This is a genomic window from Bacillus sp. URHA0034, from assembly GCF_056280405.1.
Genome location: NZ_JBWCDK010000002.1, coordinates 4,088,891 through 4,319,576 on the forward strand (window position 1 = coordinate 4,088,891; position 230,686 = coordinate 4,319,576).

The 230,686-nt window shown below is 39.6% G+C and carries 188 protein-coding genes, 22 tRNA genes, 3 rRNA genes, 1 pseudogene, 1 riboswitch and 1 other annotated feature (2 of these 216 cut by a window edge); of the genes and pseudogenes, 179 read left to right on the forward strand and 35 right to left on the reverse strand.

All coding sequences use genetic code 11. The features are described from left to right. From ACZ9EE_RS21640 to ACZ9EE_RS21765, 26 genes are all read left to right on the forward strand, one after another. Positions 1-171 carry the 3' portion of a DUF624 domain-containing protein gene (locus ACZ9EE_RS21640; protein WP_476030432.1) on the forward strand. The gene continues 525 nt to the left of window position 1, outside the view, so 171 of the gene's 696 nt are visible here — the last part of the coding sequence; its start codon lies off the left edge, out of view; the stop codon is at positions 169-171. A 30-nt stretch (positions 172-201) separates the two neighbouring features. Then, positions 202-1,257, forward strand: a complete 1,056-nt coding sequence (gene uxuA / locus ACZ9EE_RS21645) for a mannonate dehydratase (RefSeq protein WP_476030434.1) — start codon at positions 202-204, stop codon at positions 1,255-1,257. Between the two features lie 64 nt (positions 1,258-1,321). Continuing rightward, complete coding sequence (locus tag ACZ9EE_RS21650) at positions 1,322-3,424, forward strand: alpha-glucuronidase family glycosyl hydrolase (RefSeq protein WP_476030436.1); 2,103 nt, start codon at positions 1,322-1,324, stop codon at positions 3,422-3,424. A gap of 47 nt (positions 3,425-3,471) precedes the next feature. Next, positions 3,472-4,845: an MATE family efflux transporter gene (locus ACZ9EE_RS21655; protein ID WP_476030438.1), complete on the forward strand. Its 1,374-nt coding sequence runs from the start codon at positions 3,472-3,474 to the stop codon at positions 4,843-4,845. A gap of 234 nt (positions 4,846-5,079) precedes the next feature. Further along, on the forward strand, positions 5,080-7,137 hold the full coding sequence (locus tag ACZ9EE_RS21660; RefSeq protein WP_476030440.1) for a beta-galactosidase: 2,058 nt from the start codon (positions 5,080-5,082) through the stop codon (positions 7,135-7,137). 18 nt (positions 7,138-7,155) lie between these two features. After that, on the forward strand, positions 7,156-8,160 hold the full coding sequence (locus ACZ9EE_RS21665; protein ID WP_476030442.1) for a Gfo/Idh/MocA family protein: 1,005 nt from the start codon (positions 7,156-7,158) through the stop codon (positions 8,158-8,160). A gap of 34 nt (positions 8,161-8,194) precedes the next feature. Then, positions 8,195-9,124 (forward strand): aldo/keto reductase, encoded by a 930-nt coding sequence (locus tag ACZ9EE_RS21670; RefSeq protein WP_476030444.1) that lies wholly within the window; start codon positions 8,195-8,197, stop codon positions 9,122-9,124. A gap of 51 nt (positions 9,125-9,175) precedes the next feature. Further along, on the forward strand, positions 9,176-10,156 hold the full coding sequence (locus ACZ9EE_RS21675) for an aldo/keto reductase (RefSeq protein WP_476030446.1): 981 nt from the start codon (positions 9,176-9,178) through the stop codon (positions 10,154-10,156). Positions 10,157-10,362: 206 nt separating this feature from the next. Next, positions 10,363-11,973 carry a glycoside hydrolase family 43 protein gene (locus ACZ9EE_RS21680; protein ID WP_476030448.1) on the forward strand — a complete coding sequence of 537 codons (1,611 nt, stop codon included), beginning with the start codon at positions 10,363-10,365 and terminating at the stop codon, positions 11,971-11,973. A 28-nt stretch (positions 11,974-12,001) separates the two neighbouring features. Then, positions 12,002-13,063 carry an NAD(P)-dependent alcohol dehydrogenase gene (locus ACZ9EE_RS21685; protein WP_476030450.1) on the forward strand — a complete coding sequence of 354 codons (1,062 nt, stop codon included), beginning with the start codon at positions 12,002-12,004 and terminating at the stop codon, positions 13,061-13,063. A gap of 40 nt (positions 13,064-13,103) precedes the next feature. Continuing rightward, positions 13,104-13,580 (forward strand): VOC family protein, encoded by a 477-nt coding sequence (locus ACZ9EE_RS21690; RefSeq protein ID WP_476030452.1) that lies wholly within the window; start codon positions 13,104-13,106, stop codon positions 13,578-13,580. Positions 13,581-13,622: 42 nt separating this feature from the next. After that, complete coding sequence (locus tag ACZ9EE_RS21695) at positions 13,623-14,318, forward strand: SDR family oxidoreductase (protein ID WP_476030455.1); 696 nt, start codon at positions 13,623-13,625, stop codon at positions 14,316-14,318. A 28-nt stretch (positions 14,319-14,346) separates the two neighbouring features. Further along, a complete protein-coding gene (locus ACZ9EE_RS21700; RefSeq protein WP_476030457.1) occupies positions 14,347-15,000 on the forward strand; it encodes a ThuA domain-containing protein in 654 nt (217 codons plus the stop codon). A 111-nt stretch (positions 15,001-15,111) separates the two neighbouring features. After that, a complete protein-coding gene (locus ACZ9EE_RS21705; RefSeq protein WP_476030459.1) occupies positions 15,112-18,531 on the forward strand; it encodes a glycoside hydrolase family 2 TIM barrel-domain containing protein in 3,420 nt (1,139 codons plus the stop codon). Positions 18,532-18,589: 58 nt separating this feature from the next. Beyond that, positions 18,590-19,246, forward strand: a complete 657-nt coding sequence (locus ACZ9EE_RS21710) for an SGNH/GDSL hydrolase family protein (RefSeq protein WP_476030461.1) — start codon at positions 18,590-18,592, stop codon at positions 19,244-19,246. A 28-nt stretch (positions 19,247-19,274) separates the two neighbouring features. Beyond that, positions 19,275-20,258, forward strand: coding sequence for an aldo/keto reductase (locus ACZ9EE_RS21715; RefSeq protein WP_476030462.1), 984 nt, complete (start codon positions 19,275-19,277; stop codon positions 20,256-20,258). A 134-nt stretch (positions 20,259-20,392) separates the two neighbouring features. Next, positions 20,393-20,992, forward strand: coding sequence for a polysaccharide deacetylase family protein (locus tag ACZ9EE_RS21720; RefSeq protein ID WP_476033046.1), 600 nt, complete (start codon positions 20,393-20,395; stop codon positions 20,990-20,992). Between the two features lie 148 nt (positions 20,993-21,140). Next, a complete protein-coding gene (locus ACZ9EE_RS21725; protein WP_476030464.1) occupies positions 21,141-22,883 on the forward strand; it encodes a sensor histidine kinase in 1,743 nt (580 codons plus the stop codon). A 1-nt stretch (position 22,884) separates the two neighbouring features. After that, positions 22,885-23,670: a response regulator transcription factor gene (locus tag ACZ9EE_RS21730; protein WP_476030466.1), complete on the forward strand. Its 786-nt coding sequence runs from the start codon at positions 22,885-22,887 to the stop codon at positions 23,668-23,670. A gap of 93 nt (positions 23,671-23,763) precedes the next feature. Further along, the gene (locus ACZ9EE_RS21735) at positions 23,764-25,095 is read left to right on the forward strand and encodes an extracellular solute-binding protein (RefSeq protein WP_476030468.1); all 1,332 of its coding nucleotides are present in this window, start codon (positions 23,764-23,766) and stop codon (positions 25,093-25,095) included. Between the two features lie 256 nt (positions 25,096-25,351). Next, entirely contained in the window at positions 25,352-26,650 is a 1,299-nt protein-coding gene (locus ACZ9EE_RS21740; RefSeq protein ID WP_476033048.1) for an extracellular solute-binding protein, read from the forward strand. Between the two features lie 851 nt (positions 26,651-27,501). Further along, positions 27,502-28,797 carry an extracellular solute-binding protein gene (locus ACZ9EE_RS21745; RefSeq protein WP_476033049.1) on the forward strand — a complete coding sequence of 432 codons (1,296 nt, stop codon included), beginning with the start codon at positions 27,502-27,504 and terminating at the stop codon, positions 28,795-28,797. A 177-nt stretch (positions 28,798-28,974) separates the two neighbouring features. After that, entirely contained in the window at positions 28,975-29,850 is an 876-nt protein-coding gene (locus ACZ9EE_RS21750) for a carbohydrate ABC transporter permease (RefSeq protein ID WP_476030470.1), read from the forward strand. 18 nt (positions 29,851-29,868) lie between these two features. Then, complete coding sequence (locus ACZ9EE_RS21755) at positions 29,869-30,765, forward strand: carbohydrate ABC transporter permease (RefSeq protein WP_476030472.1); 897 nt, start codon at positions 29,869-29,871, stop codon at positions 30,763-30,765. Positions 30,766-31,119: 354 nt separating this feature from the next. Continuing rightward, positions 31,120-31,833 carry an SDR family oxidoreductase gene (locus ACZ9EE_RS21760; RefSeq protein WP_476030474.1) on the forward strand — a complete coding sequence of 238 codons (714 nt, stop codon included), beginning with the start codon at positions 31,120-31,122 and terminating at the stop codon, positions 31,831-31,833. 238 nt (positions 31,834-32,071) lie between these two features. After that, positions 32,072-32,962, forward strand: a complete 891-nt coding sequence (locus ACZ9EE_RS21765; protein ID WP_476030476.1) for a phytanoyl-CoA dioxygenase family protein — start codon at positions 32,072-32,074, stop codon at positions 32,960-32,962. Between the two features lie 136 nt (positions 32,963-33,098). Here ACZ9EE_RS21765 and ACZ9EE_RS21770 read toward each other — a convergent pair whose 3' ends face one another. Beyond that, on the reverse strand, positions 33,099-34,085 hold the full coding sequence (locus ACZ9EE_RS21770; protein WP_476030478.1) for a glycoside hydrolase family 43 protein: 987 nt from the start codon (positions 34,083-34,085) through the stop codon (positions 33,099-33,101). A 353-nt stretch (positions 34,086-34,438) separates the two neighbouring features. On the opposite strand from ACZ9EE_RS21770, the gene ACZ9EE_RS21775 reads away from it, so the two are divergent. From ACZ9EE_RS21775 to ACZ9EE_RS21800, 6 genes and pseudogenes are all read left to right on the forward strand, one after another. Then, entirely contained in the window at positions 34,439-35,581 is a 1,143-nt protein-coding gene (locus ACZ9EE_RS21775) for a glycerate kinase family protein (RefSeq protein ID WP_476030480.1), read from the forward strand. A 102-nt stretch (positions 35,582-35,683) separates the two neighbouring features. After that, positions 35,684-36,718, forward strand: a complete 1,035-nt coding sequence (locus tag ACZ9EE_RS21780) for a CdaR family transcriptional regulator (RefSeq protein WP_476030482.1) — start codon at positions 35,684-35,686, stop codon at positions 36,716-36,718. A 190-nt stretch (positions 36,719-36,908) separates the two neighbouring features. Next, complete coding sequence (locus tag ACZ9EE_RS21785) at positions 36,909-38,291, forward strand: glycoside-pentoside-hexuronide (GPH):cation symporter (protein ID WP_476030484.1); 1,383 nt, start codon at positions 36,909-36,911, stop codon at positions 38,289-38,291. A gap of 64 nt (positions 38,292-38,355) precedes the next feature. Then, on the forward strand, positions 38,356-39,837 hold the full coding sequence (locus ACZ9EE_RS21790; protein WP_476030486.1) for a glycoside hydrolase family 5 protein: 1,482 nt from the start codon (positions 38,356-38,358) through the stop codon (positions 39,835-39,837). 493 nt (positions 39,838-40,330) lie between these two features. Beyond that, a complete protein-coding gene (locus tag ACZ9EE_RS21795; RefSeq protein WP_476030488.1) occupies positions 40,331-40,654 on the forward strand; it encodes a glycoside hydrolase N-terminal domain-containing protein in 324 nt (107 codons plus the stop codon). A gap of 1 nt (position 40,655) precedes the next feature. Next, a pseudogene (locus ACZ9EE_RS21800) lies at positions 40,656-40,765 on the forward strand (aldo/keto reductase); the annotation flags it as partial. A 217-nt stretch (positions 40,766-40,982) separates the two neighbouring features. On the opposite strand, the gene ACZ9EE_RS21805 reads toward ACZ9EE_RS21800, so the two are convergent. Further along, entirely contained in the window at positions 40,983-41,813 is an 831-nt protein-coding gene (locus ACZ9EE_RS21805) for an AraC family transcriptional regulator (RefSeq protein ID WP_476030490.1), read from the reverse strand. Positions 41,814-41,980: 167 nt separating this feature from the next. On the opposite strand from ACZ9EE_RS21805, the gene ACZ9EE_RS21810 reads away from it, so the two are divergent. From ACZ9EE_RS21810 to ACZ9EE_RS21890, 17 genes are all read left to right on the forward strand, one after another. After that, complete coding sequence (locus ACZ9EE_RS21810) at positions 41,981-43,399, forward strand: family 43 glycosylhydrolase (protein ID WP_476030492.1); 1,419 nt, start codon at positions 41,981-41,983, stop codon at positions 43,397-43,399. 48 nt (positions 43,400-43,447) lie between these two features. After that, a complete protein-coding gene (gene arfA / locus ACZ9EE_RS21815; RefSeq protein ID WP_476030494.1) occupies positions 43,448-44,956 on the forward strand; it encodes an arabinosylfuranosidase ArfA in 1,509 nt (502 codons plus the stop codon). A gap of 172 nt (positions 44,957-45,128) precedes the next feature. Next, on the forward strand, positions 45,129-45,695 hold the full coding sequence (locus ACZ9EE_RS21820; RefSeq protein WP_476030496.1) for an aldo/keto reductase: 567 nt from the start codon (positions 45,129-45,131) through the stop codon (positions 45,693-45,695). Further along, entirely contained in the window at positions 45,661-46,101 is a 441-nt protein-coding gene (locus tag ACZ9EE_RS21825; protein ID WP_476030498.1) for an aldo/keto reductase, read from the forward strand. Before ACZ9EE_RS21820 ends, ACZ9EE_RS21825 begins: the two co-directional genes overlap by 35 nt. A gap of 183 nt (positions 46,102-46,284) precedes the next feature. After that, complete coding sequence (locus ACZ9EE_RS21830; protein ID WP_476030500.1) at positions 46,285-46,599, forward strand: hypothetical protein; 315 nt, start codon at positions 46,285-46,287, stop codon at positions 46,597-46,599. A gap of 79 nt (positions 46,600-46,678) precedes the next feature. Next, positions 46,679-48,190 (forward strand): glycoside hydrolase family 43 protein, encoded by a 1,512-nt coding sequence (locus ACZ9EE_RS21835; protein WP_476030502.1) that lies wholly within the window; start codon positions 46,679-46,681, stop codon positions 48,188-48,190. A gap of 249 nt (positions 48,191-48,439) precedes the next feature. Further along, the gene (locus tag ACZ9EE_RS21840) at positions 48,440-49,213 is read left to right on the forward strand and encodes an IclR family transcriptional regulator (protein ID WP_476030504.1); all 774 of its coding nucleotides are present in this window, start codon (positions 48,440-48,442) and stop codon (positions 49,211-49,213) included. Positions 49,214-49,283: 70 nt separating this feature from the next. Then, complete coding sequence (locus tag ACZ9EE_RS21845; RefSeq protein WP_476030505.1) at positions 49,284-50,186, forward strand: fumarylacetoacetate hydrolase family protein; 903 nt, start codon at positions 49,284-49,286, stop codon at positions 50,184-50,186. 34 nt (positions 50,187-50,220) lie between these two features. Continuing rightward, positions 50,221-51,687, forward strand: a complete 1,467-nt coding sequence (gene gucD / locus ACZ9EE_RS21850) for an alpha-ketoglutaric semialdehyde dehydrogenase GucD (RefSeq protein WP_476030507.1) — start codon at positions 50,221-50,223, stop codon at positions 51,685-51,687. 140 nt (positions 51,688-51,827) lie between these two features. Further along, positions 51,828-54,026, forward strand: coding sequence for a dihydroxy-acid dehydratase domain-containing protein (locus tag ACZ9EE_RS21855; RefSeq protein ID WP_476030509.1), 2,199 nt, complete (start codon positions 51,828-51,830; stop codon positions 54,024-54,026). Positions 54,027-54,436: 410 nt separating this feature from the next. After that, positions 54,437-55,450, forward strand: a complete 1,014-nt coding sequence (locus ACZ9EE_RS21860; protein WP_476030511.1) for a zinc-binding alcohol dehydrogenase family protein — start codon at positions 54,437-54,439, stop codon at positions 55,448-55,450. Between the two features lie 49 nt (positions 55,451-55,499). Then, positions 55,500-56,360 (forward strand): amidohydrolase family protein, encoded by an 861-nt coding sequence (locus ACZ9EE_RS21865; RefSeq protein ID WP_476030513.1) that lies wholly within the window; start codon positions 55,500-55,502, stop codon positions 56,358-56,360. 31 nt (positions 56,361-56,391) lie between these two features. Beyond that, positions 56,392-57,336, forward strand: a complete 945-nt coding sequence (locus tag ACZ9EE_RS21870) for an aldo/keto reductase (protein WP_476030516.1) — start codon at positions 56,392-56,394, stop codon at positions 57,334-57,336. A 292-nt stretch (positions 57,337-57,628) separates the two neighbouring features. Next, the gene (locus tag ACZ9EE_RS21875) at positions 57,629-58,564 is read left to right on the forward strand and encodes an ABC transporter permease (RefSeq protein WP_476033050.1); all 936 of its coding nucleotides are present in this window, start codon (positions 57,629-57,631) and stop codon (positions 58,562-58,564) included. A gap of 29 nt (positions 58,565-58,593) precedes the next feature. Continuing rightward, a complete protein-coding gene (locus ACZ9EE_RS21880) occupies positions 58,594-59,493 on the forward strand; it encodes a carbohydrate ABC transporter permease (protein WP_476030518.1) in 900 nt (299 codons plus the stop codon). 28 nt (positions 59,494-59,521) lie between these two features. Further along, complete coding sequence (locus ACZ9EE_RS21885) at positions 59,522-61,162, forward strand: extracellular solute-binding protein (RefSeq protein WP_476030520.1); 1,641 nt, start codon at positions 59,522-59,524, stop codon at positions 61,160-61,162. A 181-nt stretch (positions 61,163-61,343) separates the two neighbouring features. Continuing rightward, positions 61,344-63,767: a glycoside hydrolase family 31 protein gene (locus ACZ9EE_RS21890; RefSeq protein ID WP_476030522.1), complete on the forward strand. Its 2,424-nt coding sequence runs from the start codon at positions 61,344-61,346 to the stop codon at positions 63,765-63,767. Positions 63,768-64,177: 410 nt separating this feature from the next. Here ACZ9EE_RS21890 and ACZ9EE_RS21895 read toward each other — a convergent pair whose 3' ends face one another. Continuing rightward, positions 64,178-65,206 (reverse strand): LacI family DNA-binding transcriptional regulator, encoded by a 1,029-nt coding sequence (locus ACZ9EE_RS21895; protein WP_476030524.1) that lies wholly within the window; start codon positions 65,204-65,206, stop codon positions 64,178-64,180. 345 nt (positions 65,207-65,551) lie between these two features. On the opposite strand from ACZ9EE_RS21895, the gene ACZ9EE_RS21900 reads away from it, so the two are divergent. The 12 genes from ACZ9EE_RS21900 to ACZ9EE_RS21955 all read left to right on the forward strand — a co-directional run bounded on the left by ACZ9EE_RS21900 (position 65,552) and on the right by ACZ9EE_RS21955 (position 78,691). After that, on the forward strand, positions 65,552-65,839 hold the full coding sequence (locus tag ACZ9EE_RS21900; protein WP_476030526.1) for a serine hydrolase: 288 nt from the start codon (positions 65,552-65,554) through the stop codon (positions 65,837-65,839). An 82-nt stretch (positions 65,840-65,921) separates the two neighbouring features. Continuing rightward, a complete protein-coding gene (locus tag ACZ9EE_RS21905) occupies positions 65,922-66,194 on the forward strand; it encodes a hypothetical protein (RefSeq protein WP_476030528.1) in 273 nt (90 codons plus the stop codon). 164 nt (positions 66,195-66,358) lie between these two features. After that, positions 66,359-68,665 carry a glycoside hydrolase family 95 protein gene (locus ACZ9EE_RS21910; protein ID WP_476030530.1) on the forward strand — a complete coding sequence of 769 codons (2,307 nt, stop codon included), beginning with the start codon at positions 66,359-66,361 and terminating at the stop codon, positions 68,663-68,665. A 75-nt stretch (positions 68,666-68,740) separates the two neighbouring features. Continuing rightward, positions 68,741-70,069, forward strand: coding sequence for an alpha-galactosidase (melA, locus tag ACZ9EE_RS21915; RefSeq protein WP_476030532.1), 1,329 nt, complete (start codon positions 68,741-68,743; stop codon positions 70,067-70,069). A gap of 380 nt (positions 70,070-70,449) precedes the next feature. Then, a complete protein-coding gene (gene fucU / locus ACZ9EE_RS21920) occupies positions 70,450-70,878 on the forward strand; it encodes an L-fucose mutarotase (protein ID WP_476030534.1) in 429 nt (142 codons plus the stop codon). A gap of 101 nt (positions 70,879-70,979) precedes the next feature. Beyond that, positions 70,980-73,355: a glycoside hydrolase family 95 protein gene (locus ACZ9EE_RS21925; RefSeq protein WP_476030536.1), complete on the forward strand. Its 2,376-nt coding sequence runs from the start codon at positions 70,980-70,982 to the stop codon at positions 73,353-73,355. 251 nt (positions 73,356-73,606) lie between these two features. Further along, entirely contained in the window at positions 73,607-73,942 is a 336-nt protein-coding gene (locus tag ACZ9EE_RS21930) for a UxaA family hydrolase (RefSeq protein ID WP_476030538.1), read from the forward strand. After that, a complete protein-coding gene (locus ACZ9EE_RS21935) occupies positions 73,936-75,099 on the forward strand; it encodes a UxaA family hydrolase (RefSeq protein ID WP_476030540.1) in 1,164 nt (387 codons plus the stop codon). The genes ACZ9EE_RS21930 and ACZ9EE_RS21935 overlap by 7 nt, the downstream gene beginning before the upstream one ends. 19 nt (positions 75,100-75,118) lie before the next feature. Continuing rightward, positions 75,119-75,913 (forward strand): SDR family NAD(P)-dependent oxidoreductase, encoded by a 795-nt coding sequence (locus ACZ9EE_RS21940; protein ID WP_476030542.1) that lies wholly within the window; start codon positions 75,119-75,121, stop codon positions 75,911-75,913. Between the two features lie 38 nt (positions 75,914-75,951). Then, the gene (locus tag ACZ9EE_RS21945; RefSeq protein ID WP_476030544.1) at positions 75,952-76,722 is read left to right on the forward strand and encodes an SDR family NAD(P)-dependent oxidoreductase; all 771 of its coding nucleotides are present in this window, start codon (positions 75,952-75,954) and stop codon (positions 76,720-76,722) included. 45 nt (positions 76,723-76,767) lie between these two features. Beyond that, positions 76,768-77,703 carry a fumarylacetoacetate hydrolase family protein gene (locus tag ACZ9EE_RS21950; RefSeq protein ID WP_476030546.1) on the forward strand — a complete coding sequence of 312 codons (936 nt, stop codon included), beginning with the start codon at positions 76,768-76,770 and terminating at the stop codon, positions 77,701-77,703. Between the two features lie 169 nt (positions 77,704-77,872). Continuing rightward, positions 77,873-78,691: an AraC family transcriptional regulator gene (locus tag ACZ9EE_RS21955; protein WP_476030548.1), complete on the forward strand. Its 819-nt coding sequence runs from the start codon at positions 77,873-77,875 to the stop codon at positions 78,689-78,691. Positions 78,692-78,729: 38 nt separating this feature from the next. Here the strand turns inward: ACZ9EE_RS21955 and ACZ9EE_RS21960 are convergent, their stop codons facing one another. After that, a complete protein-coding gene (locus ACZ9EE_RS21960) occupies positions 78,730-80,145 on the reverse strand; it encodes a HEAT repeat domain-containing protein (RefSeq protein ID WP_476030550.1) in 1,416 nt (471 codons plus the stop codon). 253 nt (positions 80,146-80,398) lie between these two features. Here ACZ9EE_RS21960 and ACZ9EE_RS21965 point away from each other — a divergent pair, with 253 nt between their 5' ends. The 5 genes from ACZ9EE_RS21965 to ACZ9EE_RS21985 all read left to right on the forward strand — a co-directional run bounded on the left by ACZ9EE_RS21965 (position 80,399) and on the right by ACZ9EE_RS21985 (position 87,195). Continuing rightward, positions 80,399-81,277, forward strand: a complete 879-nt coding sequence (locus tag ACZ9EE_RS21965; RefSeq protein ID WP_476030552.1) for an AraC family transcriptional regulator — start codon at positions 80,399-80,401, stop codon at positions 81,275-81,277. 120 nt (positions 81,278-81,397) lie between these two features. Next, on the forward strand, positions 81,398-82,678 hold the full coding sequence (locus ACZ9EE_RS21970; protein WP_476030554.1) for a glycoside hydrolase family 27 protein: 1,281 nt from the start codon (positions 81,398-81,400) through the stop codon (positions 82,676-82,678). A gap of 442 nt (positions 82,679-83,120) precedes the next feature. Further along, a complete protein-coding gene (locus ACZ9EE_RS21975; protein WP_476030556.1) occupies positions 83,121-84,077 on the forward strand; it encodes an NAD-dependent epimerase/dehydratase family protein in 957 nt (318 codons plus the stop codon). Between the two features lie 58 nt (positions 84,078-84,135). Beyond that, positions 84,136-85,107 (forward strand): aldo/keto reductase, encoded by a 972-nt coding sequence (locus tag ACZ9EE_RS21980; RefSeq protein ID WP_476030558.1) that lies wholly within the window; start codon positions 84,136-84,138, stop codon positions 85,105-85,107. 117 nt (positions 85,108-85,224) lie between these two features. Further along, positions 85,225-87,195: a glycoside hydrolase family 127 protein gene (locus tag ACZ9EE_RS21985; protein WP_476030560.1), complete on the forward strand. Its 1,971-nt coding sequence runs from the start codon at positions 85,225-85,227 to the stop codon at positions 87,193-87,195. A 310-nt stretch (positions 87,196-87,505) separates the two neighbouring features. On the opposite strand, the gene ACZ9EE_RS21990 is transcribed toward ACZ9EE_RS21985, so the two are convergent. Next, on the reverse strand, positions 87,506-88,423 hold the full coding sequence (locus ACZ9EE_RS21990) for an ArsR/SmtB family transcription factor (RefSeq protein WP_476030562.1): 918 nt from the start codon (positions 88,421-88,423) through the stop codon (positions 87,506-87,508). Between the two features lie 370 nt (positions 88,424-88,793). Between ACZ9EE_RS21990 and arfA (ACZ9EE_RS21995) the strand changes: the two genes are divergently transcribed. Together arfA (ACZ9EE_RS21995) and ACZ9EE_RS22000 are read left to right on the forward strand one after the other, a co-directional pair. Further along, positions 88,794-90,302, forward strand: a complete 1,509-nt coding sequence (gene arfA, locus ACZ9EE_RS21995) for an arabinosylfuranosidase ArfA (RefSeq protein ID WP_476030564.1) — start codon at positions 88,794-88,796, stop codon at positions 90,300-90,302. Positions 90,303-90,425: 123 nt separating this feature from the next. Then, positions 90,426-91,754: an AbfB domain-containing protein gene (locus ACZ9EE_RS22000; protein WP_476030566.1), complete on the forward strand. Its 1,329-nt coding sequence runs from the start codon at positions 90,426-90,428 to the stop codon at positions 91,752-91,754. Between the two features lie 155 nt (positions 91,755-91,909). Here the strand turns inward: ACZ9EE_RS22000 and ACZ9EE_RS22005 are convergent, their stop codons facing one another. Beyond that, positions 91,910-93,040, reverse strand: a complete 1,131-nt coding sequence (locus tag ACZ9EE_RS22005; protein ID WP_476030568.1) for a substrate-binding domain-containing protein — start codon at positions 93,038-93,040, stop codon at positions 91,910-91,912. 315 nt (positions 93,041-93,355) lie between these two features. On the opposite strand from ACZ9EE_RS22005, the gene ACZ9EE_RS22010 reads away from it, so the two are divergent. After that, complete coding sequence (locus ACZ9EE_RS22010; protein WP_476030570.1) at positions 93,356-93,553, forward strand: hypothetical protein; 198 nt, start codon at positions 93,356-93,358, stop codon at positions 93,551-93,553. 54 nt (positions 93,554-93,607) lie between these two features. On the opposite strand, the gene ACZ9EE_RS22015 is transcribed toward ACZ9EE_RS22010, so the two are convergent. After that, positions 93,608-94,738, reverse strand: a complete 1,131-nt coding sequence (locus ACZ9EE_RS22015; protein ID WP_476030572.1) for a substrate-binding domain-containing protein — start codon at positions 94,736-94,738, stop codon at positions 93,608-93,610. A gap of 442 nt (positions 94,739-95,180) precedes the next feature. On the opposite strand from ACZ9EE_RS22015, the gene ACZ9EE_RS22020 reads away from it, so the two are divergent. From ACZ9EE_RS22020 to ACZ9EE_RS22110, 19 genes are all read left to right on the forward strand, one after another. Continuing rightward, positions 95,181-96,524, forward strand: coding sequence for an ABC transporter substrate-binding protein (locus tag ACZ9EE_RS22020; protein ID WP_476030575.1), 1,344 nt, complete (start codon positions 95,181-95,183; stop codon positions 96,522-96,524). A gap of 121 nt (positions 96,525-96,645) precedes the next feature. Further along, positions 96,646-97,569: a carbohydrate ABC transporter permease gene (locus ACZ9EE_RS22025; RefSeq protein WP_476030577.1), complete on the forward strand. Its 924-nt coding sequence runs from the start codon at positions 96,646-96,648 to the stop codon at positions 97,567-97,569. A 1-nt stretch (position 97,570) separates the two neighbouring features. Next, entirely contained in the window at positions 97,571-98,410 is an 840-nt protein-coding gene (locus ACZ9EE_RS22030; protein ID WP_476030579.1) for a carbohydrate ABC transporter permease, read from the forward strand. Positions 98,411-98,437: 27 nt separating this feature from the next. After that, entirely contained in the window at positions 98,438-99,097 is a 660-nt protein-coding gene (locus ACZ9EE_RS22035) for a DUF624 domain-containing protein (RefSeq protein WP_476030581.1), read from the forward strand. A 193-nt stretch (positions 99,098-99,290) separates the two neighbouring features. Continuing rightward, positions 99,291-100,988: a ribulokinase gene (gene araB, locus ACZ9EE_RS22040; RefSeq protein WP_476030583.1), complete on the forward strand. Its 1,698-nt coding sequence runs from the start codon at positions 99,291-99,293 to the stop codon at positions 100,986-100,988. Further along, the gene (gene araD, locus ACZ9EE_RS22045) at positions 100,982-101,677 is read left to right on the forward strand and encodes an L-ribulose-5-phosphate 4-epimerase (RefSeq protein WP_476030585.1); all 696 of its coding nucleotides are present in this window, start codon (positions 100,982-100,984) and stop codon (positions 101,675-101,677) included. The genes araB and araD overlap by 7 nt, the downstream gene beginning before the upstream one ends. Before the next feature lie 74 nt (positions 101,678-101,751). Continuing rightward, positions 101,752-103,278: an L-arabinose isomerase gene (araA, locus tag ACZ9EE_RS22050; RefSeq protein ID WP_476030587.1), complete on the forward strand. Its 1,527-nt coding sequence runs from the start codon at positions 101,752-101,754 to the stop codon at positions 103,276-103,278. A gap of 245 nt (positions 103,279-103,523) precedes the next feature. Next, a complete protein-coding gene (locus tag ACZ9EE_RS22055; RefSeq protein ID WP_476030589.1) occupies positions 103,524-105,011 on the forward strand; it encodes an alpha-N-arabinofuranosidase in 1,488 nt (495 codons plus the stop codon). 183 nt (positions 105,012-105,194) lie between these two features. Then, the gene (locus ACZ9EE_RS22060) at positions 105,195-105,467 is read left to right on the forward strand and encodes a DUF6171 family protein (RefSeq protein ID WP_476030591.1); all 273 of its coding nucleotides are present in this window, start codon (positions 105,195-105,197) and stop codon (positions 105,465-105,467) included. Between the two features lie 64 nt (positions 105,468-105,531). Beyond that, positions 105,532-107,043, forward strand: a complete 1,512-nt coding sequence (gene arfA / locus ACZ9EE_RS22065; protein WP_476030593.1) for an arabinosylfuranosidase ArfA — start codon at positions 105,532-105,534, stop codon at positions 107,041-107,043. Positions 107,044-107,156: 113 nt separating this feature from the next. Beyond that, on the forward strand, positions 107,157-108,209 hold the full coding sequence (locus ACZ9EE_RS22070) for an aldose epimerase family protein (RefSeq protein ID WP_476030595.1): 1,053 nt from the start codon (positions 107,157-107,159) through the stop codon (positions 108,207-108,209). Positions 108,210-108,257: 48 nt separating this feature from the next. Next, entirely contained in the window at positions 108,258-109,502 is a 1,245-nt protein-coding gene (locus tag ACZ9EE_RS22075) for a sn-glycerol-1-phosphate dehydrogenase (RefSeq protein WP_476030598.1), read from the forward strand. A 20-nt stretch (positions 109,503-109,522) separates the two neighbouring features. Further along, on the forward strand, positions 109,523-110,473 hold the full coding sequence (locus ACZ9EE_RS22080; protein ID WP_476030600.1) for a glycoside hydrolase family 43 protein: 951 nt from the start codon (positions 109,523-109,525) through the stop codon (positions 110,471-110,473). Positions 110,474-110,513: 40 nt separating this feature from the next. Next, a complete protein-coding gene (locus ACZ9EE_RS22085; protein WP_476030602.1) occupies positions 110,514-111,479 on the forward strand; it encodes a glycoside hydrolase family 43 protein in 966 nt (321 codons plus the stop codon). Between the two features lie 129 nt (positions 111,480-111,608). Continuing rightward, positions 111,609-112,976 (forward strand): MATE family efflux transporter, encoded by a 1,368-nt coding sequence (locus ACZ9EE_RS22090; protein WP_476030604.1) that lies wholly within the window; start codon positions 111,609-111,611, stop codon positions 112,974-112,976. Positions 112,977-113,007: 31 nt separating this feature from the next. Next, positions 113,008-113,982, forward strand: a complete 975-nt coding sequence (locus ACZ9EE_RS22095) for an aldo/keto reductase family protein (protein WP_476030606.1) — start codon at positions 113,008-113,010, stop codon at positions 113,980-113,982. 46 nt (positions 113,983-114,028) lie between these two features. Further along, the gene (locus ACZ9EE_RS22100; protein ID WP_476030608.1) at positions 114,029-114,880 is read left to right on the forward strand and encodes an MBL fold metallo-hydrolase; all 852 of its coding nucleotides are present in this window, start codon (positions 114,029-114,031) and stop codon (positions 114,878-114,880) included. A 195-nt stretch (positions 114,881-115,075) separates the two neighbouring features. After that, positions 115,076-116,020 (forward strand): ArsR/SmtB family transcription factor, encoded by a 945-nt coding sequence (locus tag ACZ9EE_RS22105; protein WP_476030610.1) that lies wholly within the window; start codon positions 115,076-115,078, stop codon positions 116,018-116,020. Between the two features lie 236 nt (positions 116,021-116,256). After that, entirely contained in the window at positions 116,257-117,198 is a 942-nt protein-coding gene (locus tag ACZ9EE_RS22110; protein WP_476030612.1) for a family 43 glycosylhydrolase, read from the forward strand. A gap of 194 nt (positions 117,199-117,392) precedes the next feature. Here ACZ9EE_RS22110 and ACZ9EE_RS22115 read toward each other — a convergent pair whose 3' ends face one another. Beyond that, positions 117,393-117,638: a GH36 C-terminal domain-containing protein gene (locus tag ACZ9EE_RS22115; protein WP_476030614.1), complete on the reverse strand. Its 246-nt coding sequence runs from the start codon at positions 117,636-117,638 to the stop codon at positions 117,393-117,395. 701 nt (positions 117,639-118,339) lie between these two features. On the opposite strand from ACZ9EE_RS22115, the gene ACZ9EE_RS22120 reads away from it, so the two are divergent. The 9 genes from ACZ9EE_RS22120 to ACZ9EE_RS22160 all read left to right on the forward strand — a co-directional run bounded on the left by ACZ9EE_RS22120 (position 118,340) and on the right by ACZ9EE_RS22160 (position 129,333). Then, positions 118,340-119,962 (forward strand): type 2 periplasmic-binding domain-containing protein, encoded by a 1,623-nt coding sequence (locus ACZ9EE_RS22120; RefSeq protein ID WP_476030616.1) that lies wholly within the window; start codon positions 118,340-118,342, stop codon positions 119,960-119,962. Between the two features lie 208 nt (positions 119,963-120,170). Then, positions 120,171-121,028 carry an ABC transporter permease gene (locus ACZ9EE_RS22125; RefSeq protein WP_251570749.1) on the forward strand — a complete coding sequence of 286 codons (858 nt, stop codon included), beginning with the start codon at positions 120,171-120,173 and terminating at the stop codon, positions 121,026-121,028. Between the two features lie 105 nt (positions 121,029-121,133). Continuing rightward, positions 121,134-121,982 (forward strand): carbohydrate ABC transporter permease, encoded by an 849-nt coding sequence (locus ACZ9EE_RS22130; protein ID WP_476033051.1) that lies wholly within the window; start codon positions 121,134-121,136, stop codon positions 121,980-121,982. A 46-nt stretch (positions 121,983-122,028) separates the two neighbouring features. Then, positions 122,029-123,864, forward strand: a complete 1,836-nt coding sequence (locus ACZ9EE_RS22135; RefSeq protein WP_476030618.1) for a beta-L-arabinofuranosidase domain-containing protein — start codon at positions 122,029-122,031, stop codon at positions 123,862-123,864. A gap of 115 nt (positions 123,865-123,979) precedes the next feature. Further along, positions 123,980-126,259 carry a beta-L-arabinofuranosidase domain-containing protein gene (locus ACZ9EE_RS22140; protein ID WP_476030620.1) on the forward strand — a complete coding sequence of 760 codons (2,280 nt, stop codon included), beginning with the start codon at positions 123,980-123,982 and terminating at the stop codon, positions 126,257-126,259. Between the two features lie 112 nt (positions 126,260-126,371). After that, positions 126,372-127,367 carry a LacI family DNA-binding transcriptional regulator gene (locus ACZ9EE_RS22145; RefSeq protein WP_476030622.1) on the forward strand — a complete coding sequence of 332 codons (996 nt, stop codon included), beginning with the start codon at positions 126,372-126,374 and terminating at the stop codon, positions 127,365-127,367. 50 nt (positions 127,368-127,417) lie between these two features. After that, positions 127,418-128,044: a YesL family protein gene (locus ACZ9EE_RS22150; RefSeq protein ID WP_476030624.1), complete on the forward strand. Its 627-nt coding sequence runs from the start codon at positions 127,418-127,420 to the stop codon at positions 128,042-128,044. 175 nt (positions 128,045-128,219) lie between these two features. Beyond that, positions 128,220-128,933: a DsbA family protein gene (locus tag ACZ9EE_RS22155; RefSeq protein ID WP_476030626.1), complete on the forward strand. Its 714-nt coding sequence runs from the start codon at positions 128,220-128,222 to the stop codon at positions 128,931-128,933. After that, a complete protein-coding gene (locus ACZ9EE_RS22160) occupies positions 128,926-129,333 on the forward strand; it encodes a disulfide oxidoreductase (RefSeq protein WP_476030628.1) in 408 nt (135 codons plus the stop codon). Before ACZ9EE_RS22155 ends, ACZ9EE_RS22160 begins: the two co-directional genes overlap by 8 nt. An 88-nt stretch (positions 129,334-129,421) precedes the next feature. Here the strand turns inward: ACZ9EE_RS22160 and ACZ9EE_RS22165 are convergent, their stop codons facing one another. After that, positions 129,422-129,502 (reverse strand): YjcZ family sporulation protein, encoded by an 81-nt coding sequence (locus ACZ9EE_RS22165; protein ID WP_476033052.1) that lies wholly within the window; start codon positions 129,500-129,502, stop codon positions 129,422-129,424. 173 nt (positions 129,503-129,675) lie between these two features. Here ACZ9EE_RS22165 and ACZ9EE_RS22170 point away from each other — a divergent pair, with 173 nt between their 5' ends. After that, positions 129,676-129,849 (forward strand): hypothetical protein, encoded by a 174-nt coding sequence (locus ACZ9EE_RS22170; RefSeq protein WP_476030630.1) that lies wholly within the window; start codon positions 129,676-129,678, stop codon positions 129,847-129,849. 222 nt (positions 129,850-130,071) lie between these two features. On the opposite strand, the gene ACZ9EE_RS22175 is transcribed toward ACZ9EE_RS22170, so the two are convergent. Then, positions 130,072-130,518, reverse strand: coding sequence for a Dps family protein (locus ACZ9EE_RS22175; protein ID WP_476030632.1), 447 nt, complete (start codon positions 130,516-130,518; stop codon positions 130,072-130,074). 378 nt (positions 130,519-130,896) lie between these two features. Between ACZ9EE_RS22175 and ACZ9EE_RS22180 the strand changes: the two genes are divergently transcribed. The 15 genes from ACZ9EE_RS22180 (at position 130,897) to thrB (ending at position 150,278) form a co-directional block, all read left to right on the forward strand. Continuing rightward, complete coding sequence (locus tag ACZ9EE_RS22180) at positions 130,897-131,493, forward strand: cell wall hydrolase (RefSeq protein ID WP_476030634.1); 597 nt, start codon at positions 130,897-130,899, stop codon at positions 131,491-131,493. Positions 131,494-131,826: 333 nt separating this feature from the next. Then, complete coding sequence (locus ACZ9EE_RS22185) at positions 131,827-133,179, forward strand: APC family permease (RefSeq protein WP_476030636.1); 1,353 nt, start codon at positions 131,827-131,829, stop codon at positions 133,177-133,179. 248 nt (positions 133,180-133,427) lie between these two features. Then, complete coding sequence (locus tag ACZ9EE_RS22190; protein WP_476033053.1) at positions 133,428-134,702, forward strand: Glu/Leu/Phe/Val family dehydrogenase; 1,275 nt, start codon at positions 133,428-133,430, stop codon at positions 134,700-134,702. Between the two features lie 25 nt (positions 134,703-134,727). Beyond that, positions 134,728-135,024, forward strand: coding sequence for an SAV0927 family protein (locus ACZ9EE_RS22195; protein ID WP_476030638.1), 297 nt, complete (start codon positions 134,728-134,730; stop codon positions 135,022-135,024). 11 nt (positions 135,025-135,035) lie between these two features. After that, entirely contained in the window at positions 135,036-135,284 is a 249-nt protein-coding gene (locus ACZ9EE_RS22200; RefSeq protein WP_476030640.1) for a biotin/lipoyl attachment domain-containing protein, read from the forward strand. 196 nt (positions 135,285-135,480) lie between these two features. Beyond that, positions 135,481-137,604 (forward strand): sigma-54 interaction domain-containing protein, encoded by a 2,124-nt coding sequence (locus tag ACZ9EE_RS22205; RefSeq protein WP_476030642.1) that lies wholly within the window; start codon positions 135,481-135,483, stop codon positions 137,602-137,604. Between the two features lie 393 nt (positions 137,605-137,997). Further along, a complete protein-coding gene (locus ACZ9EE_RS22210; RefSeq protein WP_476033054.1) occupies positions 137,998-139,470 on the forward strand; it encodes an aldehyde dehydrogenase family protein in 1,473 nt (490 codons plus the stop codon). A gap of 60 nt (positions 139,471-139,530) precedes the next feature. After that, on the forward strand, positions 139,531-140,904 hold the full coding sequence (locus tag ACZ9EE_RS22215; protein WP_476030644.1) for a putrescine aminotransferase: 1,374 nt from the start codon (positions 139,531-139,533) through the stop codon (positions 140,902-140,904). 81 nt (positions 140,905-140,985) lie between these two features. Next, complete coding sequence (gene gabT / locus ACZ9EE_RS22220) at positions 140,986-142,356, forward strand: 4-aminobutyrate--2-oxoglutarate transaminase (protein WP_476030646.1); 1,371 nt, start codon at positions 140,986-140,988, stop codon at positions 142,354-142,356. Between the two features lie 37 nt (positions 142,357-142,393). Beyond that, on the forward strand, positions 142,394-143,815 hold the full coding sequence (locus tag ACZ9EE_RS22225) for an NAD-dependent succinate-semialdehyde dehydrogenase (RefSeq protein WP_476033055.1): 1,422 nt from the start codon (positions 142,394-142,396) through the stop codon (positions 143,813-143,815). A gap of 133 nt (positions 143,816-143,948) precedes the next feature. Beyond that, positions 143,949-145,133 carry a CaiB/BaiF CoA transferase family protein gene (locus tag ACZ9EE_RS22230; protein ID WP_476030648.1) on the forward strand — a complete coding sequence of 395 codons (1,185 nt, stop codon included), beginning with the start codon at positions 143,949-143,951 and terminating at the stop codon, positions 145,131-145,133. Between the two features lie 12 nt (positions 145,134-145,145). After that, positions 145,146-146,354 (forward strand): acyl-CoA dehydrogenase family protein, encoded by a 1,209-nt coding sequence (locus tag ACZ9EE_RS22235; RefSeq protein WP_476030650.1) that lies wholly within the window; start codon positions 145,146-145,148, stop codon positions 146,352-146,354. 296 nt (positions 146,355-146,650) lie between these two features. Next, on the forward strand, positions 146,651-147,775 hold the full coding sequence (locus ACZ9EE_RS22240; protein ID WP_476030652.1) for an HAD family hydrolase: 1,125 nt from the start codon (positions 146,651-146,653) through the stop codon (positions 147,773-147,775). 217 nt (positions 147,776-147,992) lie between these two features. Continuing rightward, positions 147,993-149,288: a homoserine dehydrogenase gene (locus ACZ9EE_RS22245; protein WP_476030654.1), complete on the forward strand. Its 1,296-nt coding sequence runs from the start codon at positions 147,993-147,995 to the stop codon at positions 149,286-149,288. A gap of 81 nt (positions 149,289-149,369) precedes the next feature. After that, positions 149,370-150,278 (forward strand): homoserine kinase, encoded by a 909-nt coding sequence (gene thrB / locus ACZ9EE_RS22250; protein WP_476030656.1) that lies wholly within the window; start codon positions 149,370-149,372, stop codon positions 150,276-150,278. 1,088 nt (positions 150,279-151,366) lie between these two features. Here thrB and ACZ9EE_RS22255 read toward each other — a convergent pair. Together ACZ9EE_RS22255 and ACZ9EE_RS22260 are read right to left on the reverse strand one after the other, a co-directional pair. Then, positions 151,367-153,901, reverse strand: a complete 2,535-nt coding sequence (locus ACZ9EE_RS22255; RefSeq protein WP_476030658.1) for an EAL domain-containing protein — start codon at positions 153,899-153,901, stop codon at positions 151,367-151,369. 65 nt (positions 153,902-153,966) lie between these two features. Next, positions 153,967-154,110 carry a hypothetical protein gene (locus tag ACZ9EE_RS22260; protein ID WP_476030660.1) on the reverse strand — a complete coding sequence of 48 codons (144 nt, stop codon included), beginning with the start codon at positions 154,108-154,110 and terminating at the stop codon, positions 153,967-153,969. A 158-nt stretch (positions 154,111-154,268) separates the two neighbouring features. On the opposite strand from ACZ9EE_RS22260, the gene ACZ9EE_RS22265 reads away from it, so the two are divergent. The 4 genes from ACZ9EE_RS22265 to ACZ9EE_RS22280 all read left to right on the forward strand — a co-directional run bounded on the left by ACZ9EE_RS22265 (position 154,269) and on the right by ACZ9EE_RS22280 (position 158,667). Beyond that, positions 154,269-155,021, forward strand: a complete 753-nt coding sequence (locus tag ACZ9EE_RS22265; protein WP_476030662.1) for a glucose 1-dehydrogenase — start codon at positions 154,269-154,271, stop codon at positions 155,019-155,021. A 217-nt stretch (positions 155,022-155,238) separates the two neighbouring features. Then, complete coding sequence (locus ACZ9EE_RS22270) at positions 155,239-156,249, forward strand: 3-oxoacyl-ACP synthase (RefSeq protein WP_476030663.1); 1,011 nt, start codon at positions 155,239-155,241, stop codon at positions 156,247-156,249. Continuing rightward, positions 156,249-157,142: an intracellular short-chain-length polyhydroxyalkanoate depolymerase gene (gene phaZ, locus ACZ9EE_RS22275; protein ID WP_476030665.1), complete on the forward strand. Its 894-nt coding sequence runs from the start codon at positions 156,249-156,251 to the stop codon at positions 157,140-157,142. The genes ACZ9EE_RS22270 and phaZ overlap by 1 nt, the downstream gene beginning before the upstream one ends. Positions 157,143-157,167: 25 nt before the next feature. Then, positions 157,168-158,667 carry an acyl-CoA synthetase gene (locus ACZ9EE_RS22280; protein ID WP_476030667.1) on the forward strand — a complete coding sequence of 500 codons (1,500 nt, stop codon included), beginning with the start codon at positions 157,168-157,170 and terminating at the stop codon, positions 158,665-158,667. A gap of 280 nt (positions 158,668-158,947) precedes the next feature. On the opposite strand, the gene ACZ9EE_RS22285 is transcribed toward ACZ9EE_RS22280, so the two are convergent. Then, the gene (locus ACZ9EE_RS22285; RefSeq protein WP_476030669.1) at positions 158,948-159,832 is read right to left on the reverse strand and encodes a selenium metabolism-associated LysR family transcriptional regulator; all 885 of its coding nucleotides are present in this window, start codon (positions 159,830-159,832) and stop codon (positions 158,948-158,950) included. 153 nt (positions 159,833-159,985) lie between these two features. Beyond that, positions 159,986-160,558, reverse strand: a complete 573-nt coding sequence (locus ACZ9EE_RS22290) for an RBBP9/YdeN family alpha/beta hydrolase (protein WP_476030671.1) — start codon at positions 160,556-160,558, stop codon at positions 159,986-159,988. 184 nt (positions 160,559-160,742) lie between these two features. Between ACZ9EE_RS22290 and ACZ9EE_RS22295 the strand changes: the two genes are divergently transcribed. Then, entirely contained in the window at positions 160,743-162,155 is a 1,413-nt protein-coding gene (locus ACZ9EE_RS22295) for a DEAD/DEAH box helicase (RefSeq protein ID WP_476030673.1), read from the forward strand. A gap of 42 nt (positions 162,156-162,197) precedes the next feature. Here the strand turns inward: ACZ9EE_RS22295 and ACZ9EE_RS22300 are convergent, their stop codons facing one another. The 4 genes from ACZ9EE_RS22300 to ACZ9EE_RS22315 form a co-directional block, all read right to left on the reverse strand. After that, entirely contained in the window at positions 162,198-163,730 is a 1,533-nt protein-coding gene (locus tag ACZ9EE_RS22300) for a solute symporter family protein (protein WP_476030675.1), read from the reverse strand. Next, a complete protein-coding gene (locus ACZ9EE_RS22305; RefSeq protein ID WP_476033056.1) occupies positions 163,727-164,074 on the reverse strand; it encodes a DUF485 domain-containing protein in 348 nt (115 codons plus the stop codon). The genes ACZ9EE_RS22300 and ACZ9EE_RS22305 overlap by 4 nt, the downstream gene beginning before the upstream one ends. Positions 164,075-164,289: 215 nt before the next feature. Further along, a tRNA-Ala gene (locus tag ACZ9EE_RS22310) sits at positions 164,290-164,362 on the reverse strand. 77 nt (positions 164,363-164,439) lie between these two features. Beyond that, the gene (locus ACZ9EE_RS22315) at positions 164,440-165,135 is read right to left on the reverse strand and encodes an MgtC/SapB family protein (RefSeq protein ID WP_476030677.1); all 696 of its coding nucleotides are present in this window, start codon (positions 165,133-165,135) and stop codon (positions 164,440-164,442) included. Between the two features lie 392 nt (positions 165,136-165,527). Between ACZ9EE_RS22315 and ACZ9EE_RS22320 the strand changes: the two genes are divergently transcribed. The 29 genes from ACZ9EE_RS22320 (at position 165,528) to ACZ9EE_RS22460 (ending at position 181,314) form a co-directional block, all read left to right on the forward strand. After that, a 16S ribosomal RNA gene (locus ACZ9EE_RS22320) occupies positions 165,528-167,077 on the forward strand. A gap of 205 nt (positions 167,078-167,282) precedes the next feature. Beyond that, a 23S ribosomal RNA gene (locus ACZ9EE_RS22325) occupies positions 167,283-170,217 on the forward strand. A gap of 250 nt (positions 170,218-170,467) precedes the next feature. After that, positions 170,468-170,583, forward strand: a 5S ribosomal RNA gene (rrf, locus tag ACZ9EE_RS22330). The 16S, 23S and 5S rRNA genes sit together here with 21 tRNA genes alongside, the layout of an rRNA operon. Before the next feature lie 7 nt (positions 170,584-170,590). Further along, positions 170,591-170,666: transfer RNA gene (locus ACZ9EE_RS22335), tRNA-Val, on the forward strand. A gap of 19 nt (positions 170,667-170,685) precedes the next feature. After that, positions 170,686-170,758 (forward strand) — tRNA-Thr (locus ACZ9EE_RS22340). 10 nt (positions 170,759-170,768) lie between these two features. Next, a tRNA-Lys gene (locus ACZ9EE_RS22345) sits at positions 170,769-170,844 on the forward strand. 32 nt (positions 170,845-170,876) lie between these two features. Further along, positions 170,877-170,961, forward strand: a tRNA-Leu gene (locus ACZ9EE_RS22350). A gap of 29 nt (positions 170,962-170,990) precedes the next feature. Further along, a tRNA-Gly gene (locus ACZ9EE_RS22355) sits at positions 170,991-171,062 on the forward strand. Between the two features lie 8 nt (positions 171,063-171,070). Beyond that, positions 171,071-171,159 (forward strand) — tRNA-Leu (locus ACZ9EE_RS22360). 17 nt (positions 171,160-171,176) lie between these two features. After that, positions 171,177-171,253 (forward strand) — tRNA-Arg (locus ACZ9EE_RS22365). An 8-nt stretch (positions 171,254-171,261) separates the two neighbouring features. Beyond that, positions 171,262-171,338: transfer RNA gene (locus tag ACZ9EE_RS22370), tRNA-Pro, on the forward strand. 19 nt (positions 171,339-171,357) lie between these two features. Beyond that, positions 171,358-171,433, forward strand: a tRNA-Ala gene (locus ACZ9EE_RS22375). A gap of 15 nt (positions 171,434-171,448) precedes the next feature. Then, positions 171,449-171,525, forward strand: a tRNA-Met gene (locus ACZ9EE_RS22380). A 24-nt stretch (positions 171,526-171,549) separates the two neighbouring features. After that, positions 171,550-171,626: transfer RNA gene (locus tag ACZ9EE_RS22385), tRNA-Ile, on the forward strand. Positions 171,627-171,640: 14 nt separating this feature from the next. Next, positions 171,641-171,733: transfer RNA gene (locus ACZ9EE_RS22390), tRNA-Ser, on the forward strand. Between the two features lie 203 nt (positions 171,734-171,936). Then, positions 171,937-172,010: transfer RNA gene (locus ACZ9EE_RS22395), tRNA-Met, on the forward strand. A gap of 2 nt (positions 172,011-172,012) precedes the next feature. Further along, positions 172,013-172,089 (forward strand) — tRNA-Asp (locus ACZ9EE_RS22400). Positions 172,090-172,095: 6 nt separating this feature from the next. After that, positions 172,096-172,171, forward strand: a tRNA-Phe gene (locus ACZ9EE_RS22405). A gap of 31 nt (positions 172,172-172,202) precedes the next feature. Next, positions 172,203-172,278: transfer RNA gene (locus ACZ9EE_RS22410), tRNA-His, on the forward strand. A gap of 13 nt (positions 172,279-172,291) precedes the next feature. Next, a tRNA-Gly gene (locus ACZ9EE_RS22415) sits at positions 172,292-172,365 on the forward strand. Between the two features lie 6 nt (positions 172,366-172,371). Then, positions 172,372-172,448 (forward strand) — tRNA-Ile (locus ACZ9EE_RS22420). Positions 172,449-172,481: 33 nt separating this feature from the next. Then, a tRNA-Asn gene (locus tag ACZ9EE_RS22425) sits at positions 172,482-172,556 on the forward strand. 11 nt (positions 172,557-172,567) lie between these two features. After that, a tRNA-Ser gene (locus ACZ9EE_RS22430) sits at positions 172,568-172,658 on the forward strand. Positions 172,659-172,665: 7 nt separating this feature from the next. After that, a tRNA-Glu gene (locus ACZ9EE_RS22435) sits at positions 172,666-172,737 on the forward strand. A gap of 628 nt (positions 172,738-173,365) precedes the next feature. Next, positions 173,366-175,309, forward strand: coding sequence for a 1,4-alpha-glucan branching protein GlgB (gene glgB, locus ACZ9EE_RS22440; protein ID WP_476030679.1), 1,944 nt, complete (start codon positions 173,366-173,368; stop codon positions 175,307-175,309). Next, positions 175,257-176,402, forward strand: a complete 1,146-nt coding sequence (locus ACZ9EE_RS22445; protein ID WP_476030681.1) for a glucose-1-phosphate adenylyltransferase — start codon at positions 175,257-175,259, stop codon at positions 176,400-176,402. Before glgB ends, ACZ9EE_RS22445 begins: the two co-directional genes overlap by 53 nt. Positions 176,403-176,448: 46 nt before the next feature. Beyond that, positions 176,449-177,480 (forward strand): GlgC family sugar phosphate nucleotidyltransferase, encoded by a 1,032-nt coding sequence (locus tag ACZ9EE_RS22450; protein WP_476030683.1) that lies wholly within the window; start codon positions 176,449-176,451, stop codon positions 177,478-177,480. Continuing rightward, positions 177,477-178,928 (forward strand): glycogen synthase GlgA, encoded by a 1,452-nt coding sequence (glgA, locus tag ACZ9EE_RS22455; RefSeq protein ID WP_476030685.1) that lies wholly within the window; start codon positions 177,477-177,479, stop codon positions 178,926-178,928. The genes ACZ9EE_RS22450 and glgA overlap by 4 nt, the downstream gene beginning before the upstream one ends. Further along, positions 178,918-181,314, forward strand: coding sequence for a glycogen/starch/alpha-glucan phosphorylase (locus tag ACZ9EE_RS22460; RefSeq protein WP_476030687.1), 2,397 nt, complete (start codon positions 178,918-178,920; stop codon positions 181,312-181,314). The genes glgA and ACZ9EE_RS22460 overlap by 11 nt, the downstream gene beginning before the upstream one ends. Positions 181,315-181,348: 34 nt before the next feature. On the opposite strand, the gene ACZ9EE_RS22465 is transcribed toward ACZ9EE_RS22460, so the two are convergent. Further along, positions 181,349-182,287, reverse strand: coding sequence for a 1,4-dihydroxy-2-naphthoate polyprenyltransferase (locus tag ACZ9EE_RS22465; protein ID WP_476030689.1), 939 nt, complete (start codon positions 182,285-182,287; stop codon positions 181,349-181,351). Positions 182,288-182,630: 343 nt separating this feature from the next. Here ACZ9EE_RS22465 and ACZ9EE_RS22470 point away from each other — a divergent pair, with 343 nt between their 5' ends. The 6 genes from ACZ9EE_RS22470 to menC all read left to right on the forward strand — a co-directional run bounded on the left by ACZ9EE_RS22470 (position 182,631) and on the right by menC (position 190,094). Then, positions 182,631-184,031, forward strand: coding sequence for an isochorismate synthase (locus ACZ9EE_RS22470; protein ID WP_476030690.1), 1,401 nt, complete (start codon positions 182,631-182,633; stop codon positions 184,029-184,031). Positions 184,032-184,033: 2 nt separating this feature from the next. Continuing rightward, complete coding sequence (gene menD / locus ACZ9EE_RS22475) at positions 184,034-185,788, forward strand: 2-succinyl-5-enolpyruvyl-6-hydroxy-3-cyclohexene-1-carboxylic-acid synthase (protein ID WP_476030692.1); 1,755 nt, start codon at positions 184,034-184,036, stop codon at positions 185,786-185,788. Further along, on the forward strand, positions 185,785-186,597 hold the full coding sequence (menH, locus tag ACZ9EE_RS22480; RefSeq protein ID WP_476030694.1) for a 2-succinyl-6-hydroxy-2,4-cyclohexadiene-1-carboxylate synthase: 813 nt from the start codon (positions 185,785-185,787) through the stop codon (positions 186,595-186,597). The genes menD and menH overlap by 4 nt, the downstream gene beginning before the upstream one ends. Positions 186,598-186,610: 13 nt before the next feature. Further along, a complete protein-coding gene (gene menB, locus ACZ9EE_RS22485) occupies positions 186,611-187,429 on the forward strand; it encodes a 1,4-dihydroxy-2-naphthoyl-CoA synthase (protein WP_476030696.1) in 819 nt (272 codons plus the stop codon). A 74-nt stretch (positions 187,430-187,503) separates the two neighbouring features. Next, on the forward strand, positions 187,504-188,982 hold the full coding sequence (locus tag ACZ9EE_RS22490; protein WP_476030698.1) for an o-succinylbenzoate--CoA ligase: 1,479 nt from the start codon (positions 187,504-187,506) through the stop codon (positions 188,980-188,982). 5 nt (positions 188,983-188,987) lie between these two features. Next, entirely contained in the window at positions 188,988-190,094 is a 1,107-nt protein-coding gene (menC, locus tag ACZ9EE_RS22495; protein ID WP_476030700.1) for an o-succinylbenzoate synthase, read from the forward strand. Positions 190,095-190,145: 51 nt separating this feature from the next. Here the strand turns inward: menC and ACZ9EE_RS22500 are convergent, their stop codons facing one another. The 4 genes from ACZ9EE_RS22500 to ACZ9EE_RS22515 all read right to left on the reverse strand — a co-directional run bounded on the left by ACZ9EE_RS22500 (position 190,146) and on the right by ACZ9EE_RS22515 (position 193,885). Continuing rightward, positions 190,146-190,307, reverse strand: a complete 162-nt coding sequence (locus ACZ9EE_RS22500) for a DUF1540 domain-containing protein (protein WP_476030702.1) — start codon at positions 190,305-190,307, stop codon at positions 190,146-190,148. An 85-nt stretch (positions 190,308-190,392) separates the two neighbouring features. Next, positions 190,393-191,442 (reverse strand): cytochrome d ubiquinol oxidase subunit II, encoded by a 1,050-nt coding sequence (locus ACZ9EE_RS22505; protein ID WP_476030704.1) that lies wholly within the window; start codon positions 191,440-191,442, stop codon positions 190,393-190,395. A 15-nt stretch (positions 191,443-191,457) separates the two neighbouring features. Then, positions 191,458-192,819, reverse strand: coding sequence for a cytochrome ubiquinol oxidase subunit I (locus ACZ9EE_RS22510; RefSeq protein WP_476030705.1), 1,362 nt, complete (start codon positions 192,817-192,819; stop codon positions 191,458-191,460). A 133-nt stretch (positions 192,820-192,952) separates the two neighbouring features. Further along, positions 192,953-193,885: a metal ABC transporter solute-binding protein, Zn/Mn family gene (locus ACZ9EE_RS22515; RefSeq protein ID WP_476030707.1), complete on the reverse strand. Its 933-nt coding sequence runs from the start codon at positions 193,883-193,885 to the stop codon at positions 192,953-192,955. A 205-nt stretch (positions 193,886-194,090) separates the two neighbouring features. Between ACZ9EE_RS22515 and ACZ9EE_RS22520 the strand changes: the two genes are divergently transcribed. Then, the gene (locus ACZ9EE_RS22520) at positions 194,091-194,663 is read left to right on the forward strand and encodes a beta-class carbonic anhydrase (protein ID WP_476030709.1); all 573 of its coding nucleotides are present in this window, start codon (positions 194,091-194,093) and stop codon (positions 194,661-194,663) included. On the opposite strand, the gene yidD is transcribed toward ACZ9EE_RS22520, so the two are convergent. Then, positions 194,660-194,884 (reverse strand): membrane protein insertion efficiency factor YidD, encoded by a 225-nt coding sequence (gene yidD / locus ACZ9EE_RS22525; RefSeq protein ID WP_476033057.1) that lies wholly within the window; start codon positions 194,882-194,884, stop codon positions 194,660-194,662. The genes ACZ9EE_RS22520 and yidD overlap by 4 nt on opposite strands. Positions 194,885-195,034: 150 nt before the next feature. Here yidD and ACZ9EE_RS22530 point away from each other — a divergent pair, with 150 nt between their 5' ends. Then, a complete protein-coding gene (locus ACZ9EE_RS22530) occupies positions 195,035-195,508 on the forward strand; it encodes an S-ribosylhomocysteine lyase (RefSeq protein WP_476030711.1) in 474 nt (157 codons plus the stop codon). 38 nt (positions 195,509-195,546) lie between these two features. Here ACZ9EE_RS22530 and ytzI read toward each other — a convergent pair whose 3' ends face one another. Then, entirely contained in the window at positions 195,547-195,723 is a 177-nt protein-coding gene (ytzI, locus tag ACZ9EE_RS22535) for a YtzI protein (RefSeq protein ID WP_476030713.1), read from the reverse strand. Between the two features lie 111 nt (positions 195,724-195,834). Continuing rightward, the gene (locus tag ACZ9EE_RS22540; protein ID WP_335571356.1) at positions 195,835-196,092 is read right to left on the reverse strand and encodes a DUF6154 family protein; all 258 of its coding nucleotides are present in this window, start codon (positions 196,090-196,092) and stop codon (positions 195,835-195,837) included. 241 nt (positions 196,093-196,333) lie between these two features. Here ACZ9EE_RS22540 and ACZ9EE_RS22545 point away from each other — a divergent pair, with 241 nt between their 5' ends. Together ACZ9EE_RS22545 and ytkD are read left to right on the forward strand one after the other, a co-directional pair. Further along, positions 196,334-196,657: a hydrolase gene (locus tag ACZ9EE_RS22545; protein WP_476030715.1), complete on the forward strand. Its 324-nt coding sequence runs from the start codon at positions 196,334-196,336 to the stop codon at positions 196,655-196,657. An 84-nt stretch (positions 196,658-196,741) separates the two neighbouring features. Then, on the forward strand, positions 196,742-197,212 hold the full coding sequence (gene ytkD, locus ACZ9EE_RS22550) for an RNA deprotection pyrophosphohydrolase (protein WP_476030717.1): 471 nt from the start codon (positions 196,742-196,744) through the stop codon (positions 197,210-197,212). Positions 197,213-197,241: 29 nt separating this feature from the next. Here the strand turns inward: ytkD and ACZ9EE_RS22555 are convergent, their stop codons facing one another. Genes ACZ9EE_RS22555 through ACZ9EE_RS22565 form a run of 3 tightly spaced genes read right to left on the reverse strand, consistent with a single transcriptional unit; the run spans position 197,242 to position 199,841 of the window. After that, a complete protein-coding gene (locus ACZ9EE_RS22555) occupies positions 197,242-198,048 on the reverse strand; it encodes an ABC transporter permease (RefSeq protein ID WP_476030719.1) in 807 nt (268 codons plus the stop codon). Continuing rightward, positions 198,029-198,805: an ABC transporter ATP-binding protein gene (locus tag ACZ9EE_RS22560; protein ID WP_476030721.1), complete on the reverse strand. Its 777-nt coding sequence runs from the start codon at positions 198,803-198,805 to the stop codon at positions 198,029-198,031. The genes ACZ9EE_RS22555 and ACZ9EE_RS22560 overlap by 20 nt, the downstream gene beginning before the upstream one ends. A 19-nt stretch (positions 198,806-198,824) precedes the next feature. After that, complete coding sequence (locus ACZ9EE_RS22565) at positions 198,825-199,841, reverse strand: ABC transporter substrate-binding protein (RefSeq protein WP_476030723.1); 1,017 nt, start codon at positions 199,839-199,841, stop codon at positions 198,825-198,827. 128 nt (positions 199,842-199,969) lie between these two features. Between ACZ9EE_RS22565 and ACZ9EE_RS22570 the strand changes: the two genes are divergently transcribed. Further along, a complete protein-coding gene (locus tag ACZ9EE_RS22570) occupies positions 199,970-200,761 on the forward strand; it encodes an alpha/beta hydrolase family protein (RefSeq protein ID WP_476030725.1) in 792 nt (263 codons plus the stop codon). Positions 200,762-200,798: 37 nt separating this feature from the next. Next, a complete protein-coding gene (locus tag ACZ9EE_RS22575) occupies positions 200,799-201,041 on the forward strand; it encodes a DUF2584 domain-containing protein (protein ID WP_476030727.1) in 243 nt (80 codons plus the stop codon). Between the two features lie 76 nt (positions 201,042-201,117). Here ACZ9EE_RS22575 and pckA read toward each other — a convergent pair whose 3' ends face one another. Beyond that, entirely contained in the window at positions 201,118-202,704 is a 1,587-nt protein-coding gene (gene pckA, locus ACZ9EE_RS22580; RefSeq protein WP_476030729.1) for a phosphoenolpyruvate carboxykinase (ATP), read from the reverse strand. Between the two features lie 254 nt (positions 202,705-202,958). Further along, positions 202,959-203,096, forward strand: a riboswitch (SAM riboswitch). Between the two features lie 310 nt (positions 203,097-203,406). Between pckA and metK the strand changes: the two genes are divergently transcribed. Then, the gene (gene metK, locus ACZ9EE_RS22585) at positions 203,407-204,606 is read left to right on the forward strand and encodes a methionine adenosyltransferase (RefSeq protein ID WP_476030731.1); all 1,200 of its coding nucleotides are present in this window, start codon (positions 203,407-203,409) and stop codon (positions 204,604-204,606) included. Between the two features lie 315 nt (positions 204,607-204,921). Beyond that, positions 204,922-206,826: an asparagine synthase (glutamine-hydrolyzing) gene (asnB, locus tag ACZ9EE_RS22590; protein WP_476030733.1), complete on the forward strand. Its 1,905-nt coding sequence runs from the start codon at positions 204,922-204,924 to the stop codon at positions 206,824-206,826. Positions 206,827-206,944: 118 nt separating this feature from the next. Here the strand turns inward: asnB and ACZ9EE_RS22595 are convergent, their stop codons facing one another. Continuing rightward, a complete protein-coding gene (locus tag ACZ9EE_RS22595) occupies positions 206,945-207,457 on the reverse strand; it encodes a gamma carbonic anhydrase (RefSeq protein WP_215044243.1) in 513 nt (170 codons plus the stop codon). A gap of 143 nt (positions 207,458-207,600) precedes the next feature. Between ACZ9EE_RS22595 and ACZ9EE_RS22600 the strand changes: the two genes are divergently transcribed. Together ACZ9EE_RS22600 and ACZ9EE_RS22605 are read left to right on the forward strand one after the other, a co-directional pair. Beyond that, a complete protein-coding gene (locus ACZ9EE_RS22600) occupies positions 207,601-208,404 on the forward strand; it encodes a lysophospholipase (protein WP_476030736.1) in 804 nt (267 codons plus the stop codon). A gap of 18 nt (positions 208,405-208,422) precedes the next feature. Beyond that, the gene (locus ACZ9EE_RS22605) at positions 208,423-209,505 is read left to right on the forward strand and encodes a tetraprenyl-beta-curcumene synthase family protein (protein WP_476030738.1); all 1,083 of its coding nucleotides are present in this window, start codon (positions 208,423-208,425) and stop codon (positions 209,503-209,505) included. A 22-nt stretch (positions 209,506-209,527) separates the two neighbouring features. Here the strand turns inward: ACZ9EE_RS22605 and mnmM are convergent, their stop codons facing one another. Both mnmM and mnmL read right to left on the reverse strand, forming a co-directional pair. Next, positions 209,528-210,100 (reverse strand): tRNA 5-(aminomethyl)-2-thiouridylate-methyltransferase MnmM, encoded by a 573-nt coding sequence (gene mnmM, locus ACZ9EE_RS22610; RefSeq protein ID WP_476033058.1) that lies wholly within the window; start codon positions 210,098-210,100, stop codon positions 209,528-209,530. Positions 210,101-210,102: 2 nt separating this feature from the next. Further along, entirely contained in the window at positions 210,103-211,062 is a 960-nt protein-coding gene (mnmL, locus tag ACZ9EE_RS22615; protein ID WP_476030740.1) for a tRNA modification radical SAM protein MnmL/YtqA, read from the reverse strand. 191 nt (positions 211,063-211,253) lie between these two features. Between mnmL and ACZ9EE_RS22620 the strand changes: the two genes are divergently transcribed. From ACZ9EE_RS22620 to ACZ9EE_RS22655, 8 genes are all read left to right on the forward strand, one after another. Further along, positions 211,254-211,517, forward strand: a complete 264-nt coding sequence (locus ACZ9EE_RS22620) for a YtzC family protein (RefSeq protein ID WP_476030742.1) — start codon at positions 211,254-211,256, stop codon at positions 211,515-211,517. A 15-nt stretch (positions 211,518-211,532) separates the two neighbouring features. Beyond that, positions 211,533-211,712 carry a glycogen biosynthesis protein GlgD gene (locus tag ACZ9EE_RS22625; protein ID WP_476030743.1) on the forward strand — a complete coding sequence of 60 codons (180 nt, stop codon included), beginning with the start codon at positions 211,533-211,535 and terminating at the stop codon, positions 211,710-211,712. Positions 211,713-212,244: 532 nt separating this feature from the next. Further along, complete coding sequence (locus tag ACZ9EE_RS22630; RefSeq protein ID WP_476030745.1) at positions 212,245-213,429, forward strand: MDR family MFS transporter; 1,185 nt, start codon at positions 212,245-212,247, stop codon at positions 213,427-213,429. 133 nt (positions 213,430-213,562) lie between these two features. Then, positions 213,563-215,341 (forward strand): LytS/YhcK type 5TM receptor domain-containing protein, encoded by a 1,779-nt coding sequence (locus tag ACZ9EE_RS22635; protein ID WP_476030747.1) that lies wholly within the window; start codon positions 213,563-213,565, stop codon positions 215,339-215,341. Beyond that, positions 215,316-216,062 (forward strand): LytR/AlgR family response regulator transcription factor, encoded by a 747-nt coding sequence (locus tag ACZ9EE_RS22640; RefSeq protein ID WP_476030749.1) that lies wholly within the window; start codon positions 215,316-215,318, stop codon positions 216,060-216,062. The genes ACZ9EE_RS22635 and ACZ9EE_RS22640 overlap by 26 nt, the downstream gene beginning before the upstream one ends. A 138-nt stretch (positions 216,063-216,200) precedes the next feature. Further along, entirely contained in the window at positions 216,201-217,994 is a 1,794-nt protein-coding gene (cstA, locus tag ACZ9EE_RS22645) for a carbon starvation protein CstA (protein ID WP_476030751.1), read from the forward strand. A 169-nt stretch (positions 217,995-218,163) separates the two neighbouring features. Continuing rightward, positions 218,164-218,386: a binding site (T-box leader), on the forward strand. 42 nt (positions 218,387-218,428) lie between these two features. Beyond that, positions 218,429-220,846: a leucine--tRNA ligase gene (gene leuS / locus ACZ9EE_RS22650; protein WP_476030753.1), complete on the forward strand. Its 2,418-nt coding sequence runs from the start codon at positions 218,429-218,431 to the stop codon at positions 220,844-220,846. Between the two features lie 67 nt (positions 220,847-220,913). Then, positions 220,914-221,228, forward strand: coding sequence for a rhodanese-like domain-containing protein (locus tag ACZ9EE_RS22655; protein ID WP_476033059.1), 315 nt, complete (start codon positions 220,914-220,916; stop codon positions 221,226-221,228). A gap of 75 nt (positions 221,229-221,303) precedes the next feature. On the opposite strand, the gene ACZ9EE_RS22660 is transcribed toward ACZ9EE_RS22655, so the two are convergent. Continuing rightward, positions 221,304-221,717, reverse strand: coding sequence for a hypothetical protein (locus ACZ9EE_RS22660; RefSeq protein ID WP_476030755.1), 414 nt, complete (start codon positions 221,715-221,717; stop codon positions 221,304-221,306). 142 nt (positions 221,718-221,859) lie between these two features. Between ACZ9EE_RS22660 and ACZ9EE_RS22665 the strand changes: the two genes are divergently transcribed. Then, positions 221,860-222,045 (forward strand): sporulation protein Cse60, encoded by a 186-nt coding sequence (locus ACZ9EE_RS22665; protein ID WP_335506280.1) that lies wholly within the window; start codon positions 221,860-221,862, stop codon positions 222,043-222,045. A 7-nt stretch (positions 222,046-222,052) separates the two neighbouring features. Here ACZ9EE_RS22665 and ACZ9EE_RS22670 read toward each other — a convergent pair whose 3' ends face one another. Then, positions 222,053-223,327: a BaiN/RdsA family NAD(P)/FAD-dependent oxidoreductase gene (locus ACZ9EE_RS22670; protein WP_476030758.1), complete on the reverse strand. Its 1,275-nt coding sequence runs from the start codon at positions 223,325-223,327 to the stop codon at positions 222,053-222,055. Positions 223,328-223,529: 202 nt separating this feature from the next. On the opposite strand from ACZ9EE_RS22670, the gene ACZ9EE_RS22675 reads away from it, so the two are divergent. From ACZ9EE_RS22675 to ACZ9EE_RS22705, 7 genes are all read left to right on the forward strand, one after another. Continuing rightward, complete coding sequence (locus ACZ9EE_RS22675; protein WP_476030760.1) at positions 223,530-225,161, forward strand: putative polysaccharide biosynthesis protein; 1,632 nt, start codon at positions 223,530-223,532, stop codon at positions 225,159-225,161. Further along, positions 225,151-225,870, forward strand: a complete 720-nt coding sequence (locus ACZ9EE_RS22680) for a pseudouridine synthase (protein WP_476030762.1) — start codon at positions 225,151-225,153, stop codon at positions 225,868-225,870. The genes ACZ9EE_RS22675 and ACZ9EE_RS22680 overlap by 11 nt, the downstream gene beginning before the upstream one ends. A gap of 262 nt (positions 225,871-226,132) precedes the next feature. Then, positions 226,133-227,041 carry a nuclease-related domain-containing protein gene (locus ACZ9EE_RS22685; RefSeq protein WP_476030764.1) on the forward strand — a complete coding sequence of 303 codons (909 nt, stop codon included), beginning with the start codon at positions 226,133-226,135 and terminating at the stop codon, positions 227,039-227,041. A gap of 1,697 nt (positions 227,042-228,738) precedes the next feature. Continuing rightward, a complete protein-coding gene (speD, locus tag ACZ9EE_RS22690; protein ID WP_476030766.1) occupies positions 228,739-229,548 on the forward strand; it encodes an adenosylmethionine decarboxylase in 810 nt (269 codons plus the stop codon). 117 nt (positions 229,549-229,665) lie between these two features. Then, positions 229,666-230,091: an SRPBCC family protein gene (locus ACZ9EE_RS22695; protein ID WP_476030768.1), complete on the forward strand. Its 426-nt coding sequence runs from the start codon at positions 229,666-229,668 to the stop codon at positions 230,089-230,091. Further along, positions 230,092-230,436, forward strand: a complete 345-nt coding sequence (locus ACZ9EE_RS22700; protein ID WP_476030770.1) for an ArsR/SmtB family transcription factor — start codon at positions 230,092-230,094, stop codon at positions 230,434-230,436. It begins immediately after the preceding gene. Between the two features lie 143 nt (positions 230,437-230,579). Further along, positions 230,580-230,686, forward strand: partial view of a LysR family transcriptional regulator gene (locus ACZ9EE_RS22705; protein WP_476030772.1) — the 5' portion only. 778 nt of this gene lie beyond the right edge of the window; the window shows 107 of its 885 coding nt (coding positions 1-107); its start codon is at positions 230,580-230,582; the stop codon falls past the right edge of the window.

Genomic DNA, 230,686 nt, shown 5'->3' on the forward strand with positions numbered 1-230,686 from the left:
TTTGGAAATATAGGTATCATTATCATTTCGTTATTTCTGACCACGATTACCTCGAATTTTTTCATTGTGTTTATGGCCAGCGTTATTTGTTATGTATTTTTATTGAATAGCAGGGACCTCTTAGAAGATATTAAATTGAACTTCTGTAAACCGCATGAGAATACAAACTAAAAGTTATCTAAATGAACGGAGGAATTTTACATGAAGATGGGATTTCGCTGGTATGGTGAGGGGAATGATTCCGTAACCCTAAATCATATTAAACAAATACCTGGCGTGGAAACGATCGTTTGGGCTCTTCACGACATGCAGGCCGGCGTGGAATGGCCAATGGATCGAATTTTAGAAGTTAAACGACATGCTGATCAGTACGGATTTAATATTGATGTCGTTGAGAGCGTTAATGTACACGAGGATATTAAATTAGGCCTCGCTTCTCGTGATCAATACATAGAAAACTATAAAAAGACCATTGAAAAACTGGCTAAAGTGGGAGTAAAGGTCATATGTTATAACTTTATGCCGGTCTTTGATTGGATAAGGACAGATTTATATAAAGCCCATGAAGATGGTTCTACTGCCCTTTTCTATGAAACTGCAAAAGTGGATGATATCGACCCAATGGAATTGGTGAATAAAATTGCAGGGAATCCTGACTTTACAATGCCAGGCTGGGAGCCAGAGCGCTTAGAAAATATTACAACTTTATTTGAAGCTTATAAGAATGTAACAGAAGAAGATTTATTCAATCATTTGCAGTACTTTCTTGAAGCTATTATTCCAGTGGCGGAAGAACATGATATCAAAATGGCAATTCATCCGGATGATCCGCCATGGTCTGTATTTGGCTTACCACGGATTGTAACCAACCAGGAAAATATTCGACGTATTTTAAAGCTAGTTGATAGTCCATATAATGGTGTCACACTATGCAGCGGGGCATTAGGTTCAAGCCGAAGCAACGATGTTGTTGCGATGGTAAGAGAATTTGCCGAACGGATTCCATTTGCCCATGTACGCAATGTAAAAATCTATGATAATGGGGATTTTATTGAAACATCTCACCGGACAGAAGATGGTACAGTGGATATTGTTGGAATCATGAAAGCCTATCATGACAGCGGATTCAAAGGATATATCAGGCCGGATCATGGCAGACATATCTGGGATGAACAATGCCGTCCCGGCTATGGTTTGTATGATCGTGCCCTTGGCATTATGTATCTATTAGGGACTTGGGATGCATTTAATCGATAAATAATAGAGTAAATTACCTTCACCTATTTAGCAATTAGATGATTGAAAATGGAGGATAACCAAAATGAATAGCATAATCGAAACTACCACAACCGTACAAAACAAAGTCAATCATAAAGAAAGTTATGCGGCATGGCTGCAGTATACAAAAATTGATCATGCAGAGGTGGCTGAAGAATATCGTAAATGGGCTGGGAATATTAATAGTCTGGCAGGTTCTGCCGTGATAGATTCGGCGCTAAATGAGCTGAATGCTGCTTTTTCTTCTATGCTGGACATTCAACCTCAAATCTCATTGGGAACCAAACCAAACTATAGGATTTTATTAGCAACAAAGAAAGAATCTAATATGCTGGATGCTAACATTGACGTTGATTTTGATCAAGTCAATGAGGATGGATATATCATCAAATCAGTAGTCACTAATACTAGCAGCACGATTTTTCTGTTAGGGAAAAGAGATGTCGGGGTATTATACGCTGCTTATCATCTTTTAAGATTGATGCAGAACAGAGAATCAATAAATAATTTAAACATCGTGGAATCTCCTAAAAATCAATTAAGAATGATTAACCAGTGGGATAACATGGATGGCAGCATTGAACGAGGTTATGCAGGGCAATCTATTTTCTACAAGGACAACCTATTTTCAGAGGAGTTAAATCGGATTCAGGATTATGCAAGATTGTTATCTTCAGTTGGAATCAACGGCATTTCGATTAATAATGTGAATGTACATCAAGTCGAAACCAATTTAATTACGAGCAGCTTACTTCCTAAGGTAGCTGAAGTTGCCAGTATTTTTAGAGCATATGGAATTAAAACATTCCTTAGTATTAATTATGCGAGTACCATTTCGCTCGGTGATTTGGAGACAGCAGATCCATTAGAACCTGAGGTTAAAAAATGGTGGAGAAATAAGGCAGAAGAAATTTATCGCTTTATCCCTGATTTTGGAGGATTCCTCGTAAAAGCAGATTCAGAACACCGTCCAGGACCATTTACTTATAACCGTAACCATGCAGATGGAGCCAATATGCTAGCGGAAGTCTTAGAACCGTTTGGTGGTTTAGTTATATGGAGATGTTTCGTCTATAACTGCCTTCAAGATTGGCGTGATCGCACGACAGACCGTGCAAGGGCAGCTTATGACCACTTTAAACCATTAGACGGAAAGTTCCACGAAAATGTCATCTTGCAAATAAAAAATGGTCCAATGGATTTCCAGGTACGTGAGGCAGTATCCCCATTATTTGGTGCCATGCCGCAAACGAACCAGATGATGGAGTTTCAAGTAACGCAGGAATATACAGGGCAGCAGAGACATCTTTGTTATCTCGTTCCTCAATGGAAGGAAATCCTGGATTTTAAGACATTTGCAAATGGAGAAGAATCACCTGTCAAACATATTGTTGACGGATCAGTTTACCCATACCGCTATTCAGGTATAGCAGCCGTTTCTAATATCGGTAATGATTATAATTGGACGGGACATCCGTTAGCACAAGCGAACCTATATGGCTATGGGCGTTTAACTTGGAATCCAGACCTTGAAGCAGAGACGATTACAAAGGAATGGATTGGTCAAACTTTTGGACAGGATGAACGGGTTAACGAACAAATCAGTCAAATGCTTCTTAAATCTTGGGAAATCTATGAACATTATACCTCACCACTTGGGGTTGGCTGGATGGTAAATCCGCATCATCACTATGGGCCGAATGTCGATGGTTATGAATATTCGGTTTGGGGTACCTATCATTTTGCTGACTGCCACGGCATTGGTGTTGATCGCACCGTAAAAACAGGTACCGGGTACACGGCACAGTATTTTAAAGACAATGCCGACATGTATGAATCACTGGAAACCTGTCCGGATGAATTGTTATTGTTTTTCCACCATGTTCCCTATACCCATAAGTTGAACTCAGGTGTTACAGTGATTCAGCATATTTATAATACTCACTTTCAAGGGGTTCAAGAAGCACAGGAATTAAAAGAGCGATGGACAACATTAGAGGGCAAAATAGACTCCGAACGTTATGAAGATATTTTAACTAGATTAGAAGAACAAGTATCACATTCTAAAGAGTGGCGGGACATCATTAACACTTATTTTTACAGAAAATCGGGCATTGCAGATGAACAAAATAGACCAATCTATTAAGACTATGTGTTAGTGTTTTCTACCTTCATGTCAAAGGTGGAGCTGTAATGGGACTTACTAATAAACAAGGAGCGGTACCGCAAATCAGTTTGCTGAGGTTAACATGGCCAATTTTTATTGAACTATTTCTTCAAGTGATTATGGGCAGCACGGACACGATCATGCTGTCCCATATTTCTGATGATGCAGTAGCCGCAGTTGGGGTATCAAATCAACTTATTTTCTTTACCATCCTCATCTTTAATTTCGTTTCTATGGGCACAGCCGTAGTCCTCTCCCAGTATTTAGGTGCAGGCTTACGTGAACATGCTAAAATTGTAACGACCATGTCAATCAAGCTAAACTTCATCATGGGTTTAATTATTAGTATCATCATGGTCATTTTTAAAGGCGAATTTTTGGCATTTTTTCATCTCCCCGAACACCTTGCTGGTTTAGGAAAGCAGTATCTTTCCATTGTTGGAGGAACTCTTTTTATACAGGCATTATTGCAGACGGTATCCTCCATTTTAAGGGCGAATGGCTACACGCGAGATGCGATGTTTGTTTCTATGTTCATGAACGTGGTTCATTTAGCGATCAATAGTATTTTGATTTTTGGTTTATTGGGATTCCCTCAACTGGGTGTGAAAGGGACGGCTATCTCAACAGGAATAAGCAGAACAGCGGCCTTATTGGTGATTCTCACGATTATGTATAAAAGGATCCCAATGAATATAAAATTAAAAGATTATCTAACAAATGATGGAACACAAGTAAAAAAAATCTTGAAAATTGGTATTCCGGCTGCTAGTGAACAACTCTGTTACAATGCCAGTCAGCTGATGATCACATCGATGATCGCTATTCTTGGTGCTGCCGCCTTAACCACCCGTGTTTATACACAAAGTGTCAATTCTTATATTGTTTTATTTGGCTTGGCCATGGGGCAGGGAACACAGATTTTAATAGGTTACAAGGTAGGTGCCCGTGATTTTGATGGTGCCTACCGCCAATTATTAAAAAGCTTAAAATACAGCTTTAGTATAACCTTTGCGGTTGCCCTGCTTATTTGCTTCTTCCGGGAATCCCTGCTTTCGATTTTTACAACTAATAAAGAGATTATTTCCATGGGAAGCAAATTATTGTTGTTCTGTTTTATTCTTGAACCGGGGCGAACGTTTAACTTAGTCGTAATTAGTTCCCTCAGAGCCGCTGGTGATACCACTATCTCGGTTAAAATGGCTGTTATCTCCATGTGGGGGATTTGCGTGCCGCTGGCTTACTTCCTAGGAATTCATCTCGGGTTCGGACTGCCGGGTATTTGGATCGCCTTTATTGTTGATGAGTGGGTTAGAGGAATAACCATGTTCTTTAGATGGAAAAGCAGGGCATGGGAGAAAAAAGTCTTAGTTCAAAATCAAATATCACCAACTGCCTAAAAATAATAATCGCCAATTTTGCCCCGTCTTAAAAAGGCGGGTTCTTTTATGGAGACGTATTAAAAAAATAAAAGAATGACTCCCTTAAAATAGTTGGCTAATATTTATAGAAAATACAGCTGTTTGGAAGGAAGATGATTATTAAAAAAAGAATATATAAGCGATGTCCTTTTTTCTTGCACACTTAGTTTGATGGATAAACAAACAGTGCAAACAATTAATAGGGGGAGTATCATGAGGAAAGCACTGCAAGTACCGAATATTCGGTTAGGAGTCTGTTATTACCCAGAGCATTGGCCTGAGGAGCTTTGGGAAGATGATTATAAAAGAATGCGGGAACTGGGTTTTTCAATTGTGAGAATGGCGGAATTTGCCTGGTCCATTTTTGAACCGGAGGAAGGGGAATTTTCATTTGACTTTTTTGACCGAGCTTTAAATCTGGCTGATAAACATGGACTAAAGGTAGTGCTAGGTACCCCAACGGCTACTCCGCCGGCATGGCTGACTCACAAATACCCTGAAGTTTTGAATGTATCCCAAGCAGGGGTTCAATATCAGCATGGCCAAAGGAGGCATTATAATTACAATGCTCCGATTTATCGAGAGCTTTCAGCAAGAATTGTTAAAAATATGGCCGAGCATTACAAGGATCATCCGGCAGTTATCGGCTGGCAGATTGATAATGAACTAAACTGTGAGATCAACGTGTTTTATTCGGAGGCTGACCATAAGGCCTTTCGTGCCTGGCTGCAAACGAAATATGGGACGTTAGAGCAGCTCAATAAAGCATGGGGAACTGTCTTTTGGAATCAAACCTTTACGGAGTGGGAGCAAGTTTCCTTAACCAGGCCGACTGTTAGTGATTCACCAAACCCTCATCAGGCATTAGACGAAAAACGTTTTATTTCAGATAGTGCGATCTCATTTGCTTCATTACAAGCGGAACTATTAAGAGAATTGGCACCCAATCAGTGGGTAACAACGAATGGTCTTTTTGGTCATTTGGATAATCATAGAATGACCGAAGAGCTTCTTGATTTTATTGCCTACGATTCCTATCCAAACTTCAGTACCATTTACCCGGATAAGGGGGAGAAACCACTGCTTGATAGGAAGTGGAGCTGGAATTTAAGCACGGTACGAAGCATTTCCCCAACTTTTGCTGTGTTTGAACAACAATCAGGCCCGGGCGGATGGGTGAATCGAATGGAACAGCCTTCTCCTAAGCCAGGTCAAATGAGATTATGGACGTATCAATCGATCGCGCATGGAGCAGATATGGTGCTTTATTTCCGCTGGAGAACAGCTGCATTTGGAACTGAGATCTACTGGCATGGTATCAATGATTACCACAACCGTCCGAATCGGCGTGTGGAAGAGGCCGGAATAGTAGGGAAAGAGATTAATAGCATTGGTGAACAGGTAGCCGGAGCAGTTTTTAAGGCTGAAGCAGCTATTCTTAAAGATTATGATAATGAATGGGATGGAGAATTGGATCATTGGCATGGACCCTTTGAGCAGGAAAGTATTTCAGCATGGGTGAAAGCATTTCAATACAACCATATTCCCGTAGACGCTTTATATATAAATTCAACTACGAATGTGAAGGAACTGCTCAACTATAAGCTGTTAATTTATCCGCATCCAACTATTTTAACAGAAGAAACAGCCAATCTCTTGAAAGAATACGTTCATCAAGGCGGACAGCTCATCTTTGGTGCCCGTACTGGCTATAAAAATGAGGATGGTCGCTGCAATATGATGCCTTTTCCGGGTCATGTAAGTGAGCTTTGCGGTGTAACGGTTGAAGACTTTACACTAGTTGGACCTCATCAAACAGCACCCGAAATAGTTATGAAAGATGGAGAATCCAAAGAGTTTTCTTCTGTTAGTTTTAATGAAGTACTAAAGCTTGAAAGTGCTCAGGCAGAGGTCCTAGCTGTTTATAAAAATAGCTATATGGCTGAAAAACCAGCGCTTGTTAAACATGCTTTCGGCAATGGTTTTGCTTATTATTATGGCGGCGTTTTCAGCCTGCAATCAGCCGAGGAGCTGATGAAAGCAGCCGGTGTGACACAGCCTGTCGATTGGATCAAGCTGCCTGAAAAAGTGGAATTAGCGATCCGCGAACATCAAAATGGGGAAAAATACGTGTTTCTTTTGAATTATGCAGACACGCCTCAGGAAGTACATTTGGCAAAAGAGGCTAAAGAGCTTCTGTCTGGAGCCAAATTAAAAGACAAAGTCACGATGCAGCCGTTTGGTGTGTTCATTATTCTTCAAGAACGTTAAAAAAAGGAGGAAGATAGGATGAAAAGGAAACTTCGATGGGGTGTGTTAGGATGTGCAAATATTGCCATCCATTCAGTTATTCCTGGCATTAAAGGATCAGAAACTAGTGAAGTACTGGCGATTGCCAGCCGTGGATTGGAAAAGGCTAAAAAGACTGCTGGTGAACTGGATATTGAAAGAGCTTATGGAAGTTATGAGGAACTGTTGCAGGATCCTGATATAGATGTTGTATACATTCCGCTGCCAAATCATCTCCATAAAGATTGGACCATTAAAGCAGCAGAAGCTGGTAAGCATGTTTTATGTGAAAAGCCTCTTGCTCTCAATCAGGAAGAAGCGGAACAGATGGTTCGTGCATGTAGAGAGGCGGGGGTAAAGCTGGCGGAAGCGTTCATGTATCGTTATCACCCCCGCTATGAAAGAATGAAAGAAATTCTAAAATCCGGTGAAATTGGAACGATTCGCGCACTACACGGCACCTTTACCTTTAATAATGCCGAAGACAAAGACAATGTCCGCTATCGTGCTGAATGGGGCGGAGGTTCCATCTATGATGTCGGCTGTTATCCAATTAGTGCAGCACGATTTTTGCTGGAGCAGGAACCAGAAGCGGTTACCGTTCAAGGCTTTTTCTCATCTGAACATGACAATGTCGACATGATGGCTACAGGTTTAATCGAATTCCCCAATCAACTTGGTGTAACGTTTATGTGCGGCATGTGGGCTAATTTTCAAAACACATTGCAAATCGTGGGAACAAAAGGGAAGATCGATGTTCCAAACGCATTTATAGTGAATTCCAATTTAGGGGGAAGCTTTACAGTAACTGTAGATGGAGAGACACGGACCGAACCTGTTGAGGAGCTTAACCAGTATACAGTTCAGGTGGATGAATTTGCCAAAAGTATCCTTGAAGGGACACCGCTCCGTTTCCCGCTGGAGGATTCCATTCGCAATATGAAAGTCATAGATGCATGTTTAGCATCTGCGAGAGACAAAAAGCGGATTTTAGTTCATAAATAATAGGGATTAACCCGATAGAAGGAGATAATCAGCGATGAAGAAAATTAGGGTGGAAGGGCTTGATAAATCTTGTTCTCAAATCGTTATTGGTTCGATGATGTTTACTCCTGAAAATATGAAACTGACAAATACGCTTTTGGATGCCTATGTAGAGGCTGGGGGAAATACCATTGATACAGCGCATGTTTATCAAAATGGCAACAGTGAAAAAGCTGTGGGAAAATGGTTGAAAGGGACCGTGAAACGAAAAGATATTGTGATTTTGGATAAAGGTGCCCACCCTGACAGTAACGGGCCGCGTGTCACGCCTACTGATATCAAACAGGACCTTTATGAGAGCCTGGAACGTTTGCAAGTAGATTTTATCGACATTTACATGCTTCATCGTGACAATCCAGAAATACCAGTCGAGGTCATCATCGATGCGTTAAATGAACATAAAAAAGCGGGATTGATTGGAGTATTAGGCGTTTCGAACTGGACAAACAAGCGGATTGAAGAGGCAAATAAATATGCCGCAGAAAACGGGCTTTCAGGCTTTGTTGTCAACAGCCCCAATCTAAGCCTGGCTAAACCGAATGAACCTAGATGGGCGGGATGCATCTCGGTAGATAAGGAAAGCTTGCAATGGCATGAGAAAAATCAATTTCCGCTTTTTTCCTGGTCTTCCCAAGCGGGCGGATTTTTCTCGGGGCGCTATTCTCCAAGTCAAAACGATGACCCGGATATGGTTCGTGTTTATTATAGCGAAGCTAATTGGAAGCGATATCAAAGAGCGCAGGAGCTTGCGAAGGATAAAGGGGTCACCCCAATCCAAATTGCCTTAGCCTATGTACTCAATCAGCCTTTTTCGACTTGTGCACTAATTGGTCCAATGACAACAGAAGAATTACACTCAAGTATGCGGGCAGTCGATATTGAGTTAAGCCAGGCGGAAATCAAATGGCTTGATTTACAAGAGTAGGTTGAAAAAATAAACGACACGAGCAGCCTAATTATTAAGGAGGGAATTAAAATGGAATATACTGCATTAGGAAGAACAGGATTGAAAGTTAGCCGGCTATGTCTTGGAACTATGAATTTTGGTGTAGATACGGAAGAAAAGGAAGCATTTCGAATCATGGATACGGCATTGGATGCAGGAATTAACTTTTTTGACACGGCCAATGTTTACGGCTGGGGAGAAAATGCCGGAAGAACAGAGGAAATTATTGGCCGCTGGTTTGCTCAGGGAAGCGGCCGCAGAGATAGAGTCGTCCTTGCCACAAAAGTATATGGAGAGATGCATAATCAGCTAGAGGGCCCGAACAATACTCCAGGATTATCCGCATTTAAGATTCGCCGGCACTTGGAGGATTCACTGCGCCGTCTCCAAACCGATCATATTGAACTCTATCAAATGCACCATGTTGATTGGAATGTTAGTTGGGCGGAAATTTGGGCGGCATTCGAACTCACTGTTCAGCAAGGAAAAGCCGGATATATCGGGGCAAGCAATTTTCCAGGCTGGAAACTGATGGAAGCCCAAAAAGAAGCTGACTCACGCCATTTCCTTGGGCTGATTTCTGAACAGCATAAATATAATTTAAATTGCCGTCTTCCAGAATTGGAAGTGTTACCTGCCGCACAGCATTTAGGGATTGGAGTGATTCCTTGGAGCCCGCTTGATGGTGGATTGTTGGGAGGAAATGCTTTAAAGAATCAGCCTGGAACAAGAAGCGGCAGAGACACTGCTAGAATCGAAAAGCACAGAATTCAATTAGAACAATTTTCTGGTCTTTGTAAGGAACTGGGAGAAAAAGAAGATACAGTGGCGTTAGCATGGCTGCTTGCAAATCCTGCAGTAACTGCGCCTATTATTGGCTGCCGGACAATGGAGCAATTTGAGCAATCGCTCCGCGCAGTTGAAGTAGTATTGAATGAAGAAGTAATGAACCGTTTAGATGAAATATTCCCTGGACCAGGGGGACGGGCACCAGAAGCATATGCTTGGTAATCATTGATTAGTACAAGGAATGGATGGAATCTTTTAATGGGCCGTTTTAAAAGCTGTGCTTAATCTAGTTTTTGGACACGGTCCATTAAAGGTTTTATTTTTTCAAAAAACTTAGTTTGTTGAATGCGCAAACAAAGTTAGTAGTGATATAATAAAATTGATAATTTAATAAACGCAGTGATTAATAAACTTAGGAGGAGATTGTTGTGCCATTCGTTATGAATCCGATTTTGCCAGGGTTCAACCCGGATCCATCGATTGTAAGAGTCGAAGATGATTATTATATAGCCACTTCCACGTTTGAATGGTTTCCCGGCGTACAAATCCATCATTCACGGGATTTAAAGAATTGGAGATTACTAACCCATCCATTAACACGTAAAAGTCAACTGGACATGCTTGGAAATCCTGATTCAGGAGGAGCATGGGCTCCATGCTTGAGCTATGATAATGGAACATTTTACTTAATCTACACAGATGTGAAGAGTCATATTGGACCATTTAAGGATACTCACAACTATCTCATTACTGCTACCGATATTATGGGCCCATGGTCCGAACCTGTTTATTTAAATAGCAGCGGGTTTGATCCATCCCTTTTTCATGATGATGATGGAAGAAAGTGGCTTGTCAATATGGTCTGGGATCACCGAAAAAATAAAAATTCGTTTGGCGGCATCTTGCTTCAGGAATATTCCCCTGAAGAGAAGAAATTAATCGGACCGATCCATAATATTTTTAAAGGAACAAAATTAGGATTAACAGAAGCCCCTCATGTATATAAGCACAATGACTATTATTATTTGATGACTGCCGAAGGCGGGACTAGATATGAGCATGCGGTCACAGTGGCCCGTTCCAAGTCATTATATGGACCTTACGAGGTTGACCCAGCAGGACCGATTTTGACTTCGTCTGGCAAACCGGAGCTTGAACTTCAAAAGGCGGGGCATGCCAGCATTGTCCATACACAAAATGATGAGTTGTATTTAGTCCATCTAACAGGACGCCCCTTAAAGCCTTCGATGAACTGTAATCTTGGCAGGGAGACAGCGATTCAAAAAGGGGTTTGGACTGAAGATGGATGGCTCAGGCTTGCAAATGGAACTAATAGTCCGGAGGCAAAAGTGGAACTTCCTTCATTTCCTGAATGCCCTTTTGAAAGAGAGCCTGAAACCGATCATTTCGATGCGGAAGAACTAAGTATTCATTTTAGTTCCCTTCGAGTACCATTTACAGAAGAATGGGTTTCCGTCAAAGAGAGACCAGGTTATTTAAGACTAAAAGGAAGAGAATCGTTTAGTTCTTCACATCGACAAAGCTTGATCGCCCGCAGACAGCAGGCCTTTTCGGTAACAGCTGAGACTGTTGTCGAATTTGAACCAGACACCTTCCAGCAGATGGCTGGACTTGTTTACTATTACAACAGTCGAAATTACTACTATCTATGGATAAGTCATGACGAAGAACTAGGCAAATGCATTGGCATTATGGCGAGTGACCAAGGGGTATATACAGAGCCGCTTGATACTCCAATCTCAATAGAAGGTTGGAACCAAGTATACTTAAAAGCCGATCTTCATTATGAGGAGCTTCAATTCTTCTTTTCTGAAGACGGTTTCAATTGGACTGAAATCGGACCAGTCTTAGATGCCAGCAAGATTTCTGATGATCATGTGGAACTTAAAAAGGGTGGTACATTACTCGACCAAGGTTTCACAGGCGCATTTATTGGCTTATGTGCCCAAGATTTAAGCGGCAGGAAGAAACCAGCTGATTTTGACTATTTTACCTACCGTGAACGAGATGAAAAATAAACTCACTAGTGAGAAAGGACATAAGAACATGACTACAGGTTTAATGGATGCGGCCGTGATGGCAAAGCCACTTGAGATTGAAGTCAAACAAATCAGCATTCCGGAGCCCAAGGAAGATGAAGCATTAATCAAAGTGTATTGTATTGGTGTCTGTGGTTCAGATGTCCATTACTATGAACATGGAAAAATTGGCCGTTATGTGGTAAAAGAGCCTATTATTTTAGGACATGAATTAGCCGGAGAAGTTGTAAAGGCAGGAGAATCTGTTTCCAATGTATCTGTGGGCGACCGAGTAGCAGTAGAACCAGGGGTAACTTGTGGCAGATGTGATTATTGTAAGTCGGGTAGATACAATTTATGCCCCGATGTTGTGTTTTTGGCTACACCGCCAGTGGATGGTGCATGGGCGGAGTATATCACGATTCGAAGCGATATGCTGTTTAAATTGCCGGATACCATGAGTTATGAGGAAGGTGCCTTGCTTGAGCCGTTATCAGTAGGGTTTCATGCGATGAATCGTGGAAAGGTGACACAAGCAGACCGCGTATTTATTAGCGGACTCGGTCCGATTGGCTTACTAGCCATACAGGCAGCTAAAATGTTTGGTGTTACGGAGATTTATGCTAGTGATGTGGTTCCTTTCCGTAGAGAACTTGCTTTGGAAATGGGAGTAACGGATGTCATTGATCCACTTAATGAAAACGTGAAAGAGCGGCTTGAAGAACTAACTGCTGGAAAAGGTATTACCGTCGTGGTGGAATCATCGGGTAATCAAAGGGCTATCTCGGATACCGTAAAAGTGGTTAATCGGGGCGGAAGAATTGTTTTCGTTGGAATGCCAATCACAAATGAAATTCCTCTTGATATTAATCAGGTAATTGATGGAGAAATTGATGTTTATGGCCTCTTCCGTTATGCCAACACCTATCCTGCTGCCATTCAGGCACTAGGCAAATCTGATTGTGATATTGAAAAGGTGATTACACATAAGTATGCGCTAAGTGACATCAAGGAAGCCGTGGAGATGGCTAGGACACAAAAAGACACCAGCATTAAGATTATGATCTACCCGGATAAGAAAAATGTATAGGCAGCTGTAATCAATTAACTATCTGAAATGAGGGGATTTTTTGGCAAATAGTGATCAAGTAACAGAGAATAATATACTCGGTACGAATGTAATTGCTCAAATTGGAATTCTTGTTCATGATATTGAAAAAACCAGTCAAGCGTATGCGGATTTCTTTGGTGTGGAAAATCCGGGCTGGAATCTTACTGACACGGTGGATAAAGCTGAGACTGAATATAACGGGAATTCAACCGAAGCACGTGCCAAACTTGCCTTCTTTGATATGGGTTCACTTCAATTAGAACTAATTGAACCAGATCAGCATCCAAGTACATGGAGAGAATATCTCGATGAGCATGGTGAAGGTCCGCATCATATTGCTTTCATTATAAAAGGAATGAAAGAAAAAATTACGTTAATGGAAAGAAACCAAATGCCATTAATGCAAAAGGGCGAGTACACCGGAGGAAGGTATGCATACATGGATACCTTTAAGGATTTGAAAATTATTTTAGAGCTATTAGAAAATGACAATTAAACAAGAGACTTTCTACTAAATTTCATAGGCTGGTGATTGAATATGCGGATTTTAGTTACAGGTGCAAATCGAGGCTTAGGGCTTTCGCTCGCCAAATTAGGGGCAGAAAAAGGACACCATATTGTTGCAGGAGTTAGAGATCCAGAACAAGGAAAAGAAAAATTATCTGATCTTGAATTCTCAAAGTCTATTACCATTGTTCCGTTAGATGTGACAAAGGAAGATTCTGTTAGCCAAGCTGCCAATTTTGTAAAAGAGCAGTTTGGAACCATTGACGCCATTATTAATAATGCTGGAATCCTGTTGGGACGGGATAAAAAAATAGAAGATTTAGACCTGGATGAAGTTCAAGTATCCTTTGATATCAATCTGTTTGGTCCGATGAGAGTCGTCAAACATTTTCTTCCTTTATTGCTATTGGGCGACAGTTCATCGATCATCAATATTTCTTCTGAAGCCGGAAGTATTGAAAACGCTTATGGTGGAGATTATGCGTATGCCGCATCTAAAACAGCCCTAAATATGTTTTCTCAACAATTGAGTCAATATGTGAATGGGAAAAACATTCAGGTTTATGCTGTTCATCCAGGATGGATCCAGACCGATATGGGTGGTATAAATGCCCCAGGAAATCCTGATGATACAGCAAAAGGAATTTTTGATCTTATTGAACAAAGACCGTCAGTAGAAAGTAAATATGTGTTTATTGATTATAAAGGAAACCCAATGCCCATTTAATTAAAAAAAAATTTGTGAGGGATAGCGAATGGTTAAATTGCTGGCTATTTTAGGAGATTATTATCATCCGGCAGAGTGGGCTAAAGAGTCACTTGAGGCGGCGATTCGATCCAATTTTGGACCTGAAGATGTTCAACTCGTTTTTGGTTCCTATGAAACATTAAAAGATGAGCTTTTAGATCAGCCAGATGGAGTGATTCTTTTTAAGGAGAATCGCTTAAATCCCAACGATGAAATAGTAGAGAATTGGCTGAACGAGGAACTTGATTCAGAGATTACTAGGTATGTATCTAATGGCGGAGGCTGGTTGGCTTGGCACTCTGGATTAGCGTCCTATTCTTCTGAAAGCGGCTACACCAGGATGTTAAGAGGTTCATTTCTTTATCATCCGGAAAAGCATCAGATCGTCCAATATACTGGCGTAGAAAAAGAATCATTCCTCCCGGGTCCTTCTTTCTTTGAATTTTCGGATGAACATTATTTCGTCCAGTGTGATGAGGCAAATACCAATGTCTTTTTACGATCGGAATCGATTGATGGCCAAGCTGTGGCGGGATGGTCACATTCTTTTGGAGAGGGAAGGGTATGTTGTTTAACACCCGCTCACACTAAACAGGGTCTTATGAATCAAGAATTTTTGAACGTTTTGGGAAGCTGTATCAATTGGATTATATCTAAGTAAGCTGCTGAAAACTAGTTAATAAGTGACATAGAGCTGGCAATTGAGTCAGCTCTCTTTAAAAACAAATCTAGCAATATCAGGGAATACAAGTCAGAGGTGAGTAAAAATTACATGAATAAAAAAGTGCTTTTTAATGATGGCTGGGAATTTACAAAGAGCGGCCTGGACGTGACGGATACTGCCGGTTTAACATTTGAACCGATCGATCTGCCCCATGATTGGCTTATCTATAATACCAGAAATCTTTATGAAAACAGTATAGGATGGTATCGAAAGAGATTTACCTATTCCAAAGAAGATAGGCAGGTTCTCTTGTGTTTTGACGGGGTCTATATGGATTCTTCCCTTTATGTAAATCAACAGTTTGCAGGAGAATGGAAATACGGATATTCATCCTTTGAACATGAGATCACAGACACTCTCGTGGAAGGGGAAAATGAAATTCTCGTCAAAGTCGTGCATCAAAGTCCGAATAGCAGATGGTATTCGGGGGCCGGAATTTACCGGAATGTCTGGCTAAAAACAAGAGATGTGAACCATATTGTAACGGATGGAATTTACGTAACCATAAAACAAAATGATGATGGCTGGAAGGTTGAAGTTGATACAGAAATCAACCTCTGTGATGATGCGGAGCTCTCACATACTATTATGTATAAGGATACAATCCTTGCTATTTCTTCAGAAAAAATTGAAACAGGAAGTAACTCCAGTTTACATAATAAACAAAGGGTGTTTGTAGAAAATCCGGCTGTTTGGTGTACAGACGAGCCTAATCTTTATCAGTTGGTCACTCAATTAAAGCTAGCCGGGACTAATCAAGAAATAGAATCCGTTTCTCAGAATATTGGATTTCGTACGATTACCCTTGACCCCGCTCAAGGTTTTAAACTAAATGGTAAACGGATGAAATTAAATGGAGTTTGTGAGCATCATGATTTAGGGGCCTTAGGAGCCGCATTTAATAAAACTGCCTTAAAAAGAAGATTTAAGATATTAAAAGAAATGGGCGTCAATGCGGTCCGAACCGCTCACAATATGCCGGCAAAAGAACTGATGGACTTAGCTGATGAGATGGGGTTCCTGATTGTCTCGGAAGCTTTTGATATGTGGGAAAGAACTAAAACAACTTATGATTACGCAAGATTTTTTAAAGATTGGGCGGCTATTGATGTAAAAAGCTGGGTCAGGCGTGACCGAAATCATCCGAGTCTCTTAATGTGGAGTATTGGAAATGAAATTTATGATACCCATGCGGACGAAAGAGGTCAAGAACTAACTAGAATGCTCATGGATGAAGTACGGAAATATGATCCAAGAGAAAATGCAAAGGTAACCATCGGATCGAACTATATGCCATGGGAGAATGCACAAAAATGTGCAGATATAGTGAAGGTTGCTGGTTATAATTATGCCGAAAAATATTATCAAAAACACCATGAGGAACATCCGGATTGGATCATCTATGGCAGTGAGACTGCCTCTGTCGTTCAAAGCAGGGGAATCTATCATTTCCCATTTAAAAAATCGATACTGGCCGATGATGATGAACAATGTTCTGCCCTTGGAAATAGTTCTACGAGCTGGGGAGCAAAATCCGCAGAAGCCTGCATTCTAGCTGAGAGAGATACACCTTTCTCGCTTGGCCAATTCATTTGGACGGGATTTGATTATATCGGGGAGCCTACACCGTACCATACGAAAAATTCTTATTTTGGTCAGATTGATACGGCTACATTTAAGAAAGATTCCTACTACATATATCAATCAGCATGGACAGACTACAAGACAAAGCCAATGGTTCATATTTTACCTTATTGGGATTTTAATAAAGGACAAATGATTGATGTACGAGTCTGTTCGAATGCACCGAAAATTGAACTTCAATTCAATGGGACAACAATCGGAATCCACGAAACTGACCATGAACATGGGACACAGCTTGTTGGCTGGTGGCAGATTCCATATGAAGAAGGAGAATTAAAAGCAATTGCCTATGATGAAGCAGGAAGCATCATTGCAGCCGATGTAAAGAAATCATTTGGAGATGCAAAAAAAATCAGTTTGCATGCGGATAAGAAACAGCTAATTGCAAATGGTACGGACTTAATTTTTGTCGAAATTAGCATGGAAGATGAGAATGGCACTCCAGTGGAAAATGCCAACAATCGTGTACGAGTGGATGTGACAGGAGCTGGCCGGTTAATTGGTCTTGATAATGGCGACAGTACTGACTTCGACCAGTACAAAGGGGTAAGCAGAAGACTATTCAGCGGTAAATTAATGGCCATTATCGGAGCGACATTAGACCCCGGAGCGATTAAGCTAGAAGTATCCTCCGAAGGTTTAGATAGCCAGAAATTAGAATTTGAATCCCTGCCAATAAAAGAGGGCGTGCTCGAAGGAAGCCCTGCCCATACGAGGAATCGGGACCTGCCGATTGTTATGGGTATGAGCGAAGAGATCCCTCTTCGTAAAATTGAAATCATTAGCGAAGAAGGACAAGTGTTTAATGAATCAAAAAAAGAGATGATCGTACGAGCAAGATTATTCCCGGAAAATACCTCTTACCGTGAAGTTGAGTGGAGCGTAGTCAATGAAACTGGGATTGAGTCGAATATTGCTGTAGTAGAAGCTGTTGGCCGGGAAGCGAAGATTACAGCATTAGGAGACGGGGAATTTCGCGTTCGTTGTACCAGTAAGAACGGTACGGACAAAACGAAACTCATCTCGCAACTGGAGTTTACGGTAGAGGGTCTTGGTACTGCCTATAAAGATCCATATGGTTTTATCTCGGCAGGACTCTATGATTATAGTAAAGGTGAAATAGGTAACGGAAACGAAAGAGGGGTTGCTACTGCAAGAGATGGCGAAACTCAGGTTGGTTTCCGTGGAATTGACTTTGGAGCTTACGGATCAGATACGATAACCATTCCCATTTTTGCATTGTCTAGTGAAGAGTATGCGCTGCAAATTTGGGAAGGAATACCTGATGAGGCGGGCAGTGGGCTGCTGGCGGATGTGATCTATCAAAAAGAATCCAAGTGGAATGTCTATCAAGAAGAAACGTATCGCTTGTCCAAAAGACTTCGAGGCATTACTTCGATTTGTTTTGTCCTGCAAAAGAAGGTCCATATCAAAGGATTTTCTTTTGAAAAGAAAAATAGAGCCTTCGAAACAAATGCGGCTGCAGATTGTGATCACATCTATGGGGATACGTTTACCATAACAAAAAGCTGCGTTGAAGGAATCGGAAATAATGTTTCTCTAGAGTTTGAACAACTGGATTTTACCAGTGAAGGTGCTGCGAAACTTGTGGTTTTTGGCAGGTCGCCAATTGATAAAAATACCATTCATATCCGCTTTGCTAGCGAAGCAGGTGAAACAAATCAACTCGTCGAATTTACGCAATCGGAAAACTATGAAGAGCGAGTTTTTGAATTGGATAAAATCACTGGAATTCAAAAAGTGACCTTTATCTTCCTGCCGGGAAGTAATTTTGATTTCGGCTGGTTCCGTTTTGAGAGGTAGAGTATGACTCACTCAAATTTATTAGTAAGTTATTTTGATGGATGTGGAGGGAAAATGAATGAAGCTTGTACCAGCTCAAAAACTACTATTTATTGGTGATTCCGTAACAGATTGTGAGAGAGCGCAACCTGAAGGAGAAGGGTTATTTGGTGCCCTGGGGAAAGGCTACGTGTCATATGTAGATGCACTGCTGCAGGCTGTGTATCCGGAATTGGGCATCAGAGTGGTTAATAAGGGGATCAGTGGCAATACTGTCCGCGATTTAAAAAACAGATGGCAGGAGGATGTCATTCATCAAGAACCAGATTGGTTATCTATCATGATTGGAATCAATGATGTTTGGCGTCAGTATGATACACCGTTCATTAAAGAATGGCATGTATACCCTGACGAATACGAGGAAACACTCCGGAAATTGGTTACAGAAACGAAGCCGCTGACAAAGGGGCTCGTCCTGATGACTCCTTTTTATATTGAAAGCAATGAACAGGATGGTATGCGGAAAACAATGGACCAATATGGAAAAATTGTCCGAAGGATTGCGGAAGAGACTGGTTGTTTGTTTGTTGATACACAAGCAGCGTTTAATGAAGTATTGAAGGATCTCTATCCTGCAACGATTGCCTGGGATCGTGTTCATCCATCCGCATCAGGACATATGGTATTGGCCAGAGCATTTTTGAAAGAAATCGGGTTTGAGTGGGACCGCTCTTAACCTAATAAATTTTTTAGGAGATGATTGAATGAACTATCGTGAATTAGGAAATACAGGGATCAAGATTAGTGAGGTCAGCTTTGGAACATGGGCGATTGGTGGCTCTTGGGGGAAAACAAGTGACGAAGAGGCCCTAAAATCCCTTGACTATGCAATTGAACAAGGTGTTAACTTCTTTGATACAGCCGATGTTTATGGGGACGGTCATAGTGAAGAACTTTTGGCAAAAGCGACAAAGGGTAAGGAAGATCAAATCCATATAGCAACTAAGTTTTGCCGTAAGGGAGACATATATGATCCGCAAAATTACAGCTATGAAAAAGTAAGTGCTTATTGTGAGGACAGCCTCCGCCGCTTAAATCGGGAAGCGATTGATTTATACCAAATTCATTGCCCAGCCACAGAAATATTGCAGGATGGCAGTGTGTTTCATGTACTTGACCGATTGAAGCAAGAAGGGAAGATCAAGCAATATGGCGTTAGTGTGGAGACGGTAGAAGAAGGACTTATTTGTTTAGAACATCCAAATGTAAAGAGTCTCCAGATTATTTTTAATGTTTTCCGTCAAAAGCCATTAGAAGAATTAATCCCTGAGGCCTACAAAAAAGGGGTGGGACTTCTTGTCAGGTTACCGCTTGCCAGCGGCCTTCTTACAGGGAAATTCACAAGTAATCATGTGTTTGAAGCAGACGACCACCGCCGCTTTAATGAAAATGGTGAGGCCTTCAACGTAGGAGAAACGTTTGCTGGGCTTGGCTTCCGCAAAGGTGTGGAATTAGCTGATCAATTAAAATGGATTGCAGATGGCAGAAAATCAATGGCCAGTGCGGCATTGCGCTGGATTTTAGACCAGAAAGAGATTACTTGTATTATTCCTGGATTTAAAAATATGAAACAAGTCGAGGATAATTTATCAGCCTTGGATACAAAACCATTCTATGAAGAAGAAATGCAAAAGCTCCTTCACTTTTACCAGGAAAAAGTGAAGGATTCTATTAGAGGCCCTTATTAATAGTTCAGTCTCTAATGGGGGGGTCAATAGCCGTTATTAACGACCAAGCTAGCGAAAAAAGAGTGCTGAGGGTAGTCAATATAACCTAATAAAATATATTCTTTTAGGAGTGAATCCAATTGTCCGAGCTAACAATGATAACCGAAGTGTCCACCTCCCAAAAAGCAGTAGCCATTACGTTTGATGACGGTCCTAACCCAATCTATACACCTCAAGTGTTAGAAATTTTTGCAAAGGCAGAAGGAAAAGCTACGTTTTTTATGATTGGTGAACAAATGGAAAAGAATCCTGAAATAGTAAAAACAGCTGCTGAACAAGGACATGAAATCGGCAATCATACATTTTCCCATCCTAAACTATCTGAGTTAACTCCTGCTGATTGTTTAGCAGAAATTGAAAGAACGGAGCAAATGATAACGGATTTAACAGGAAAAAAACCAGTTACCTTTCGTCCTCCTTACCTTGATTACAATCAGGAGACTATTTCAGTAGTTGAGAGCAAAGGATATACTATGATTGGTGCACTTAATTTAGAGGCTCAAGATTGGGAGCAGCCAGGAGTTGATCATATTCTGACAGCCTCGAAAAAATGTGTAAAAAATGGAAGTATTTTAATTTTCCACGACGGTTATGGAGATCGTTCTCAAACTATCCAAGCAGTAGAGGCGCTTGTTTCTGAACTTAAATCTGAAGGATATCAGCTTTTAACCGTAAGTGAACTATTAAACCTATAATAAAAGAAATAATGTAGAAAAAAGGACTGCAAAATTTACTAAAAATTTTCAGTTCTTTTTTTGCATTTTTCACTCAACAAAGTTAAATTTTTATACTACAATAAGGTGTGATTATCTTTAAAAATGATCCTAGATAGAAGGTGGCCAAATGCTTGTAAAATTTCAAAAGTGGAATACTATGAGAAATCAAATGTTAGTTGTCTTTTTAATTGTTATGGCCATTGTTTTATTAATAGTCGGTGGTTTAACTTTCAATCAAGTGTCCAAAATGCTTAAAAATAATGGAGAAAAACAAATCCAGCAGACAGCGATTGAAGCAAATGGAAGACTTGAATCCCTATATGAACAAGTGAATACTGCTTCAAAACTGGTAATGACGAATGATACTATTCAAGAAATTTTATCAAACACCTACTTGGGGAAAAAGGTTGCTTACACGGAATTGCAACAGGCCAGAACAAACGTGAACACCCTTCAAGCAAATACCGAAGGGATTTTTTCTTTTGAGTTGTATTCTTCCAAACTGGGGCGCTTGTTACCGAATGATGAGACCAGTTTAAGAAATAGAATTGGTAACAGGTGGATCCAACAAGCCAATGATGCCAAGGGGCGTTTGGTTTGGATTGGCGAGGACCCGCGAAATTCAGACTATATCCTGGCTGTAAGGCGCATAAATCTCATGAACAATGACTATGCCAATGGTGGTTATCTTCTCGTTAGAATCTATAATAACTATATCCAATTGGCAAACCAAGATAATAACGATATCAATCAATATTCCATATTACTGGATAAAGATTTAAAGCCAATCCTCTCGAACTATGACAGCTCGCTTAAACCCATTATTCACACGAATGATTCGATTATTTCCTTACATCATAAGGATTATATGATTACCAAACAGTCTTCAAAAGATACCGGATGGACTCTTATTATATTAACTCCAGTTAAAGCGCTTACCAAAGGAATCAATGTGTTAAGAACAGGGATTATTATATCAGGAATTATCGGATTTTTTATCTTTACAATCAGCTCATTGTTCCTATCAACCATTATTACAAGACCAATTATTGAGCTTACAAAAACGATGCAAAAGGCTAGTACAGGTTCCCTGCCGCTTAATCCTTATGTTCCAACTGTTAATGAAATCAATGAATTAAACATTACCTACAACCAGCTTGTTAAAGAAACCAATCATCTGATTAAAATGGTTTACCAAAAAGAGATTGTCCGCAGTCAAAGTGAACTAAAAGCACTTCAAGCGCAAATTAATCCGCATTTTCTGTTTAATACCTTGGATGCTCTCAGATGGTCACTTGATGATAAAGGAGAAGAGGAACTGGCAGAACTTGTCATTGCAATGTCCAATTTATTTCGGTATACCATTTCTAAACAAAAAGATAGTGATTGGGTAACAATTAAAGACGAAATCAAACATATCGAAGATTATCTGGAAATTATGAAAATGCGTTTTGGGGACCATTTAGACTGGAAATTAAATATGGCTTCCGAGTGGGCGGATGTAAAAATACCAAAATTATTAATTCAGCCTTTGGTGGAGAATGCCGTTCTTCATGGGGCAGGGAATACGGTGAACCCATGTACGGTTACTGTCTCGATTCACCCTTCATCCGACCAACAGTACCTCGAAATACTAGTACAAGATGATGGTCCTGGTATGAATGAAGAAAAGTTAAATTTTGTAAGACAATCGATGACAGAAGGGGGCACTACTTCCGTTAAAGGAAATGGAATGGCGATCTCCAATGTTTATAAGCGTCTGCAATTATATTATCATCGTCATTTAAAAAGAGGATTGACGATTACTAGTGATGTAAACCATGGTACAACCATTTCTTTTGAAATACCTTTGATTATGGAGGAGAATTAAGTTGTATAAACAAACTATCTTGATTGTTGATGATGAACCGAGAACCAGACAAGGACTCAAGAAGACATTGGATACTTGGGCAAACGGAGAATATCAGATTATCACGGCCGCAAATGGGGAAGAAACAATCGGAATCATGGGCCAGCAAAAGGTTGATATCCTATTAACAGACATTCGTATGCCAGAAATGACCGGTTTAGAGCTGCTAAAAGTAATCAAAGAGCGAAATATGTCACCTGTTATCATTGTTATATCCGCTTATTCCGAGTTCGAGTATGCCCATGAAGCTCTTCGGTTGGGAGTTATTAACTATTTATTAAAGCCGATTAGCAAGAAGACGCTCATTGAAGCAGTAGAGGATGCCTTAAAGACTGTGGAAAAACAACAGCGTGCAGGTATGATTGAAAAAGTGGTCGATAACAAACTCGTTGATGTGAGTGCCCAAAATCCGTCCAATCGGATACCAATCCGTGAAGCGCTCGATTATATAAATAATAATCTTAAAAATGACTTAACCCAAAAGGAAGTTGCGGACCATGTTCACTTAAATCCAAGTTACTTAAGTGTCTTATTTAAAGAACATGTCAAACTGACATTCAGTGAATATGTCACTAGGCGGAGGATTCAGCGGGCAAAGGAATTATTGATGTCTACTAATCTTCCTATTGTCGATATTGCTGAGGAATCCGGATACAAAACGGCTAAATATTTTATTAAGATTTTCAAGGAGATTGAAGGAGAAACACCTAGTGCGTATCGTAAAAACAATAATGATAAGACATATTAAAAATTTTTCCTAGTCTTTGTGACCTATTTAACACGATCAAACTACTAACCTGATGTAAACTATCAAAATAGAAGGTCATAGGGGGATTCACATTTGTTTAAAAGGAAAACAACTTCAGCCTTGATTTCCTTGGTTTTACTTGCTGCATTAGCACTGGCTGGCTGTTCGTCAGCCAGTACGTCTGGCATGGAAAGTACTTCAAGCGGCGACAACAAAGTAATTAAGTTTATGCATATATGGCCGGAAGGCAGCTCACAGACCCAATTTTCGATCGTGAAAACTATCATTAGGGATTACGAAAAACAACATCCAAATGTAACAATTGAAACCGAAATTTTAAATTCTGATCAATACAGAGACAAGCTTAAAGTTTTAGCGACAGCGAATGAATTACCTGACATTGGGATGACATGGTCAGATGGGTTTATTAAACCATACGTAAAAGGTGGTATGTTAGAACCATTAGACGATATCGTTAATAAAGATCCAGCGCTTAAAGATGCCTTCATCCCTGGTGTAAAGGAATCGTACGCTGTTAATGGAAAAACCTATGGCTTGCCATTAGAATTGAACACTTCATATATTTTTTACAATAAGGAAATTTTCAAGAAATATAGCCTTGAAGTTCCAAAAACATTTGAAGAGTATGAAAATGTCGTGAAAACATTAGCGGAAAATGGAGTAATCCCTGCTACAGTTGGAGCGAAGGACGGCTGGCCAGCATCTTTCTGGTTTATGTATCTCGCAGACCGCATTGGCGGACCAACTATCTTAACCGACGTGATTCACGGAAAAGCAAAAATGGATGACCCTGCTATTTTAAAAGCAGCACAAGAAGTTCAACACTTAGTGGATATGGGCGGTTTTGTAAAAGGGGCAAGTACATTATCATATGAAGATGCCGCAGCGTATTTCATGTATGAAAAAGCTGCCATGTTCCTTACAGGACTTTGGCAATTACCGGCCTTTACAACAAGTCCTGATGTCCCACAAGCGTTTAAAGACAAAGTTGGTTACTTCAAATTCCCTCTATATGAAGGCGGTAAAGGGACAGATATCAACAGTTATGTAGGGGGACCTGGTGTAGGGTTATTTGTAGCGAAAGATTCCAAGGTAAAAAAAGAAGCAAAAGATTTTGTTGGATACTTTTTAAAAGAATGGGGAAAAAAATCGGTTACGGACGCAGGTGTCATTCCAGCAACAAAAGTGGACACATCCCAACTCAAACTTTCCCCAATGTACATGGATATCTTAAAGGATTTAAACAAAGCATCCAATGTTACTACCTATTTCGATACTCAAGCAAGCCCGGCTGTATCCGATTTACACCATGAATTACTTACGGCTTTATTCGGAAAACAAGTAACCCCGAATGAGTTTGTTAACCGACAGGCAGATGCTCTAGTTGAGCAACAACAGAAATAAGTATGAGTTTCATAGGCTTCCAGTTATTTTTAGCTGGGAGCTTTTTTAAGAGATAGGTAAGTTAAAACTACTTTTTTCCCTATTTAAGGCGATTACGCTTTCTTATGAAAGGGTTTTCTAAAAAAAGTGGTATTTTTCCTAATCATAGTGCCCTTTTTTGAGAAGGGTGAGAATGATAAAGTATAAATGTAAATATACACTTTTAAAGTTATAGGGGGAATGACAAGTGTTTAAAAAGAAAACGGTTGCAATCTTGATGTCGTTGGTCATGCTTGCTGCATTAGCTCTTGCAGGCTGTTCATCATCAAGTTCGAGCAAAGAAGAAAGCGCTTCATCTGGCGGTAAGAAAGTCATTAAATTTATGCATTTATGGCCGGAGGGCAGTTCAAATGCACAATTCTCCATTGTAAAAAATATCATCAGTGATTATGAAAAACAACATCCAAATGTAAAAATTGAAACAGAAATTTTAAACCCTGATCAATACAGAGACAAGCTTAAAGTTTTAGCTTCATCTAATGAATTGCCTGACATTGGGATGACTTGGTCAGATGGCTTTATCAAACCTTATGTAGAAGGTGATATGTTAGAGCCACTAGATGATGTCGTAAATAACGATTCAGAACTAAAAGATGCTTTCATCCCTGGTGTAAAAGAATCCTATGCAGTAGATGGCAAAACGTATGGCCTTCCACTAGAATTAAATATTTCATACGTGTTCTACAACAAAGAAATTTTCAAGAAATATAACCTTGAAGTTCCAAAGACTTTTGAAGAATATAAAAATGTCGTGAAAACATTAGCAAAAAATGGTGTTATCCCTGCAACTGTAGGAGCTAAAGATGGATGGCCAGCATCATTCTGGTTTATGTATCTTGCAGACCGCATCGGCGGACAAACTATTTTAACAGATGTTATTCATGGAAAAGCTAAAATGACTGATCCAGCTATTGTAAAGGCAGCACAAGAGGTACAAAATCTTTCAGATATGGGCGGTTTTGTTAAAGGTGCGAGCGCTTTATCTAACGACGATGCAAAAGGTTATTTCATGAATGAAAAAGCAGCGATGTTCCTTACAGCTACTTGGGAGCTGCCAAACTATACAACAAGTCCTGATGTGAAACAAGAATTTAAAGATAAGATTGGCTATTTTAAATTCCCAACTTATGAAGGCGGAAAAGGGACTGATATCAACAGCTATGTTGGTGGACCAGGTGTAGGTTTATTCGTAGCGAAAGATTCTAAAGTGAAGAAAGAAGCTAAAGATTTCGTTGGCTATTTAGTAAAAGAGTGGGGTAAGAAATCAGTTACAGATGCAGGTGTTATTCCAGCAACGAAAGTGGATACATCTAACTTGAAACTTTCTCCAATGTATATTGATATCTTGAAGGATTTGAGTGAAGCATCTAATGTTACAACTTATTTTGATACCCAATCCAGCCCGGCTGTTTCCGAGTTACACCATGATTTAATGACAGCTCTATTCGGAAAACAAATTACACCGAAAGATTTTGCTAAACAACAAGCAGATGCACTTGCTGACGAACAAAAGTAACTTATTAAAGGATTCTCTTAGAGGATGTTTCCAAAGGTATCACTTTTGGGAATATCCTCTTTTTGGTGATTCGTAAACATCTTGCTCGTAGAGAGGTTTAATAAATTTGAGTCTCAATCTTTTGAAAGTACCGATAGGAAAGACTATGAAGAACTTATGCTGAAACTTTGGGCTACAGAAAACTATCGTTTTCAGAACCGGATTAAGGGAGACTAATCGCTGATACGCTTTGCTTGCCAGCGAAAAATCTCCTTATACCAGGCCTGATCATGGCCCTTCCGCTTTTCTAGAATTGTCCAGCTCCAGGCGCCATCGGCTCGAGGTCACAAGCTTATCCAGTTGCGGCTCCTTGGGACTCGAAGCCTAAGCCACCCCCTGAAGAAGGCAAAAAGCGCCTTCTTGCAGTGTGCGTCTTAGTCTAGAGTCCCAGGGCAGTCGCCTCCACATTTAGGTCAATCCGTCCAAAAGGTTAAAGTACAACCTTTCGGCCGGCTCGTCTTGTGCTTGTCGCCGATAGACGGGCGTCGTTGCGCTTTTCTTAAAGATAAAGAAGTATAAACTTTGAAAATTGTCTAGCTCCAGCGCCTAGGGTCTCGGGGTCATAAGCCAATCCGTCAAGAAGGCTAAAGAACAGCCTTCTCGCCGGCTCGTCTTATGCCTGTCGCCCCTGTTCAAGGCGCTTCCGCTTTTCCTATGAAAGGGCTTTCTAAAAATAGTGGTATTTTTCCTAATCGTAGTGACCTGTTTTCTGATTTCTCAGAATGCTAAACTATGAATGTAGACAAACAACAAACAACATAATAGATTGGGAGGAACAAATAGTGTTTACTAAGAAAACAATTTCAGTATTAATGTCCTTAGTTATGCTTATTGCATTGGCGCTTGCCGGATGTAGTTCAAGTTCGGCTAGTAAAGAAAGCGCTTCAGCGGGCGGTAAAAAAGTCATTAAATTTATGCATTTATGGCCAGAGGGCAGTTCAAATGCCCAATTCTCCATTGTGAAAAATATTATTAGTGATTATGAAAAACAACATCCAGATGTAAAAATTGAAACAGAAATTTTAAACCCTGATCAATACAGAGACAAGCTTAAAGTTTTAGCTTCATCTAATGAATTGCCTGACGTTGGAATGACTTGGTCAGATGGCTTTATCAAACCTTATGTTGATGGTGGCATGTTAGAGCCATTAGATGATGTGGTTAATAAAGATCCAGAGCTAAAAGATGCTTTTATCCCTGGTGTAAAAGAATCCTATGCAGTAGATGGCAAAACGTATGGCCTTCCACTGGAGTTGAATATTTCTTACGTGTTCTACAACAAAGAAATTTTCAAGAAATATAACCTTGAAGTTCCAAAAACTTTTGAAGAATATAAAAATGTCGTGAAAACATTAGCGAAAAATGGAGTTATCCCTGCAACTGTAGGAGCTAAAGATGGATGGCCAGCATCATTCTGGTTTATGTATCTCGCAGACCGTATCGGCGGACCTACTATTTTAACAGATGCAATTCATGGAAAAGCCAAATTGACCGATCCAGCAGTTGTTAAGGCAGCACAAGAAGTTCAAAACCTAGTAGATATGGGCGGTTTTGTAAAAGGTGCAAGCGCTTTATCCAATGATGATGCAAAAGGTTATTTCATGAATGAAAAAGCAGCGATGTTCCTAACCGCAACTTGGGAATTACCGAACTATACAACAAGCCCTGATGTGAAACAAGAATTCAAAGATAAGATTGGCTATTTCAAATTCCCAACTTATGAAGGCGGAAAAGGGACAGATATCAACAGCTATGTTGGTGGTCCTGGTGTAGGTTTATTCGTAGCAAAAGATTCAAAAGTGAAAAAAGAAGCTAAAGATTTCGTTGGCTATTTAGTAAAAGAGTGGGGTAAAAAATCAGTAACAGATGCTGGTGTTATTCCTGCAACAAAGGTTGACACATCTAACTTAAAACTAGCTCCAATGTACATTGATATCTTAAAGGATTTAAGTGAAGCATCTAATGTTACGACTTACTTCGACACGCAAGCCAGCCCTGCTGTATCCGAATTACACCATGATTTAGTTACAGCTTTATTCGGAAAACAAATTACGCCGAAAGATTTTGTTAAACAACAAGCAGATGCACTTGCTAAAGAACAAAAGTAATTAATCGTGATTTTAGTCTCTTAAGGATAGAGGGCATGGTTATACGCCCTCTATCCTTAGACTATCCAGCTTCAGCGCCTGGGGGTTCTAGTCTAGACCATTCGTCAAGAAGGATCGTCTTAAGCCCGTAACCCCTGAACGAGGCGCTTACGCTTTTAATTGAAGGGAGTATAGAAAATGAAAAACGTAATGTCAAACAAGTTAGCCATAAGCCTCTACGTACTTCCTGCCTTACTGCTTATTCTTTTCTTGATTTATATCCCAATAGTTCAAACAGGTTATTATGGTTTAATGGACTGGAACGGCATCGGGAAGATGAAATTTATAGGTTTAGAAAACTACAAAAATCTAATCCATGACAAAATGTTTTGGACGAGTACATGGCATTCCTTATTACTTGGTATTTTCTCAGCAATAAGCTTGGTTGGTTACTTAATTTTGTCGTTAATCTTAGCAAGTAAGATAAAGGGCGCCAACTTTTTAAGAAAGATCTATCTCATCCCAATGTTATTATCTTCTGTTGCGATCGCACAGTTATGGGCGAAGATTTTTGACCCATCTAACGGAATGATCAATAGATTGTTAATGTCGTTTGGTGTGGAAAATCCACCGCTTTGGTTGGCTGATTCGAATATCGTATTATATGCTCTATTTATTCCAATTGTTTGGCAATATGCTGGTTTTTATATCATTATCTTCTATGCGGCATTAAAGAATGTTCCGGAAGAACTGATTGAAGCAGCAAAAATTGATGGAGCCACGGCTTTTCAAATTGCTTATAAGATTAAAGTTCCTCTAATTGCAGGAGTCATTAAAGTAATGGTCATTTTAGCCATTGTTGGTTCATTAAAGTATTTTGATTTAATTTTCGTGTTGACTGGCGGCGGCCCTAACCATGCAAGTGAGGTTATGGCATCCTATATGTATACAGAAGCATTCACAAAATATAATTTTGGTTACGGAAGTGCGATCGGGTTCGGTTTACTTGTGATCTGTATGCTGATGACCTGGTTAATTCAAAAACTGCTATCTACTAAAGATGTGGATTATTAAAAAAGGGGAGTGAATAAGATGAGCAAAGTGGCATATGAAAGACAAACACATTCGACCCTATCTGCTTCATATAAAACTAGTAATACGTTAGGGAAAAAAATTGGCTATGGAATTCTCTATTTTATTTTGGGAATCATTGCTATTATCCAGATCTATCCGCTGATTTGGTTATTCCTTTTTTCTTTAAAAACCAATCAAGAGGTCTTTGGAATGTCCCCATTCTCATTGCCTCAACATCCACAATGGGGCAACTATCTAAAGGCTTGGACTGCCGGACATATTGATGCTTACTTTTTAAATAGTGTGGTTTACACCGTTGTAGCTGTGGTTTTAACTGTTATTCTAGCTAGCTTTGTGACATTCGCCATTACAAGAATGCAATGGAAACTTAGCGGGTTAGTTCTAGGGTTGTTTATGGCGGGATATATGATTCCTCTCCACTCAACACTAATTCCATTATTTAATACCTTTAAAACAGTCCATTTAATCGATAATCCTATTTCTGTCATTTTATCTTATGTAGCGTTCAACTTACCAATTACCATTATGATCTTAAGCGGATTTTACAAATCTCTGCCGCGGGAAGTGGAAGAGGCAGCGGTTATTGATGGCTGTTCGATTCATCGGATCTTTTTCCAAATTACATTGCCAATGACCGTACCAGTACTTTCAACAACAGTTATCATTAACATGATCTACAACTGGAACGAATTCGTGTTTGTTAATACGTTCCTAAGCTCTGATAAATGGAAGACGATCACGGTTGGGGTTAATAACTTTGTAGGACAATATTTAACTGATTGGGGCGCGATTGGTGCAACCTTAATGATTAGTATTATCCCAGTTCTAATCGCTTTCTTTGTTCTTAGTGATCGAATTGTAGAAGGTATTGCTGCTGGATCTGTTAAAGGATAATTAAAACATCCTACTTTATGCCGTGAAGCGCTTAGCAGTCTTATAGAAAAACATAATCATACAGAAGAATATCGCAGATAATAGTCACTTGCTTTTCTAAGTATAGAAAAATGAGTGACTATTTTTATTTTAATTTTGAGGTTAATTCCTATACTTATTTAAATAAAACAGAAAGTTTGTTGGGTACACAAGCAAAATTATAAAAATTATAATGTTGTCTGTAAGAATAATTAATTTTTTCTAACAACTCGTAATAAACAAAATTTTTATTGGAAAAGAAGTATGTATAGTTCGAATGAAGATTTAATTTAAAGAATCATTAATTATTCCAAAAATCAGGAGGTATTGATACGAATGAAAAAGACCGTCTATATAACAGGCGCAGACAGAGGGCTGGGGCTTGCTTTGACAAAGGTTTTCCTTGAATCCAATTTTAAAGTTTTTGCCGGAAGATTTATGTCTGCTTGGCCGGAGCTTGATGAATTAAAAAAGGAGTATGGTGAGGATTTAGACATTCTTTCATTAGATGTTACCAATCAAAAATCAGTCGATGCTGCTGCTGATTACATAAAAGAACAGGCTGGACATTTAGATATTCTGATTAATAACGCAGGGATTCTCAAAGATCGGTCTGAGGATATATTTGGAGAGTTTTATTACGAAGATATGATGAAACTGATTGATACCAATACATTTGGACCATTGCGTGTCTCCAAGTCTGTTGTTCCATTGCTAATAAAAGGAAATAGCAAAATTCTTGCCAATATCTCATCAGAAGCGGCAAGTTTAGCTGATTCTTGGAGAAAGAAGGAGTATGGCTATTGTATGTCAAAGACGGCTTTAAACATGCAATTAACGATCTTACAAAATCATTTAAAAGAGTTCGGGATCAAAGTTATAGCATTCCATCCGGGTTATGTCAGGTCGTATATTTTTGGTGAATTCAATCCGGATGCAACGATTGATGCCAGCGAATCTGCAACGGGAATTATAAACCAAATATTAAAGTCACCATCCATTGAGGAACATATGTTCATTGATTATCAAGGGAATCAAATGAACTGGTAAGAAGGAAGCAGGATGGTAAAAATAGTCGCGTTACTAGGAGATGTGTTGTCATACAGCAAGTTATTTTACTACCAAACCTGCTGTTTTCGCTATCGGTTTTTGATATTTCTAAATAGTCAAAAAATATAGACAAAAACTTAAACATGACTATAATTAGATTATGTGATGAAATGGTAACGGTTACATAAACATATCTAGTAATTTAGTCAACTAATTTCTTATTAAAGGAGATGCTGGGATGTTTAAAGGGAATGTTTTATCTCAAAATGATATTGAACAATTCATTGAATTAGGATGGGTTAAAGTCCCTCAAGCTTTTGAGCGAAAGGCCGCATTAAAGGCACAGGATTACCTGTGGGAACAGCTGGAAAAAAGAGGGGTTGAAAGATTGGATCGGACAACCTGGTCTGAGCCCATGCTCCGATTGAATGAAAATTACGATACGGAGGATTTCCGTACGTGTGATAGTGAAAGACTCTCCGATGCCATAGAGGATTTAGTAGGAACAGGTCGCTGGGTCGGCCGTGGCGTACCAAATCGCTGGGGATGGTGGCCAGTTAATTTTTCGGAAGGTTCCCATCAGGAATGGGATGTTCCAACTAATGGATGGCATTGGGATGGGATCCATTTTAAACATCACGTTGATAGCCCTGATCAAGGTCTGCTTTGTTTATGTGTTTTCTCGGATATTGGCCCCCGGGGTGGCGGGACATTAGTGGCAGAGGGCTCACATAAAGTGATCGCCCGATACTTGGCTGAGCAGCAAAATGGTGTTATTCTCGAGGATGGAATCCAAGATGTGAACAAAGCTCATCAATGGTTTGGCATGCTTACAGGTCTAGAAGGGACAAACTCTTCTGCAAGTCAGGATACGAACCGAATTGATTACTTTATGAATCAAACCGTTAAGGCTGATGGGGCAAACCTTAGAGTAGTGGAAACGACTGCAGAAGCGGGTGATGTCTACCTTTGTCATCCTTTTCTCTACCATGCCTCTTCTCAAAATCATTCAGGAATTCCACGTTTTATGTGCAATCGGACAACTCCGTTAGGGGAGAGATTAAACTTAAGAAGAATAAATGAGGCAGATTATTCCCCTCTAGAATTTAGTATTCGGAAGGCCTTGTAAAATCAGTAAAAAGCCCGATTATGTGGTATCCTATCCAATTAATCGGGCTATTTTTCTGTATTTGAAGTCTTTTACTCTATTATACTAAGTAATAGAAAAAGCTGGCTCAATTAATGTGAGCCAGCTGTCAACTTATTTATTTATCTCCATAGGGATCAATTGTTTGAATTGTTCCATCCTCATTATATTTTAGTTCAGTATATTTTACAGAGCGTTTATGGTTCACTCCATCTGATAACGAACAATCGTGATAGAACAAATACCACTTTTCTTTAAACTGAACAATCGAATGATGGGTTGTCCAGCCAATAACAGGGGTAAGAATTGTGCCTTTGAACACGAATGGACCCTGTGGATTTTCACTTACAGCATAAACAATTTTATGAGTTGTACCCGTGGAATAGGATAGATAGTAAAGCCCCTTATATTTATGAACCCATGGTCCTTCAAAATATCTTCGATCTTCGTCACTTGCCAAAATTGGATTCCCATTTTCATCAACAATTGAAATTTCCTGCGGTTCGTTTTTAAAAGTAAGCATATCGTTGCTTAATTCAGCTACTCTTGGACCTAGTGCAGGTTCTGTGGGAGCTGGGCCTTCCGCATCAGGTTTAAATGATCCAGTTTGCCATTTTTCTAGCTGTCCACCCCAAAGACCGCCAAAATAAACATAGGCTTTGTCATCTGTATCCACTAGAACAGCAGGGTCTATGCTGAAGCTGCCTGGAATGTAATTTTCTTCTGGTGTAAAAGGTCCTGCTGGATTTGAGCTTGTTGCGACGCCAATTCTGAAAATACCATCTTTATCTCTTGCTGGGAAAAATAAATAATAGGTGTTATTCTTGTAAGCAGTGTCGGGTGCCCAAAGCTGTTTACTTGCCCAAGGAATATCTCTTAAGTGAAGCGCTTCTCCGTGGTCTACACATGGTGCGTTTACATCATCCATGGATAAAACATGGTAATCTTCCATCGCATACTGGTCGCCATTATCATTTGAAGGTCTATCATGATCAAGGTCATGAGAAGGATAAATATAAAGCTTTCCTTCAAAGAAATGTGCAGAAGGATCTGCTGTAAAAATGTGAGTAACTAAAGGTTCATTAGGTTTTGAGTTTTTTACCATAATATCTCTCCATTACTGGTTTATTTATTCAACAAATCTATTATATCTAAAAGGATGGTACTTTGTATATCCGGACAACTAACTTTTTTGTATGTATATTAGAAATAAATGTCTCAGTAAAGATTGGAAAGGATATAAGTTTGTTTCCATTCTTGAAACGTATTTGTGCAAATGCACAAATATATTTGTTGCATCGACTATACCAAAATGACAGTCGATAGATTAATATACTTTTAAGAAAACGCTTCACATAAAGTGCTTATGGTTTTGCTAATCGATATCAGGTCATGCATTAGCAAAAATATTGCACCCGACATGGATGTTTTTTATAGATAGGAAAGGGGGGAGGAAACTTGGACAAAGACTTTGTCATCGTATTAGCTCCAGATTCATTTAAAGAAAGTATGACAGCAAAAGAAGCATGCGAGGCAATGGAAAGAGGAATTAAAAAAGTAAATAATCAGATTACGTGTATTCAAGTTCCAATGGCGGATGGTGGAGAGGGCACGATGCAATCTCTGGTTGATGCTACTGGCGGTAAAATATATACGGTAAAGGTTATAGGTCCTCTTGGAAATGAAGTGAAAGCCCCCTATGGGATTTTAGGAGATGGTAAAACTGGTATCATTGAAATGGCTAGTGCAAGTGGAATTCATTTAGTACGAAAAGAGGATAGGAATCCGCTTGTTACCACCACTTATGGTACGGGTCAATTAATAAAAGCCTGTTTAGATCAGGGGATAAATAAACTATTAATTGGTATCGGTGGAAGCGCTACAAATGATGGTGGAGCTGGAGTAATACAGGCTTTAGGCGGGAAACTGTTAGATGAATATGGAGAAGAGTTGGGTTTCGGTGGAGGAGAGTTAGGCCGCTTGGCAAGAATCGATCTTAGCAATTTTGATCCGCGTATAAAAGATATTTCAGTTGAGGTAGCTTGTGATGTCAATAATCCACTTTGTGGAGAACACGGGGCATCCGTTGTGTTTGGACCACAAAAGGGTGCCACACCAGAAATAGTTGAACAATTAGATAAAAACTTTATTAATTATGCAAATGTAATTAAAGCAGAATTTAATATCGATATCGTCGACGTACCTGGCGCCGGAGCAGCAGGGGGATTAGGTGCTGGACTGATGGTGTTCTTAAATGGAACCTTAAAAAAAGGCATTGATATTGTGATTGAATATACATCGCTAGAAGATAGAGTCAAGGATGCGGATATGGTCTGGACTGGTGAAGGCAGTATTGATTTCCAAACCAAATTTGGAAAAACTCCTTATGGGGTTGCTCTGGTTGCTAAGAAGTATAATAAGCCTGTAGTGGCATTCACCGGAAGCCTTGGCGAAAGTATTGATTCATTATATGAGAAGATTGATTCAATGTTCAGTATTATGCAAGGTGTTACTTCACTAGAAGAAGCATTGGCAAATGGTCAGCAAAATCTTCAAAGAACCTCTGAAAATGCTGTAAAACTGATGAATTTAGTGAGGTAAATGAGAGCAAAATTAAGTCGATAAAATGAGTTCTGACCTATTTATTAAATAGTTTAACAGGATTAAACTAATAGTAAATGGCTGGTTAGAAAAGGTGATGTAATGAAATTATCGAAGCCAATAGCTGAGAAGGTCACAAAAGAGATGATGAAAATCATCCCCTACAATATTAATCTGATGGATGAAAAAGGGATTATTATTGGGAGTGGAGATAAGAAACGGATAGGATCTTTACATAAGGGGGCATCAAAGGTAATTGTCCAAAAAAGCATCAATGAGATTTATACCGAAGGCGATGGGATGAAGCCTGGTGTCAATGAACCTATTGTTATAAACGGTGAGATTATTGGGGTAATTGGGATTACAGGGCATCCTGATGAAGTGCGACCCTTTAGTAAGCTTGTTGGGGCAACCGCAAAACTTCTAATCGAACAGGAAACCATAAATAAGAAAGCACAGAATGACAGAATCAAGCGCGAGATATTTTATCATGAATTATCACATCGAAAAAAAAGCTACGATGATGGATTTATACAACAAGGAAAAATGTATGGAATTGATCTTACAAGGAAAAGTCAAGTCTTATTGATTAAAGGAAATTTTAATTCAAAAGAAATTAAGACGTTTTTTGATCAGTTTAGACATTTTTCAACCTTGGACAATAGCAGAATGGTCTTATTTATCACCGAATTTAGCAGCTTTGAGGAAGTAATGACTAATTTATTAGGCAGAAATGAAATAGAAAAAGTAGCGATAGGTGAAAAGGAGGAATTTGCCTCCATATCACTGGAACAGGCTGCTGCTGCATTGACAGTGGGTGTGAAAATAAAACCCTCTGAAAAGGTTTATTATTATCATCATTTAAGGTTATTTATAGATCTCGCTTCCGATTACAAGGATGATAATCGGTCCGTCTTATCGGTTTTAGAAGGTTTAGGAAACAATCAGGAGCTTTTCCATACATTGCAAATATATGTGGAAGAAAATGGTGACATTAATCAAATAACTAAAAAACTGAAAATTCACAGAAATACATTAAACTATAGATTAGAAAAAATAAGTAATCTCACAGGGAAGAATCCCAAAGTGATACTGGAATTATTTGAATTAATATGTTCAATTATTTGGTATAAGTGAAAAAGTGAAGTGTTGGGTAACTCTAGTTATTTAAATGGATATCTGCCGATATATCTATCACAAAGATGAGAGAGAGGAGAAGAAAGCTTCTTTATGATTACTTTGTTTGTATGCAGGACAAACAAAGGTATTGTTTGGGTTCACGCTCCATGCTATCTATAGATGATTGATTACAAAAGGAGGATTAGAAATGAGTACAAATCTTGCTGAAAAAATAACAGTACTGCCAACAAGAAAAATTAGAATGAAGGAAAAAATCGGATATGCCACTGGGGATTTAGCTTGTAACTTCATTTATCAAACAGTAAGTAGTTATCTATTATTCTTCTATACTGATGTATTTGGAATTTCAGCCGCAGCCGCAGGGTTTATGTTTCTGATTGTTCGTATGATTGATGCAGTAGCTGATCCACTTATTGGAACATTTGTTGATAAAACAAATACGAAATATGGTAGATTCCGTCCATACCTTTTATATGGTGCCTTTCCGTTTGCAGGTGTAGCGATTCTATGTTTTACCACTCCTGCGTTTTCTGATCCTATGAAACTAGTATATGCATATATTACTTATATTCTGTTATCGATCACCTATTCAGTAGTTAACATTCCTTATGCAGCTCTTACTTCAGCGATAACTCAAGATAACAAAGAGGTTGTCAGCTTAACCTCCGTCAGAATGCTGTTCTCTAACAGTGGAGGATTAATTGTTTCTTTCGGTGTGCCGCTTTTAGCCGGAATCTTTACAAATGCCACTGGAAAAACAAGTACTGGATGGCAAATTACCATGTCAATCATGGGGGTTCTTGGCGCCCTTCTATTAATTTACAGCTTCATGAATACAAAAGAACGAGTACAAATTAATCACTCTAAAGAAGCAAAAGTTAATTTTAAAGATATCTTTCTTCAATTAAAAGCCAATCGTCCGCTAGTCATCGTTTGCTTTTTCTTTATTCTTAATTTCGGTGTAAACTCAATCGTCAACTCTGTTGGAATTTATTATGTCACTTATAACGTTGCAAGACCGGATTTAGTCAAGTGGTATGGATTAATGGGAACGCTTCCTGCGCTGATCCTTATGCCATTAATGCCAATGATGTATAAATGGATGGGTAAGAAAAAGTTACTATTTACAGCTTTAGCTTTGAAGGCAATCGGCTTAATCGCATTATTTGTTATTCCTGCATCCATGGTTCCGCTTGTATTCGCAGGGCGTTTAGTTGCTGCATTAGGTACCATCACGGCAGGTGCCTTTACTTGGGCATTAATTCCCGAAACAATTGATTATGGTGAATATAAGACTGGTAAACGTGCAAGCGGTGTCATTTATGCATTAGTCGGATTCTTCTTTAAGTTTGGTATGGCCATTGGAGGTATTATTCCAGGTTTGATCTTAGCCAACTTCGGTTATGTTGCCAATCAAGCCCAAACACCAACCGCATTAAATGGTATTTTGGTTACAATGACCGCCATTCCGGCAGTATTTGTGATTATCGAGCTTGTGGCCATATACTTCTACAACTTGGATGAAAAAGAACATAAAAGAGTATTGGCTGAATTAAAGGCGAGAGGATAAATAATTTATTTTTACAATACAAAGAATTGGACACTAGTTCAACATTGAAAGGAAGGAAATACAGATGGAATTGCTTCAGGTAAGAAATAATAAAATTACGGATTCAACTGGAAATCCAATTCAACTTCGAGGAACTTGTATTGGCGGCTGGATGAATATGGAGGACTTTATTAATGGCTATACAGGAACGGAACATGCCCTCCGTCACACGGTTTCCGAAGTCATTGGAAAGGAAAAGGCAGAATTTTTATTCGACCGGCTGCTGCACTATTTCTTTGGTGAAGACGATATTGAGTTTATTAAGAGCTGGGGAGCAACTACCATTCGCATTCCTTTAAATTATCGTCATTTTGAGGATGATGAAGCACCTTTTACTTACAAAGAATCGGGATTTAACCGCTTGGATAAGATCATTGATCTCTGTGAAAAGCACGGGCTTTACGTGATTCTTGATCTTCACGCCGTGCAGGGGTTCCAAAATACCCACTGGCATTCAGATAATGATGTGCGACATAGCTTTTTCTGGCATGACAAAACGTATCAGGACAGATTTATTGCTCTGTGGGAAGAGTTTGCTCGCCGTTATAATGGGAGAGCTGTAATTGCAGGGTATAACGTCATGAATGAACCTTGTGTGAATACTCCGCACGGCGATTTTCCACACACATTCTTTGGCAATTATAAACCGGATTGGGAAAGGATGAATCGGGTCTACAGACGGGTAGTGGAAGCGATTCGAAATATCGATCCTGACCACATCATTTTCCTTGAAGGGGATAACTATTCCAAACTGTTTGATGGTTTAGAAGCTCCGTTTGCTAAAAATTTGGTCTACAGCAGTCATAATTATACGGCAGCCGGATTTGGTCCAGGACAGTACCCGGGAGTGGCCGATGCAAAAACGGCCCGCGTTGAGAGTGGCAAGTATTGGGAAAAATCTGTCCAAGAGGAAGTATTTTATAACCATGAAGGTACTAAGTTTGCAGAGAAATATGATGTTCCTCTTTGGGTGGGGGAATTTGGCTCCGTATATAATGGACCAGAACAGGAGATTCCAGATCGTTTAAGTGCCATGGATGATCAACTGTGTATCTTTGAAGAATTTGGCGCACATTGGACGACTTGGACGTATAAAGATGTTGGGGTTATGGGGTTAGTGACGCTTGACCCGAATTCAGAGTATATGCAGAAGGTTTCTTCCATTTTAAAAATGAAACTTGCATTAAATACGGATGATTGGATGATTTGGCTTCCAGGTTTTAAGGCAAGAGAATCAGTTGAGGAGTTAGCCAGCCATTTGGAAGAGGTTGTCAATCCGGAAATGTCTCATAGCTTTAATCTTTCCAGCATATCACAAGCCATTTTTACCATTTATGCGGGGGCACTAATCCAGCCAGAGTATGCGAAAATTTTTAAAGATTTATCGGAAGAAGAAATTGACATTGTAATGCAGTCATTTGCCTTTAAAAACTGTAAGATTAACGAAGGCTTACTAAATATATTAAAAAAACATACAAACGAAAAAATTCAATTGGGTAATGGTTGATTTTTGAAAAATACTTAGGTAGAGGCTGATTTTAAACGGTGATCGTAAAGACCCTTTGAAATCAGCTTTCTCTTTAAGCTTGTTTTCATAACTAGCGGAATAGATAAAAATTGACCGGTTGGAGGTAAATTGCAAATAAATTTTTCCTTTTGCAACAGAACCTTAGAATAAGTCAATAACATATCTGAAAATGTCAATGCATGGATGGTGTAACTATCTTATTATTCTAATTAACTAGAATGAAAGCGTTTTATTTTGAAATTAATTATAAAATACAGAGGAGGACGGATGTTCACCGAAAATTACACAGGATGGACAAAATATTCTACTAATTTATGGAAAAACCAAGGCTTACAAATTAACATTTTGTCCAATTTGAAATTTTTGTTTTTCTTAGAATCTTACTAACTATGACCATTTAAATTATTTGTATGATCAAAAAAGAAACTACAACAGTCAATACAAGTCAGAACTCGTAAGAGGAGGATCTATAGTGTCCAAAAGCATTATATGGTTTGAACAACCTGCAAAAGAATGGAATGAGGCACTGCCAATCGGTAACGGTCGTCTTGGCGCAATGGTTTATGGAAAAATAAGTATGGAACAGATACAATTGAACGAAGAATCTGTATGGTATGGCGGACCAAGAGACCTTAACAACCCAGATGCACTTAGTAGTATTTCTAAGATGAGAGAACTGCTTCTGAACGGAAAACGAAAGGTTATTCAATGTACAGATATTAATGAAGGAATCATTCCATTTGATACAGTACAAGATGGTGTTTATACATTAGTATGTGAACCAATTCGAGTTTAAACTGAAAGAAATCCCAAGGGACAATTACATTTTATCAACAAAAGCAGGACGTTACGGTGAGAATCTTTTCGATTTTCAAAAAAGCGAATACTTTCTAGTATTGAAGAGAGTACTTGTTAGAATTTATTTATCTCTTCACTAAGATCTATAGTAAAAATGATCCTATGGAATCTGAAACCTTAGAATATATCAAATATTTATATGAAAATATCAATGCATGGAGGGGATAAATATTTTATTATTCTAATAATAAGTTGGTAATATACTTTAGTTACATTGATCCAAGTAAAACTAGGATCAATCAGGTGATTTTGTCGCTTGTACTTCATCAAATGATTGACTCCTTTTCACTGTTTGAACTGGTAGTATTGTTGCGAAAACTGCCTGGAGTCAATCCTGTCTTTTGTTTGAATTGTCGGCAAAAATGTTCTACATTATTATATCCACAGCGAAATGCTACTTCAGCAACTGTATAGGAACCATGCATCAGATATTCTTTGGCTAGCCGGATTCGACTGCTGATGACATCATCAATGCAGGAGATCCCAAAGGTGTTTTTATAGAGTGTCTGCAAATAGCCAGGGCTTAGGTGGACATATTCAGACATTTTAGGAATTGTCCAATTATCACCAGGGTTAGTGTATATTTCAGTACGAAGATTTATAAGGTTATAATATTGCGGAGAAATCTCAGTTTGGAAGTAAGATTCCAAAAGTTTATTAAACAGAATTCTTAACAAATAATCAATTGATGATTCTTTAAAATCTTTATTAAAAGAGTGCTCGGTGACAAGCAACTGAAATAGCTTGTGGCAATAGTCCGGATCTTCCAATGAAAAAGGTATACCACGTGGAAGCATTGTTTCGGTAACATAAGGTTCATTAGACTCAAAACGCAGCCAGTTATTTATGTATGTTTCTGCACAAGCCCGATAGTATATTTTCTGATTCGGTTGAAATAATATGGCACTGTGCGCCGGGTATTCCTTGATTTCACCATTTACCCAGAAAAAAGCTGGAGTTTTTGTTATGACAAGAAGCCAGCACTCATGACCATTAGGAATATCAAAAGCAAAACTACCATTGTGAGTAGCATCAGTTTCTACATAGTAAATATTTGTCATAATTATTCTCCAATCTCCATGTTGCTTAATAAACATAGGGACAATAACTCCTCAGTGTCCCCATATAATGACAGTTTATCAATCTTAGAATATATCAATTATATTTTATTGTGTGAAAATTTCAATAACTTATATACTCTTGAGAAGTAAATTAGTGCATTTTATGTGGTTTAAGCACCCATTATTAAGATATAAGGAGTGAAGTGACGGTGAAGCAAGGATTAAATCCGTACCTTCCATCATGGGAGTATATTCCTGATGGAGAACCATATGTTTTTAACGAAAGAGTGTATGTTTATGGCTCGCATGATAGGTTTAACGGTCATGCCTTTTGCGTAAATGATTATGTGTGCTGGTCGGCACCAGTGGACAACTTAAGTGATTGGCGGTACGAAGGCGTCATTTACAAAAAAACAGATGATCCACTCAATCCTGATGGCAGAATGTGTCTTTATGCACCGGACGTCACAGTAGGTCCAGATGGTCGGTATTATCTCTATTATGTGCTTGACAAAGTCTCAGTTGTGTCGGTAGCGGTCTGTGATTTGCCGGCAGGCCATTACGAATTTTACGGTTATGTCCATTATCCAGATGGAACACGCTTGGGGGAAAAAGAGGGCGACCAGCCTCAATTCGATCCAGGGGTGTTGACCGAAGGCGGCAAAACCTATTTGTACACTGGTTTTTGTCCAGCAGGTGACAAATCAAGAAAAGGTGCAATGGCGACGGTAATTGGTCCGGATATGCTTACCATTATGGAAGACCCTGCTTTTATTGCACCAAGTGAGCCCTACAGCAAAGGCAGTGGGTATGAAGGACATGAGTTTTTTGAAGCACCGTCCATGAGGAAAAAAGGGGATACTTATTATTTTATTTACTCCTCTATTGTCATGCACGAGCTTTGCTATGCTACTAGCAAACATCCAACAGAAGGCTTTGTCTACCAGGGAGTCATCGTAAGCAATGCCGATCTTCATATCGATACTTACAAACCAGCGGACAAACCTATGTATTATGGTCACAATAACCACGGCAGCATTGTTGAAATTAATGGGAAATGGTATATCTTTTATCACAGGCATACCAACGGAACAGTATATAGCCGACAGGGTTGTATTGAACCGATTGAACTTAGAAGGGATGGCTCCATACCCCAAGTAGAGATGACATCCTGCGGGCCTAATGGGGGACCACTAGAGGGACGCGGAGAATATCCAGCCTATGTGTCATGTAATCTATTCTGCAAGGATGAGGAATTGTATTCGGGTTCTCTCGGGGCATGGATGGACGGAAGATTTCCTAAGATTACACAGGATGGAAAAGATGGGGATGAAGAATTCGGATACATCGCTAATATGAGGGACTCTGCTACAGCCGGTTTTAAATATTTCCAATGCGACGGTATTCAAAAAGTCAAAATCAAGGTGCGTGGGTATGCCCAAGGGACTTTTGAAGTCAAAACATCATGGAACGGGCCGGCCCTTGGAGAAATACCAGTTGGGTTTACGAACATATGGACAGAATATTCCGCTGATATTACCATACCGGACGGCATACAGGCGTTGTATTTTACTTATAAGGGGTTCGGTAACGCAAGTCTCGCTTCTTTTACTTTGGAATAAATATACTTATGAGCAACTAATTGACTTACTAATGAGAGGGTGGAAAATATGGCACAAAAGGCAAAAATGATTCTTGAAAAGGAATTTAAAGTTTCTGAGATTGATAATCGTATCTTTGGTTCTTTTATCGAACATCTGGGACGTGCAGTCTATGGCGGGATTTATCAGCCTGGTCATCCGCAGGCAGATGAAAATGGTTTTCGTCAAGATGTGTTGGAAATGGTAAAAGAGCTCCAAGTCCCTATCGTTCGTTATCCGGGTGGAAACTTTGTTTCTGGTTACAACTGGGAGGATGGTGTAGGACCTGTTGAAAATCGCCCACGCAGGCTTGATTTAGCGTGGCGCACTACTGAAACAAATGAAATTGGTACAAATGAGTTAATGAAATGGGCAAAGATGGTAAATGCGGAAGTGAATATGGCCGTTAACTTAGGAACACGCGGGATTGATGCTGCAAGAAACCTTGTAGAATATTGCAACCACCCGGGTGGTTCTTATTATAGTGACTTACGGATTTCCCACGGGTTTAAAGAGCCGCATAAAATTAAAACATGGTGCTTGGGAAATGAAATGGATGGTCCTTGGCAGATCGGTTCTAAAACCGCTGAAGAATATGGGAGAATTGCTTTGGAAGCAGCCAAGGTCATGAAGTGGGTTGACCCAACCATTGAACTTGTTGCCTGCGGGAGCTCTGGCAGAGGCATGCCAACTTTCGCAGATTGGGAAGCAACTGTTTTGGATCATACCTATGATCATGTTGAATTTATTTCGCTGCATCAATATTACGGCAATCGTGATAATGACATCTCCAACTATTTGGCTATGACTCTCGAAATGGATGACTTTATCCGTTCAGTCATATCCATAGCTGACTACATTAAAGCGAAAAAACGAGGAAAGAAGAATATCAATCTTTCTTTTGATGAATGGAATGTTTGGTACCACAGTAATGATGCGGATAAGAAAATTGAACCTTGGAGCATTGCACCTCCGCAATTGGAAGATCATTATAATTTTGAGGATGCCCTATTGGTTGGATGTATGCTGATCACGTTATTAAAGCATGCTGACCGCATAAAAATTGCTTGTCTTGCTCAATTGATAAATGTGATTGCACCTATTATGACAGAGGAAAATGGTCCAGCTTGGAAGCAGACAATTTTCTATCCATATATGCACGCATCGGTATTTGGACGCGGCGTTTCCCTGAATCCGATTATTTCAAGTCCAAAATACGATAGCAAAGATTTTACCGATGTACCTTATTTAGAATCAACTGCTGTATATAATGAAGAAAATGAACAGTTAACGATTTTTGCAGTCAACCGCCATTTAACGGAAGGCTTGGAATTAGAATGCGATATTCGTAATTTTGATGGATATGAGGTTGTGGAGCATATCGTGCTAGAAAACGATGACTTAAAACAAACCAATTCAGCTAAAGGCACACCGGTAGCTCCCCATTCAAACGGCAATGCCGCAATTGAAAATGGTTTGATATCAACTTTATTACCGAAATTATCCTGGAATGTAATCAGGTTAGCAAAACGTAAATAGTTTTTACATCAATTTCCATATCTCTTAATTAAGGGGTTATGCTATCGCTCATAGCCCAAACTGCAGTATCGAAAAGGCTAAGCTTCTTTTAAACTAACTTTCTCGTTATAGCTCATCGGAAATGAAGATATGAAGAGTAAATATAACTGGTACAAAAACTGGAGGAATACAAATGAATTACAGATTACTTGGAAAAACAGGTTTAAAAGTTTCCGAGATTGGATATGGTGCCTGGGGAATAGGGAATACCGGATGGCAGGGAGCAAACGATGAAGAATCCATAAAAGCACTAAACAAAGCAATTGATCTCGGCCTGAATTTTATTGATACGGCCTTAGGGTATGGAAACGGACATAGTGAGCGCTTGGTTGGACAAGTATTGAGAGAACGTCCGGAATCGATCTATGTATCCACCAAGATTCCTCCGAAAAATTTAAAATGGCCTGCTCCGGCAGGTATCTCAGCAGAAGAAGCTTTCCCGGCAGATCATATTATTTCCTGCACGGAAGAGAGCTTGCGCAATCTTGGTGTCGATACGATCGATGTCCAACAGTTTCACGTATGGTCTGACGAATGGGTAAATCAGGGGGAATGGCTTGAAGCAATTGAAAAGCTGAAAAAGCAGGGGAAAATTAAATATTTTGGTGTTTCCATTAATGATCATCAGCCGGAAAATGCTATCAAGCTGATTGAGACGGGCCTGGTTGATACAGTTCAAGTTATCTACAACATTTTTTGAACAAAGTCCGGAAGATAAGCTTTTCCATGCTTGTGAAAAACATAATGTCGGTGTGATTGCTCGTGTACCTCTGGATGAAGGTGGACTTACCGGCAGAATCACCCCGGAAAGTCGATTTGACGAGGGGGATTTCAGAAATCATTATTTTAAGGATGAAAGGAAACGTGAAGTTTACAACCGGGTAAATGAAATCGTAACAGATCTTAACATTTCTATCGAGGATATGGCAGAAACTTCATTAAGGTATGTTTTAAGCCACCCTGCAGTTTCAACCGTTATACCTGGGATGCGTACCATCAAAAATGTCGAAAGAAACTGTAAGGTTGGGGACGGAAAAGGGCTTTCTCAAGATTCGGCTAAGAAGCTGAAAGCTCATAGGTGGATTCGGAATTTTTATCAGGCATAATCATTGTTAACGGTTTAAAGGATCTTTACTAACAAAAAAATTTACACTCCATTTACAACGGAATATAAATTGATTCCTGCCTGTAAAAATGACAGGCAGGGAATTTTTTACAAATCATATGAAAGCCCTTTCTAAATTGGGTTCTGGGTAAGAGTGAAATTTAATTACATTCTCTATATAAAAATGGTGATAATCATGATGTCTTTATGGTTTTATGACGAATTGAAAAAGCGAAAACAAGAAGGTGAAGTATTCGATTTCCGTAAGATTTCCCATAAGCAGCTCATGGAACTGTTCTGGATTCAAGGGTGGTCGGATCGAATGATTTCCGAAATTTACGATTGTTCTGTGTCTAATGTAGTTCACAAAAGAAACCGTAAGAATATTACATATAAAAATATCTCGGTACAGTTATCGGAAAGACTTGAATTATCACATCAAGCTGAACGAGTTCGTCAACTTTTCCCCCAAAAGGAATCAACTCAACAGGAAAATTAAGTGGTAACTATAAGATAGAAAAAGCAAAATTACCAAGGCGGCTAGAAGTAGATATACAATGGAAGGATTATAGAATTATATGAGTAAAACTAATTTAACTAATCCCATTATATGGGCAGATGTCCCGGATCCTGATGTAATAAGAGTCGGGTCAGTTTATTATATGATAAGTACGAGCATGCATACTATGCCGGGATGCCCAATTATGAAGTCAAAGAATTTAGTAGATTGGGAGATTATCGGATATGTATTTGATATTTTGGAAGACAACGATGCTCATAATTTGAAGGATGGAAAAGGAATTTACGGGAAAGGTTCGTGGGCTGCAAGTTTGCGTTACCATAATGGAACTTTTTATGTTTCTTTTTCAAGTAACGATATGAACCGGTTTTATATCTATCAAACAAAGGAAATAGAAAATGGACAATGGGCACGTTCAACTTTTGAAGGAGTATATCACGATCCGGCATTGCTTTTTGATGAAAAAAGGGTGTTTGTGATTTATGGCAATGGTGACATTCACATCATAGAATTGACAGAAGATGCAACAGCAATAAAACCGGGGGGCATCAACCAATTATTGTTGGTAACCGATCAAGAAGATATTGGTTTGCGATGTGAAGGATGTCACGCTTATAAGATAGACGGGGAATATTATTTATTATTTATCGAATGGCCAAAAGTAGGATACAAGCGCAGAAGGCAAATATGTTACCGAGCAAGCCAGCTTTTGGGTAAGTATGAGCGTAAAGTGATTTTTGATGATGACATGGATTACTATAATCATGGAATTGCACAAGGAGCTATTTTTGATACTCCGGAAGATGAGTGGTATGCCATGTTGTTTCAAGATCATGATGCTGTTGGCAGAATCCCTTATATACTGCCTGTCACTTGGAAGGCAGGGTGGCCCATGGTGGGGATTGACGGTAAGACACCAAAAGAATTGGAAATAAACTTACCGGCTTCTTCCAAAAAGCCGTTGGTGATCAGCGATGAGTTTGACTATACAGAAAATAAATTGGCTTTGAATTGGCAGTGGAATCATAATCCGGATAATGGTCTATGGTCATTCACAAAAAGGCCAGGCTATCTGCGTTTGGAAACGGGCCATTTAACTAACAGCATTTTGTATGCACGTAATACATTGACACAAAGAACGGAAGGATCCGACTGTACAGGAATCACGATGATGGATATTTCAAATATGAAGCCTGGTGACTACGCAGGATTGGTCGCTCTCCAGAATAGCTTTGGGACTGTGGGGATTAAGGTAGAAGTGGACGGAGTTAAATACATCTCAATGTGTGTAAATCGTGGTGATGGCAATGAAGAAGTAGTTGAAAAGATCCTATTTTTAGGAAATGAGATTTATTTAAAAATTGAGTTTAATTTTGAGGATAGTATTGATTTAGCGGAATTTTTCTATTCTGAAGACGGGGAAACCTGGAGTAAAATTGGACGCCCATTAAACATGAAGTATACATTAGATCATTTCATGGGTTACCGGATTGGTATATTTAATTATGCTGCTGCGCAAATTGGCGGATATGTAGATATTGCATATTTCCATTATCAAAGAGGCCGTTGAACTCCACGTTAGGATCTAGTGTAGTAAAATAGTGGTAATCCTAATAATTCGGAATTTTATAAAAAATCATATTGACTCATTTTTATGATTAGAGTAATATTTTAACTAGATTAAAACCATATTATAAAACACGGTTTTATAATGTAAAACAAATGTTCTTTTATATCAATAGGATATGATTAAAGAGATTCAAAGCTTGAAATGTGGTAATCTACGTCTAGAAACCCAACAAAAAAGGATTGATTTTTAATGCCAATAATTCAAGCAGTTGAAAGAGCACTGACGATTTTAGATTTATTTGATGAACATGCAACGGAATTAAAAATAACCGAAATCAGTGAGCGTATGAACCTAAATAAAAGTACTGTTCATTCATTATTGAAAACGCTTAAAAAGAACGGTTATATTGATCAGGATGGAGAGAGTGGAAAATACAAGCTGGGCATGAAGTTACTTGAAAGAGGTAATTTTGTCATAACCAACTTAGATGTTCGGAACATCGCCAAAAAATACTTACTTAATTTATCGAAAAAAACCGGTCACACCCTTCACCTTGTCATTTTAGAGGGAAAAGAAGGTCTATATATAGATAAAGTTGAGGGAACTTCAGCCAATGTTTTATATTCGCGGATTGGAAGGAGGGTGCCGATACATACCAGTGCAGTAGGAAAGCTTCTTGTCGCTTTAAGTTCCCAAGAAGAGATTGATAAAATGATGGATGGCTATGTATTTGATCAAAGGACACCTAGAACGATTACAAATAAAACTGATTTTTTAAATGAATTGGCTGAAATAAAAATAAATGGATTTGCTATGGACCGCGAAGAGAATGAGCCTGGTATTTGCTGTCTCGCATTCCCAATTCGTAACCATACAGGCAATGCTATAGCTGCTTTTAGTGTTTCGATGCCTACTCCTCGGTTAAATGATGAGGAAATGGAACGAATTATACCATTGATGCTTGAAACTGGCGAAGAAATATCTCAAAAAATGGGTTATGTGTCAAGAACTCCTTATTATTAATAATGGGGTTTTCATATGAAAACATTATAGAACTGAGTTTTATAATGTAAAACTAATTAGAGGTGATTGTATGCGTATTATACGATTCTTGGAAGAAAACGGGTTAACGAGATTAGCTGCTATTACGGACGAGAACTTACTTTACGAATTGCCATTTGAAAACATCCTTGAACTAAGGCAGGAAGCACAACAAAGAAAAGCATCGATGGTTGAAATCATTCAGCAAGCTATCCAAGATACTTTGCCTAAGAAGGAAGAGATAGAACAGCTTAAATTACTCGTACCAATTGAAGCACAAGAGGTTTGGGCTGCTGGGGTCACTTATCTTAGAAGCAGGGAAGAACGAAACTATGAAGCTACCGGTGGAAAACATACCGAGCCAACCATCTATGATAAAGTTTATGAGGCAAAAAGACCGGAAATTTTCTTTAAATCTACTAAAGATAGAACAAGAGGAACAGGCGATTCCCTCTGTTTAAGAACGGATTCAAACTGGCAGGTTCCCGAACCGGAACTAGCTCTTGTCTTGGATGAGAATGGGCAGATTTTTGGGTTCACAATTGGAAATGATTTAAGCTGCCGGGATATTGAAGGTGAAAATCCACTCTACTTACCTCAAGCTAAGATATGGAAAAATTCGTGCTCGATTGGTCCTGCTATTCGTTTAGCAGAAACAGTTGAAGATTTTTATAGCTTCCAGATTACCTGTCGAATCTATCGAAATCAGGAAAAAGTATTTGAAGAAACGGCCCATACGCGTGATTTGCGAAGAACATATGAAGAATTATGCTCCTATCTAATAAAAGACAATATCGTGTTTAATGGGACTGTCCTTTTAACGGGAACAAGCATTGTTCCCCCAGAAAGTTATACATTACAAGACGGTGATCTTATTGAAATAGAAATTCCGGGGATAGGTACATTGGTTAATCCAGTAAAAGAACAAGCAGTAAAAATAGTTGAAACAATTTAGTTGAAAAGATAAGAAAAGAAAGGAAATGGTAGCTATGACAGTTCAAACTGAAGTAAAAACGTATGGGAATTTTATCGGCGGAGAATGGGTGCCAGCATCTACTAATTTAGTTGAAAAGAGTTATAGTCCGGCACACCGGAATGAAATAGTTGGGTACGTTCAAAGTTCATCTGCTAGTGATGTAGATAAAGCTGTTGCTGCTGCTCAAGATGCAACTGCAGCATGGCGGAATTTATCTGGTGCACAAAGAGGAGACTTACTTTTTAAAATTGCTGATATGATGGAGAAGCGCCTGGATGAAATTGCTGAAACTCTTACAAGAGAAATGGGAAAAACCTTTCCAGAAGCAAAGGGAGAAACTTTACGTGGTATCGCTATTCTAAAGTATTATGCCGGGGAAGGGCTGCGGAAAACCGGTGATGTCATTCCAGCCTCTGATAGCAAGGCGTTAATGTATACAACCCGTGTTCCCTTAGGTGTTGTGGGGATTATCACACCATGGAATTTTCCTGTTGCCATCCCTTTATGGAAAATGGCACCGGCATTAATTTATGGGAATACAGTTGTGATCAAGCCTGCACAGGAGGCTTCCGTTACGTGTGCTAAAGTAATCGAATGCATGGAGCAAGCCGGCTTGCCTGCAGGGGTAGTCAATATGGTGACGGGGAAAGGTTCAGTTGTTGGACAGCGCATCATTGATCATCCTCAAATAAACGGAATCTCCTTTACAGGTTCCAATTCGACCGGTAAAAGAGTGGCATTTGGGGCCATTGAACGGGGCGCAAAATATCAATTGGAAATGGGCGGGAAAAATCCGATTATTATTGCAGATGATGCCTACCTTGAGGAGGCAGTGGAAGCCACTATAAGCGGGGGACTAAGATCCACGGGTCAAAAATGTACCGCAACTAGCCGGGTCATTGTACAAGAAGGAATCTATGAAGAATTCAAAAATAGATTAGTTGAGAGAACAAGAGAATTAAAGGTTGGCGATGGCCTTGAGGAAGGGACCTGGATGGGACCTTGTGTGAATGAATCCCAGTTAAACACTGTACTTTCCTATATTGAAAAAGGAAAAGAAGAAGGCGCAACTGTTTTACTTGGTGGTAATAGGCCATCAGCAATTGAGCTGAAGGATGGGTATTATGTTGAACCGACTATTTTTGGCGATGTTCAATCAGACATGACAATTGGCCAAGAAGAAATTTTTGGACCGGTGTTAGCCTTAATAAAAGTTAAAACAATTGAGGAAGCAATCGAATTAGCAAATGACATTCCATATGGCTTAAGTGCATCAATATTCACGAAAAACATTGGGAAGGCATTTCAATTTATCGAGGCAAGTGAGGCAGGGCTTGTTCGTGTAAATTATGAAACAGCAGGAGTTGAATTACAAGCTCCATTTGGCGGTATGAAAGCATCCAGTTCCGGCGCACGCGAACAAGGAACGGCTGCGATTGAGTTTTACACCTCCATTAAAACAGTATTTGTAAAGCCTTAATAGCACAAAAGTATTCTGAAAGGGGACTATATGTAAGTGGAGAGTATCCATATAGTGTATGGTTCCCTTTTATAATTGTAAAGTTAGATAAAGGGTTCTAGTGTATGAAAGAAAATTGTTGCGGAGCAGGAGGCTTATATATGTCCAGAGATTTAGATGATAAAAAGCCAAGAATAAACAATCCAATTAACCCTTATAGGGAAAATGTGCAAGGGAAGGCAAATGAACCGATTACAGTAGCAGGACTATTGGATAGGGCCAAAAAGGTTTTAGGAGACTCTTATCGAGGTCCAAAATCTGATTGGACATTAGGGGAAATATATAACCGTTTAGAAGAGAATGCACCTCGTATCGCAATCATTGGTGGTTCTGCCGACCATCCTGCTCATATACTAGATTTAGAAACAGTATCCCGGGCAGCATTAAGAATATGGGAAGAAGGCGGGGTTCCGTTTTATTTTAGTACACCAGTGATGTGTGACGGTACAGCCCAAAGTAATATGGGGATGTCTTATTCACTGCAAAGTCGTAATGCCATTGCTGAAATTGTCGTGAATCAAATGGAAGCGCATTCCTATCATGGGGCATTCGTTATCCAAGGATGTGATAAGCAGCCTTTAGGTGTATTAAGTGGTTTAGCTTTATTGGATCGAGTCCGGCGCTACCGGGGGGAAGCCCCAGTATTTGCAACGTTTGCACCTTCTCACGTTTTAAAGGGAGGGGAAATTCCGCAGGATTTACAAGTAGAATTAAAAGAAATTGCTGAAAGAGCATCATTAATGGGTGAACAGAATATTGCCGATGATCTTAATGATGCATTAAGTTTTATCTTACAATGTACATCGAATACACAATTTCAAGGAGTTCTTGCTCGAGCTGTTGAAAAAGGGATCATAACCCACGAGCAGCATAAGAATTATGAAAAGAGGCTTGCGATTAATACATGTGACTCAGCAGGGGGAATATGTGCCTTCCATGGAACGGGAAATAGTTCTAGAGATTTGATGGCAGGTTTTGGCTTAGTTCATCCCAAACTGGAATTGTTAACAGAACCACCTACTTCCGAACAACTAAAGCCAGCCATTGAATCCTTATTTTCGATAACCAATCGCCCAGAGTGCAGTGTGGCTGAGTTGGTCGGTGCTAATATAGCCAATGCGATCCGGATCCATAGCTCTGGCGGCGGTTCCACTAACCTAATGATGCACATTGTTGGGGCAATGGTTTATGGGGGATATGACTTTAGTCTTTGGGATATCGAGAAAATTCATCAATCGTATCCGATACCAGATTTATTCCATTACAGCCTTACAGAAGGCAGAGATATCTTCGTACTAGCAGAGCAATGCTGTTCTGGTCAGATTAGAGGAATGGAAACTCTTTTTTATGAATTAATTCGGAATGGAGTTCCGATGGATGTTGATGCCTTAACAGTCACTGGGCAAACTTGGAAGGAAAGGCTGAGTAATACGGAAGGACTAAGTGCGGATGGAGTTAAGGAAAATCCAATTATCCAAAGTAAGCCACTTAGAAAGTTCAGCGGAGTCGATGTGTTACGGGGGAACTTTTTTGAGAGCGCTGTTGTCAAAATTAGTGGGATGACAACCTATCAATTAGATCAATTTGATGATAAAGTTTCGTTTGTTCTTTATTTTGAAAATGAGGAAGAGGCAAATAATCAATTATTAAATGACCAATTATTGGATGAACTAAGAGACCAGTATGCATTTACGCAAGAACACTTGCTGCAAATGTGGAAACATAATCATCCAGATAGTTATGCAGAAGCAGATGCCTTATCCTATCAGCAATTATTTAATCGTATGGTAAAGGATCAAAGTTTGAAGCTTACCATTATTATCGCTGGTCAAGGCCCTGAGGCATTTGGAATGCCTGAGATGTTCAATCCGATGCAGCATATTAATGCAAATCGCCAACTCAAACGTTTAGCTACTCTGATTAGTGATGGCCGCTATTCTGGAGTTACTTACGGGGCAGCAATAGGCCACATGACTCCTGAAGCCTATAATGGCGGAGGGGTGTTATACCTTAAACAAGGAGACTTATTACACTTACGTTTCCGCGCAAAACGGATTGAATTACTTGATGCTGAGAGTTTTACAAATGGTGAAATTAGACCATACTTAGGGGACCTCCGGTTCGATAGGGGCACACTTGGAGAACAAAGGAAAGAAACCATGAAGGGGAGACAAAGAATGATCGCAGCATCTAACCGTCTCGTTGGATGTACAAGTGCAGTTGAAGGAGTTGTACCTTTAGCAGTTAAGATGGATGCGGTCATTCCATTTTCACCAAAACAAGTTATATGTAAAAATTAATCTCTTGTTCTTTGGAACTTATCATCAATAGAAGCTGTTGTTTATTGTGTACCTCTCCGTCATATGAAACGTATAAGAGTTTTCTTTCCACAGGCCGCTCTAGTAAAGTAGAAAGCAGCGGAAAATCTACTGAAGTATCTATAACGATAATCATGCGTCACCATAATCGGTGGCGTTTTATTTTTTTTTATTTGTACTAGGACCTATCAAATTATGAATTATTGAGTAATGTTCGAGCAGTAAAAGTGAGGTGATATATCAATAATGGAAGATCTTCTATTTTCATTTTACAAATTTTCAGAATCTTGTTGACTATAACATTTATTGGTGTTAAATTAATGTTACCGGTAACAAAATACGCAATGTTATTACTATACAAAACGTTTTTTTTTGAAGAGGAGGTAATGAAAATGAGAACAATTGTATGTGAACAACCTAATGTTTTTAAATTGACCAATGAAGATATTCCACTTCCAAAACTAGGTGAAGCGATTGTCGCAATTAAAAGAGTTGGGATATGCGGAACCGACATGCATGCATTTAAAGGAAATCAACCTTTTTTTAATTATCCCAGGGTGCTTGGTCATGAATTGGCTGGAACGATTGAATGGATTGGCGAAAATTCAACAGGATTAAAAAAAGGAGAGCAGGTTTCCATTATCCCGTATATGCATTGCGGTGAGTGTATTGCTTGCCGGCAAGGAAAAACAAACTGTTGCACTCAAATGAGAGTTTTGGGAGTACATATTGACGGTGGGATGCGTGAAAAAATCTCTGTGCCAATTGATCATCTAATGAAGACAGAAGGTTTGTCATTGGATCAGACCGCTGTCATTGAACCTTTAAGTATCGGTGCCCATGCGGTCAGACGGGCAGGAATTCAAAAGGGAGAATTTGTACTGGTAATTGGTGCGGGCCCGATTGGTTTGGGGATTATGGCATTCGCACAACAAGAGGGTGGCAGGGTAATTGCTATGGATATTAATGAAGAAAGATTGGAGTTTTGTCAGCAGTGGACAAAAGCAGAATTTACCATTAATGCTTTAGAGAATCCACAGGAAACCTTAAAGGTTATAACAAGTGGAGATATGCCAACAATTGTATTTGATGCAACCGGAAATCGAAAATCAATGGAAGAGTCCTTCCGTTATCCGGCAAATGGAGGGAAACTCATTTTCGTGGGATTGGTAAAATCGGAAATTGTCTTTTCAGACCCTGATTTTCACTCTAAAGAATTGACATTAATGTCAAGCAGGAATGCTAATAAAGAAGACTTTAATCATGTAATAAAATCCATTCAGAGCGGGAAAATTGATGTAAACACCTATATTACACATCGTTCCGATTTTGAACAGATGACTGGCATATTTGAAGAATGGCTGAAACCTGAATCGAACGTTGTGAAAGCAATGGTAGAATTATAAACAAAAATATATTTAATCAAAAGATATATTCATATATGTAAAGTCTAGTATGAAAGGAATCGGACCGATGCGAATTGATTCTCACCAGCATTATTGGAAAATAACCCGTAATGACTATGGCTGGATTACTCCGGAATTGCCTGTGCTATATCGTGATTTTCTGGAGAAAGACTTAAGACCACTACTGGAAAAAAACAAAATTGACAAAACCATTGTTGTTCAGGCAGCCCCATCAATAGAAGAAACAGAATTTATCCTCTCGCTTGGTAACGAATCGGAGACCATTGCCGGTGTTGTTGGATGGGTTGATATCGAAGATTCTGAATATAAAGAGAGGCTCGAAAATTTTCGGAAACACCAAAAATTCGTTGGGATAAGGATCATGATACAAGATATGCCAGATGAGAGGGTCATTTTAAAACCCCATTATTTGCAGGCATTTTCTTATTTTGAGAAAATGGACATTCCTGTTGATCTTCTGGTTCGGTCCGATCAGCTTTCAGTGGTAGTCGAACTACTAAAACATGTTTCCTTAAGGGCAGTTATCGACCATATCGCCAAGCCGGACATTAAATCAGGGAAAATAGAGCCATGGAAAAGTCAAATGAAACAGATTGCGCAACATCCCAAAATTTATTGCAAGTTATCCGGAATGGTTACGGAAGCCGATCATCACAATTGGGAAAAGGAAGAATTTATTCCCTATGTGAGGCATATTGTGAATGAATTTGGCGTTAACCGGGTCATGTTTGGGAGTGATTGGCCTGTTTGTTTACTTTCTGCAAGCTATGATGATGTATATAATCTTTTAAAAGAAACACTTCCACAAAATCTGACGAAAGTTGAGGAAGAAGGGATTTTTGGCGGTAATGCATTAGAGTTTTATAAATTAAACATCTACAGCCAGTAATTTAATAGATTATAAGGAATGGGGGAAATATATGAAATACAGAAAGCTTGGACAAACAGGATTGGAGGCATCGATTCTTAGTTTCGGGGCCTCTTCACTTGGATCGGTATTTCGGGATATTGATGAAAACGAAGGAATTAAAACAGTTCATACAGCCATTGATCATGGGATTAACTTAATCGATGTATCGCCTTATTATGGACTAACGAAGGCTGAAACTGTTCTTGGGAAAGCAATCAGTGAAATACCAAGGGACAAATTTATTTTATCAACAAAAGCTGGACGATACGGAGAAAACCAATTCGATTTTTCAAAACCTCGAATTATCGCAAGTATAGATGAGAGTTTAACAAGATTAAAAACAGATTATGTGGATATACTGCTGCTGCATGATATTGAGTTTGGGTCATTGGATCAAATCATGGAAGAAGGAATACCTGCTTTACAACAATTAAAAAAACAAGGGAAAATCAGGTTCTTTGGTGTATCTGGACTTCCGTTGACCATTTTTGAACAGGTTCTTAGTCAGACAGAACTAGATGTTATTTTATCGTATTGCCATTATTCTTTAAATGATACTTCGCTACTGTCACTCGTTCCTCTTCTGGAAGAGAAAAGGACTGGATTAATAAATGCCTCTCCTTTATCAATGGGGTTATTAACTTCGAGACCTGTTGCTGATTGGCACCCTGCTAGTAAGGAAATTCGCATGATTTGTAATCAGGCTGCCGAGTTTTGTAAGGAAAATGGAACAGAGTTATCTAAATTAGCTATCCAATTCTCCATCCAAAACGAGACAATCCCAACTACTTTGGTAAGTACGGCAAGTGTCGAAAACATTAAGAAAAATATCCAGTGGACAGATGAACCGATTGATGAGGAAATGTTGAGTAGTGTTCTTGAAATATTAGAGCCTATTCATAATAAAACATGGCCTAGCGGGAACCCTGAATTTGCACAGAAAGTAATAAAATAATTCAAGAAGAAAAATAGCAAAGTATTTTCCTGTTTTTCTTCTTGAATTTTATGAATAGATAGAATATTATAAACTTAACAGTGATATCGGTAACACATTTTTATCATAATTGTTATCGATAACAATATTCGAACAAATAAATAAGGATGTGATCATGAATAGTTTAATAGAATGAATTTTTTTGAAAGCGTTTTAACTAGGGTCCTTTTTACAGAAAATTAATGTTTAAAAAACAAATGAAAACAGTAAGGAGGGATTTAAACTGAAAACGGTAACAGTAGAACAACAAACCATTTCGGTATCCAAAAAAAGAAAACTTGGAAGTAGCAAGGCATTAAAAAGCTTGCGAAAACATTGGCAGTTTTATTTACTGATTATTCCTCCCGTCCTCTATTTTATTATCTTTAAGTACATTCCCATGCTTGGAACTATTATTGCGTTTAAGGATTACAGTGTGGTTCAAGGAATCATGGGAAGTCCTTGGGCGGGGCTTAAATACTTTAAACTATTTTTTGATAACCCTGCGGCTTGGGATCTTATTAAGAATACATTGTTTATAAGTTTGTATGATATTGCAGCGTGCTTCCCATTGCCAATCATTTTGGCTATAGCACTTAATGAAATTCGTCAAGGACGGTTCAAAAAATTTGTACAGATTGTTACTTATGCTCCATATTTCATTTCTACAGTTGTATTAGTTTCCATGATTATTGTGTTGACATCACCAAGGCTTGGAATTTTTAATCACATCTTAGAAGCAATCGGGCTTCATTCTATTAATTTTATGGGAGACCCTGGTTTATTCCGTTCCATATATGTTTGGTCGGATGTTTGGCAATTAACAGGTTATTCAGCCGTAATATATCTAGCCGCTCTTTCAGGTATTGATACTTCACTTTATGAAGCGGCAAAAATAGATGGTGCATCAAGACTGCAAAAAATTATCCATGTTGATCTGCCTGGGATTATGCCGGCTATTACGATTATTTTAATTTTAACAGTTGGAAACGTTATGGGAGTTGGTTTTGAAAAAATATTTTTAATGCAAAATCCACTCAATTTAGATACATCAGAGGTGCTTTCAACCTACGTCTACAAAATGGGGCTTCTAAATGCAAATTACAGTTTTGCAGGAGCGATTGGACTTTTTAACTCTGTAGTAAACTTAATACTTCTTTTATTGGCAAATTTATTTGCGAAACGAATTTCAGGAAATAGTTTATGGTAATGATTTTGCAAGAATAGGAGGGTGAGTTTTTGGTGGTAAAAGCAAATTCAATAAAAGAGTCTTTCGGTGACAAAGTGTTCCTTACCATTGTTTATACTTTTTTAATCTTTGTAGTAGTAGTCGTTCTGTATCCATTGATATATATTCTTAGTTCATCACTTAGTAGTCCGCTAGCTGTTTCGTCTGGTAAGGTTTGGCTATGGCCGGTTGATTTTTCGTTAGAAGGTTATAAAGCTATTTTTAGCAATTCACAGGTCTTAGTTGGTTATGCTAATTCCCTATTCTATACCTTTTTTGGCACGATCGTTAGTGTCACTTTAACAGTGTTGTTTGCTTATCCGCTTTCTAGAAAATCTTTCTATGGTCGTAATGTTTTGATGATTTTTATCTTATTTACAATGTTATTTTCAGGTGGATTAATTCCCGAATATCTTGTAGTTAAAAACCTACATATGTTGGATACCCGATGGGCTTTAATCATTCCAAAGGCTATTGCTGTTTGGCAGGTAATTATTGCTGTAACCTTTTTTAGGACAAGTATTCCTGAAGAAATCGTGGAAGCAAGCGAGATGGATGGTTGCAGCGACCTAAGATTTTTATGGTCAGTTGTTCTGCCGCTGTCAAAACCTATTATTGCAGTATTAGTTTTAATGTATGCGATTTTTCAATGGAATTCTTATTTTGATGCCATGCTTTATTTGAAATCTGAAGCATTATTCCCACTTCAGGTTGTTTTACGTAATATCCTTATTTTAAATACAACTTCATCTGGATCGATTGATGCACAAAAATTGATGGATATGAAACAACTCGCTGATTTGATGAAATATTCATTAATTGTTGTAGCCAGTCTTCCAGTTCTTATTATTTATCCATTTGTACAGCGTCACTTTATGAAAGGTGTCTTAATTGGCTCAGTAAAGGGCTAAATTTTTAAACATAAGGGGAGAGGTAGTTATGAAAAAAGCAGGTATTTTGGCAATGCTTCTATTTGTAGTACTTGCAACATTTTTAGCAGGCTGTACTGACAAAACAGAAACAACATCGTCAGGTAAATCAAAAGATGGTGAAGGGGAATTGTCTATTTTTGCTCCTCAAGGAGTAGGGAATACTAAATTAAGCACAAATTTTTTCACAAAGGAAGTAGAAAAAAAATTCAATGTTAAGATTAATTGGCAGACAACGACCTATGATGCTACATCAGCTAGTCAAAAACGCCAAATCTCCTTAGCCAGCGGTGATTATCCAGACGCTTATATGTTGGTTCCTTGGGTAGATCATTTCTCTACAAATGATTTGATGAAATATGGAAAACAGGGTGTTCTTATTCCACTAAATGACTTGATTAAAAAATATGCTCCAAATATTCAAAAAACGCTTGATACCAATAAACAATTTAGGGCAATGACGGTTTCACCTGATGGAAATATCTATGGTGTTTCACACTTGAATGAGTGTTACCATTGTACATGGCCATATAAAATGTGGATAAATAATGAATGGTTGAAAAAGTTGAATATGCCAATGCCAAAAACAACAGAAGATTTTAAAAATGTACTTGAAGCTTTTAAAAACCAGGATCCGAACAGTAACGGTAAAAAAGATGAAGTCCCGCTTAGTGGTGCAGTAGGAATCGCCGATACGAATATTATTCCATTTCTTATGAACGGGTTTATTTATGATGATGGAAAGAAAAGGTTACTATTAAAAAATGGAAAGGTGGACTTTGCGGCTAACAAGCCTGAATGGAAGCAGGGATTAGAATACATGCGTTCTTTATATAAGGATGGATTAATCGATCCAGGTGCCTTCACGCAGAATGGTGATGCCTATCAAAAACTAGGGGATAATGCTGGTGCAGAAATTCTTGGTGCTGGAACAGCCACGCATCCTGGGGAGTTTATTTCTGATCAAAAACGTTTGTATTCAGATAATTATATAGCACTCGCGCCGCTGAAAGGTCCCAATTCTGCATATGCCACTTATAATTATCCTGTTACTCCTGGAGCTGACTTTGTACTTACTAACAAAGCGTCGAAGGAAGATCAAATCGCGGCCATTAAGATCATCGACTACTTGTTTACAGCGGATGGAAATATAAAGGGACAATTTGGTAAAGAGGGTGTGGACTGGAGAAAGCCAAAAGATGGTGATGTCGCGATTGAAAAAAGTGCTAAACCGCTTTTCGCTTCGATACCTCTGAAAGACGGTGAAAAAACTCACAATAACGGATGGGGACCAATCGCAGAATTCGGTTCTTCCAGTTCTTTTAGAAATGGGCAAATCCAATCGACTCAAGTATTTACACCGGAAGGGTATGAACGCCGACTTCAGGATGCAACCCATTTGTATGAGGGTACGCAGCCAGATGATGTATTCCCAGCATGGTCCGTTTGGATGGATCCATCTGATGCAGATGAAGTAGCCATGTTAGAAACAAATATTCAAAATTATGTTAATCAGAGCCTTTTGAAGTTTGTAACAGGGGAAATGAACTTGGATACAGACTGGGATTCTTATGTTAAAGGGTTTGATAAATTAAACCTTAAACGTTATTTAAAAATAATGCAAAAAGCATATGATAAATCTGAAAAGTAGAATATGAAGAATTATTCATAATTTGAAAAAAGTAAAATACCTCGGTCCAAAAAAGGTTTAGGACAGAGGTATTTTTTTAAATTGCATTTTTTGAATGTTTTATCGCTTAAGAAGTATGTAGAAGTTACCATTATTAGTTGTCTGAAGGTATTGGATTATATTGCGAAAAGGGGGTTGCAACATGGAAGTTGTGCACTATAAAAAAGAAGTGGATCATTTGGTAATCAAATGCACAAATGGGTTGATGGAAGTCATTCCCTATACCAACTCAATTATTCGTATCCGTTATACATTGGAAAAGGAATTTGGCTTGAAGAAAAGCTTCATGGTTGAACCAAATGCGAAAGAACATGTTATTTTTTCCGTAAGCGAAACAGAAAATATAATCGTATTTTCAACGTGCAATGTACAGATTCACATTAATAAACATACAGCTGCATTTACATATACCGACTCGTCTGGGAAGCTTTTAGCAAAGGAACCGGAACGTGGTGGGAAAACACTTGTACCATTTGAAGTTGTAAAATCTATTTTTGATGAAAATACAGAGATTCGTAATTCACACAATGTAGATGGTGCTCGTGCTAAAGCCATTCCAGCGAAACATGTTGTGGATCGAACGGCTTATCATACCAGACTTGAATTCGAATGGGCAGATGATGAAGCACTCTATGGTCTTGGTTCACACGAGGAAGGTGTTTTAAATTTAAGGGGCACTTATCAATATCTTTACCAGCAAAACATGAAAGCAGTGGTTCCTGTTTTGGTCTCAACGAAAGGGTACGGAGTGGTTGTGGATAGCTATTCGTTGATGACATTTCATGATGACTTGCATGGTTCATATATATGGACGGATATAGATAGCGAGATGGACTATTACTTTATATATGGACCTGATTTTGATCAAATTGTGAGATGTTTCCGTCATCTTACAGGAAAAGTCCCTCTTTTACCAAAATGGTCATTCGGATATGTGCAATCTAAGGAAAGGTATAAATCTCAAGAAGAGCTAATCTCTATTGTTAAGGAATACAGGAGACGACAAATTCCTCTCGATTGTATAGTACTGGATTGGATGTCTTGGACAGGTGAACTGTGGGGGCAGAAATCCTTTGATCCCGAACGTTTTCCAAATCCCGAAAAAATGATGCATGATATTCACGAGCTTAATGCAAAACTGATGGTTTCCATTTGGCCGATTATGAATAACGATGGTCCAAATCATGTTGAAATGAAGCAAAAGGGTTATCTTCTAGGGAATCAGGCGACATATGATGCATTTCGCCGAGAAGCACGCAATCTGTATTGGAAACAGGCAAATGAGGGGTTGTTTTCCCATGGCATTGATGCATGGTGGTGTGACTGTACAGAACCTTTTGAGGCTGATTGGAATGGGGAAGTGAAACCTGAACCTGAAGAACGACTTCGAATCAACACAGAAGAATCAAAGAAATACTTGGACCCAGGTTATATTAATGCCTATTCGCTTCTTCATTCAAAGGGCATCTATGAAGGACAGCGGAAGACAACCGATACGAAACGGGTTGTAAACTTAACACGATCCGCTTATGCAGGCCAGCAAAAGTATGGGACGATAACTTGGTCTGGAGATGTTGCTGCCAATTGGGAAACATTGCGAAACCAAATCGCTGACGGATTAAATTTCTGTTTGACTGGCATGCCCTACTGGACAGTGGATATCGGAGGATTCTTTGTTTCCAAAAAGGAACAGTGGTTTTGGAATGGAGATTATCAAGATGGTTGTGACGATTTAGGATACCGCGAGCTTTACGTTCGATGGTTGCAATATGGTACATTTTTACCGATGTTCCGCTCCCATGGTACAGACACACCAAGAGAGGTTTGGAGATTTGGAGAGCCTGGTATGTTGTATTATGATACGCTGGTAAAATTTATCAAGCTTCGATATAGATTATTACCTTATATATATTCAGTTGCTGGTTGGGTGACTCATCAGGATTATACGATGATGCGAGCCTTGGCATTTGATTTCAGAAATGATCCAAAAACATATGATATCAAAGACCAATATATGTTTGGGCCAGCATTCTTAGTAAATCCCATAACAGAAGCAATGTATTACAAAAGCGGTTCGGTTAAGATTGAAGGTGTTGCGAAAAAACGTCTTGTATATTTGCCTTTTGGTTCAGATTGGTATGATTTCTGGACAGACCAATGGATGAGCGGCGGTCAAACAATTGAGGCTTCAGCAGAACTTGAAACAATGCCTTTATATGTACGTGCCGGGTCAATTATTCCTATTGGCCCAGATATCCAATACAGTTCAGAAGAATCAACAGAACCTGTAGAATTCAGAGTTTATAAGGGGCAAGACGGAAGTTTTATGTTGTATGAAGATGAAGGTGATAATTACAACTATTTAAAGGGGGAATTTGCAACAATAATTATTCGCTGGGAAGACGAAAAAAATCGACTTGTAATAGATGAACGTCAAGGAGCTTATTCCAAAATGAAGAGTTCCATGGAATTATTGATCACCGTTATTACCGGTAGAGCGGCTTTCACTTCAAGAACTCAAAAGAGAATTATTTATAACGGAAAACAGATGATCATTAACTTTTAATATAAGACTAAAAGGTTTTAAAGTTATAGGAATAAAAACGTTACTGCACAGATAGCAAAAGGGGAGTTTGAACCTACTTTTGAACCTTAGTCAAGTAATCTGGGACCTCTGTCAAGGACACATGAAAAAAACGATAAGATACTAAAAAGGTGATCCCTATTCTGAAATAGGGGTCATCTTTCTTTATTTCCATTGATAACCATAATTATAATAGTAAACCATATATTTCTATGGCGCATTTGATTTTAAACATTGCTCATTGTATTCCCCTAGTCCCCCTTACTTTAAGAATAAAATATAAAAAATACCTATCGATGAAACACTCATTTTCAGGTGTCCTATCTATAGGTATCATATTAAACATCTTCCATTTCTTTTTCTTAACCAAAAAAGTTCCTTCGTTTGGGGAGCTAAGATTTTCTTCCTTTATCACGTTGATGGAGAGAAGAGGTTCGTAAATGTATTTCAGAGGGCAGGACAATTTTTCTTGCTTTTTCAGGTGCTGCTCCTTCAATTCGTTCGATTAATAACTGTATGCCAATATAGCCGAAATTGTATGCCTGTTGTTCTGCAACGGTTAATATTGATTCATTTTCAGTATAATTTGGTACATCATATGACACAACGGCCATTTCTTCTGGGACTTTAATATTGTGTTTGTAAAGAATTTTCATCGTATTCATTCCAATAAAGTTATTTGTTGCAAAAATAGCTGTTGGGCGTTCTTGCTCTGGTAAATTTAGAAGGTCTTGAATGGAATTTGTTACATCACTGTCCCGGAATTGGCTTTCCTTAATTAAATGGTTGTTAACTGATATTCCATGTATCTTTAACGTATCAATATAGGATTGTTGTCTTTCACGAGCAGTCGACACAACTAAAGGACCATTTATAATGGCAATTTTTTGATGCCCTTGTTTAATTAAATGCTCAATTAACCTACGGGTGGTTGCTTCATTGTCGCTTAGAACTTGATCGCAGTCTATATCAGGAATATTCCGGTCGATTAATACAAAAGGTATACCATGCTTGGTTAGTTTCTTCATATTTTTTTTAGAGTTATCATTTGCTGGAGCAATCAGTACACCATCCGACCCGGTTGAAATAAGCATATCCATATACTTGGATTCTTTTTCAAAATTCTCATCGCTATTACATAGAAGAAGCTGATATCCCATTTGCATGGCTTTATCTTCCGCCCCACGTGCAACGCTTGTGAAAAAGGGGTTGCCAATATCGGTGATCATAAGAGATAAGATTTTTGTTTTTTTCGTTATTAGATTCCTGGCAGAATTATTGGGAATATAATTTAATTCTTTAATAACGGTTTCAACTTTTTTTCGTGTTTCTTCACTGATTTTTTCTGATTTATTAATAACCCTTGAGACAGTCATAGCTGAAACATTGGCTTTCTTGGCAATATCATAAATGGTAACCATATTTACCTCCTATCCACAAAAAAATATTCTAGCTTAAATTTTAGATGATTACAGTAAATATATCAAGGAAGAAATGTTACCGGTAACAAAGTTTATTGCAGGAAGGTTCCATCCATTCGACGGGAAAATTTTAGTAGATCCTACCTTAATTAAATTACAAAATCCTTATTGTATTTATTTTTAAAAAGAAATTGACGTAAGAATGTCAGTATGTTAAATTTTTGTTATCGGTATCATTTTTGAATCTTATGATTTTTACAACAATTAATTATATTCATTGAGAGAATAAAAATAGGTACAAGTTGCTTTTCGTACCTTATTCAGAAACGAATAGATTAGGAGAATATGAAAAATGTTGGGAGTAGAAGCCATGGATCAAGTAAAACAGTATTAACAAATAGTATAGAAAAAAATGAAATGGCCGGTGGAAATGTAATGGTGATAAAAGGTGGTAAAGAAATCTTTTACAATGAAGATGGATTGGCTGATAGGGAAGCGGGGCTTCCAATTAGTAGAGATTCCATTTTCAGATTATATTCTATGAGTAAGCCTGTTACTGCTGCCGAGGTGATGATTCTCTTAGAACGGGGGGAAATTGATTTATATGAATCTGTAAGTCGATTTCTCGAATAAATAAGATGGATAGAGAATCGGCTTTTGGATCCGGGGGAGCAGGCCTGGTTTCAAGTATTGATGATTATGCAAGATTCGCAAAATGCTGATAAATGAAGGAAGTTTGAATGGGGTTCAGATACTAAGACCAAAAACTGTCAAATACTTAACGTCAGGAACCTTGAATGCTGCGCAGCAGAAAGGCTTTGACAATTGGTTTACACTAAGTGGATACAGCTATGGAAACTTGATGCGTGTAATGACCGATTGCGGTAAGGCTGGGGGACTTGGCAGTCTTGGTGAATATGGTGGGATGGTTGGCTGGGGGCCTATTTTTGTAATTTTCCAAAGGATGATGTTACCTTCTTATTCATGATCCAGAAAACAGATGCGGGTACAACTGCCCTCACCAGAAAGCTTAGTTATATTTTACTAGGTTCATACTGTGGATGAAAACGCTGTCTTTATGTTAGCTACTTAGAAAGATTGCTTGTTAGTAAATGAAAAGGTAATGGAAAAAAGCAAAAGGAGGGTTTGTGCATGTCCGATAACATGATATGGTTTGATCAACCTGCAAAAGACTGGAATGAGGCGTTACCCATCGGTAACGGTCGTCTTGGTGCAATGATTTATGGGAAAACAGCTATTGAACAAATCCAGTTGAACGAAGAATCCGTTTGGTATGGCGGCCCAAGGGACCGCAATAACCCGGATGCACTGGAACATCTGGCCAAGATAAGGAAATTGCTTCAAAACGGAAGACTAGTGGAAGCGGAAAAATTGGCGAGCATGGCACTTTCGGGTATTCCTGAGACGCAAAGGCATTATATGGGGCTTGGTGATCTTTTTTTAGACTTTGATCACCAAGAGGCAAATGATTACAGACGTGAACTTGATTTGAAAAAGGGAATTGTTAAGCTTGAATACAACTGCCATGGAGTAAAGTTTCAAAGAGAGATTTTTTCAAGCTATCCTTCTGACTTGATTATCATTCGCCTTACAGCCAGTAAGTCAGCCTCGATATCTTTTTCAGCCAGACTAACGAGGGATGGAAGCCGGCTTATGGAAGAGGTTAGAGCAATAAGAGGCAATAGTCTTGTTATGAGAGGCAATTGCGGCGGAAAAGATGGATCTGATTTTCGAGTTGTTCTTTCTGTGAAGGCCACGGGTGGAAGTGTGGATACCATTGGTGAACATTTACTGGTTAATGATGCTGATGAAGTCACAATATTTTTGGCTGCTGATACCAGTTTTCATCACAGTGATCCGGAATTAGCCTGTTTTCGTGCGATTGAGCAAGTAGTACATATGGATTACGGGCTTTTAAAATGTACTCATATAAAGGACTATACGGAACTTTATAGCAGAGTAAGTTTAAAGTTATTTGATACATCTAGTGATCAAAATCATCGGTTGCCAACGGATCAAAGATTAAAACGTCTCAAAGAAGGATATGAGGATAATGGCCTTCTGGCACTCTATTTTCAGTTTGGCAGGTATTTGCTTATTTCAAGCAGTCGGCCGGGATCACTACCTGCCAATTTACAAGGGATATGGAATCATAGTATGCGGCCTCCTTGGGACAGCAAATTTACAATCAATATTAATACGGAGATGAACTATTGGCCTGCAGAAACGTGTAATTTGTCTGAATGTCACGAGCCATTATTCGATTTAATTGAGAGAATGAGAGAGCCAGGACGCAGGACAGCCAAAATGATGTACGGCTGCGGGGGTTTTGTAGCACACCACAACACGGATATATGGGCAGATACCGCTCCACAGGATATCTATCTGCCAGCCTCTTATTGGCCAATGGGAGCAGCTTGGCTTTGTCTGCATTTATGGGAACACTATCAATTTACTGGTGATGTCATTTTCTTGGAGAAGAGCTATGAAACAATTAAAGAATCGGTACGATTTTTCTTGGACTTTTTAATAGAAACAAAAGAAGGATATCTTGTTACCAGTCCATCTTCTTCTCCGGAAAATACTTATATTTTACCGAATGGCGAATCGGGGACTTTGTGCACGGGACCTTCGATGGACAATCAAATTCTGTATGCACTTTTTAATTGTTGTATTCAATCGAGCGAGATTCTTTCGATAGACCATGAATTTAGGGTGGAATTATCGAAAGTTTTACAGCGAATCCCTCAACCAAAGATTGGAAAGTACGGACAAATACAGGAGTGGCTAGAGGACTATGAGGAGAAGGAGCCTGGGCATCGGCATATATCCCATCTATTCGCACTGCACCCGGGAAACCAAATCACCGTTCAGCGAACGCCGGAACTGGCTTCCGCAGCAAGACGAACAATCGAAAGGCGCTTGGAATATGGGGGAGGTCACACAGGCTGGAGCCGTGCCTGGTTGATCAATTTATGGGCCAGATTAGAGGATGGAGAACAGGCCTATTCAAATCTATTAGCTTTACTTCGGCAATCGACTCTGCCTAATTTATTCGATGATCACCCTCCTTTCCAAATCGATGGCAATTTTGGCGGTACGGCTGCCATTGCAGAAATGCTAGTACAAAGTCATGATGATGCCGTTCATTTGCTCCCGGCGTTGCCTAAAGCATGGAAGGATGGGCATGTTTGCGGGTTACGGGCGAGAGGCGGATTCGAGGTAGATATGGAGTGGAAAGATTATCGCATAGAAAAAGCAAAAATCAAATCATTAAACGGAAAACCGTGTAAATTAAAGTTGAATCAGCCTATTACACTTAAAGGTGCAGCAAATGATCTTATCCAATTTACAAGTTTGAATGAAGGAATCATTCGATTTGATACAGTACAAGATGGAATTTATACATTAGTTTGTGATCCAATTAGGTCAGTTTGACAATTGATTTTGAAGTTAAAAAAGCTGTTTTTATTGTTGATTTTATTAACTAGTAATATTTAGGGAGGATAAGAAATGTCTAAAATAACTTTTCTCGGTGCAGGAAGCACTGTTTTTGCCAAAAACGTCCTTGGTGATTGTATGCTTGTTCCTGCATTGGAGGGCTTTGAGTTCGCCCTATTCGATATCGATGGACAGCGTTTAAGAGATTCCGAGAATATGTTAAGAAATTTGAAAGAAAGCTTGAATAAAAATATCCGGATTAAAGCTTATACCAATCGTAAGGAAGCTCTTAAGGACGCAAAATACGTCATTAATGCCATTCAAGTAGGCGGTTATAGGCCAAGCACGGTGATAGATTTTGATATACCGAAAAAATACGGTTTACGGCAGACAATTGCCGATACAGTCGGCATTGGTGGAATCTTTCGTAGTCTTCGAACTATTCCAGTCATGCTTGATTTTGCAAGTGACATGGAAGAGGTATGCCCTGATGCCCTCTTATTAAATTATACAAACCCTATGGCTGTTTTAACCGGTGTTATGAATCGTTACTCCAAAATTAAAACAATCGGCTTGTGCCACAGTGTTCAAGTTTGCACTAAAGAACTATTAAAATCATTGGGCATGGATTCGGAAGGGGTTCAAGAAAAGATTGCTGGAATTAACCATATGGCCTGGCTATTAGAAGTAAAAAGAAATGGTGTGGATCTTTATCCTGAAATTAAAAGAAGGGCGAAGGAAAAGCAAAAAACACAGCATAGCGATATGGTACGTTTTGAGTTAATGGATAAGTTTGGCTATTATGTAACGGAATCTTCTGAACATAACGCGGAATATCATCCATACTTTATCAAATCCAAATACCCGGAACTGATTGAGAAATATAATATTCCACTTGATGAATATCCTCGTCGTTGTGAAGCGCAAATAAATAACTGGGAAACCATGAGAGAAGAGTTAGTAAATAATAAGAAATTGGAACATGTTCGTTCTAAAGAATATGGTTCAAGAATAATCGAGGCCGTCGAAACAAATATTCCATTCAAATTCGGCGGTAATGTCCTAAATACAGGGCGACTCATTAGCAATCTACCTGAAAAGGCTTGTGTAGAAGTTCCTTGTATTGCCGATCGAAGCGGTATCACGGCAGCGTATGTCGGAGACCTTCCAGAGCAGCTCGCCGCTTTAAACCGTACCAATATTAATACTCAGTTATTAACAATAGAAGCTGCCATTACACGGAAGCGGGAGTATATTTACCAAGCTGCCTTGCTCGATCCACATACGGCTGCGGAATTGTCAATCGACGATATTGTGTCGCTGGTTGATGATTTAATTGACGCCCATGGAGAATGGATTCCAGCATTTCAAAAGGAAGAAACGATAGGATTAACCATATAAGTTGTTAATGTAAATAGAAATAAGGCACTTGATTATTTTCAAGTGTCTTCATTATGGACTTAAATAAAAGAGCATTTACGTTTATAAATAGAAGAGGTCCAAACTATACAGAAATTCCTCCCAATTGAACGTCAAAGGGACAATTTTTGTTAGTGATAGTACCACTTTTGGAATCAGGACCATTTCCGTCCCCGAAAAACGGTTTTATGCTCAACGGACGGACCTTGAAGCTCAAAGGCTGATCGTGCATGATGACTACGGCATTTTCGAAGCTGTATTGTTTAAGGAAAGCGAATACTGCACAGGTTGATTAGTTTTATGAGACTGAGAGGATTTCTCCCAAAATTTATAAAAAATTATCAGAATCGAGTGTGATTATTATGCTAAAAGGGATCCCATCAATAATTTCGCCGGATTTAATGAAGGCATTAATGGAAATGGGCCATGGAGATGAGATTGTTTTGGCAGATGGCCACTTCCCCGCTGCCAGCCATGCCAGTCAGCTCATTCGTTGTGATGGCCATGGAATACCGGAGCTATTGGAAGCAATCCTAAAGTTTTTCCCTCTTGATACGTATGTAGAACATCCGGTTGCGTTAATGGCTGTTGTACTTGGCGATTCGGTTCAGCCAACCATTTGGGAAGAGTACGAAGGAATAGTTGAAAAACATTCGGGAAAGTCCATTCCCTTTGAATATATCGATCGGTTTGCTTTTTATGAACGGACAAAAAAGTCATTTGTCGTTGTGGCCACAAGCGAAAAAGCCCAATATGCAAATATTATTTTGAAAAAAGGGATTGCTTTATAGTTTAATAGGCAAAAGTTTAATTCATAATTGTTTTTTATCAATTATGTCATCTTCAAATCCTTAGATTTCATTAATCAAATGTTAATAGGAGAGAATCAAATATGAAGCTACGATATAGTAGGCCGGCTAAATCGTGGAACGAAGCACTTCCGATTGGTAATGGACGTCTTGGTGCCATGATTTTTGGCGGAATAGAGAAGGAACATTTGCAATTAAATGAGGATACTTTATGGTCAGGAGCTCCCAAAGATTTTAATAATCCAAAGGTGAAAGAACTGCTTCCTGAGGTCCGCAGACTGATATTCGATGGGAAGTATACAGAAGCAGATCAATTATGTAGGGAGATGATGGGTCCCTACACGCAATCCTATATGCCGTTTGGTGATTTGTACCTGCAATTTAATCATGGAGAAACTGTTCATTCATTTGAACGGAGTCTAGATTTGAAAACAGGAACCGGCCTTGTGGAATATAGGATTGGAGATGTGCACTATACACGTGAAATGTTCGCCTCCTTTCCAGATCAAATTATCGCCATTCGACTTAAGACCAGTAAACCTGGCTGCTTGAATTTTTCAGTAAGTCTGGGGAGTTCATTGAAATTTAAGACTTCTCCCGATCAAGATCAGTTTGTACTTAACGGCATCTGCCCGGAACATGTTGATCCTTCTTATTATCATACGGATCATCCTATCGTATATGGAGACCTGGAGTCAACGGATGCCATGAGATTTGAAGCTCGTATAGGTGTAAATGCGGAAGATGGTTCGGTTCATATTGATCTTGATGGACTTCACGTAACTGCAGCCACCACCGTAACACTTTATTTCAGTGCAGCGACGAGTTTTAACGGCTATCATAAATCTCCAGGCAAAGAGGGGAAAAATCCTTCTTTAGCAGCAAAGTCATTTCTGGAGGCAGCCATGTCAAAATCCTTTGAGGAATTAGAACATTCCCATATTGAAGACTATAAGTCATTATTTGAGCGTGTTGAACTGGATTTGGGACCTGCAGTTGCACCGGAAAACTTGCCAACAGATCAATGGATTTTGAAATATGGCGCAAATGATCCAAAGCTGGTGGAATTATTGTTTCATTATGGCCGCTACTTAATGATTGCAAGCTCAAGGCCAGGTTCACAGCCGGCTAATCTTCAAGGGATATGGAATCGTGAGGTTCGGCCCCCTTGGAGCAGCAACTTCACGATAAATATTAATACGGAGATGAATTATTGGCCAGCAGAAACCTGTAATCTTTCCGAATGTCATGAACCTCTCTTGGATTATATTGAGGAATTGGCCGAAAACGGTAAAAAAACGGCTTCTGTGAATTACGGATGCAGAGGATGGACGGCACATCATAATGCAGATTTATGGCGTCAAAGTGCTCCGGTTGGGGATTATGGACATGGAGACCCGGTATGGGCTTTCTGGCCTTTGGGAGGAGTATGGTTAACCCAGCATTTGTGGGAGCATTTTGCATTTGGGAAGGATAAGTCCTATCTTCGGGAAAAAGCCTATCCCATTATGAAAGAAGCGGCCCATTTCTGCCTGGATTGGCTTATTGAAGACGGGAACGGACATTTGGTTACAGCTCCTTCTACTTCGCCGGAACACAAATTTGTGACACCTGGGGGAAAGTTGGCCGCGGTCAGTATGGCCTCCACAATGGACATGTCTTTGATTTGGGAGTTGTTCACTAATTGTATTGAGGCCTCCGAAGTATTGGAAATGGATGAAGCGTTTCGCCATGAATTAATGGCAGCACGTGAAAAATTATCCCCATTGAAAATCGGCCGATATGGCCAGCTTCAGGAATGGGCACATGATTGGGAAGATGAAGATCTTAACCACCGGCATGTTTCGCATCTGTTTGGAATTTATCCGGGACACCAGCTTACCGATCGGCAAGGAAGTGAATGGTTTCATGCTGCCAGGAAATCTCTTGAAAAGAGGGGAGATGGCGGTACAGGATGGAGTTTGGCTTGGAAAATTTGTTTGTGGGCCCGATTTAAAGATGGTGACAGGGCTCATCAGTTAATTTCCAATCTCCTTCAGCTCGTGAAAGAGGAGGATACCAACTATCATAAGGGCGGTGTTTATTCAAATCTATTTGATGCTCATCCCCCATTTCAAATTGATGGAAATTTTGGATTTACAGCGGGACTTGCCGAAATGCTGGTACAGTCACATACCGATGAGATCCATTTGCTGCCTGCTCTTCCTTCTGTCTGGTCAAATGGATTTGTTAAGGGGTTACGGACCCGCGGAGGATTTGAAATGAATCTTAAGTGGGAAAACAATGAATTGGAAAGTGCCGAAATTTACTCCCTTTTAGGCGGACCTTGCCATTTGGTGATCGGACCATCAATAGAAGTATCTGTAGATGGACAAATCATTCCTGTTGAGAAAACGGCTATTAACAGGATTTCATTCGATACACAAGCCGGCAAAAATTATACGATTAAAAGATTTTAATTTATTAAATGCATAGGAATCGCTTGAACAATTCTGAGCGTTTAAAATTAATAGGAAAGGCAAATATGATCATTTGGAAAAATGATTGTATTTGCCTTTTTTGTGGAATATCAATTATTTAAAATATTCAAAAATGGTTGACTAGTTTGAATGGTGGTGTTATATTTTTGTTACCGATAACCTAACGATAAAAATATGAATATTATTGTTTTAGTTTCATTCCAATATCAGTTAAATAATAGGGGGTAATTATGGCCGATAAAACTTTTGTCTCAAATATGGAAGGGATCGTCATGCATCCCAAAGATAATGTTGTGACCGTTCTTAGAGATATAAAAAAGGGTGAACAGATTAGCTTTCTGGTACTGACAGAAGAATACAAAATTAAGTGTATACAAGAATTAAATTTTGGCCATAAAATGGCTTTTAAAACCATTCAAAATAGTGAAATCGTTTACAAGTATGGAGAGTCGATTGGAAGAGCGACTAAAGATATTTTGATTGGTGAACATGTTCATGTACATAATATTGAGGGAATTCGTGGAAGAGGCGATCAACAAAATGGCAAGGAGAATGTTCAATGGTAATGGTTAGGGGTTATCGCCGTCCTGACGGAAAAGTAGGGATAAGAAATCATTTACTTTTACTACCAACAGTCATTTGTGCAAATCAAGTAGTAAACCGGATTGAACAGAAAGTCCCAGATAGTGTGGCAATACCACACCAACATGGCTGCAGTCAGGTTGGAATGGATAAAGAGCAAACACATAATGTATTAGTTGGAATGGGGGAAAATCCAAATGTCGGAGCGGTATTAATTGTAAGTTTGGGGTGTGAAGTAATGGACCCTGTTCGGATAAAAATGGAAATAGAGGAAACGGGGAAGCCTGTTGAGTGGATTGATATCCAAGATGTGGGTGGATCGATAAAAGCAATTGAAAAGGGTACTGAAATAGCCAGGAAATTATCGATCTCCCTTCAACAAATGGAAGATGAGCCTGTTCCATTGTCAGAACTGATTGTAGGAGTGAAATGTGGCGGATCGGACTCCACCTCTGGTCTCTGCAGTAATCCAGCACTCGGTAAAGGGGCAGACCGAATTATTGAACATGGCGGCACCATTGTGATGGGAGAAACAACTGAAATTATCGGGGCTGAACACCTTCTTGCAGAACGAGCCGTCTCAAAAGAAGTCGAAAGAAAACTATATCATGTTATAGAACGTTTTGAAAAAGAAATTAATCGTATTGGTGAAGATATGAGAGGTGGAAATCCCAGCCCAGGGAATATTGCTGGGGGACTATCAAGTATTGAGGAAAAATCACTTGGCTGTATCAGTAAGGCTGGCACTTCACCGTTACTTGATGTTTTCGATTATGCTGCGCCAGTACCAAATAAAAAGGGTTTTTATTTTATGGATTCCCCAGGTAATGATATTGAACTTGTATCAGGTATGGCTGCATCTGGAGTCCAGCTTGTATGTTTTACTACCGGTCGTGGGACACCCACGGGAAACCCTATCGTACCGGTGATTAAAATTTGTGGAAATGGAACGATGGCTAAGAGAATGGCGGATAACATCGACATTGATGTAAGTTCAGTGCTTGAAGGCTTTAAAACCTTAGAAGACGCAGGAAATGAAATTTTTATGGAAATCATTGAGGTGGCCTCTGGTAAGTTAACGAAAGCTGAAGTACTAGGCCATCGTGAATTTAGTATTAATCGAATTGGCATAAGTCTTTAAGAATAAGGGGGGATTGGATATGGCTCGCTTAACTGGAAAAGTAGCACTTGTGACAGGGGGAAGCAGGGGGATTGGTGCAGCAATAGTCATACGTTTGGCAGAAGAAGGCGCGGATGTGGCGATTAATTATGCATCAGAAAACTCCAAAGAAAAAGCTTTGGACATTAAAAGACAAGTAGAGGAAATGGGCCAGCGGGCAATGATTGTCCAAGCGGATGTCGGCCATAAGCAACAAGTGGATGAAATGATAGATTTAGTCTCAGCGGCATTAGGCGAGATTGATATTCTTGTCAATAACGCCGGTATTGCTCCATTTGAACCATTTATGAAGTTAACAGAAGAGACTTGGGATCGAACCTATAATACAAATGTTAAATCAATATTCCTCACTTCACAGAAAGTTGCTTCGAAAATGATTGAAAGAAGATATGGGAAAATCATCAATATCACTTCAACGGCAAGTCTGGTTGTAACTAGTCCTGTTATTCCGCATTATATTTCATCAAAGGCAGCAGTACACCAATTAACCAAAGCGTTAGCGATAGAATTAGGGAAATATAACATCAATGTTAATTCTGTAGGACCAAGTACTGTTGATACAGACATGTGCACAGAATACTTGGCAAATCCAGCAATCTATCAAAAAGAAGTTGATGCAAACCCGATGAAGCGTTTAGGTACTGCCAAACAAATAGGTGATGCTGTTGTCTTTTTGGCGTCTGATGAAGCAGTTCAAATCAATGGACATCTTCTAATGGTAGATGGTGGATTAACGGTAAAAGCAGCCCAACCCGAAGACCATATGGAACATTAACACATTGTGTAAATCCTTTCAAATAAAGAGGTGTATAGATGAGACTAAAAAATAAAGTTTGTTTAATTACTGGGGCCGGATCAGGGATTGGAAAAGAAACTGCTCTTCTATTTGCAAAAGAAGGTGCGCATGTTGTTGTCAATGATTTCAACGAGAAATCAGGGCAGGAAACGGTTAGACACATTTGTGAGAATAATGGGGAAGCTATTTTTATTCAAGCAGATGTTACCAATCCCGAGAATGTTAAAGCAATGGTTGACCAGGTGATTGATTATTATGGGCGAATTGACGTTTTGTTCAATAATGCTGGAATCAGCGGTGTTGGTCAGCTGCATAATATTGATTTAGAAGCATGGAATAGAGTAATGAACGTAAATATCAATGGTGTATTTTTGGTGACAAAATATGTTGTACCACACATGATGAACCAACAATCAGGATCCATTATTAATATGTCTTCATGTATTGCAGAAATAGGACTTGCTAACAGGGCATCCTACGCAACAACAAAAGGGGCGATATTAGCCCTAACAAAATCAATCCAAGTGGATTATGCGAAATATAATATCCGCGTCAATGCCCTAATGCCGGGAACTATTTTTACACCCTTTGTCGAAGATTATCTATCCAAAGATCCAAATCCTGAGGAAGCAGTCCAATCTATAAAGCGCAGGCAATTGGGAGGAGATTTAGGGAAACCGATTGATGTTGCATTTGCTGCATTATACTTAGCTTCAGAAGAGTCGAAGTTTATGATGGGAACGCCATTTATGATTGACGGAGGAGTCGTTAACGGAAAACTTGGATAATGTTTTTACGGCCATATTATATTTTAATTGAAAGGTTGAGAATAAATGAAACTAGTAACTTTTAAAAAAGGCAGTGAATACAAATTAGGTGTAAAAATAACGGAAGGTATTATCAATATTGAAGCCGCACAAGGTGCCAACCCGGATAGTGCAGTCCCAACAAGCATAATGGAGGTTATTCAAGGAGGTACTGAATCTCTGAAAGCTTTGCAGCTTTTTATAGAAGAAGTTAAGGATCAATCCGCTTATCTATTAAATGATGATGAGATTACCTGGGGACCTTGTGTAACAGAGCCTAATAAAATTATATGCGTTGGTTTAAACTACCGTAAGCATGCGGATGAAACAAACGCACCTTATCCAGAGGTTCCTATTCTTTTTAACAAATTTAATAATACATTAACAGGGCATAACTGTAATATTGCCGTTCCAAAAGTCACAAATAAACTAGATTATGAAGTAGAGTTGGGCGTAGTCATTGGTAAAAGGGCAAAATACATATCACAGGAGGATGCCTTAGACTACGTTTTCGGTTACTGTACAGTCAATGACTTGTCGGCTCGTGACTTGCAGATGCGTACACCTCAATGGCTGCTTGGCAAGAGCTGTGACGGCTTTAGTCCAGTAGGCCCATACTTAGTATCAGCTGATGAAATAGACGACCCGCAAAATTTAAACTTAACAACCCTTGTTAATGGAGAAATTCGTCAAAATTCTAATACCTCTGATATGATTTTTACTGTGGCTGAGATTATTAGTTATATTTCTGAACATATGACACTTGAACCAGGAGATTTGATTTTAACAGGAACCCCTGAAGGAGTTGTTTTAGGATACCCAGAGGACAAACAAAACTATCTGAAACCAGAGGATATTGTTATGGTTGAGATTGAGAAGTTAGGGGCACTTACTAATAGATTTGTTGAAGAAGTGATAGTACCAAATCAACCGGACCAAGAGAAAGAGGCAGTGAAGGGATAATAGGATCAAGTTGTTAATTAGCTGATTAAAATTTGAATGTAATTGAAATCGAACACCCTGAAAAGAGGAAAAGATTAAAGAGTTTTGTATAAAGGATGATCTTCTTTTTATTTAAGGAAGGTCATCTTTTATTTCAGTATTACAAAGGTTAAATGGAGTGGTAGATAATATGACAGCAGAAAACTACAGGTTTTTAGGAAAAAGTCTTGCTAATGTTCGGCTGGATGTTTCGGCAGCTGCTTATTCGAAGGTTCCTAAAACATGGAATGAAGATAATTACACTACCGATTTTAATAAGTTATATTACATTATAGAAGGAGAAGGATACGTCAAAATTAACGATCAAGTGTATTATCCTAAACCGGGTGAACTTTATTTACTTCCATCGGGGTCGATTCAATCTTATGGAACAATAAGTGATAATACATTTGAGAAGTATTGGTGTCATTTCACAGCTAAAATTGGGGATATTCATTTATTTCAACTCATGAAGACGCCAGTTTTTATAAAGTTAACTAAGTCTAAAATCGAAGATAAATGGCAGCAACTCATTTCAAATTGGAATAGTAATGAATTATCGAGTAATTTTAGGGTTCATTCTATTATTCTAGAAATCATTGCAATTTTTATTGAAGAAAGTCAACATATTCAATTTAAAATGGACAAATCCCCTACTTTTGATAAAATGGATAAAATTCTAAACTATATAGAAGAGAACTTGGATGGAAATACAACTGTAGAGGATTTAGCAAAAATAGCAAATTTCCATCCAAATTATTTTATTGCGGTTTTTAAAGAATTCACAGGTCATTCGCCAATCCAATATATTAATAGAAGACGTATCGAGAAAGCGAAAGAACTTCTGGTTATTAGTGAACTTACAATTTCTGCTATTTCAGATTCGTTAGGAATGGAACTTTCTTATTTTTCGCGTATGTTCAAAGACTTAACTGGATTATCTCCAAGAGCTTATCGAGGTTTAGCCTAAATTCGGTTAAAACCAACCAAAATCTCAAATGTTAAATTTTATGGATAGAATGTATTAACAGGTGTGGTGGTAGGGCACCATCTTGAGTTAAACAAGAAATTCAGTAAGGCTTTGTTTGCACTTTCTGTACCAATATACCGAAGTGCCTCAGCCGCATGAGCTCGAACGTATCTGTTTTCATCTTGTAAGGCTATTTCTAAGTGGGGAACTGCTGCGTCTGCAAGAGCACCTAACCTTGTGAGGGAAAGACCAGCCATAAAACGTACTTGAGTGTCGGAATCTTTTAGACACTTTATTAATCCAGAGACGACCTCTTTATCTGGAATAATGATCATTCCGAGTGCTTCGGCAACCGACCTGCGGATAAGAGCAGAAGAATGATCTAATAATGGAATTAAAGCAGGAACTGCTTCTTCCGCCAAATGTCTATGTTCACTTAATGCAAAAATAGCACGAATAACCGTTGATGTACGGCTGCTGCCTAGTGCAGAGATTAAACCTGGTATTGCATCTGTACTTGATATGGATAAGCCGTATGCCGCAAGTTTGGAGACATTACTATTATCATGATGTAGTGCTGATAACAGGGCATTAACGCCTTTATTCCCAGATGAAGCAAGGCCATAGGCTGCATTAAGGGCTGTTGGTTCATAAGGGTGCTCTAAATCCAGTAATTTTTCTTCTATTATAGTAGAATTGAAATCTGCTGTCTCGGACATACTCCCGAGTTTTCCAGATAGCCAATTCCATGTTTCTTCCCACATCACATCATGCTGGGCAAGTAGTGTGTTTGTGGATTCGGGTAATTTCCATGAACTGTCTACATTGTTCCAGCTTGGTGATGTAGGAGCCACTGTGCGCATAAATTCAAATTTTAACATAAAACGGGGCGTGCCAAGTCTATTGGGAGTTGCTCTATGCCAAATATCATAATGAATTAATGCAAATGTTCCTGCTGGACCACTTGCTAATATCTCCTGGTCCAATTCATCCGCTTCAAAAACCCGAGTATCATAATTTTGTGTTCCTGGCAAAATTCCTGTTGGCCCTAATTCAGCAGGTGTATCCTGAGGAAAATACATAATCATTGCCCACCATGGATGGTGATTCCGCATCCGATTATATCCCCAGTAACTATCTTTATGCCAATCACCAGCCGTTTCTGATGCATTATAATGTCCATGTCTATGGGCATGCAGCATATAATCGGGTCCAAGTACGCTTGTGAGTGCTCCAGTAATGACAGGATGTTCAAATACTCTTTGCAGCTCTGTTACTCTAGGTAATATGTTGTTTCCCGGATTACCTTCCTCATTGTAAACATTTAATAGCTGCTCGTTTAAACTTTGATGAAACCCCTCAGTAAAATCAGTATTTAATAGGAGAAATCCCTCTGTAATAAACTTCCTCATCTGCTCGTCTGTTAATAAAAGTGGTTCGTTTTGTCCTGTCATTTTTATAGCCTCCTTTTAACATCAGATTAAATCTACAAAATTATTATAAAATTAGGCTAGAAGAAAGAACATAGAGATTATTCATCTTGATATAGACAATACTAAGGTTTTTATAGCACTTTATTAATTAGTAAACCACGTCTTACGAAATATTCAAACAATATTGACTACTAAAAGACGCGTTGTTATATTTTTGATACTGATAAATTAAAATGTTTGATTTCAAAACCATTACTTTTTTCAAGGGGTCTTTATGTCTAATAAATATGGGGTTTATGGCTTTCGTTTCTTAGATACTTTAAACAGTTCCTTCTACCAGCTATTTGCTGTCGGTTATCAGAATATAACTGACCCTTCGTATGATTGGGATGGTTTTAAACGAAAAGACGGCCCGCTTCTTTTGTTCCAATATACCATTTCGGGATTTGGAAATATTGAGATAGATGGCAAGGAACATCAGGCGGGGCCTGGGTCGGCATTTATGGTAGACATTCCAAGTAATCACCGTTATTATTTGCCTCCGGACAGTGAACAATGGGAATTTTATTTTATTTTATTCAGACCTACAAATATACAAAAAGAATGGACAGAACTCATTAAGTTAATCGGCAAGATTCCACAGATTCCAGAGGATAGCCCTCCCGTTATGTTTTTAAAAAGTGCCTATTTCGCCGCCAGCAAGAATCATATAACCGATGGTTTTCGTGCTTCTTCCATCGTTTATCAATTTATTATGGAATTGTTCCGGTATAGTACAGCCTATAAAAAGGAGAAAGATATCTGGCCCGAAAAAGTGGTTCAAGCTGTCCGTTTCTTAGAGGAAGATTACGTTTCCCTGCAGAGTCTTGAAGAACTTGCCAATAGAGTAGAACTATCAAAATATCACTTTACCCGTCTTTTTAAAAAGACAACTGGACTTTCACCTATGGAATATTTAACAAAGGTTCGGATGGAAAAGGCGGTCAAGCTCCTGCGTCAGACGGATTTAACGATAGAAGAGATTGCAAGAAAAATTGGATATTCCAATGGCAGCTACTTCATTAAGGTATTCCGGGAGTGGATTGGTTTTTCACCAGGGGAGTTCCGCCTAGGCAAAGATCTTGCTTACTTAAATGAGCTCAGGTTTGATTGAAGTAATGATTTGGGGAGCAATATTTTACAATAAAGGGCAAAATGTTATCGTGGATGAAGTTGTCACAATTCCGTATTATTAATTTAAAGAGCAATAATTTAATAGAAGGGAAATGAGACAATGAAACATCATACATTTGCAAAAACTCCACCATTAGGATGGAACAGCTGGGATTGTTATGGAGCCGCAGTAAGGGAAGAGGAAGTAAAGGGAAATGCTGATTATATGGCAGAGTATCTAAAACCATATGGCTGGGAATATGTCGTTGTTGATATTCAATGGTATGAATCAGGCGCAAATTCCTCCGTTTATCGTCCATTTGTTCCGCTAGAAATGGATGAATATTCACGGTTGATTCCAGCTGCCAATCGGTTTCCTTCTGCCGCAGACGGTAATGGTTTTAAAGCGTTAGCCGAATATGTACATAACCTTGGATTAAAATTTGGAATTCACATTATGCGAGGGATTCCGCGCCAGGCCGTCCATGCTAATACACCCATACTAGGGACAAAGGCCACAGCTAGAGATTTCGCTCATCCTAATTCGATTTGTCCATGGAATACCGATATGTACGGTATAGATGCCTCAAAAGAAGGAGCGCAGGAGTATTATAATTCCTTGTTCCAACTGTATGCTGAATGGGGAGTGGATTTTGTAAAAGTGGATGATATCGCCGCATCAAAGCTGTATGACACCCATTTAGATGAAATCAAATTGATCCATAAAGCAATTGAAAATTGTGGGAGAGATATGGTGCTTAGCCTGTCGCCGGGACCGGCTCCATTGGAGTATGCTGAAGACTTAATAGAGAATGCCAATATGTGGAGAATGACAGATGATTTCTGGGATCACTGGAATCTGCTATATGGAATGTTTGAACGGTGTGAAAAGTGGAACGAATATACGGGAGCAGGTCATTGGCCTGATTGTGACATGCTCCCATTAGGGCATATCGGCATTCGTTCCGTTGATGGAGGCGGGGCAGACCGCTGGACCCGATTCACTAAAGACGAGCAAGTGACGATGATGACGCTTTGGTCTATTTTCCGTTCCCCGCTAATGTTTGGCGGAGAGCTAAGGGATAATGATGAATGGACCCTCTCCTTGCTAACAAATAAAGAATTACTTAATTTAAATCAGAATAGCCACAGCAATCGCCTAGTCTACCGTATGGATGATAAAATCGTCTGGACGGCAAAGGATCAGGAGAATAATACTTATGCAGCGTTGTTTAATGCAACCGATGAGCAAGCCGAAGTTGAGGTCACATTAGAACAACTAGGGATTTCTTCTAATAAAAGAGCAAGAAATGTGTGGAATCAGGAAGAGCTTGGAGAAATTACATATGGAATTAAACAAATACTGCCACCACACGGCTCCCTATTAATAAAGTTATTTTAAAAATAGACTCTTTAAACGACATTGTTGTTTTTTATACTCTGTTGATTGGACCGAAAATCAACAACCAAATTTAACAGAACCAATGGTTTAAAAAAGGTGCCTCCAAAAGTAATATTTTTGGAGGCACCATTATCTTTTTGAATCTAAATTGCATGCTTGTCCATACAAGTATTTAATTCGATTTAACCAAGTAGATTTTTATAAATACTCGGTGATATAGGAAGTAAATACTGTAGGCACCAAGACTAAAAAAAGAAATCATATTAACCTAGCAATTTTATAAGGCAAAAGTGGAATAAATAAATTAATCCTTTTCTTTTTTTCTATTATTTAATTTTAAATGAAAACGTGTTATTGTGGAAGTGGGCCGTACAACTTTTTTATTGCAAAATTAGGAAACTGAAGAATCCTTTGAGAAATTAGTCGATAGGAGGAGAAAGTTTTGCGGATTGTCATTATTGGTGGAAGCGGTCACATTGGGACTTATCTTATTCCAAGGCTTGTAAGCGCAGGACACGAAGTAATAAACATTAGCCGGGGAAAGAGTTCTCCATATCAATCCAGTCAAGTATGGAATGGTGTACAACAAGTGGTTTTAAATCGAAGTGGGGAGGAAAAAAGCGGCCAGTTTGGCAAAAAGGTCCTTGAGCTCAATCCCGATGTAGTCATCGATTTAATTTGTTTTTCTCTTGAAAGTGCAAAACAATTAGTAGAATCACTTGAAGGGAAAATCAAGCACTTTATTAGTTGTGGCACAATATGGGTTCATGGCCATTGCAAGGAAGTGCCTGCAACAGAAGAACAATCGCGTAGTCCATTTGGTGACTATGGGATACAGAAGGCTGAAATTGAGTCCTATTTACTCGCAAAAGCTAGGCGGGATGGTTTTCCAGCTACTGTCCTTCATCCAGGCCATATCGTGGGCCCTGGCTGGGTGCCGTTAAATCCGGCTGGACATTTTAATCCACAAGTGTTTGTCAATTTAGCGAATGGGGAAGAGATTTGTTTACCTAATTTCGGCTTGGAAACGGTTCACCATGTGCATGCCGACGATGTAGCACAGGCTTTCGCAAAAGCAGTTGAAAATTGGAATGCTTCGATTGGAGAAAACTTTCATGTCGTCTCGCCAGCTGCATTAACCTTGCGAGGATACGCAGAAGAAGTAGCATCCTGGTTTGGTCAATCAGCAAAACTAAATTATTTACCTTGGAATGAATGGCGTCTTACTGTAGATGAGAATGAGGCAAATACGACATGGGATCACATCGCTCATAGTCCAAACTGTAGTATTGAAAAGGCAAAGCGTCTTTTGAATTATCAGCCTCGTTACAGTTCCTTAGAAGCTGTTCGTGAATCAGTCATGTGGCTCATTAATCAAGGAGTTGTTAGGAACAATTAATTTATAATTTTATCATTCTTTATTCTATTTATTAACTACAATATTGGAGGAATAGAAAATGAATTATCGATTACTTGGAAAAACAGGCTTAAAAGTTTCTGAAATAGGCTATGGAGCTTGGGGGATTGGGAACAGTGGATGGCTTGGCGCTAAAGATGATGAATCCTTAAAAGCGCTGCATAAATCAATCGACCTAGGTCTAAATTTTATTGATACCGCATTAGGTTATGGGAACGGCCACAGCGAGCGTTTAGTGGGACAAGTAATGAGTGAACGTCAAGAAACGATCTATGTATCTACAAAAATCCCACCTAAAAATAGAATTTGGCCGGCACAGCCAGGGGTTCCATCCACCGAAACATTCTCTAAGGAATATATTATTTCGTGTACAGAGGAAAGTTTACGAAATCTTGGCATTGACACTATTGATGTTCAACAGTTTCATGTTTGGTCAGATGAATGGGTAAATCAAGGAGATTGGCAGGAAGCAATAGAACAGTTAAAGAAACAGGGGAAGATCAAATATTTTGGCGTTTCGATTAATGACCATCAGCCTGAAAATGCTATCAAGCTCATTGAAACAGGTCTTGTTGATACAGTTCAAGTCATTTATAACATTTTTGACCAAAGCCCTGAAGATGCCCTTCTGCCAGCTTGCGAGAAACATAATGTTGGAGTCATTGTTCGTGTCCCTCTAGATGAAGGCGGTCTCACCGGTAGAATTACCCCCGAAAGCCAATTTGAAGAGGGGGACTTTAGAAATAATTATTTTAAGAATGAAAGGAAACTAGAGGTCTACAACCGTGTCCAAAGTATCCTCACAGATTTAAATATTTCGGCCGATGATATGGCTGAAACAGCATTAAGATATATTCTAAGTCACCCTGCTGTATCAACAGTAATTCCTGGAATGCGCTCCATAGGAAATGTAGAAAGAAACTGTAAGGTTGGAGACGGAAAGGGGCTTTCTTTAGAAACCGTTGAGAAATTAAAAGCTCATAGATGGGTTCGTAATTTTTATCAAGCTTAGTAATAAAGGAGAGTTATTTAGAGATCCATCATTCATTTTAATGATGATCTTTTTTTAAAACAGGGAATTTAGTAATAGCTAAATCATAGTAAATTCTTGATATCAGGAGGAATAAAAATGGAGAAAACTGTATTAAAAACGAAAACTCTACCACTAAACAAGGTTAAAATTAATGATCCATTTTGGTCTTATTACATTAACTTAGTTCGGGACGTGGTTGTTCCCTATCAATGGGACGCCCTTAATGACCGAATTGCGGATGCAGAACCGAGCAGCGCGATAAAAAATTTTAAGATTGCCGCAGGAGAAGCAGAGGGAGAGTTTCATGGGATGGTCTTCCAAGATAGTGATGTGGCTAAGTGGCTTGAAGCGGTTGGATACTTGCTTTCGGTAGATAGAGACGAAGAACTTGAAAAAATCGCAGATGGAATTATTGATATTATTGCAAAAGCCCAATTGGAGGATGGATATTTAAACACCTATTATACATTAAAAGAGCCTGGGAAACGGTGGACGGACCTTAGTGAATGTCATGAATTATATTGTGCTGGTCATATGATTGAAGCTGCGGTCGCATATTATCAAGCAACAGGGAAAAGAAAAATATTAGATGTAGTCATTAAATTTGCTGATCATATAGATGATGTTTTTGGCACAGAACCTGGAAAGCTTCGTGGTTATGATGGACATCAAGAAATTGAATTGGCGTTGATAAAATTATACGAAGTGACCTCAAACGAAAAATATTTACGATTAAGCCAATATTTCTTAGAGGAAAGAGGGAGAAAACCGCATTTTTATGAGGAGGAATTCGAAAAAAGGGGTGGTACTCATCATTGGCCAGATTCCTGGATGATTCGAAACAAGGAATACAGCCAAGCCCATAAGCCTGTCAGTGAACAAGATAAAGCCATTGGTCACGCAGTTCGATTCGTTTATATGTGTACTGGAATGGCTCATTTGGCTGCTGAAACCGGTAATAAAGAAATGTATGAAGCAAGTAAAAGGCTTTGGAACAATATGGTGACAAAGAATATGTATATCACTGGCGGGATTGGTTCGCAAAGCCATGGAGAAGCCTTTTCAATAGATTATGATCTTCCAAATGATACGGTTTATGCGGAAACTTGTGCTTCTATTGGGTTAATTTTCTTTGCGCAGCGAATGCTGCAGGTAGAACCGAATAGTCAGTATGCTGATGTAATGGAAAGAGCTTTATACAATACAGTACTAGCCGGTATGGGGCACGATGGAAAAAGCTTTTTCTATGTGAATCCGCTTGAGGTTTATCCACATGCCTGCGGGTCGAATCATATTTACCACCATGTGAAACCAAGTCGTCAAAGATGGTTTGGTTGTGCCTGCTGCCCACCGAACGTAGCGAGGCTGCTCGCTTCCTTAGGTCAGTATGTTTATACAGTTCGTGAAAATACAGTGTATACTCATTTATATATTAGCGGCCAGGCTGAAATTGAGCTGGACGGAAACCGGCGACTAATATTAGAACAAGAGACAAATTATCCATGGAGTGGCAACATACAATTCACCATTAAGGCGGATGTAGAATCTGATATTACTCTTGCGCTGCGTATCCCGGATTGGTGTGAGAACGCAGAAATCTCCATAAATGGTGAACTGCGTTCAGTATCTGGTCTTGTAAACGACGGTTATGCAATGATAAAGGGTACCTGGAAAACAGGTGACCAAATCAATTTGGTTCTATCTATGCCGGTTGTACGTATGAAAGGACATCCACTAGTACGTCATACGGCAGGAAAAGTTGCCCTTCAAAGAGGTCCACTCGTATATTGCTTAGAAGAGGCAGACAATGGTTCAAATCTGCATCAACTGTTATTACCTTCAGATGGAAGGCTTGAAGTAGAGGAGGAAAACCTGCTTGGTGGAATGAAGGTGATTACAGGAGAGGCAATTAAACGGAAAACAGAAAATTGGGGTCAAGCTTTGTATAGACGTAACGTAAATGTAGAAGCAGAAGCAGTATCCATAAGGTTTATTCCGTATTTTGCTTGGGCTAATCGTGGATTAGGTGAGATGCAAGTGTGGGTCAACGAAAAAGAAACACTTTAGCGAATAGACCTTGAGGGTGCTTTACCTTCGAGGTCTTTCAATTTCATTCTTTCGTATAATATAGAGGAAAAGAGGCTGAACCAAAAGGTAGTTGATGAATAATTTTTGCACACCCTGTTGATTGGAGCGGAAGGCGCGAAGATCCTGCGGGAGTAAGGGGCAGGGGAGACCCCGCAGGCGCTTAAGCGCCGAGGAGGCTTCCCGGACCGCCCGCGAACCGCTCGCGCCTGGAGCGGAAATCAACAGACTAGTTTAAAGTAGAAGAAAGAAGGTGCCCCTAAAAGTTATACTTTTGGGACACCTTCCATTTTTATTCAGCTCTTACATCATATATTATTCTTGCGATAATGTCCTGATTATAATTTCCAAAATTCTTACCGTAAATGGTTAAACCACCAATATCGCTTTTATTATCTAAAGCTAGTTTTAATTTAATTTCAGACTTTCTGTTTAGACCAATATCTTTTAGAGTGACATCCGAAATACGAAAGCCATCGATAAATGTTCCATTTTTATTGATGCGAAGAAGCTTAAGTAAGCCATATTGATTTAATTCAATAGGCCACCAGTTGGGATTATAAATGCCTTTTACTCCTCCAAAGTCACCTGGTGATGTCCAAAAACCTAATTCAATATCATTAATATAAAAGTAAATGTCAGATGGCCAGTCGTTATTGTAGCTTGGGGCTTCGGAACTTAATTCAAAACTAAACTGCAATTCATTAAATTCCTGATTCGCTTTAAGATAATTAGGTATTCGATATTCAAGAAATCCTCTATTTAGCCAGATAATTCCTGCATTTATATGCTGGGGATCAGCAAAATAACGCGGGTCATCAAATTCACCAATGATGGTATCTTTTGTTGCCAGACCACAAGTAGGCTCCGCATGAAAATTACAGTAATGTCCCACTTCTATATGGTATTCATAAAAATTCTCCACGGCTGTTTTATTTTGCAATTCGACCGTTAATAAATCCTCATTTATATAACAAATTTTTTGATTCCCATGTTTGCCTACAGCAGTAGTTATTGCAATTAACCCACTTTCCTCTAACTTTTTTATGTGCATGGTTATTGCACCGTTAGATAGATTTAATTTTTGGGCTATATCATTTAAATTAAGACTTCCATGGTTAGATAATAGAGTTAAAATTTCTAAGCGTATTTCGGAACTCAAAGCTTTAAAAACATTTATTCCAGATTGCAATTCTTTGATATGAATCATAACACTCCCCCCCTTTAATACAATTTATTTTAAATAAGCATAAAATAAAATAAGGAAAATGAAAAGGGGAATGAAGAAAATAAATAATCATAGACAAAGGAAATATATTAATAGATTTTAGAGTATAAAAAGAAATATGAGGATTTATATGAAATGTTATTTTATTAAGAAAACGAATACATTTTATATTGACATAAAACAAATAGGTCATTATTATATAATTATGTAAAATAATTTAATTTTTCATAAAATAAAATGTTCTCTCCTTCTTGTAAACTAAAAAACTACCATGAATATAAAAGAGGAAGTAACGATTTATTTTTTGGACAATTAGATAAAAAAGATAAAATACATAATTGAGAGGATGAAGATGATGACTCAAAAGGCAAAAATGATACTTGAAAAGGATTTTAAAATCTCGGAGATTGATAATCGTATATATGGTTCTTTTATCGAACACCTTGGACGTGCGGTATATGGCGGGATCTATGAGCCAGGTCACCCTCAAGCAGATGAAAATGGATTTAGACAAGATGTTATTGAAATGGTAAAAGAACTACAGGTTCCGATTGTCCGTTACCCAGGTGGAAACTTTGTTTCAGGTTATAACTGGGAGGATGGCGTAGGACCAGTCGAGAATCGCCCTCGCCGTTTAGAATTAGCTTGGCGTACAACAGAAACAAATGAGATCGGTACCAATGAGTTTATGAAGTGGGCCAAGTTAGTAAATGCTGATGTAAACATGGCTGTTAACTTAGGAACACGCGGGATTGATGCAGCAAGAAACCTAGTGGAATATTGTAATCATCCGGGAGGCTCTTATTATAGTGATTTACGTATTTCACACGGTTACAAAGAGCCACACAAAATTAAAACTTGGTGCTTAGGAAATGAAATGGATGGTCCATGGCAAATTGGTCATAAAACAGCAGCAGAATATGGCCGAATTGCACAGGAAGCAGCTAAAGTCATGAAGTGGGTAGACCCAACAATTGAACTAGTTGCATGTGGAAGCTCTTCCCGAAATATGCCAACGTTTGCTGAATGGGAAGCTACCGTTCTAGATCATACTTACGATCATGTTGAATTTATCTCACTTCATCAATACTATGGAAATAGAGACAATGAAATTTCAAACTACTTGGCACTGTCGCTTGAAATGGATGACTTTATTCGTTCTGTTATTTCTATTGCTGATTATATTAAAGCTAAAAAACGCGGTAAGAAGAATATTAATCTATCATTTGATGAATGGAATGTTTGGTACCACTCCAATGAGGCTGATAAAAAAATTGAGCCATGGAGCATTGCACCACCACAACTTGAAGACCATTATAATTTCGAAGATGCTTTATTGGTTGGTTGTATGCTAATCACAATGTTAAAACATGCTGACCGCTTAAAAATAGCATGTCTTGCTCAATTGGTAAACGTAATTGCGCCAATTATGACTGAAGATAATGGAGAAGCATGGAAACAAACTATTTTCTATCCTTACATGCATACATCAGTATTTGGCCGTGGAGTTTCCTTAAATCCTATTATTTCTAGTCCAAAATATGATAGTAAAGATTTTACTGATGTTCCTTATCTGGAGTCAACAGCAGTATATAATGAAGAAAACGAACAATTAACAATCTTTGCTGTAAACCGCCATCTAGAAGAAGGTTTACACTTAGAGTGCGATATTCGTAACTTTGAAGGATACAAAGTCGTTGAACATATTGTACTTGAAAACGATGACCTAAAACAGACTAATTCTGCTAAGGGTACACCTGTTGCTCCTCATTCAAACGGCAATGCTACAAGTGAAGGCGGCTCAGTTACTGCAGTGTTGCCAAAATTATCTTGGAATGTTATCCGCTTAGCTAAAAAATAATTTTTAAACAAAACCATATCTTGCTAATGCAAGATATGGTTTCTCTATATTCAAAAACTAATAATGAGCGCTTGTTGTATGTTGGGAAATAGTTAAATATGAAAGAACGTGTGGTGCATTTAAATGACTGAAATTATTGAAGGTAAAGAAGGGGAAGATACTTTAATTGCATTTGTAATGGGGTATTTTACGGAATCTCCAAATGAGGAAGGCAACCAGTTTTCTTTACATTTAGCTTACAGCTACGATGCTCTGAATTGGATCCCACTTAATCAAAATAACCCTGTTTTGATACCAAATATAGGTGAAAAGGGGATGCGTGATCCGTTTATATATAGAAAACATGATGGAGAATTTGTTGTACTAGCAACTAATATGTGGAATAGTGAATTCTTAATATGTTATGACACGCCAGACTTAATAACATTCAAAAATGAAAGACTTCTACGAATGAATAACACTGAAATGCATGCTTGGGCCCCTGAAGTATTTTTTGATCAAACAAGAGATGAATATGGCATCATTTGGTCTGGTAATACCGACCGAAATCGAATTTATGTCAATTACACAAAAGAATTTAAGGAAGTAAAGGATCCCGAAGTGTATTTTGATCCTGGATTTAATGTGATTGATGCATCAATCGAACAATATGATGGTACTTTTTATTTGTATTATAAGGATGAACGAGATACTAGTGACGCTAGGGAAGATGGTATGAGAATTAAAGGATCAAGATCAAACTCCTTAGAACCGCGTAGTTTTGATAACCATATATTTACTGATCCCATAGGTGTTCCTAAAATTGAGGCCCCAATGATCATTAAAAAGTTGAACGAAAATAGGTGGTATCTATATGGAGACTCCTATTACCCGATAAATGGTAAATTCTGTGCTTGGGAGACCGAGGATTTAGATAGTGGCAATTGGAATCCAATAAGTGGACGGAATTATAATACTCCATTAAATGTTAAGCACGGTTCGATTGTTAAAATAGCTCAAATGGAATTAGATAGCTTGATTGAGTATTGGGGCGGGACACCAGGATGGAATAGATTAAAATCCTATAGTCATCCTGATCAATTTATCAGAATCAAGAAAGATACAATTGAATTAACAGCCTACCCCTTTGATCCATTTATTGAATCGCAATGGAGAATAATTCCGGGATTAGCTGATAATAACGGCATTTCCTTTGAATCGCTTCGTTATCCCGATCACTACTTAACCCAATCTAATTTTCAGCTTATATTACAAAAAGATATTGGAACAAGTCAATTTAAAGAAGATGCGACGTTTATAAAGGTTGATGGGTTAGCGGACCCTTCCTATTCTTCATTTAAGTCATATACTTATCAGGACCGATATATTAGACATTACGAATTTCAGCTGATTTTAGAGAAAATTAGCAGTAATATCGAAAAGGAAGCTGCTACTTTTGAAATTTGTTTTTAAAAAAGAAGGAGCTGGGAATACTCATGAAGCATCATACCTTGGACTCTTTCCGATAACTCAGCAATATATGAAGTTGATAAAAGATAAAAAACCCCCTATTTGGTACAACTCCAATAGGGGGCTTTTTAGAGGTAATTATTTACATGCAGATTTATTTACAAATCCTCAATTTTTTTACTTGTTACTGGTCCTGTTGAATTTCTTATCACCAATTCAGGTTCGTAAACAATGGAATGCTGATTACCTTCTATACTTTGGTGTTCTACAGCTGCAACGATCCATTTTGCTGCTTCAATTCCCATTTGCATTTTAGGGTGGGATACGGAAGTCAGCTTTGTTTCTGTTGCCTCCGCTAGATAAGAATCATCGTAACCTACAATTGAAATGTCTTCAGGAACTTTTAAATTTAAGTCTCTTAATACGTTTAATATAAATAATGCAACCTGGTCATTATAGCAAATGATTCCCGTTGGCCTTGAGTTATTTGAAGTTAATAAGTCTTCCAGTTTTCTTCGCAAGGAATCCAATTCTCCAGTGGAAAAAGTAAGAATCAAATCAGGTGACAAGGAGAGATTATTCTCCCTATATGCCTGTATATGGCCTTGCATCCTGTGTACTCCCTGTAGGTCGTCCGATTTAAAGATACCCAATATTCTTTTATGTCCAAGTTTGATTAGATGCTCAGTTGCAATAAACCCTCCTTTTTCATCATTAACCATTAGATGTGGAGGATTTAATTGTGCATAAAATTGGTTAATCATTAAATAGGGGATATTTAACTGTTCTAATTCCAAATAATAATTAATATTAGGATTAAAGCTGCTGCTTTTTGTCGGTTCAATGATGAGACCATTAATATTTCTGCTGAGCATACTTTCCAAACATTGTTTTTCTTTTTCAATGTTATTATCTGTACATGAAAAGGTTAAGGAATAACCTTTTTCTGTTAAATATGATTCTATCCCTTTAATAATGGAGGGAAAAATATAATCAGATATATAGGTTGTAATAACACCGATGTTCTTATTATTCACAGCCCTGCTATGTTTTTGAGTAGGGGTATTAATCGTTCGATTAGAGCAAAATGTACCGGCTCCCTGTTCTCTATATAACCATCCTTCATGTACCAAATCCCCTACAGCTTGGCGAACGGTATGTCGACTAACACCAAACATTTTTACAAGTTCATTCTCGGAGTATATTTTATCCCCAGGTTTAATTTCCCCGTTCGTAATCCATTCCTTTATCGTGTCTTTCAGTAAAAGCTGCTTAGTTTTCTTCTGCATAACTTACCACGCTTTCAACACTTAATAACTTATACGTACAAATTCATTTTTAATGTTAATTATACATCATTACGGTAAAAAGTATATAAAATCAAGGGCTCACTATACTAATTTATTTCTCTATTTTGAATGGTTAATTTAATCTGTTATATAGGTGGGTCGTTTCATTACAGTTATAAACAATCTCTCCCTTAGTGTTTGATTATAAATTTAGGTTCAATCTTAATATTTATCAGTAATTTTTTGCGTGCTAAAATCACGTTATAAACCTTAATAATTAAAGGAATAAGCTTGTTTTTATATGATATTACTTCTATGAAAGAAAGGAAAGTATCTGAGGAATTTGTAAAAACTGTTTTTAAAAGAAAGGATGAGGGACTAGTGAAAGTGGCAATGAAGGTAACAATACCAGTCAAGCACGTTTCAGTAGAAGATCATTTCTGGAAAAAGTATAAACAGATTGTTGCAAATGAACAACCGTGGAACCGGGGAAATACGTGTTTGGATCTATGAATTTTAATAGTAAATGAAAAAACCTCCATTCATCAATGAAGGTTTTTAAAAATTTCATGTAACAATACACTGGTCTTTAAGGGGAAATGTAGAATTTCTTATCACCAATTCTGGCTCATAAACTGTCGACTGCAAATTGTTACTATCATGGTCTCGGTTTTCAACAGCAGATACAATCCATTTTGCAGCCTGAATACCCAACTCAATTTTTGGATGGGTAACACTTGTAAGTTCTGTTGCTACAGCTAAAAACGAATCATCAAATCCTATAATTGATATATCTTCAGGTACATTTAGGTCTAACTCTCTAAGACAATTTAAAACTGAAATTGCAATTTGATCATTATAACAAATAATTCCAGTAGGCATTACATCAGAAGTCAATAATAGTTGTTTTACTTTTTCAATTAAAGTTTCATTCTGTTCCTCTGTAAAATAATTAATCATCAACTCGGGTGATAATGGAATGTTATTTTCTCTATGAGCCTCAATAAACCCTTGCATACGATAAACACCTTGCAGGTCATCTGCTTTAAAAATACCAATAATTTTTTCATGACCGAGCTTAATTAAATGTTCTGCAGCTAAAAATCCGCCCTTTTGATCGTTAACAATGATATGAGGCGGGACCAATTGAGGATAGAATTGGTTAATCATTAAATATGGTATGTTATTTTGTTCCAGCTCCAAGAAAAAATTAATATTAGGATTGAAGCTCCCGCTTTTAGTAGGTTCTACAATAAGCCCGTCTATATTTCTGCTAAGCATGCTTTGCAGACATTGCTTTTCTTTCTCAATATCATTATCTGTACAAGCAAAGGTTAATGAATACCCTTGTTCAGTTAAATACGATTCAATTCCTTTAATAATAGAGGGGAAAATATAATCGGAAATGTAGGTGGTAATTACACCGATATTTTTACTATTAGTATTTTGGATTTTATTTTCGGGGAGTTTTTGATGCAATTTTTGACCTGAACAAAAGGTCCCGGCACCTTGCTCTCTATATAACCATCCCTCGTGGACCAAGTCACCAATGGCTTGTCTAACGGTATGTCTGCTTACTCCAAACTTTTTGACAAGTTCATTTTCAGAATATATCTTCTCGCCTGGCATCACTTGACCACTTGTGATCCATTCAGTGATTTTTTCTTTAACCATATTATATTTTGTTTTTTGTGCCAACTAATTGCACCTCCTTGTCCTGTACGAACAATTACAAACTTATCCTTACAAGTATCATTTAAGAATAATAATATCAAAAAAACGATTAATTTTCCATTGATAAAATTAGAAAAATATTAATATTTTTTTAAAAATTTTAAAAAATTACTTTAGATAATAATTATTTGATCAAAAATCGTCAGTATATTCTAAAAATCTTGTTGACATGTACGAACGAGTGGATTAATATAAAAGGCAAGGAATACGCTTTCATTATTCTTTCTAACACAAATATAATCTGATAAGGAGGAAATTGGTAGATAAAGAGCATCATATACGTACAAATTTGAGACAACTAAGAATTCTTTTTATCTTGTAATTCGTATTTTATCAATTTTAACGATTTAGCTTTTGGAACGTGTAAGTCCTAAGATGAAAATTAATTAAACTTGAGGTGTATACAATGAAAAAAGAGTTTGCTAGTCCTCGTAAATTAATATCTGCAATATTAATCTTTTTACTCGTCTCTTCTTTAGCGCTGACAGGTTGTAGCTCCAAGTCTTCATCAGGTGAAACTAAAACAGCAGATGGAAAAACAAAATACACGATGTGGACATTTGTACAGGTTCATGCTGATTATTGGAAAGATGCAGCAGAAACTTGGAACAAAAACCACCCTAAACAACAAATTGAATTAAAAATAAACGTATTACCTTTCGATCAAATGAACCAAAAGTTACAAGTGGCATTGAACTCAGGAAATGGTGCTCCTGATATTGCGGACGTTGAGATTGGTCAATTCGCTAAGTATACAAAATCTAAAAACCCTCCTTTTGCAGACATCACTAAAGAAGTGGAACCTTTCGTTCCAAACTTAGTGAAAGCTCGTACAGATAACTATACGGTAAATGGTAAGGTTTATGGCTTAGATTACCATGTAGGTACCACTCTTGTTTATTACAATATGGATATTATGAACAAAGCTGGTATTGATCCTGCAACAATCAAAACATGGGATGATTATATTAATGCCGGAAAAATTGTTAAAGAAAAAACTGGAAAGTATATGACTTCTGTTGAAACTAATGCTAGTGCAGTATTCACTGCAATGGTTGCTCAACAACATTCCGATTTGGTAAAAGATAGTAAATCTAATCTTGATACACCCGAAAATGTAAAAGCACTTCAAACACTTCAAGATATGCTTTATAAAGATAAAATTGCTAAACAAGCTGAAGCTGGGATGCAGGATAATGAAGAATATTATGCGGCTTTCAACAAAGGTGAATATGCATCAGTTATTATGCCTGCATGGTACATGAGCCGAATGGTTTCATTCATGCCTAAACTTTCTGGGAAAATTCATATTGAAGGACTTCCAGTCTTTAAAGACGGTGATTTACGTTCTGCCGGACTTGGTGGAACCGCAACTGTTGTAACAAATCAAGCGCATGATAATGCTTTAGCTAAAAAATTCGTAGTAGAATCAAAAGCAGGAAAAGAAGGTTCTATTAAAACTTGGACAATTCTTGGTTTCGACCCAATTCGTTCTGATGTTTGGACAAGTCCTGAAATGGAAGCAAAAAATAAATATACAGACTATTTTGGAACAGATATTTTCAAACAAATGGCTGTATTGAAGGATGAAGTAGGTACTTTAAGTTTTACTAACAATAGTTACCCGATTATCTCTGATGAGTTCTTAACAAATGGGATGCCTAAAATTATGAAGAAGCAGGCAAATGTAGATGATACTTTAAAAACAGTTGATTCAGCCGCAGACAAACGAATTTCTGCTGGTAAATAATGATCATTTATTAAGCGGAAGGAGGAGGGAGGCTTTCCCTCCTTCTTCCGTAACATTAATAAGACAAAATTAGACATGCGTCAATTGAACTTTTAAGGAGTGAATTAGTATGTCCTCGAGTATGGTACAAATTGATAAAAAACCGCGGATTTCAACAGAAGCAAAGAAAAAAATTAACATGCAGAAGGTTGCTCCCTATATTTTTGTCTCACCGTTCATTATTGTCTTTGCCCTCTTTTCTTTATATCCATTTATGAATTCTATCATTATGAGTTTTCAAAGAATTGAAGGCATGAATGAGACAACATTTATAGGTTTACAAAACTATCAACGTTTGATTACTGACCCGGTATTCTACAAGGCATTATGGAATGTTGCAAGATATACATTTTGGACCATTCTTATCTTAATTCCATTACCACTGATTCTTGCCATTGTTATGAATCACGAAAACACGAAATTTAAAGCTCTATTTAGATCAGTATTTTTCCTGCCAGTTTTAACTTCAACAGTTATTGTCGGATTAGTATTTAAATTTGCATTCAGTAAAGAAGCTACTGGTGTGTTCAACAGCTGGCTTGGTCACTTCCATATTGGACCTATTGATTGGTTAAATGGTTCAGGCACTGGTATGTTTGCTCTAGTACTTGTTTGTGTATGGCGCTGGACGGGTGTTAATATGATCTACTTCCTATCCGGGCTTCAAAGTATACCGAAGGATCTTTATGAATGTGCTGAAATTGATGGTGCAACTACATGGGTTAAATTTAAACATATCACACTGCCAATGGTAAAACCGATCACAACTTATGTTTTAACAATCTCAATTCTAGGTGGATTCTCTCTCTTTAATGAAACTTATGTTTACTGGGGTGCTGCATCGCCGGATAATATTGGGACAACGTTTTTAACCTACATTTATAAATCCGCCTTTAGTGATGGAGACTTGGGTTATGCATGTACGTTGGGTGTCGCCATGTTTGTTATTGTCGTTGTAATCAATTTAATTCAAGTTTCAGTTAGAGGCTTATTTAAGGAGGATTAATATGAAAACCAGAAGAAGAATCACATCTATTATCACAACAGTAGTGCTAGCTATTGTTGGAATTCTTATCCTAATCCCTTTTTGGTTTTTATTGATTTCTTCATTTAAAAACTCTGCCGATATATTTGGACAAGGTTTGAATATTCATTTGAATTTTTCAAAAATGAGCTTAGGTAATTATGGAAAGCTTTTTACAAACAACGACGGAATCTTTTTAACGTGGTTTAAAAATAGTGCTTTAATCACAATTGTTCAGACAGTCGCCGTACTGGCGTTTTGTTCAATGGTTGGATATGGGTTGGCTCAATATCGCTTTAAAGGTAGAAATTTCATTTTTATGCTTGTCTTGATCATGTTAATGGTACCTGGAGATATTTTGTTAATTCCAATGTACAAATTAATGACCAATTTAGGTTTAATGGACACTTTTGCAGGGGTTATCTTACCTGGTATCATCCCACCAGCGACCGTTTTCTTTTTTAGACAATATGCGATTGGGATCCCACATGACTTTGCAGAGGCTGCTAGAATCGATGGAGCAGGCGAGTTTCGTATCTTTTTGCAAATTTATGCTCCAATGATGAAACCTGCTTTTGGGGCTATGACGATAATGACATCAATGGGAGCATGGAATAGTTTCCTTTGGCCGTTAATTGTCATGAGATCAGATGAAAATCTTGTTATACCAGCTGGATTGTTGACAGCCATGACGCCTTACGGAAACAATTACGATATTGTGTTCTCCGGGTCAATGATGTCAATTATTCCAATCATTCTACTTTTCTTATTCAATCAAAAGTCATTTATTTCAGGTATGACAATCGGCGGGGTAAAAGGTTAATTTTAGTATTAGAAGAGGTGTTAATGCATGAATACCAAAAACTTATTCGTTAAAGCTACTAATATGATTTGGACATTATTTGTAATCGGCCTTTGCGGTTTGATAACGAGTAGTTTACTTGTCTTTCTTATCCTAAGTGTGAAATTAAATACTATAACACTTGTGTTTTATTTAATTGGTTTGTTACTAGTTGGTCCGACTATGGGGGCTATTTTTCAGACCGTCTTTCAAACATTAAATGAAACAGACAGTAAGGTAATTAAAACTTATTTTCATTTCTATATGAGTGGTTTTAAGTCCTCTATGTTGTTATGGCTGCCTTATTATTTCTTAATAATCATATTGTGTGCAGATCTCTATTTTGTATCTTTAAACGGTAAGGGAACCATATTAATACCTCTTTTATTATTAATACTCGTCTTGTCAATGATAAGTTACGTATATTCCCTAATTCTCTATAGCAAATTTGTGATGAAAATAAAGGATATTATAAGGTTTTCATTATTTTTGTTAGTCAATCGGCCATTAAAATCATTAATTATCATATTCTTGCTTCTAGCACTTTACCAATTTTATAAACACTTCGGTAATTTTGCTCTATTCTGGGGATTCCCGTTATTTTCAATGCTTTCGTTTCTGTTTTTACGTAAATTGTTAGTACAGATTGAAATGAAATATGTTAACTAGTATTTAGATTGGTAAAGTAATCGCCATTCAAAAAGAATACTGGAATTTTCTTATCAATTAATAATTGGAAATCCATTAGAATAGTGCTAGAATCATAATTAATGTTATACGTACAAGTTTGATAAATAAGTAGTTGTAAGTATGAGTGGTATTTTAATCTGTAACAATTTTTTAAAGGAAAGGTGATATTTATATGGTTAAATATTCGATTGGTGTAGATTATGGGACACAATCAGGAAGAGCTGTACTTGTTGAAGTAGGAACGGGCCGAGAAGTGGCTACAGCTGTAAAACCATACACACATGGGGTAATGGATGAAATTTTACCTAATGGATCAACTAAATTAGCGCATGATTGGGCCCTGCAGCACCCTGCAGATTATCTTGAAGTATTACAGGTAACCATCCCTGAAGTATTAAAACAAGCACAAGTTTCAGCAGACGATGTGATCGGCTTAGGAATTGACTTTACAGCTTGTACGGTCCTTCCAATTGATGCAAATGGAACACCATTATGTTTTAAAGATGAATTTATTAATCATCCACATAGCTATGTGAAGCTTTGGAAACACCATGCTGCACAAGATGAAGCAAACCGCCTAAACGAAATTGCTGAAGCACGCGGGGAAAAGTTTTTACAGCGGTATGGCGGAAAAATCTCCTCTGAGTGGCTGTTTCCTAAAGTATGGCAGATTTTAAATGAGGCCCCTGAAATTTATGAAGCGGCAGATCAAATTTTGGAGGCAACTGACTGGGTGATTTCCGAGTTAACAGGAGAAATCAACCGAAACAGTTGTACGGCTGGATACAAAGCGATTTGGCATAAGCAAGACGGATATCCATCCAATGAATTCTTTAAAGCGCTTGACCCTCGTTTGGAAAATGTAGTCGAAGAAAAACTTTCTACTAAAATAGTTCCAATTGGGTCAAAAGCAGGGGAAATTACTGAAAAAGCGGCTAAACTTACAGGTCTAAAACCTGGTACTGCCGTAGCGGTTGCTAACGTAGACGCACACGTTGCTGTTCCAGCGGTTGGGATTACTGACCCAGGTAAATTGTTAATGATTATGGGGACTTCCACTTGTCACATTCTTTTGGGAGAAGAAGAAAAGATTGTACCAGGAATGTGCGGTGTAGTTGAAGATGGTGTTATCCCTGGATATATGGGTTATGAGGCCGGTCAATCTTGTGTGGGTGACCACTTTGAATGGTTTACAGAAAACTGTGTACCTGCAAGCTACCTCGAAGAAGCAAATGAAAGAGGTATCAACATACACCAATTATTAACGGAAAAGGCAAGTCAGTTACAAGTGGGTGAAAGCGGTCTCCTTGCCTTAGATTGGTGGAATGGCAATCGTTCAACGCTTGTTGATGCAGACCTTACCGGTGTTCTTCTTGGGACAACTCTATTAACAAAGCCGGAAGAAATGTATCGGGCCTTAATTGAAGCAACTGCCTATGGTACACGCATGATCGTTGAAACCTTCCGTAAAAACGGAGTGCCGGTAAATGAAGTATACGCAGCAGGGGGAATTGCCGAGAAAAATGCGATGATGATGCAAATTTATGCTGATGTATTAAATATGGATATCAAGATCTCTGCATCTTCACAAACACCTGCCCTTGGTTCTGCAATGTTCGGAGCGGTTGCAGCAGGAAAAGAGCGCGGCGGCTATGACAGCATTACAGATGCAGCTAAAGATATGGGAAGAGTAAAAGATTACATCTATCAGCCTATTAATGATAATGCACAGGTTTATGATCAACTTTTCAATGAATATGCGCGTCTTTATGACTACTTTGGACGCGGCGAAAACAATGTCATGAAAACCTTGAAAAAGATTAAAAAAGATAGCTCCTTAGGGAAGAAGGAGGAAGAAACAGTATGTTAGAACGTTTGAAAAGAGAGGTTCTGGAAGCTAACTTAGCGCTTCCAGAACATGGTCTGGTTACGTTTACTTGGGGAAATGTAAGCGGAATTGACCGTGAAACAGGCCTTGTTGTGATTAAACCAAGTGGTGTTCCGTATGATGAGTTACAAATCGATGATCTAGTTGTCTTAGATTTAGATGGAAACATCGTGGAAGGTAGCTTAAGACCTTCTTCCGACACACCCACACACCTTGCATTGTATCGGGCATTCCCGCAAATTGGAGGAATTGTTCATACTCACTCCCCAGGCGCTACAAGCTGGGCTCAAGCGGGACGTCCAATTCCGGCTCTCGGAACCACACATGCGGATTACTTTTACGGGGAAATTCCTTGTACACGCACGTTGACTCAAGAAGAAATTGACCGGGGCTATGAGCTTGAAACGGGAAATGTCATTATTGAGACCTTTGAAAAGGAAGGACTTGACCCTGTGGCCATGCCTGGAATTTTATTATCAGGCCATGCTCCATTTGCTTGGGGGAAAAATGCGGATCAAGCGGTTCATAACGCCGTAGTATTAGAAGAAGTAGCCAAAATGGCGTTAAATACTTTTATGCTCAACCCGCAAATTAAGCCGATCGACCAGTTCTTGCTTGATAAACATTATCTTCGTAAGCATGGTGCTAACGCTTATTACGGACAAAAGTAGTTTAAGAGAAATACCTACGCCATCATAAAGGGTAACTTGTACGGATGACCAGTAGTAGAATGCGAAAGTAATAAATGGATCGATACCTATCTTTTTTATACTTAGGAGGAATTACATTGTTAACAACAAAAGCTTATGAATTCTGGTTTGTAACAGGAAGTCAATTATTATACGGAGAAGATGTACTGCGTCAAGTTGAGGAAAATTCCAAAACCATCGTAAACGGTCTGGCAGACGATTCTGCCCTAACTTATAAGTTAATTTTTAAATCAGTCGTAAAGGATTCTGATTCAATCCGCAAATTAATCCTTGAAGCGAATGCGGATGAAAATTGTGCGGGTATTATTACTTGGATGCACACTTTCTCGCCATCAAAAATGTGGATTACAGGTCTTTCTGCACTTCAAAAGCCTTATCTACATTTAGCAACTCAATTTAACCGTGATATCCCATGGGATTCAATCGATATGGATTTCATGAACTTGAATCAAGCGGCACACGGCGACCGTGAACATGGATTCATCGCAGCGCGTATGAAGGTGAAGCGTAAAGTTGTAGTGGGTCATTGGGAAGACCCAGAAGTTAGAGAACGTGTTGGCAGCTGGATGAGAACAGCAGCAGCGTTTGAGGAAAGCAAAAACCTTAAGGTGGCAAGATTTGGTGATAATATGCGCCAAGTAGCCGTAACCGAGGGCGATAAGGTAGAAGCGCAAATCAAGTTTGGCTGGACAGTAAACGGCTATGGAGTGGGTGATCTTGTTCAGCGCATGAATGATGTAACAGAACAAGAAATCGACCAGTTAATGGCTGAATACGAAGAGCAATATGATATTACGCCAGAAGGACTTACCGATGGTCCAGTTCGTGATTCCATCCGTTATCAAGCTAGAATTGAACTAGGTATGAAAGCATTCTTAACAGAAGGCGGTTATACTGCATTCACAACAACCTTTGAAGACTTACATGGAATGCGTCAGCTGCCTGGTTTAGCGGTACAGCGTTTAATGGAACAAGGCTACGGTTTTGCAGGTGAAGGTGACTGGAAAACAGCTGCTCTTGTTAGATTGATGAAAATTATTGCCGGTAATGAAGGAACATCATTCATGGAAGATTACACCTATCATTTTGAGCCAGGGAATGAAATGGTTCTTGGTGCTCACATGCTTGAGGTTTGCCCAACCATCTCTGCTACTCGTCCGAAAATCGAAGTTCATCCACTTGGAATTGGCGGTAAAGAAGATCCTGCTCGAATCGTGTTTGATGGTAGAGGCGGATCTGCCCTAAATGCAACCATTGTTGACCTTGGACACCGTTTCCGTCTTCTAGTGAATGAAGTAGACGCGGTACAGCCTGAAATAGATATGCCAAAACTTCCTGTAGCTAGGGTATTATGGAAGACTCAGCCATCTGTAAGTCAAGCGGTTGAAAACTGGATCCAAGCTGGCGGAGCTCACCACACAGGCTTCTCTTATAAGGTAACAACAGAACAGCTTAGAGACTTTGCTGAACTAGCTGGTATTGAGTTCCTAGTAATTAATAATGATACAAACACACATGCATTCAATAACGAAATCCGCTGGAACGACGTTATCTTTCGTTAATTAAACAGGGTTTAAACAAAAAAACAGGGCTATTAGAAATAATAGCCCTGATGGTAACTAAAGGAGCCTATGTACATTTGGAGCTTCAGCACCAGGAGATCGAATTGCAAAAGAATATGGATTTACACCTGAAAGCATCATTTCTAAAATTAAAAATAAATTATAATCACTTCCGCGCGACCAATCATACATGAGTTTAAACTACTTTAACCACCTATCACTTTAAATAAATGGAGGCGTTACTGTTGGCAAATCAAGTCATCATCAATACTGATATCCAAAAAGGAAAAATCAATAAAAACATCTATGGTCATTTTGCTGAACACCTTGGAAGATGTATCTACGAAGGAATTTGGGTAGGAGAGGATTCTTCCATTCCAAATACAAAGGGTATTAGAAATGATGTATTAGCAGCATTGAAGAATATTAAAGTTCCAGTCCTTCGCTGGCCGGGTGGATGTTTTGCCGATGAGTACCACTGGAAGGATGGTATTGGTCCTAAAGAAAACCGCAAACGCATGGTTAACACTCATTGGGGTGGTGTCGTTGAGAATAACCATTTTGGTACACACGAATTTATGCTTCTTTGTGAGTTATTAGAGTGTGAGCCATATATTTGCGGAAATGTTGGCAGCGGAACGGTTCAAGAAATGTCTGAATGGGTTGAGTATATGACCTTTGAAGGCGAATCACCAGCGGCCAACTGGCGCCGTGAAAATGGCCGTGAAGAACCTTGGCAATTAAAATATTTCGGTGTAGGGAACGAAAACTGGGGCTGCGGCGGAAACATGCGTCCTGAATATTATGCTGATCTATATCGCAGATACCAAACCTATGTAAGAAATTATGGAAATAACAAAGTTTATAAAATTGCCGGCGGCGCCAATGTCGATGATTATAACTGGACAGAAGTGTTAATGAAGAATGCCCACTGGTTAATGGATGGCCTAAGCCTTCACTATTACACTATTCCAGGAGATTTCTGGTTAGGAAAAGGCTCTGCGGTAGATTTCCCTGAAGACGAATGGTTTATTACCATGAAAAAAGCACTTCATATGGATGAGTTAATTACCAAACACAGCACGATAATGGATAAATATGATCCACAAAAACGAATTGGCATGATTATTGATGAGTGGGGCACATGGTTTGATGTTGAGCCAGGTACAAACCCAGGATTTTTATACCAGCAAAATACGATTCGTGATGCATTAGTGGCTGGATTACACTTCAATATCTTCCATAACCATGCAGACCGTGTCCAAATGACAAACATTGCCCAAACGGTTAACGTACTTCAAGCAATGATTCTAACAGAAGGCGAGCAAATGATCCTTACTCCAACTTACCATGTATTTGATATGTACAAGGTTCACCAGGATGCCGAGCTGTTAGCAGTTGATTCTTCCTTCGGAGCTTATGAGTACAATGGTGAAACATTGCCGCAGGTAACCGTCTCTGCATCGAAGAATGCTGAAGGCAAAATCCATGTAAGCTTATGTAATATCGATCACCAAAACGGGGCTGAATTAGATTTAGACTTACGCGGTATTAATGCAGCAAATACAAAGGTGTCAGGCACCATTATCACTGCGGACACGATGAATGCTCATAACACTTTTGAACAGCCAGAGGTTGTTAAACCTGTTGAATTTACTGGTGTAACAGTTGAAAACAATAAATTGGCCATCAAACTTCCAGCGATGTCTGTTGTGACATTAGTTATTCAATAGTCTGTTGATTGGAGCGGAAGGCGCGAGACCCCTGCGGGAGTACGGGACAGGGGAGACCCCGCAGGCGCGAAACGCGCCGAGGAGGCTCCCCGAACCGCCCGCGGAAAGCGAGGTGCCTGGAGTGGAAATCAACAGACAAATGTAACAAAGGTATTGAATATAGAAAAAAGGCGGGGAATGACAGTGAATACAAAAAGTCTATGCAAGGGCTGCGTGGAAAGTGTAATCGTAACGGAGGAGATCATTCAAGAATTAGTAAAAGAAGCTGAAGAGAACCCAGCTGTTATGGTTTCTGACGAGGTCTACTTAGCGAGACTAAAGACTTGTGAAAGCTGTCCTTCCCTTCAATATGGTACCACTTGTGCTCATAGCGGATGTATTGTCCGCTATCGAGCCAAGTTTAAAAACAAAAGCTGTCCATTTGCCGGTAAACCCAAATGGGATAAAGTCAGTTAACTAGTATTGATAGTAGTTTTTTCGTTTATAAGACTATTAAAATGACAGAGGAGGAAAAAAGAATATGACCAATCAAAAGGCAAAAATGATTTTAGAAAAAGATTTTAAAATCTCCGAGATTGATAATCGTATTTATGGTTCTTTTATTGAACATTTAGGACGTGCCGTGTACGGCGGTATTTATGAACCGGGGCATCCTCAAGCAGATGAAAATGGCTTCCGTCAAGACGTGATTGAAATGGTAAAAGAGCTGCAAGTACCACTCGTCCGCTACCCAGGTGGAAACTTTGTTTCCGGATACAATTGGGAAGATGGGGTCGGCCCTGTCGAAAGCCGCCCGCGTCGATTAGATTTAGCTTGGCGTACAACAGAAACAAACGAAATGGGTACCAATGAGTTTATGAAATGGGCTCAGCTTGTAAACGCAGATGTAAACATGGCCGTTAACCTTGGAACACGCGGGATTGATGCTGCTCGTAATTTAGTAGAGTACTGTAACCATCCAGGCGGCTCTTACTATAGTGATCTGCGAATTTCACATGGTGTGAAAGATCCTTATAATATTAAGACTTGGTGCTTAGGAAACGAAATGGACGGTCCATGGCAAATTGGCCACAAGACTGCTGCGGAATATGGCCGTGTTGCCCAAGAAGCTGCGAAAGTAATGAAGTGGGTGGATCCGACAATTGAATTAGTTGCCTGTGGAAGCTCAAATCGCAATATGCCAACGTTTGCAGATTGGGAAGCTACTGTACTTGACCATACATATGATCATGTTGAATTTATTTCGCTTCACCAATATTACGGTAATCGTGAAAATGAGATATCAAACTATTTAGCCCTTTCCTTAGAAATGGATGATTTTATTAAATCTGTCATTTCCATTGCTGATTATATTAAAGCGAAAAAGCGCGGCAAAAAGAATATTAACCTATCATTTGACGAGTGGAATGTTTGGTATCACAGTAATGAGCAGGATAAATTAATTGAACCTTGGAGTATTGCTCCAGCACAATTAGAAGATATTTATAACTTTGAAGATGCCTTGCTAGTAGGATGTATGCTGATTACCTTGTTAAAGCATGCCGATCGTGTGAAAATTGCCTGCCTTGCTCAATTGGTAAACGTCATTGCTCCTATTATGACAGAAGATAACGGACCTGCTTGGAAACAAACCATTTTCTATCCATATATGCATACTTCTGTATTTGGCCGAGGTGTCTCATTAAATCCGATCATCTCAAGTCCTAAGTATGATAGTAAAGACTTCACCGATGTTCCATATTTAGAGTCAACAGCTGTTTACAATGAAGAGCAAGAAACATTAACCATCTTCGCAGTAAACCGTCACCTTCAGGAAGGACTTGACCTAGAAGTGGATATCCGTAATTTTGAAGGCTACGACGTCGTCGAGCATATTGTTCTTGAAAATGATGATATTAAGCAAACCAATTCAGCTAAAGGAACACCTGTCGCACCACATTCTAACGGAAATGCAAAGACCGAGAATGGCGGAGTGACTGCTGTACTTCCGAAGTTATCTTGGAACGTCATCCGTTTAGCGAAACGTAAGTAATTGATGTATTCCATCTCCTTTTAATCAACGTGATTGCAAGGGGATGGAACTATTTTTGTATATCCCGATGTTAGCGAAAGAGCAAAAATTGACGAATGAAAGGCAGGATCTCGATGAAAGTTATCCAGGAAAAGTTTGGTCAAATAAACAAACAAACTGTCAATTCATTTACACTTGTAAATGACCATGGTTTTGAGCTGACATGCATTAATTATGGTTGTATTATTACGAAAATTATTACTCCCGACAAAGACGGGAACTATGAAAACATTGTTTTAGGGTATGACACGTTAGAGAACTATATCAACGGAAGTTATTTTTTTGGAACGGTAGTAGGGCGTGTAGCAGGCCGGATAAAGGGTGGATCGTTTGAGCTTGACGGAAAAACATATACCTTAGCAAAAAACGAAAACAACAACCATCTCCATGGGGGCAATAAAGGGTTTGATAAAGTCCTTTGGGATGCATCCGTTATAGAGAATGACGATGAAGTAAGTGTTCAATTTTCCTACATAAGTCCGGATGGGGAGGAAGGTTACCCTGGAAATGTAAACGTAAAGGTAACCTATACTGTCAATAATGAGAATGAACTAACGATCCAATATTCCGGATTGTCGGATGAAAAAACGCTATTAAATATGACCAATCATTCCTATTTTAATCTAAGTGGAAATATTAAACGGGATATTCTTAACCATTCTCTATCGATTAAGAGTGATCAGTTCCTCGAATTAAATGGTGAATTACTCCCAACCGGAGAACTGCTGGACGTTGAAGGAACACCATTTGATTTTACTTGTGATAGATTTATTCGCTCTGGAGTTGACTCTAATCATCCTCAAAATGAATTGGCAGGCCAAGGATATGATCATCCATTTTTACTAACCACTAACCATGACCAGGAAATCATTCTTAAAGATTCCGAGAGTGGCCGTACCTTGACAATTGAAACTGATGAGCGTGGAGTTGTCGTATATTCAGGAAACCAAATGAAAGCAGAAGGAGAAATTTACGGTGTTCCTTCCCGTAAATACCTTGGGATTTGTTTGGAGACTCAGGGACTGCCAGATGCGATTCACCACCCCAATTTTCCTTCTTGGGTTTTAGAAAGCGGCCAAGTGTTCACATCTGTAACAAGGTATAAATTCGGGGTATTAACCAATTAAGCAAAGCATGAATGAGGGTAAATTTTTGAAGGAGCAGGAGGAACAATAATGGAAACAGTAATAACAGAAATGATGAGTCTTGCCAAAAGCTGTGACTGCGGCAATCATCATAACGAGATTCCGATTGAGACCATTTTAGTGGGAAACCATGTATTTGGGGAAGCAGCCGCCTACTTAGGAAGAAAAGCTTTTAAGAAGGCCGTGATTATTGCAGATGAGCATACTTTCCGTGTTGCTGGAGAGGAATTAACCAATCACTTATCATCGACTAAGGTGGGTTATTCTGTCAGTATACTAAAGCCTGATGAAAATAATGATGTAGTGGCAGACGAAAAGTCTTTAGTGCAAGCCTTGTTAGAGACTTCTCAAGATACTGATGTCATCATTGCTGTAGGTTCTGGCACCATCCATGATATCGCTCGCTTTACAAGTACGAAAATGAAAATTCCGTTCATTTCTGTTCCTACTGCTCCTTCTGTCGATGGCTTTACCTCAATGGGAGCACCATTAATTGTAAGAGGAATGAAGCAAACCTTTCAAATGATGGCGCCAATTGCCGTTTTTGCTGATTTACACGTGTTAAAAAATGCACCTAGAAAAATGATTGCAGCCGGATTTGGGGATATGCTAGCCAAATATACGTCCCTTGCCGATTGGAAGTTTGGGCATTTTGCTGATGGAGAACCCTATTGTCCACTTGTTGCAAAAATTACACGCGATGCACTTGATCAATGTGTAGAAAATATCGATAAAATTGCTGCTGCTGATGAAGAGGGAGTTCGTATTCTGATTGAAGCCCTAATTGAATCTGGATTAGCGATGTTATTATTTGGCCAATCCCACCCTGCTTCAGGTGGGGAGCATCACCTCTCACATTATTGGGAGATGGAATTCTTGCGGCAAAATCGCCCGCAGGTTCTTCATGGAGCGAAGGTAGGGGCAGCTGTGGCACTTCTAGCTGAAGTGTATGAAAGGGACTTTATCCAACTGATAGCAGAACCGAGAAACTTAGAAGCTTTTATCAAAACAAACGAGGATTTACCTGTTATCGAAAATATCAAAGCTAACCTTCAAGAAATAAAAGGTGTCTATAGTGCGATACCAAAAGCGGCACAACTGCGTGCTCTGATCGAAAAAGTTGGAGGCGAAACCCTTCCAGGACAACTAGGTATTGATCGTGAACTTGTGGTAAGAAGTTTATCAGAAGCACATCATCTAAGAAATCGTTTTACCGCATTGAAATTTTTAAATGAGGTAATGAAAGTCAATCATCAAGATCAGGTAAGAAATTAACAAGGGATAGGTGATTCATTATGCCAAAGGTAGAAACATTAAATAATCCAATTGTCGAGCAGCGTGCCGATCCATGGGTATATAAACATACAGATGGTTACTATTATTTCACTGCTTCTGTTCCAGAATATGACCGGATTGAACTGAGAAGGGCGGCAACGATTCAGGAGCTGGATGAAGCAGAGCCTGTAGTTGCCTGGAGAAAACATGAGGATGGCCCGATGAGTGCTAATATTTGGGCACCTGAGATTCATTACATCGATGGAAAATGGTACATCTATTACGCCGCAGCTAGGGCAGATGAGATTTTTGACCATCGTATGTATGTGATTGAAAATGAATCAGACAACCCTTTAGAAGGAAATTGGGTAGAAAAAGGCCAAGTCAAAACGGACTGGGAATCTTTCTCTCTGGATGCCACTACTTTTGAACATAAAGGGCAAAGATATTATGTTTGGGCACAAAGAGATCCTGAAATTGCCGGAAACTCCAATCTTTACATCGCGAAAATGGTCAATCCATGGACAATTGAAGGACCTCAAATCATGATTACAAAACCAGAGTATGATTGGGAGACGATTGGCTTTTTAGTCAACGAAGGTGCCGCGGTCTTAAAGAGAAACGGAAAAATCTTTATTTCATATTCTGCAAGTGCAACAGATTACAATTATTGCATGGGCCTCCTTTCTGCTGATGAAAATAGCGATTTATTAGACCCGGCGTCTTGGAAAAAATCAGAAATACCTGTATTTCAAACAAATGAAGAAACAAGCCAATATGGACCAGGGCATAACAGCTTTACAGTTTCTGAAGATGGAAGCGAGGATATTCTTATCTATCATGCGCGGAACTATCGGGGGATTGAGGGGGACCCGTTATGGGACCCAAACCGTCATACCCGTGCTCAAGTGTTTACTTGGAATGCAGATGGAACTCCCAACTTTGGGATTCCAGTCGCAGATGCAAAATAATCTAGAAATCGCACATATCTTGGTTTGAGGAGAGATTTTCATGGTAAAAGTAACAATCGAAGAAGCTAAGACATCACAGGATCTGATTATTGAGCAGCGAGCCGATCCATGGGTATATAAACATACAGACGGATATTATTATTTTACTGCATCTGTTCCGGAATATGACCGCATTGAGGTTAGACGCTCCAAAACCATTAAAGGTATTGTGGATGCGGAAACGGCTGTAGCTTGGAGAAAGCATGAAACAGGACCGATGAGCGCCTTAATTTGGGCTCCAGAGATTCATTACATTAATGGCAGCTGGTATATCTATTACGCTGCTGCACCATCACAGGAAATCGTAGATGGACTTTTCCAACACCGCATGTTTGTGATTGAAAACAAATCCGCAAACCCATTAGAAGGTACATGGGAAGAAAAGGGACAAATTAAAACCGATTGGGAATCATTTGCATTAGATGCTACATCTTTTGAGCATGAAGGCCAAGCATATCTTGTCTGGGCCCAGAAAGACCCTGCTATTAGAGGCAATTCCAATCTATATATTGCGCCATTAGAAAACCCATGGACAATCAAAGGACCGCAAGTGATGATTGCAAAACCAGAATTTGAATGGGAAACAATTGGCTTTTGGGTTAATGAAGGACCGGCTGTATTAAAGAGAAACGGTAAGATTTATATCTCCTTCTCTGGAAGCGCCACTGATGAGAATTATTGCATGGGGCTTTTGACCGCGGATGAATCAAGTGATGTTTTGGATCCGAAATCATGGAGTAAATCTGAGGCACCTATATTTAAAACATGTTATGAAACAGGCCAATATGGCCCAGGACATAACAGCTTCACCGTTTCTGAGGATGGAAGCAAGGATATTCTTGTCTATCACGTAAGAAACTATACAGAAATTGTTGGCGATCCACTATATGATCCAAATCGTCATACTTGTGCGAAAGAGATTAGCTGGAATCCTGATGGAACTCCAAACTTTGGTTTTCCTCGTTAATCGTACGAATTGAATCAGATCCGATTATTTAAAAAAGGTTCATATCTACTCTATGATATGAATCTTTTTCTGTAAAAAATAATAACGAACTCTATGGATAATTTACCATTTTACAAGGTGGACAGAACAATGGCAACTTCACTAGAACAACGTAACATGACATTAAGAGCAATCACATGGCCTATTTTCATAGAGTTATTCCTGCAAACCATCATGGGCAGTACCGACACCATTATGCTCTCACATATTTCTGATAAAGTTGTGGCAGCTGTTGGGGTTGCTAATCAACTTGTCTTTTTTACGATCCTGATTTTCAGTTTTACAGCTACAGGGACAGCTGTTCTTGTTTCCCAATATTTAGGTGCAGGGATGAGAGGGGAAGCAAAGAACGCATCTGCCATCTCCATATCCATTAATCTAGTTTTAGGACTAATTGTCAGCTTGTTAATGGTCACCTTCAAAGGGCCGCTCTTAGCGTTGTTCCATCTAAAAGCGGATATTGCCGGAATAGGCTATGAGTATCTATCAATTGTTGGGGGAACCCTTTTTTTGCAGGCAGTACTCATTACGGTTTCTTCTATCTTAAGAGCACATGGTTTTACAAGAGAAGCCATGTTTGTATCTGTGATGATGAATGTGATTCATTTAACCTGCAATAGTATTGTTATTTTTGGATTATTTGGATTCCCCGTGCTGGGCGTTAAAGGAGTTGCTATTTCAACTGCCTTAAGCAGGGCGGCAGCTTTACTTATTGCTTTTATCCTTATGTATAGAAGACTTCCAATAGCTATTAAAAAAGAAGATTATTTTCATTTCCAATTATCACAGATTAAAAAGATCTTAAAAATTGGGGTACCGGCAGCAAGTGAACAAATAAGTTATAATACGAGTCAAATGGCGATGACAGCTATTACCGCGATTATTGGGGCAGCCGCTCTTTCCACTCGTGTCTACACCTGGAATATCATGTCATTTATTATGTTGTTCGGATTAGCAATGGGGCAGGGAACACAAATTCTGATCGGTTATCGAGTAGGAGCAGGAGATTTTGAGGGTGCCTATCAGCAATTATTAAAAAGTTTAAAATCCAGCTTTGTCATTACTATTTTCATTTCCATTTTAGTTGCTATTTTTCGAGAAAATCTTATGAGTATCTTTACAAGCAACAAAGAAATCATTCATACAGGCAGTAACTTGTTACTATTATGTTTAATTCTTGAACCCGGCCGAACATTTAATATTTTGGTCGTTAACTCATTGCGGGCAACCGGTGATGCTGCTTTTTCAGTCAAAATTGGTGTATTGTCCATGTGGGGAATTGCGGTGCCGATTTCTTACTTTTTAGGCATTCATATGGGATTAGGCTTAGCCGGGGTCTGGATTGCCTTTATTGTCGATGAATGGGAAAGAGGAATTGTTATGTATTTTAGATGGAGAAGCCGGGCATGGGAGAAAAAAGTGTTGGTTGTACATTCTGGTACCACAACGGCTAGTTAGTAAGTTAATAACATAAAGGAGGATTTTAAAAATGAAATATCGCAGACTTGGAAAAAGTGGATTAAAGATTAGTGAAATTGGTTTAGGAAGCTGGTTAACCTACGGGAAGGCCGTTGCGGACCATACAGCGTATGATTGTATTCATAAAGCCTACGAGTTAGGAATCAATTTTTTCGATACGGCTAACGCTTATGAAGGCGGGAAGGCGGAAGAAGTTCTCGGCGAAGCCCTGAAGGTTTATCCTAGAAGCAGTTATGTTGTCGCTACGAAATTATTTTTCCCAATGGGAGATAGGCCAAATGAGCGCGGACTGTCAAGGAAACATATTGTGGAGCAATGTGATGCCAGTCTGAAGCGTCTGGGGTTAGATTATATTGATCTATATCAATGTCACAGGTTTGACCCAGAGGTTCCGGTGGAAGAAACATTATATGCTTTAGATGATTTAATCAGGCAAGGGAAAATATTATATGCAGGGGTAAGTGAATGGAGTGCGGCTCAGATTGAAAACGCGGTGGGAATTGGTAAGGCTAATCATTTACGCCCGATTATATCAAACCAGCCAATCTACAACATGTTTGAAAGGTATATTGAAAAGGAAGTCCTTCCAGTTAGTACTGAGAAAGGAATTGGACAAATTGTTTTTTCACCATTGGCCCAAGGAGTTTTAACAGGAAAATATAAGCCTAACACAGAGAAACCGGAAGATAGCCGAGCCGCAAATGACTCTACTAACTGGGTTATAAATAGTTATTTCCGGAATGATGTGCTTGAATGTGTGCAGAACTTGGATCATGTGGCAAAGGAGTTAGGGGTAACATTAAGTCAACTCGCTCTTGCCTGGATTCTTCGTCATCCTGCTATTAGTTCAGCTATTATTGGTGCCAGCCGTCCACAGCAAGTAGAGGAAAACGTAAAAGCGGTTGATTTAGTCTTAACTCAAGATGTATTAGACAGAATTGAAAATATTCTTGAAGTGGTAAAAGATTTTGCCCCGTTAAGGTAGAGGACAATTTTATTAGTTTCAAACTATCTAAATAGGAGTGGAAATTATGTCAGCTCTTTATAAAAGTAATGAAGGATTAATGAATGAAGTTAGGAAGACAAAAATTTACGGAGAATCCGTTTCCTTCTGGAATTTAGGACAGGCAGGAATGCTCATCAAAGGAACAGATGAGGATGGGATCATTTGTATTGACCCGTATTTAACTAAAAGTATTGAAGACGCGAGTCCTGATACTGAATTTAAGAGAGCATTTTCACCGGTTGTTGCCCCAGGAATGCTCAATGTCTTGGATGGTGTATTCATTACCCATGGACATGATGACCATCTTGATGTATCAACCATTAAGGAAATTACAAGGGTGTCTGAAGGGACTAAGTTTGCAATCCCGGCGCCACTAGTCTCATTAGTCCAGGAACATGTGACCAATAAAAATATACAGCCTGCCAAAGAGGGTGCCCCTTTTACGATTAAAGGATTTAAGATTACTCCCGTACCTGCAGCCCATACTGAATATGAAACAGATGAACAAGGAAATCATGTATCGTTGGGATATTTGATAGAGGTAAACGGAATTCGTCTTTTTCATAGCGGGGATACGGTTGTTACACCTGAACTGATCGACAAGGTAAAAGAATTTAACCCGCATGTTGCTTTCTTGCCTATAAATGGCGGAGACTTTTTCCGTAGTTCAAGAGGAATTATTGGAAACATGAGTTTCAGAGAAGCAGCAGATTTTTCGGCAGCAGTTGGAGTAGACTTGATTATTCCGATTCATTATGATCTGTTTCCCAACAACCGAGAGAATCCTGCTTATTTTGTTGATTACTTATTTCACCACTATCCAAACCAAAAGTTTCATATGATGGTTCCGGGTGAACGATTTATTTATCATAAATAATTTTTAGAGAAATGTCTGTCTGGATTAAGGAAAACTAATATTAATCAACCAGAAAAAGAGCATGCCAGGTTTGCATGCTCTTTTTCTGGTTGATTGGAACTAATATTTGAATTCCTGTATTGTAAATATAGGCATTTAATAGTAATGTAATAATTATTAATAAATTTATTAATGATTATTAAGGTGGAGTTTTACATGAATTTAGATATATCAGAACAATCACTGCCTGTTTTTGAGGCCCTTGCCAGCAAGGTAAGGATGAATATCATTCATCTTTTGGCAGAACAGCCTCGAAATGTAAAGGAACTAGCACAAAGTTTAGGGCTTACTAGCGCCATTATGACTATGCATGTAAAAAAATTAGAGAAAGCCGGTATCATCCACTCGGAATTAATCTCTGGTAAAGGCGGACTGCAAAAAAGGTGTTATCTTGTCACTGAAAAAATGGAAGTATTATTTCCTTCAAAGGAACGTGAACGAAAGAAATTCCATGAAACAGAAGTGTCAGTTGGTCATTATACGGATTTTTCAATCGAGCCAACCTGTGGAATTGCAACCACTGAAACGATTATTGGAGAATTTGATGACCCAAGGTATTTTCTCCATTCGGATCGAATGAGTGCCAAAATCTTGTGGTTTGGGAAAGGATTTGTGGAATATAAGCTGCCTAACTTCTTACTGGGCAACCAAGAACCGAGCGAACTTGAATTATCATTAGAGCTCTCCTCTGAGGCTCCATTTACGAACAGTAATTGGCCATCTGATATCCATTTTTATTTAAATAACGTGGTATTAGGGAAATGGACTAGTCCTGGAGATTTCGGCGATAGCCGGGGAAAATTCACACCTGATTGGTGGCCAAGCGAGGTCAATCAATATGGATTGTTGAAACGGCTCCGGATCACCTCAGACGGTACCTATATTGATGGATTAAAGATATCAGAGGTAAGTCTTGATGATGTTGGCATTCGGGAGAAGCAATGGACGTTTCGGATAGCCGTCCTTGAAGAAAGTCAAAATGTTGGCGGGGTCACCTTATTTGGAACAGGATTTGGAAATTATAATCAAGATATTCTTTTCCGTCTGTATTATACTGATAGTGAAATCACCAAAGAAAACCTAGTTAAAATTACAAAATAAAAAAATCGTACGGATATTTGATATCCATACGATTTTTTTATTTTGTACTATTTGTTTTGAGCTAAGTTTATTACTTGTGCAGGAGTCAAGGCACCAATATAGATTCGTAATTCATCTTTGATATTTAGATATTTTGAGTAAATTAACATAGAAACTCTTCTTTTAACAAAGTAAATTTGTTAATATTATTATTAATTAAATGATTAAAATCTTAATGATTAGAAAGGGGAAACACCATGGCTAAAGCAGAACACTTTGACAGCGTTAACTTTTATGAAATAGATTGGAAATTGCAAGGAGACTTATGGGCACATGATCCCGTCATAGCAAGGGAGGATTCGCGTTGGTATGTATTTCATACAGGAAGCGGAATCCAAATGAAATCCTCTGAGGACGGCGTGAAATGGAAGCAAGTCGGTCCTATTTTTACTTCATTGCCTGAGTGGTCAAAAGAGTATGTACCAGAAAAAGACGAAGATAGTATTTGGGCACCGGACATTTATTTTCATAATGGGGTGTATTATCTTTACTACTCTGTTTCTACCTTTGGGAAAAATACTTCTGCGATCGGTTTGGTAACCAATACAACGCTTAACCCTGATAACCCCGCTTACGAGTGGAAGGACAGGGGACATGTTATCCATTCTACTGTAGCGGATGACTATAATGCCATTGATGCGAATTTAATCTTTGACGAAAATAGCCAGCCATGGTTGAATTTCGGCTCCTTTTGGTCCGGAATTAAACTAATTAAATTAGATCCTGAAACGATGAAGCCGGCTAAAAATGCTGAACTACTCTCCATTTCTAGCAGAACGGAACAGCCTAATACCATTGAAGCTCCGTTTATTGTCAATCGAGAAGGCTATTACTATCAGTTTGTATCGTTTGATTTCTGCTGCCGTGGTATTGAGAGTACCTACAAAATTGTTGTTGGAAGAGCAAAGGATATTACTGGGCCTTATTTCGATAAAGACGGCGTATCGATGATGCAAGGCGGTGGAACGTTGATTGATGCTGGAGATGAGCGCTGGATTGGCCCAGGTCATTGTGCCGTTTATTTTTCCGGAGACTCCAGCTTGCTTGTAAATCATGCATACGATGCCTTGAAAAAAGGCAAGCCAACCTTACAAATTAGACCTTTATATTGGGGCGAAGATGGGTGGCCATATATTTAAATTGTAAGGAAGAATTGAGAGAACTCACCAAAGTCCTATTGGTGAGAGTACTTAATTCCATTACGCGAGGGCTGCTACAATTGATCTATCATAACTATAGTGGTTTTGAGTCAAACAAACTCACCAAAATAAGAATTTGGTGAGTTTGTTTATTTATCATTTTATTATCTCAATACATTATATTTCTTTCAAAATTAATAGTTTTGATGAAAATGCTCTCTTTGCCAAAATTCTGATGCACGGTCGGTGTAATCCTCTGTAAGAGCAATTCCTGCATTCATTAATTCATCACCATATTGGGTGGTATTTTTCCCCTCGAGGCAATAGAGTTTTTCCGGATCGAGTCCTTTTAATTTAACACGGTAATATTTATCATTTGGTTTGGCTAATACCTTATAATAGCCAACCATTGCTTCTTTTTTATCCTGAGATACGACCACCCATGAAACCTCATTGGACTCAAAAGGATTTAGTAAACGATAGAAGCTGCGATTTCAAATTAAGTTTCTCTTTTCTTTGAAAAAAGAAGTCTGCGCTTTTATATATAGTTTTGAAAATTAACAATAGAATTAATTTTTAATAAATTTATTAATATATATTGACCAGTGAAATAGAAAGCGTTATCATAAACGTAACTTCCATTAGTTTTTAATTAAATAAGTAATATTTATATTAACTAAACTACTCCTAGAATCGCATCATTTCTCATACGCATCGATCTACATTACATAATTAGTAAATCTATCCGTCGCTACTTCACCGGTATGTTTAAATAAAAGGCCAATTAATATTTGTTAATCTTTAACGTATTAAGCAAGTGTTTTTCGTTTACGTACACATTCCTTCAAATGAACACAAATCTCATTAATCCAACCTATCGAATAGCGTGTCCGTTTAGTGATTAAGTTTGTTTTTCATTAAATTCCGTTAACGTACACGTAAATATAAACCATTAAAAATAGTTACTTTACTATCTATCATTTACTTTTTTGTATCTCGTGAACGGCGGATAAACAATCATTTTTCGTGTACGTTCACGTTACATAAACTTCCATGCATTAAAGGGGTGACAAGGAAAAGGATTTGGGTTTTTTCTGAAAGATTGTTTTTTCAAAAACAATGAAAAAATGGGGGAAATCAGATGAAAAGGAAAAGAGTTTTAAGTAGTATTCTGGCATTATCTTTATCTGCTACAGTATTAGCTGCTTGTTCTAACGACACAGCATCTAGCGATGTAAAGTCAAGCGGCGGTACAACTAAGGATGGCAAGGTGCAATTGACAGCACTAATTACAAAACATCCGTTAACACAAGATCTTAAGAAAATGAAATGGTTAGAAGAAGTTGAGAATAAAGCGGGTGTCGAAATAAAATGGCAAGAGGTTACGGCAGACTGGGATCAGAAAAAAGGTGCACTTCTCGCGAGCGGTGACGTTCCAGATCTAATTATTGGACCGAACGCCATTACAGATGCAGATTATGTTCAATATAATGGCTTATTTGAAGACCTATCGGATGATCTTGATAAGAGTTTGCCTAATGTTAAAAAGATGTTTGAAGCTAAACCAGAAACAAAAGGGATCGCAACACAGCTTGATGGAAAAATTTACGGCTTACCTAAATACCAAAGATTTTGGCCAGCAACAGCCACTAGACAATTCATCAATAAAAAATGGTTAGACAACCTAGGGTTAAAAGAGCCAACGAATTGGGATGAATTATATAATGTTTTAGTCGCTTTTAAAGAAAAGGATGCTAATGGTAACGGTGATCCAAATGATGAAATTCCGATGGACTTTTCTCCAACCGGAACAGGTGGATTTGGTTTCTTCCAGCCGACCGTTCTGTTAGGAAGTACAGGGATCACTTTAGGTGAATCAAGCGGACAAGGCTATTATGTTGAAAATGGAAAGGTCAAAAACTTCTTCACTGATGAACGTTATAAAGATTTTGTCAAATTTTTAAATAAGTGCTATAAAGCCGGGTTAATCAGCAAAGAAGTATTTACTCAGGATTACACTAAATACCAATCGGTTGCTCGTGGAAATGGTGATCTGGCAAAAGTTGGATATACGTATGGCTGGGAATTAACCGACAGATTCGGTAATACTTTGGCTCCACAATATGAAACGTTGGCGCCTTTAAAGCAGACCGCTGATTCAACTGCCAAAGTGTCTTGGACCTACGATTATAATTCCTTAAACTATGGTGCCAATATGATTACATTGTCAGCAAAGAGTCAGCACAAAGATGCAGCTTTAAAATTTATCAATGAACTATATGATCCAAAAGTAAGCATGCAAGTACTGTTTGGTTCAATGGGAACGAATATCGCCGATAACGGAGATGGCAGTTATAAGGTATTACCTCCAGTAGATTCAAAGATGGACCCTGGTACATGGAAATGGACTTCTACTTGGGCAGATAATGGTCCGATGTATATTTCGGATGACTTAAAGCTTGATCTTGGAACAGATATGAAATCAGTTGGCAAACAAACCGAACCTCTAATGGGCGCTATCAATGCGATTGATAAGGATAATGATCTTTTCCCTGGCATGTTTATTAAGTACAGCAAAGAGGATAATTCAAAATTAGCTTTAAACAATACTAACCTTATGAACTTAGCGATGCCAAAATATTCTCAGTGGATCACAAAAGGCGGTATTGATAAAGATTGGAACACCTATGTGAAAAATGTTGAGAAAACAGGATTGGCTGAAAATCTTAAGATTATGCAAAAGTATTATGACGATTACAAGTAAAATCAGAAATAAATAACCGTCAGAGGAATGCTATATCACATAAAGGTGGTATAGCATCTTCTTAAAATAAAGGAGGTAATAGTTTGTGGCCTTTATAAACATTGAAACAAAAAAAATAAATGAAAATTTATCCAGTATCAATAGTGTTACACCAACAAAGAAGGAAAATGTATGGAACACTTTTAAACGTGACTATCAGTTATGGCTCATGATATTACCTGCGATTGTGGTTATTGTTATTTTCAACTACATACCGATGTACGGCATCCAGCTCGCTTTCCGCGAATTTGATTTTACGAAAGGATTCACCGGAGGGGAATGGGTAGGGCTCAAGTATTTTGACCAATTTATTCATAACTACATGTTCAAGGATTTAATGACAAATACAATCACCATCAGTTTAGCAACTATTATTTTAGGATTTCCGGCTCCAATTATTATGGCGCTGATTATTAATCAAGTTTTCGGAAAAAGGTGGAAGAAAACCTTACAGACAACCGTTTACTTGCCACACTTTATCTCAATGGTAGTTATGGTTGGTTTATTAAATGTATTATTGTCACCAGAAACTGGGGTGGTTGGTCATTTAATGAAAGCATTGGGACTGGGGGATATAAACCTACTAGCTTCAGAAAAAACCTTTGTACCAGTCTATGTACTTTCAGATATATGGCAGCATGCCGGATGGAATAGCATTATTTATTTGGCAGCACTGGCAAGTGTGGATCCACAATTATATGATTCTGCGAAAATTGATGGAGCAAGCAGATGGCAAACCATTAGGTATGTCGATATACCTGCGATTGTTCCAACCATGATTATCCTCTTTATTCTTAGTATGGGAAATATCCTAAATACGGGCTTTGAAAAAATCTTCTTAATGCAGAACCCTTTGAATCTCCCAGTATCAGAGGTTATTGCAACCTATGTATATAAGATTGGTATTATTTCAAGTCAATTTAGCTACTCTGCTGCGATTGGTTTATTTAATACGCTCATTAATTTTGTATTCTTACTTGCAATGAATACAATTGCAAAGAGATTTTCCAATATTAGTTTGTGGTAATCGAATTTTTGTCTACTCAGAATAATCTCAACCATGCAAGGAGGGAAAGACATGGTGCTTTTTAATAGAAAAGGAAAAACGACTTCAGATATTATTTTCGATTGTATGATTCTTGTATTTTGTGTGTTTATCTTTTTAATCATTGCTTATCCATTGTACTTTGTGGTTATAGCCTCTGTTAGTGATTCTACTTTGGTATCGACTGGTAAGGTTCTTCTATATCCAAAAGGATTCAGCCTTTTCGGATATACAGAGATTTTTAAAGATACAAGAATCTGGGTGGGTTATAAAAATACCATTATATACACACTTCTTGGTACTTTTGTCAATTTGTTGTTTACGCTGCCTGCAGCCTATGTTTTATCAAGACAGGAATTTAAAGCAAGACGGTTTTTAATGTTTGTGTTTGTTTTTACGATGTTTTTTAATGGGGGATTAATTCCTACTTATCTATTAATGAAAGACTTACATCTTACCAATAATATGTGGGTTTTTATTGTTCCATTTTCCGTCAATGTGTTCAATTTGATTATTACAAGGACATTTTTTGAAAGCTCGCTGCCGAAAGAATTGTTTGAGGCTGCACAAATGGATGGCTGTACACATTTTCAATTTTTCGGAAAAGTGGCGCTTCCATTATCAAAAGCAGTAATTTCGGTTGTTGGTCTTTATTACTTAGTAGGGCACTGGAATGACTTCTTTACAGGACTAATTTACATTCGAGACTATAGTTTACAGCCATTGCAAATTGTTTTAAGAGACATTCTTATTTCGAATCAAGTGTTTGCTGAAGGAGCAGGATCCGGAGGTGCTGCAGGCGGTTATGCACAGAAATATGCCGATCAGATTAAATATGGTGTCATCATCGTGTCCACCTTGCCAATCTTACTTGTTTATCCATTTATTCAGAAATACTTTGAAAAGGGCGTCATGATTGGGTCTGTAAAGGGATGATATGAGTTGTTTCAAATAAGCAAATGATTATAGAAAGGAGAAGTACATGAGCATAACAGAAGCCGCAAATAGACTGAATAGTTTTAGTTACCAACATGTATCGCTAAAAAATAGTCATTGGAAGAAACAACAGGATGAAACCATCGAATTATATTTAGGGATAAAAAATGATGATTTACTCCATTACTTTCGAAAACGAGCGGGGTTACCATCCACTGCTCATGGACTTTCTGGGTGGTATGGGACAAATGCTAACACGTTTGGTCAAAAGCTAGGGGCCTATGCTAAACTCTATCGAGTTTCTGGAGATTATCGGTTAAAAGAAAAAGCCATAACCTTAGCAGAAGAATGGATTAAATGTGCCGAGGCATCACCACGGACATACGAATGTGATACGTATGTTTATGATAAGTTAATGGGCGGTTTCTTAGACATATATGAATTTCTTTCCTTTACAAAAATCGAAAAATACGTGTCATTATTAACGGATTATGCTGCAGCCCATTTTAAAAGAGATATTAAACGGGATGGTCTTCAAGATGAAGGACTATGGTTAAACCAGATGATTGAATGGTATACGCTTCCGGAAAATCTCTATCGTGCTTACCAATTAACAAAGAATGAAAAGTATAAAGCATTCGCGAGTGAATGGGATTATGAGTATCTATGGGACAAATTGAATAACCGGGATTTTCAGATTGGACCGCGCCATGCATACAGTCAGGTAAATAGTCTTTCTAGTGCAGCTCGTGCCTATGAGGTGACGGGGGATGAAAAATATCTATCTGCAATGAAAATTGCCTATGATGAAATTACAGCCCATCATATGTTTGCAACCGGTGGTTACGGACCTGCAGAATGTTTATTCACCGAAAAAGAAGGTTATTTAGGGGATTCCCTTAAATCTACCTGGGATAACACGCTTCATGATCCAATGTATATCAATTTTGCCGGCAGCGAAGTACCTAGAAATGATACATGGGGAAGCTGCGAAATTTCTTGCTGTGCATGGGCAGTGTTTAAATATTGTAACTATTTGCTTCAATTTACTGGTGATGCGAAGTATGGTGATTGGGTAGAAAAGATGCTATACAACGGTACCGGTGGACAACTGCCGATTACTCCTGAAGGCAAAGTAATGTATTATGCCAATTATTTTATAGACGGAGGAGTTAAAACAGTAGAAGACAGGAGAATGCAAGAAGACGGTCAAAACTTTGAGTGGCAATGTTGTACGGGAACATTTCCTCAAGACGTGGCAGAATACTCTAATATGCTTTATTACTTTGACCAAGAAAGTATTTACATTAGCCAGTATTTACCCTCAAACGTGGAGTGGAAAAAGGATGATATTGGAGTCAGGTTAGAAAACTATTCTTTGTTTCCAGAGGAAAGCCCGATTAAATTTCGAATTTCAGCTGAACATGCTTTAGACTTCAATGTCAAAATGAGAATCCCAGCCTGGGCAACAGGATGCAACACGCTTAAAGTGAATGGTGAATTTGTCGATATTGAACTAATCCCAAATACTTGGGCGACTGTAAACAGGGTCTGGGATGAAGGGGACACGATTGAATTAGACCTGCCCTTTTCACTTTATTTCAAACCGGTGGACGAGCAAAATCAAGATATCGTTGCATTAAATTACGGTCCTTTAGTTTTAGTAGCAGATAAGATGACGTTATTGGCTGGTGATGTGAATCGACCGTCTGAATGGATTCTTCCGGTTGAAAATCAGCCTTTTACTTTTATCACAGATGCAGGACATGTATCTGGTTATGATTTTTTAACGAGAACCTTTACTCCTTATTACAAAATAGGAGAAATGGAATGGTACTATATGTACAATCGTATTAAATCAAACGGCAGCGTCAACTCATGATGAACATATAGCTATCGATTATATCGATAGCTATAAAAATATTATCTATTAAAAATTTAGAGTTGTCTCTTTTTTATGAAGCATGACTTACATTTTATCTGAAGGAGAATACATAATGGAAAAAGTTACATTATTGGATGGTATTTTTAAAGAGTCTCAAGAAAAGGGTAAGGAGTACTTAATTTATTTAGATGTTGATCGGTTGATGGCCCCCTGTTATGAAGCAGCCTCACAGACTCCTAAAAAACCTCGTTACGGGGGATGGGAATCTACGCCTATAAGTGGGCATTCTATTGGACATTGGCTTTCAGCCGCTTCCACCATGTATTCGGTTACGAGAGATGAAGAATTAAGACATAAAATTGATTATGCGGTTAATGAACTAGCCTATGTACAAAGCATTGATAAGAGTGGATATGTCAGCGGCTTTCCTCGTACCTATTTTGATAAGGTTTTTACAGGGGATTTTGAGGTGGAGAATTTTAGTCTGGCTGGTGGATGGGTCCCTTGGTACAGTATCCATAAAATCTATGCGGGGCTGATTGATGTTTATAATTTAACCGGTAATGAGAGGGCATTGGAGGTTGTTACAAGGCTCGCAGATTGGGCAAAAAAAGGGACAGATAACCTCAATGATGAGCAGTTCCAAAGAATGCTTATTTGTGAACATGGTGGTATGAATGAAGCAATGGCCGACCTCTATACCATTACTAAGAATGAAGATTATTTAAAGCTTGCGATTAGGTTTTGCCACAAGGCTATCTTGAACCCGCTTGCAAGAGGCGTAGATGAACTTGAAGGGAAGCATGCCAACACACAAATTCCAAAAGTAATTGGGGCAGCTAAGCTCTATGATATTACTGGAAATGAAGTCTACAAGAACATGGCTGTATTCTTCTGGAATGAAGTAACAAAAAACCGTTCTTATATTATAGGCGGCAATAGTATTGGCGAGCATTTTGGTCCTATTAATAAGGAATCATTAGGCATCACAACGGCAGAGACTTGTAATACCTACAATATGTTGAAATTAACGGAGCACTTATTTGATTGGAATCATAACAGTGAATATCTAGATTACTATGAAAGGGCACTTTACAATCATATTCTTGCCTCTCAAGATCCTGAATCAGGCATGAAGACCTATTTTGTGTCTACACAGCCAGGCCATTTTAAAATTTATTGTTCTCCTGACAATTCCTTCTGGTGCTGTACCGGGACAGGAATGGAAAATCCTGCTCGTTATACAAGAAATATTTATTATCTGGAAAATGATCATTTGTTTGTTAATCTTTTTATCGCTTCTGAACTCGTCAGCGGAGATAAGAAAATAAAACTAAAACAAGAAACAGATTTCCCAAGGTCAAATAAAGTGCAAGTATGTTTTGAGGAAGCAGAGGCTGCCTATTTAACTGTCCATATCCGAGTTCCGAATTGGGTAAATGGGGACCTAGCCGTCTTTGTTAATGGGATTCAAACAGACGCGGTTCTAAAAAATGGTTATTTACTAATTGGAAGATCCTGGAGTACTGGGGATACGATTGAATTTACAATCCCTATGGAACTTTATACATATACAAGCAAAGATAATCCGACAAAAGTAGGTTTTATGTATGGTCCTATTGTTTTAGCAGGAGCGCTTGGTAAGGAGAATTTCCCAGAGAGTGATATCTTAGAAGATCACTTAAAGTTCAATAACTATCCACTTATTGATGTCCCAAGTCTCGTAGCTGACAAAGAAAATTTGACTAACTGGATTAAGCCTGTTGAGGGAGAGCTCTTAACGTTTGAAACAAAAGAAGTCGGGCAGCCTGGAAATAGAAAGGTAACCCTTATTCCATTTTACAGTCTGCATCACCAGCGTTATACATTATATTGGAATCTACTAGATGAAGAAGCCTATAAAACGTTTGTGGATAAAGAAAAAGAAGAACTTGAAAGGTTAAGAGCGATTACCGTTGATGTAGTCCAACCAGGTGAACAGCAGCCTGAGGTCGAACATGGAATTGAAAGCAGCAACTCTAACACCGGCTATTTTAATGTGGTAGAAAGATCATGGCGTGACAGCCGTGGTGAAGGGTTCTTTAGTTATAAGATGCAGGTAGAGCCAGAAAAGCAAATGTATCTGCAAATCACTTATTTTGGCGGCGACAAGACACTTTTCGCAGATGGAAAAAGATATGAGCGTGACTTTGAAATTCTAGTTGATGAGCAATTGATTGCAACTCAAAAACTAGAAGGGAAAAATCCCGATGGTCTTTTGGATGTGTGTTATGAGATTCCACTCCTTATAACAGAAGGAAAACAAAAGGTTGAAGTCAAATTTCAATCAAGAGAAGGAAAGGCGGCAGGAGGGGTATACGGTATTAGAATCGTAAACTCTCAATTATCTTAATTAATCAGCAAGGCTGCTTGGGATGCCGAAGACCAATATCCGTTTGGACTAGATATTCTTGCCGGCGCCTTTCTCAAAAATAACAAAGCAGCAAATAGTGGAGGAACTCACTATGCGAGTAACAATAAAAGATTTAGCGAAATATTGTGGTGTTTCACCAGGTACTGTGGATCGAGCATTAAATAATCGGCCCGGTATCAAATTGAAAACTAAAAAGAGTATTTTAGAGGCTGCCAGATTATTAAACTACCGCCCTGATTTAACAGCAAGGAGTCTGGTAAAAGGTAGAACGATGACGTTAGGAATTGTCCTATTTGATCTATATAATCGGTCATTTGCTCAGCTTTTAAATGCTGTTGAGTTGAAAGCAAGAGAGCTTGGCTATCATCTCTATATTGCCTTAACGGACAAGAATTCAGATAACGAAAAGCAATGTCTTGAATATTTAGTCAATCATAAGGTCGATGGCATTATTTTATTTACTGTCAACCAAGGCAAGGAGTTTGAAGAATATCTACAAGGTTTTTCGATACCAATTATTACTATATTCAACTTTTTATCCGACAAATGGGATTATATAGGGATTCGGGAAAGATCATCGATGAGGGATGTGGCAAATTATATTGTGAATCGAGGATATAAGAATTTCGTTTATATTTGTCCTCCCCTAAAATACCTTGGAAAATCAAATATGTATACTCAGGAAGAAAGATTAAAAGGATTTTTAGAAGGGTTAACTATGAAAGGGATTGTCGAACCACCATTAATAATAAAGCATAATGATTATCTAGAAGAACTGGAAGAGATTGACTTTATTAAAAATAACAAGACAGCTATAGTTTGTTCTTGTGACTTGTATGCACTAGAAGTGATGAATTATTTAAAGGCGAAAGGACTAGAAATCCCCAAGGATGTTGGGTTAATGGGTTTTGATAATATTGATGTACTAAAATACATTACCCCCAAGTTAACAACTGTAGAATATCCTGTAGAATGTATCGGGTTTAAGGCAGCTGAAAGTTTGGTTCACAAAATCGAACATGGTCAATTTACAACTGAGAGTTCCACATTACTGGATTATCAAATTATTATAGGACAATCAATTTAATCCTTTGCACTACGTTGATTAAAAACCTTTAATAGAATTGGGTGAAAGAAATGAATATAATCGATAGTAGATTTTACGCAGTAGTTGATCGGCTATCCAATCTCTTTATATTAAATACCTTTTGGATTCTTTCTTGCCTTCCTATTGTCACCATCGTACCTGCAACAGCAGCAATGTTTAGTGTTGTACGGCAATGGCAATTACATCAAGATACAAGTGTAGTCAGAAATTACTTCCGTTATCTGAAAGAAAACTTTAATCAAAGTTTTATCATAGGTCTAATCTGGACGGCAGTTTCAGTACTATTATACTTCAATTATTTTTACTTGAACCAAGACCAATCAGGAGCAAAATACATAATATTGATACCTTTGCTCATGATAAGCTTATTATTTACAGGGACGACTGCCTATTTGTTTCCAGTTATGTCTCATTATGAAATTACATGGAAACATGCAATTAAAAGTTCCTTTTTTATGGCGATTGCAAACTTCCCAATCACCTTGTCTATTCTTGGGGTGTTTGCCTTACTTGTAGTCATTTTGATGTATCTGCCTGCGTTTACGTTAATTCTATTTAGTATAGGTGCCTATATTAATTTTTCCCTGTGTAATCGTGTCTTTCAAAAAATGGAGCTGTCTGGTGTTAAGAAGAAACCGTCTGCAATAAATAAATAAATAATAGATAGCACATATTCTGAAAATAGAAGCATTCGTCAATTTGCGAATGCTTCTATTCATTTGGATTTAAACCTGGGGCCATACTCTTGTCCTTTTCATTTGCATTATAGTAAAATTTAAAAGTATAGGACGAAGGTGTTAATAGGTGAATTGAGATAAAAGGAGTAACAATATGGCAAATAAGAAGAACAATCAAAAAAGTGGAAGTAATTCATCAGCGAAGTTTACCTTTTGGGTAATTGGATTAGTGGTAGTCTGTATTGCGGCATTTATATTTTTAGGGAATCATAACAAAAAACAAGAGACGACCACAGCAAATAAGATTGATTATTCCAACCAGCCCTTTTTAGGGGAAAAGGCAGCACCCGTGTCGATACTCGAATTTGGCGATTATAAGTGTCCTAACTGCAAAAACTTTGCAACGAATGTGGTACCTGTTATTGAAAAAGAGTTGGTTGACACAGGAAAAGCTAAATTCTATTTTATGAATGATTCCTTTATTAATACAGATTCGGTTCGCTCAGCCAAATTTGCTGAATCAGTCTTCAAGGAATTAGGAAATGAAACATTTTGGAAGTTTCATGAACTCCTATATAAAAAACAACCAACAGAATCTAAATATGAGAAGATGGATGTTTTTACGGAAGAATTCTTAACGAATACGTTAAAAGAAATTGTCGGCGATCAAGAAGTGGATAAGGTTGTGAAAAACTTCCAATCAAAAGACAGTGAGGCTGCTTGGAACAAGGATATGGCATACGCTGAAAAATTAGGTGTTACCGGTACTCCAACCATTTTTGTGAACGGGGAGATGTTTGAAGGTCAAACCATTGATGACCTGAAGAAAATGGTCGATAAAGCAGCAAAGGGGAACCCTAATGAATAAGCCTTTGCTGCTCTCATGGGTTGCTGCTATCATCGCGACACTTGGCAGTCTTTACTTCAGTGAGGTCATGCACTTTATCCCATGTACGCTCTGCTGGTATCAACGCATCTTTATGTATCCGTTAACGATTATTCTAGGCGTTGCCTTCTATCGTAATGATCAGGGGATTTATCGGTATGTCCTCCCTTTATCAATCATTGGGATGCTGATTTCCGGATACCATACCCTATTGCAGAAGCTCCCGTACTTACAGCAATTCGAAATGTGTACAACCGGTGTGCCATGTTCCAAGGACTATATTAACTGGCTCGGGTTTATAACCATTCCGTTGTTAGCATTTATTGCTTTTACAATTATTACAGTCAGTTTACTCATTATGTCGCGCCGCCCAAAAGCTTAATACAACAAAAAAAGGAGTGAAAAAACTAGACGTTTTTTCGCTCCTTTTGTCTTACCTCAGTTCATCTTAACAATCGTGTTATTTAGAATTAGTACATCCAAGATGCACCGACGATGATTAAAAGAATGAACAATACAACGATTAAAGCGAAGCTGTTATTGTTTCCCATAGTTATCCACCTCCTTTGCTGCTTTATTATAAGTTATGAAGGAGCATGGAAAATTGAAATGGACAAGTGCTTAGAATATAAAAAAATTCAAAAATAGGTGCTTTGATTAGGGAGTCCTGTGAAAGCATTGCAGGACATCAGGCAGGAAAAACAAGGAAAATAGTATTGGCTGTATGGGGACAGGTGCATTAATCGCTGGTTCACAGATCAACATGCAAAATGAGACAGCAGGACTGATTATGATAGTGGGCGGCGGGTTATTTACCCTGTTACAGGCTGGTAAAAGACCATCTCCACGGCGAAGAAGGGCGCATCAAAGATCGCCTTTTATCGATAAAAACAATTAACAATTTCTGCAGCAATAAAAAAAGTCTAAGAGGCTGACCCAAAAGGTGGTTGATGAAAATTTTTGCACACTCTGTTGATTGGAGCGGAAGGCGCGAAGACTACTGCGGGAGTACGGGTCCGGGGAAAGCGAAGCGCCTAGAGAGGAAATCAACAGACTATTTTAAAATATAAGAAAGAAGGTGCCCCTCAAAGTTATACTTTTGGGACACCTTCTTATTACTTTACAGGGATTTTCCAAGGAATGCTGACAGCATCCATACATGTTTTTCTAATCCGGAATGAATAGCCAGAAGCATATCTCCGGTTGTTTCGTCATTTACTTCCTCTGAAAGGCTCATGCCTTCCTTTAGTTCTCCAATGACAATCGAGAAGTCATTGATAACCGATTGAACCATTTCATCTGCGGTTTCACTGCCTGATGCTTCACGGATCGAAGAAAGTTCTAGACATTCTTTCATCGTTGCGACCGGATTTCCTCCAATAGCCAGTAACCGCTCTGCTAGTTCATCAACATGAAGGCCTGCTTCATTATAGAACTCTTCAAATTTAGCATGCAGGGTAAAAAACTGACCGCCTTTTACGTACCAATGATAGTTATGTAACTTCATATACAGAACAGACCAATTTGCAATTTGCTTATTAAGTACACTAACTAACTGACTTTCCATGATTGAAAATCCTCCTTCAAATTAGCTTCTATCTTATTATTACCAAAGAATTGAAAGGAAATCCTGCTGAATTCAAGGAATTTGATGGCAATTTGGTGAAGAATTCAATCCAAAATGCCTTCTCTGTGAGTATTTAAGTGTAAGGTGGATTGTTACAGCGTTGAAACCTTTTGTAAAAATAGAACAATATTTTTCCTTCAAATGATATTCATGGAAATTGTAAGCGAATGGATAATTTTAACTAATGCTAGTTTAGTTGTTTGATAGCAATGGCTAAGAGCCTTAAATGTGAATTACTAAATTTTGGACGATGAATAGATATATTACATCTGATAGCCTAGTAGTAGACAAACGAACGACTACTAGGAGGTAATATATATGAAAAAGTTAAAAAAACTAATAGTAGCCGCTGGATTAATGTTTTCAATTTCAGCATTTACTTTAACCAATCAAACAGAAGCCGCTACAACTACTCACAAAATCCAATATGGAGAAACCTATTGGAAGATAGCAAAGGGGTTCGGTGTACCCGTTAACAGCTTAATGACGACAAATAAATCGGTGCCTCTTTATGCGGGAAGAAATATGTTAATACCAAACTCTCCTTATACGGCAGCAGAGAAAGACTTGATGGCTCGTCTTGTACATGCCGAGGCAGTTGGAGAACCGTATGCAGGGAAAGTCGCAGTTGCGACTGTTATTATTAATAGAGTTCGAAGTGCTGATTTCCCCAATTCAGTAAAGGGTGTCATTTATCAGGTTGCATACGGACATTATGCGTTTACTCCTGTAGAAAACGGACAAATTAATAAGCCTGCTGATGCTGCTTCAAAAAAAGCTGTCAATGAAGCAATTGCTCTAACAGGAAAAGGGAACGGATCTTTATATTTCTACAATCCTAAAACCTCATCAAGCTCTTGGATCTTATCACGTCCTGTAACAGTTACGATCGGAAATCACAGGTTCGCACGATAATTAGTATGTCTAACAAAATAGCTAGTATTCACGAAAAACAGCAAAATTCATTTGAGAATTTTGCTGTTTTTTTATGCAATTGGGATTAGGTTATGCAAAATTACATAGATCATTGTGGAAGAAATGCAACTAGTACGGCAATTTATAAAAAAAGAGAGGTTGGCATAATAATTGCATTATTCAAAATAGTAGGTAATTCATTTATGATAGGGGGAAAATGAACGGCTGATTGTTTGTCTATAAAAGTTTCATGTGCTGAGAAAAAATAAAAACTGCGTCAAATTAATTGATTTTTTGATAATTCATCTGAAATGAAAAGGGGAGTTGGTAAAATTGGAGAATGCTACTCTTAAACGGTCCCTTGGACTATGGGCAATTGTCATGCTTGGACTGGGGTATATGACACCAACGATTGTGTTTGATACATTTGGAATCGTGTCGGACGAGACGAATGGAGTTGTTCCACTTGCGTATCTTGCCGCATTGGTTGTGATGTTATTTACTGCGATTAGTTACGGTAAAATGGTAAGCGTTTTCCCGAGTGCCGGATCAGCTTATACGTACACAAGAGAAACGATGAGCCCGCATCTTGGCTTCCTTGTGGGCTGGGCAGCGTTACTTGATTATATCCTGCTGCCTATGGTCAATGCTTTGATTATTAGAATTTATATGGTATCAGTCTTCCCAAGTGTTCCGGCATGGATTTGGGTTGTCGTTTATGTGGCAATGGTCACAGCACTTAATGCCTGGAGCATGGGGAAAACCTCTAGTTTAAATTCATTGCTGGTCGTATTTGAAGTGGTCTTAATTGCTGCCTTTATTGTGCTAGCCTTCGTTCAACTATCCAAAGGGATGGGGCAGGGGACTTTTTTAACCACCCAACCATTATTCCACTCTAATATCCACCTTGGTGCCGTTTTAACTGGAGCAACCGTGGTTTGTTTCTCCTTTATCGGATTTGACGCGGTAACGATGTATGCAGAGGAAGCGATTGATCAAAAGATCATGACGAAAGCAATTATGTTGACAGTCTTTATCGGCGGGGCAATCTTTTTCGTTTGTAGTTATTTCGCGCAAGCCTTATTCCCAAATGTTTCAGGTTTCAAGGTTACCGACGATACACTGCCGGAGATCGGCTTGTATGTTGGTGGAACTATTTTTAAGCTAATTTTCCTTTCTGGTGCTTTTGCTGCAACCGTAGCATCTGGACTTGCTTCCCATGCTAGTGTATCTAGGCTCTTATATGTTATGGGACGTAACGGTGTGTTGCCGAAAAAAACCTTTGGTTATGTCCATCCAAAATTCCGGACCCCAATTTCTAATGTCATCCTTGTTGGAGTGGTTTCGTTACTGGCCATCGCCCCAAGCTTAGAATTAATTTCTTCCTTTATTAATTTTGGTGCTTTAATTGCTTTTACCTTTGTTAACCTATCCGTAATCGCTCATTTTATCTTCAAACAAAAGAGATATAAAACGACAAAAGATATTTTTTCTTACCTCATCATGCCAATCCTTGGTGCAGGATTAACAGGGATCTTATGGTATAACTTGCAAGCGGATGCTTTAATTGGCGGGCTTGTTTGGATAGGAATTGGAATTGTTTATATGCTCTTCCAGACAAGATTCTTTACGATTAAAATTGCCGATTTAAATCTAGATGAGGCGGAAAGAACCTCTTCCTTATAATATTGAAACAATCGTTAGCCACTAAAAGAATATCCAACCTTAAACGCATTCCATTGTACGAATGCGTTTTCTTATTAAGCCGCAGCTTCTCCAATTATGCAAAACGGAATAATCCAATCAAACCTTCATAAAACCAGCAGGAAAAATTTTAAAAAACCGCAGGATGAACGCTGAAGCGAAGTTGGCACGAAAATTGCTATTAACATAATAACAATAAAAAATGAGGTGTTAAAGTGTCAATCGAATCAATAGGGGTTAAAAAGAATGAGGCAGGTAAGGAAAAGGAGAATTCTTTGATTGAGTTCCAGGAGACGCTTAGAGAAGCGGTTAACATTCTAAATTATCCTGCACAGGTATTTGAATTCTTAAAGAAACCGATGCGCTTTTTAGAGGTAAGTATCCCTGTTCGCATGGATAACGGAAATACGGAAATTTTCCAAGGCTACCGTGCACAGCATAATGATGCACCAGGACCGACAAAAGGCGGGATCCGTTTTCACCCGGACGTGACACCGGAAGAGGTAAAGGCACTAGCAGGCTGGATGAGTTTAAAATGCGGAATAACCGGTCTGCCATACGGTGGTGCGAAAGGTGGAATTGTCTGCGATCCTCGTCATATGAGTTTAGATGAATTAGAACGGCTGAGCAGAGGCTATGTCAGGGCGGTAAGCCAAATGGTTGGGCCGACAAAAGATATTCCCGCACCTGATATGTATACAAATTCCCAAATAATGGCTTGGATGCTAGATGAATATGATCATATTCGTGAATTTGATTCCCCGGGATTTATTACCGGGAAACCAATTGCCTTAGGGGGATCAATTGGAAGGGAAACAGCAACTTCTAAAGGAGTTTTATATACACTTCAAATGGTCTGTGAATTGAAGAAGATGCAATTAAACGACACCCGTATCATTATCCAAGGCTTTGGCAATGTCGGCAGCTATCTTGCGAAGTATCTATATGATTTAGGTGTTAAGGTAATCGGGATTAGTGATGTTTTAGGCGGGTTATATGACGAAAATGGTTTAGATATTCCTTATTTGCTTGAAAGCAGGGACTCGTTTGGAATTGTATCTAATCGATTTAACGACTCGATCACTAACCAGGAATTACTCGAAAAAGATTGTGATATTTTGATCCCAGCCGCAATCTCAGGAGTGATTAACAAATACAATGCTAGTAAATTAAATTGTCAAATTGTCATCGAGGCTGCAAATGGTCCAACAACAAAAGAGGCATTAAAAATCCTGGATAATCGAGAAATTCTTGTAGTCCCAGATATTCTGGCCAACTCAGGGGGTGTGATTGTCTCCTATTTCGAATGGTGTCAAAACAATCAAGGCTATTATTGGACAGATGATTTGGTTGATTCACGTCTAAAGGAAAAAATCACGGCCAGTTTTTTAAATGTCTATAACACGTCAAAAAGATATAGCGTCAATATGAAAATTGCCGCCTATATTGAAGGCATTCAACGGTTAGCGGAATCTTCCAGGCTCAGAGGCTGGCTGAAATATTAATTACCGACTTTGGGGAGGAACTTTTATGAAGATTGAGATCTTATCGGAACAAAAGGAAAACCAACTATTACACTATTTTTGTTTAATTACGAATCATCATCGCTATGATTTAACGATTGGCCACTCGAGTTATTTTTTTGGTAAGGCGATGGTCACCTCGCTCCAGTCAGGAAATATGGTCCTGCTCTGTCAGGAGGATACCCACCAAGACCAGCATTGGGCGGAGCGCCTGGGAATTGAAGAAGAAGATATATCAGAATTGCAGAATTTCTTCAGCCTAGTTTTACAGACACAGCCTTTTCAGGAACAATATATCGAATAGGAGTGAGAGACATGTATTTTGGAGTAGTTCTAAGTCCGTGTAATGGAAAGGTGGAAAAAGTTTCGGTTAAGGATGAAGCAAGAATTTATGAATGGGAAACGTTATTCATGATCAAAACAGAAACAGGTTATGTAGAAACCATCCAAACAAATGTCAGTGGTAAAATCGAATCATTAGAAGTCCAGGAGGGCGATGAAGTGATTCCTGGGATGGTGCTTGCTTTTATAAAAGAAGATTTATTTGTCACCGGCAGTGATTAAATGCTCGAAAAAGGAGATGTGGTTAATTCCACATCTCTTTTTTAGCCGAAACGAAAACAAACTTTCCTTTCAGGCATGTGTGCAACTACGCTTCTGTTTTCGCCTTTTGGGGCTCGCCAATCAATCAGTTTTCAAAGAAAAGTTCTAAATAAAGTGGTAGTATGTTAGTAACAAGGTTAAATAAGGGGGCTTCGTGATGTTTTCCGTGGCAAAAGAAAAGATAAAACCAATTATCTCAATCGCAGTGGATGAAAGTGAGGAAGTCTTTCGCACAACTTTAAATACGCTAAAAGAACCTTTTTTATTTTTTAAAAAGGAAAATCAACTTTTTGCCTATGTACACTTTAGCAATCAGGAACGGGAGTCTGTATCCGTTGAAATCTTACTTAAACAGGCGAAACCGATTGATAGTATCTGTCACCTGAGTGAGAAAATTCCCCTGCCTGTTTTGTTTCAAATTATTGGTGAACCCTTTGCCATTATTAAAGGGGCTGATGGAACACCATCTGGTTACATACTTAGAGAAGATGTTCTCGCCGAGCTGTTTAAACAAGAAAATAAAAGTGTTGATTTACTAAAAATTATTCTTACCTCAATTCCAATGGGGATCTTTGTAGTAGACAAAGAAAAAACAATTATAAATTGTAATGATGCTGGGTTAAAAATGATTAAATCAACAGCAGAAAAAGTGTTGAATTTTCCGGCAGAAACTATTTTTAGCAGCCATCATATTCAGAAAGTCTTTTCAACTGGAAAGACCCTTCTTAACCATCTTGAAATAACGAATGAGATGGGGGTCCTAGTCGATTATAGTCCTATCTTAAACTATGACCATGAAGTGGAAGGAATCATTATTGTAGTTCAAGATCTTCCAATGGTGGAAGAAATGGCAATGGAAATTGAGCATATAAAAGATCTGAATAAAGACTTGAATGCCATCCTGTCGAGTATTTATGATGAAATTCTCGTCGTTAACGCCAAAGGCGAACTAATCCGCTTCAGTGAAAATATCATACACGATTTTTGGAAGGTAGATTTAAAGGAGCTAATTGGTAAAAATATTCTGGAGCTTGAGGACCGGGGCCTGTTTACTCCATCCGTTACCAGGCTGGTTATTGAAAAGAAGAAAAAGGTCTCCGTTGTTCAAGAAACACTAAACGGCAGAAAAATTTTAGCGGTTGGGAATCCTGTCTTTAATGAACAAAATAAACTGGACCGCATTATTGTTGCATCCAGAGATATTACAGAAACAACTAGATTGAAGAGTGAACTGCAGGAAATGAGGGAAATATCAGAAAAGTATAAAAAGGAATTAGATGATTTTAAGACCAAAGATCGTTTTTTGAAAAAGCTCATTTATTGCAGTCCGAAAATGGAAAAAATCATGCATCAGGTTAAAAAAATTGCGGACTTTTCCTCGACTGTCCTTCTTCACGGGGAATCAGGAGTAGGAAAAGAGGTCATTGCTCAGGCCATTCATCAATTAGGCAAACGTTCCGATAAGCCGTTTCTAAAGTTAAATTGTGGAGCGATTCCAGATAATCTGCTCGAAAGTGAATTGTTTGGCTATGCAAAGGGATCTTTCACGGGAGCCGATAAGAACGGTAAGGATGGATATTTTAAACAAGCTGATGGTGGGATTTTATTCCTTGATGAAATCGGCGAGATGCCGCTCCACCTTCAAGTGAAATTGTTACGGATCCTTCAGGAACATGAGGTGATTCCGATTGGAAGTACTATACCGATTAAGGTGGATGTCCAAATTATTGCAGCCACGAATAAAAATCTTGCCAAGATGGTAGAAGAAGGCACCTTCCGTGAAGATTTGTATTATCGATTAAATGTCATACCGTTACATATTCCGCCGCTAAGGGAACGGACCGAGGATATCTCACTTTTAGCATTTCATTTCCTTCAGCTATTAAACGAAAAATACGAACGTAATTATCATCTGACCCCAGATGCGATTAATGTGCTCGAATTTTATTCATGGCCCGGTAATGTTAGGGAATTGCAGAATATTATTGAAAGATTAGTAGTGACTGCTGACCATTCGTCTATTGACGCCGAGTTTGTTAGTCAATTTTTATCACTAGGATATGAACATAAAAAGATGAAGCCTGTGATTACCCGGGTGATCCCTTTACAGGATGCGATTGATTACGTGGAGGAACAGTTAATTGTGATGGCCATGGATCAGTACAAGACCACCACGAAGGCGGCCAAAGCCTTGGGAATTAGCCAATCTTCTGTTAGCCGGAAGTATCAAAAAATTGTAACCGAGAAAAATAGCAAAAAGGAAAACTACTCATCTCTCTAAAGTTTAAGCTGATTCAGAAAATAATCTGAGTCAGCTTTTTTTATGCACATTGAAATAGAGTTATGCAAAATTGAATAACATTAAGCGATAATTTTTGAAGGCTCTGGTAAACAATATTGTTGTTTTTTATAATCTGTTGATTGGAGCGGAAGGCGCTCGACTCCTGCGGGAGTACGGGGCAGGGGAGACCCCACAGGCGCTTCTAGCGCCGAGGAGGCTCCCCGGCACGCCCGCGGAAAGCGAGCGCCAGGAGTGGAAATCAACAGCCAAATTTAACAGAGCCTTTTTAAAAAGGCCTAGAAGTTAACGTATTTATCAATTGGCACGCTTCTTGCAATACTTTAAGTGAGGGTGAAAAAAGGAGGAAATAAAATGGTCGAAGTAAAAAACCGAGTGGAAGACCTTAAGATGTTTATTAATGGTGAGTGGAAAGATGCAGAAAATCAGCAGACACGACTAATTTACAATCCTGCTAATGGAGAAATTATAGCCTACGCTCCTGAAGGGTCGGCTGCTGATGCCCGTACTGCGATTTATGCCGCACGGAAGGCTTTTGATACGGGTGTTTGGTCAGGAATCTCAGCTCAGGAGAGAGCTTTGTATTTATTAAAAATTGCCGATAAAATTGATGCCTATGCAGAGGAATTAACACAGCTTGAAACAATGGATAACGGAAAGCCCTTGCGAGAGGCAGGCTTTGATGTGGCTGATGCGGCTGCCTGCTTCCGCTATTATGCAGGTTTAATTACCAAGCCTGACGGCCAGACCTATCATGTTGCTGACCCAATGCAGGCGATGGTCGTCCGTGAGCCTGTAGGTGTTTGTGGTTTAATTGTTCCGTGGAATTATCCTTTATTAATGAGTGTTTGGAAAATTGCTCCGGCCTTAGCTGCAGGGAATACGATTGTTTATAAACCATCAGAAGTCACTCCGATTACCCCGAAAAAATTATTTGAAATCTTTGAGGAAGTAGGACTGCCAAAAGGGGTAGCGAACATGGTCATGGGAGCTGGAGCAGTCGTCGGAAATGAAATTGCTTCTCATCCTGAAGTGGATATGGTTTCGTTCACAGGCGGTACGAAAACCGGGAAGCATATCATGAAGACGGCAGCAGACACGATGAAAAAAGTATCCCTGGAGTTAGGCGGAAAATCACCAAATATTATTTTTGCGGATGCTGAATTTGAAACAGCGGTAGATTATGCCTTATTTGGAATCTATGCCGGGTCTGGCCAAGTTTGTTCAGCAGGCTCTAGAATTCTTGTTGAAGAAAGTATTTATGATCAGTTTGTAGCCCGATTTGTTGAAAGAGCACGGAAGATTAAAGTGGGACCTGGAAATGATTCTTCAACAGAAATGGGGCCGCTCGTCAGTGCAGAGCACCTTGAGAAAGTTCTTCATTATATTGAACTTGGAAAACAGGAAGGTGCAACAATAGCCTGCGGAGGAAATCGGATAGTGGCTGAAGGCTTAGATAGAGGTTACTTTGTCGAACCAACAGTGTTTGTCAATGTAAAGCAGGAGATGAGGATTGTCCAGGAAGAAATTTTTGGACCTGTTGTGGTGATCCAAAAATTTAAAGATGAAGAGGAAGCAGTAAAACTAGCAAATGGAACAGTTTATGGGTTAGCTGGAGGCGTATTTACAAAGGATGGTGCTAAGGGACTAAGGGTGATTAAAAAGCTCCGCGCCGGGATCACCTGGATTAATTCCTATCATCCTACTTATAATGAAGCGCCTTGGGGCGGCTATAAGCAAAGTGGGATTGGCCGTAGTCTTGGAACGTTCGGACTTGAGGAATTCCAAGAAATTAAACAAATTAATATCAATCTACAAGTTGAACCCATTGGCTGGTTCTCCAACTGATTTGGATTCGATCAAACCAACTATTTAGGACAAAACCATTATATAGGGAGGAAACATGTTATGAGTATTGATTTTAAGCAGGAGTTAAAAAGTAAGCAAAATGAACAGGTATCTGAATATATTAATAAGGTTCTAGAATTAATAGAAAAAGAGGAAATTAATGAAGAAGAGGCAGCTTGGATCACCAAAGAAACCGTCGACGGGTTCCGTGACCATGTCAATCCAGGCTTCCTTTCTTATCGAAAGACCGTAACAAAGGACGGGCAATTTGCTGCAGTGGAATGGTCTGATAACGGTTCCTGTTTTAAGGACGTAAATGGCAAGGAATATATTGATTGTCTGGGCGGCTTTGGCATCTATAATGTTGGACATCGGAACCCTAAGGTTTTGAAAGCGGTAACGGATCAACTTAAACGTCAGGCCCTGCACAGCCAAGACCTGTTAGACCCGCTTCGTGCTATGCTGGCAAAAATTTTAGCCGACATTACACCAGGCGATTTAAAATATGCCTTCTTTACCAATAGTGGGACAGAAAGTGTGGAAGCGGCCTTAAAGCTTGCCAAAATGTACAGTGAACGGACTACCTTCATTTCCACTACCCGTGCTTTCCATGGAAAGAGCTTAGGCTCGCTATCAGGAACAGCAAAAGGCATGTTCCGGAAGCCGTTTTTACCATTGATTCCAGGCTTCCGCCATGTACCATTCGGCGATATCGATATGATGCGAAAAACCTTTGAAGTTTGTGCTTCAGTCGGGGAAGATGTTGCTGCCGTCATTTTAGAGCCGATTCAAGGTGAAGGGGGCATCATCCTCCCACCTGAAAATTATCTCAAACAAGTCCGGGAGCTTTGTGACCAATACGGCACATTATTGATTTTTGATGAAGTTCAGACAGGAATGGGGCGGACAGGAAAAATGTTTGCCGCTGAATTATATGAGGTGGTACCGGATATTATTTGTCTTGCAAAAGCCTTTGGCGGAGGTGTTATGCCTGCTGGAGCGATCGTCGCCAGGGAAGAAGTCTTTAAAAGCTGGTTCCCAAATCCATTCATGCACACCACAACCTTCGGCGGAAATCCGTTAGCCTGTGCGGCAGCGATTGCAACAATTGGTGTTTTAATCGAAGAAAAACTTCCTGAACGGGCTGCAGAAGTCGGCGAGTATTTCCTAAAGGAATTAAAACAAGCGGCCATAGGGCATGAAGATAAGGTTCAGGAGATCCGCGGGCAAGGTTTGATGATTGGCATCGAATTCCATCAGGATGAAATCGGTTATGAGGTTTCAAAGGGTATGTTTGATAGAGGAATCCTCGTGGCTGGAACCCTGATCAACTCAAAAACGATTCGAATCGAGCCTGCATTAACGATCAGTATTGAAGAGGTAGATAAAGTTGTCAGAAATTTCAAAGAAGTTTTAGAGCATGTAAAGGGATAATCGTTGTTTGTATAGAAAAGAACACGGAGGATAGTTTCTATCCTCCGAGTGTTATATTTTCTATAAAGGGGGAGTGAGAAATTGGAAAGGAAATTTGTCAAGCTCCAAACCGAAATACCTGGACCGAAATCGAGAGAAATCTTGGAGCGAAGAAATAAGTTTGTTCCAAAAGGAATCAGTAATAACTGCCAATCCTTCGTAAAAAAAGCAGAGGGTGCGCTTGTTGAGGATGTGGACGGTAATCATTATATTGATTTTGCCGGCGCGATTGGTACCTTGAACGTGGGCCATTCCCATCCAAGAGTAGTCAGAGCCTTGCAGGAACAAGCAAGCCAATTTATCCATACCGGTTTCAATGTGATGATGTACGAGTCATACATTGAGTTAGCAGAACGGCTTTGTTCACTTGCACCAGGTGATTTTGATAAGCAAGCCGCTTTCTTTAACAGCGGTGCGGAAGCCGTTGAAAATGCGGTTAAAATTGCCCGTAAGTACACAAAACGCCAAGGGATTGTTTCATTTACAAGGGGATTCCATGGCAGAACGTTAATGACGATGACCATGACAAGCAAGGTCAAGCCTTATAAATTTGGCTTTGGTCCATTTGCTCCAGAAGTATATAAGGCACCCTATCCATATGTATACCGCCGTCCAGAAGGAATGACCGAAACACAATATAGCGACATGATGATTGAGCAATTTGAACAATTCTTAGTTGCAGAAGTTGCTCCAGAAACGATTGCAGCCGTGGTAATGGAGCCCGTACAAGGGGAGGGCGGCTTCATCGTGCCCGACAAGGCCTTTGTAAAAAGGGTAAGAGAAATCTGTTCACAGCATGGAATTTTGTTTATCGCCGATGAAATTCAAACTGGCTTTGCAAGAACTGGAAAGTATTTCGCGATTGAACATTTTGATGTCGTCCCTGACTTAATTACCATTTCAAAATCGATGGGGGCAGGTGTTCCAATTAGCGGTGTCATCGGCAGGGCGGAAATCATGAATACCCCTGAAATTGGTGAGATTGGCGGAACCTATGCCGGAAGCCCGCTTGGATGCCAGGCAGCCCTGACAGTTTTAGATATTATTGAAGAAGAGAAATTGAATGACAGAGCGCGGCTAATTGGGGAGAGAGTGATCGAAAAAATGCAGCTCCTAGCCGATCGCTTTGATGGGATTGGCGATGTCCGCGGCCTTGGGGCAATGTGTGCGATGGAAATCGTCAAGGATCGTAAGTCCCAATCACCTGATAAAGAGGCAGTTGGAAAAATGGTCAAAGAGGCAGCTAAACGAGGTCTTATGCTGTTAAGTGCTGGTATTTACAGCAATGTCATTCGTCTGCTTATGCCGATAACCATCACGGATGAGCAGCTTGAAGAAGGATTACAAATACTTGAAGAAGCCATCGAAGCAGTATATCAAAATAATCCTGCCTTTTCGGTTGGAGGAGAATAATATGGATGTTCTTAAGCAGAATTATCAAATTTATCCGATGTATTTAAATGGTGAATGGGTGGGCAATGACTACGAGGTATTTACTGACGTCCTAAATCCAGCTACGAAGGAAGTGATTGGTGCAGTTCCAACAGGCGGCGCCTACGAAGCGAAGCAGGCTGTGGATGCGGCTCATAAAGCCTTTAAAAATTGGTCAAGACGGACAGCGGAAGAGCGCTATGCACTTTTGATGAAATGGTTCTATTTGATTGAAAAAAATAAAGAAGAAATTGCTAGAATTATGACCATTGAGCAAGGGAAGCCGTTAAAGGAAGCCTTAGGTGAGGTATCGTATGCTAATGGCTTTATCTCTTGGTATGCCGAGGAGGCAAAGAGGGTCTATGGTGAGACCATCCCTGCATCAAGTCCAAATAAAAGAATACTAGTAAGAAAGGAACCAGTCGGTGTCATTGCGGCGATTACCCCGTGGAATTTTCCGGCGGCGATGATTACTAGAAAAGTTGCTCCAGCCCTTGCGGCAGGGTGTACCGCTGTCGTGAAGCCGGCCAACCAAACACCGCTTACGGCCTTAAAAATGGCGGAGCTGGCACATGAAGCAGGGATCCCAGCAGGAGTGATTAACGTCATTACTGGACGATCTTCGGAAATTGGCGAAGTTTGGTTAAAAGATCCCCGTGTAACGAAAATAACTTTTACCGGTTCTACTGAAGTCGGGAAGACGTTAATGCGCGGGGCAGCTGAGAATGTAAAAAAAGTTTCGTTAGAGCTTGGCGGGAATGCTCCATTTATCGTGATGGATGATGCAAACCTAGCAAAGGCAGCAAACGGACTAGTTCAATCCAAATTCCGCAATGCCGGTCAAACCTGTATTTGTACCAATCGGGTCTATGTCCAGGAAGGTGTTGCAGATGAATTTATAAAGCTTTTTCAAGCGGAACTAGAAAAGCTTAAAGTCGGTAATGGACTTGAAGAAGGTACAGATATCGGCCCGTTAATTGATAAATCAGCTTATAAAAAAGTAGAGTCATTGGTTCATGATGCCGTTAAAAAAGGCGGTAAGGTTACTTATAGCGGCCTTAAGCCAGTCGATGATAGAGGTTATTTCTATGCCCCGACGATTCTTACCAATATCCATGATGAAATGGAATGTATGAGGGATGAAATTTTTGGTCCACTTGCGCCGATTTCGACCTTCAAAACGGAAGAGGAAGTGATTGAACGGGCCAACAATTCCTGCTACGGATTGGCCGCCTATGTGTATACGGAAAATTTAAGCCGCTCGTTTAGGATTACAGAACAGCTGGAATATGGAATTATCGGCTTAAATGATGCCCTGCCATCGGTGGTTCAAGCTCCGTTTGGCGGCTATAAGGAAAGCGGGCTTGGCCGTGAAGGCGGGCATTACGGAATTGAAGAGTTTTTAGAAGTAAAGTATATCTCGATTGGATTAGATATTTAATTAGAACATGCATTTTAATAGGAGCCAGTAAGCAGTCAGTGCCTTGCCATTGACTGCTTTCACTGGCTTTCTTGCAGAATAGCCGCTCGTAGAGGCTGTTTCTATTAAATTTTGATAGGAGGGAGGCAGATTAGTGTCAGGACCACTTTATGGATTAAAAATCATTGATTTATCACGTGTATTAGCCGGCCCATATTGCACGATGATGTTAGGCGATATGGGAGCCGAAGTCATTAAAATTGAAAGCGTTGATGGCGGGGATGAGACACGAGGCTGGGGACCGCCGTTTGTAGGTGGAGAAAGTGCCTATTATTTATGTGCCAATCGAAATAAGCAGGGGATAACTCTAAATTTAAAAACAGACCAAGGGAAGGAAATTCTCCGCAGTCTCATCGACGATGCAGATGTAGTGGTGCAGAATTTTAAACCCGGAACACTTGAACGGCTTTGTTTTGGTTACACCGAGATGAAAAAAACTAATCCAGGGATCATCTTGGCATCGATCAGCGGGTTCGGGACAACAGGCCCATCCGCGCATCTCCCTGGCTATGATTATATTATACAAGCCATGTCGGGATTAATGAGTATTACAGGCGAGAGGGATGGAGAACCCGCGAAGGTCGGGGTGGCGATAGCCGATGTCCTTACTGCTTTGTTTACTTGTATTGGAATTTTAGCTGCCCTTCAGCATCGAAACAAAACGGGACAAGGTCAGGAGATAGATATCTCTTTATTTGACTCCCAATTAGCAGCACTAGTAAACGTCGCGAGCAATTATTTGTGTTCGGGAACCATTCCCGGGCGGCTTGGCAATGACCACCCCAATATTGTGCCCTACCAGGTTTTTTCTGCAAGGGACGGAGAGTTTATTCTGGCGGTGGGGAATGACCGCCAATATTTGAAGCTGGCGAAATTGCTCGAAGATGACACACTGTTATCTGAGCGGTTCCAAACGAACTGCTCAAGGCTGGAGAATAAGAAGGAGCTAGTAGAAACCATCGCTGCAAAAATAAGATTAAAAACCAGAATAGAATGGAAGCGGTTACTTGATAAAGCAGGAATACCGAATGGACCGATACATACGGTCAAAGAGGCGTTGGAGTCTGAGCAGGCGGTGGCAAGAGAAATGGTGATGAAGGTGAACCATCCAATTATTAAGGACTTACAGCTTGTGGGCTCTCCATTGAAATTTTCTGATACACCGGTAAAAGTGGACCGCCACCCGCCGCTATACAGCGAGCATACCAAGGAAGTTTTACTGCAGCTCGGTTATACAATAGACGAAATCACTGAAATGACGCAGCTAAAAATCATTTGAGGAGGAAGAGCGATGAATTTTTCATTAACGGATGAGCAAAAGAGTGTGCGAAAGGTAGTGAGGGCTTTTGTCGACCGTGAAATTATCCCCTATATTAAAGAGTGGGATGAAAATGGCCGGTTTGAAACTGGAATCCTAAAACGCTTAGCTGAGCTTGAGTTGATGGGAGTTTGTATTCCCGAGGAGTATGGCGGTGTGGGAATGGATTATAACACACTGGCGATCGTGTGTGAGGAACTCGAACGTGGTGACACTGCTTTTAGGACGGCTGTCTCCGTTCATACGGGGTTAAATAGTATGACCTTATTGCAATGGGGCACAGAGGAACAGAAACAAAAATATTTGATTCCACAAGCAAGAGGAGAAAAGGTTGGGGCTTTTGGACTGACAGAGCCTAATGCTGGTTCAGATGTTGCCGCAATGGAAACAACGGCAGTCAGGGACGGAGACTTCTATATTTTAACTGGCTCGAAGACGTGGATCTCCTTATGCGATGTGGCGGACAACTTTTTGATTTTTGCTAAAACGGATCCGAAAGCTGGGCACCGTGGGATTTCATGTTTTATTGTTGAACGGACTTTTGATGGGGTTTTTACAAAGGCGATTAAGGGAAAGCTCGGGATTCGGGCAGGGAATACGGGTGAAGTATTCTTAGAACAAGTAAGAGTACCGGCAGAGAATTTACTTGGTTACGAAGGGGAAGGCTTTAAAATTGCAATGTCGGCGCTTGATAATGGACGCTTCACGGTGGCAGCAGGGGCATGCGGCACGATCATGGCATCACTCGAAGCAAGTGTGAAATATTGTGAAGAACGGAAAACCTTCGGCAAGGAGATTGGCAAACATCAGCTTGTTCAGCAGATGATTGCGAAGATGTCTGCAAATTTGGAGATTGCCCGATTGCTAGTTTTTAAAGCAGGCTGGTTAAAGAATAATGGAAAACGGAATACACAAGAAACTTCTTTGGCGAAGTGGATTGCTTGTGATGCTGCTCTCGAAGCAGCCAATGATGCCGTCCAAATTCACGGCGCATATGGATTCTCAAATGAGTTTCCAGTCGAGCGCTATTTACGCAATGCCAAGGCCCCGGTCATTTATGAGGGGACTAGAGAAATTCATACGATTATGCAAGGGGAATATGCCCTTGGATACCGGGAGGATAAGCCGTTACGGAAAATGCTGCCATCGTGGCCTTTTGAAGAGAGTCTGATTAAAGGATAAGAGTTTTTTGGTTAAGCCGTGCGCCGAGAGAGATGGCGAACGGCATTTTTTTCTTTAAAAAGGAATTTGGGAGTGATTTACTAATTTTTGTAGTATTAGTTTGGGATTTCGTAGAATTGTGTGGTAGTTTCGTAGAATTCGCCTTCAACTTTGTAGAAAAGAAACGGATTTACGTAGAAATCCGCCATTGATGCCCCTTGTTTTTTTAATAAAAGTAGTCAAATACTTCAAATTACAACTCACGCTGTGTTACGATAACGTATAAAAGTTAACCAAGAATCAAGGGGGTTGGGAATTTGATTAACACCGTTTTATTTGACGTTGATGGGGTCCTATTGAGCGAAGAGCACTATTTTGATGCATCCGCCCTGACTGTTTGGGAAATGTTGATTAGCAGCCAGTATTTAGGACTTGCACCGGAACAATTTAAAACCGATTATACGGATGAGGAAATTAAGCACCTTAGGAAAAAGGTCTTCCAAGACGACCAAGTCCTTAAATTTATGAAATCGCGCGGCTTAAACGCAAACTGGGATATGATCTACCTATCCTTTAGCCACCAGCTCATCCATCTCCTATCGCAAATTAAAGAGGATGAGCCGGAAAAAATCATACAATGGATTACGAAACCAATTAATTATGAAACACTACGAGATATTGGCAGCGTATTAAGCCGGTATCAGGTCGGCCTGAATTTTAGCTTGTTTGTAGACGAATTCTCCAAGTCTAAGGCGACAAAACAGGAATTGCTTGATTATTTGAATACACTGGCGAAAGAGAAGCTAGATGTAGAAACATCGATTTTTCAAAAAGGGGAGCTTTGGTCCATTTGTGAGCATGTATCACAGGAATGGTATGTGGGCGACGAGCATGTTTTTGCCTCAACCGGCAGACCATCAGTCCAAACCGGTAAAAAGGGATTTCTGGCCAATGAGACAACCCTCGCTCCGGCGCAAGAAATTGCCGCTTTATTTCAGCAGCTTTCCTCATCTGGAATCACGATTGGAATTGGTACAGGAAGGCCGGAGCTAGAAACCATCCAGCCTTTTCAACATTTAGATTGGCTAAAATATTTCGACGAAAGACGAATTATTACGGCTGATGAGGTCTCTAAAGCGGAGCATGAGCTAACAGACCCCCAATCCTTATCAAAGCCGCATCCTTTCACCTATATCATGGGTTTAAAAGGAAAAGGAACTTCTACTCTAGACTGCTTGAAGGCAGTTTTACCAATTCACAATGGGGAAGAAGTATTGGTGGTCGGTGATTCATTGGCAGACCTTCTTGCTGCAAGACAGCTAGGCTGTCAATTTGCAGCCGTTTTAACGGGTCTTTCTGGGAAAGATGCACGACAAGATTTTGAACGGCATAAAGCGGATTATATTCTAGATACTGTCCTCGATATCAAAACGATTTTATAAAACATAAAAGGGAGTGGCGGCCGCCGCTCCCTTTTGATACTTCACTATTCAGAAAAATTTCACAACTTTAAGCCAAACCATTTACAACAACGAAGGAAGCGGTTACAGTTAAATAAATAAAAAATAAACCTATTGTAAAAAAATAAAGAGAGTCATATAATGTCTACAATAGAAAAACAATTGTACGCTTCAGGTAGACATGGCAGGAGGAGAAAACATGGAAGCAATCTCGATTGGTCTTTTAGGATTAGGTACCGTCGGTTCAGGTGTGGTACAAATTATTAAAAATCACCAAGATAAATTAATTCACCAAGTGGGGTGCCCGGTTGTCATAAAAAAAATTCTTGTACAAGACGTACATAAAAGCAGACCGGTTCATGTTGATCCCAATCTATTAACATCTAATTCAGATGAAATTCTTTTCGATCAGGATATTGACGTAGTAATAGAGGTAATGGGCGGAGTCCATGACACAAAAGATTATTTGATAACAGCACTAAGACAAGGAAAGCATGTCGTTACTGCGAATAAGGATTTAATGGCCCTGCACGGTTCAGAATTGTTGACTGTCGCTTCAGAACATGGCTGCGATTTATATTATGAAGCAAGTGTGGCAGGAGGGATTCCGATTTTACGCGGGCTGGTCGATGGTCTTGCTTCTGATCGAATTACGCAAATGATGGGAATCGTCAACGGTACAACCAATTATATTTTAACCAAAATGAGCGATGAAGGCCGCTCTTATGAAGAAGTATTAAAAGAGGCACAAGAACTTGGATTTGCCGAATCTGATCCAACTTCTGATGTAGAGGGACTAGATGCAGCAAGGAAAATGACGATTCTTGCGACCCTTGGCTTCTCGATGCATATTGACTTAGACGACGTAAAGGTCAGCGGTATTTCTAACGTGACAGAAGAGGACTTGCGTTACGGGAAACAACTAGGCTATACGATGAAACTAATCGGGTTTGCTCACAGAGACGGGGAAAAGGTAGAAGTGAGTGTTGCCCCTACCTTTTTATCGAATAATCACCCGCTTGCCTCTGTGCAAAATGAATACAATGCTGTTTATGTATACGGGGAAGCCGTAGGCGAAACGATGTTCTACGGACCTGGAGCAGGAAGCCTGCCGACAGCCACTTCGATTGTTTCAGATTTAGTCGGTGTCATTAAGAATTTAAGACTTGGTGTAAATGGCAGAAGTGCCGTATCACCGCAATATCCGAAAAAGCTTAAGGAAAATGAAGAGAAGTTTTCTAAATACTTCTTACGGATTCATGTGCAGGATGAGGTTGGAGTATTTGCCGATATTACCGCTATATTTGCCAAATACGGTGTTAGCTTTGAAAAAATTCTTCAGCTTCCAATTAAGAAACATGAAACATCTGAAATTGTCCTAGTGACACACAAGGCTTCGTTAACAAATTACGATAAAATTCTACTAGAATTATATGATCTACAAGCCGTTAAAGAAATCAAAAGTGCCTATAGAGTGGTGAGAAAATCGCTCTGATTGGCCTAGACTTATCAATAGATCCAACTCCCTCATGCTTAAAAGGGCAGTTACAGAACATTTTCAAGGAGTTGTAAACGCATGACACTTTGTGACCGAATGTTGATTAAGGTCCCGGCAAGTACAGCCAATCTTGGCCCAGGCTTTGATTCAATGGGTCTCGCGCTTGATTTGTATTTGACCTTAGAAATAGAGAAAAGTAAAGAATGGCATTGCTATTCCTTTTGTGAGGACTTAAAGGACTTCCCTACGGGTGAAGACAACTATATCGTAAAGGTTGCCCTTCAAACGGCGGCTCACTATGGTGTAGAGCTTTCTCCTTGTAAAATTAAGGTTGAAAGTGATATTCCCCTAGCGAGAGGGCTTGGTTCTAGTGCATCGGCCATTGTAGCAGGGATTGAGCTTGCTGATGCAGTGGGCGGTTTAGGCTTAACCAAACAGGAAAAGCTTCTTCACGCGACAGAATGGGAAGGCCATCCTGATAATGTGGGAGCATCGATCTATGGCGGACTGGTTATTGGCTGTTATAAGGAAAATGAGGTCGACATGCTTTCATTTACAAACCTTCCAATTGAGGTGGTTGTCCTGATCCCTCAGGAAATCTTACTAACGAAGGCATCTCGGGATGTATTGCCTGAAACCTACACCCGCCAGGAAGCGATTGAAGCTTCATCTACAGCCAACCTATTAGTTGGTGCCCTATTAACTCAAAACTGGGAGCTTGCCGGAAAAATGATGGAGAGTGATCGTTTCCATCAGCCATATCGTAAATCACTTATTCATGGTTATAATGAAATTGAACAAACGGCTAAAGCCAATGGGGCGTTCGGGACTGCATTAAGCGGAGCAGGGCCAACGATGATTTGTTTTACTGAAAAAGGCAGGGCGGAAGGTCTTGTGAAGGCCTTAGAAGCTGGATTTCCTGAAATGACCGCCAAAAAGCTATTAATCGATTATATTGGCAGCAGTGTGATAGAATTAGTGAAATAAAAGAAAAGGGCAGCTTATGATAAGTAGTGGAGTTTTAAGGTAGAAAAACTAAATTATAACTGTATTTTTCAGTCCAATTCGCAATAGAATTGGACTATTCGTTTTTGTTGATATCAAGGTTTGTATGGAATTATATCTATACTAGCAATAAAAATGGCCTATAAATTAGTATATGGACAATAGTTATTGGTCATATGTTATTTGATGCGACAAACGTAATGCTAATTTCCTAGTTATGATTCAAATAAGGTGGACGATAAGTAATTTTAACTGCCTCTTGCTACTTGAAACATCAGAAGGGCAAAAGTCTCTGAAAATAGGGCAGCTTTAAACAGTATTAGGAAAAATTATATTAGTCCTATCCGAAGTCGAGGTATCTTTTGACAGCAGATGGCTAAATTACTTCAGTCCTGTCCGAAGTCGAGACAACTTCAGACAGCAGATGGCTAAATTACTTCAGTCCTGTCCGAAGTCGAGACAACTTCAGACAGCAGATGGCTAAATTACTTCAGTTCTGTCCAAAGTCGAGTCATCTTCGGACAGCAGATGGCTAAATTACTTCAATCCTGTCCAAAGTCGAGTCATCTTCGGACAGCAGATGGCTAAATTACATCAGTTCTGTCCGAGGTCGAGGTATCTTCTGACAGCAGATGGCTAAATTACTTCAGTCCTGTCCGAAGTCGAGACAACTTCAGACAGCAGATGGCTAAATTACTTCAGTTCTGTCCGAAGTCGAGTCATCTTCGGACAACAGATGGCTAAATTACTTCATTCCTGTCCAAAGTCGAGTCATCTTCTGACAGCAGATGGCTAAATTACATCAGTTCTGTCCGAAGTCGAGTCATCTTTTGACAGCAGATGGCTAAATTACTTCAGTTCTGTCCAAAGTCAGGAAATCTTCTTACAAATAAGTTTTCCGACACGCTATAAAAAAACACTCGGTTTCCCAAGTGTTTTTTGCTAATTCACTTGCTAATTTACGTACAAAAGCAGTTTTAATCAGATTGATAGTTCAGTTGTGCATTTTAATTTTCTACTCGATATCTGAACTACTTAAGCTTATGAGCTGCTCTTTTCATTTGAGTTGATTACTTGTTTTCAAAATCGACAAGAAACTTCTCAAACTCAGGACTGCTTATTGGCTTGCTAAACAAATACCCTTGCATGAGGACGCAATTTTTTGAAAGTAAAAACTCCTTTTGATGCTGTTTTTCAACACCTTCTGCAATCACATCCAAATGAAGGCCGCGGGCCAAACTAATAATTGCCTCAGGTATTTCTGTATTTTCTAAGCTCTCATTAATATTCTGGATAAAGGATTGATCAATCTTTAATGTGTTGATCGGAAGATCCTTTAAATAGCTTAGCGATGAATAGCCTGTGCCAAAGTCATCAATAGAGATAGAGATGCCTTGGTCTTGCAGGGTTTGCAGTGATTGGACAATTTCAGCCGAATTATTTAACAGGATACTTTCCGTTATTTCTATCTCAAAATGGTGCGCCGGGAGATTTTTTTCGTTAAGAATCTTCTTAACCGTCTCTAGCATCAGATCTGGTTCTTGAAATTGCCTGGCTGAAAAGTTGACCGAGACGGATAATGGGTGCGAACGAGTTCGATTCCATTTACTCACTTGTTCACAGGCCTTTTCCATGACAAGTTCCCAAAGCGGCTGGATAAATCCAGTTTCCTCAGCTATAGGGATAAAAATGACCGGTGAAACATTTCCAAATTCCTCATCTGTCCATCTCACCAAAGCTTCTGCCCCAAAAACCACCCCTGTATCCACTTTAATTTTAGGCTGATAAAACACATCAATCTTTTTATTCTCAATCGCCCTTCTTAGGTGGGCTTCAAGACGTGGTCTATCAATAGTTGAATGCATGGATTTTTCTGAATAAAAGATGGCCTTATTTCCGCCGTTCTTCTTTGCATTATACATGGCCATATCCGCATAGCTGATCAGTGTGTCCATGTTAGATGTATGCTCTGGATAGCAGCTAATTCCTATGCTGGCACCAAGGTAAAATTCATTACCATCTATCATGTAAGGTTTTTTAAGAATATCAATTAACCTTTCAGCGGCCGCTTTTGTTTCCTCTTGATCATGGCGGAGGAGAAGGATAATAAATTCATCCCCTCCTTGCCTTATTATGATACTTTTTTCCGAATCAAGACCATTCTTTATTCTTGCGGCAATAATGTTTAAAAGCTCGTCACCCTTGTTATGCCCATAGGAATCATTTACTTGTTTAAAACGATCCATGTCAATGAACAAAACAGATACAGGTTCGCTATTTTTTTCTGCCTGAATCATAATGCTGCTCAATTTTTCTTGTAAAAACCGTCTATTTAATAACCCGGTTAATGGATCGTGGTTTGCCTGATATTCTATCAGGGTCTTACTTTGCTGTAAGTCCTCCACATACCGATGTAAATCGGTCGACATCGCATTAACATTTTCGGTAAGAAGGCCTAATTCATCTTTTCTGTTTAAGTGTAAGTGCTTCCCAAAGTTTCCTTGTGCAATTTCATTTACTTGTTCAACAATATACCCAATTGGCTCAGTTATCGAACGGGAGAAAATAAAACTGACAAATAACACGATCAGCATGATCGCAAGCGAGAGAAGTATATGCATAAATAGTTCATGTCGAAGCTCTTGTTGTATAAGACCATAATTATAGACAAGGCAAATCACAAAAGGCTGTCCCGATTTAGGGGAAACAGGAACAAAAGTTTTTAAAACACTTTTCTTGTTAAGGGTATCGTTGTATGATTGCACTTTCTTTGTATTGACTGCCTTCTTAATGTAGGCGGCATCTGTCTCGATATTGCGGAATTTATAACTGCCATACCAAATCGGTCTTGCTGAAATGCGAATATAACTATTTCCGTTTAGGTGGACCACTTCACTCTTTTTCCCAAAGTTTTTTGGATTAAATACGGATATTTCTAAAATGCCTCGTTCCTTTGTGTAACCTTCAATAATTTTCCCAGGGCCAAATCGTTGCTCAAACTCCAAAACTTCGTTATCCCGAAAGTAGGGGTTGATGATATAGTTCGTTGTCCCGTCATAATAATAACCCCATTTATCAATATGGTCAGGATCGGAGGAGGCAATTTCAATTGGGCCGGACCAATAGTTTGGCAGCGTTAACCCTTTTCCTACATTGACAGGTTTTAGGGCCAATAATTGTTGGTAGGCGTCATACCAATAGCCCCAGCCTTTTGTCGACATGTTGATTTCTTCGGGGTCAGATGAACGGACCCCAATAATATCGCCCGCAGATTTGGCTAATAAGGTGATGTGAGATACCCGGACCTCAGCCGCTAGTTTTTTTAATTGATCGTTGGTAATTTCCTGATAGGTTGGAGGAAGAGATTGTTTGATGGCAAGGGAGGCAATTCTTAAATCCCTCCCTAGAATATTCTCTACATATAATGAACCCTCTCTGGTCTTTTCCACCTGGAACGACACTTCATTTGTAATCACGGAGATTTCACGTTGGTTATATTGCAGCAGCTGGTTTTTCGACCAAAAATAATGAAAGGTGTTATTCGCTAGTAATATAAACAAAACTAGCAGAAAAAAAATCAAGGGAATCTTTTTCTTAATCGACAATGATGCAACACTCCAGTAACCGACTTTAAAGGGATAATGACAACCTTGTGATTAGATGTAAGTAATTACCCTTTTATCCCCTGCAGCCATTCCTGGTAGCATTCATCACATAGCGCTTCATCTCTTTCTTGATTCATTGAAACAAAGGGGACAAAGTGCAATTGTCGTTCCTCAATATCCTCTGTACAATAAAAACACTTTTCAGCCATAATCAGTCTCCTTTCAAATCATTTCTTTTTTGTAGTTTTTTCCGGTTTAGAGGTTTTATTACTTGGGAAAATCATCCATTATATCCAAAATCTTTGTGTCTATATTTATGACTATGCTATAAAGAAAGTGTAAGAGCTTAATAAAGGAGGTAAATTTAGTGGATTTTCTTAATAAAGTTGTCGTGATAACTGGTGCAGCGAAAGGAATTGGCCGTGGAGTAGCCGCTGCCTATTCAAAAATAGGGGCAAAGGTCGTTTTGGCAGATGTAGATTCTGAAGCAGGTGACCGAACCGTGACTGAAATTAGAAAGCAGGGGGGAGAGGCCCTTTATGTCAAAACAGATGTCAGAAGTGAAACGGACATTATTCACTTGGTTGAAGCAGCTATACAGACATTTGGACGGATCGACATCCTGATCAATAATGCTGGAAAAGGTGTATTCAAATCACCATATGATTTAACGATTGAGGAATGGGATGATGTTCTTAACACCAATTTACGCAGCGTATTTCTTTGTTCACGAGAAGCAGCCAAATATATGAGGAAAAATCCAACTGGCGGTGCGATTGTGAATATTGCTTCAACTCGTGCCTTAATGTCAGAGCCTAACTCTGAAAGCTATGGGGCTTCAAAAGGGGGGATTGTTGCGATTACGCATGCACTCGCTGCCTCATTTAGTCAAGATCGAATAACGGTAAATGCCATTTCTCCGGGCTGGATTCATAATGGTGATGAGGCTGAACTTTCACAAGCTGACCATGAACAGCACTTATCAAAACGAGTTGGAAAAGCGAGTGATATTGCAAAGGCTTGTCTCTATTTAACGAATCCCGCTAACGATTTTGTAACCGGTATTAATTTAGTCGTCGATGGAGGGATGACCAAAAAAATGATTTATGTGGAGGAGTGAACACAAATAAGACCTCCCGCAGGCGTCTTGATAAAAAAGAAGTTACCTCTACTTTTTGTAAATATGGTAAAATAGTGTAAATATTTAGAAAAAAAGGAAAGACCTAAGATTTTAAAACATCTCATCTCTCCGGTTCTCTGGTGTCACTCTAATCTAACTATCCTTTTTATCATAAAATGGAGGTTTTAAGGATGATAAATTTTAAGGGGGAGCGCGATTGCAAATTGGCATACTTAGTACCGCTATTTATCTTCCTGAAGAATACTTAACGAGTAAACAGATTGCCCAATTGTCTGGTGTCCCTATTCAAGTTTTGGAAGAAAAAATGGGGATAAAGAAAAAGCATGTCCCGGGACCCGGGGACCATACCTGTGAAATGGGGATTATCGCTGCCAAACAAGCGGTTGCAAAAGCCGGAATTAATCCCATGGATATTGACCTTGTCATTTATATCGGTGAGGAGCATAAGGAATATCCACTTTGGACTGCGGGAATTAAGCTTCAGCAAGAGGTTGGAGCACTAAATGCTTGGGCATTTGATGCGGCATTAAGGTGTAGTACGACCGTTATGGCATTAAAAGTCGCCAAAAGTCTAATGATTGCCGATCCAGGAATCCGGACGGTCTTGCTTGCAGGTGGTTATCGGAACGTCGATTTTATTGATTATCAGAATCCTAGAACCCGTTTTATGTATAATCTGGGGGCTGGCGGTGGCGCCATTCTATTAAAAAAGGATCATAGCGAAAATGGTTTGTTAGAAACAGAGCTGATAACGGATGGTTCTTTTTCCGAGGACGTTGTGGTAGTAGCAGGAGGAACAAAGAACCCGATAACAAAGGAGGCGCTTGAACAGCGGCTTAATATGCTCGATGTTCTTGATCCAGAGGGAATGCGGTCTCGTCTCGAGCAAAAGTCAATGGCTAACTTTTTGAAAGTGATTAGGGAATCTGTACGGAAAAGCGGTTATCAGGTGAGTGATATCGCCTATTTAGCCATTCTTCACATGAAAAAGTCTGCCCATGAATATGTTTTAAAAGAGCTGGGGTTGTCTCCTGAACAATCTATTTATCTCGAAGATTATGGGCATATCGGTCAAATCGATCAGATTCTATCATTAGAGCTTGCCCTGAAGGACGGAAAAGTAAAGGACGGAGACGTTGTTGTGCTGGTAAGTGCCGGCATCGGCTATGCCTGGGGAGCTACGACCATTAAATGGGGGAAAGGGTGATGGAAGTGGCAAACGTAACAATGAAGGAAGTTCATTTATCAAATGGGGAGACACTTGCTTATAGGGAAAGAGAAGGCGGAGAACAAAAAGTATTATTGATTCATGGAAATATGACCTCTTCGAAGCACTGGGATTTAGTTTATGAAAATATTGATGTCAAATATAAGCTGTATGCCGTTGATTTACGTGGCTTTGGCCAGTCAACCTACAACAATCTAGTCTTGTCAATTAAGGATTTTTCTGACGATGTGAAGTTATTTGTTGATGCGATTGGTATAAAGGACTTTGCCATTGTGGGCTGGTCAACAGGAGGCGCAGTTTCGATGCAGTTTGTAGCCGATTACCCCGGCTATTGTAACAAGCTGATTTTATTAGCATCCGAATCAACGAGAGGCTATCCTTTTGACGGTAAACTACATGAAAATGATACGCCGCGTCGGTTTGTTTTACATGAAGAGATTAAAAAGGATGTAACCAAAACGATTCCGGTACAGACGGCTTATGATACGAATAATACGGAATTATTGAAGTTAATTTGGAATGCAGTGATTTATACCCATAATCAACCTTCACCCGAGCTCTATAAGGAGTATTTGCAGGATATGAGAACGCAGCGGAATTTAGCAGAGGTGCATCATTCTAATAATACTTTTAATATCAGCCATCATCACAATGGTCTTGTGGAAGGTAATGGAAAAGCAGATGACATTAATGTCCCTGTGCTTGTATTGCGGGGAGAACGGGATTATGTAGTAACAGCAGAAATGACGCAGGAAATACTAGAGGATTTAGGAAGTAAAGCGAAGTTTATTGAATTAAAAAATTGCGGACATTCCCCGCTGGTTGATGATTTGACGCAGTTATTATCAGTGATAACTGATTTTTTAGGATGATGAGTGAAGAAGGAGCGATAGTTCGGTGAGGTGGGAAATAGATTGGCTGGAGCATAGAGCAACAATAACGCCAAGTAAGAATGCCATTATTGATGAAGAAAGTAACAAAACTTGGACCTATTCACAACTAAATAATCGTGCATGTGCGGCTGCAAACTGGCTTTATCACCGGGGTATACGAAAAGGTGATCGGATTGCCTTGATATCACCTAATCATATTAGCTATTTCGATTTATTATTTGCCTGCGGAAAAATTGGCGCCATTTTTGTTCCGTTGAATTGGCGTTTATCTCCGCATGAATTAAGGGGAATTTTAGCAGACTGTACGCCCGTTTTAATAGGGATCCACCAAAATTTCGAGACGCTTGGGCCGCAATTTACCAGCGATGGTCTAAGCTCCTTTTTAGTAGGAGAGGCGAGCTATGAAAAACTAGTCTCTTCTCCCATCCATACCGTTTCAAAAGAGCCAATATCCGAAACAGACCCACTGGCGATGATTTATACGGGCGGAACTACCGGGAAACCAAAAGGTGTCGTGTTAAGTCATCAATCCATCGTCTGGAATGCCGTTAACACTGTTATCAGCTGGGGTTTATCAATGGAAGATACAACGATTAACTATTTGCCTATGTTTCATACCGGAGGCTTAAATGCCTTGAGCATTCCGATTTTGATGGGTGGAGGGACCGTTGTCATCGGAGACCACTTTTCTGGGGCCAAAGCCGTTGAATCTTTACAACGGTATCGTTGTACGATTATCCTCCTCGTTCCAACTATGTATCATACGATGATTCAAACGAAAGAGTTCGAAGAGAGCACATTTCCTAATATGAAGGTCTTTCTATCTGGAGCAGCGCCCTGTCCGCTCCAAATTTATGAAGCTCTTTACAAAAAAAGATTAGCCTTTAAAGAAGGGTACGGTCTGACGGAAGCCGGACCGAATAATTTTTATATTAGCCCCGAAGATGCAGAAATGAAACGTGGATCTGTTGGGAAACCAATGTTATTTAATTCAATCAAATTGTTGAAATCGGATGGTTCTGAAACGAAGGCTAACGAAGTTGGAGAAATCTTAATTAGTGGCAAACATTCTTTTTCGTTTTATTGGAATCAAGAAACGGCTACCCAGGAAACTGTTAGGGAGGGATGGATTCATACCGGCGATTTAGCCAAACAGGATGAGGATGGTTATTTTTATATTGTCGGACGGAAGAAGGATATGATTATTACCGGAGGAGAAAATGTGTATCCACTAGAAATCGAACATTGGCTTACCGCTCATCCTGCAATTAATGAAGCAGCTGTAATCGGACTCCCTGATGAAAAATGGGGTGAGATTGTAATAGCCTTCATTTCGTTACTTAAACCTTTTACATTAGAAGAACACGAATTAAAAAATTATTGTGAGTCGAAATTGGGCCGTTATAAGATTCCCAAACAATTTATTCATTTAGAGGAACTGCCTAAAACACACGTTGGAAAAATTGATAAAAAGAAATTAAAAGAAATAGGGATTAACAGATAAAAGGAGGCTGACCCAAAAGGAGGTTGATGAATAATTTTTGCACACTCTGTTGATTGGAGCGGAAGGCGCGAAGACTCCTGCGGGAGTACGGGGCTGGGGAGACCCCACAGGCGCTTTTAAGCGCCGAGGAGGATTCCCGGACCGCCCGCGAACCGCTCGCACCTGGAGCGGAAATCAACAGACTAGTTTAAAGTAGAAGCAAGAAGGTGCCCCTAAAAGTTATACTTTTGGGACACTTTCTTGCTTTATTTTTGTAGAGATGATCCAAATTTATCAAAGCCTAAACCAATTCATCGACACTTTCAATAAATAATTGAGAAACAATTGATTGGGTTTTGTTAATGTTATAAACAAGATAAAAATATCGTTCGTCATCAAAATGTTGGATGTTATACATCTTAAGCATGTTATGGCGGGAATATTCCCGCGCAGCTACTTCTGAAATGATGGAAATGCCGACATTTTCAATCACCAACTGTATTAAGCTCTGCCCGTCTTCAATATAGGAAACAATATTTAACTGGTCCTTGGTAATTTTATTTTTTTTCAAAAATCGTTCTAATAAAGCATTCGTTCCTGAATCAGAATTCCTCATGATAAACGGGTAGGGTAAGATATCGATTATGTTCACTGGTTCCGTTAACCTCATTTCATTAGAAGCAGCGAGAACAAGTTTTTCTTTTAATAATGGTATATAGCGTAATTTATCATTTTCGAATTTCTGACCTAACACCCCCATGTCCACTGAACCATTTAGGACCTTTTCGGCCACTTGTTTTGAGGAAGATTGGTTGATATGAAAGATAACCTCAGGGTATTTCTCCCTAAATTGTTTAATCATCCTTGGAACCATAAACTGCCCAGGAACTGAACTTGCTGCGATTCGAATCATTCCCCGAAGTGAGGTCATTCCTTCCTTTAAATCAAGTAATGCCTGATCTTTAATTAGTAAAAGCTGAAGGGCCCAATGATACAATCGTTCTCCATATGGAGTTAGGATACTTTCCCGTCCCACACGGTCAAATAATCTGACTCCCAGCATTTTCTCGAGTCCTTGTATATGGGAACTGACCGTTGATTGGCTTAAGAAGATATCTTCCGCAGCCTTTGAAAAACTTTTATGCTCAACAACCTTTGTAAATACATAGAGTTGGTGTAAATCCATGACATCTTCTCCTTAATTGATAGAATAGATGGCTGATAATAGATGATATAGATATACAGTAGCGTATCATAAATACACAGTTAAAAGTGAATTTGGCCATATTATTTTTAAAGCATACAAAAAAGGAGTAATGGATGAACATCACTCCTTACGTTATGTTAGAATGGGTATTTTGTTTGTTAGAGACAGATCAAGGATTGACGGCCACTTTCCATAACCTGATACTGGATTAATATGACCAGCATTGGGAATTACAAAAGAAGGATGATCAAGGTTTAAATAGAGTTTGGTATCCTCTATATTGCAATAAGGATCATTATTGGAATGGATAAACAAGATCTCCTCTGCTGTTCGAGACAACTGATTACTGTTTAATGGTACTGGAAAAAAGGATTCTGCTTCCGAGAGTGTGATCGTTGGAGATGGTGGCGCAACGAGAATTACACGCTTTGCTAACTTTTTGTCCTGAGTTGCTGCATAATGAAGCCACAGGAGACAGCCTAAACTATGAGTGATAACGGTAAGCTCTGAATCGGCCGGAATAGTTTCAATAGCGAGATGTAATTCCTCTAACCAGACTTTTAGATTTGGTGAATGAAAAGTTGAAAAGGTAGGATAACTCACTCGATAATTTTTTTCCGTTAAAGAATCTGCCAGCCATGTTTGCCAATGGTCATGGCCGCTACCGCCTAAACCATGAATTATAAGAAACTGTTGTTGATTCATCCAATCCCTCCTGTGAATTTAATATACATTATTCCGATTGAATAAGTTGGTATTATGTATGATTATAAGGTTTTTAAGTAGAAATGGCAACAGCTTTTGTTACATATAGAGAATGTATAATTGCAATTAACACGATAAACACTCATTATTAGTGAATATGTAAATTAGAAAGTAGGGGTATTATTTGTCAGACTTCTTATCGTTAGGTATATCTAAAGAGCTTGCCGATCTATTACGGACTTATGGTGTCGCCGTCCCAACACCGATACAAAAACAAGCCATTCCATTTGTAATGAAGGGGGACGATGTGATTGCCCAGGCGCAAACTGGAACAGGTAAAACGTTTGCCTTTATCTTACCCATTATCGAAAAAATAGATCGAGAGGCTACACATGTCCAAGCGCTAATTGTCGCGCCTACAAGGGAATTGGCCTTACAAATAACGGAAGAAATTGAAAAAATGATTGCCGATATTCAAGGTTTAGCTGTTTTAGCAGTCTACGGGGGTCAAGATGTAGACAAACAGTTGAAAAAGCTAAAAAGGAATCCACAAATTGTAGTAGGAACACCTGGACGCCTGTTAGATCATATCAGGAGAGGAACAGTCCGATTATCAGAAACCTCTTTTCTCGTGTTAGATGAAGCCGACCAAATGCTGCATATCGGTTTTCTCGGCGAAGTCGAGGAAATCATTAAGGAAACACCGGCGACAAGACAAACTTTGTTATTCTCGGCTACCATGCCGCAGGAAATTAGAAAATTAGCAGCAAAACATATGCGTAATCCTGAATATATTCAGATTGAAAAAACACAGGGACCCGCAGTTAGTGTGAAACAACTGGGAATTCATACGACCGACAGAGCAAAACAGGGAGCCCTGATTTCATTAATTGAGACCTATCGGCCATTTTTAGCTGTTATTTTTTGCCGGACAAAACGAAGGGTTAGTAAATTATATGATGCTCTGAAGGCCCATGGCTTTTCATGTGATGAGTTACATGGTGATTTGTCCCAAGCAAAACGGGAACAGGTCATGAAACGTTTTAGAGAGGCAGAATTACAATTATTAGTCGCAACCGATGTTGCGGCAAGAGGTCTTGATATTGAGGGAATAACCCATGTCTTTAACTATGATATCCCGCAAGATGCCGAAAGCTATGTCCATCGGATCGGGCGGACAGGAAGGGCAGGGATGACCGGACTAGCAGTAACATTCTATTCATCTGCTGACCTGCCTGCGCTTGAGCAAATTGAAAAGGAACTTTCGATTACGATCCCAAAACAAAGCGATGGGAATCAGACAAACGAAAAAAAGAGTTCTGAAGGGGACAGGTCAGATAGACGGCGCACTGGTCCAGCAAAAACACATGGCTATGGAAGAGAAAAGCAAAATAAATTTCTAAAAGACAGTAATAGGAATAAAAACGGAAATGACAGGAGGTCTGATGGATCAAACAGAGGTGCTAAAAAAGAGACGACCAAAACATCTAGTGTGATGAAGGATAGTAGAGGAAAACGGACCAATTTTTCAGCTTCGAGCAAGTCCACTAGAGGAAGCGGAAAACCAACAACAGCTAGAAGCAGCAGGAAACGCTAAAACAAAGGGACTGATTCATTGATCAGTCCCTTTTGACTTTCCTCAAATACCAATTCCAGTATTGGATTTAACAAGAACTTCCTCAAACTTTTTCACATCTGATTTTTGACTTGAGAAGATGGTTCCTAAATACCCGGCAATAAATCCGAATGGGATCGAAACAATCCCTGGTGTAGTATAGGGGAAAATAGGATTGCCGACAAAAATAGCTTTTCCTGCTTCAGGGCTGAATACATTTGGACTAATTAAAACTAACCCTACTGCTGAGATTAGACCTACTACCATGGCCCAAATTGCACCTGTGGTATTAAATCGTTTCCAATAAATCGTGTAAATGATAACCGGCAAGTTTGCACTTGCAGCAACGGCAAACGCAAGCGAAACAAGGAAGGCAACATTCAGTGTTTGGGCACCCAGCGCAAGGATGATAGAGATGATTGAAACACCGATTGCAGCCCAGCGTGCCATACTGACTTGCTGCTTTTCAGTGGCTTTCCCTTTACGTAAAATCTCATTATAAAAATCATGGGCAAATGCGGATGCGGCTGTTAAGACAAGTCCGGCTACAACGGCTAGGATCGTTGCGAACGCTACAGCTGAAATAAAAGCAAACATCATATCTCCACCAACAGCTTTTGCTAATAGTGGGGCGGCCATATTTCCAGCTGGATTTGCAGCGACAATTTCAGAATTCCCAACAAAGGCTGCAGCACCGAAGCCGAGGAAAATAGTCATTACATAAAAGATTCCGATAATCCAGGTTGCATACACAACCGAAGAACGGGCAGTTTTTGCATCTTTAACGGTAAAGAACCGGACGAGTATATGGGGGAGCCCGGCTGTGCCGAGTACTAAGCCCATATTTAGAGATATGGTATCAAGTCCGATTTTGTACTTAACACCAGGATTTAAAAAGGATTCTTTTAAAGGTGTGGCGGTTCTCATTTGATCAAACATATCAGTAATACTCCAATTAAACTTTGCTAAAACAATAATAGAGATTAAGAAGGTACCGCCCATTAATAGGATTGCCTTAATGATTTGGACCCAGCTCGTGGCATGCATTCCGCCAAAAATAACATAAACAGTCATTAAGACCCCAACAATTAAAACCGAGGTTGTGTAGTCTAAACCTAATAATAGTTTAATAAGGGCACCTGCTCCGACAAGTTGGGCAATCATATAAAAGATAGAAATAGCAATGGTATTCATAGCAGCAAAGCCGCGTATCCTTTTAGCGTCAAAGCGGGCTGCGATCATGTCTGCGAAAGTATATTTTCCGAGGTTCCTTAGCGGTTCAGCCACCAAATATAGAACCACTAAATAGGCAACTAGGAAGCCAATGCTATAAAAAAATCCGTCAAACCCTGTTAATGCAACAGCTCCGGCAATTCCAAGGAATGATGCAGCTGACATATAATCGCCTGCTATGGCCATTCCATTTTGCCATCCTGTAAGCCCTCCGCCTGCGGTATAAAATTCACTAGCATTTTTGGTTTTCTTAGAAGCATAGTAGGTAATAATTAATGTAACGAAAACAATACCAAGAAACATAAGAAATGCAGGAGTATTCATTCGTTCTTTCCTCCTTCATGGATTACTTCATCTGCTAATTTGTCAAATTTAGCTGCTTTTTTGGAATAAAGAATACATAATCCCCATGTCATAACAAATTGAAGGAAAGCAAATACCCATGCCCAAGTAATACTGCCGATAAATTTATGATTTAAGATGGTTGTATAAGAAGTTAGAATAGGAAGTGCAAAATAAAAGCAAAAGAAGAAAATCGTGATCGGAATAATAAACTTTTTCTTTTCGGAGAGTAATTTTTGAAATGCGGCTGAGTGAACAATAGAAGTGTAATCGCTTTCAGAAGTATTATTTGTTTTTTGTGCCTCCAATGGGAAGCCCCCTTTCATATAAAACATGCAAACACTTAAGGGATATCACCGTGAAGCTGATGGGTAGTAGATGCCTCCTTTCAAAGAAAGACTTTTCTGAAAATTATAATTTCAATTCTAATTATAGTAAGAATGCTAGTACTCAGGCAAGAAAAATAATAAAAATAGTCATTTTTTACCATCAAAAAATTAAGATAAACAAAAAAACCTCTGCATTTGCAAAGGTTTTAAGATGGAGACTATCGGGATCGAACCGACGACCTCTTGCATGCCATGCAAGCGCTCTCCCAGCTGAGCTAAGCCCCCGTGTATGTGGTACAAAATAAATTATATCTGTATGACATTAATCTTGCAAGAGGAAATTTAATGAATAAGTCAATTTTTTAACTTATGCTTTCAATTTCCACCTTTTGTACCCCATCTAATTCAGAAACCACAGCATAAACATCAGTTGTTTTTTCTCGATAATCTACTGCCATTAAAATTTGCACCAGATGGTCTCCGTTATCTAAATCTTTAATTCGCAGCCGGCGGATAATATACTTTTTATTCATTAAAAAAGCAATGGATGTTTCTATTTGCGTTTGATCCCTTATAAATAGTTGGAGATTGATTTCCTTTTCCCGTAATTGTTTTGGACCAAATAGTTTCATTAAAAATGGTACTAATTCAACACTTATAATTAACAGAGCTACACCAACAAAAGCTTCAAGATAAAATCCGGCTCCTACTGCAATTCCAATACCGGCGGCTCCCCAAATCATAGCTGCTGTGGTTAAACCTGAAATACTGTCGTTTCCTCTTCTTAATATAACCCCTGCACCTAAAAAACCAATTCCTGATACGATTTGTGCCGCCAGTCTCAGTGGATCCATGGTAATTCTGACATCATTAGTGTTTGGAAACATATACGCAGATTGAATTGATACTATTGTTAGCAGACAGCTTACAACAGAAATAACAAGACTTGTTTTCAGTCCTACTGGTTTACGCTTAAGTTCCCGTTCAAGACCAATAATTAGTCCAAATACTGCTGAAATTCCTAATTTAATCAATATATCAACGTCTGTAGTACTCATCTCATCACTTCCGATACTATAGTTGTTTGGTGGTACTTAATACGATTCTAAACTATTTTTAGGAATAAAGGGAAGAATAGAAAGTCCTTTGTTTAATTTTTGATTTAATAAAATTAAAATAAAAAAGTTTTTAAAATTATATTGCAATCATTTATTTATCATGATATATTAAATCTCGTCCTCAGCGAGAAGGTACACAACTGAAAAATAATTTTTAAAAAGTTGTTGACATTAAGTTGAGAGATGTGATACATTATGAGAGTCGCTTTTGAGCGGTGCAAAAAAATGTACAGCAATTGTTCTTTGAAAACTAAACAAACAAAAACGTCAACAAACAATAATATTCATTTCTTATGAAATGAAGCCAACGTAACAAAATGAGCTAATCAACTTTCTCGGAGAGTTTGATCCTGGCTCAGGACGAACGCTGGCGGCGTGCCTAATACATGCAAGTCGAGCGAATCGATAGGAGCTTGCTCCTGTTGGTTAGCGGCGGACGGGTGAGTAACACGTGGGCAACCTGCCTGTAAGACTGGGATAACACCGGGAAACCGGTGCTAATACCGGATAATTCTTTCCCTCTCATGTGGGAAAGTTGAAAGTCGGTTTCGGCTGACACTTACAGATGGGCCCGCGGCGCATTAGCTAGTTGGTGAGGTAACGGCTCACCAAGGCGACGATGCGTAGCCGACCTGAGAGGGTGATCGGCCACACTGGGACTGAGACACGGCCCAGACTCCTACGGGAGGCAGCAGTAGGGAATCTTCCACAATGGACGAAAGTCTGATGGAGCAACGCCGCGTGAGTGATGAAGGCCTTCGGGTCGTAAAGCTCTGTTGTTAGGGAAGAACAAGTACCGGAGTAACTGCCGGTACCTTGACGGTACCTAACCAGAAAGCCACGGCTAACTACGTGCCAGCAGCCGCGGTAATACGTAGGTGGCAAGCGTTGTCCGGAATTATTGGGCGTAAAGCGCGCGCAGGCGGTCCTTTAAGTCTGATGTGAAAGCCCACGGCTCAACCGTGGAGGGTCATTGGAAACTGGGGGACTTGAGTGCAGAAGAGGAAAGCGGAATTCCACGTGTAGCGGTGAAATGCGTAGAGATGTGGAGGAACACCAGTGGCGAAGGCGGCTTTCTGGTCTGTAACTGACGCTGAGGCGCGAAAGCGTGGGGAGCAAACAGGATTAGATACCCTGGTAGTCCACGCCGTAAACGATGAGTGCTAAGTGTTAGAGGGTTTCCGCCCTTTAGTGCTGCAGCTAACGCATTAAGCACTCCGCCTGGGGAGTACGGCCGCAAGGCTGAAACTCAAAGGAATTGACGGGGGCCCGCACAAGCGGTGGAGCATGTGGTTTAATTCGAAGCAACGCGAAGAACCTTACCAGGTCTTGACATCCTCTGACACTCCTAGAGATAGGAATTTCCCCTTCGGGGGACAGAGTGACAGGTGGTGCATGGTTGTCGTCAGCTCGTGTCGTGAGATGTTGGGTTAAGTCCCGCAACGAGCGCAACCCTTGATCTTAGTTGCCAGCATTCAGTTGGGCACTCTAAGGTGACTGCCGGTGACAAACCGGAGGAAGGTGGGGATGACGTCAAATCATCATGCCCCTTATGACCTGGGCTACACACGTGCTACAATGGATGGTACAAAGGGCAGCAAAGCCGCGAGGCCTAGCCAATCCCATAAAACCATTCTCAGTTCGGATTGTAGGCTGCAACTCGCCTACATGAAGCCGGAATCGCTAGTAATCGCGGATCAGCATGCCGCGGTGAATACGTTCCCGGGCCTTGTACACACCGCCCGTCACACCACGAGAGTTTGTAACACCCGAAGTCGGTGGGGTAACCGTAAGGAGCCAGCCGCCTAAGGTGGGACAGATGATTGGGGTGAAGTCGTAACAAGGTAGCCGTATCGGAAGGTGCGGCTGGATCACCTCCTTTCTAAGGATATAAGCTGGACATATGAGCCAGACAAAAACGTTTGTTTGATGGTTTTCTGTTTGTTTAGTTTTGAGAGTGCAATTCTCTCAAGGCTTTTTTTAATCGTTCTTTGAAAACTAGATAATCGTATAGAAGAAACCAAGTAAAAACCGAGTAAAATCGCCATTTTAGTTTTTTCTCTCTATTAAATAGAGTAAACCTTTTAGGTTAAGTTAGAAAGGGCGCACGGTGAATGCCTTGGCACTAGGAGCCGATGAAGGACGGGACTAACACCGATATGCTTCGGAGAGCTGTAAGTAAGCTTTGATCCGGAGATTTCCGAATGGGGAAACCCACTGTTCGTAATGGAGCAGTATCTTTACCTGAATACATAGGGTATTGATGGCAGACCCGGGGAACTGAAACATCTAAGTACCCGGAGGAAGAGAAAGCAAACGCGATTCCCTAAGTAGCGGCGAGCGAAACGGGATTAGCCCAAACCAAGAGGCTTGCCTCTTGGGGTTGTAGGACACTCAACATGGAGTTACAAAGGAACGGGGTAGATGAAGCGGCCTGGAAAGGCCCGTCATAGAAGGTAAAAGCCCTGTAGTTGAAACTTCGTTCCCTCCTGAGTGGATCCTGAGTACGGCCGGACACGTGAAATCCGGTCGGAAGCAGGGAGGACCATCTCCCAAGGCTAAATACTCCCTAGTGACCGATAGTGAACCAGTACCGTGAGGGAAAGGTGAAAAGCACCCCGGAAGGGGAGTGAAATAGTTCCTGAAACCGTGTGCCTACAAGTAGTTAGAGCCCGTTAATGGGTGATAGCGTGCCTTTTGTAGAATGAACCGGCGAGTTACGATTACATGCAAGGTTAAGTTGAAGAGACGGAGCCGCAGCGAAAGCGAGTCTGAATAGGGCGTATGAGTATGTGGTCGTAGACCCGAAACCAGGTGATCTACCCATGTCCAGGGTGAAGTCCAGGTAACACTGGATGGAGGCCCGAACCCACGCACGTTGAAAAGTGCGGGGATGAGGTGTGGGTAGCGGAGAAATTCCAATCGAACTTGGAGATAGCTGGTTCTCTCCGAAATAGCTTTAGGGCTAGCCTCACGTAGTTAGAGTCTTGGAGGTAGAGCACTGTTTGGACTAGGGGCCCTCATCGGGTTACCGAATTCAGACAAACTCCGAATGCCAAAGACTTATCCGTGGGAGTCAGACTGCGAGTGATAAGATCCGTAGTCAAAAGGGAAACAGCCCAGACCACCAGCTAAGGTCCCAAAGTATACGTTAAGTGGAAAAGGATGTGGAGTTGCTTAGACAACCAGGATGTTGGCTTAGAAGCAGCCACCATTTAAAGAGTGCGTAATAGCTCACTGGTCGAGTGACTCTGCGCCGAAAATGTACCGGGGCTAAACGTATCACCGAAGCTGTGGATTGACACCGTTGGTGTCAGTGGTAGGAGAGCGTTCTAAGGGCGTTGAAGCTAGACCGTAAGGACTGGTGGAGCGCTTAGAAGTGAGAATGCCGGTATGAGTAGCGAAAGATGAGTGAGAATCTCATCCACCGAATGCCTAAGGTTTCCTGAGGAAGGCTCGTCCGCTCAGGGTTAGTCGGGACCTAAGCCGAGGCCGAAAGGCGTAGGCGATGGACAACAGGTTGATATTCCTGTACCACCTCTTTATCGTTTGAGTGATGGGGGGACGCAGGAGGATAGGGTAAGCGCACTGTTGGATATGTGCGTCTAAGCAGTAAGGCTGAGAGGCAGGAAAATCCGCTTCTCGTATGTGCTGAGCTGTGACAGCGAGGGAAATATAGTACCGAAGTTCCTGATTCCACACTGCCAAGAAAAGCCTCTAGCGAGATAAAAGGTGCCCGTACCGCAAACCGACACAGGTAGGCGAGGAGAGAATCCTAAGGTGAGCGAGAGAACTCTCGTTAAGGAACTCGGCAAAATGACCCCGTAACTTCGGGAGAAGGGGTGCTCTTTGGGGTTCATAGCCTCGAAGAGCCGCAGTGAATAGGCCCAGGCGACTGTTTAGCAAAAACACAGGTCTCTGCGAAGCCGCAAGGCGAAGTATAGGGGCTGACGCCTGCCCGGTGCTGGAAGGTTAAGAGGAGGGGTTAGCTCACGCGAAGCTCTGAATCGAAGCCCCAGTAAACGGCGGCCGTAACTATAACGGTCCTAAGGTAGCGAAATTCCTTGTCGGGTAAGTTCCGACCCGCACGAAAGGCGTAACGATCTGGGCACTGTCTCAACGAGAGACTCGGTGAAATTATAGTACCTGTGAAGATGCAGGTTACCCGCGACAGGACGGAAAGACCCCGTGGAGCTTTACTGTAGCCTGATATTGAATTTTGGTACAGCTTGTACAGGATAGGTAGGAGCCTGAGAAACCGGAGCGCCAGCTTCGGTGGAGGCGTCGGTGGGATACTACCCTGGCTGTATTGAAATTCTAACCCGCACCCCTTATCGGGGTGGGAGACAGTGTCAGGTGGGCAGTTTGACTGGGGCGGTCGCCTCCTAAAGAGTAACGGAGGCGCCCAAAGGTTCCCTCAGAATGGTTGGAAATCATTCGTAGAGTGTAAAGGCACAAGGGAGCTTGACTGCGAGACCTACAAGTCGAGCAGGGACGAAAGTCGGGCTTAGTGATCCGGTGGTTCCGCATGGAAGGGCCATCGCTCAACGGATAAAAGCTACCCCGGGGATAACAGGCTTATCTCCCCCAAGAGTCCACATCGACGGGGAGGTTTGGCACCTCGATGTCGGCTCATCGCATCCTGGGGCTGTAGTCGGTCCCAAGGGTTGGGCTGTTCGCCCATTAAAGCGGTACGCGAGCTGGGTTCAGAACGTCGTGAGACAGTTCGGTCCCTATCCGTCGTGGGCGCAGGAAATTTGAGAGGAGCTGTCCTTAGTACGAGAGGACCGGGATGGACGCACCGCTGGTGTACCAGTTGTCTTGCCAAAGGCATCGCTGGGTAGCTATGTGCGGACGGGATAAGTGCTGAAAGCATCTAAGCATGAAGCCCCCCTCAAGATGAGATTTCCCATAGCGTCAAGCTAGTAAGATCCCTGAAAGATGATCAGGTTGATAGGTCAGAGGTGGAAGCGTGGCGACATGTGGAGCTGACTGATACTAATCGATCGAGGACTTAACCAAATAGAAAAGCGGAGGCGACTGTACAACTTCGACAGACGTTGGAGGCCGGCGCTGCAAATCCTGATTTTGGATTCGTAGGGACGGATCGAAACGGCCGAGAAGTTAGGAGCCGCAGCTAGCCAAGTCTATAAGGCGAACTCGTTATTATGAAGTTTCTTCTACATTATCTAGTTTTGAGAGAATGAAAAAAAAAAATTTCTCTTGCAAAATAAAAAAAAGACATTATAATAAAATAGTGTCGAATAAATAGTCTGGTAATTAAGGCGAGAAGGTCACACCCGTTCCCATACCGAACACGGAAGTTAAGCTTCTCAGCGCCGATGGTAGTTGGGACTTTGTCCCTGTGAGAGTAGGACGTTGCCAGGCTGTATACGGAGGATTAGCTCAGCTGGGAGAGCATCTGCCTTACAAGCAGAGGGTCGGCGGTTCGATCCCGTCATCCTCCACCATAATTATTTCTTTCTTTACGCCGGGGTAGCTCAATTGGTAGAGCAACTGACTTGTAATCAGTAGGTTGGGGGTTCAAGTCCTCTCGCCGGCACCTTTAGTACGAGCCATTAGCTCAGTTGGTAGAGCATCTGACTTTTAATCAGAGGGTCGAAGGTTCGAGTCCTTCATGGCTCACCATAGTTTTACGATAGAAATAAGCTTTCAATATTGCGGGTGTGGCGGAATTGGCAGACGCACCAGACTTAGGATCTGGCGCCGCAAGGCGTGGGGGTTCGACTCCCTTCACCCGCACCATTTTGAAATTAAAACAACTCAACATATATGCGGAAGTAGTTCAGTGGTAGAACACCACCTTGCCAAGGTGGGGGTCGCGGGTTCGAATCCCGTCTTCCGCTCTCATGTTGCCGGGGTGGCGGAACTGGCAGACGCACAGGACTTAAAATCCTGCGGTAGGTGACTACCGTACCGGTTCGATTCCGGTCCTCGGCACCATTTAAGAAATGAATAATGCGCCCGTAGCTCAATTGGATAGAGCGTCTGACTACGGATCAGAAGGTTATGGGTTCGACTCCTTTCGGGCGCGCCATTATTTATCGGGAAGTAGCTCAGCTTGGTAGAGCACTTGGTTTGGGACCAAGGGGTCGCAGGTTCGAATCCTGTCTTCCCGACCATGAACTTCTTAACTATAATGGGGTCTTAGCTCAGCTGGGAGAGCGCCTGCTTTGCACGCAGGAGGTCAGGGGTTCGATCCCCCTAGACTCCACCAATTTGATTAGATGATGGCGGTGTAGCTCAGCTGGCTAGAGCGTACGGTTCATACCCGTAAGGTCGGGGGTTCGATCCCCTCCGCCGCTACCAACTATTATTTAAATACTATTACTTGGACCTTTAGCTCAGCTGGTTAGAGCAGACGGCTCATAACCGTCCGGTCGTAGGTTCGAGTCCTACAAGGTCCACCAGTAGTTTAAAATTCGGAGGAATACCCAAGTTCGGCTGAAGGGATCGGTCTTGAAAACCGACAGGCGGGTCAAACCGCGCGGGGGTTCGAATCCCTCTTCCTCCTCCATACCATTCTTATTATTATAAGTTACTATGGGCCTGCTCAAAAATTAAAAACTTTTTACTATCGCGGGGTGGAGCAACGAGCGTTGCTACAATGAATAATCTGCGAGTTGTACCCATCGAGCTGCTGCTTGATTAAGCTTTCTGAGATGGGGACAGTCAGTAACAAAACATGGAGCATACTCCAAACTTAATACTTTTTACTATCGCGGGGTGGAGCAGTCCGGTAGCTCGTCGGGCTCATAACCCGAAGGTCGCAGGTTCAAATCCTGTCCCCGCAATTGGTCTGGTAGTTCAGTTGGTTAGAATGCCTGCCTGTCACGCAGGAGGTCGCGGGTTCGAGTCCCGTCCAGACCGCCATATGTTGGCTCAGTAGCTCAGTCGGTAGAGCAAAGGACTGAAAATCCTTGTGTCGGCGGTTCGATTCCGTCCTGAGCCACCATTTTTTTGATAAATAAATATAATAATTTATGGCGGCTGTGGCGAAGTGGTTAACGCACCTGATTGTGGTTCAGGCATTCGTGGGTTCGATTCCCATCAGCCGCCCCATTTAAAACAATTTGCGGGTGTAGTTTACTGGTAAAACCTCAGCCTTCCAAGCTGATGTAGTGGGTTCGATTCCCATCACCCGCTCCAACATGTGGGCCTATAGCTCAGCTGGTTAGAGCGCACGCCTGATAAGCGTGAGGTCGATGGTTCGAGTCCATTTAGGCCCACCATAGTTTTTTGCAAAACAAAATAATTTTTATTGTTCCGCAGTAGCTCAGTGGTAGAGCTATCGGCTGTTAACCGATCGGTCGTAGGTTCGAGTCCTACCTGCGGAGCCATTTTATTTTATGGGGAAGTACTCAAGAGGCTGAAGAGGCGCCCCTGCTAAGGGTGTAGGTCGGGTAACCGGCGCGAGGGTTCAAATCCCTCCTTCTCCGCCATAAGAACGGCCCCTTGGTCAAGCGGTTAAGACACCGCCCTTTCACGGCGGTAACACGGGTTCGAATCCCGTAGGGGTCATACAAAAAAACTGATAACAATCGTTATCAGTTTTTTTGTGCGCTTATTTTATATTTAGGTGAGTCCTGCCTATTTCAATTCCACTCCTGTTAATCAACCTCTATTAACGTACACCTTTTATCAGATCCTACATCAATATGACCTGCTATGTTCTTAATTTACTCCTACAATAAATACCTGGTGCACTTTTTTCTTTCTCAAGAAATAATGGTCCCTTTGTACTAAAATTCACCCTACTTTGGTCCGGCTTTGCTGCCTTTCGTCTGCAATTTATACACTCTATTCATTATTTTAATATAACTTTATTTAAACCCCATCATTTTAGGAAACATTGATACCGTTTACATTTACTACATTTTACTTAAAATGTTTACTACAATTTTTATTATTGAAAAAATAGCTTTTCACAGTTAATTACATAGAAATATTCAAAAAAAGATACTAGATATTTGTCGAATGATGTAGGAAAATTTGTGGTTTAGTGTCGTATGATGTTGGGTATTGTAACTTAGTGGCTGAATTACTCAGTTATTGTCAAAAAAGATAAAAAAGTTTTACAAGGCATCTGGGCCATTTGCAATTATAATTGGTCAAAGAAATACATATTTTCAGTGAGATGAGGAGAGCCATGACGGTGAACACACTATATCCGACAGATTATCAGCTGCACTTATTTCATGAAGGCAGCTTCTTCCAGAGTCATCAGCTTTTTGGCGCTCATATCTTTAAGAATTCCGATAAGGTACATACACGATTTTGCGTTTGGGCTCCTAATGCCGCTAAGGTTAGGCTCGCGGGAAATTTTAACAACTGGAATGGTGAAGGATATGAATTGCAAAAGGTAAATGATGAGGGCGTTTGGATCATTGTCCTTAATCAAAATTTAGAAGGCTGTATTTATAAGTACGAGATTATAACATCTTCAGGTGAAAAGCTCCTTAAGGCTGACCCGTTTGCATTTTATTCAGAATTAAGGCCCCACACCGCTTCGATTGTATATTCTTTAAACAGTTATGATTGGCAAGACGAACAATGGATGAATCGAAGAGAAAAAAAGAATGTTTTATCGGATCCGGCAATTATATATGAAGTCCATGCAGGATCCTGGAAGAAAAAAGAAGATGACAGCTACCTAACCTATAAGGAACTAGCCGCTGAACTTATCCCTTATGTAATAGAGCATGGATTTACCCATATAGAACTTTTACCAATCATCGAGCACCCGCTTGACGCCTCATGGGGATACCAGGGTACGGGTTATTTTTCTGTGACCTCCAGGTATGGCACACCAGATGATTTTAGATATTTTGTGGACCAGTGCCATCAGCAAGGCATTGGTGTGATACTAGACTGGGTACCAGGTCATTTTTGCAAGGATGCTCACGGACTCTACCGATTTGATGGCACCCATATTTATTCATATGACACTGTTTATGACAGAGAAAATGTAGTATGGGGGACGGCAAATTTCGATTTAGGAAAAGGTGAGGTCCAAAGTTTCTTAATTTCAAATGCGTTATATTGGATTGATTACTTCCACATTGATGGCTTTCGAATGGATGCGGTAGCAAATATTATATATTGGCCGGACACCACTAACGGAAAGCGCGAAAATCCCTTTGGAATTAATTTCTTAAAAAAATTGAATAGAGAAGTACATGATTTCGATCCCCATTTTCTCATGATTGGGGAGGACTCTACGGATTATCCTCAAGTAACAGCGCCTGTACACTACGGCGGTTTAGGCTTTGATTACAAATGGAATATGGGCTGGATGAATGACATGCTTGAGTACATGGAAACACCGCCTTATTCTAGGTCAAAGGTTCATTCTAAGGTAACGTTTTCACTTTTATATGCTTTTTCCGAGAATTTTATGCTCCCATTTTCTCATGATGAAGTAGTCCATGGGAAAAAGTCCCTGCTGGACAAAATGCCGGGCGAGTATTGGGAGAAATTTGCTCAACTAAGGCTGCTGCTTGGATATATGTTTGCCCATCCTGGAAAAAAACTATTATTCATGGGGTTTGAAATCGGTCAATTTGCGGAATGGAAGGATAAAGAACAACTAGATTGGAACTTATTGGATTATGACATGCACCGCAAGTTAAACACATATGTAAAAGTATTAACTAAATTATATAAACGCTCAAAGGCTCTTTATGAATTGGATCATTTAAGGGATGGTTTTGAATGGATTGATGCGAATAACAGTTCCCAATCTATTTTTTCCTTCTTTCGAAAAGGAAAAAAGGAAGAAGATACATTAATTATCGTCTGCAACTTTACGGGAGTAGGGTATCCAGTTTATAGGATTGGTGCTCCGAAGGCGGGCGAATATCGTGAGATTTTTAATAGTGATTACCAAGAGTTCGGTGGGAATGAAATGGTGAATAAGAAGACCATATTAGCTTCTGAAGAGTCTTATCATGGTCAGCCATTTTCATTTGAGGTTGCCATACCACCGTTCGGTTTTCAAATTATAAGGCCAGTTAAAAAGCGGAAGGAGAGAAAAGGAAATGGTAAAGAAAAAGTGCGTAGCCATGTTGTTAGCAGGAGGGAAAGGAAGTAGACTTAATTCGCTTACAAAGGAATTAGCGAAGCCTGCAGTACCTTTTGGAGGGAAATACCGAATTATTGACTTTACATTAAGCAATTGTGCCAACTCTGGTATTGATACTGTTGGGGTGTTAACCCAATATCAGCCGCTTTTATTAAATTCCTACATCGGTATAGGAAGCGCCTGGGACCTTGACCGCAAAGACGGCGGTGTAACAGTTTTGCCTCCATATGCTGAGTCATCAGAAGTTAAATGGTATACCGGAACCGCCAGTGCTATTTTTCAAAATCTAAATTATTTAAAACAATACCAGCCTGAATACGTTTTAATCCTCTCCGGTGACCATATTTATAAAATGAACTACGAGAGTATGCTTGAATACCATATTGAGAAAAGAGCCGATGCTACGATTTCGTTAATAGAGGTTCCATGGGCAGAAGCCAGCCGTTTTGGGATTATGAATACGAACGAAGAATTGAGAATTACAGAATTTGATGAAAAGCCAAGCCATCCAAAGAATAATCTTGCCTCTATGGGCATTTATATTTTCAACTGGAGTATTTTGAAGGAATATTTAGAGATGGATGACCGTGATCCTAATTCAAGCCATGACTTTGGGAAGGACATCATCCCATTGCTCTTAGACGAAAATAAAAAATTGTTTGCTTATCCTTTTAAAGGTTATTGGAAGGATGTTGGAACAGTCCAAAGTCTATGGGAAGCAAATATGGATTTACTGGGAGACGAGTGTGATTTAGATTTATTTGAAAATGATTGGAGAATCTATTCTGTTAACCCCAATCAGCCTCCGCAATATATCTCTCCAGAGGCTATAGTAAAAGAGTCTATGATCAATGAAGGCTGTACGGTTGAAGGTAAGATAGAAAAATCCGTACTATTTCAAGGTGTGACAGTCGGTAAAAACTCGATTATTAAAGAGTCAGTCATTATGCCGGATGCTGAAATCGGTGAAAACTGTTTAATTGAAAAAGCAATTGTACCTGGTGAGGTCAAAATACCTGCTGGTACAGTGATTCGCTCGTTTGATGATGAGATTATTCTCGTAACGGAAGAGATGTTAAGCGGACTATACCCTGCAATATAGATTAAAAGAGATGGGTATTTAATAAAAAAACAGGAGGGAATTTGGAGTGAAAAGAAAGCTATTAGGTGTTATAGATGCAACAACCTACCACGAAGATTTAGAGGATTTGGTAATCCATCGCTCACTCGCAGCATTGCCATTTGGAGGACGTTACCGTATTATCGACTTTGTTCTTTCAAGTATGGTCAATTCAGGAATTCGCAGTGTAGCAATTTTTCCAAAAATGCAATATCGTTCCCTCATGGATCATTTAGGTTCAGGGAAAAATTGGGATTTGAATCGTAAGCGAGATGGGCTTTTCTTCTTTCCATCTCCGATTGTAGATAGTGATGGTAATAAAATTGGTTCATTTGAACATTTTGCGGCTAATATGGATTATTTTTACCGAAGCACGCAAGAATATGCAATCATTGCTAACTGTAACACTATTTTTAATATGAACATCAAACCAATATTAGAGTGGCATAATGAGGCTAAATGCGATATAACTGAAATTCGTCACCAAGATGGGCGCTCGATGGAAATGTATCTAATTAAGACGTCACTACTGATTAAATTAATTGAAACTAGACATGAAACAGGGTATACCTGTATGAAGGATGTTGTAAATGATCTTTCTCATGAGTATTCCATTTGTCACTATGAATATAACGGTTATTCCGTAATGATAGATTCGATTGACAGCTATTTCACTACTAGTATGAAATTACTCGACCCAAAAATATGGAAACAATTATTTTTAAAAGACCAGCCAATTATTACAAAGGTTAAGGATGAACCGCCAACTAAATATGTCAAAGAGTCCGTGGTGAAAAATGCGATGATTGCAAACGGTTGTCATATTAGCGGGACGGTGGAAAACAGTATTGTCGCCCGTGGGGTAAAGATTGGTGAAGGGGCAGTAATTAAGAATTGCATAATTATGCAAAAGTGTCAAATTGAGGAGAACTGTTATTTAGATTCTGTTATTTTAGACAAGGATGTAAAGGTAGAGGCAGGTACGTATTTAGTAGGAACTGCACATGCCCCTTACGTCATCCGTAAAGGAACGAAACAAGGAGCGCTGATGAACTCGTGAAAATTTTATTCGCTGTATCGGAATGTGGCCCATTCGCAAAATCAGGGGGACTCGCAGATGTTGCCGGATCACTTCCAAAAGAATTAAAGAGCCTTGGTACTGATGTAAGAGTGATTCTTCCGAAATATGGAACCATTTCCGAAGAGTATAAAGAAAAAATGAAAAAAATCAAGGAATTTACGGTTTCAGTAGGCTGGAGAAATCAATATTGTGGAATTGAAGAGCTTACACACCAGGGGATTACCTATTATTTCGTTGATAACGAATATTACTTTAAACGGGAAGGCTTGTACGGTTATTTCGATGATGGCGAGAGATTTGCCTATTTAAATCGGGCTATCCTTGAGGCAATTGCACAGCTTGACTTTTATCCAGATGTCCTGCATTGCCACGACTGGCATACTGCGATGATTCCTTACCTTTTAAGAACGGAGTATTACAAGCGAAAAGGGTATGGTTTAATAAAGACTGTATTTACGATTCATAATTTACAGTTTCAAGGGATTTTTCCAAAAGAGGTCTTGGGGGATTTATTGGGATTGGATTATACCTCTTTCCAATCCGGCCATTTAGAGTTTTTTGGGAATATTAATTTTATGAAGGGCGGCCTTGTGGCAGCGGATAAAATCACCACTGTTAGCCCTACCTACAAAGAGGAAATCCAAAGTCCTGCCTACGGTGAGAAATTAGACGGACTATTGCGGGCAAGAAATGAAGACCTGATTGGAATCTTAAATGGAATTGATGAAGAGTTTTACAATTCAGCGATTGATCCATTAATTTTTCAAAATTATAAAGTGGATTCCTATTCCAAAAAGTCAGTTAATAAGAAAGAAGTTCAAAAGCAATTTGGCTTGCCACAAAGTGCTGCAACTCCTTTGCTTGTGATGATCACAAGGCTGACGAAACAAAAGGGTCTGGATTTAGTAAAGTGTGTACTCCGGGAAATATTGCAAGAGGATGTTCAAGTTATTATACTTGGAACAGGTGATTTTGAATATGAAGAATATTTACGACAAGCAGCCAGGGTTTATCCTGATAAATTAAAGGTCTATACAGGATTTAGCGAGGAACTTGCCCATAAGCTCTATGCGGCCGCTGACTTGTTTTTAATGCCATCGCAATTTGAACCATGCGGACTTGGACAGATGATTGCAATGAGATATGGTGCGATACCAATCGTTCGCGAAACTGGCGGCTTAAATGATACGGTGAAAGCTTTTAATGAATATACTGGTAAAGGGAATGGATTCTCCTTCCAAAACTTTAATGCTCATGACATGCTTTATACTATTCAACGAGCGTTAAGCTTCTATTATGATAAACCTGTTTGGGAATCGATTGTTAAGCAGGCGATGGAAAAGGACTATAGCTGGGCACAATCTGCATTTAGTTACAGCCAGCTTTATGCGGAGCTTGTCTCAAGGAGTGAAACTCATGTTTTCTAGTAAAGCATTGTTTAAAACAACCTTCCTGAAAAGACTTGAGATGCTATGTGGGAAGAGCTTTTCTGAAAGTTCAGCGCGGGATCAGTATCAAACCCTTGGCAGCATGATTCGGGAGTTTGTCAGCAATGACTGGATTGCGACAAATGAACAATATCTTGCAGCCCAAGGTAAGCAGGTATACTATCTGTCGATTGAATATTTATTAGGAAAATTATTACGTCAGAATTTAATTAATTTAGGTGTAGAGGAAACAGTACAGACAGGACTTAAGGATTTAGGAATTGATCTGGATCAGCTTGAGGAGTTAGAAAGTGATGCGGGATTAGGAAACGGCGGATTAGGAAGGTTAGCCGCTTGTTTTCTAGATTCACTTGCCTCGCTTAATTTGCCTGGACATGGGCATGGCATTCGTTATAAGCACGGGTTGTTTGAGCAGAAAATAGTAGATGGCTATCAAGTGGAACTTCCCGAACAATGGCTGCGAAGCGGAAATGTCTGGGAAATACGGAAACTGGATAGTGCTGTTAAAGTTCCGTTTTGGGGGAAAGTCGAATCGAGGATGGAAAATGGACGTCTCGTCTTTCAGCATCTTAATGCTGAAACCGTTACAGCAGTCCCTCATGATATGCCAGTGATCGGATATAACACATCAACGGTTAATACTTTACGGTTGTGGAATGCCGAGCCATCACAATTTCCAATCGATGCTGATATATTAAGATATAAGCGTGAGACAGAGTCGATTTCCGAATTTTTATATCCAGATGATACCCATGACGAGGGAAAAATCTTAAGGTTGAAGCAGCAATACTTTTTAGTGTCTGCCAGTATTCAATCGATTTTAAGAACTTACCGAAAACAACATTCCAGCTTAGATCAACTGCATGAACATGTTTGTATCCATATTAATGATACACACCCTGTTTTGGCAATCCCCGAGCTTATGAGAGTTCTAATTGACGAGGAAGGGTATGAATGGGAACAGGCATGGGATATAACAAAACAAACGATCTCTTATACAAACCATACGACGCTTTCAGAAGCACTCGAGAAATGGCCAATTCATATTTTTCAACCATTATTGCCGCGGATTTATATGATTGTCGAAGAGATCAATGAACGTTTCTGCCGCGAACTTTGGGAACAAACCCCTGGCAATTGGCAAAGAATTTGTAATCTTGCTATCATTGCTGATAATTTTGTGAAAATGGCCCATTTGGCCATTGTTGGAAGCTTTAGTGTAAATGGTGTCGCAAAGCTACATACCGAAATATTAAAAAAGCGGGAAATGAATCAATTTTATCAGCTATACCCCGAGAAATTCAATAATAAAACAAATGGTATTGCGTACCGCCGCTGGTTATTAAAAGCAAATCCAAGTTTATCTGCCCTTATTACAGATGCAATTGGACCTTCTTGGACATCGTCTGCCGAAGAGCTTACTCATTTGCTTAAATTTAAAAATGATACCTCCTTCTTAGATCAGCTTTTACATATAAAAAATGAAAATAAGCAAAGGCTTGCCGAGATCATCTTAGATAAAACTGGGGTTAAAGTGGATACTGGGGCTATTTTTGACGTACAGGTTAAAAGGCTGCATGCATACAAACGCCAGCTTTTAAATGTTTTACACATCATGCACCTATATAACCGGATAAAAGAAGATCCTAGCTATGCGATTGTCCCAAGAGTGTTTATATTTGGTGCAAAGGCTTCGCCTGGTTATTATTATGCAAAAAAAATTATTAAACTTATTAACACGGTGGCTGAAAAAATCAATAATGATCCAATAGTTGGGGATAAAATAAAGGTGATTTTCCTCGAGAATTATCGGGTTTCCCTAGCTGAAAAGATTTTCCCAGCTTCAGATGTTAGTGAACAGATATCAACTGCAAGTAAAGAAGCCTCTGGTACGGGGAATATGAAGTTTATGATTAACGGCGCCTTAACAGTTGGTACTTTGGATGGGGCAAATATAGAAATTAAAGAATTAGTCGGCCCATCAAATATATTTACATTCGGTTTAACTTCTGATGAAGTCCTGCATTATTATCAGCATGGCGGCTACCATTCACGGGAATATTATCATCATGATTACCGAATCAGGCAAGCGGTTGATCAACTCGTAAATGGATTCTTTCCGGGTGTTAATAATGAATTCGAACCAATTTTTGATTCATTACTTGAGGAAAATGATCAATATTTTGTTTTAAAGGATTTCGCTTCCTATGCGAAAGTGCAGGAGCAAATTGGTGAAACATTTACTGATAAGAGCGATTGGCAAAGAATGAGTTTAGCGAACATTGCTAATGCTGGCTATTTTTCAAGCGATCGTACGATTAGGGAATATGCTGATGATATTTGGAGAATTAAGTCCCTTAAATAAGTAAAAAGCTTCTGCCTGCCGGCAGAAGCTTTGTTTATGAAAAGAAGTGGCCAATGAAAATGCCGATTGCGAGTAGAAATCCAAAAATGGTATTGGTTTGAGCAGTTGCAATCATCGCGGGGGCCATTTTTATTGGCACATTATTCTCATTAAAACCCTTGATTGCTTTAATTGGCTTTGGAACACTTAAAATGACAATAGCTGTCCAAAATGGTGCAATACCACTAATGATTAGTCCCAAAATCCAAATATAAGAAAAGGCAAACATTCCAGCTAGCAGATAAATCGCCTTCTTTTTTCCTAATAAAATGGCTACCGTTTTACGGCCATTCTCTTTATCACCATCAAGATCACGAATGTTATTGGAAAGCATAATCATTCCTACTAAAACCATACTAGGCACAGAAAGAAGAATACTTGATCGATCGACTGTACCAGTTTGAATAAAGAAAGATATTAAAATAATCAGCATGCCCATAAAGAATCCAGAAAGAATTTCACCAAATGGTGTGTAGGCAATCGGAACAGGACCACCGGTGTAGAAATAGCCTACAGCCATACAAACTAGTCCAACAATGGCTAACCACCAGCTGCTATTGGCACAAATATATACTCCTAACAATAAAGCGATCATGTAGAACCCAAAAGCAAGATTGATAACGGTTTTGGGTTTAATTCCATCCCTAACAATAGTTCCGCCAATTCCAACAGATTCTTCAGTATCTAATCCGCGTTTATAATCGAAGTATTCGTTAAACATATTGGTTGCCGCTTGAATTAACATACTGGCGATAAGCATGGCAATAAACAGGCCAATGTGGACTTTACCCGTTTTAAAAGCTAATGCTGTACCAAGCAGAACCGGTACGAATGATGCCGTTAGTGTATGAGGCCGGGTCATTTTCCACCAAACTTGAAACCCGCGGTTCGCTTCAACGGACTGCTTGGAGTTTTGCTGTATATTTGACTCCATTATTTCTCCCCCTTATTAATTTTCTCTCTATATAATGAAGTATTATTCGTATTAATGGTTGTATTCCCACACCTAAGTGTATGGAATTCCATGTTTAGTGTCAATTAATTTTTGTTTTCAAAATTAGAAGATAATCCCTTTCGATTATTATCTGTTTTTCGTGGAAAACTGAAGGTATAAAACCGCTCGCAACCTTGTTTAGGCATTTTGATATATAATTAAGGAATAAAGCTGGTCAGGTAGTGACTAGTTTTATTGACTTATTTACATTGGGAGTAGTATCTTAGAATAGGCTTTAAAATGAATGGATAACAGTCATTTCGGCTGTTTTGGAGGGATTTGTTTGATTACCATTCAAGAAACAGAAATAAAAGAAAGGGGTCTTTTAGGGGTAAAACGGGCAAGAGAATTAGGCCGGCCTATTTTAATGAGTGAAGTTCATAAAATGGACACGACTAATCCTTTATCCTTTTTTAATACCGGAAAAGACCATTATTGCGGGGAACGCTTTTTTTGGAAAGACCCGGCAAACGAGATGGTCCTAATTGGACTTGGAATTTCAAAGCAATTTCTATCGGATCAGGCTGCTGACCGCTTTTTTCATGTTGAAAAAGAGTGGAAGAGCTTTTTAAAAGACAGTTTTATTTTTAATGATTATAAAGTAGACGGTGTTGGGCCTCTTATGTTTGGTGGCTTTTCGTTTGATCCTTTTAAAGAAAAAACCGATCTTTGGTCCAAATTTGCAGATTCTTTATTTCACATACCCAAATTCTTATTGAGTATTGTCCATGGTGAAACCTATTTAACCACAAATATTATCTTTACACCGAATGATGATCTATCCTTATATAGCAAGAGTATGGAAGAAAGAAATCAACTGCTTAATTCTTTAAGAAACAATCTTAACACAAAATCTCCCTCTTTAATAAGGAAAGGTGAAGTCTCTCCTGATGGATGGAAGCAAACGGTTGATGGAGTAGTGAATGAGTTAGCACATGGTCCATTGAAGAAGGTCGTGCTTGCTCGTGAGCTTAGACTGGTGTTTAGTTCAGATGTAGAAGCGGAATCAGTCCTAGAGAATTTATATACACAGCAGCCGGCCAGCTATATTTTTGCGTTTGAATCAAATGGAGATTGTTTTATAGGGGCCTCGCCGGAGCGCCTAATCAAGAAGCAAGGTGATGAAGTTTATTCAACCTGCTTGGCTGGTTCGATTTCCCGCGGGTCTTCAGAGGAAGAGGACCAGGCTTTAGGACAAACTCTTTTAGCTGATCAAAAAAATCTAATAGAACACGGGTATGTAGTCGAGATGATTAAGGAAGCACTGGAGCAATCGTGTAAAGAGGTTATTCTCCCAGATCACCCTCAACTAATGAAAATGCGGGATATTCAACACTTATATACACCGGTAATTGGAAAGTGCGGTGCCAACACTTCCCTTTTATTGCTTGTGGAGAAGCTTCATCCCACACCTGCACTTGGAGGACTTCCCAAAACTTCAGCCGTAGAAAAAATAAGAGCAGTAGAACAACTTGACCGAGGTTTATTTGGCGGCCCGCTTGGCTGGGTCGATTATCAGCAAAATGGTGAATTCGCCGTAGCTATTCGCTCCGGGCTCATTCAAGGAGATGAAGTTTCTTTGTTTGCCGGGTGCGGGGTGGTAGCGGATTCCCGCTCTGAAGAAGAATATTTAGAAACAAGTTTAAAGTTTAGACCAATGCTTCGGGCCCTTGGAGGAAGATAATTATGAATCATCAAGAATCATTAACGGCTTATATTGCAGCCTTTGTTTCAGAACTTGTATTAACGGGTATTACTGATGTAGTCGTCAGTCCGGGTTCTAGGTCAACTCCGATGGCTATGGTGATGGCAGAACACCCAGATTTAAAAGTTCATATCCATGTTGATGAGCGTTCAGCTGCTTTTTTTGGACTAGGTATGGCAAAAGCTAAAAACAAGCCAGTAGCGATTTTGTGCACATCCGGAACGGCAGCCGCTAATTATTTTCCAGCCATTGTGGAGGCAAAATATTCGCGTGTCCCTTTGCTTGTACTAACTGCTGACAGACCTCATGAATTACGAGAGGTGGGTGCACCGCAAGCAATTGATCAGCTTCATTTGTATGGCCATCAGGTAAAATGGTTTGCTGATATGGCGCTCCCGGAGAAAAGCAATGAGATGCTTCGCTATGCGAGAACGATTTGTGCAAGGGCAGCTGCGATTGCAACCCAAGCACCTGCCGGTCCCGTTCATTTGAACTTTCCTTTCCGTGAACCGCTCATTCCGAAAATAGACGAAAATCTCTTTGAGCTCTCCGAACGGCCCCAGGGGTATGTCAAGGTCAACAATGGGGATATAACGATAAGTGATGAAGAGTTCAAAGAAATTGCTAGTCAATTGACTGGAAAAGAAAAGGGGATCATTGTATGCGGTAATTTAGGGGATGAGAAATTTGTGGAAGCTGTCACTCAACTTGGAGCCCTTTTAAACTATCCAATTTTAGCGGACCCGTTATCACAATTACGAAGCGGATCCCATCAGTTTGAGAATGTTATTGAGGCTTACGATACCTTTTTAAGGAATGAAGATGCAAAGTCCTTCCTAAAGCCGGATGTTGTGTTAAGATTTGGGGCAATGCCAGTTTCGAAAGCGTTAACGATATTCTTAAAAGAAAATCACGATGCTGCTCAATTTGTAATTGATGGCGGAGGTGGCTGGCGCGATCCTTCGGCATTATCAACCAATATGATTTTTTGCAATGAAACGACTTTTTGTGAAAAAATATTAACCAAGAATTTGAGTGCTAATTCCTCTTCTGTATTTTTAGATGATTGGAGAAAAGTGAATCAACTTACAAAAGAAAATATGGCCGTTATCCGAGATGAAAAAGAATTGAGTGAAGGTAAGTTATTCTATCAATTAGCAGATATGCTTCCTGAAGAAGCTGCTCTTTTTGTCGGTAACAGTATGCCAATCCGTGATTTGGATAGTTTTTTCTTAAGCAATAATAAATCGATTAAGGTAATGGCAAATCGAGGGGCTAATGGAATCGATGGGACCGTTTCAACAGCCATCGGTGCCGCTGTTTATACAAAGTCCTTATATTTAGTGCTGGGAGATTTAACCTTTTTTCATGATTTAAATGGTTTGATTGCGGCCAAACTTTACGATATTGATATCCATATCATTCTCGTTAACAATAATGGGGGCGGAATCTTTTCTTTCCTTCCTCAGTCAGAGCATCCTAAACATTTTGAATTATTGTTTGGTACACCATTGAATATTAACTTTGAGCATGCTGTTAAAATGTTTAATGGACATTACACTAAAATCGCAAATTGGGACCAACTTGCAGACCTTTTAAAACAAAGCAACCAGCAAAAGGGTATCCATGTTTACGAGGTTGAAACAAATAGAGACAGAAATCGAGATGAACATCGTAAATTTTGGCGTTCTGTTTCCCAGGAAATATCAAATCTTGTCAATGGGGAGCAGAAATGATAGTGATTGTCGATGGGATTCGCTTTCATCTAGAGGTTACTGGTGAAGGTTTTCCGCTGGTCTTACTGCATGGCTTTACAGGAGATTCGTCTACCTGGGCATCGTTTTTTGATCGATGGGGCAGCCACTCGAGGTTAATAGTTCCTGATATTATTGGACATGGTCGAACGGAATCTCCTGAAGGGCTAAAGCATTATCAAATCGAAGCTATGGCACACAGCTTAAATACGATTTTGGATCAAATGGTTGTTGAACAAATAGACCTGCTTGGCTATTCTATGGGTGGCAGACTAGCTCTAACGTTTGCGATGATTTTCCCGAACCGTGTCCGTAAGCTGATCTTGGAAAGCTCTTCGCCTGGTCTTAAAACAGAAAGCGAAAGAGAATTTCGCCGTATGAACGATGCAAAACTTGCAAAGTTTATACTCGATGAGGGTGTGAAGTCGTTTGTTGATTATTGGGAGGATATCACCTTGTTTCAGACGATGAAGAGACTTCCTGCTTCAGTACAAAATAAAATAAGAGTACAGCGATTAAAGAATTCCCCCCAGGGGCTAGCCAATAGTTTACTTGGTATGGGTACAGGTTCTCAGCCATCATGGTGGAAAGAACTTGGCAGTTTAAGTTGTAAGGTCTTACTGCTCACAGGTGAGGAAGATTTAAAGTTTGGCCACATTGCAGAAGCTATGTCAGCCAGGATAAAAAATGCAAAATGGATGGTCGTTGAAAATAGTGGTCATGCAATTCATGTGGAAGAACCAGAAAAGTTTGGTACAATAGTAAGTGACTTTTTGTCAAATAAATTTTAAAGGAGGATTTCTTTTGACTGTAGAATGGGTTCCAGTTAAAAAATACGAAGAAATTCTATTTGAATCTTATAATGGGATTGCAAAAATTACCATCAACCGTCCACATGTACATAATGCTTTTACACCAAAGACTGTGATGGAATTAATTGATGCATTTGCTTATGCACGAGATGATTCAAGTATTGGTGTTATTGTATTAACAGGTGCTGGTGATAAAGCATTTTGTTCCGGTGGAGATCAAAAAGTAAGAGGCCATGGGGGATATGTAGGCGAAGACCAAATCCCACGCTTAAATGTTTTAGACCTGCAGCGCTTAATTCGGGTTATTCCAAAACCGGTAGTAGCGATGGTAAAAGGATATGCGATTGGCGGAGGTCACGTTTTACATATTGTATGTGATTTAACCATCGCAGCAGATAATGCTGTTTTTGGACAAACAGGTCCAAAAGTAGGAAGCTTTGATGCTGGATACGGCTCCGGTTATTTAGCAAGAATTGTCGGCCACAAAAAGGCTCGTGAAATTTGGTATCTATGCCGTCAATATAATGCCCAGGAAGCATTGGATATGGGCTTAGTCAACACCGTTGTTCCTTTAGAGCAAGTAGAAGAGGAAACCATCAAGTGGTGTGAAGAAATGCTGGAAAAAAGTCCAACGGCACTTCGTTTCTTAAAAGCAGGATTTAATGCCGATACGGATGGTCTTGCTGGTATTCAACAATTTGCCGGTGATGCTACTTTGCTATACTATACAACGGATGAAGCAAAAGAAGGCCGCGATGCCTTTAAAGAAAAACGGAAACCTGACTTTGGTCAATTCCCGCGTTTTCCTTGATCTTAAGATCTTTTCTGCAGCTTGATGGTATCCATCAGGCTGTTGTTTTTATATAAAGAAAAGAGGGTACAAGAATGCAAACGGAAACAATGCCTAACTTATTAATTAAGCGTGCACATTTAACGCCAAATCGAACCGCTATTTATTTTCAGGACCAAACGTTAACTTTTCATGATTTATATGAGCGTTCCTTGGAAGTAAGCGGAAGACTTCAAGCCCTTGGTATTCAAAAGGGAAACTTCGTGGGAATCTTATTAAAGAATCATTTGGACACGGTCACGATTTTATTTGCTTTACAACTATTAGGAGTCAAGGCAGTTATCTTTAATAATCGGCTGACCGCAGCTGAACTTATTTGGCAGTTAAAGGATTCAGAATCTGCCTTTCTTATTCTTGAAGATTCCTTTTCCGAGACAAAAAAAGAAGTTAGTCATCACTTGGGACAGTTGACTGCGATTACTAAGGCTCAACTATTTCAAATTGAACCAGAGGAACCAGTTATACAAGAAGAAATCAGTCTCACCGATATCTGTACGATCATGTATACATCTGGCACGACCGGAAACCCAAAAGGAGTGATCCAGACATATGGGAATCATTGGTGGAGCTCAACAGGTTCAGCCTTAAATCTCGGAGTAATGGAAAGTGATTGCTGGCTCTGTTCTGTTCCTCTTTTCCATATTAGTGGTTTTTCTATCTTAATGCGCAGTGTGATTTATGGGATGCCAATTGTTCTCCATGAAAACTTTGATGTGGAAAGAACCATTAAAGATATTTCGCTAAAACAGGTAACCATCATGTCAGTAGTAGGTACCATGCTTTCGCAAATTGTGGAGGCGTTAGATACTAGGCGTTTACCAGGCTATTTCAGGTGTATGCTGTTAGGAGGAGGTCCAGCGCCATTACCATTGTTAGAGGCATGTGTAAGTAAGGATATTCCCGTTTTCCAATCGTACGGAATGACAGAAACCTCCTCGCAAATCGTCACGCTTTCACCAGAAGACAGCTTACAAAAACTTGGCTCTGCCGGAAAACCGTTATTCCCTTCACAGCTAAAGATTGAGCTTGAAAATGGCAAAGCTGCGAAAGCAGGAACTGCTGGTGAAATTATCGTTAAAGGACCAAATGTTACTCCCGGCTATTTAAACCGTTCTGATGCTACTGAAGAAAAGATACGTCAGGGCTGGCTTTACACAGGGGATATCGGTTACTTGGATGAAGAGGGTTTTTTGTACGTAAAAGATCGGCGCAGTGACTTAATTATTTCCGGCGGGGAAAACATCTATCCTGCTGAAATTGAAGCTGTCTTACTGTCACATCCAGATGTATTGGATGCTGGAGTTACCGGAATCGAGGATAAAAAGTGGGGACAGGTGCCTGCAGCCTTTATTGTAAAAAAGCAAGGTACGAATCTATCTATTGAGGTGCTGCACCAATTTTTGATGGAACGGCTTGCAAAATATAAAGTGCCGAAGGCTGTTTATTTTACAGAACAGCTGCCAAGAAATGCCGCTAAAAAATTGCTGCGAAGAAAACTGAGAGAGTGGGTGTAAGGGAAATGAAAATCGCTCAGGCGGAGCTTTATATTATTCAAATGCCCTTAAAATCCCCATTTATCACGCACTTAGGTGCCGTTACTCACCGCGAAGGGATTATTGTAAAGATTATCGATCAAGACGGCCGCTCAGGGCTGGGCGAGGGGGTAGCCTTTTCAACCCCCTGGTATACAGAAGAGACCGTTACAACAAGTTTACATATAATAACGGATATATTAATCCCATTGCTAAAAAAATATCCAATCGAGCGGCCAGAGGAAGCAGCACAGCTTTTTAAATCAATTAGAAGAAATCATATGGCGAAGGCGGCCCTTGAAACAGCCTTATGGGATTTATATGCAAAACAACATTCGTCTCCCTTATCTGTTATCCTTGACGGTACCCGTTCCATAATTGCTTCAGGTGTTGTCGTTGCGACCAATTCTCCAGCCAATGCCATTAACCAGATAGAGCAGTATTTAGAAGAGGGATACCAACGAATTAAAGTGAAAATTAACCCCAAACAGGATTATTCTTTTTTAGCTGAAATCCGCAAGGAATATCCGCAACTTCCTATTATGGCAGATGCTAATTCTTCCTATACATTACAGGATATTGATCGGCTAAAGGCTTTAGATGAATTTAATCTGCTTATGATCGAGCAGCCGCTTGCCCAAGATGACATCATTGAACATGCTGTACTCCAAAAAGAAATAAGAACGCCCATTTGTCTGGATGAAAGTATTGTTAGTTTTGATGATGCAAAAAAGGCAATCGAACTGGGCAGTTGTCAGGTCATTAATATTAAAGTAGGCCGATTAGGCGGTCTATATGAAGCCAAGCAAATTCATGATTACTGCTTGGCCAAGCAAATTCCTGTCTGGTGCGGAGGGATGATCGAGTTTGGAATTTCCCGTGCCCATAATATTGCTCTGGCATCATTGCCAGGTTTTACGATTCCGGGAGATATATCTGCTTCGAATCGCTTTTGGGAGGAAGATATCATTTTACCGGAGGTACAAGTAGAAAATGGCTATATTAAGGTGCCAGCTGAACCAGGCATAGGGTTCAGCCTTAATGAAAAAAGACTGCAAGAAACGTTATTGTCTAAGAGAACTTTTCAATTTTAGAAAATAATAAAGGTGAATCAGGATGCCCTGGTTCACCTTTATTTGTCTTTTTTATGACAGCTCGGCAGGCTCAAATGTTTTACAATCGGTTTCTCTGCTATTATCAGCTGTTTCACCTGTATGACTAACAACATAGATTCGATCTGCACTACATCTATTTCCATTTGCCCAAAACGTACAATTATTTACCTCACATAACACATCTTTTGCCACTTTGTATCACTCCTTAATGGTTTGAGATACATCTATAGCATTTGATGATTACTCTTAAAACATGCCTGTAAGTAATCGGTATCATCTATTTGCGGGATTCAGTTAACTTTCTTCGTCTTAGGTATCGTTTATCATTCATAAACAAACTCCAAAAGTAAATAAAGCCCGGGAACAAAATGGCAAATCCAGCTACATAACTGAAAAAAACCGCACGGAAAGAATTAGGATCTGTAAAAGCCGAATGAATTGTTACTTCCGGATATACGATATACGGTAAGTGGGCTTTTCCGTAAACATAACTTGCCACTAAATATTGAGCGGTAATGGCTATTACTGCAACCCTAGGTCGCCCTTTTATGTTCTGTTTCCCGGAAGGAAAGAACAAACCTACCCCCCCGACAATAAAACAGCCTAGGGATAGAAAGAGAAGAGGAAGGTCATTCATCATTTTATTGAAAATCCACTCTGCTTCTTGTCTTAGGGTAAGCATAATCAGAAAAGCCATCAATAAAGAAATAGGACCAATAATGATGGCATCTCGCCGATAAACGTTATAGGCCTCATATTCCTCGGATGCCTTTGAATAATCCGCCAATAAAAGCGAGGAAAGAAAAAGTGTGCTTGTAATTGCAAATCCAAAGAAGGCATATTCATTTGGACTTGTGAAAAGTCCGGCTAAGTCCAACGTTTGCTTGTAGGTTGAAAAATCAACATATTTCCCATGAGTAATGGGTAAAACGCTAATCAGTAATCCAGGGATGATAATACCAGTTATACCGGATATATAGGTCAGCGGTTTCTCATATTCATCAGCTATGTGAGAAAAAACGAGAAAGGCACTTCTGATAGATAATAGTAATAAAATAAGACTTCCGGGAATAAGCAGAATCGTTCCAAGTGTGTAAGCCCCGTTGGGAAACATGCTGTATATGGCAACTACTAGTGCAACGATAAAGGTATTGGTCACCTCCCAAGTAGGAGAAAGGTAGCGGTTGGCAATATTTGTCGCTTTGGTTTTTTCTCGGTTAAGATAAACCATGGACCAAAACCCTGCACCAAAATCCATCGTAGCCATTACCGCATAAATGAAAACAAAGCCCCAGAGTACCGTTATTGCAAGATAGGCGTTCAACATAGTAGGATCACCTCGTTAAGAATTTGAACTAAACAGTGGAACTCCTTTTTGCTCCGCCCGATTGAGATCATCTTCCACCTTATTTTTCTTGAAATAATAACGCAGGACAAAGATGACTGATAAAGCTAAGATCATATATACGGCTGTAAACAATAGAAAGAGTACTCCCAGGTTTGTGGCAGTCGTCACCGAATCTTTTGTGGAGAGGACTCGATAAATCGTCCAGGGCTGCCTTCCTGTGCAGGCAAAAATCCAACCGAATTCAATACTTAGAACTGCAAGTGGACCTGAAGCTACATACAACCACATCAACCATTTTGGTAAATGCTCATTTTTAAAGACTTTCTTCCAAAATATCCCTAAAAACGCAATGAGGATAAGTAATGAGCCAATTCCAACCATTCCGTTAAATAGGGTATGGATAAACAACGGCGGCCATTCATCTTCTGGAAAATCATTTAGGCCTTTTACAACGGTATCAAAACGATTACCGGCCAAAAAGCTTAGCGCCCAGGGGACTTCAATTCCCCACTTTACTTCTTCTGTTTCCCTGTCAGTAAAGCCGCCTATTGTTAGTGGAGCATGGGATTGAGTTTCAAATAACCCTTCTGCAGCAGCAAGTTTTTCAGGCTGATGTTTATGAAGGCTTTGAGCGGTTTCATGTCCGTTTAGTGCAGTTAGTAATGAAAAAATCCCCCCGATTACAAGGCTTAACATTAGCGCTTTTCTATGAAATCGAAAGACTCTTGAAGAGAAATCAGATTTAAGCATTTTATAGGCAGAAACTGTCGCGACAACAAAAGCTCCGGTTGTATAGGCCGAAAATGCGACATGACCGGCATTGACAAAAAAACTCGGATTAAAGAATGCAACCCATGGGTGAACATCGACTATTTTACCATCCACAACCCTAAATCCTGCGGGTGTCCCCTCGAATGCATGAACATTTGTGATTAACACTGCAGAACCCATTGCACCGATTGCAACAAGAACTAAACTGGCAATCCTCATCCATGGGGCAATCCGTTCAGCTGCATAAACATAGATGGACATAAACAATGCCTCAATAAAAAAAGCATAAATTTCAATTTGAAAGGGAAGTGCCATCACAATTCCAATTACTTTCATGAATCCAGGCCATAACAAGGATAATTGGGTTCCTGCAATGGTACCGGTCGGTATCCCCACTCCTAATAGGATGGCAAAGGCTTTTGTCCATCTTTTAGCCATGACAACATACTCGATATCCTTTGTTTTTTGATAGATTATCTCTGCTGTCAAAATCATGAAAGGCAGTCCAACGCCAATCGTTGCAAAAATAATATGAAAACCCATTGTTGTTCCAAATAAACTCCTTGCAATCACTAAATCACTCATGCGGATCTCCCTTTCTTTTCAGACACGTATGTGTTTATTGTTTACAGGCAAGAGATTCCTATGTAATTTTTTCCAAAAAAAGATAAATTTAAAAAACAAAAAGAGACCTCCCAAAGAATAAGGAGGTCGAAAGTTAATGATTTAACGCTGTTTCCAATGTTTTTAGGTTAGCTTCCATGAGTGAAAAGTAGGTTTCTTTATTTTTAAGATTTTCTTTAGATAGAACGGCTAAATTATGAATATGGAGGGCTTTTGCCCCCATTTCCTTTTGGACAACCTTGCCAAGGTTTGACTGGACATTTTGTTCAAAAAGAACGTAGTGGATCCTCTCGTGCTCAGCAATAGAAATGATATTTTCAAGTTCTTTTTGCGTTGGCTCATTGGTTGTGGATAGGCCTGAGATACTAATTTGTTCCAGGCCGTAACGGCTTTCCCAATAGCCAAAGGCCGCATGTGTGACCATGATTTTTTTCTGTTTCGCAGTTGAAATGGTCTGTTCATATTGATTATTTAAATTATCTAGCTCAGCAGCTAGTTTATCATAATTTTTATTGAAAAGTTCTTTGTTTTGCGGCATTTTACCAACTAACTGATCACGAATGATCACTGCCATTTCTTTACAATAAACCGGATCTAGCCAAACATGGGGATTTACATTATTAGTACCGAGCTCTTCTCCTTCACCTGAGTGCGGATCCTTTGGCAGCTTAAGGTGAGCGGCCGTCGGTACTAGTTTAACATTTTCATTCTTTAGGGTGTCTTTTGCCTTTTCCACAAAACCCTCTAAGCCAAGACCAATATAGAAAAATAAGTCTGAATCTGCTAAATTCATCATATCTTTTTGAGATGGTTCAAAGGTATGCTCATCAGCCCCAGGCGGATATATCGTTTTTACGTTTACATATTTACCGCCTATTTGCTCTGAAAAATATTGCAATGGGAAAACAGTTGTATAGATCGTTAATTGATCTTTCTTTTCTTTCGATTGATTATTTCCATTCGTACAGCCAGACAGGATGAGGCTTAATGGCAATAAGAAAGAGAGAATCAGAATGAATTTTTTCATAGTTACTCCTTCAATAATATATTAAATCGGATTTATTACGATTTATTGTTTAAAAATTTTTAGAATTCTGAAAGAAAATAATACATAATACGGAACGATTCCGATTTCCATTAGTATCTTACAAAAAAAATAGCTTAATTGCAAGTATAATATTTGTTTCTTACAAGGCATATTATGTATGCTTAATATGAAAGGTGGAATTTAAATGAACAATACATCAATTTTAAACGACATTTTAGACTTCAATCAGAAATTTGTAGAGAATCATGAATACGAGAAGTATGAAACAACCAAATTCCCAAACAAAAAGATGGTCATCCTTACTTGTATGGATACCAGACTATTAGAGCTTCTGCCGAAAGCATTAAATTTGGGGAATGGGGATGCCAAGATCATTAAGGACGCTGGAGCACTGGTGTCACATCCGTTTGGAAGTGTCATGCGCAGTATTTTAGTTGCTTTATACCAACTAAAAGCGCAGGAAGTTTTGGTAGTTGCCCATTACGATTGTGGTATGAGCGGGATGAAGGCGGAACCGGTGATTGAGAATATGAAAGAAAGAGGAATTTCTGAAGAAACGCTGAGCACCCTTACATACTCTGGGATTGATATTAAGCAGTGGCTGCAAGGTTTTGAAAGTGTAACCGACAGCGTCAAGCACAGTGTTGATATGATTAAAAATCATCCATTATTACCTAAGGATGTTCCTGTTCATGGTCTAGTTATTGATCCTAAAACAGGCAAGCTCGATTTAATTGTCGATGGATATCAAAACTAATTTTGTTTTTTCTCCGGAACAGGATCAACGCCCCCTGGATGAAAGGGATGGCATTTTGAAATCCGCTTAATGGTCAGCCAGCCGCCTTTAATTGCCCCAAAGCGTTGAATGGCTTCTAGTCCATAGTGGGAACATGTAGGATAAAATCTGCATGAAGGCGGTTTGATCGGAGAAATGACTATTTGGTAAAAACGAATGAGCAAAATAAAGAATTTCTTCAGCATGGATTTTTCTCCTTTTAATACAGGATTCATACTTACAACATACCATAAATAGTAATAATCGTCTAAATTGCTAAATGTAACTAAGGTGATGTATTTAGTCGGGTTTTATAGTATGATAAAGAGAGATTACACAAAGGAGTGAATAACGTGCCTTCAGTTGAAAGCTTTGATCTAGACCATAATGCTGTTAAAGCCCCATATGTTAGACATTGCGGTGTTCATAAAGTGGGCAGTGACGGTGTTGTTAATAAATATGATATCCGTTTTTGTCAGCCAAATAAACAGGCAATGAAACCAGATGCCATCCATACATTAGAGCATTTGCTTGCCTTTAATATTCGCAAGCATTCCGAAAAGTATGACCATTTTGATATTATTGATATTTCGCCAATGGGCTGCCAAACGGGCTATTATTTGGTGGTTAGCGGGGAACCAACGGTCGAGGAAATCATCGACTTGTTAGAAGATACGATGAAAGATGCAGTTGAAATTATTGAGGTTCCTGCTGCAAATGAACGACAATGCGGCCAGGCTAAACTGCATGATTTAGAAGGAGCCAAACAGTTAATGCGCTTTTGGCTTGAACACAGTAAAGAAGACTTAAAACAGGTCTTTGCTTAAAACGAAAAAATTCCTATTCAATTGCGAATAGGAATTTTTTAGCGTTTATCCTGATTTTCATTTGATTGATTCAGTTTTTCTTCTTGATCTTTATATGGGTTATCTTCTAAAGAGTCAACCGTATGTTTATAAGAATATGCTTTAGAAGTAGTTGTAACTGCCAGCAGCAAAACAACTATAACAATAATAATACCTACCACTAAAACCGTATACATAATTTATTTCCTCCCTTTCTTCACATTGTATCATGAAAAAAGAAGAAATTTCTGAAAAAAACAAGAAAAAGGAAGCTGGATCAGCTTCCAATTTGTCAGGTGTTATGTAAATCAATGTATATTCCTAGGATAATAAGTATGTGAACGATGCTGGCCGTATTCTTCTTGAGCAAACTTGCCTTTTAAGCTTTCAATCAGATAGAGTCCCATTAAATCATATAGTTCTTGTTTATCCATCTCTTGAATTAAGGCGAGCAAATCCTCATGTGACATCTCTTCTAAAAAAGCGAATGTCAGCATATCAATGTCCTCTTCATCACCGGTTAGCTTGTTCCGATACATAGCATATAATTCATCGACTAATTTCATTATTCCACCCCCTGGTTAAACTTTGGATTGTATGACCACAAAATGAATTCACTCTACTTATTGGATACCCATAAACGAATAAAATCATCCCTGCCTTTCGATTTATGAATTAACTGAAAAATCTGTTTTCTTAGTTGTATGTTTATTATATAGGATAGATCGCTAAAAAATGAGTCGAAATGTGAAAAAGAATAAAATTTCTCTATTTGTACATTACTAAACAGTAAAAGGGGTTGAAGTAATGGATGAACAGAAGAAAACCTACTTCATTGATGTAGGAACCGGTCAAATATCCACTAATGCTTCAAGTTCCACTTGGAGCTATAAAATTCAAGCAACTGATGAAGAAGTTACACAGCTGAGAGAACTGTTTAGTCAAAACTATTCCACAGAGTGGAAGAACTTCTTTAGAGCCCACGTCCCTTTTGTTCAATACCATTATGACAGGGAAAATGACCAATATGATAGCACGATCCAACAGGTATATGGTATGTTGTATCAACTCGGTGACCAAGAGGCAAAAAACCATATTGAAAGCATGAACATTTTACCTAAAAATCAGTAATCCTGTGAGGAGAATCCAAAAGTTTAAGGATTCTCCTTTTTTCTATATAATTATACCATTAAGAATATATGGGGCGGATAAAGAATGAATAAGTTTCTCGACTGCAACGGAAATACGATTGAACTTAGATTTGGTCATAATGCCTTTAATATGAAGCCTAAGCATGTTTTGGTGATTTGTCAATTTGAAAATAGCTGGTTTTTAACACATCATAAACTTCGAGGTTTGGAATTCCCTGGCGGAAAAGTAGAAAATGGAGAAACCCTGGAAGAGGCTGCAAGAAGGGAGACCTTTGAAGAGACTGGGGCGGTTCTCGGAGACCTGCAAGCTATCGCTGAATACAAAGTGAATGACACAGCGGGGGCTTTCGTGAAAGCTGTTTTTTGGGGAAAGGTGGAAAGAGTGAAGCAAACCAATGCCTATTATGAAACAAATGGGCCTGTTTCTGTCAAAGGAGATATATTGGCGCTTCGCTTTGCAGATGAGTACAGCTTTATCATGAAAGATCAAGTAATTGGGGAATGCATTAAATATATCAAGCAGCTTAAAAAATAGAAGAAAATAGCAGTAGGTTTTTTCCCCTGCTATTCTTTAATTAATCTTTTTTCTAATAGTTCTACGAGCTGATACATAATTGTAGCAAATACGGCGATAATCAATAGGGATAAGAATACAAGCGTGAAATTAAATACTTGGAAGCCATAAATAATTAAATATCCGAGTCCTTTCGTAGAGACAAGAAATTCGCCCACTATTACCCCAACCCATGAGAGGCCAACATTAACCTTTAAGGTCGAAATAATCGCTGGGAAGCTGGCCGGCAAGATCGCTTCTTTAAAACATTGAACGCGGGTAGCTCCAAACGTTTGAAGGACCTTTAGATAGTTGTGGTCCACTTCTTTGAAGGATGTATACACAACAAGCGCTGTAATAATAACTGAAATGATGACTCCATTAGCGATAATGGAGGTGTATCCCGGACTAAGGGCAACAATGATGACAGGTCCTAAGGCGACTTTAGGCATTGCATTAAAAATGACGAGGTAAGGGTCAAGTATTTTGGAAATCATGGGAGACCACCAGAGTAAGGCTGCTATTATAACACCCAGCAGGGTACTGACAAGAAATCCAATGATTGTTTCCATTAAAGTGGCACCTAAATTCGTCAGTAATGAGCCATCTTGAATTTTCTCCAAACATAGGGTCCATATTTTAGATGGAGAGCTAAACAGGAGTGGGTCAATCCACTGCATCCGGCTTAAAAACTCCCAACTCAAAAACAAGAGCAGGAAAATAATCAGTTGATAAAAACGAACCCACCTTTTTTCCGTTGTTAAGGACCTGAGATATTTTTTATGGAGGAGTTCAACATTATACTTTTCTTGGCTCAAGAGACTCCAACTCCTTCCATATCGATTGGAAAATTGCTTGAAATGCTTCGTGGTTTCTCGCTTCAAACGGAGACAGCTTCTTTAGATCTTCCGGCATATCAAAGGTTTTGTGAATTTTTCCAGGCTTCGCTGAGAATAAAAAGATTCGGTCGCTCATCGCAATGGCTTCTCCAATATCGTGCGTTACAAGGATAGCTGTTTTTCCGAACTCATCCAAGGTACGGGAAACTAAATCTTCAAGCTTAAGCTTGGTTTGATAATCGAGCGCAGAAAATGGCTCGTCTAGCATCAGTAGCTTCGGCTCTGTCGCAAGGGTTCGAACCAGGGCTGCCCGCTGCCTCATCCCGCCTGATAGTTGCTTTGGAAGCTGTTTCTCGACACCCTTTACACCTATTTGGCTTAATAAGCTGAGGGCAGCCGATCTGGTTTGTTCATTTAGCATTTTAGATAATTTAAGGCCTATTAGTATATTTTCTTCAATCGTTTTCCAAGGAAACAAATAATCCTGCTGAAGCATGTAGCCAATCTTATTTTTAGAGGTAGAAACCGGCTTGTTTTCTAACAGAACAGTTCCTTGAGTTGGTTTTAGTAAGCTGGAAATGATTGAGAGCAGAGTAGTCTTACCACAGCCACTAGGGCCGAGGAAGGAGACAAACTCTCCCTCCTCAACAGTGAGTGAAACATTGGAGAGGGCCGTGGTGGCAGAGGCTTTTGTTAAATAAGTATGATGAATCTCTTGAACTTCTAAAAAGCTCATCAAAAACGGCCTCCCTTTCCTATTTTTTGGTGACTTTATCAGCAAACTTCGTATTCACGAGTGTTTTATGGTCAACTTCTTTTGGAAGCTCACCGGCTTCTTTCATGATGTTCTGAAGATTGTTCCACTCTTCTTCGTCCAATATTGGGTCTGTTGCAAAAGATCCTTGGTTTTTGTAGCGCTCTACGACCGTTGTCATGATAGCTAAATCAGTATCTGGAAAATAGGCCGCAACCGTTTTGGCGATTTCCTCAGCGCTATGAGTTTGCACCCACTGCTGTGCCTTATAGATCGCTCTAGTGAATTTTTCCACAGTATCACTATTTTCTTTTAAATAGCTTTGTTTGGCCATAAAAGTGGTATAAGGGACATGACCGGATTCCTTACCGAAGGAAGCGACAATATAGCCTTTTCCTTGTTTTTCAAAGATACTTGCTGTTGGTTCAAACAACTGTACAAATTCGCCTGTTCCAGAAGCAAAAGCGTTCGCTATATTCGCATAATCAACATTCTGAATGAGGTTTAGGTCTTTATGCGGGTCGATACCATGGTTCTTTAAGACAAACTCTCCCACCATTTGCGGCATACCGCCTTTACGCTGACCAAGGAATGTTTTCCCTTTTAACATATCCCATGAAAAATGGTCTATTTTATTTCTTGCTACAAGGAACGTACCATCTGTTTGCGTAAGCTGAGCAAAATTGATAACCGGATCATTAGAGCCTTGAGCATAAACATAAATCGATGTTTCCGAACCGACAAGTGCAATGTCCGCCCCTCCAGAAAGTAAGGTAGTCATGGTCTTATCGCCTCCGGGAGTAGTCGTAAGGGTAACATCTAATCCCTCGTCTTTGAAGAACCCTTTGGCAAGTGCAACATATTGCGGGGCATAGAAAATGGACCGAGTCACTTCCGCAATCCGAACCTTTTCTAATTTCTTGGTTTTGGTCTCGGAAGCATTGTTACAAGCGGCCAATGAAATCATAAGTACACTAATGAGAAGTAAGGAGAAACTTAATTTCATCCACTTTTTCATATTGAACCTCCTTTAATACCCTTTTCATAAATCTGGGCTAATTGCCTAAGATATCGTATGTAGGGTGAAAAAATGTGTGAATGCCCAGTGATAATTAATTTTTTAAAAAATATAAGGATGGACGACAGATGGACAAAAATAATGGCAGGATCCTAGAAATGATTCGTTTTCCCTCTCCGAATCCAAATGTTGAATTAAAAGTGATTACGTATCTCTCAAATGGATTAAAAGTGAAGGGGATGCTGGCTATGCCCATACAGGAAGGAAACCTGGACGGTTTTCTTTATTTACGGGGCGGGATTAAAAATGTCGGTAAAGTCAGACCGGCAAGGATTGCTCAGTTTGCCTCAGAAGGATTTATTGTTTTTGCTCCTTATTACCGCGGCAACCAAGGGGGAGAGGGAAATGAAGATTTTGCAGGAGAAGACAGAGAAGATGCATATGCTGCCTATCAGGTATTGAAATCACTTCCCAAGGTTCAGGATATTCATATCTTTGGCTTTTCACGCGGAGGGGTGATGGCGTTATGGGCAGGTATTCAATTTCCAGAAGCAGCTTCAATCGTTACCTGGGGAGGTGTCAGTGATATGACCCTTACCTATCATGAAAGAAAAGATTTACGGAGAATGATGAAAAGAGTTATTGGTGGTACGCCTGATAAGTATCCGGAACGATATAAAGAAAGAACAGCCCTATACGAACTTGAAAAAATGGAAGCCCCAATCCTTATTATTCATGGAGTTAAGGATCAAAATGTGACAGTTGAGCACGCTCACCGTCTCGAGAAAAGGTTAAGATCATTAGATAAACCAGTAGAGTGCTGGTACTTTGAAGAGTATACCCACTATTTTCCTCCAGCAGTAAACAGAAAAGTGGTCCATGATTTATCAAAGTGGATGAAAAATCATTCTAAAAGATGATAAAATAAAAGTAATATAAATGGAGGAGCGGATATGTATGGGTATGCCTCTTGAAATGAATACAATGATTGTGACGAAGGGCAGGGAGCAAAGGATAGAGGAAAATCTTTTCGAGTTAGTGAAAGAAGGTTATAGACTTTATCCTATTGAAATACCGATTGATGTCAAAAAAACAATCGAGTGTGACTCAAGTGGAACGGGGCTAATTAAAAAAGTGGAATGGCAAAGAAACACCACAACCGTAACCTATCAATTAGTATCCTTAAATTCTACGAATTAACCGTGAAGATTTTACTTCAAATTGAAAAATTGAAGGAAGCCCATATCGTCATGGATATGGGCTTCCTTAGCTTAGACTATTGTAATGGTCCGCCAAGTTCCTCAATTTCTTCCTGAACCTGGCTAAACTTTTTGAAGTTTTCACGGAATTTTGCAGCTAGTTCCTTTGCTTTTTTCTCATAGGTCTGCGGATCTGCCCACGTTTTATTCGGCTGCAGCACCTCATCTGGAACCCCCGCAACATGAACTGGTATATTTAGTCCAAATATGTTATCTCTTACAGTTTCAACATGGTTTAGTTCTCCCTCTAGAGCTGCTTGAACCATTGCCCGGGTGTAGGATAACTTCATTCTATTCCCAGTTCCATATTCTCCGCCCGTCCAGCCGGTATTCACTAAAAAGACATTCACGTTATGCTCTAGAATTTTTTCGCCAAGCATTTCTGCATAACGTGTCGCTGGAAGAGGAAGGAAGGGTGCACCAAAGCATGTGGAGAAAGTCGCTTCCGGAGATGTAACTCCGCGTTCCGTTCCGGCAAGCTTAGACGTATAACCACTTAAAAAGTGGTACATGGCTTGTTCCTTTGTTAATTTTGCGATTGGCGGCAATACTCCAAACGCATCTGCCGTTAAAAAGACAATTGTATTAGGATGACCAGCAACACTTGGCTGGATGATATTGTCAATTGCCTCCATCGGATAGGCAGCCCTTGTATTTTCCGTCAAGGTACCATCATCGTAATCAGGAATCCTTGACTCCAAATTCAGGATCACGTTTTCCAGAACCGTCCCAAATCGAATCGCATCAAAAATTTGCGGCTCTTTTTCACGAGAAAGATTAATACACTTTGCATAACAGCCGCCCTCAATATTAAAGACCCCATTTGATGACCAGCCATGTTCATCATCCCCTATTAGCCGGCGATTTGGATCCGCTGAAAGAGTGGTCTTGCCTGTTCCTGATAATCCAAAGAATAGAGCCACATCACCTTCAATGCCAACATTAGCTGAACAATGCATCGAGAAAATATTATTTTCAGGCAGTAAGTAATTCATAACAGAAAAAATCGACTTTTTCATTTCCCCAGCATATTCCGTACCGCCGATCAGTACAATTCTTCGTTCAAGAGAGATGATAATAAAGGTTTCAGAATTTGTTCCATCGATCACTGGGTCCGCTTTAAAATTTGGAGCAGAAATGACTGTGAACCCTGGATCATGTGTTAACAATTCTTCTTCTGTTGGACGAATAAATAACTGTTGTACAAATAGATTATGCCAGGCGTATTCATTAATGACTTGAATAGGCAGCCGGGACTTTTTGTCCGCTCCTGCAAACCCTTTGAATACAAAGATCTCACTTTGTAGTCTTAAGTAATCAAGTACTTTTTGATACAGATTCGTAAAAGCTTCCTCAGATATAGGCTGATTGGTTGAGCCCCACGCAATTTTATTCTTGGTAGACTCTTCCATCACAATGAATTTATCCTGTGGTGAACGTCCTGTATATTTGCCGGTGGAAACACTGACAGCGCCGGTAGAGGTCAGTGTTCCTTCATTTCTTCTTAAAACCTTTTCAACTAATTGCGGGACGGATAGCTGTACCTGGACATGACTTTGTTGTAACAATTGTTTTAATTCAGTTGGAATATGAACAGAATTCATTTACTGAAACCTTCCTTTACTAGGATTATTTGTTAAATAGTATAACACATTTATTTTAATAGTCTATACTAATGAAAGAAATTATGTGAATATTTAAGAATTTATTCGTGCGGAGGGACAAAAGCTTGGATTAGTCTCCAATAAAGAAAATATTCATTTTTAAAGTTACAATTTTCTCTTTTTGAAAAAACTTGATACAAATTCATTGACATTGTTTGAAGGAGTAGGTTATGATTTAGCCTTGAACGGATACTCTCTTATCCCGAGCTGGTGGAGGGACAGGCCCTATGAAACCCAGCAACCTGCAAACGAATAATCGGACTCCAATTGAATCCGTTATTTCGGGCAAAGGTGCTAAACCTGAAGCAAGGCTTGACCTTGGACGATAAGAGTGAAAGGCACGCAAAACTTTTGCTATTAACCTTTCCTCATTATGATGGAAAGGTTTTTTGTTGTATTTACGTGCTATGTTACATAATTGTACTTTTTATTCCATCGTATAAACTTTAAGGGGAGTATACTAAAATAGAATTTTGTCTGGGGCCAAGCACCAAGGCACTTTTTCATTTCTATAATAATAATCCCATGTTTATTTCATACTACTAAGGGAATGAGTTCCGTATCAACTCGAGGTTAAACGGCAGGTATACATAAAACCCAAACAGCTAACCTCACTTAATTCCATAATAAGGAGGAATTCAGATGTCAACAAAACGTCGTTTGTTTACTTCTGAATCAGTAACTGAAGGTCATCCTGACAAGATTTGTGACCAAATTTCTGATTCCATTTTAGATGCAATACTAGCTAAGGATGCTAATGCTCGTGTTGCCGCTGAAACTTCAGTAACAACAGGACTAGTTTTAGTAGCAGGAGAAATCACCACATCAACATATGTAGATATTCCAAAGATCGTCCGTGAAACGATTAAAGGTATCGGTTATAATCGTGCAAAATATGGTTTTGACTCGGAGACTTGTGCGGTCTTAACTTCGATTGATGAACAATCTCCTGATATTGCGATGGGTGTTGACCAAGCCCTTGAAGCTCGTGAAGGTCAAATGTCAGAGGAGCAAATTGAAGCGATTGGTGCAGGAGACCAAGGTTTAATGTTTGGTTTTGCTTGTAATGAAACAAAAGAGCTAATGCCTCTTCCGATTTCACTGGCGCATAAACTTGCACGCCGTTTAACGGAGGTACGGAAAGAGGATATCCTTCCTTATCTGCGTCCTGATGGAAAAACACAAGTCACGGTGGAATATGATGAGAATGATAAACCAGTCCGAATTGATACGATTGTCATTTCTACACAGCACCACCCAGAAATTGCATTAGAGCAAATTCAGCGAAACGTGAAAGAATATGTCATCAATCCTGTTGTTCCAAAGGAACTCATTGATGAAAACACAAAATATTTTATTAACCCAACTGGCCGTTTCGTTATCGGCGGACCGCAGGGTGATGCAGGTTTAACAGGCCGTAAAATCATCGTTGATACCTACGGCGGATATGCTCGTCATGGCGGTGGGGCATTCTCCGGCAAGGATCCTACAAAGGTAGACCGTTCAGCTGCCTATGCTGCGCGCTATGTGGCTAAAAATATCGTGGCGGCAGGACTGGCAGATAAGGTTGAGGTTCAGCTTGCCTATGCAATTGGTGTAGCAAGACCGGTTTCCATCTCAATTGATACGTTTGGAACCGGCCAAATAAATGAAGAGCAATTAGTTGATTTAGTAGAAGAAAACTTTGACCTTCGTCCAGCAGGTATCATTAAAATGCTCGACCTTCGCCGCCCAATCTACAAGAAAACAGCTGCTTACGGCCACTTTGGACGTACAGATGTTGATCTTCCGTGGGAGCGAACTGACAAAGCAGAAGCGTTACGCCAGCAGGCGAATCTATAATTCAGAAGGAGTTGCATCTAAATATGTAACTCCTTTTTTTATTCTCGTCATAAAAATGATTTTGTACTTATGTTTAGGTAGGTACAAAGAAGTGAAAAATGAAGGATATCTTGGCGATAAAGATGAAACATGATAAACTTTGGTGATTGCGGATTTGTCCGCAGTCAATGGACACTATACCGAGAAAGAGAGATTCCCACGGGTGTTTTAAATTTTCCTGATGTTCACAGTGCCATTTTTTTTATAATAGTGGTAGTATAAGAGAGATGTTTTTTAGAAGACGTTTAATATGAATTGGAGTAGGTGAGGTACATAATGTGTGGTTTTATCGGTTGTGTACACGACAAAACACAAAACTTTAGTGATGAACAAAAACAACTATTTAAAAATATGAATGATTTAATAACCCATCGCGGGCCGGATGATGATGGTTTTTATTACGATGACCATATTCAATTTGGCTTCCGACGTTTGAGCATTATTGATATCGAAAGCGGGCATCAGCCGCTAACGTATGAAAACGAGCGTTATTGGATTATTTTTAATGGTGAAATTTATAACTATGTTGAACTTCGTGAAGAGTTATTGAAAGAAGGACTATCATTTGCCACAAGTTCCGATACAGAAGTAATCATTGCTCTGTATAGCCATTTAAAAGAAAAAGCGGTTGAAAAACTGCGCGGAATGTTCGCGTTCGTCATCTGGGATAAGCAGGAACAAACCCTTTATGGTGCACGTGACCCGTTCGGAATTAAACCTTTCTTTTATATGGAGGATGGTGAAAGAACCTTTTTTGCATCTGAGAAAAAGAGCATTTTGCTGGCTTTAGAGAATGATGTCCTCAACTATGATGCCTTACAGCATTACCTAACTTATCAATTCGTTCCTGAACCTGATACGCTTTCAGAGGGAATTAAAAAGTTAGAGCCAGGCCATTATTTTACAAAAAAAATCGGCTCTCCAATGGAAATGAAAAAGTATTGGAAGGCTCATTTTCAGCCTGTTCAGAAATCAGAAGCTGATTTTATTAAGGAAATTCGCAATGTATTATTTGATTCGGTAGAGAAGCATATGCGCAGTGACGTTCCGGTAGGCTCGTTCCTTTCAGGCGGAATCGATTCATCTATTATTGCTTCGATTGCAAAAGAATTTCATCCCGCTATTAAGACTTTCTCAGTTGGCTTTGAACATAATGGTTTCAGTGAAATTGATGTGGCTAAAGAAACAGCTGAGAAGCTTGAGGTTGAAAATATCAGTTACATTATTACACCTGAAGAGTATATGAATGAAATTCCTAAAATCATGTGGCATATGGATGATCCTCTTGCCGACCCTGCCTGTGTTCCTCTTTATTTTGTCGCAAGGGAAGCTCGTAAACATGTAACGGTTGTTCTATCGGGAGAAGGTGCCGATGAATTATTTGGCGGTTACAATATCTATCGTGAGCCACAGTCATTAGAGGTATTTAATAAAATCCCAAGAGCCGGGAAAGTTTTATTAAAAGGTATTGCCGGGATGATGCCTGAAGGAATGAGAGGTAAAAGCTTTATTGAGCGCGGCGTTACGCCAATGGAAGAGCGTTACATCGGCAATGCCAAGATGTTCACTGAAGCTGAAAAACGTGATGTATTAAATGTTTACCGTGAAGGTTTAAACTATATGGATGTAACCAAGCCGCTTTACCAAGAATCAAGAGGTTATGACCCAGTTGACCGGATGCAGTATATTGATATCCATACCTGGATGCGCGGAGATATTTTGCTGAAAGCGGATCGGGTGACAATGGCTCACTCACTTGAGCTTCGGGTACCATTTTTAGATAAAGAAGTGTTTGAGGTGGCTTCGAAAATTCCAACCAGCTTAAAAACAGCCAATGGTACAACCAAATATATTTTACGTAAAGCAGCTGAAGGTGTAGTGCCTGAACATGTTCTAAGTCGTAAAAAGTTAGGATTCCCAGTTCCGATTCGTCATTGGTTGAAAAACGAAATGAATGAATGGGCCAAAAATATCATCCGTCAAAGCAACACGGATCATCTAATCAATAAATCATATGTTTTGGGCTTATTGGAAGACCATTGCCAAGGCAAAGCGGATAACAGCCGTAAAATCTGGACCGTTCTGATGTTCATGGTTTGGCATCAAGTTTATGTAGAGAATGTTTATTCTTTCCAACGCGATTATGCTTTACAAAAAGAATTGCAAACATTGAAGCACTAAGAGCAAATGAGGCGCCCGCGAACCGCTCGCGCCTGAAGCGGAAATCAACAGACTAGTTTAATGTATAAAAAAGTGGGTGCCCCCAAAAGTTATACTTTTGGGACACCCACTTTTGTTTTTATGACTGAAGTGACTTATAATATTGCCCTTTCTCAGCATATTCTGTATAAATCCGTTCCATATCTTTTTTGTCTTCGGGTGTTAATTCTCTAATAACTTTTGCTGGTCTGCCAAATGCTAAGGTATTAGGGGGGATTTTTTTTCCTTGCGGTACAAGACTTCCAGCACCAATAAAGGCACCTTCCCCTATCTCTGCTTGATCGAGAATAATTGATCCCATGCCAACTAATGCTCTTTTTCTTACGATGCAGCTATGAAGAATGACTTGATGACCGATTGTTACTTCATCTTCTAAAATTAGCGGGTTATTAGGGCTTTGGTGTAAGATAGAGTTATCCTGAATATTAACTTTATTCCCAATTCTCGTTGGGGCAACATCGCCTCGGATCACAGAATTAAACCAGACACTGGACTGTTCGCCAATTTCTACATCACCTGTGATCGTGACATAATCGGCAATAAAGGCAGTTTTAGCAATTAACGGGTATTTATCTTTAAAGGGGTATATCAAATGGGTTCGCTCCTTTGTAATTGATAAGTATATTTTAGCGAAAATAATAAGTGGTTTTCAAAAAATAAATCTGGTATAACAAATAAGTCTAAACTCACAAAGTTTTGAACAAACAAGCATATCTTTTTCTAGGGGGACGAAAAATGTGGAAATGGGAAGCTGAAGGGGAGGCAAAAGCGGTAATTGTAATCGTCCATGGTGCAATGGAACACCATGGCAGATACGGATGGCTGATTGAAATGTGGCGTTTAGCTGGTTTTCATGTCATCATGGGCGACCTTCCGGGGCAAGGGATGACAACAAGGTCCGGCCGCGGCCATATCGATTCCTTTGATGAATATATTGTGGAGGTAAAGGACTGGGTGCAAGCCGCCTATCGATATAACCTCCCCGTGTTTCTATTAGGCCACAGTATGGGTGGATTGATTTCTATTCGTTTATTACAGGAAGAACAACTGAATGTCGCCGGCGTGATTCTTTCTTCTCCATGTCTGGGACTGGTTCAAGCGCCATCCAAATTTTTAAATGCCCTCTCGCATGTGATTAACGTGGTTTATCCATCTCTTAGAATGAATTCAGGTTTGTCGGTGGAGATGGCTACAAGAAACGAAGATGTGCGAGAAGCGGATTCAAATGATACACTTTACGTGACAAAAGTTTCGATTCGCTGGTATCGTGAACTTGTTGGAGCGATAAAAGAAGCATTCGTGAATTTGGAAGATACACAGGATCTCCCCATGCTCGTCATGCAGGCCGGGGACGATAAAATTGTTAATAAAGCTACCGTGAAGGAGTGGTTTAACCATGTTCCATTATCGGAGAAAAGGTTTAAGGAGTGGCAGAAGTGCTACCATGAAATTTTTAATGAACCGGAGCGGGAAGAGGTATTTGAATACGCTAAAGATTTTGTTTTTAGCCAATTAAAAGCAATTGGTTATATTGTATAAGAAAGGTAGATGTTTTCCATGATGCCAATCACCCTTATGTCTAGGGTCTATCGCAAAATCATTCCTGCTGTCCATCAGGAATTGGCTTATTGGAAAAGCCGGGCTGAAAATATTCCTAACCAAGAATTAAGAAATCAGGCTCTCGCGAGTATCGAACATAAAACCTTCCATTGTGAAGGCGGGGGCATACTTGCTCTTACAGCCAATGAAGATTATCAAAAAGCGGTAAAATTTATTGTCGCTTATCAAACTATCAGTGATTACTTGGATAATCTTTGTGATCGGAGTACCTCACTCGATCCTGCCGATTTTGCAGCCCTCCATGAGTCTATGTCAGATGCCCTTGTATTGCAGGCAGAAGAGAAAAATTATTATCGGCTCCGAGATGACCAGGATGACGCTGGATATTTACATGATTTATCTGAGACATGCCGTACTGTTTTAAGGGAGTTAGACAACTATGCTTTAATCAAAGATTATCTTCTAGAACTTTGCCAATATTATTGTGATTTGCAAATCCACAAACATGTAGTCAAGGATGAGCGCGTACCTCGCTTGAAAAAATGGTTTAATCGTTACCAAGACAATCTGCCCGATATGGAATGGTACGAATTCTCGGCCTGTTCTGGTTCCACATTAGGAATTTTTTGTTTAGTATCCTATGCGCTGCGTGAGGATTTTAAATTAGAAGATGCCATCAATATTCGCAAGGGTTACTTTCCTTATATTCAGGGCTTACATATCCTTTTAGATTACTTTATTGACCAAGAGGAAGACATGATTGGCGGGGACTTAAATTTCTGCGCTTATTATAATAGTGAAGAGACTCTTTTTAAGCGTTTAAAGCATTTCGTAATAGAGGCGGACCGCCACACAGAATTCCTGCCTCATAAAAAATTTCATCAACTCATTAATCGTGGTTTGTTAGGAATTTATTTATCAGATGCAAAGGTTCGTAAACAGAAAAATGTCCGTAAATTGGCGAGAGGGATTATAAAATCAGGTGGATGGATCAGTTATTTCTTTTATTACAATGGACTTGCTTACCGGTCCCTGCAAAAAACGGTCCCTGCAATTGTAACAAGGTCGGTGACAAAATAAAACCAGGCGAGGGTGCCTGGTTTTATCTTTTTTCAATTGCAATAATAAATGGCGGGTTATTTTGTTGGTTAACAAACTGATACTGAAGAACGTGGGCTTTTTTTTGATCCAGTCCTTGACAGTATTTCAATAAATGGTCCCGTTCCACTGCACCTTGTTCATGACCATGGTAAATGACCAGGACGATGGTCCCCTCTGCAGCCATTATTTCTAATAATTGTTCAATTGCCGAAATGGTTGTTTCTGAACGAGTTACAATGTTCTTATCGCCGCCAGGCAAATAACCGAGATTAAAAATTGCCCCGGTTATGTTTCCATGAGCATCCTTGGGGATTTTCGCAAAAATTTGTTCGTGGCCTTCATGAAAAATGGTAACCCTTTCTATCAGGTTATGTCCGATTAAGCGTTCCTTCGTAGCGCTAATTGCTTCTTGTTGGACATCAAACCCAAAAACTTGCCCGTATTCTCCAACCAATTCTGCTAAAAATACGGTATCATGCCCATTCCCTAAAGTAGCATCGACTACCATATCACCCGGCTTGACAGCCTTTTTAAGTAAACTTTTTGCAAACGGAAGAATGCGCTCCATTTTCACGGTTAATTCCCCGCATTCTCTTGGAAATACTTTCCTTGCCAACTGTTTCTTCTCTTTAATTCTGCATCGATGGAATTTAGTACTTCCCACTTATTGACGCTCCACATTGGTCCAACCATTAAATCAATCGGACCGTCTCCTGTTATCCGATGAACAATCATTTCCGGCGGTAAAATTTCTAATTGGTCACATACTAAATTTATATAATTCTCTTGGGTAAGAAATTCGAGCATACCCTTTTCATATTGTTTCACCATTGGAGTGCCTTTTAATAAATGCAGTAAATGAATCTTAATCCCTTGGACATCTAATTTTGCCACTTCATAAGCGGTTTCCATCATCATGTCATAGGATTCAAGCGGCAGTCCGTTAATGATGTGGGAGCAAACCCGGATCCCATGTTTCCGTAGTTTATTGACACCATCGATATAACATTGGAAATCATGGGCACGATTAATCAGCATAGCTGTTCGTTCATGGACTGTCTGGAGACCGAGCTCAACCCATAAATACGTACGCTGATTTAATTCAGCTAAATATTCAACGACATCATCCGGCAAGCAATCTGGGCGTGTTGCGATGGAGATTCCAACGACCCCCTCTTGGTTTAACACGGATTCATACTTTTCCCTAAGTACCTCAACAGGGGCGTGTGTATTGGTGAATGCTTGAAAATAAGCCATATACTTGCCGTCTTTCCACTTAGTATGCATTTTTTGTTTGATTTGGTTAAATTGTGTTTCTAAGGGTTCGACCCGGTTACCGGCAAAATCCCCGGACCCTGCCGCACTGCAAAACGTACAGCCGCCATGAGCGACCGTACCGTCACGGTTCGGACAGTCAAAACCACCGTCCAAGGCGACTTTAAACACCTTATGGCCAAAATGGTTTCTAAGGTGGTAATTCCAAGTGTGATATCGTTTATCGTCGGTTGCATATAGAAAAGGTTTTGTCTGAAGCACTCAGAAAACCTCCTTTGTAGGATAAAGATTGCATAACCTTAATTTTATCATGAAGTAGGCCTTTATCCAATTGCCTTTGCTCTCGAGTAAGGTTGGTAATAATTATCCACCACTCATGAGTTATAGGATAAGGATTGGAGAACAAAATAAGAAATGAAGCGTGCGCTTCATAACATGAGGGGGGTTCTTAGATGGCTACTCGCGACTCAATGGATAATCTAATGCAGCAAGTTGAGGACACACTACGTTATGCTGAAGAGCAATATAAGCACAGCAGCCTTCAAGAGCATTATAATAATGATGATTATACGACAGCGCTGCAGCAGCTCGAGCAAACCTATCAGGATATTTGTACAATGGCCCATAGTGCTAACGGGCAGCAGCGGGAACAACTCCATCGGATGAGACTTCAAATTCAGCAGCTTCAAAACTCTATGATTATTGAGACACGTTAAGAGGAGGAGAATTTCTTGAAAAAACGTTCTAAGAAGAAAAATCCCGAACAAAAAACCCGAAATGGTATCAATAATCAAGACGTTGAGCTCGGCCAGGATCGTGACTTAATAAAAGAGGCAAAAAAGAAATACGAAAAGACCGGCGGCCAACCGGTTAAATCCAAAATGCATCAAGAACAAGAACAATCTTCATAAGTATAAAAAGGATCTCTCACTTTGTGGAGAGGTCTTTTTTTATGCCTATCTGTCGCGGCAATAGTTCTGTTAGTCTTCAGGGGTTAAGAATAGCTCATAACTGTCAAAGCCGTGGAATCCAATCGCCTTCAGGGGTTAAGAATAGCTCATAACTGTCGAAGCCGTGGGATCCAATCGTCTTCAGGGGTTATGAATAGCTCATAACTGTCGAAGCCGTGGAATCCAATCGCCTTCAGGGGTTAAGAACGGCTCATAACTGTCGAAGCCCTGGAAACCAAGTCGCTTCGGGGGTTAAGAACGACTCATAACTGTCGAAGCTTAGGAATCAAAACAGCTTCAGAGGTTAAGAACGTTCCATAACTGTTAAAGCCTGAAATCTACCAGCCTTAAGGGGATGAACCGCTCATGCCTTTCGAAAAAGCAGAATTTTTAATTAAAAAGATAGTAATACGAAAAAGATTGCACCTACTCCGTTAATGGCATACAATGTATCTTTGATTAATGAAATGTTTATCGTAAAGGAGCGTTTTTCATGCCGCGTGCCTTATGGCTGTTAATAATTGGAATGGCAGTGAATGTAATCGGCTCTTCTTTTTTATGGCCTTTAAATACCATCTATATTCACGATCACTTGGGTAAATCTTTATCTGTTGCCGGTATGGTACTGATGCTAAATTCGGGGGCAAATGTGATCGGTAACCTTTATGGCGGTCATTTATTTGATAAAATAGGGGGCTATAAATCTATTATTCTAGGGATTATGATCTCTTTATTAGCTCTTGTGGGGTTATCCATCTGGCATAACTGGCCCGAATACGTTGTTTTCTTAACGATTGTGGGCTTTGGAACAGGAATTATTTTTCCTTCTATGTATGCGATGGCTGGTTCCGTTTGGAAAGAGGGAGGCCGGAAATCGTTCAATGCTCTTTATATTGCCCAAAATGTTGGCGTTGCAATCGGAGCATCACTTGGCGGGATTGTCGCTGACTATTCCTTTCAACTGATTTTTCTTGCAAATACAGTCATGTACGTAATCTTTTTATTGATTGCGGTCTTTGGATACAAAGGAATTTCTGCAGATGCTGCACCTCAAGAAAACAAGGAAGTAAATGTAAAAGCAGTTAACAGAATGAACCTTAAGGCATTAATGATACTATGTGCGGGCTATTTGCTCTGCTGGGTTTCCTACAGCCAATGGACGACAACCATTGCTTCTTATACACAGGAAGTGAATATCACTCTAACCCAATATAGTTTATTATGGACGATTAACGGAGCGATTATCGTGCTGGGGCAGCCGTTATTAAACGGGATTCTCAACTATCTTGCTTCATCATTAAAGAGACAAATCCTGATTGGTATTGGAATCTTTATTATTTCCTTTATTGCAGCAGGGCAGGCCAGCGACTTTTCAGGCTTTTTAGCTGCGATGGTTATTTTAACAATTGGTGAGATGTTTATTTGGCCGGCAGTTCCGACCATTGCTTTTGCGTTAGCCCCAAAAGGGCGAGAAGGTTATTATCAAGGTATCGTCAACAGTACGGCCACAGGTGGAAGGATGATTGGTCCAGTACTTGGCGGAATATTGGCCGACCACTATAACATGTCCACTTTATTTACAGTATTAATCTTGTTGTTTATAATTGCAATCGGCACGACCATAGTCTATGACCGCGGCTTGAGACCTAAAGAGAAAATTACTGCTAAGACGATATAAGTTTATGACCCACAGTCGAGATGACTGTGGGTTTCTTTCATTTTTTATTCCTTTTAAATTATTTCCTGCTTCTTTTTTGGTATAGTAAATTTATAGATTGATTTTTTTGAGGAAGGAAGAAAGTGGGGATGGGATGCTTGCTTTAATACCTCTTATGCTTGAGCGGGTTGGTATTTTAATCATTGTTGCATTTATATTATCAAGGATGAAATCGTTTCGACAGGTTATCCATAACGAGCGGGGGATGGCAGCGAAATTAACCATAATTGCTATCTTTGGTGCCTTTGGGATTATTAGTAATTATACAGGTGTAGAAATAGGTCATGGAGTTGTTACGTCACAAGATTGGCTGACAGATGTGGATCGGACTGGTGCCATTGCTAACACAAGAATCATGGGTGTCGTGATTGGCGGGTTGCTTGGCGGGCCGATGATTGGAATTGGAGTAGGATTAATTGCTGGATTGCACCGTTTATCACTCGGCGGTTTCACCGCGGTTGCATGTGCAGTTTCCACCATTTTTGCAGGAATCGTGACAGGGTTTTTAAGTAAGCGTTTTAAAATAGCGGAAAGCGGTTCTACGACGAAAGCAGTTATAATGGGGATTTTGATGGAGTGTTTCCAGATGGCGATTATTCTCCTATTAGCTAAGCCTTTTGATGAAGCCCTAAATCTTGTAAAATTAATTGCCTTTCCTATGATTGCGATTAATGGTTTTGGGACACTTTTATTTTTACTTATTATCCAGGATATTTTTCAGGAGCAGGAACGAACACGGGCATTACAAACACATAAAGCGTTATATATTGCGAATCAGACACTGCCATTTTTTCGGCAGGGCTTAAATATGGACTCGTGCGCAAAGGCAGCTGATATCATATTGAAATGGACAGGTGCAGATGCCATCTCCATTACGAATCAACAGCAAGTCTTAGCACATGCTGGGGCCGGCGCAGACCATCATCTACCGTCTGGAACAATGGCCACTGAATTAACAAAAAAGGTGTTAGACCAAGGCAGAATCATTATTGCAAAGACAGCCAAAGAAATTCAATGCTTTAACCCGAATTGTCCATTAGAGGCTGCCATAGTGTTACCACTTCAGGTTTATGATAAGACTGTCGGAACCTTGAAGCTTTATTTTACTAATTCTAGCAAGCTCGATAGTGTAGAACAGGAGCTGGCTGAAGGCTTAGGGAAATTATTCTCCGGCCAGCTCGAAATGGCAGAGTTAGAACGGCAAAGACGCTTATTAAAAGATGCTGAAATTAAAGCACTGCAGGCACAGGTCCATCCTCATTTTTTGTTTAACGCAATTAATACCATTTCAAGTTTAATCCGAAAGGATACAGACCAAGCAAGAAAACTTCTAATCCAGTTAAGTGTCTTCTTTCGCAGTAATCTCCAAGGTGCTCGTCAAATGTTGATACCGCTTGAGAAAGAGCTCGAGCATGTGGAAGCCTATTTGTCTATTGAACAGGCAAGATTCCCTGACAGGTATAAGGTGAATTTGGAAATAGCTCCATCATTTAGAGAGGTTTTAGTTCCCCCTTTTACATTGCAGCCACTGGTAGAAAATGCGATTCATTATGCCTTTTCGAAAAGCAAAACGGGAACTGTTCGAGTTCATGCCTACCTGGAAGAGGGGAGAATGGTCCTCATCACAGAGGATGATGGAAAAGGGATTCCTCCGGAGAAACTTGCTGTACTTGGAAATCAAACAGTTGATTCGGCAGATGGTACAGGTACTGCTTTATGGAATATTAAGAAAAGAATTGAGGAAATTTATGGGCCAGAAGCATCATTACAGATTGATAGTATTATAGAAAAGGGAACAAGGGTTGTGATTAAATTGCCATTAACCGAGCAAAGATGGGGGGAAGAAAGTGTTAAAGGCCTTTATAGTAGATGATGAGCCGCTTGCGAGAGATGAACTGTCCTATTTGCTAAAACGAAGTAAGCAGGTGGTTGTATCTGGAGAAGCTGATTGTCTTGAAGCAGCGTTTGAAAGTTTAACAAACCTGGATATTGATGTCATTTTTTTGGATATCCAGCTTGCCGATGAAAGTGGTATTGAAATAGCCAGTAAATTAAATCAGTTAGACTATCCACCATTGATTGTGTTTGCTACAGCATTTGATGAATATGCTCTTAAAGCTTTTGAACTTAATGCAGTTGATTACCTATTAAAACCAATTGATGAAAAAAGAATACAGCTCACCATTGATAAGCTATATAAACTAGCTGGTAATAAGGAGCAGAAAATCCCGCTTTCATCTAGGTCGAATTCTATTCAAAATGAGCGGTCAGAAAAATTAGCGGTTTCGATTGATGAAAAAATCGTATTACTCCATATAAATGACATTGTCTATATTGGTACGCAGGATGGTAAAACTGTCGTTGCCACGGAAAAACAAAAGTTATCGGTCAATGAACCATTAGTAACGTTTGAAAGAAAGTTGCAAATTCCTTCCATTATACGTGTTCATCGTGCTTATCTAGTCAATATTGATGCCATTCTCGAAATAGAACCCTGGTTTAATTCAACCTACAATTTAATTATGAAATCCGGCGAAAAGGTTCCAGTTAGCAGAACCTATACAAAGGAACTGAAACAGCTGCTTGGTTTTTAACAGCTGTTTTTTGTATTTCAAATCAGAATTATTGTTTTTCAACTCTAGATTTCAGCAAAATATCTTGAAAAACGTATGTTACCGTTTTCATTTAATAAGATTAAGATAAGTTATTGATTTAGGGGGAGGAAAAAGAAAATGAATGCGGTTTCAGTAGTAATTGGCTCCATTTGCATATTAATGATTGCTTACCGTTTATACGGAACTTTCATGGCTGCAAGGGTTTTAAAGTTAGACGATTCTAAGCCAACACCAGCTCACGAATTTAATGATGGGAAGGACTATGTACCAACCAATAAATGGGTGACATTTGGCCACCATTTTGCTGCGATCGCGGCAGCTGGTCCGCTAGTAGGCCCAATCTTGGCTGCGCAATTTGGTTATTTGCCAAGTTTACTTTGGCTGTTAATTGGTGCGGTAATCGGTGGTGCTGTCCATGACGCAGTTGTACTATATGCTTCCATGCGGAAGAAGGGGAAATCATTATCTGAAGTAGCCAAGGATGAATTAGGGCCTGTTGCAGGTTTTTGTACAGGACTTGCTATGCTATTTATCATTACGATAACCATGGCAGGGCTTTCCATGGTTGTACTTCACGCACTTGAGAATAACCCATGGGGGACTTTCTCAGTAGGAATCACGATTCCAATTGCAATGGGAGTAGGAATCTTATATAAGAAAACAGGCAATTTAAAAATAACGACTACAATTGGCTTCATCCTTGTAATGGTAGGCGTATTTGTAGGACCGATGATCCAGAATACAGTCTTGGGTGATTGGCTCACTCTAGATACAAAAACATTAGCAATTATTCTGCCCATCTATGCTTTTTTTGCCGCTGCGTTACCTGTATGGCTGTTACTAGCTCCACGCGACTATTTAAGTAGTTTTATGAAAATTGGTGTATTTATTGCCCTTATTATTGGAGTATTTATTATTAATCCTACGATTCAAATGCCTGCATTTACTAAATTCACACAAGGCGGCGGCCCGGTAATTGGCGGTCCGGTATGGCCTTTTATCTCGATTACCATTGCTTGTGGTGCCATTTCCGGTTTCCATGCCTTTGTTGGTTCAGGTACAACACCGAAAATGCTTGATCGCTGGTCAGATATTAAGGTAGTGGGATTTGGGGCGATGTTAGTCGAGTGTGTCGTTGGGATTATGGCATTAATAGCAGCAACCGCTCTTCAGCCGGCTGATTATTTTGCGATTAATTCCACTCCAGAGGTTTACAAAACATTAGGTATGCATGTAGACCAATTACCGAAGCTTGCCCAGGAAATTGGAATGGACTTGGAAGGAAGAACGGGCGGGGCTGTAACATTAGCTGTAGGTATGACTTATGTTTTCACAGCCATCCCTTGGTTTGCTAAATTATCATCTTACTTTTTCCAGTTTGTCATAATGTTTGAGGCTGTCTTTATTTTAACAGCGATTGATTCCGGAACACGTGTAGCCCGTTATTTAATACAAGATTTCTTTGGTGAATTCTATAAACCATTGAAAAAAACAGATTGGATTCCTGGGTCTATTTTTGCAAGTGCATTAGCCTGCTTTATATGGGGATATTTGCTCTTTTCGGGAGATATCGGTTCTGTTTGGGCTTTATTCGGTGTATCCAATCAATTAATGGCATCCATCGGTTTGATAATTGGTGCAACCGTCATACTAAAAGTGGCTGACAAACGATGGTACATGTTAACTTGTTTAATTCCACTCGCTTATTTGTTTGTCACAGTTAATTATGCAGGCTATTGGATGGTCAAAAACGTTTACTTAAATCCGGCAGCCGCTGGATACAGTGTTTTGAATGGAATCCTGTCGATTATCATGTTAGTACTTGGTATTATTATTATGGTGACAGCTATTAAGAAATGGACCACCATGTGGAATTCACCGCGTTTCCAATTTGGTTCACGGGTTGCTTAAATTTAGGGCAGTTGACTTCTTCAGTCAACTGCTTTTTTCAATTCTCTGTGGAATATAATCTAGATATTCAAGGTTTAAACTGGCCGGCGCTTGTCCATCCTGAATTTAGGCAATTGTTTGCTTGCATAGTAGCAGAAAATTTAATACAATAACCGTAATACTTTATATTAAAAAAACAGTGATCAGGAGTAGTAGTGATTTTTACTCGACAGATTAGAGAGTTGACGGCTGGTGAAAGTCAACCGGGTACATCATGAACTCGCCTTTGAGTTGCAGGCATGAATGAACAGTAATGTTTGCCGTTTACCGCGTTAAGGTTGAATGAAGCGAGTGTTTAGGCACTAATGTGGGTGGTACCGCGGGAAGATACATACAATCCTCTCGTCCCTTTTGGGATGAGGGGTTTTTATTTTTGCAGTAGGAGGAAAATCAAAATGAGCTTTAATCATCAACAAATTGAGAAAAAGTGGCAAAAACAATGGGAAGAAGAAAAAACGTTCAAAACGAGCGAAGAATATGATAAACGGAAATTCTATGCATTAGATATGTTTCCATATCCATCGGGTGCAGGGCTTCACGTAGGACACCCGGAAGGCTATACAGCAACAGATATTCTTTCCCGTTTAAAGCGGATGCAGGGCTATAATGTACTGCACCCAATGGGCTGGGATGCCTTTGGATTGCCTGCAGAACAATATGCATTAGACACAGGTAACGACCCTGCAGAATTTACGGAAAAGAATATTAACACCTTCCGAAGACAAATTAAAGCACTTGGTTTTTCCTATGATTGGGATCGTGAAGTCAATACGACCGACCCAGAATATTATAAATGGACACAGTGGATTTTCTTAAAGCTTTGGGAGAAAGGCCTTGCTTATATCGATGAAGTAGCGGTGAACTGGTGTCCAGCACTTGGAACAGTATTAGCCAATGAAGAGGTTATTGACGGCAAGAGTGAACGCGGCGGATATCCGGTGGAACGACGTCCGATGAAGCAATGGATGTTAAAAATTACGGCCTATGGTGATCGTTTACTTGAAGATCTTGAAGAGCTTGACTGGCCAGAAAGTTTAAAAGAAATGCAGCGAAACTGGATTGGGCGCTCTGAAGGCGCCGAAGTCATTTTCAAAATTGATGGACATGATGAAACCTTTACCGTGTTCACAACGCGTCCAGATACTTTATTTGGTGCAACCTATGCTGTATTGGCGCCTGAGCATCCGTTTGTTGAAAAAATTACAACTAAGGAGCAGAGTGCCGCCGTTGATGCTTATTTAGATAAGGTTAAGATGAAGAGTGATTTAGAGCGGACAGATTTAGCCAAAGAGAAAACGGGTGTATTTACGGGTGCGTATGCGGTTAATCCTGCAAATGGCGAAAAAATGCCAATCTGGATTGCCGATTATGTATTAGTAAGCTATGGAACAGGTGCCATTATGGCCGTACCTGCTCACGATGAACGTGACTGGGAATTTGCAAAGGTTTTTAACTTACCTATTAAGCCAGTCGTGGCAGGCGGAGATGTGGAGAAAGAAGCCTACACTGGTGACGGTGCGCATATCAACTCTGAGTTCTTAAATGGGTTAGATAAAGAAGAGGCTATTTCAAAAATGATCGCTTGGCTAGAAGAAAAAGGAATTGGAACCAAGAAGGTTACCTACCGTTTACGTGACTGGTTATTTAGCCGTCAGCGTTATTGGGGTGAGCCGATTCCAATTATCCATTGGGAAGATGGCACGATGACTGCCGTTCCGGAAGAACAGCTTCCATTGACCTTACCAAAAACAACAGACATTAAACCGTCTGGAACAGGTGAGTCACCACTTGCGAATATTGAGGACTGGGTTAATGTCGTCGATCCGGAAACAGGTAAAAAGGGCCGCCGCGAAACGAATACCATGCCGCAATGGGCAGGAAGCTGCTGGTACTATTTACGTTATATTGATCCAAAAAATGATCAAGAATTAGCCTCACAGGAAAAATTAAATCATTGGCTTCCAGTTGATATTTACATTGGCGGTGCCGAGCATGCTGTGCTTCATTTGCTTTATGCCCGTTTTTGGCATAAGTTTTTATATGACATCGGTGTAGTGCCAACTAAGGAACCATTCCAAAAACTTTTCAACCAAGGAATGATCTTAGGTGAAGGCAATGAAAAGATGAGTAAATCAAAAGGTAATGTTGTCAACCCTGATGACATTATTGACAGCCATGGTGCCGACACCCTTCGTTTATACGAAATGTTTATGGGACCTCTTGATGCATCGATTGCGTGGTCGACCAATGGCTTAGATGGATCCCGCCGCTTCTTAGATCGAATTTGGCGTCTGTTAGTAGAAGAAAACGGTGAATTAAGTCCGAAAATCCAGTCAAACGAAGAGACAGCTACCCTTGAAAAAACCTATCATCAGACTGTGAAAAAAGTGACAGAGGATTATGAAGGTTTAAGATTTAATACAGCTATTTCACAAATGATGGTCTTTATCAATGAAGCGTATAAAGCAACGGTTCTTCCAAAGGTCTATATCGAAGGTTTTGTAAAATTACTTGCTCCGGTTTGTCCGCATCTTGCTGAAGAGCTATGGGAAAAGCTGGGTCATAGCGGTACAATCTCCTATGAAGCATGGCCGGCATATGATGAGGCAAAATTAGTCGATGACGAAATCGAGATTGTGATTCAAGTAAATGGTAAAGTCAAGACGAAGCTAAAGGTTCCAACAGGTGCTACGAAAGAGGCTTTGGAAGGAATTGCTATGGATGACGATCGCGTAAAGGAACAAATTGAAGGAAAGACCATTCGCAAAGTCATTACTGTACCAGGTAAATTGGTAAATATTGTAGCAAATTAATTTGGATCAAAAAATTAAACATCCTCTTATAAAAATGGAGGATGTTTTTTCTGAAGGGATGAATGGGATGGAAGATATTAACGTGATCACACCAGAAGAGTTGCAAAAGAAGCTCGAGGCAGGGGAAAAACCAGAGCTTGTGGATGTAAGGGAAGATGAGGAAGTTGTTTTTGGGATGATTCCGGGGGCAAAACATATTCGTATGGGGGATATTCCCGCTAACTTGGACTATTTTGATAAGGATAAGGAATATATTTTCATATGCCGTTCAAGCCACCGCAGTGGAAATGTCTGCCATTATCTTCAAGAACAAGGCTATAAGGTCCGTAATATGATTGGCGGAATGCTGGCTTGGACAGGTGAAACTGAATACACAGAATAACCGATTCCGTTTTGGAATCGGTTTTTTTTAATCTGTTTTAGTTTCAATGGCATGTATGTTTCCCACGTCGGCAAATTAAGTTCCACCTGTGGTTGTATCCAATCCATGGTGATGTCCAGAACCTTGACTGCCGCCATTAAAAAATGGGTTCTGTTGTTGATTGCTAGAATCAAAGCCTTGTCCACTGTTATCATCTGGTGTTTGCTGACTTTGATCAAATTGTGATTGACTGTCTCCGCCCCAGGAATCTTGTCCTGTTTGCTGTTCTTGTTGTGAGGTGGCTCCTCCCTGCTGCGGGTCTTGCTGAGAATTAAATCCTCCTTGCTGCTGATTTTGATTTGTATTAGAACTTGGCTGCTGCCGTTGATTAAGTGCCATTTGGCTGTTCGTATTCCCACCGTTAGATAACCCGAGATAAGAGACCATTCCCGCTGCTAAAGCCAGACTACCAAAACTGACTCCCCAAGAAATTTTTTGTTTTTTATCCACCTCAGATACTCCTTTCAACATTTGACCTCAGAAACAAGTTTACAAGCCCAAACTTAAAAAAACCTTAACTTTTAAAACTATCTATTTTTAAAATTCTGAAAAAATGAGAATACTTATAGAAAAACGAGAGGGAGGGAGTCTTTTGATCCAAGTAAAGTTATTTGACCGGGAGCATGAAAAGGATTTAGAAAAAGAGATGAATCGATTTTTAAAAGGAATAGAGGAACAAAGCCTAGTCGATATCAAGTATAATGTGGCGGCAATGACCGAAGAAGAAGAGGAAGAGCAGATTTACTGCTTTACTGCTATGATTATCTATCGGGCGTGATAGTACTTCACGCCCGATTATTTTTTGCAGATAGAGCTGCATTGGTTCCTGCAAGCCTGCCCGTTACTAAGGCAGATGTAATGTTATATCCACCTGTGTATCCGTGGATATCTAGGATTTCCCCGCAAAAATAAAGACCCTCCATCAATTTAGAAGCCATGGTTTGCGGCTCAATCTCTTTCACGGTAACCCCACCGCCCGTCACAAATGCCTTTTCTAGTGGCAGTGTGCCATTTACTTTGAATTGAAATTGTTTACAGCCCTTTGCAAACGCACGAATCTTTTCATTGGAAATGGTGCCGCCTTGTTCTGATGGATCAATATCATGATAATCTAATAGAAAAAGAAGATAACGTTCCGGAACAATCCCCTTTAATGTATTTTTGATACTTTTTTTAGGTTCGCTTTTTACAAGTCTTACGATTTCTTGAAAAATTTCTTCCTCTTTTCGATCAGGGAGGGCATCAAGGCTCATGATCACTTCTTTTAAATTCCATTTTTTCATTGCTTTTACAACAAATTGACTGCAGCGGAGCACGGCTGGGCCACTGACTCCAAAATGGGTAAACAACATATCCATTCGGTGGGAAATCAAAGGTCTACCCTTTGGGTTTAATACACTTAAATTAATATCCCTTAACGATAATCCTTGCAGGGTTTTTTGTTTTATAAAAGGTTCACTTGAAGTAATAGGGACCTCGGTTGGGAACAACTCTGTAATCGTATGTCCCGCTTTCTCAGCCCAGGCATAACCATCGCCGGTAGACCCTGTATGCGGGACCGATTTTCCCCCAACCGCAATTACCACTGACTTTGTTGAAATCGCTTGGCCATCCTTTAACAGCACTGCGGAAACATGTCCATCTTCATAGAGGACATCTGCAACGGGACTATTTTTGAAGACTCTTACACGGAGTTTCTCGAGCTGTTCTAAAAGGGCATCAACCACTGATTGAGCTTTATTGCTTACAGGAAACATCCGCCCGTGGTCTTCCTCTTTTAATTCAATGCCTAGTCTTTCAAAAAAGCGAATAATATCTTCATTACTAAAAATAGAAAAAGCACTATATAAGAATTTACCGTTACCGGGCAGATGCTTAATAATCTCTTCGACCGGCAGCCGGTTCGTTACGTTACAGCGCCCGCCTCCGGAAATTGCCAGCTTCCGTCCCAATTTGTCTCCTTTATCAATTAAGAGGACCTTTGCCCCTTTTTCACCGGCAGCAATGGCCGCCATTAATCCGGAAGGACCGCCGCCAATCACAATACAATCGTATTCCATCTTATCCACCAACTTTTATTTATTCATTCCATTATAAACATACTTTGTGAAAATAAAACGAAGATCGTGAATTTTTAAGTAAAATAACTCGGTTGTGAGTGGCATCGGAGGAAAAGAAGTTGTAAACTACTAATAGTGTGCAAAAAACGTCGATTATTCTTTGTGAATTTACGCACGTATCTTTCGGGTAGGAAGGGATTTTATGCAGTCAAAGCTTTTAAGAGGAACGTTTATCTTAACGTTAGGAACCATACTTTCTAAAGTAATCGGACTCATTTATGTTATACCGTTTTATCAGATTGTTGGAAAACATGGGACACAGCTTTATTCATACGGATATGTCCCTTACACCATCTTTATTAGTATTGCAACCGCTGGGGTACCATTAGCTGTTTCAAAATTTATTGCAAAGTATAATGCACTGGAAGAATATGCTGTTGGCAGGAAATTGTTTAAATCCGGTTTAGTGGTTATGTCGATCACGGGTTTTGCCGCGTTTTTAATTATGTATCTGGCAGCTCCTTTATTAGCGGATATGAGTAACCCAGGTAAAGGTCAACTGGATGATGTGGTAACCGTCATGAGGGCAGTCAGTTTTGCCTTAATCCTTGTTCCCTTTATGAGCTTAATTAGAGGGTATTTTCAGGGGCATCAATCGATGGGGCCATCTGCAGCGTCACAGGTTGTGGAACAAATCGTTAGAATCCTATTCACTCTCGTCGGGGCTTATGTCGTCTTAAAATTTTTAAGCGGGTCCATGGTAACCGCTGTAAGTGTCGCCACCTTTGCCGCTTTTGTTGGGGCAATCGGGGGACTTGTTGTTCTATTTTGGTATTGGTATAAACGGAAGCCGCATTTAGATGAGCTTTTGGAGCAAGATAAGGGAACCGTTCGTATTTCGCTGAAGGAAATTTATAAAGAAATCTTTATCTATGCGGCGCCCTTTGTCTTTGTAGGGATTGCCAACCCATTATTTCAACTTATTGATCAATTTACGCTTACTAGGGCTTTGACCGAAATGGGAACATCGAAGAAATTGGCGGAAACCGCTTTTGGGATATTGAACTTTGAGTCTCATAAAATTGTGATTATTCCTGTTTCTCTAGCCACTGCCTTTTCGTTAACACTTGTACCGAGCATTACAAAGGCATATGTTGAAAATGACCGTAAAAATTTGACTAATCAATTAAATCAAACCTTTCAGGTCTTATTATTCTTAACCTTGCCGGCGGCAATTGGGCTATCTTTATTAGCTGAGCCTGTTTATACGACTTTTTATGAGCATGATGTCCTTGGGACACAGGTTTTAGGTGCTTATGCTCCAGTCGCCATTTTATTTTCTCTTTATGCGGTGACGGCAGCGATCATGCAGGGAATTAATGAACAGCGGTATACGATTTTAAGCTTATTAGTGGGACTGTTGGTCAAACTAACACTTAATATTCCTTTAGTTAAAATGTTTGAAACAAGAGGGGCTGTATTAGCAACAGCGATCGGATACATGGCCTCGATTATCATTAATATAGTGGTGATTAAATATTTCTCCCGCTATCAATATCGATTCGTCTGGCGCAGAAGCTTATTAATCATCATTTTTGCAGGCTGCATGTGGGCAGGTACAGAGTTAATGTATAAACTTTTATTGTTATTCTTATCTCCTGCGTCCAAAATGCAATCTGTTTTAATTATTTTAATAAGCGCATTTGTTGGGGCTGCCATCTATTTTTATTTAGGATTGAAATCAGGACTAGTAACCCGGTTATTCGGAGACAGAATTGAGCGTATCTTTACCAAATTTAAGCTGCCAAAAAGGAGGCAAAGCGTTGAGAATTGATAAGATGTTAGCAAACCTTGGCTACGGCAGCCGCAAAGAAGTAAAGCAGATTTTAAAAAGCGGTGCCGTTAGAGTCGATGATGTGATCGTTAAGGATCCGAAACACCATGTTGATGAAAAAAGCCAAACGGTGACCTTTAATGGTGAAGTGATTGAATATAAAGAATTTATTTATTTAATGATGAACAAGCCACCCGGTGTATTATCAGCCACTGAAGATAGTGCGGGTGAAACAGTTATTGACCTATTGGAGCTAGAGGATCAAGTGTATGAGCCTTTTCCAGTTGGGAGATTGGACAAGGATACAGAGGGATTATTACTGATTACCAATGATGGTCAATTAGCACATCGTTTACTCTCACCAAAGAAGCATGTTCCGAAAACATATTTTGCGGTTATTGACCGCGAAGTAACCGAAGAGGATGTCAAGGCTTTTGCCAAAGGAGTCACTCTCGATGATGGGTACGAAACCAAGCCGGGTGAATTAAAAATAGTAAAATCAGGTATTCGCTCTGATATTGAGTTAACCATTACAGAAGGTAAGTTTCATCAAGTAAAGAGAATGTTCGAGGCGGTTGGGAAGAGGGTAGTGTACTTGAAACGTATTTCTATGGGGCCGCTCCCTTTAGATGAAACCCTGGAGCTCGGGGAATATCGGGAATTAACGGATGAAGAAGTGGATTTATTACGGGAGTTCCAAGTGAAATAAAACACAAACAAGCGTTTTCGGGTGTTATCTTAAAATACGTGCCGGAATGACGGTCGTATTGGTTTATAAAAAGGAAAACTCGCCATAATTGGCGAGTTTTCTTTTATTAGGTAAAAACTGCCGCATAAACAAGTATGGTGAACCTTTTCACAAGTAAATGAGGTTTTATAATTTTTTTTTAAAAATATGTAACAGAATATTCATACTTATATGTCCTACTTTTATATAAAATAGGCTTAGAAACGTTGAAGGGAAGTGGCCTATGAAACTTAAAAGCAGAACAGAATCAGATGAATTATTGAAAATGAGATCATTAAACACACGGATGGAGTTAACACAAGAGGAAAAGTTTCATTATTTTACTCTGGAAAAAGGGTATGAGGGAGAGGTCCAATTTGACCGAATGACAGAAGGTCTTCAAGAAGAAAGATACATCATCAATGACTTGTTGCTTAAAATAAAGAATTCCTATTTTCAGATTGATACAACGCTTGTTTCACAAGAAGTCATTCGACTGTTGGATGTAAAAAATTTTGAAGGAGACTTTTGTCTGGAAAAGGATAGATTTTACGCTGTAAAATCCGGTCGAGAATATAAAAATCCAATCATCCAATTAAGCAAATGTGCATCCCAATTCCGCCAACTGCTCCACGACCTCAAGCTTCACTACCTCGTTGAAGCCTCCGTCATTTTTATTAACCCTGAATTCACATTATATAACGCGCAAGTCGACCACCCCATTATTCTTCCCAATCAGGTTAACCGTTTTTTAAAAAGTATAAATGATACATCATCTAAATTGAATAATGGTCACCGAAATTTGGCCCAACAATTAATTTCTTTACATCAAACTAAAAACCCATTCTCACAGGTGCCAAACTATCAATATGAGCAGTTGAAGAAGGAGATGTATTGTAAATTTTGTCGTTCTTTTTTGGTCACTTTACAAAATCATCTCTTTGTTTGCAGAGAGTGTGGAGGTCATGAAACAGTCGAAGATGCCATTTTACGGAATGTGAGAGAATTTCAGTTACTCTTTCCTGAGAGAAAGATTACGACTACTAACATTTATGAATGGTGCAGCATCGATTTGTCCAAAAGGACATTTAGTAGGGTACTAAGGAAGAACTTTACTGCGGTTGGAAAAACAAGTGATTCCTATTATATATAATTTTTGTTTTGATAAAGATTGGTATTTGTTCGGGCAAAGTCAGCCTTATTGGGATTGCCTTTGTCAGAAGTATACTCGTCTTTGGACACCGCTTCATCTCTTCGGTATTACCTTGTCCGAAGTTGACCCGACTTCGGACACTGCTTCATCTTTTTGGCCTTGCCTTGTCGGAAGTTGATCCGACTTTGGACACCGCCTCATCTTTTTGGTGTTGTCGTGTCCGAAGTTCATCCGACTTCGGACACGACCTCATCTTTTTGGTATTGTCTTGTCCGAAGTTCCCTCGACTTCGGACACCACCACATCTTTTTGGTATTGCCTTGTCCGAAGTTGATCCGACTTCGGACACCACTGCATCTTTTTGGTGTTGCTTTGTCCGAAGTTGATCCGACTTCGGACACCACCACATCTTTTCGGTCTTGCCTTGTCCGAAGTTGACCCGACTTCGGACACTGCTTCATCTTTTTGGCCTTGCCTTGTCGGAAGTTGATCCGACTTTGGACACCGCCTCATCTTTTGGGTATTACCTTGTCCGAAGTTCATTCGACTTCGGACACCACCTCATCTCCTTGGCCTTGCCTTGTCCGAAGTTGATCCGGCTTCGGACACCGCCTCATCTTTTTGGTGTTGTCTTGTCCGAAGTTGATCCGACTTCTGACACGACCTCGTCTTTTTGGTATTACCCTGTCCGAAGTTCCCTCGACTTCGGACACGACCTCATCTTTTTGGTATTACCTTGTCCGAAGTTGATCCGACTTCTGACACTACTTCATCTTTTTGGCCTTGCCTTGTCCGAAGTCCATCCGACTTTGGACACCGCCTCACCTTTTTGGTCTTGTCTTGTCCGAAGTTGATCCGACTTCGGACACCACCACATCTTTTCGGTCTTGCCTTGTCCGAAGTTGATCCGACTTCGGACACTGCTTCATCTTTTTGGCCTTGCCTTGTCGGAAGTTGATCCGACTTTGGACACCGCCTCATCTTTTTAGTCTTGGCTTGTCCGAAGTTCATCCGACTTCGGACACCACCTCATCTTTTTGGTGTTGCTCTGTCCGAAGTTCATCCGACTTTGGACAAAGCAACACCTTTTTAGTCTTGCCTTGTCCGAGGTTCATCCGACTTCGGACACCACCACATCTTTTCGCTCTTGCCTTGTCCGAAGTTCATCCGACTTCGGACACCACCTCATCTTTTTGGTGTTGCTCTGTCCGAAGTTCATCCGACTTTGGACAAAGCAACACCTTTTTAGTCTTGGCTTGTCCGAAGTTCATCTGACTTCGGACACCACCTCATCTTTTTGGTGTTGCTCTGTCCGAAGTTCTTCCGACTTTGGACAAAGCAACACCTTTTTAGTCTTGCCTTGTCCGAAGTTGATCCGGCTTCGGACACCACCCCATCTTTTCGGTCTTGGGCTTATCCGAAGTTCACTCGACTCCAGAAACCACCGCATCTATTTGGTAAATTAAGCGAAACTTATCCGACTAATTATACGCTCGGATGCTTAACCCGATCCCACAATCGATTAATAAGAAAGCACTCGAAACATAACCCTTTAAGAAGCTAACCTTAGCTGTTTTTTTACAGTGGGCATATTGCTACCCAGTGGATTCTTATCAAATAATAAGTAACGAATTATAAAAATGGGTACCATACAGATAAATACGCATAAAAGAAGTGTTACTAAGGGGGAACCTTTCATGAAACTAACACACGAGCAGGCAATAGAACTGCACGGCTTCAACAACCTTACCAAGTCTTTAAGCTTTAATATGTATGATATCTGCTTTACAAGAACGAGAGAAGAACGGGAAGCCTATTTAAAATATATTGATGAACAATATAGTGCAGAAAGATTGCAAAAGATATTAAAACACGTTGCAGATATTATCGGTGCCCACGTATTAAATGTGGCCAGTCAGGATTTTGAACCGGCCGGGGCAAGTGTAACTTTATTAGTATCAGAAGGACCTGTAACACATGATGTTCCATCAGAATCCTTTGAAGAGTCACCAGGGCCGCTTCCTGAATCAGTGGTCATGCAATTAGACAAAAGTCATATCACAGTTCATACATACCCTGAATTTCATCCAGATGAGGGAATTAGTACCTTTCGAGCAGATATTGACGTTTCAACCTGTGGTGAAATTTCGCCTCTTAAGGCGCTCCACTATTTAATCAGATCATTTGAAACAGATGTAATGACCATTGATTACCGAGTCCGCGGTTTTACTAGAGACAAAAGCGGCCACAAACTCTTTATTGATCATGAAATTAACTCCATTCAAAACTATATTCCTGAGGATGTCGGTGAACTATTTGATATGATTGACGTCAATGTTTATCAAGAGAATATCTTTCACACAAAATGTAAACTCAGAGAATTCGATCTCAATAACTATTTATTTGGCTATACCAAAGAAAAGCTAACACCAGATGAACATATCGAAATAACTGAAAGATTAAAGATAGAGATGGACGAAATCTTTTATGGAAAAAATATTGTTTAAGAGCTCAACACTTGGGCTCTTTTTATAAATGGTTGACATGCAACCAAAAGGTGTTATATAGTTACAATGTGAAACCGAATGGTTTCGTAATTGGATGTCCGTCAAGGAGGATTCTAAGTGGAAAATCAGTCACAAGCAACATTAGAGGATATTAAATATACTGTCGTTTATAATGCACCAATTGCTAAAGTTTGGGATGCGGTAGCAACAGCGGAGGGGCTTAGTGCTTGGTTTATGCCGAATGATCTTCAGCCCATAGAAGGTCATGAGTTTCATATAAATGCAGGTCAATTTGGTATGTCACCGTGTAAGGTAACACAGGTAGACCCGCCAAACCGTCTTTCTTTTAATTGGGGAAAAGACTGGACCTTAACATTTGAATTGAAAGAATTGGACAAGCAAACAGAGTTAACGTTAATCCATGGCGGATGGGATGTTAATAAAGTTACTGAATTTGGCGCACCGCATACACCAATTCGTGACAACATGAACAAAGGCTGGGCAGGCCTTGTCAAAAAACTCCAAGCATATGTTGAGGCATAAATGGCAGCCTCCTCAGCAAAACATGATGTCTTTCAAGCAATTGCTGACCCTACCCGTCGAAGTCTTTTAAAACTGCTTAGTAACCAAGAAATGCCTGTTACCGCGATTAGTGAGCATTTTCCAATTAGCCGGACTGCCGTTTCAAAGCATCTGAGAGTATTATCGGAAGCTGGATTAGTTAAGGAGCGGAAAGTTGGCAGGGAGACTCGATACAAACTTGAACCAACACCCTTATTTGAACTAAAAGACTGGCTCCAATATTTCGAGTTGTTTTGGGAAAATAAACTTGGGGCACTTGGACGTTTCTTAGAATCGAATGATACAAATTCAGAAAATGGAAAGTAAAAAACAAGTAGTGATACCCAAATGGCGATCACTACTTGTTTTTTATTTTACCGCCTCCGTTTTTGATTGCTCCATACTTTATACTATATAATTAGATATTCATGTATAGCTTTAAATCTATTTGATATGAAGGTGTTTGATCGATGGAGCTTTTACAACTACAGTATTTTCAAACAGTTGCCAGACTTGAACATATGACAAAGGCAGCGGAACAACTGCAAATTGCCCAGCCATCATTAAGTAAAACAAT

Excerpts from the sequence above, each read along its gene's own strand:
- uxuA (WP_476030434.1), top strand. The coding sequence starts at position 202 with ATGAAGATGGGATTTCGCTGGTATGGTGAGGGGAATGATTCCGTAACC.
- ACZ9EE_RS21650 (WP_476030436.1), top strand. The coding sequence starts at position 1,322 with ATGAATAGCATAATCGAAACTACCACAACCGTACAAAACAAAGTCAAT.
- ACZ9EE_RS21655 (WP_476030438.1), top strand. The coding sequence starts at position 3,472 with ATGGGACTTACTAATAAACAAGGAGCGGTACCGCAAATCAGTTTGCTG.
- ACZ9EE_RS21660 (WP_476030440.1), top strand. The coding sequence starts at position 5,080 with ATGAGGAAAGCACTGCAAGTACCGAATATTCGGTTAGGAGTCTGTTAT.
- ACZ9EE_RS21665 (WP_476030442.1), top strand. The coding sequence starts at position 7,156 with ATGAAAAGGAAACTTCGATGGGGTGTGTTAGGATGTGCAAATATTGCC.
- ACZ9EE_RS21670 (WP_476030444.1), top strand. The coding sequence starts at position 8,195 with ATGAAGAAAATTAGGGTGGAAGGGCTTGATAAATCTTGTTCTCAAATC.
- ACZ9EE_RS21675 (WP_476030446.1), top strand. The coding sequence starts at position 9,176 with ATGGAATATACTGCATTAGGAAGAACAGGATTGAAAGTTAGCCGGCTA.
- ACZ9EE_RS21685 (WP_476030450.1), top strand. The coding sequence starts at position 12,002 with ATGACTACAGGTTTAATGGATGCGGCCGTGATGGCAAAGCCACTTGAG.
- ACZ9EE_RS21695 (WP_476030455.1), top strand. The coding sequence starts at position 13,623 with ATGCGGATTTTAGTTACAGGTGCAAATCGAGGCTTAGGGCTTTCGCTC.
- ACZ9EE_RS21700 (WP_476030457.1), top strand. The coding sequence starts at position 14,347 with ATGGTTAAATTGCTGGCTATTTTAGGAGATTATTATCATCCGGCAGAG.
- ACZ9EE_RS21705 (WP_476030459.1), top strand. The coding sequence starts at position 15,112 with ATGAATAAAAAAGTGCTTTTTAATGATGGCTGGGAATTTACAAAGAGC.
- ACZ9EE_RS21710 (WP_476030461.1), top strand. The coding sequence starts at position 18,590 with ATGAAGCTTGTACCAGCTCAAAAACTACTATTTATTGGTGATTCCGTA.
- ACZ9EE_RS21715 (WP_476030462.1), top strand. The coding sequence starts at position 19,275 with ATGAACTATCGTGAATTAGGAAATACAGGGATCAAGATTAGTGAGGTC.
- ACZ9EE_RS21720 (WP_476033046.1), top strand. The coding sequence starts at position 20,393 with ATGATAACCGAAGTGTCCACCTCCCAAAAAGCAGTAGCCATTACGTTT.
- ACZ9EE_RS21725 (WP_476030464.1), top strand. The coding sequence starts at position 21,141 with ATGCTTGTAAAATTTCAAAAGTGGAATACTATGAGAAATCAAATGTTA.
- ACZ9EE_RS21740 (WP_476033048.1), top strand. The coding sequence starts at position 25,352 with ATGTCGTTGGTCATGCTTGCTGCATTAGCTCTTGCAGGCTGTTCATCA.
- ACZ9EE_RS21745 (WP_476033049.1), top strand. The coding sequence starts at position 27,502 with ATGTCCTTAGTTATGCTTATTGCATTGGCGCTTGCCGGATGTAGTTCA.
- ACZ9EE_RS21750 (WP_476030470.1), top strand. The coding sequence starts at position 28,975 with ATGAAAAACGTAATGTCAAACAAGTTAGCCATAAGCCTCTACGTACTT.
- ACZ9EE_RS21755 (WP_476030472.1), top strand. The coding sequence starts at position 29,869 with ATGAGCAAAGTGGCATATGAAAGACAAACACATTCGACCCTATCTGCT.
- ACZ9EE_RS21760 (WP_476030474.1), top strand. The coding sequence starts at position 31,120 with ATGAAAAAGACCGTCTATATAACAGGCGCAGACAGAGGGCTGGGGCTT.
- ACZ9EE_RS21765 (WP_476030476.1), top strand. The coding sequence starts at position 32,072 with ATGTTTAAAGGGAATGTTTTATCTCAAAATGATATTGAACAATTCATT.
- ACZ9EE_RS21770 (WP_476030478.1), bottom strand. The coding sequence starts at position 34,085 with ATGGTAAAAAACTCAAAACCTAATGAACCTTTAGTTACTCACATTTTT.
- ACZ9EE_RS21780 (WP_476030482.1), top strand. The coding sequence starts at position 35,684 with ATGAAATTATCGAAGCCAATAGCTGAGAAGGTCACAAAAGAGATGATG.
- ACZ9EE_RS21785 (WP_476030484.1), top strand. The coding sequence starts at position 36,909 with ATGAGTACAAATCTTGCTGAAAAAATAACAGTACTGCCAACAAGAAAA.
- ACZ9EE_RS21790 (WP_476030486.1), top strand. The coding sequence starts at position 38,356 with ATGGAATTGCTTCAGGTAAGAAATAATAAAATTACGGATTCAACTGGA.
- ACZ9EE_RS21805 (WP_476030490.1), bottom strand. The coding sequence starts at position 41,813 with ATGTTTATTAAGCAACATGGAGATTGGAGAATAATTATGACAAATATT.
- arfA (WP_476030494.1), top strand. The coding sequence starts at position 43,448 with ATGGCACAAAAGGCAAAAATGATTCTTGAAAAGGAATTTAAAGTTTCT.
- ACZ9EE_RS21820 (WP_476030496.1), top strand. The coding sequence starts at position 45,129 with ATGAATTACAGATTACTTGGAAAAACAGGTTTAAAAGTTTCCGAGATT.
- ACZ9EE_RS21830 (WP_476030500.1), top strand. The coding sequence starts at position 46,285 with ATGGTGATAATCATGATGTCTTTATGGTTTTATGACGAATTGAAAAAG.
- ACZ9EE_RS21835 (WP_476030502.1), top strand. The coding sequence starts at position 46,679 with ATGAGTAAAACTAATTTAACTAATCCCATTATATGGGCAGATGTCCCG.
- ACZ9EE_RS21840 (WP_476030504.1), top strand. The coding sequence starts at position 48,440 with ATGCCAATAATTCAAGCAGTTGAAAGAGCACTGACGATTTTAGATTTA.
- ACZ9EE_RS21845 (WP_476030505.1), top strand. The coding sequence starts at position 49,284 with ATGCGTATTATACGATTCTTGGAAGAAAACGGGTTAACGAGATTAGCT.
- gucD (WP_476030507.1), top strand. The coding sequence starts at position 50,221 with ATGACAGTTCAAACTGAAGTAAAAACGTATGGGAATTTTATCGGCGGA.
- ACZ9EE_RS21855 (WP_476030509.1), top strand. The coding sequence starts at position 51,828 with ATGTCCAGAGATTTAGATGATAAAAAGCCAAGAATAAACAATCCAATT.
- ACZ9EE_RS21860 (WP_476030511.1), top strand. The coding sequence starts at position 54,437 with ATGAGAACAATTGTATGTGAACAACCTAATGTTTTTAAATTGACCAAT.
- ACZ9EE_RS21865 (WP_476030513.1), top strand. The coding sequence starts at position 55,500 with ATGAAAGGAATCGGACCGATGCGAATTGATTCTCACCAGCATTATTGG.
- ACZ9EE_RS21870 (WP_476030516.1), top strand. The coding sequence starts at position 56,392 with ATGAAATACAGAAAGCTTGGACAAACAGGATTGGAGGCATCGATTCTT.
- ACZ9EE_RS21885 (WP_476030520.1), top strand. The coding sequence starts at position 59,522 with ATGAAAAAAGCAGGTATTTTGGCAATGCTTCTATTTGTAGTACTTGCA.
- ACZ9EE_RS21890 (WP_476030522.1), top strand. The coding sequence starts at position 61,344 with ATGGAAGTTGTGCACTATAAAAAAGAAGTGGATCATTTGGTAATCAAA.
- ACZ9EE_RS21895 (WP_476030524.1), bottom strand. The coding sequence starts at position 65,206 with ATGGTTACCATTTATGATATTGCCAAGAAAGCCAATGTTTCAGCTATG.
- ACZ9EE_RS21900 (WP_476030526.1), top strand. The coding sequence starts at position 65,552 with ATGAAAAATGTTGGGAGTAGAAGCCATGGATCAAGTAAAACAGTATTA.
- ACZ9EE_RS21905 (WP_476030528.1), top strand. The coding sequence starts at position 65,922 with ATGCTGATAAATGAAGGAAGTTTGAATGGGGTTCAGATACTAAGACCA.
- ACZ9EE_RS21910 (WP_476030530.1), top strand. The coding sequence starts at position 66,359 with ATGTCCGATAACATGATATGGTTTGATCAACCTGCAAAAGACTGGAAT.
- melA (WP_476030532.1), top strand. The coding sequence starts at position 68,741 with ATGTCTAAAATAACTTTTCTCGGTGCAGGAAGCACTGTTTTTGCCAAA.
- fucU (WP_476030534.1), top strand. The coding sequence starts at position 70,450 with ATGCTAAAAGGGATCCCATCAATAATTTCGCCGGATTTAATGAAGGCA.
- ACZ9EE_RS21925 (WP_476030536.1), top strand. The coding sequence starts at position 70,980 with ATGAAGCTACGATATAGTAGGCCGGCTAAATCGTGGAACGAAGCACTT.
- ACZ9EE_RS21930 (WP_476030538.1), top strand. The coding sequence starts at position 73,607 with ATGGCCGATAAAACTTTTGTCTCAAATATGGAAGGGATCGTCATGCAT.
- ACZ9EE_RS21935 (WP_476030540.1), top strand. The coding sequence starts at position 73,936 with ATGGTAATGGTTAGGGGTTATCGCCGTCCTGACGGAAAAGTAGGGATA.
- ACZ9EE_RS21940 (WP_476030542.1), top strand. The coding sequence starts at position 75,119 with ATGGCTCGCTTAACTGGAAAAGTAGCACTTGTGACAGGGGGAAGCAGG.
- ACZ9EE_RS21945 (WP_476030544.1), top strand. The coding sequence starts at position 75,952 with ATGAGACTAAAAAATAAAGTTTGTTTAATTACTGGGGCCGGATCAGGG.
- ACZ9EE_RS21950 (WP_476030546.1), top strand. The coding sequence starts at position 76,768 with ATGAAACTAGTAACTTTTAAAAAAGGCAGTGAATACAAATTAGGTGTA.
- ACZ9EE_RS21955 (WP_476030548.1), top strand. The coding sequence starts at position 77,873 with ATGACAGCAGAAAACTACAGGTTTTTAGGAAAAAGTCTTGCTAATGTT.
- ACZ9EE_RS21960 (WP_476030550.1), bottom strand. The coding sequence starts at position 80,145 with ATGACAGGACAAAACGAACCACTTTTATTAACAGACGAGCAGATGAGG.
- ACZ9EE_RS21965 (WP_476030552.1), top strand. The coding sequence starts at position 80,399 with ATGTCTAATAAATATGGGGTTTATGGCTTTCGTTTCTTAGATACTTTA.
- ACZ9EE_RS21970 (WP_476030554.1), top strand. The coding sequence starts at position 81,398 with ATGAAACATCATACATTTGCAAAAACTCCACCATTAGGATGGAACAGC.
- ACZ9EE_RS21980 (WP_476030558.1), top strand. The coding sequence starts at position 84,136 with ATGAATTATCGATTACTTGGAAAAACAGGCTTAAAAGTTTCTGAAATA.
- ACZ9EE_RS21985 (WP_476030560.1), top strand. The coding sequence starts at position 85,225 with ATGGAGAAAACTGTATTAAAAACGAAAACTCTACCACTAAACAAGGTT.
- ACZ9EE_RS21990 (WP_476030562.1), bottom strand. The coding sequence starts at position 88,423 with ATGATTCATATCAAAGAATTGCAATCTGGAATAAATGTTTTTAAAGCT.
- arfA (WP_476030564.1), top strand. The coding sequence starts at position 88,794 with ATGATGACTCAAAAGGCAAAAATGATACTTGAAAAGGATTTTAAAATC.
- ACZ9EE_RS22000 (WP_476030566.1), top strand. The coding sequence starts at position 90,426 with ATGACTGAAATTATTGAAGGTAAAGAAGGGGAAGATACTTTAATTGCA.
- ACZ9EE_RS22005 (WP_476030568.1), bottom strand. The coding sequence starts at position 93,040 with ATGCAGAAGAAAACTAAGCAGCTTTTACTGAAAGACACGATAAAGGAA.
- ACZ9EE_RS22010 (WP_476030570.1), top strand. The coding sequence starts at position 93,356 with ATGAAAGAAAGGAAAGTATCTGAGGAATTTGTAAAAACTGTTTTTAAA.
- ACZ9EE_RS22020 (WP_476030575.1), top strand. The coding sequence starts at position 95,181 with ATGAAAAAAGAGTTTGCTAGTCCTCGTAAATTAATATCTGCAATATTA.
- ACZ9EE_RS22025 (WP_476030577.1), top strand. The coding sequence starts at position 96,646 with ATGGTACAAATTGATAAAAAACCGCGGATTTCAACAGAAGCAAAGAAA.
- ACZ9EE_RS22030 (WP_476030579.1), top strand. The coding sequence starts at position 97,571 with ATGAAAACCAGAAGAAGAATCACATCTATTATCACAACAGTAGTGCTA.
- ACZ9EE_RS22035 (WP_476030581.1), top strand. The coding sequence starts at position 98,438 with ATGAATACCAAAAACTTATTCGTTAAAGCTACTAATATGATTTGGACA.
- araB (WP_476030583.1), top strand. The coding sequence starts at position 99,291 with ATGGTTAAATATTCGATTGGTGTAGATTATGGGACACAATCAGGAAGA.
- araD (WP_476030585.1), top strand. The coding sequence starts at position 100,982 with ATGTTAGAACGTTTGAAAAGAGAGGTTCTGGAAGCTAACTTAGCGCTT.
- araA (WP_476030587.1), top strand. The coding sequence starts at position 101,752 with ATGGATCGATACCTATCTTTTTTATACTTAGGAGGAATTACATTGTTA.
- arfA (WP_476030593.1), top strand. The coding sequence starts at position 105,532 with ATGACCAATCAAAAGGCAAAAATGATTTTAGAAAAAGATTTTAAAATC.
- ACZ9EE_RS22070 (WP_476030595.1), top strand. The coding sequence starts at position 107,157 with ATGAAAGTTATCCAGGAAAAGTTTGGTCAAATAAACAAACAAACTGTC.
- ACZ9EE_RS22075 (WP_476030598.1), top strand. The coding sequence starts at position 108,258 with ATGGAAACAGTAATAACAGAAATGATGAGTCTTGCCAAAAGCTGTGAC.
- ACZ9EE_RS22080 (WP_476030600.1), top strand. The coding sequence starts at position 109,523 with ATGCCAAAGGTAGAAACATTAAATAATCCAATTGTCGAGCAGCGTGCC.
- ACZ9EE_RS22085 (WP_476030602.1), top strand. The coding sequence starts at position 110,514 with ATGGTAAAAGTAACAATCGAAGAAGCTAAGACATCACAGGATCTGATT.
- ACZ9EE_RS22090 (WP_476030604.1), top strand. The coding sequence starts at position 111,609 with ATGGCAACTTCACTAGAACAACGTAACATGACATTAAGAGCAATCACA.
- ACZ9EE_RS22095 (WP_476030606.1), top strand. The coding sequence starts at position 113,008 with ATGAAATATCGCAGACTTGGAAAAAGTGGATTAAAGATTAGTGAAATT.
- ACZ9EE_RS22100 (WP_476030608.1), top strand. The coding sequence starts at position 114,029 with ATGTCAGCTCTTTATAAAAGTAATGAAGGATTAATGAATGAAGTTAGG.
- ACZ9EE_RS22105 (WP_476030610.1), top strand. The coding sequence starts at position 115,076 with ATGAATTTAGATATATCAGAACAATCACTGCCTGTTTTTGAGGCCCTT.
- ACZ9EE_RS22110 (WP_476030612.1), top strand. The coding sequence starts at position 116,257 with ATGGCTAAAGCAGAACACTTTGACAGCGTTAACTTTTATGAAATAGAT.
- ACZ9EE_RS22120 (WP_476030616.1), top strand. The coding sequence starts at position 118,340 with ATGAAAAGGAAAAGAGTTTTAAGTAGTATTCTGGCATTATCTTTATCT.
- ACZ9EE_RS22125 (WP_251570749.1), top strand. The coding sequence starts at position 120,171 with ATGATATTACCTGCGATTGTGGTTATTGTTATTTTCAACTACATACCG.
- ACZ9EE_RS22130 (WP_476033051.1), top strand. The coding sequence starts at position 121,134 with ATGATTCTTGTATTTTGTGTGTTTATCTTTTTAATCATTGCTTATCCA.
- ACZ9EE_RS22135 (WP_476030618.1), top strand. The coding sequence starts at position 122,029 with ATGAGCATAACAGAAGCCGCAAATAGACTGAATAGTTTTAGTTACCAA.
- ACZ9EE_RS22140 (WP_476030620.1), top strand. The coding sequence starts at position 123,980 with ATGGAAAAAGTTACATTATTGGATGGTATTTTTAAAGAGTCTCAAGAA.
- ACZ9EE_RS22145 (WP_476030622.1), top strand. The coding sequence starts at position 126,372 with ATGCGAGTAACAATAAAAGATTTAGCGAAATATTGTGGTGTTTCACCA.
- ACZ9EE_RS22150 (WP_476030624.1), top strand. The coding sequence starts at position 127,418 with ATGAATATAATCGATAGTAGATTTTACGCAGTAGTTGATCGGCTATCC.
- ACZ9EE_RS22155 (WP_476030626.1), top strand. The coding sequence starts at position 128,220 with ATGGCAAATAAGAAGAACAATCAAAAAAGTGGAAGTAATTCATCAGCG.
- ACZ9EE_RS22160 (WP_476030628.1), top strand. The coding sequence starts at position 128,926 with ATGAATAAGCCTTTGCTGCTCTCATGGGTTGCTGCTATCATCGCGACA.
- ACZ9EE_RS22165 (WP_476033052.1), bottom strand. The coding sequence starts at position 129,502 with ATGGGAAACAATAACAGCTTCGCTTTAATCGTTGTATTGTTCATTCTT.
- ACZ9EE_RS22170 (WP_476030630.1), top strand. The coding sequence starts at position 129,676 with ATGGGGACAGGTGCATTAATCGCTGGTTCACAGATCAACATGCAAAAT.
- ACZ9EE_RS22175 (WP_476030632.1), bottom strand. The coding sequence starts at position 130,518 with ATGGAAAGTCAGTTAGTTAGTGTACTTAATAAGCAAATTGCAAATTGG.
- ACZ9EE_RS22180 (WP_476030634.1), top strand. The coding sequence starts at position 130,897 with ATGAAAAAGTTAAAAAAACTAATAGTAGCCGCTGGATTAATGTTTTCA.
- ACZ9EE_RS22195 (WP_476030638.1), top strand. The coding sequence starts at position 134,728 with ATGAAGATTGAGATCTTATCGGAACAAAAGGAAAACCAACTATTACAC.
- ACZ9EE_RS22200 (WP_476030640.1), top strand. The coding sequence starts at position 135,036 with ATGTATTTTGGAGTAGTTCTAAGTCCGTGTAATGGAAAGGTGGAAAAA.
- ACZ9EE_RS22205 (WP_476030642.1), top strand. The coding sequence starts at position 135,481 with ATGTTTTCCGTGGCAAAAGAAAAGATAAAACCAATTATCTCAATCGCA.
- ACZ9EE_RS22215 (WP_476030644.1), top strand. The coding sequence starts at position 139,531 with ATGAGTATTGATTTTAAGCAGGAGTTAAAAAGTAAGCAAAATGAACAG.
- ACZ9EE_RS22225 (WP_476033055.1), top strand. The coding sequence starts at position 142,394 with ATGTATTTAAATGGTGAATGGGTGGGCAATGACTACGAGGTATTTACT.
- ACZ9EE_RS22235 (WP_476030650.1), top strand. The coding sequence starts at position 145,146 with ATGAATTTTTCATTAACGGATGAGCAAAAGAGTGTGCGAAAGGTAGTG.
- ACZ9EE_RS22245 (WP_476030654.1), top strand. The coding sequence starts at position 147,993 with ATGGAAGCAATCTCGATTGGTCTTTTAGGATTAGGTACCGTCGGTTCA.
- thrB (WP_476030656.1), top strand. The coding sequence starts at position 149,370 with ATGACACTTTGTGACCGAATGTTGATTAAGGTCCCGGCAAGTACAGCC.
- ACZ9EE_RS22260 (WP_476030660.1), bottom strand. The coding sequence starts at position 154,110 with ATGGCTGAAAAGTGTTTTTATTGTACAGAGGATATTGAGGAACGACAA.
- phaZ (WP_476030665.1), top strand. The coding sequence starts at position 156,249 with ATGGAAGTGGCAAACGTAACAATGAAGGAAGTTCATTTATCAAATGGG.
- ACZ9EE_RS22285 (WP_476030669.1), bottom strand. The coding sequence starts at position 159,832 with ATGGATTTACACCAACTCTATGTATTTACAAAGGTTGTTGAGCATAAA.
- ACZ9EE_RS22290 (WP_476030671.1), bottom strand. The coding sequence starts at position 160,558 with ATGAATCAACAACAGTTTCTTATAATTCATGGTTTAGGCGGTAGCGGC.
- ACZ9EE_RS22300 (WP_476030675.1), bottom strand. The coding sequence starts at position 163,730 with ATGAATACTCCTGCATTTCTTATGTTTCTTGGTATTGTTTTCGTTACA.
- ACZ9EE_RS22305 (WP_476033056.1), bottom strand. The coding sequence starts at position 164,074 with ATGAAAGGGGGCTTCCCATTGGAGGCACAAAAAACAAATAATACTTCT.
- ACZ9EE_RS22315 (WP_476030677.1), bottom strand. The coding sequence starts at position 165,135 with ATGAGTACTACAGACGTTGATATATTGATTAAATTAGGAATTTCAGCA.
- glgB (WP_476030679.1), top strand. The coding sequence starts at position 173,366 with ATGACGGTGAACACACTATATCCGACAGATTATCAGCTGCACTTATTT.
- ACZ9EE_RS22445 (WP_476030681.1), top strand. The coding sequence starts at position 175,257 with ATGGTAAAGAAAAAGTGCGTAGCCATGTTGTTAGCAGGAGGGAAAGGA.
- ACZ9EE_RS22460 (WP_476030687.1), top strand. The coding sequence starts at position 178,918 with ATGTTTTCTAGTAAAGCATTGTTTAAAACAACCTTCCTGAAAAGACTT.
- ACZ9EE_RS22465 (WP_476030689.1), bottom strand. The coding sequence starts at position 182,287 with ATGGAGTCAAATATACAGCAAAACTCCAAGCAGTCCGTTGAAGCGAAC.
- menD (WP_476030692.1), top strand. The coding sequence starts at position 184,034 with ATGAATCATCAAGAATCATTAACGGCTTATATTGCAGCCTTTGTTTCA.
- menH (WP_476030694.1), top strand. The coding sequence starts at position 185,785 with ATGATAGTGATTGTCGATGGGATTCGCTTTCATCTAGAGGTTACTGGT.
- ACZ9EE_RS22490 (WP_476030698.1), top strand. The coding sequence starts at position 187,504 with ATGCAAACGGAAACAATGCCTAACTTATTAATTAAGCGTGCACATTTA.
- menC (WP_476030700.1), top strand. The coding sequence starts at position 188,988 with ATGAAAATCGCTCAGGCGGAGCTTTATATTATTCAAATGCCCTTAAAA.
- ACZ9EE_RS22505 (WP_476030704.1), bottom strand. The coding sequence starts at position 191,442 with ATGTTGAACGCCTATCTTGCAATAACGGTACTCTGGGGCTTTGTTTTC.
- ACZ9EE_RS22510 (WP_476030705.1), bottom strand. The coding sequence starts at position 192,819 with ATGAGTGATTTAGTGATTGCAAGGAGTTTATTTGGAACAACAATGGGT.
- ACZ9EE_RS22515 (WP_476030707.1), bottom strand. The coding sequence starts at position 193,885 with ATGAAAAAATTCATTCTGATTCTCTCTTTCTTATTGCCATTAAGCCTC.
- ACZ9EE_RS22520 (WP_476030709.1), top strand. The coding sequence starts at position 194,091 with ATGAACAATACATCAATTTTAAACGACATTTTAGACTTCAATCAGAAA.
- ytzI (WP_476030713.1), bottom strand. The coding sequence starts at position 195,723 with ATGTATACGGTTTTAGTGGTAGGTATTATTATTGTTATAGTTGTTTTG.
- ACZ9EE_RS22540 (WP_335571356.1), bottom strand. The coding sequence starts at position 196,092 with ATGAAATTAGTCGATGAATTATATGCTATGTATCGGAACAAGCTAACC.
- ACZ9EE_RS22545 (WP_476030715.1), top strand. The coding sequence starts at position 196,334 with ATGGATGAACAGAAGAAAACCTACTTCATTGATGTAGGAACCGGTCAA.
- ytkD (WP_476030717.1), top strand. The coding sequence starts at position 196,742 with ATGAATAAGTTTCTCGACTGCAACGGAAATACGATTGAACTTAGATTT.
- ACZ9EE_RS22560 (WP_476030721.1), bottom strand. The coding sequence starts at position 198,805 with ATGAGCTTTTTAGAAGTTCAAGAGATTCATCATACTTATTTAACAAAA.
- ACZ9EE_RS22565 (WP_476030723.1), bottom strand. The coding sequence starts at position 199,841 with ATGAAAAAGTGGATGAAATTAAGTTTCTCCTTACTTCTCATTAGTGTA.
- ACZ9EE_RS22570 (WP_476030725.1), top strand. The coding sequence starts at position 199,970 with ATGGACAAAAATAATGGCAGGATCCTAGAAATGATTCGTTTTCCCTCT.
- ACZ9EE_RS22575 (WP_476030727.1), top strand. The coding sequence starts at position 200,799 with ATGGGTATGCCTCTTGAAATGAATACAATGATTGTGACGAAGGGCAGG.
- pckA (WP_476030729.1), bottom strand. The coding sequence starts at position 202,704 with ATGAATTCTGTTCATATTCCAACTGAATTAAAACAATTGTTACAACAA.
- metK (WP_476030731.1), top strand. The coding sequence starts at position 203,407 with ATGTCAACAAAACGTCGTTTGTTTACTTCTGAATCAGTAACTGAAGGT.
- asnB (WP_476030733.1), top strand. The coding sequence starts at position 204,922 with ATGTGTGGTTTTATCGGTTGTGTACACGACAAAACACAAAACTTTAGT.
- ACZ9EE_RS22600 (WP_476030736.1), top strand. The coding sequence starts at position 207,601 with ATGTGGAAATGGGAAGCTGAAGGGGAGGCAAAAGCGGTAATTGTAATC.
- ACZ9EE_RS22605 (WP_476030738.1), top strand. The coding sequence starts at position 208,423 with ATGATGCCAATCACCCTTATGTCTAGGGTCTATCGCAAAATCATTCCT.
- ACZ9EE_RS22620 (WP_476030742.1), top strand. The coding sequence starts at position 211,254 with ATGGCTACTCGCGACTCAATGGATAATCTAATGCAGCAAGTTGAGGAC.
- ACZ9EE_RS22630 (WP_476030745.1), top strand. The coding sequence starts at position 212,245 with ATGCCGCGTGCCTTATGGCTGTTAATAATTGGAATGGCAGTGAATGTA.
- ACZ9EE_RS22635 (WP_476030747.1), top strand. The coding sequence starts at position 213,563 with ATGCTTGCTTTAATACCTCTTATGCTTGAGCGGGTTGGTATTTTAATC.
- cstA (WP_476030751.1), top strand. The coding sequence starts at position 216,201 with ATGAATGCGGTTTCAGTAGTAATTGGCTCCATTTGCATATTAATGATT.
- leuS (WP_476030753.1), top strand. The coding sequence starts at position 218,429 with ATGAGCTTTAATCATCAACAAATTGAGAAAAAGTGGCAAAAACAATGG.
- ACZ9EE_RS22655 (WP_476033059.1), top strand. The coding sequence starts at position 220,914 with ATGGAAGATATTAACGTGATCACACCAGAAGAGTTGCAAAAGAAGCTC.
- ACZ9EE_RS22670 (WP_476030758.1), bottom strand. The coding sequence starts at position 223,327 with ATGGAATACGATTGTATTGTGATTGGCGGCGGTCCTTCCGGATTAATG.
- ACZ9EE_RS22675 (WP_476030760.1), top strand. The coding sequence starts at position 223,530 with ATGCAGTCAAAGCTTTTAAGAGGAACGTTTATCTTAACGTTAGGAACC.
- ACZ9EE_RS22685 (WP_476030764.1), top strand. The coding sequence starts at position 226,133 with ATGAAACTTAAAAGCAGAACAGAATCAGATGAATTATTGAAAATGAGA.
- speD (WP_476030766.1), top strand. The coding sequence starts at position 228,739 with ATGAAACTAACACACGAGCAGGCAATAGAACTGCACGGCTTCAACAAC.
- ACZ9EE_RS22700 (WP_476030770.1), top strand. The coding sequence starts at position 230,092 with ATGGCAGCCTCCTCAGCAAAACATGATGTCTTTCAAGCAATTGCTGAC.